The 230686-nt window shown below is 50.2% G+C and carries 201 protein-coding genes, 1 tRNA gene, 1 other RNA gene and 1 pseudogene (2 of these 204 only partly in view); 79 read left to right on the top strand and 125 right to left on the bottom strand.

Annotated elements, in window-relative coordinates; translation table 11 throughout:
• On the top strand, positions 1-915 hold the 3' portion of the coding sequence (locus ABWW03_RS08385; protein WP_353407637.1) for an acetyl-CoA C-acyltransferase. 273 nt of this gene lie to the left of the window's left edge; the window shows 915 of its 1188 coding nt (coding positions 274-1188); its start codon lies off the left edge, out of view; its stop codon occupies positions 913-915.
• Here ABWW03_RS08385 and ABWW03_RS08390 read toward each other — a convergent pair.
• A complete protein-coding gene (locus tag ABWW03_RS08390) occupies positions 898-1083 on the bottom strand; it encodes a hypothetical protein (protein ID WP_353407638.1) in 186 nt (61 codons plus the stop codon). The genes ABWW03_RS08385 and ABWW03_RS08390 overlap by 18 nt on opposite strands.
• Between ABWW03_RS08390 and ABWW03_RS08395 the strand changes: the two genes are divergently transcribed.
• Genes ABWW03_RS08395 through ABWW03_RS08405 form a run of 3 tightly spaced genes read left to right on the top strand, consistent with a single transcriptional unit; the run spans position 1082 to position 4224 of the window.
• Positions 1082-1852 (top strand): SDR family NAD(P)-dependent oxidoreductase, encoded by a 771-nt coding sequence (locus ABWW03_RS08395; protein ID WP_353407639.1) that lies wholly within the window; start codon positions 1082-1084, stop codon positions 1850-1852. The two genes, ABWW03_RS08390 and ABWW03_RS08395, sit on opposite strands and share 2 nt — an antisense overlap.
• Before the next feature lie 50 nt (positions 1853-1902).
• Complete coding sequence (locus ABWW03_RS08400; RefSeq protein ID WP_353407641.1) at positions 1903-3795, top strand: acyl-CoA synthetase; 1893 nt, start codon at positions 1903-1905, stop codon at positions 3793-3795.
• Between the two features lie 15 nt (positions 3796-3810).
• A complete protein-coding gene (locus tag ABWW03_RS08405) occupies positions 3811-4224 on the top strand; it encodes an ACT domain-containing protein (protein WP_353407643.1) in 414 nt (137 codons plus the stop codon).
• A 15-nt stretch (positions 4225-4239) separates the two neighbouring features.
• Here ABWW03_RS08405 and ABWW03_RS08410 read toward each other — a convergent pair whose 3' ends face one another.
• On the bottom strand, positions 4240-4743 hold the full coding sequence (locus ABWW03_RS08410) for an MOSC domain-containing protein (protein WP_353407644.1): 504 nt from the start codon (positions 4741-4743) through the stop codon (positions 4240-4242).
• A 1-nt stretch (position 4744) separates the two neighbouring features.
• A complete protein-coding gene (locus tag ABWW03_RS08415; protein WP_353407645.1) occupies positions 4745-5296 on the bottom strand; it encodes a hypothetical protein in 552 nt (183 codons plus the stop codon).
• 133 nt (positions 5297-5429) lie between these two features.
• On the opposite strand from ABWW03_RS08415, the gene ABWW03_RS08420 reads away from it, so the two are divergent.
• Positions 5430-5975, top strand: a complete 546-nt coding sequence (locus ABWW03_RS08420; protein WP_353407646.1) for a hypothetical protein — start codon at positions 5430-5432, stop codon at positions 5973-5975.
• Positions 5976-6037: 62 nt separating this feature from the next.
• Here the strand turns inward: ABWW03_RS08420 and secF are convergent, their stop codons facing one another.
• The 8 genes from secF to ABWW03_RS08460 all read right to left on the bottom strand — a co-directional run bounded on the left by secF (position 6038) and on the right by ABWW03_RS08460 (position 14647).
• Entirely contained in the window at positions 6038-6967 is a 930-nt protein-coding gene (gene secF, locus ABWW03_RS08425) for a protein translocase subunit SecF (protein WP_353407647.1), read from the bottom strand.
• 9 nt (positions 6968-6976) lie between these two features.
• Complete coding sequence (gene secD / locus ABWW03_RS08430) at positions 6977-8851, bottom strand: protein translocase subunit SecD (RefSeq protein ID WP_353407648.1); 1875 nt, start codon at positions 8849-8851, stop codon at positions 6977-6979.
• A gap of 400 nt (positions 8852-9251) precedes the next feature.
• A complete protein-coding gene (gene tgt / locus ABWW03_RS08435; protein ID WP_435372751.1) occupies positions 9252-10367 on the bottom strand; it encodes a tRNA guanosine(34) transglycosylase Tgt in 1116 nt (371 codons plus the stop codon).
• Between the two features lie 61 nt (positions 10368-10428).
• Complete coding sequence (gene queA / locus ABWW03_RS08440) at positions 10429-11496, bottom strand: tRNA preQ1(34) S-adenosylmethionine ribosyltransferase-isomerase QueA (RefSeq protein ID WP_353407650.1); 1068 nt, start codon at positions 11494-11496, stop codon at positions 10429-10431.
• Positions 11497-11571: 75 nt separating this feature from the next.
• Positions 11572-12075, bottom strand: coding sequence for a hypothetical protein (locus ABWW03_RS08445; protein ID WP_353407651.1), 504 nt, complete (start codon positions 12073-12075; stop codon positions 11572-11574).
• A gap of 39 nt (positions 12076-12114) precedes the next feature.
• Positions 12115-12975 carry an FAD:protein FMN transferase gene (locus tag ABWW03_RS08450; protein ID WP_353407652.1) on the bottom strand — a complete coding sequence of 287 codons (861 nt, stop codon included), beginning with the start codon at positions 12973-12975 and terminating at the stop codon, positions 12115-12117.
• A 31-nt stretch (positions 12976-13006) separates the two neighbouring features.
• On the bottom strand, positions 13007-13546 hold the full coding sequence (locus ABWW03_RS08455; RefSeq protein ID WP_353407653.1) for an FMN-binding protein: 540 nt from the start codon (positions 13544-13546) through the stop codon (positions 13007-13009).
• Positions 13547-13678: 132 nt separating this feature from the next.
• Positions 13679-14647: a DUF6662 family protein gene (locus ABWW03_RS08460; protein ID WP_353407654.1), complete on the bottom strand. Its 969-nt coding sequence runs from the start codon at positions 14645-14647 to the stop codon at positions 13679-13681.
• Between the two features lie 316 nt (positions 14648-14963).
• Between ABWW03_RS08460 and ABWW03_RS08465 the strand changes: the two genes are divergently transcribed.
• On the top strand, positions 14964-17048 hold the full coding sequence (locus ABWW03_RS08465; RefSeq protein WP_353407655.1) for a TonB-dependent receptor: 2085 nt from the start codon (positions 14964-14966) through the stop codon (positions 17046-17048).
• Between the two features lie 10 nt (positions 17049-17058).
• On the opposite strand, the gene ABWW03_RS08470 is transcribed toward ABWW03_RS08465, so the two are convergent.
• Positions 17059-17586 (bottom strand): PepSY-associated TM helix domain-containing protein, encoded by a 528-nt coding sequence (locus ABWW03_RS08470; protein WP_353407656.1) that lies wholly within the window; start codon positions 17584-17586, stop codon positions 17059-17061.
• Positions 17587-17762: 176 nt separating this feature from the next.
• Between ABWW03_RS08470 and ABWW03_RS08475 the strand changes: the two genes are divergently transcribed.
• Positions 17763-17849 (top strand) — tRNA-Leu (locus ABWW03_RS08475).
• A 216-nt stretch (positions 17850-18065) separates the two neighbouring features.
• Here the strand turns inward: ABWW03_RS08475 and ABWW03_RS08480 are convergent.
• Positions 18066-19205, bottom strand: a complete 1140-nt coding sequence (locus ABWW03_RS08480; protein ID WP_353407657.1) for an acyltransferase family protein — start codon at positions 19203-19205, stop codon at positions 18066-18068.
• 198 nt (positions 19206-19403) lie between these two features.
• On the opposite strand from ABWW03_RS08480, the gene ABWW03_RS08485 reads away from it, so the two are divergent.
• The gene (locus ABWW03_RS08485; RefSeq protein WP_353407658.1) at positions 19404-19952 is read left to right on the top strand and encodes a DUF924 family protein; all 549 of its coding nucleotides are present in this window, start codon (positions 19404-19406) and stop codon (positions 19950-19952) included.
• Between the two features lie 86 nt (positions 19953-20038).
• On the opposite strand, the gene ABWW03_RS08490 is transcribed toward ABWW03_RS08485, so the two are convergent.
• The 4 genes from ABWW03_RS08490 to ccoG form a co-directional block, all read right to left on the bottom strand.
• A complete protein-coding gene (locus tag ABWW03_RS08490; protein WP_353407659.1) occupies positions 20039-20800 on the bottom strand; it encodes a MipA/OmpV family protein in 762 nt (253 codons plus the stop codon).
• Positions 20801-20898: 98 nt separating this feature from the next.
• Positions 20899-22239 carry a sensor histidine kinase gene (locus tag ABWW03_RS08495; RefSeq protein ID WP_353407660.1) on the bottom strand — a complete coding sequence of 447 codons (1341 nt, stop codon included), beginning with the start codon at positions 22237-22239 and terminating at the stop codon, positions 20899-20901.
• Complete coding sequence (locus tag ABWW03_RS08500; RefSeq protein ID WP_353407661.1) at positions 22232-22909, bottom strand: response regulator transcription factor; 678 nt, start codon at positions 22907-22909, stop codon at positions 22232-22234. The genes ABWW03_RS08495 and ABWW03_RS08500 overlap by 8 nt, the downstream gene beginning before the upstream one ends.
• Positions 22910-23190: 281 nt before the next feature.
• Positions 23191-24666, bottom strand: a complete 1476-nt coding sequence (ccoG, locus tag ABWW03_RS08505) for a cytochrome c oxidase accessory protein CcoG (RefSeq protein ID WP_353407663.1) — start codon at positions 24664-24666, stop codon at positions 23191-23193.
• Positions 24667-24790: 124 nt separating this feature from the next.
• On the opposite strand from ccoG, the gene ABWW03_RS08510 reads away from it, so the two are divergent.
• A complete protein-coding gene (locus ABWW03_RS08510; protein WP_353407664.1) occupies positions 24791-26194 on the top strand; it encodes a PLP-dependent aminotransferase family protein in 1404 nt (467 codons plus the stop codon).
• A gap of 53 nt (positions 26195-26247) precedes the next feature.
• Here ABWW03_RS08510 and ABWW03_RS08515 read toward each other — a convergent pair whose 3' ends face one another.
• Together ABWW03_RS08515 and ABWW03_RS08520 are read right to left on the bottom strand one after the other, a co-directional pair.
• Complete coding sequence (locus tag ABWW03_RS08515; RefSeq protein WP_353407665.1) at positions 26248-26556, bottom strand: UrcA family protein; 309 nt, start codon at positions 26554-26556, stop codon at positions 26248-26250.
• A 226-nt stretch (positions 26557-26782) separates the two neighbouring features.
• Positions 26783-27361, bottom strand: coding sequence for a TetR/AcrR family transcriptional regulator (locus tag ABWW03_RS08520; RefSeq protein WP_353407666.1), 579 nt, complete (start codon positions 27359-27361; stop codon positions 26783-26785).
• 231 nt (positions 27362-27592) lie between these two features.
• Between ABWW03_RS08520 and ABWW03_RS08525 the strand changes: the two genes are divergently transcribed.
• Complete coding sequence (locus tag ABWW03_RS08525) at positions 27593-28798, top strand: CaiB/BaiF CoA transferase family protein (protein ID WP_353407667.1); 1206 nt, start codon at positions 27593-27595, stop codon at positions 28796-28798.
• Between the two features lie 26 nt (positions 28799-28824).
• Positions 28825-29700: a crotonase/enoyl-CoA hydratase family protein gene (locus ABWW03_RS08530; RefSeq protein WP_353407668.1), complete on the top strand. Its 876-nt coding sequence runs from the start codon at positions 28825-28827 to the stop codon at positions 29698-29700.
• A gap of 6 nt (positions 29701-29706) precedes the next feature.
• On the opposite strand, the gene ABWW03_RS08535 is transcribed toward ABWW03_RS08530, so the two are convergent.
• From ABWW03_RS08535 to ABWW03_RS08545, 3 genes are read right to left on the bottom strand one after another with little or no spacing between them, the layout of a single operon-like run.
• Complete coding sequence (locus ABWW03_RS08535; RefSeq protein ID WP_353407669.1) at positions 29707-30114, bottom strand: GFA family protein; 408 nt, start codon at positions 30112-30114, stop codon at positions 29707-29709.
• A 47-nt stretch (positions 30115-30161) separates the two neighbouring features.
• Positions 30162-31391, bottom strand: coding sequence for a hypothetical protein (locus ABWW03_RS08540; RefSeq protein WP_353407670.1), 1230 nt, complete (start codon positions 31389-31391; stop codon positions 30162-30164).
• Positions 31388-32785, bottom strand: coding sequence for an amidohydrolase (locus tag ABWW03_RS08545; protein ID WP_353407671.1), 1398 nt, complete (start codon positions 32783-32785; stop codon positions 31388-31390). The genes ABWW03_RS08540 and ABWW03_RS08545 overlap by 4 nt, the downstream gene beginning before the upstream one ends.
• A 173-nt stretch (positions 32786-32958) precedes the next feature.
• Between ABWW03_RS08545 and ABWW03_RS08550 the strand changes: the two genes are divergently transcribed.
• Entirely contained in the window at positions 32959-34266 is a 1308-nt protein-coding gene (locus tag ABWW03_RS08550; RefSeq protein WP_353407672.1) for an APC family permease, read from the top strand.
• Positions 34267-34268: 2 nt separating this feature from the next.
• Here ABWW03_RS08550 and ABWW03_RS08555 read toward each other — a convergent pair whose 3' ends face one another.
• The 6 genes from ABWW03_RS08555 to ABWW03_RS08580 form a co-directional block, all read right to left on the bottom strand.
• Positions 34269-35594 (bottom strand): ATP-grasp domain-containing protein, encoded by a 1326-nt coding sequence (locus tag ABWW03_RS08555; RefSeq protein ID WP_353407673.1) that lies wholly within the window; start codon positions 35592-35594, stop codon positions 34269-34271.
• A gap of 219 nt (positions 35595-35813) precedes the next feature.
• Positions 35814-36371: a DUF6702 family protein gene (locus ABWW03_RS08560; protein ID WP_353407674.1), complete on the bottom strand. Its 558-nt coding sequence runs from the start codon at positions 36369-36371 to the stop codon at positions 35814-35816.
• 86 nt (positions 36372-36457) lie between these two features.
• Positions 36458-38935 carry a M1 family metallopeptidase gene (locus ABWW03_RS08565; protein ID WP_353407675.1) on the bottom strand — a complete coding sequence of 826 codons (2478 nt, stop codon included), beginning with the start codon at positions 38933-38935 and terminating at the stop codon, positions 36458-36460.
• Positions 38936-39143: 208 nt separating this feature from the next.
• A complete protein-coding gene (locus ABWW03_RS08570; protein WP_353407676.1) occupies positions 39144-42986 on the bottom strand; it encodes a response regulator in 3843 nt (1280 codons plus the stop codon).
• A gap of 41 nt (positions 42987-43027) precedes the next feature.
• The gene (locus ABWW03_RS08575; RefSeq protein WP_353407677.1) at positions 43028-44824 is read right to left on the bottom strand and encodes a putative bifunctional diguanylate cyclase/phosphodiesterase; all 1797 of its coding nucleotides are present in this window, start codon (positions 44822-44824) and stop codon (positions 43028-43030) included.
• On the bottom strand, positions 44824-47010 hold the full coding sequence (locus tag ABWW03_RS08580; RefSeq protein ID WP_353407678.1) for a two-component system response regulator: 2187 nt from the start codon (positions 47008-47010) through the stop codon (positions 44824-44826). Before ABWW03_RS08580 ends, ABWW03_RS08575 begins: the two co-directional genes overlap by 1 nt.
• Positions 47011-47346: 336 nt before the next feature.
• Here ABWW03_RS08580 and ABWW03_RS08585 point away from each other — a divergent pair, with 336 nt between their 5' ends.
• The 4 genes from ABWW03_RS08585 to ABWW03_RS08600 all read left to right on the top strand — a co-directional run bounded on the left by ABWW03_RS08585 (position 47347) and on the right by ABWW03_RS08600 (position 52136).
• Entirely contained in the window at positions 47347-48372 is a 1026-nt protein-coding gene (locus ABWW03_RS08585; RefSeq protein WP_353407679.1) for an AraC family transcriptional regulator ligand-binding domain-containing protein, read from the top strand.
• Between the two features lie 197 nt (positions 48373-48569).
• Positions 48570-49745, top strand: coding sequence for an acyl-CoA dehydrogenase family protein (locus ABWW03_RS08590; RefSeq protein ID WP_353407680.1), 1176 nt, complete (start codon positions 48570-48572; stop codon positions 49743-49745).
• Between the two features lie 21 nt (positions 49746-49766).
• Entirely contained in the window at positions 49767-50969 is a 1203-nt protein-coding gene (locus ABWW03_RS08595; RefSeq protein WP_353407682.1) for an acyl-CoA dehydrogenase family protein, read from the top strand.
• A 12-nt stretch (positions 50970-50981) separates the two neighbouring features.
• Positions 50982-52136: an acyl-CoA dehydrogenase family protein gene (locus tag ABWW03_RS08600; RefSeq protein WP_353407683.1), complete on the top strand. Its 1155-nt coding sequence runs from the start codon at positions 50982-50984 to the stop codon at positions 52134-52136.
• A gap of 48 nt (positions 52137-52184) precedes the next feature.
• On the opposite strand, the gene ABWW03_RS08605 is transcribed toward ABWW03_RS08600, so the two are convergent.
• Positions 52185-52868 (bottom strand): SDR family oxidoreductase, encoded by a 684-nt coding sequence (locus ABWW03_RS08605; RefSeq protein WP_353407684.1) that lies wholly within the window; start codon positions 52866-52868, stop codon positions 52185-52187.
• Between the two features lie 51 nt (positions 52869-52919).
• Between ABWW03_RS08605 and ABWW03_RS08610 the strand changes: the two genes are divergently transcribed.
• The gene (locus ABWW03_RS08610; RefSeq protein ID WP_353407685.1) at positions 52920-53618 is read left to right on the top strand and encodes a rhomboid family intramembrane serine protease; all 699 of its coding nucleotides are present in this window, start codon (positions 52920-52922) and stop codon (positions 53616-53618) included.
• A gap of 33 nt (positions 53619-53651) precedes the next feature.
• Here the strand turns inward: ABWW03_RS08610 and ABWW03_RS08615 are convergent, their stop codons facing one another.
• Entirely contained in the window at positions 53652-54368 is a 717-nt protein-coding gene (locus ABWW03_RS08615) for a DUF3334 family protein (protein ID WP_353407686.1), read from the bottom strand.
• A 138-nt stretch (positions 54369-54506) separates the two neighbouring features.
• Positions 54507-55388: a LysR substrate-binding domain-containing protein gene (locus ABWW03_RS08620; protein ID WP_353407687.1), complete on the bottom strand. Its 882-nt coding sequence runs from the start codon at positions 55386-55388 to the stop codon at positions 54507-54509.
• Between the two features lie 125 nt (positions 55389-55513).
• Here ABWW03_RS08620 and ABWW03_RS08625 point away from each other — a divergent pair, with 125 nt between their 5' ends.
• Positions 55514-57118 carry a 5-guanidino-2-oxopentanoate decarboxylase gene (locus tag ABWW03_RS08625; RefSeq protein WP_353407688.1) on the top strand — a complete coding sequence of 535 codons (1605 nt, stop codon included), beginning with the start codon at positions 55514-55516 and terminating at the stop codon, positions 57116-57118.
• A 33-nt stretch (positions 57119-57151) separates the two neighbouring features.
• A complete protein-coding gene (locus ABWW03_RS08630; protein WP_353407690.1) occupies positions 57152-58339 on the top strand; it encodes a pyridoxal phosphate-dependent aminotransferase in 1188 nt (395 codons plus the stop codon).
• A gap of 80 nt (positions 58340-58419) precedes the next feature.
• Here the strand turns inward: ABWW03_RS08630 and ABWW03_RS08635 are convergent, their stop codons facing one another.
• Together ABWW03_RS08635 and putA are read right to left on the bottom strand one after the other, a co-directional pair.
• Complete coding sequence (locus ABWW03_RS08635; protein WP_353407691.1) at positions 58420-59559, bottom strand: M14 family metallopeptidase; 1140 nt, start codon at positions 59557-59559, stop codon at positions 58420-58422.
• A gap of 215 nt (positions 59560-59774) precedes the next feature.
• A complete protein-coding gene (gene putA / locus ABWW03_RS08640) occupies positions 59775-63536 on the bottom strand; it encodes a bifunctional proline dehydrogenase/L-glutamate gamma-semialdehyde dehydrogenase PutA (RefSeq protein ID WP_353407692.1) in 3762 nt (1253 codons plus the stop codon).
• Positions 63537-63746: 210 nt separating this feature from the next.
• On the opposite strand from putA, the gene ABWW03_RS08645 reads away from it, so the two are divergent.
• Positions 63747-64244, top strand: coding sequence for an Lrp/AsnC ligand binding domain-containing protein (locus tag ABWW03_RS08645; RefSeq protein WP_353407693.1), 498 nt, complete (start codon positions 63747-63749; stop codon positions 64242-64244).
• A gap of 18 nt (positions 64245-64262) precedes the next feature.
• Here ABWW03_RS08645 and ABWW03_RS08650 read toward each other — a convergent pair whose 3' ends face one another.
• Complete coding sequence (locus ABWW03_RS08650) at positions 64263-65282, bottom strand: YbgA family protein (RefSeq protein ID WP_353407695.1); 1020 nt, start codon at positions 65280-65282, stop codon at positions 64263-64265.
• A 329-nt stretch (positions 65283-65611) separates the two neighbouring features.
• On the opposite strand from ABWW03_RS08650, the gene ABWW03_RS08655 reads away from it, so the two are divergent.
• The 3 genes from ABWW03_RS08655 to ABWW03_RS08665 all read left to right on the top strand — a co-directional run bounded on the left by ABWW03_RS08655 (position 65612) and on the right by ABWW03_RS08665 (position 69392).
• Positions 65612-66814 (top strand): glycine C-acetyltransferase, encoded by a 1203-nt coding sequence (locus ABWW03_RS08655; protein WP_353407696.1) that lies wholly within the window; start codon positions 65612-65614, stop codon positions 66812-66814.
• Between the two features lie 48 nt (positions 66815-66862).
• Complete coding sequence (tdh, locus tag ABWW03_RS08660) at positions 66863-67885, top strand: L-threonine 3-dehydrogenase (protein WP_353407697.1); 1023 nt, start codon at positions 66863-66865, stop codon at positions 67883-67885.
• A gap of 106 nt (positions 67886-67991) precedes the next feature.
• Complete coding sequence (locus ABWW03_RS08665; RefSeq protein WP_353407698.1) at positions 67992-69392, top strand: L-serine ammonia-lyase; 1401 nt, start codon at positions 67992-67994, stop codon at positions 69390-69392.
• 71 nt (positions 69393-69463) lie between these two features.
• On the opposite strand, the gene ABWW03_RS08670 is transcribed toward ABWW03_RS08665, so the two are convergent.
• The 13 genes and pseudogenes from ABWW03_RS08670 to ABWW03_RS19970 all read right to left on the bottom strand — a co-directional run.
• Complete coding sequence (locus ABWW03_RS08670; protein ID WP_353407699.1) at positions 69464-72442, bottom strand: fused MFS/spermidine synthase; 2979 nt, start codon at positions 72440-72442, stop codon at positions 69464-69466.
• 195 nt (positions 72443-72637) lie between these two features.
• Positions 72638-73087, bottom strand: a complete 450-nt coding sequence (locus ABWW03_RS08675; RefSeq protein WP_435372752.1) for a pilin — start codon at positions 73085-73087, stop codon at positions 72638-72640.
• A 96-nt stretch (positions 73088-73183) separates the two neighbouring features.
• Positions 73184-74257 (bottom strand): NAD(P)/FAD-dependent oxidoreductase, encoded by a 1074-nt coding sequence (locus ABWW03_RS08680; protein WP_353407702.1) that lies wholly within the window; start codon positions 74255-74257, stop codon positions 73184-73186.
• Positions 74257-74985 (bottom strand): class I SAM-dependent methyltransferase, encoded by a 729-nt coding sequence (locus ABWW03_RS08685; protein ID WP_353407704.1) that lies wholly within the window; start codon positions 74983-74985, stop codon positions 74257-74259. Before ABWW03_RS08685 ends, ABWW03_RS08680 begins: the two co-directional genes overlap by 1 nt.
• Positions 74978-75904, bottom strand: coding sequence for a hypothetical protein (locus tag ABWW03_RS08690; RefSeq protein ID WP_353407705.1), 927 nt, complete (start codon positions 75902-75904; stop codon positions 74978-74980). Before ABWW03_RS08690 ends, ABWW03_RS08685 begins: the two co-directional genes overlap by 8 nt.
• Positions 75901-77022 carry a glycosyltransferase gene (locus ABWW03_RS08695; RefSeq protein ID WP_353407706.1) on the bottom strand — a complete coding sequence of 374 codons (1122 nt, stop codon included), beginning with the start codon at positions 77020-77022 and terminating at the stop codon, positions 75901-75903. The genes ABWW03_RS08690 and ABWW03_RS08695 overlap by 4 nt, the downstream gene beginning before the upstream one ends.
• Positions 77019-77903: a GNAT family N-acetyltransferase gene (locus tag ABWW03_RS08700; protein WP_353407707.1), complete on the bottom strand. Its 885-nt coding sequence runs from the start codon at positions 77901-77903 to the stop codon at positions 77019-77021. The genes ABWW03_RS08695 and ABWW03_RS08700 overlap by 4 nt, the downstream gene beginning before the upstream one ends.
• 11 nt (positions 77904-77914) lie before the next feature.
• On the bottom strand, positions 77915-79060 hold the full coding sequence (locus ABWW03_RS08705; protein WP_353407708.1) for a DegT/DnrJ/EryC1/StrS family aminotransferase: 1146 nt from the start codon (positions 79058-79060) through the stop codon (positions 77915-77917).
• A gap of 4 nt (positions 79061-79064) precedes the next feature.
• Positions 79065-79799, bottom strand: a complete 735-nt coding sequence (locus ABWW03_RS08710; RefSeq protein ID WP_353407711.1) for a class I SAM-dependent methyltransferase — start codon at positions 79797-79799, stop codon at positions 79065-79067.
• Positions 79800-79802: 3 nt separating this feature from the next.
• Entirely contained in the window at positions 79803-80651 is an 849-nt protein-coding gene (locus tag ABWW03_RS08715) for a glycosyltransferase family 2 protein (RefSeq protein ID WP_353407712.1), read from the bottom strand.
• A 55-nt stretch (positions 80652-80706) separates the two neighbouring features.
• Entirely contained in the window at positions 80707-82599 is a 1893-nt protein-coding gene (locus ABWW03_RS08720) for a hypothetical protein (RefSeq protein WP_353407714.1), read from the bottom strand.
• Positions 82600-82696: 97 nt separating this feature from the next.
• Positions 82697-82999, bottom strand: coding sequence for a pilin (locus tag ABWW03_RS08725; RefSeq protein ID WP_435372753.1), 303 nt, complete (start codon positions 82997-82999; stop codon positions 82697-82699).
• A 35-nt stretch (positions 83000-83034) separates the two neighbouring features.
• Positions 83035-83146 (bottom strand): annotated as a pseudogene (locus ABWW03_RS19970) (pilin); the annotation flags it as partial.
• A gap of 367 nt (positions 83147-83513) precedes the next feature.
• Between ABWW03_RS19970 and pilB the strand changes: the two are divergent.
• The 5 genes from pilB to yacG are packed head-to-tail and all read left to right on the top strand — an operon-like array spanning position 83514 to position 88200.
• Complete coding sequence (gene pilB, locus ABWW03_RS08730; RefSeq protein WP_353407716.1) at positions 83514-85232, top strand: type IV-A pilus assembly ATPase PilB; 1719 nt, start codon at positions 83514-83516, stop codon at positions 85230-85232.
• A gap of 18 nt (positions 85233-85250) precedes the next feature.
• Entirely contained in the window at positions 85251-86453 is a 1203-nt protein-coding gene (locus ABWW03_RS08735; RefSeq protein WP_353407717.1) for a type II secretion system F family protein, read from the top strand.
• A gap of 9 nt (positions 86454-86462) precedes the next feature.
• Positions 86463-87323, top strand: coding sequence for a prepilin peptidase (locus tag ABWW03_RS08740; protein WP_353407718.1), 861 nt, complete (start codon positions 86463-86465; stop codon positions 87321-87323).
• A 6-nt stretch (positions 87324-87329) separates the two neighbouring features.
• On the top strand, positions 87330-87938 hold the full coding sequence (gene coaE / locus ABWW03_RS08745) for a dephospho-CoA kinase (RefSeq protein WP_353407720.1): 609 nt from the start codon (positions 87330-87332) through the stop codon (positions 87936-87938).
• A 34-nt stretch (positions 87939-87972) separates the two neighbouring features.
• On the top strand, positions 87973-88200 hold the full coding sequence (gene yacG, locus ABWW03_RS08750; protein ID WP_353407721.1) for a DNA gyrase inhibitor YacG: 228 nt from the start codon (positions 87973-87975) through the stop codon (positions 88198-88200).
• 37 nt (positions 88201-88237) lie between these two features.
• Here the strand turns inward: yacG and mutT are convergent, their stop codons facing one another.
• The 21 genes from mutT to rnpB form a co-directional block, all read right to left on the bottom strand.
• On the bottom strand, positions 88238-88642 hold the full coding sequence (gene mutT, locus ABWW03_RS08755; protein WP_353407722.1) for an 8-oxo-dGTP diphosphatase MutT: 405 nt from the start codon (positions 88640-88642) through the stop codon (positions 88238-88240).
• A 60-nt stretch (positions 88643-88702) separates the two neighbouring features.
• Complete coding sequence (gene argJ / locus ABWW03_RS08760) at positions 88703-89920, bottom strand: bifunctional glutamate N-acetyltransferase/amino-acid acetyltransferase ArgJ (RefSeq protein ID WP_353407723.1); 1218 nt, start codon at positions 89918-89920, stop codon at positions 88703-88705.
• 181 nt (positions 89921-90101) lie between these two features.
• Entirely contained in the window at positions 90102-92789 is a 2688-nt protein-coding gene (gene secA, locus ABWW03_RS08765) for a preprotein translocase subunit SecA (protein WP_353407725.1), read from the bottom strand.
• A 152-nt stretch (positions 92790-92941) separates the two neighbouring features.
• Positions 92942-93877: a M23 family metallopeptidase gene (locus tag ABWW03_RS08770; protein ID WP_353407726.1), complete on the bottom strand. Its 936-nt coding sequence runs from the start codon at positions 93875-93877 to the stop codon at positions 92942-92944.
• Positions 93878-94330: 453 nt separating this feature from the next.
• Positions 94331-95242 (bottom strand): UDP-3-O-acyl-N-acetylglucosamine deacetylase, encoded by a 912-nt coding sequence (gene lpxC / locus ABWW03_RS08775; RefSeq protein ID WP_353407727.1) that lies wholly within the window; start codon positions 95240-95242, stop codon positions 94331-94333.
• A gap of 186 nt (positions 95243-95428) precedes the next feature.
• Complete coding sequence (gene ftsZ, locus ABWW03_RS08780; protein WP_353407728.1) at positions 95429-96598, bottom strand: cell division protein FtsZ; 1170 nt, start codon at positions 96596-96598, stop codon at positions 95429-95431.
• Between the two features lie 62 nt (positions 96599-96660).
• Positions 96661-97887: a cell division protein FtsA gene (ftsA, locus tag ABWW03_RS08785; RefSeq protein WP_353407729.1), complete on the bottom strand. Its 1227-nt coding sequence runs from the start codon at positions 97885-97887 to the stop codon at positions 96661-96663.
• Between the two features lie 36 nt (positions 97888-97923).
• On the bottom strand, positions 97924-98718 hold the full coding sequence (locus tag ABWW03_RS08790) for a cell division protein FtsQ/DivIB (RefSeq protein ID WP_353407730.1): 795 nt from the start codon (positions 98716-98718) through the stop codon (positions 97924-97926).
• An 8-nt stretch (positions 98719-98726) separates the two neighbouring features.
• Positions 98727-99692, bottom strand: a complete 966-nt coding sequence (locus ABWW03_RS08795; protein ID WP_353407731.1) for a D-alanine--D-alanine ligase — start codon at positions 99690-99692, stop codon at positions 98727-98729.
• A 29-nt stretch (positions 99693-99721) separates the two neighbouring features.
• The gene (gene murC / locus ABWW03_RS08800; RefSeq protein ID WP_353407732.1) at positions 99722-101146 is read right to left on the bottom strand and encodes a UDP-N-acetylmuramate--L-alanine ligase; all 1425 of its coding nucleotides are present in this window, start codon (positions 101144-101146) and stop codon (positions 99722-99724) included.
• A complete protein-coding gene (murG, locus tag ABWW03_RS08805) occupies positions 101139-102245 on the bottom strand; it encodes an undecaprenyldiphospho-muramoylpentapeptide beta-N-acetylglucosaminyltransferase (RefSeq protein WP_353407733.1) in 1107 nt (368 codons plus the stop codon). Before murG ends, murC begins: the two co-directional genes overlap by 8 nt.
• Positions 102242-103498 (bottom strand): putative lipid II flippase FtsW, encoded by a 1257-nt coding sequence (gene ftsW / locus ABWW03_RS08810; protein ID WP_353407734.1) that lies wholly within the window; start codon positions 103496-103498, stop codon positions 102242-102244. The genes murG and ftsW overlap by 4 nt, the downstream gene beginning before the upstream one ends.
• Positions 103491-104852: a UDP-N-acetylmuramoyl-L-alanine--D-glutamate ligase gene (gene murD, locus ABWW03_RS08815; RefSeq protein ID WP_353407736.1), complete on the bottom strand. Its 1362-nt coding sequence runs from the start codon at positions 104850-104852 to the stop codon at positions 103491-103493. The genes ftsW and murD overlap by 8 nt, the downstream gene beginning before the upstream one ends.
• Positions 104853-104878: 26 nt before the next feature.
• Complete coding sequence (gene mraY / locus ABWW03_RS08820; protein WP_166845312.1) at positions 104879-105961, bottom strand: phospho-N-acetylmuramoyl-pentapeptide-transferase; 1083 nt, start codon at positions 105959-105961, stop codon at positions 104879-104881.
• A complete protein-coding gene (locus ABWW03_RS08825) occupies positions 105955-107334 on the bottom strand; it encodes a UDP-N-acetylmuramoyl-tripeptide--D-alanyl-D-alanine ligase (RefSeq protein WP_353407737.1) in 1380 nt (459 codons plus the stop codon). The genes mraY and ABWW03_RS08825 overlap by 7 nt, the downstream gene beginning before the upstream one ends.
• Complete coding sequence (locus tag ABWW03_RS08830) at positions 107334-108881, bottom strand: UDP-N-acetylmuramoyl-L-alanyl-D-glutamate--2,6-diaminopimelate ligase (RefSeq protein WP_353407739.1); 1548 nt, start codon at positions 108879-108881, stop codon at positions 107334-107336. The genes ABWW03_RS08825 and ABWW03_RS08830 overlap by 1 nt, the downstream gene beginning before the upstream one ends.
• Positions 108878-110647: a peptidoglycan D,D-transpeptidase FtsI family protein gene (locus tag ABWW03_RS08835; protein ID WP_353407740.1), complete on the bottom strand. Its 1770-nt coding sequence runs from the start codon at positions 110645-110647 to the stop codon at positions 108878-108880. The genes ABWW03_RS08830 and ABWW03_RS08835 overlap by 4 nt, the downstream gene beginning before the upstream one ends.
• A 28-nt stretch (positions 110648-110675) precedes the next feature.
• Positions 110676-110963: a cell division protein FtsL gene (gene ftsL / locus ABWW03_RS08840; protein ID WP_353407741.1), complete on the bottom strand. Its 288-nt coding sequence runs from the start codon at positions 110961-110963 to the stop codon at positions 110676-110678.
• 18 nt (positions 110964-110981) lie between these two features.
• Positions 110982-111911: a 16S rRNA (cytosine(1402)-N(4))-methyltransferase RsmH gene (rsmH, locus tag ABWW03_RS08845; RefSeq protein WP_353407743.1), complete on the bottom strand. Its 930-nt coding sequence runs from the start codon at positions 111909-111911 to the stop codon at positions 110982-110984.
• An 11-nt stretch (positions 111912-111922) separates the two neighbouring features.
• Positions 111923-112366 carry a division/cell wall cluster transcriptional repressor MraZ gene (mraZ, locus tag ABWW03_RS08850; protein WP_353407744.1) on the bottom strand — a complete coding sequence of 148 codons (444 nt, stop codon included), beginning with the start codon at positions 112364-112366 and terminating at the stop codon, positions 111923-111925.
• A 326-nt stretch (positions 112367-112692) separates the two neighbouring features.
• Positions 112693-113044, bottom strand: an RNA gene (gene rnpB / locus ABWW03_RS08855) — RNase P RNA component class A.
• A gap of 349 nt (positions 113045-113393) precedes the next feature.
• Between rnpB and ABWW03_RS08860 the strand changes: the two genes are divergently transcribed.
• Entirely contained in the window at positions 113394-115757 is a 2364-nt protein-coding gene (locus tag ABWW03_RS08860; RefSeq protein ID WP_353407745.1) for a TonB-dependent receptor, read from the top strand.
• 130 nt (positions 115758-115887) lie between these two features.
• On the opposite strand, the gene rsmI is transcribed toward ABWW03_RS08860, so the two are convergent.
• Entirely contained in the window at positions 115888-116745 is an 858-nt protein-coding gene (gene rsmI / locus ABWW03_RS08865) for a 16S rRNA (cytidine(1402)-2'-O)-methyltransferase (RefSeq protein WP_353407746.1), read from the bottom strand.
• A gap of 130 nt (positions 116746-116875) precedes the next feature.
• Between rsmI and ABWW03_RS08870 the strand changes: the two genes are divergently transcribed.
• From ABWW03_RS08870 to ABWW03_RS08895, 6 genes are all read left to right on the top strand, one after another.
• Positions 116876-118774 (top strand): penicillin-binding protein activator, encoded by a 1899-nt coding sequence (locus ABWW03_RS08870; protein WP_353407747.1) that lies wholly within the window; start codon positions 116876-116878, stop codon positions 118772-118774.
• A gap of 110 nt (positions 118775-118884) precedes the next feature.
• Entirely contained in the window at positions 118885-119256 is a 372-nt protein-coding gene (locus tag ABWW03_RS08875) for a YraN family protein (protein ID WP_353407749.1), read from the top strand.
• Positions 119257-119278: 22 nt separating this feature from the next.
• Positions 119279-119875 (top strand): SIS domain-containing protein, encoded by a 597-nt coding sequence (locus tag ABWW03_RS08880; RefSeq protein WP_353407750.1) that lies wholly within the window; start codon positions 119279-119281, stop codon positions 119873-119875.
• Positions 119876-119903: 28 nt separating this feature from the next.
• Positions 119904-120452: a BON domain-containing protein gene (locus ABWW03_RS08885; protein WP_353407751.1), complete on the top strand. Its 549-nt coding sequence runs from the start codon at positions 119904-119906 to the stop codon at positions 120450-120452.
• A 145-nt stretch (positions 120453-120597) separates the two neighbouring features.
• Positions 120598-121770, top strand: coding sequence for a PrnB family protein (locus tag ABWW03_RS08890; RefSeq protein ID WP_353407752.1), 1173 nt, complete (start codon positions 120598-120600; stop codon positions 121768-121770).
• A 2-nt stretch (positions 121771-121772) separates the two neighbouring features.
• Positions 121773-122867: an aminotransferase class V-fold PLP-dependent enzyme gene (locus tag ABWW03_RS08895; RefSeq protein WP_353407753.1), complete on the top strand. Its 1095-nt coding sequence runs from the start codon at positions 121773-121775 to the stop codon at positions 122865-122867.
• A 27-nt stretch (positions 122868-122894) separates the two neighbouring features.
• Here the strand turns inward: ABWW03_RS08895 and ABWW03_RS08900 are convergent, their stop codons facing one another.
• The 4 genes from ABWW03_RS08900 to ABWW03_RS08915 form a co-directional block, all read right to left on the bottom strand.
• On the bottom strand, positions 122895-123578 hold the full coding sequence (locus ABWW03_RS08900) for a class I SAM-dependent methyltransferase (RefSeq protein WP_353407755.1): 684 nt from the start codon (positions 123576-123578) through the stop codon (positions 122895-122897).
• A gap of 26 nt (positions 123579-123604) precedes the next feature.
• On the bottom strand, positions 123605-124705 hold the full coding sequence (locus tag ABWW03_RS08905) for an AI-2E family transporter (RefSeq protein WP_353407756.1): 1101 nt from the start codon (positions 124703-124705) through the stop codon (positions 123605-123607).
• A gap of 24 nt (positions 124706-124729) precedes the next feature.
• The gene (locus ABWW03_RS08910; protein WP_353407758.1) at positions 124730-125068 is read right to left on the bottom strand and encodes a hypothetical protein; all 339 of its coding nucleotides are present in this window, start codon (positions 125066-125068) and stop codon (positions 124730-124732) included.
• Between the two features lie 65 nt (positions 125069-125133).
• A complete protein-coding gene (locus ABWW03_RS08915; RefSeq protein ID WP_353407759.1) occupies positions 125134-125898 on the bottom strand; it encodes a TSUP family transporter in 765 nt (254 codons plus the stop codon).
• Positions 125899-126154: 256 nt separating this feature from the next.
• On the opposite strand from ABWW03_RS08915, the gene ABWW03_RS08920 reads away from it, so the two are divergent.
• Positions 126155-126970 (top strand): HDOD domain-containing protein, encoded by an 816-nt coding sequence (locus tag ABWW03_RS08920; RefSeq protein WP_353407760.1) that lies wholly within the window; start codon positions 126155-126157, stop codon positions 126968-126970.
• Between the two features lie 75 nt (positions 126971-127045).
• Here ABWW03_RS08920 and ABWW03_RS08925 read toward each other — a convergent pair whose 3' ends face one another.
• Positions 127046-128416, bottom strand: coding sequence for an FAD-binding oxidoreductase (locus ABWW03_RS08925; RefSeq protein ID WP_353407762.1), 1371 nt, complete (start codon positions 128414-128416; stop codon positions 127046-127048).
• A 53-nt stretch (positions 128417-128469) separates the two neighbouring features.
• A complete protein-coding gene (locus ABWW03_RS08930) occupies positions 128470-130017 on the bottom strand; it encodes an acetolactate synthase large subunit (RefSeq protein WP_353407763.1) in 1548 nt (515 codons plus the stop codon).
• Positions 130018-130194: 177 nt separating this feature from the next.
• On the opposite strand from ABWW03_RS08930, the gene ABWW03_RS08935 reads away from it, so the two are divergent.
• The 4 genes from ABWW03_RS08935 to ABWW03_RS08950 all read left to right on the top strand — a co-directional run bounded on the left by ABWW03_RS08935 (position 130195) and on the right by ABWW03_RS08950 (position 133208).
• On the top strand, positions 130195-130887 hold the full coding sequence (locus ABWW03_RS08935; protein WP_353407765.1) for a Crp/Fnr family transcriptional regulator: 693 nt from the start codon (positions 130195-130197) through the stop codon (positions 130885-130887).
• A gap of 115 nt (positions 130888-131002) precedes the next feature.
• Entirely contained in the window at positions 131003-131272 is a 270-nt protein-coding gene (locus ABWW03_RS08940; protein ID WP_353407766.1) for a GNAT family N-acetyltransferase, read from the top strand.
• Positions 131273-131306: 34 nt separating this feature from the next.
• Positions 131307-132518 carry an NAD(P)/FAD-dependent oxidoreductase gene (locus tag ABWW03_RS08945; RefSeq protein ID WP_353407767.1) on the top strand — a complete coding sequence of 404 codons (1212 nt, stop codon included), beginning with the start codon at positions 131307-131309 and terminating at the stop codon, positions 132516-132518.
• Positions 132519-132602: 84 nt separating this feature from the next.
• Positions 132603-133208: an NADPH-dependent FMN reductase gene (locus tag ABWW03_RS08950; protein ID WP_353407769.1), complete on the top strand. Its 606-nt coding sequence runs from the start codon at positions 132603-132605 to the stop codon at positions 133206-133208.
• A gap of 426 nt (positions 133209-133634) precedes the next feature.
• Here ABWW03_RS08950 and ABWW03_RS08955 read toward each other — a convergent pair whose 3' ends face one another.
• Positions 133635-134822 carry a sterol desaturase family protein gene (locus tag ABWW03_RS08955; protein WP_353407770.1) on the bottom strand — a complete coding sequence of 396 codons (1188 nt, stop codon included), beginning with the start codon at positions 134820-134822 and terminating at the stop codon, positions 133635-133637.
• Between the two features lie 135 nt (positions 134823-134957).
• Between ABWW03_RS08955 and ABWW03_RS08960 the strand changes: the two genes are divergently transcribed.
• On the top strand, positions 134958-135434 hold the full coding sequence (locus ABWW03_RS08960) for a peroxiredoxin (RefSeq protein WP_353407771.1): 477 nt from the start codon (positions 134958-134960) through the stop codon (positions 135432-135434).
• Between the two features lie 43 nt (positions 135435-135477).
• On the opposite strand, the gene ABWW03_RS08965 is transcribed toward ABWW03_RS08960, so the two are convergent.
• Positions 135478-137730, bottom strand: a complete 2253-nt coding sequence (locus tag ABWW03_RS08965; RefSeq protein WP_353407772.1) for a DUF1631 family protein — start codon at positions 137728-137730, stop codon at positions 135478-135480.
• Positions 137731-138024: 294 nt separating this feature from the next.
• On the opposite strand from ABWW03_RS08965, the gene ABWW03_RS08970 reads away from it, so the two are divergent.
• Both ABWW03_RS08970 and nadC read left to right on the top strand, forming a co-directional pair.
• Positions 138025-138543, top strand: a complete 519-nt coding sequence (locus ABWW03_RS08970; protein ID WP_353407773.1) for a retropepsin-like aspartic protease family protein — start codon at positions 138025-138027, stop codon at positions 138541-138543.
• A gap of 102 nt (positions 138544-138645) precedes the next feature.
• Positions 138646-139500, top strand: a complete 855-nt coding sequence (nadC, locus tag ABWW03_RS08975) for a carboxylating nicotinate-nucleotide diphosphorylase (protein ID WP_353407774.1) — start codon at positions 138646-138648, stop codon at positions 139498-139500.
• A gap of 70 nt (positions 139501-139570) precedes the next feature.
• Here the strand turns inward: nadC and ABWW03_RS08980 are convergent, their stop codons facing one another.
• Positions 139571-141163 (bottom strand): methyl-accepting chemotaxis protein, encoded by a 1593-nt coding sequence (locus tag ABWW03_RS08980; RefSeq protein ID WP_353407775.1) that lies wholly within the window; start codon positions 141161-141163, stop codon positions 139571-139573.
• 137 nt (positions 141164-141300) lie between these two features.
• On the opposite strand from ABWW03_RS08980, the gene ABWW03_RS08985 reads away from it, so the two are divergent.
• Positions 141301-142314 carry an isoaspartyl peptidase/L-asparaginase family protein gene (locus ABWW03_RS08985; protein ID WP_353407777.1) on the top strand — a complete coding sequence of 338 codons (1014 nt, stop codon included), beginning with the start codon at positions 141301-141303 and terminating at the stop codon, positions 142312-142314.
• Positions 142315-142458: 144 nt separating this feature from the next.
• On the opposite strand, the gene ABWW03_RS08990 is transcribed toward ABWW03_RS08985, so the two are convergent.
• The 3 genes from ABWW03_RS08990 to ABWW03_RS09000 are packed head-to-tail and all read right to left on the bottom strand — an operon-like array spanning position 142459 to position 145881.
• The gene (locus ABWW03_RS08990) at positions 142459-143775 is read right to left on the bottom strand and encodes a sodium ion-translocating decarboxylase subunit beta (protein WP_353407779.1); all 1317 of its coding nucleotides are present in this window, start codon (positions 143773-143775) and stop codon (positions 142459-142461) included.
• A 17-nt stretch (positions 143776-143792) separates the two neighbouring features.
• The gene (gene oadA / locus ABWW03_RS08995) at positions 143793-145580 is read right to left on the bottom strand and encodes a sodium-extruding oxaloacetate decarboxylase subunit alpha (RefSeq protein WP_353407781.1); all 1788 of its coding nucleotides are present in this window, start codon (positions 145578-145580) and stop codon (positions 143793-143795) included.
• A gap of 58 nt (positions 145581-145638) precedes the next feature.
• On the bottom strand, positions 145639-145881 hold the full coding sequence (locus ABWW03_RS09000; RefSeq protein ID WP_353407783.1) for an OadG family protein: 243 nt from the start codon (positions 145879-145881) through the stop codon (positions 145639-145641).
• A gap of 368 nt (positions 145882-146249) precedes the next feature.
• Between ABWW03_RS09000 and ABWW03_RS09005 the strand changes: the two genes are divergently transcribed.
• Positions 146250-147215, top strand: a complete 966-nt coding sequence (locus tag ABWW03_RS09005; RefSeq protein WP_353407785.1) for a tRNA dihydrouridine synthase — start codon at positions 146250-146252, stop codon at positions 147213-147215.
• The gene (locus ABWW03_RS09010; RefSeq protein ID WP_353407787.1) at positions 147212-147730 is read left to right on the top strand and encodes a TrmH family RNA methyltransferase; all 519 of its coding nucleotides are present in this window, start codon (positions 147212-147214) and stop codon (positions 147728-147730) included. Before ABWW03_RS09005 ends, ABWW03_RS09010 begins: the two co-directional genes overlap by 4 nt.
• A 43-nt stretch (positions 147731-147773) precedes the next feature.
• On the opposite strand, the gene ABWW03_RS09015 is transcribed toward ABWW03_RS09010, so the two are convergent.
• Positions 147774-148520 carry a PEP-CTERM/exosortase system-associated acyltransferase gene (locus tag ABWW03_RS09015; protein WP_353407788.1) on the bottom strand — a complete coding sequence of 249 codons (747 nt, stop codon included), beginning with the start codon at positions 148518-148520 and terminating at the stop codon, positions 147774-147776.
• A 164-nt stretch (positions 148521-148684) separates the two neighbouring features.
• Between ABWW03_RS09015 and ABWW03_RS09020 the strand changes: the two genes are divergently transcribed.
• The 8 genes from ABWW03_RS09020 (at position 148685) to moaE (ending at position 157617) form a co-directional block, all read left to right on the top strand.
• On the top strand, positions 148685-149467 hold the full coding sequence (locus ABWW03_RS09020) for a methyltransferase domain-containing protein (protein WP_353407790.1): 783 nt from the start codon (positions 148685-148687) through the stop codon (positions 149465-149467).
• 440 nt (positions 149468-149907) lie between these two features.
• The gene (locus ABWW03_RS09025) at positions 149908-152772 is read left to right on the top strand and encodes a bifunctional diguanylate cyclase/phosphodiesterase (protein WP_353407791.1); all 2865 of its coding nucleotides are present in this window, start codon (positions 149908-149910) and stop codon (positions 152770-152772) included.
• A complete protein-coding gene (locus ABWW03_RS09030; RefSeq protein ID WP_353407792.1) occupies positions 152747-153232 on the top strand; it encodes a hypothetical protein in 486 nt (161 codons plus the stop codon). The genes ABWW03_RS09025 and ABWW03_RS09030 overlap by 26 nt, the downstream gene beginning before the upstream one ends.
• Positions 153229-154431, top strand: coding sequence for a hypothetical protein (locus ABWW03_RS09035; RefSeq protein WP_353407793.1), 1203 nt, complete (start codon positions 153229-153231; stop codon positions 154429-154431). The genes ABWW03_RS09030 and ABWW03_RS09035 overlap by 4 nt, the downstream gene beginning before the upstream one ends.
• A gap of 455 nt (positions 154432-154886) precedes the next feature.
• Positions 154887-156290: an oxygen-independent coproporphyrinogen III oxidase gene (hemN, locus tag ABWW03_RS09040; RefSeq protein ID WP_353407794.1), complete on the top strand. Its 1404-nt coding sequence runs from the start codon at positions 154887-154889 to the stop codon at positions 156288-156290.
• A 108-nt stretch (positions 156291-156398) separates the two neighbouring features.
• Positions 156399-156902 carry a cyclic pyranopterin monophosphate synthase MoaC gene (gene moaC / locus ABWW03_RS09045; protein ID WP_353407795.1) on the top strand — a complete coding sequence of 168 codons (504 nt, stop codon included), beginning with the start codon at positions 156399-156401 and terminating at the stop codon, positions 156900-156902.
• On the top strand, positions 156899-157147 hold the full coding sequence (moaD, locus tag ABWW03_RS09050) for a molybdopterin converting factor subunit 1 (RefSeq protein ID WP_353407796.1): 249 nt from the start codon (positions 156899-156901) through the stop codon (positions 157145-157147). The genes moaC and moaD overlap by 4 nt, the downstream gene beginning before the upstream one ends.
• 2 nt (positions 157148-157149) lie before the next feature.
• Positions 157150-157617 (top strand): molybdopterin synthase catalytic subunit MoaE, encoded by a 468-nt coding sequence (gene moaE / locus ABWW03_RS09055; RefSeq protein WP_353407797.1) that lies wholly within the window; start codon positions 157150-157152, stop codon positions 157615-157617.
• 2 nt (positions 157618-157619) lie between these two features.
• Here moaE and ABWW03_RS09060 read toward each other — a convergent pair whose 3' ends face one another.
• Positions 157620-158198, bottom strand: a complete 579-nt coding sequence (locus tag ABWW03_RS09060) for a hemerythrin domain-containing protein (RefSeq protein ID WP_353407798.1) — start codon at positions 158196-158198, stop codon at positions 157620-157622.
• 216 nt (positions 158199-158414) lie between these two features.
• Here ABWW03_RS09060 and ABWW03_RS09065 point away from each other — a divergent pair, with 216 nt between their 5' ends.
• A complete protein-coding gene (locus tag ABWW03_RS09065) occupies positions 158415-158711 on the top strand; it encodes a hypothetical protein (RefSeq protein ID WP_353407799.1) in 297 nt (98 codons plus the stop codon).
• 39 nt (positions 158712-158750) lie between these two features.
• On the opposite strand, the gene ABWW03_RS09070 is transcribed toward ABWW03_RS09065, so the two are convergent.
• The gene (locus tag ABWW03_RS09070; RefSeq protein WP_353407800.1) at positions 158751-159599 is read right to left on the bottom strand and encodes a class I SAM-dependent methyltransferase; all 849 of its coding nucleotides are present in this window, start codon (positions 159597-159599) and stop codon (positions 158751-158753) included.
• 251 nt (positions 159600-159850) lie between these two features.
• On the opposite strand from ABWW03_RS09070, the gene ABWW03_RS09075 reads away from it, so the two are divergent.
• Positions 159851-161245, top strand: coding sequence for a substrate-binding domain-containing protein (locus tag ABWW03_RS09075; protein ID WP_353407802.1), 1395 nt, complete (start codon positions 159851-159853; stop codon positions 161243-161245).
• Between the two features lie 23 nt (positions 161246-161268).
• Here ABWW03_RS09075 and ABWW03_RS09080 read toward each other — a convergent pair whose 3' ends face one another.
• Positions 161269-162534, bottom strand: coding sequence for an HDOD domain-containing protein (locus tag ABWW03_RS09080; protein ID WP_353407803.1), 1266 nt, complete (start codon positions 162532-162534; stop codon positions 161269-161271).
• Between the two features lie 161 nt (positions 162535-162695).
• Between ABWW03_RS09080 and ABWW03_RS09085 the strand changes: the two genes are divergently transcribed.
• On the top strand, positions 162696-163145 hold the full coding sequence (locus tag ABWW03_RS09085) for a hypothetical protein (protein ID WP_353407804.1): 450 nt from the start codon (positions 162696-162698) through the stop codon (positions 163143-163145).
• Between the two features lie 5 nt (positions 163146-163150).
• Here the strand turns inward: ABWW03_RS09085 and ABWW03_RS09090 are convergent, their stop codons facing one another.
• From ABWW03_RS09090 to fabV, 10 genes are all read right to left on the bottom strand, one after another.
• Positions 163151-163426, bottom strand: coding sequence for a PilZ domain-containing protein (locus ABWW03_RS09090; RefSeq protein ID WP_166845212.1), 276 nt, complete (start codon positions 163424-163426; stop codon positions 163151-163153).
• Positions 163427-163707: 281 nt separating this feature from the next.
• Positions 163708-164031 carry a YdbL family protein gene (locus tag ABWW03_RS09095; protein WP_353407805.1) on the bottom strand — a complete coding sequence of 108 codons (324 nt, stop codon included), beginning with the start codon at positions 164029-164031 and terminating at the stop codon, positions 163708-163710.
• 10 nt (positions 164032-164041) lie between these two features.
• Positions 164042-164227, bottom strand: a complete 186-nt coding sequence (locus ABWW03_RS09100; RefSeq protein WP_166845207.1) for a YnbE family lipoprotein — start codon at positions 164225-164227, stop codon at positions 164042-164044.
• Between the two features lie 89 nt (positions 164228-164316).
• Positions 164317-166896: an intermembrane phospholipid transport protein YdbH family protein gene (locus ABWW03_RS09105; protein WP_353407806.1), complete on the bottom strand. Its 2580-nt coding sequence runs from the start codon at positions 166894-166896 to the stop codon at positions 164317-164319.
• A gap of 88 nt (positions 166897-166984) precedes the next feature.
• Positions 166985-167791, bottom strand: coding sequence for an MBL fold metallo-hydrolase (locus ABWW03_RS09110; RefSeq protein ID WP_353407807.1), 807 nt, complete (start codon positions 167789-167791; stop codon positions 166985-166987).
• Positions 167792-167804: 13 nt separating this feature from the next.
• Positions 167805-169028: an outer membrane protein assembly factor BamC gene (bamC, locus tag ABWW03_RS09115; protein WP_353407808.1), complete on the bottom strand. Its 1224-nt coding sequence runs from the start codon at positions 169026-169028 to the stop codon at positions 167805-167807.
• 120 nt (positions 169029-169148) lie between these two features.
• Positions 169149-170018 carry a 4-hydroxy-tetrahydrodipicolinate synthase gene (dapA, locus tag ABWW03_RS09120; RefSeq protein WP_353407809.1) on the bottom strand — a complete coding sequence of 290 codons (870 nt, stop codon included), beginning with the start codon at positions 170016-170018 and terminating at the stop codon, positions 169149-169151.
• A gap of 271 nt (positions 170019-170289) precedes the next feature.
• Entirely contained in the window at positions 170290-171336 is a 1047-nt protein-coding gene (locus tag ABWW03_RS09125; RefSeq protein WP_353407810.1) for an NADP(H)-dependent aldo-keto reductase, read from the bottom strand.
• Positions 171337-171416: 80 nt separating this feature from the next.
• Complete coding sequence (locus ABWW03_RS09130) at positions 171417-172301, bottom strand: MBL fold metallo-hydrolase (RefSeq protein WP_353407811.1); 885 nt, start codon at positions 172299-172301, stop codon at positions 171417-171419.
• Positions 172302-172411: 110 nt separating this feature from the next.
• Positions 172412-173599, bottom strand: a complete 1188-nt coding sequence (gene fabV, locus ABWW03_RS09135) for an enoyl-ACP reductase FabV (protein ID WP_353407812.1) — start codon at positions 173597-173599, stop codon at positions 172412-172414.
• A gap of 227 nt (positions 173600-173826) precedes the next feature.
• Here fabV and ABWW03_RS09140 point away from each other — a divergent pair, with 227 nt between their 5' ends.
• The 3 genes from ABWW03_RS09140 (at position 173827) to ABWW03_RS09150 (ending at position 176430) form a co-directional block, all read left to right on the top strand.
• Positions 173827-174399, top strand: coding sequence for a tRNA-(ms[2]io[6]A)-hydroxylase (locus tag ABWW03_RS09140; protein WP_353407813.1), 573 nt, complete (start codon positions 173827-173829; stop codon positions 174397-174399).
• Positions 174400-174414: 15 nt separating this feature from the next.
• Entirely contained in the window at positions 174415-175677 is a 1263-nt protein-coding gene (locus ABWW03_RS09145) for a hypothetical protein (protein ID WP_353407814.1), read from the top strand.
• A 132-nt stretch (positions 175678-175809) separates the two neighbouring features.
• The gene (locus tag ABWW03_RS09150; RefSeq protein ID WP_353407815.1) at positions 175810-176430 is read left to right on the top strand and encodes a class I SAM-dependent methyltransferase; all 621 of its coding nucleotides are present in this window, start codon (positions 175810-175812) and stop codon (positions 176428-176430) included.
• Between the two features lie 36 nt (positions 176431-176466).
• On the opposite strand, the gene ABWW03_RS09155 is transcribed toward ABWW03_RS09150, so the two are convergent.
• From ABWW03_RS09155 to ABWW03_RS09175, 5 genes are all read right to left on the bottom strand, one after another.
• The gene (locus ABWW03_RS09155) at positions 176467-177153 is read right to left on the bottom strand and encodes an SIMPL domain-containing protein (protein WP_353407816.1); all 687 of its coding nucleotides are present in this window, start codon (positions 177151-177153) and stop codon (positions 176467-176469) included.
• A 157-nt stretch (positions 177154-177310) separates the two neighbouring features.
• Complete coding sequence (gene aceF / locus ABWW03_RS09160; RefSeq protein ID WP_353407818.1) at positions 177311-178948, bottom strand: dihydrolipoyllysine-residue acetyltransferase; 1638 nt, start codon at positions 178946-178948, stop codon at positions 177311-177313.
• A gap of 12 nt (positions 178949-178960) precedes the next feature.
• A complete protein-coding gene (aceE, locus tag ABWW03_RS09165; protein ID WP_353407819.1) occupies positions 178961-181624 on the bottom strand; it encodes a pyruvate dehydrogenase (acetyl-transferring), homodimeric type in 2664 nt (887 codons plus the stop codon).
• 285 nt (positions 181625-181909) lie between these two features.
• Positions 181910-182998, bottom strand: a complete 1089-nt coding sequence (locus tag ABWW03_RS09170; RefSeq protein WP_353407820.1) for an AI-2E family transporter — start codon at positions 182996-182998, stop codon at positions 181910-181912.
• Positions 182999-183048: 50 nt separating this feature from the next.
• A complete protein-coding gene (locus tag ABWW03_RS09175) occupies positions 183049-183294 on the bottom strand; it encodes a sulfurtransferase TusA family protein (protein WP_353407822.1) in 246 nt (81 codons plus the stop codon).
• A 167-nt stretch (positions 183295-183461) separates the two neighbouring features.
• Between ABWW03_RS09175 and ABWW03_RS09180 the strand changes: the two genes are divergently transcribed.
• The gene (locus ABWW03_RS09180; protein WP_353407823.1) at positions 183462-184916 is read left to right on the top strand and encodes a M48 family metalloprotease; all 1455 of its coding nucleotides are present in this window, start codon (positions 183462-183464) and stop codon (positions 184914-184916) included.
• A 12-nt stretch (positions 184917-184928) separates the two neighbouring features.
• Here the strand turns inward: ABWW03_RS09180 and ABWW03_RS09185 are convergent, their stop codons facing one another.
• Both ABWW03_RS09185 and ABWW03_RS09190 read right to left on the bottom strand, forming a co-directional pair.
• On the bottom strand, positions 184929-185174 hold the full coding sequence (locus ABWW03_RS09185; protein WP_353407824.1) for a SlyX family protein: 246 nt from the start codon (positions 185172-185174) through the stop codon (positions 184929-184931).
• Positions 185175-185192: 18 nt separating this feature from the next.
• The gene (locus ABWW03_RS09190; protein WP_353407825.1) at positions 185193-186347 is read right to left on the bottom strand and encodes a serine hydrolase domain-containing protein; all 1155 of its coding nucleotides are present in this window, start codon (positions 186345-186347) and stop codon (positions 185193-185195) included.
• Positions 186348-186523: 176 nt separating this feature from the next.
• Here ABWW03_RS09190 and ABWW03_RS09195 point away from each other — a divergent pair, with 176 nt between their 5' ends.
• Positions 186524-187342, top strand: a complete 819-nt coding sequence (locus tag ABWW03_RS09195) for a UDP-2,3-diacylglucosamine diphosphatase (protein WP_353407826.1) — start codon at positions 186524-186526, stop codon at positions 187340-187342.
• A gap of 23 nt (positions 187343-187365) precedes the next feature.
• Here ABWW03_RS09195 and ABWW03_RS09200 read toward each other — a convergent pair whose 3' ends face one another.
• A complete protein-coding gene (locus ABWW03_RS09200; protein WP_353407982.1) occupies positions 187366-188205 on the bottom strand; it encodes an ion transporter in 840 nt (279 codons plus the stop codon).
• A gap of 125 nt (positions 188206-188330) precedes the next feature.
• Here ABWW03_RS09200 and ABWW03_RS09205 point away from each other — a divergent pair, with 125 nt between their 5' ends.
• Genes ABWW03_RS09205 through lnt form a run of 3 tightly spaced genes read left to right on the top strand, consistent with a single transcriptional unit; the run spans position 188331 to position 190660 of the window.
• Positions 188331-188816, top strand: coding sequence for a hypothetical protein (locus ABWW03_RS09205; RefSeq protein WP_353407827.1), 486 nt, complete (start codon positions 188331-188333; stop codon positions 188814-188816).
• Positions 188813-189136 carry a stress response translation initiation inhibitor YciH gene (gene yciH, locus ABWW03_RS09210; RefSeq protein ID WP_353407828.1) on the top strand — a complete coding sequence of 108 codons (324 nt, stop codon included), beginning with the start codon at positions 188813-188815 and terminating at the stop codon, positions 189134-189136. The genes ABWW03_RS09205 and yciH overlap by 4 nt, the downstream gene beginning before the upstream one ends.
• Positions 189137-189181: 45 nt before the next feature.
• Positions 189182-190660 (top strand): apolipoprotein N-acyltransferase, encoded by a 1479-nt coding sequence (gene lnt, locus ABWW03_RS09215; RefSeq protein WP_353407829.1) that lies wholly within the window; start codon positions 189182-189184, stop codon positions 190658-190660.
• On the opposite strand, the gene ABWW03_RS09220 is transcribed toward lnt, so the two are convergent.
• Complete coding sequence (locus ABWW03_RS09220; RefSeq protein ID WP_353407830.1) at positions 190646-191041, bottom strand: hypothetical protein; 396 nt, start codon at positions 191039-191041, stop codon at positions 190646-190648. The two genes, lnt and ABWW03_RS09220, sit on opposite strands and share 15 nt — an antisense overlap.
• 293 nt (positions 191042-191334) lie before the next feature.
• Here ABWW03_RS09220 and ABWW03_RS09225 point away from each other — a divergent pair, with 293 nt between their 5' ends.
• Complete coding sequence (locus ABWW03_RS09225) at positions 191335-192183, top strand: DUF6279 family lipoprotein (RefSeq protein WP_353407831.1); 849 nt, start codon at positions 191335-191337, stop codon at positions 192181-192183.
• Here the strand turns inward: ABWW03_RS09225 and ABWW03_RS09230 are convergent.
• The 7 genes from ABWW03_RS09230 to ABWW03_RS09260 all read right to left on the bottom strand — a co-directional run bounded on the left by ABWW03_RS09230 (position 192180) and on the right by ABWW03_RS09260 (position 200833).
• Positions 192180-192815, bottom strand: a complete 636-nt coding sequence (locus ABWW03_RS09230) for a TetR/AcrR family transcriptional regulator (RefSeq protein WP_353407832.1) — start codon at positions 192813-192815, stop codon at positions 192180-192182. The two genes, ABWW03_RS09225 and ABWW03_RS09230, sit on opposite strands and share 4 nt — an antisense overlap.
• A 23-nt stretch (positions 192816-192838) precedes the next feature.
• Entirely contained in the window at positions 192839-193432 is a 594-nt protein-coding gene (locus ABWW03_RS09235) for a 1-acyl-sn-glycerol-3-phosphate acyltransferase (RefSeq protein ID WP_353407833.1), read from the bottom strand.
• Between the two features lie 109 nt (positions 193433-193541).
• Positions 193542-195125, bottom strand: a complete 1584-nt coding sequence (locus tag ABWW03_RS09240; RefSeq protein WP_353407834.1) for a peptide chain release factor 3 — start codon at positions 195123-195125, stop codon at positions 193542-193544.
• A gap of 257 nt (positions 195126-195382) precedes the next feature.
• Positions 195383-196513: an acyl-CoA dehydrogenase family protein gene (locus ABWW03_RS09245; protein WP_353407835.1), complete on the bottom strand. Its 1131-nt coding sequence runs from the start codon at positions 196511-196513 to the stop codon at positions 195383-195385.
• Positions 196514-196523: 10 nt separating this feature from the next.
• A complete protein-coding gene (locus tag ABWW03_RS09250) occupies positions 196524-197723 on the bottom strand; it encodes an acyl-CoA dehydrogenase family protein (protein WP_353407836.1) in 1200 nt (399 codons plus the stop codon).
• Between the two features lie 71 nt (positions 197724-197794).
• Positions 197795-198952 carry an acyl-CoA dehydrogenase family protein gene (locus tag ABWW03_RS09255; RefSeq protein ID WP_353407837.1) on the bottom strand — a complete coding sequence of 386 codons (1158 nt, stop codon included), beginning with the start codon at positions 198950-198952 and terminating at the stop codon, positions 197795-197797.
• A 435-nt stretch (positions 198953-199387) separates the two neighbouring features.
• Positions 199388-200833: a flavin-containing monooxygenase gene (locus ABWW03_RS09260; protein WP_353407839.1), complete on the bottom strand. Its 1446-nt coding sequence runs from the start codon at positions 200831-200833 to the stop codon at positions 199388-199390.
• A gap of 185 nt (positions 200834-201018) precedes the next feature.
• On the opposite strand from ABWW03_RS09260, the gene ABWW03_RS09265 reads away from it, so the two are divergent.
• The 4 genes from ABWW03_RS09265 (at position 201019) to ABWW03_RS09280 (ending at position 207250) form a co-directional block, all read left to right on the top strand.
• Complete coding sequence (locus ABWW03_RS09265) at positions 201019-202125, top strand: helix-turn-helix domain-containing protein (protein ID WP_353407840.1); 1107 nt, start codon at positions 201019-201021, stop codon at positions 202123-202125.
• 164 nt (positions 202126-202289) lie between these two features.
• Positions 202290-203012, top strand: coding sequence for a TetR/AcrR family transcriptional regulator (locus ABWW03_RS09270; protein ID WP_353407842.1), 723 nt, complete (start codon positions 202290-202292; stop codon positions 203010-203012).
• A 30-nt stretch (positions 203013-203042) separates the two neighbouring features.
• Positions 203043-204155 (top strand): efflux RND transporter periplasmic adaptor subunit, encoded by a 1113-nt coding sequence (locus tag ABWW03_RS09275; RefSeq protein WP_353407843.1) that lies wholly within the window; start codon positions 203043-203045, stop codon positions 204153-204155.
• Positions 204152-207250, top strand: a complete 3099-nt coding sequence (locus tag ABWW03_RS09280; protein WP_353407844.1) for an efflux RND transporter permease subunit — start codon at positions 204152-204154, stop codon at positions 207248-207250. The genes ABWW03_RS09275 and ABWW03_RS09280 overlap by 4 nt, the downstream gene beginning before the upstream one ends.
• Before the next feature lie 125 nt (positions 207251-207375).
• On the opposite strand, the gene ABWW03_RS09285 is transcribed toward ABWW03_RS09280, so the two are convergent.
• Positions 207376-207723 carry a YbaN family protein gene (locus ABWW03_RS09285; RefSeq protein ID WP_353407845.1) on the bottom strand — a complete coding sequence of 116 codons (348 nt, stop codon included), beginning with the start codon at positions 207721-207723 and terminating at the stop codon, positions 207376-207378.
• A gap of 82 nt (positions 207724-207805) precedes the next feature.
• On the bottom strand, positions 207806-209167 hold the full coding sequence (locus tag ABWW03_RS09290) for an MATE family efflux transporter (protein ID WP_353407846.1): 1362 nt from the start codon (positions 209165-209167) through the stop codon (positions 207806-207808).
• Between the two features lie 132 nt (positions 209168-209299).
• Between ABWW03_RS09290 and ABWW03_RS09295 the strand changes: the two genes are divergently transcribed.
• Positions 209300-209932 (top strand): thiopurine S-methyltransferase, encoded by a 633-nt coding sequence (locus ABWW03_RS09295; RefSeq protein ID WP_353407847.1) that lies wholly within the window; start codon positions 209300-209302, stop codon positions 209930-209932.
• 196 nt (positions 209933-210128) lie between these two features.
• Entirely contained in the window at positions 210129-211031 is a 903-nt protein-coding gene (locus ABWW03_RS09300) for an alpha/beta hydrolase (RefSeq protein ID WP_353407849.1), read from the top strand.
• Between the two features lie 104 nt (positions 211032-211135).
• Here the strand turns inward: ABWW03_RS09300 and ABWW03_RS09305 are convergent, their stop codons facing one another.
• Positions 211136-211420, bottom strand: coding sequence for a hypothetical protein (locus tag ABWW03_RS09305; protein WP_353407850.1), 285 nt, complete (start codon positions 211418-211420; stop codon positions 211136-211138).
• Between the two features lie 288 nt (positions 211421-211708).
• Between ABWW03_RS09305 and ABWW03_RS09310 the strand changes: the two genes are divergently transcribed.
• Positions 211709-212629 carry a LysR family transcriptional regulator gene (locus ABWW03_RS09310; RefSeq protein WP_353407851.1) on the top strand — a complete coding sequence of 307 codons (921 nt, stop codon included), beginning with the start codon at positions 211709-211711 and terminating at the stop codon, positions 212627-212629.
• Between the two features lie 15 nt (positions 212630-212644).
• Here ABWW03_RS09310 and ABWW03_RS09315 read toward each other — a convergent pair whose 3' ends face one another.
• Positions 212645-213319: a pyridoxamine 5'-phosphate oxidase family protein gene (locus ABWW03_RS09315; protein ID WP_353407852.1), complete on the bottom strand. Its 675-nt coding sequence runs from the start codon at positions 213317-213319 to the stop codon at positions 212645-212647.
• A gap of 162 nt (positions 213320-213481) precedes the next feature.
• Between ABWW03_RS09315 and ABWW03_RS09320 the strand changes: the two genes are divergently transcribed.
• The 4 genes from ABWW03_RS09320 (at position 213482) to ABWW03_RS09335 (ending at position 217589) form a co-directional block, all read left to right on the top strand.
• Positions 213482-214936: a PLP-dependent aminotransferase family protein gene (locus ABWW03_RS09320; RefSeq protein ID WP_353407854.1), complete on the top strand. Its 1455-nt coding sequence runs from the start codon at positions 213482-213484 to the stop codon at positions 214934-214936.
• A gap of 245 nt (positions 214937-215181) precedes the next feature.
• Positions 215182-216507 (top strand): ATP-binding protein, encoded by a 1326-nt coding sequence (locus tag ABWW03_RS09325; RefSeq protein WP_353407856.1) that lies wholly within the window; start codon positions 215182-215184, stop codon positions 216505-216507.
• On the top strand, positions 216504-217043 hold the full coding sequence (locus tag ABWW03_RS09330; RefSeq protein WP_353407858.1) for a response regulator transcription factor: 540 nt from the start codon (positions 216504-216506) through the stop codon (positions 217041-217043). Before ABWW03_RS09325 ends, ABWW03_RS09330 begins: the two co-directional genes overlap by 4 nt.
• A gap of 123 nt (positions 217044-217166) precedes the next feature.
• Positions 217167-217589: a GFA family protein gene (locus ABWW03_RS09335; RefSeq protein WP_353407860.1), complete on the top strand. Its 423-nt coding sequence runs from the start codon at positions 217167-217169 to the stop codon at positions 217587-217589.
• 8 nt (positions 217590-217597) lie between these two features.
• Here the strand turns inward: ABWW03_RS09335 and ABWW03_RS09340 are convergent, their stop codons facing one another.
• Positions 217598-217870: a TMEM165/GDT1 family protein gene (locus ABWW03_RS09340; protein WP_353407862.1), complete on the bottom strand. Its 273-nt coding sequence runs from the start codon at positions 217868-217870 to the stop codon at positions 217598-217600.
• A 116-nt stretch (positions 217871-217986) separates the two neighbouring features.
• On the opposite strand from ABWW03_RS09340, the gene ABWW03_RS09345 reads away from it, so the two are divergent.
• Positions 217987-219264: an aminotransferase class I/II-fold pyridoxal phosphate-dependent enzyme gene (locus ABWW03_RS09345; RefSeq protein WP_353407863.1), complete on the top strand. Its 1278-nt coding sequence runs from the start codon at positions 217987-217989 to the stop codon at positions 219262-219264.
• A 159-nt stretch (positions 219265-219423) separates the two neighbouring features.
• The gene (locus ABWW03_RS09350; protein WP_353407865.1) at positions 219424-221070 is read left to right on the top strand and encodes a dipeptidyl-peptidase 3 family protein; all 1647 of its coding nucleotides are present in this window, start codon (positions 219424-219426) and stop codon (positions 221068-221070) included.
• A gap of 41 nt (positions 221071-221111) precedes the next feature.
• Here ABWW03_RS09350 and ABWW03_RS09355 read toward each other — a convergent pair whose 3' ends face one another.
• From ABWW03_RS09355 to hrpA, 9 genes are all read right to left on the bottom strand, one after another.
• Positions 221112-223253, bottom strand: coding sequence for an NADPH-dependent 2,4-dienoyl-CoA reductase (locus ABWW03_RS09355; RefSeq protein ID WP_353407866.1), 2142 nt, complete (start codon positions 223251-223253; stop codon positions 221112-221114).
• Positions 223254-223323: 70 nt separating this feature from the next.
• A complete protein-coding gene (locus ABWW03_RS09360; protein WP_353407867.1) occupies positions 223324-223941 on the bottom strand; it encodes a Crp/Fnr family transcriptional regulator in 618 nt (205 codons plus the stop codon).
• Positions 223942-224175: 234 nt separating this feature from the next.
• Positions 224176-224907 (bottom strand): MlaA family lipoprotein, encoded by a 732-nt coding sequence (locus ABWW03_RS09365; protein ID WP_353407868.1) that lies wholly within the window; start codon positions 224905-224907, stop codon positions 224176-224178.
• A 168-nt stretch (positions 224908-225075) separates the two neighbouring features.
• Positions 225076-225489: a hypothetical protein gene (locus ABWW03_RS09370; RefSeq protein WP_353407869.1), complete on the bottom strand. Its 414-nt coding sequence runs from the start codon at positions 225487-225489 to the stop codon at positions 225076-225078.
• A gap of 128 nt (positions 225490-225617) precedes the next feature.
• Positions 225618-226544 carry a porin gene (locus tag ABWW03_RS09375; protein WP_353407870.1) on the bottom strand — a complete coding sequence of 309 codons (927 nt, stop codon included), beginning with the start codon at positions 226542-226544 and terminating at the stop codon, positions 225618-225620.
• 532 nt (positions 226545-227076) lie between these two features.
• Positions 227077-227832, bottom strand: a complete 756-nt coding sequence (locus ABWW03_RS09380) for an HvfC family RiPP maturation protein (RefSeq protein WP_353407871.1) — start codon at positions 227830-227832, stop codon at positions 227077-227079.
• Positions 227825-228709, bottom strand: a complete 885-nt coding sequence (locus ABWW03_RS09385; protein WP_353407873.1) for an HvfB family MNIO-type RiPP peptide maturase — start codon at positions 228707-228709, stop codon at positions 227825-227827. Before ABWW03_RS09385 ends, ABWW03_RS09380 begins: the two co-directional genes overlap by 8 nt.
• A gap of 170 nt (positions 228710-228879) precedes the next feature.
• Positions 228880-229419: an HvfA family oxazolone/thioamide-modified RiPP metallophore gene (locus ABWW03_RS09390; protein ID WP_353407874.1), complete on the bottom strand. Its 540-nt coding sequence runs from the start codon at positions 229417-229419 to the stop codon at positions 228880-228882.
• A gap of 426 nt (positions 229420-229845) precedes the next feature.
• Positions 229846-230686: the final stretch of an ATP-dependent RNA helicase HrpA gene (gene hrpA, locus ABWW03_RS09395; protein ID WP_353407875.1), read on the bottom strand. It continues 3092 nt past the right edge of the window; 841 of the gene's 3933 nt are visible here — the last part of the coding sequence; its start codon lies off the right edge, out of view; its stop codon occupies positions 229846-229848.

Raw genomic sequence — 230686 nt, forward strand, 5'->3', positions numbered from 1 at the left:
TCTTCCGGTTTAATGGCGATCGCAACCGCCGCTAAGCAAATCATGGTAGACGGTTACAGCTGCATCGTTGCGGGTGGTCAGGACAACATTTCTGCCGTTCAAATGCCTTACCACAAGTGGGCGGCTGAAACCTTTGATGAAAACGTTATCAAGATGCAAGAACACGCGTATATGCCGATGCTGCAAACGGCCGAGTTTGTTGCGAAGAAATACGGTGTAAGCCGCGACGCCCAGGATCAGTATTCATTGGAGTCGCAGCAACGCACCGCGGCTGCTCAAGAAGCGGGCCTGTTCGATAATGAGATCGTTCCGATCACTGCAACCAAAGCCATCATGAATAAAGAAACCAAGGAAGTTTCTTACGAAGAAGTGACTCTGAGTAAAGACGAAGGCAACCGCCCTTCCACTACCTTGGAAAATCTGCAAAGCCTGAACCCTGTTATTGAAGGTGGTTGTATCACCGCCGGTAACGCCAGTCAGTTGTCTGACGGCGCTTCCGCCTGTGTGGTCATGGACGGCAAACTGGCCGAGCAGCGCAACATCGAACCTCTGGGTATCTACCGCGGTATGATGACCGTAGGCAATGAACCAGAAGAAATGGGCATTGGTCCAATCTACGCTATTCCCAAGCTGTTGAAACAACACGGCCTGACCGTAGACGATATTGACCTGTGGGAACTGAACGAAGCCTTTGCCGTTCAGTGTCTGTACTGTCGTGATCACTTGGGCATTGATCCGGCCAAATACAATGTGAATGGCGGTTCTATTTCCATCGGTCACCCTTATGGCATGACCGGTGCACGTACGACTGGCCACATCCTTCTCGAAGGTAAGCGTCGTGGTGCCAAGTGGGCGGTGGTGTCTATGTGCGTTGGCGGCGGCATGGGTGCTGCCGGTTTATTCGAGATCGTTTAAGCGTTTCACTTGGGCAGCCCCTATGGGCTGCCCCTGTTCCCCCAACCATTCTGATTGCTTTTCACGCAAGCGAACAACACCAAAACTTTTCACTCCCTCGTAACTTTTGTTAATGCCCGCCTGCGTGTGATTACCGATAATTCGATACAGTTTTCTGGAGACTACCATGAGCCTTGATCAATTTTCTCTTGCCGGGCGTACGGCCTTGATTACCGGTGCTTCCTCGGGCATTGGCCGCTGTCTGGCGACCGGGCTGGCGAAAGCCGGCGCGAACATTATCGTCGCAGCCCGCCGTGAAGAACGCTTACAGCAATTGGTAGACGACATCAGCAATGTGGGCGGCCAGGCCATAGCTGTGGCGATGGACGTAACCGATAAAGCCAGCATTGAACGCGCCTACAATTTGGGTGAAGAACGCTTTGGCACCGTTGATATTATTGTCAACAATGCCGGCGTGGCCGATGCCAAGAACTTTTTAAAAATCGAAGATGAGTCCCTGGATTTTATTATGGACACCAATTTTAAAGGTGTCTGGTATGTTGCCCAGGAAGGTGCACGACGCATGGTCGCCGCCAAGAAACCCGGCAGCATCATTAATATTGCCTCGGTCTTGGGGATCACGGCCAAATACGGGCAGAGTGCTTACTGTGCCTCCAAAGGTGCCGTGGTTCAGCTCAGTCGTTCAATGGCTCTCGATTTGATGAGCAACGATATCCGCGTTAATGCCATTGCCCCTGGCTGGTTTAAAACGGAAATCAATGCCAGTTATTTCGACAGCCCAGCCGGACAAGACTACGTCACGCGTATGCCCGCACGACGCTTGGGTAAGCTGGAAGAATTAGTCGGTCCGGTGATACTCTTGGCCAGCGATGCGGGTTCATTTATTACCGGTACCGTATTACCCGTCGATGGAGCCATCCATTGCGCAGGCATTTAAGTCTGGGAATAACGCAGTCACAATAACAATATCGGGAAGCAAACAGCACGATGACAATATCTACCCAAGAAGATCTACAAGCCCTCGAATCGGTCCCATTTGAAGAACGTATTGAGCACAGCAGTACCTATGATTTGCTGCGCGATAAAGCTACCCAATACGCGGATCGCATCGCATTGAGTTTTTTGCTGCAAGGCAGTGCCGATGAAGAGCCCATTCGTTACAGCTACAAAGATCTGTTTGGCAAGATCACTCAGACGGCCAACGCGCTCAATCAACTCGGGGTAGAATCAGACGATACCGTTTCCATGCTGCTACCAAACCTGCCACACACCCATTTCACTATCTGGGGCAGTGAAGCAGCAGGCATTTTCAACCCTATCAACCCCCTGTTGGAAGTGGAACATATCGCGGCGATTCTCAATGAAGCCAAAACCAAAGTATTGGTCACTCTGGCACCGTTCCCAGGAACGGAACTGTGGGATAAGGCGCTGGCCGTTAAAGCACAAGTTCCCAGTTTGACGCATATTCTCGCGGTGGACATGGCCCGCTTTTTGACTCCCGAACTGGCCGGCGCGATGACAGCGGAACGTCAGGATTATCTTGGGGAAGATGTTCTGGACTTCGACGACACCATTGCTCAACACAATGCTGACACACTCGACAGTGGCCGTAATATCTGCCGTAGTGACATCGCTTCATACTTTCACACAGGCGGCACAACCGGCACGCCCAAGCTGGCGCCTCACACCCACTTCAATGAGTTAACCACCGTTTGGCAAATGAGCGCCGGCCTGGACATTGGCCCGGGCGCTGTGTCTCTGACCGGACTGCCCCTGTTTCATGTTAACGCGGTGTTTGTTACCGGACTCGCGACCTGGAGTCAGGGGGCTGAAGCCGTCCTGGCCAGCCCGCAGGGATACCGTAATCCAACCGTGATAAAAGATTTCTGGCGAATTGTCGAGCGCTATAAAGTCAGCTACTTCAGCTGTGTGCCTACAATCCTCAGTGCATTGATTGACATACCGATGGACGACGCAGATGTTTCCAGTTTGGATTTCTGCCTCTGCGGTGCCGCCCCGCTTGCCACGGAACTGATTCGAAACTTTGAAAGCAAAACCGGCTTGTCGATTCTCGAAGGTTACGGTCAAACAGAGGGCACATGCGCCTCCACGGCCAACCCTCGCCATGGTGAACGCAAGGTGGGGGCCGTAGGCTTGCGCCTGCCTTATATGGAAATGCGTATCGTCGAAGTAGACGAAAACGGACACTGGCTTCGCGATTGTGAAACCAATGAATCCGGTTGTATCGCCATTAAAGGCCCTAATGTGTTTAACGGTTACAAACAAGCCGCGCAAAACGAAGGCCAATGGGTTGAAAAGGATTGGTTCAACACTGGCGATCTTGGACGCCTGGATGAACAAGGTTATCTGTGGTTAACCGGCCGAAGTAAAGACCTGATCATTCGCGGCGGCCACAATATTGACCCACAGATGATTGAAGAAGTATTTTACACACATCCCGATGTAGCTGAGGCCGTGGCAATCGGAAAACCCGATAAACGTGTCGGCGAAGTTCCCGTGGTGTATTTACAATTAAAACCGGAACAAGAGGCAGATCAAAACACGTTTCTGGATTTCGCCATGAGCAAAATTGCGGAACGTGCTGCAGTGCCTAAAGAAATCCACTTCGTGGATGAAATGCCCGTTACCGCAGTAGGCAAGATATTCAAGCCCGATCTGCGCAATGATATCGTTAAAAAAGTTGTAGACCATCATCTCGCCGAACATCTCAGTGCACTCGACGCCCGTTTTACGGTAGAAACATCCAAAAAACACGGACAGCTGGTGCGTTTTCACTGCAGCAATGTTGAAAGGCTGAGTGAACTGGTACGCGAGCACATTGGCGAATATACTTTTGCCACGACAGTCGAACAAGCCTAACAAAGGAAGACCACCATGACAGGTGAAGCCCAACTCTCAGTATTGTTGTCCAGTATGGAACCCAAGCTGCAAACGGGACGCTGGGTTTTCACCACCATTGCAACAGAAAAACTGCCATCGGTTTTAGACAAGATTCCCGCAAAAGAATTACAGTCACTCTATCAGGAAGCTGAGGGCTGTAGTTTGATTCTAAGCGAAGCACAAGCCGAATATTTAGACCTGGATGCCAGCGACGCTTTCGCGGCCATCAGCCTGAGCATCCACTCCAGCCTGGAAGCCGTTGGACTTACCGCCGCAATCAGCACCGCATTGGCCAAGGAAGGGATCAGCGCCAACGTTGTGGCCGCGTATTTTCACGACCATATCTATGTGCCTATCGATAAAGCAGAAGCTGCGATGGCCTGCTTGGCGGGTTTGGGGCAAGGCTAGCAGCATCCTCTCTTATCAGTTGGGCGCCAACACCGGCACAACTTGATCGCCGACTGCGATTTCACCGCTCTCAAGAATTTTTGCACACAGACCACCATAGCCCAGCATATTTGCTGGGCCTGAAGGCCCTAAAGGTTCGACCATTCGAGAACAAGGATGACATTGAGCAGTAGCTTCAAAAAGGGCCCCACCAATTCTAAAACGTTGATGCCGTAAGGCATTTAGGTTGATACCACTGATCAACAGGTTTCGACGAAGCAACTCCGGGGCTAACTCATCCAGCTGGCAGAGACTTTTGATACTGGCGATATGCTCTTCACTGATCAAGGTCACCTGACGCGCTGATCCCGGGGTCTTGGTGCTGCGATGGTCGCCATCCAAGCCAAGCTCAGCCAGCGCCATAACGTGATTAACGCTGATCATCGCTTCTTTTCGTGCGGGTCGCAGGCCAATCCAGCGCAGTTCCCCCGGAGAGACCGTCGATAGATAGCGGCCCAACAGACGCCCTTGAGTCTTCATCTCAGTGTTTGAATACTGGTGTTAATTGGCTGGCCGTATACACGCGGCTTTCTGGCTTGGTCCACTCGCCGTTTTTAAGATAAGAGGTCGACACCAGAATTTTTCCATCCTTTATTTCACTGGTGGATTTCACTTGAGTGATGCCGCTGGACAAACCCTCACCAGCACTTGCAACCTGCTCGATCACCGAGAATTTATTCTTACCCTCAAGCGTAATCGTTGCTTCGGTATAAAAGTCAGCCGTGGTGAAATAAAACGATTTATAACTGCTGCTCTTTTTATCCCAAAAGATAAAACTCTCGCCACCGTAATCCCCTTCGTTAACCGAATGGACAATTTTCAAAGCCTTACCATTTAGAACAACCTGCCAATCTGACACATCCAACACCGGAGGTTTGTCCTTACCCATCGTCATCGAGGCTTGCCAAGTGCCAATAAATCCGCGAAAAGGCTCGAGTTTTTCGTCTAATCCAGCTTCGGCACTGGATTGCATAACAATCCCCAGAGAACAAAGCAGCAATAGAAAAGGTTTAGTCAGCAGTCGAGTTATCATGGTGCTGTCTCCTGTAGTTATCCCGAAGGATATGTGAGGTTTCTGTAATGAGGCTTTGTCAGAGCCTGAGCTTATTGATAAGGTAGACTTTCAACAGTGCCAAGCACTCTATGAAACCACAAGGACGTAATAAGTGAAAGCGTTAGCGACTCTGTTGAGTTTGTTGTATCTACCAAGCGCCCAGGCCTTGGACCCTCTTTTGGAAGCGGCTGAAGATGATTTGATTGCCAGCACTGAATCCCTGTTTAAGACGCACAAAGGCTCCTTAATCAAGCTGAGTCATTATATGCTTGAACACGACAAGCTGGATAAGGTCTTTCTGGACCCTCAAGGAAATATCACATTTCAGTATGAATACGGTTCCGAAAAAGCAGGCACCCGACCAGAGGAAGCCCAGATTAAAAAGCTCCGTCACTGGCTGAATCAACCAGGGCTCATTGGAGTCGAAAAGCAGGATACCCAACTCAGAATTCCAATCGAAACATCCACCGTCAGTGGCAACACACTGTTTTCCAGTCTTATTTACCAAGCCAAGTCGCAAAACTTACACTGGGGTTGCCAGCTTACAAATGGTAGCAAGAACTTTCGCAGCTGCCTTCGTCATCTGGAAGGTAATTGGCACCTCTATTACAGCTGGTCTTATATTCCCAAACGTACCGTGTTAAAAGTGACAGAGTAAACGCTAAATACAAAAAAAGCCCCGAAGGGCTTTTTTTGTATGGTAATAAACCAGTGAAAGACCTAAGGCATTTCATCCAGTTCAGCACCTTCCTTTTCAACCTGCATCAGGTCTTCTTTGGATATGTTCATCAGCAGCAGTACATTCGCCGCGACATAGATAGATGAATAGGTACCGATCGCTACACCCACCAGTAAGGCGATGGAGAAACCGTGAATCAGCTCACCACCAAAGTAGAACAGAGCCAGCAATACCAACAAGGTTGTTAATGAGGTTACCAAGGTACGGCCCAAGGTTTGCGTCAGTGAGATATCGATCACCTCAACGGAATCAGCTTTGCGGATCTTGCGGAAGTTTTCGCGGATACGGTCTGACACGACGATGGTATCGTTCAGCGAGTAACCGATTACCGCCAGCACGGCGGCCAATACCGTCAGATCAAAATCAATCTTCAATACTGAGAACACACCCAAAACGATAATCACATCGTGGGCCAACGCTGCTACGGCGCCGACGGAAAATTTAAACTGGAAGCGCATCGCGACGTAGATCATGACCACCGCCAGAGCAAACAGCATACCGATGCCGCCATCATCACGCAGTTCTTCACCGACCTGCGGCCCTACGTATTCCACACGACGCAGCTCTACCTCAGAACCATCCGCGCGCAAAGTGCCAATGACCTTGTCGCCGAGTTCGGCATCGGAATCTTCCTGCATGCGAATCAACACATCCGTTTCTGCGCCGAAATGCACAACGATGGGGTCTGGAAAACCTGCGCCTTCTAACTGCTTGCGAATGGCATTCACGTCAGCGGGCTGAGTGTAGCCCACTTCAATTTGAGAACCGCCGGTAAAATCCAGGCCGAACTTCAATCCATTGGTCGCCAGGCTCGCAATCGAACCGATCAGCAATAGGACGGAAAAGATCGCTGCCAACTTGCGTTGGGACATAAAGCGAAACACTTTTAATTCTTTCTTAGCTTTACTCATGACCTGCTCCTAGATCCACAGCTTCTGGATTTTACGGCCACCAATGGCCAGGTTAACCAGGGCGCGAGTGCCCATAATGGCGGTAAACATCGACGTCAGAATACCGATGGATAAGGTCACCGCGAAACCCTGAACTGGACCGGAACCAATTGCATACAAAATCACCGCCACAATTAAGGTGGTAATGTTCGCATCCAGAATGGTGGTAAAGGCGCGATCATAGCCGGCGTTAATCGCCGTTTGCGGTGGCAAGCCGTTGGCTAATTCCTCTTTGATTCGCGAGAAGACCAATACGTTGGCATCGACCGCCATACCAACCGTCAACACAATACCAGCGATACCGGGCAAGGTCAGCGTGGCACCCAGAATCGACATGGCAGCAACTAACAGAACCAAGTTCAAAGTCAAAGCAATGTTCGCGAAAATACCGAAGGCACGGTAGTAGACCAACATAAAGATGATCACTAAGGCCAAACCGATTTGAACAGAAGTCACACCCAACTCAATATTTTCCGCACCCAACGATGGGCCAATGGTGCGTTCTTCCGCGAAGTACATAGGCGCAGCCAAAGCACCAGAACGCAACAGCAATGCGAGTTCTGATGCCTCTGCCGGACTATCCAGGCCGGTGATGCGGAACTGTACGCCCAATCCGGATTGAATGGTTGCCAGGCTGATGATTTTCTTTTCTACAAATGGAGTATGAATCGCTTTTCGTTCACCGCTCTCATCGGTTTCAAAATGCGTCTTGGTTTTATGCTCAATGAACAGAACACCCAGACGACGACCAACATTATTGCGGGTGTTACGGTGCATCTTCTGACCGCCTTTGCTGTCCAGGTTAATGTTCACCTGAGGCTGGCTGGTCTGGGTATCAAAGCTGGCTTGTGCACCCGATACATGGTCACCGGTAATAACAACTTTCTTCTCCAGGAAAGCGTTACCCCAAATTTGCTGATCGCGTTCACTGCGATAGCCGAAGGATTCCTTGGTGGCAACCGAAGCTTCCGGGCGGGCTTCCAAACGGAACTCCAGATTTGCCGTTTTACCAATAATACGTTTGGCTTCAGCTGTATCCTGTACACCCGGCAGTTCAACCACGATACGGGAACGGCCCTGGCGCTGAACGATAGGCTCAGACACACCCAGTTCGTTCACACGATTACGCAGAGTCGTTAAGTTCTGTGTAACGGCGTAGTCTTCGATTTCCTTGATGCCGGCTTCGGTCATCTGGATACGCAGCACCCAAGTGCCATCACCATCTTGATCAACAAAACGTTGCATATTCTGGAAGCTGTTGCGCACTTGAGCAGTCGCATCATTACGCGCTTCTTCAGTTCTGAAGCGCGCCACAATAATATTGTCACGGCCGAGCTTCACAGACTGATAACGAATTTTCTCTTTGCGCAACTGGCTTTTGATTTCAGCCACATTGGTTTCCATGCGCTTGGCGATGGCTTTAGGTGTATCCACTTCCAACAGGAAGTGCACACCGCCCGCCAGGTCCAGCCCCTTTTTCATGGGCTCAGCACCCCAGGCTCGTAACCACTCCGGGGTGGTCGGCGCCTGACTCAGGGCAACAACATAGTCGTAACCGAGGCTTTCTGTCAGTACCTGCTTGGCCGCCAGCTGGTCATCCGCGCTACGCAGACGAATCAGGGCATTTTTGCCATTGGCCTGCTCACCGAAATAATCAATGCCGTTTTTTTTCAGGGCTTTATTGGCCTGATTCAGCAACTGATCATTGATGTCCATTGCTGCCGATTGACCCGAGATTTGAATAGCCGGGTCGGGCGCATATAGGTTTGGGGCCGCGTAGATCAAGCCCAGGGTGGTGACCCCAAGAATTATTAGGTACTTCCAGAACGGATAGCGGTTCAACATAGTGTTTTCCGTGTACGACTGTGATGCCAATCCATTGATTGGCAAATATGGGCGAATGCCCGTTGCAAAAGGCCCGAATTATATCGCTTTGGCTTAGACCAAGCTATTGTGATTAAGGCTTGTGACAAGAAGTGGGGGCTCCCACACAAAATACAAGCGCGGTGATGCCTAAAGGGTAGAATTTAGGGTTCAGGCGGATACAAAAACAGGAAGAAACCGAGATTGCCGAGGCAGCGAGCATGGCGATGGCCCCACACCAAGAAGCCCACAGCGCCCGCAAGAATTCCAAGCCCATCATACATGTCCATATGCCGCACGCTGTGGGCAATCTCATTATCGGTGTTTCTCGGAAAAGGCCCATAACCAGAACTGGTTATATCACAATTCCTTCTAGGTTATATCAGACTAAAAGAGGTACTTCTTTACCCTGGCGCTGATAAAAATGGCTGACATACTCTTCCAGTCGCTGCTCAGCGATGGCCTCACGTAACTCAGCCATAATGCGTTGATAATGGCGGAGGTTATGAATGGTGTTCAGCTCAGCCCCCAAAATCTCACCGCATTTGTCCAAATGATGCAGGTAAGCACGGCTGAAATTCTCACAAGTGTAGCAATCACACTCGGCGTCCAAGGCACTGGTGTCATGACGATGGCGAGCATTTCGGATCTTCACTACGCCGTCGGTGGTGAATAAATGGCCATTTCGAGCATTTCGGGTCGGCATAACGCAATCGAACATATCAACACCGCGCCGCACGGCTTCAACAATGTCTTCGGGCTTCCCCACCCCCATCAGGTAACGAGGCTTATCCGCGGGCATTGTGTGAGCCAAGTGATCCAGAACGCGTACCATGTCCTCTTTTGGCTCACCAACCGACAAGCCACCAATGGCATAACCATCAAAATCGATATCTTCCAAGCCAGCAAGGGATTCCGAACGCAACCCTTCATACATCCCCCCCTGCACAATGCCGAACAATGCCGAAGGATTATCGCCATGGGCATCTTTACTGCGCTTGGCCCAACGAAGGGACAACTCCATGGAGTCACGGGCTTCCTGCTCTGTCGCTGGGTAGGGTGTGCATTCATCGAAGATCATCACAATGTCAGAACCCAGATCACGCTGCACCTGCATAGCGATTTCCGGGTTCAATTCGACTTTGGACCCATCGATCGGTGATTTGAACACCACGCCTTCTTCGGTGATCTTGCGCATATCGCCCAGGCTGAAAACCTGAAAACCACCTGAGTCCGTCAGAATCGGGCCTTGCCACTGAATGAAATCATGCAGATCACCGTGGGCTTTCACCACTTCGGTCCCAGGACGGAGCATCAAGTGAAACGTGTTCCCCAAAATGATCTGAGCACCAATCGCCTCGATATCGCGCGGCAACATGCCTTTCACGGTACCGTAGGTACCCACAGGCATAAATGCCGGGGTTTCCACCACACCTCTGGGAAACTTCAGGCGGCCACGGCGCGCTTTACCGTCGCAATTATCCAATTCAAAGCTCATCATACATTCGCGACTCACAGTGCACCTTTCCTAACTTGTTTGGTTTGATCAATCATGAAAATTATCGGCCGGGGACTTCCGCCACCGCAGCGGGGTTATGGCGGATAAACATGGCATCACCATAACTGAAGAAACGATACTGCTCTTTAACAGCCTCAGCATAGGCCGCCATTGTGTGGCCATAGCCCGCAAATGCAGAGACCAGCATCATCAACGTGGATTCGGGCAAATGGAAATTGGTCACCAAGGCATCCACGACCTTGTATTGGAAACCAGGAAAAATAAAGATATCGGTCTCACCTTGCAGCGGTTCAATCAGCTCAGTGCTGCTTGCCTGAGCCGCCGTCTCCAGACAACGAACCGAGGTCGTACCGACGGCAACCACTCGCCCACCTCGCGCTTTGGTACGCAGTACTTGCTCGCAGACATCCGAACTCACTTCCATCACTTCGCTGTGCATTTGATGTTCGTGAACATTGTCCACCTTAACCGGCTGGAATGTACCCGCGCCAACATGCAGGGTTACGAACGCCAGCTCTACCCCCTTGGCTTTCAGTGCATCCAACAAGTCATCGTCAAAATGCAAGCCCGCCGTCGGGGCCGCTACAGCACCGGCTTTTTCTTCGTCGCTATAAACGGTTTGATACCGCTCACGATCACTGTCAGCATCATCCCGGTCAATATAAGGTGGCAGCGGCATATGGCCGATGGCTTCCAACACGGGTAATACTTCCAGCTCCCCGAAATCCAGCTCAAATAATGCCCCTTGACGGCCAACCACCGTCACTTCACTGCCATCCTGCAACACAATAATGCCGCCGGCTTTAGGGCTTTTATTGGCACGGGTGTGGGCCAAGACTTGGTGCGGGGACAGAATACGCTCAATCAGGATCTCAACTTTCCCGCCGGTTGCCTTCTGGCCGAAAACGCGTGCGGGAATAACTCGAGTGTTATTAAACACCATCAGATCACCCGGATTTAGCTGCTCCAGCACATCTGGAAACTGGCGATGCTCAATGTTCCCGCTGGGACCATCCAAGCACAGCAATCGACTGCCACGGCGTTCGGCGGCCGGTTGCTTGGCAATAAGCTGTTCGGGTAAATCGTAGTAGAAATCTTGGCGACGCATGGGGTACCGCTGCAATGTCAAAAAAGCAGCGCAGATTATAACAAAAGCGCGCACTTGGCTACGAATAGCGGCCGATTAGGCCGCCTGGGCTTGCTCTTCTCGGCGGGCGGCTCGCCTGGCTTCCAGCTGAGCTTGCATCTGAGCACGCTCGCGCCGTCCGGTAATGATATGAATACTTAGAATCAGCGGAAAGCTCAAGCCCACCAGTGCGTGCGCATTGGCAAACAGTCCTCGAATTTCATCACTGGACAGGTAGTACAAAAGGTAGGCACTGATGATCTGGAACAGCAATACCGCCACCAGGGTAAGGCCAAATCCGCGCAAACGCTTGAGGCGCCAGGTTGCAGACACATGGTTCATCAACACAGCACCATAAGCCATCATCACCACAAATGCCGCCGCACCATGCACCATCAGAGCGGGAAACTGCCAAGGGTGTTTCTCCGGTCCGAATTCGCCTTCCACCGTAACAAATCGGCTCAGGATAAAGAAAGCGACTCCAGTCACCCAACTGACGGCCAACGCCGAATACATCAAGCGCCGGTACATCTGAGGAATTCTTACATCAATATAAGCCATCAACCACTACCTGTGCGCCGCAGCGCCTTTGCAAATCTGTTACAACTCGAGCAAACCATTCTGGCTGTCCAGCAAAAAGGCCCGCCCATTAAACTGGCGAACCACACTGGAATCCCCCGGGTTCAAAAACGCCAATTTCGTTAACGCGTCAGCCAACATACAGTGTTCAGCAAACACTGACACACTGTAGCCCCGCACCAGAGCTTCACCACTGCCTGGGTGAATCATGACGCTGTCTTGCTCAGAAAAATAGCAGGCACTGGTGGCCAATGCCGGTGCCAACATGGGCATGTCATAGTGCCTATTGAGTTCATCGGGGTAACGGACCCCGACACATTCTTCCTGCCAGTTGCTCAAGTACAAATCACCGCCGGCATTCACATTCACATTGATGTCGACATGCATTTTATTGGCGGCAATTCGGGCAATGGCTTGATCAACCGCATAACCCTTGGCAATACCACCTAAATCAATCAATACCGGCGCACGAAATGACAGACCTTCGTCGCTCAACGTGACATCCTGCCAATTGCCCGCCCCGGATAAAATCGCATCCCTATGAACATGGGGCAAAGAACCCTGCTGAACCAGGCGCGGTGCAACGGTAACATCGAACAAGCCATCACTGGCCGCACTCAAATTCAGAGCCAGCTCCATGACACGTCGTAAATCTTCTGAAATCGCAATCGGTTCTGCTGAGCCGGACTGAGCCCAACGATTAACATCCGACAATTCGCTGTCGGGGTTATGAAAACCCAATGTGTCGTGCACTCGAGTAATGGCCTCAAACGCATCAATACTCAAGTCCAACAATTGTTCATCATCGAGATCAGCTTCTATGGATACATCAACATACGTACCCAACAAAGGCTTACACCGATTGATTCGGTTTCTTCTCATGTTATCACTCGGCTACCACATCAGCCGTGCATTATAGGTGACGCAGAACCTGTTCCCAAGTATGACTCAGGCGGTTAATACCATCGGTAATATGGCGGCAAGAGAGAGTGGCACCTGAAATATTTTTAATTTGCTTATCCAGCTTTAGGTGCTCTTTATAATCGAGGCCATTAAATTGGGCCTTCCATTTCGGGTTCGCAACTTCGTAACCATAGGTTTCACGGTACGTCAGAATTTCAAAGCCCATCACTTTGCCTTCCGCATCGTAGGCAAAAGCCAGGTCAATGTTTTCATGTTTACCGATCACTTGATCAACAATAAACCAACCACCACTTTCGGTTTTCCACACTTGCAATTTGTCGTTGCGAACGCGGACTTTGGATGCCTTTTTAATCGCCTTAATCTGATCTTTACTCAACGTCACAGGCACTTGCTCCATGGGCTCACTGCCCCACAATAGCTTACGCGCCTGATCGATGGTCAGATAAGTTTTGGCATGGACTTGAACCGCAGGCAAATACGCACCCGCCGCCAGCAAAGACACCATTTTAGTAAATGAACGTCTATCCATATGGACCTCTTTCGAACGTTAGTTTGGCGCAGTCTTGAAAAATCCTGCGCCAAAACAGCAATGGGGTTACACAACCCCAAAAGGTAGCTCACTCGAGAGAGTGAACTCAATTAAGCAACTCAGGAAGCTCGCTTAAAATTCGTAACCGTAAATAAAGCCAATGTGCACGCGCTCGTGCTCATCCCAGTTACGGTTGTTGTTGCTGAAGGAGTGCCAGGAACCACCTCCCGCAACTTGCCATAGAGCACCTGCCGTTACCCACCAACGTTTCTGAGCATAGTGGATGGTTGGGCCCAAGTAGTTACCATTTTGGTGCTGAGTACCTACGCGGAAGTCACTGAGATCAAAACTGGAACGCTTCAATGTAGGATCAAATTCACCCTCTTCTTCCGGGTTCAGATAATCTGACTGATGACGGAATTCCAAGCCGACAAACCAATTGGGAGCCACACGGTAGGAAACACCTGCGGACACATCGATTGCGATTTCTTCTTCCAAAACGCCGGGCGATTTACGGCGTTCAAATTCAGCTTTGGTGTTCAGTGCAAACACCAAGGTGTCATCCAGGAAATCTTTCTGCAGATACGTCGTGAACGTAAACGAGTCCTGATCAATATCAGCACCATCCAGACGATACTTATCGCGACGTTCATAACCCACACCCAATGACAGGCCGAAGTCATCTTTGTATGGGCTCAAGATGTTGTATTTCAATCCGATTTCATAACCGCCGAACTGAGTGTCGTTAAAACCCGGGCCCGGATCTTCAACGCCTTCTTCGTCTTCAGTACAGGTGCCACCCTGGGTTTCAATCATGGGCCCCATGCAATCGGTTACACGATAGTCGTGATCAAAGATCATGGCTTCTACGCTGATGCTCAGCTTATCGGTGATGCCGTATTCAACTTCCGGGCGAATATCATGAAAATCATAATTGCCCGAGTTTTTACCTTTACGCCAGATATCGCTGACCTTGAATTCGTAACTGCCCTGCGGACGGGTATCAGTACCCTTGGTGTAGATCCACAGGTTTTCACCTGCCATGGCACTTGGGGCCACGATGGCAGCCGCTATGGCACCGGCCAAAATATTGGTCTTCATATATGTTCTCCAATCCTTATTTATTGAATTCTTGCGCCAGCCCTAAGCCTCTTATATGGGCCTTTTTCATTAATTTTTGTGTGGCTTTAGCATAAATCGGCGCAATATTACAGATAATGAGAATCTGTATCAATAGCATTTGCCATTAAGTTATAAATAACATGTACTTTTAGCCGCAAAGCGGTATAGTGCGCCGCAAAGCGGTTCCGAGCCGAGGCGAAATGCGCCCGGCCCTGTAGCCCAAGGCCGGTGAAAGCCATTACTATGGGGAATGAACCGGCCATCAGACCGAATCACCGAACCCTGCAAGAAAGTTATGCGCACACACCCCCTGCTGCTATCGCTCCTAAGCGCGGCAATTGCTCCCTATCCCGCCATTGCCCGAGAGGCCATCGAAGAAGTCTGGGTGACCGCGGTCCGCCAACAGGCGACTCTTGAAGACCTGCCTTATGCCAGCTACAGCGTAAACGAGGACTCACTAAAACAAGCTCGTAGCTTGCCAGAGTCTCTCGCCGGCCTGCCCGGCGTCAGTATCCAGAAAACCGCCAACGGCCACGGCTCTCCTTTTATTCGAGGCTTTACCGGCTACCGCACCCTCGCCCTCATTGACGGCGTTCGTTACAACAACTCGGTGTATCGCGATGGCCCCAGTGAATACTTTGGCTTGATTGACAGTCAGAGTTTGGCGGGCCTTGAACTCATCAATGGCCCGGCTTCGGTTCTGTACGGTAGCGATGCCATCGGCGGCACCTTAAATCTGCACAGCAAACCTCCCGAAGCCTTCGATGGCGACGGTTTCAGTCAGAGTTTTCGCCAGCAACTGCGCTGGAGCAGTGCTGAAAACAGCCTGCGCAGCCGCTCTGAAATCGAGTTGGGTGAAGGCGGGGGTTGGGGCCTACTCGCTGGTTTCAGTTATAAGGATTTTGGCAATATTGAAGCCGCTGATCTGGGTCGCCTGCCCACCAGCGGCTATCGCGAGCACAGCTACGACTTGCACTACAAAAAGCAGATCAATGAGCAATGGCAGCTTCAAGCGCTTTACCAGAATCTTCACCAAGACGATGTCTGGCGTACCCACTCAACGGTCTACGCCAAGCCCTTCGCCGGCACCCAAAGCGGCAGCGATCTGCATCGCAGCAAAGATCAACAACGTCGCCTGGCCTATATCAAACTGATTGGCGAAACCGAAAGCCACTGGCTGGAGCGCACCGAAATCACCTTGTCACAACAAGAATGGCTGGAGTTCGGACAGCGACAGAGAAGTGATGAGCAATGGATCATGGAACGCTTCGATTCACGCATGAGCGGGCTCGATATCCAACTGCACAGCCAACGAGGGAATCACACGTTCACCTACGGGTTGGATGTTTACCGAGATATTGTCGACAGCGGGCGGCAAGAATTCGACAACCAGAGCCAGCTAACTCAGGAACGTATTCAGGGACCCGTCGGTGATGACAGCCGCTTTAGCCAAGGCGGTGTATACGCTCAATGGCAGTCCCCCATCGCGGATGACTGGCAATGGCAAATGGGCAGCCGCTACACCTGGGTGCGCGCGTCCATCGGTCGCTTTGAAAACCCCGAGAGCGGTCTCGCTGCGAGCTATGCACAACAGTGGAACAATGTTTCCAGTAGCTTGAAAGTGCTGTGGCAACCCCAAGCCGCTTCCTGGCAGGGTTGGTTTGGTCTCAGCCAGGCCTTTCGCGCCCCGAATATTGCCGATCTCAGTCGCTTCGGAACCAGCCGTAGCAATGAAACCGAGGTAGCGGCCGTCAACTTAAATCCCGAACGATTTTTAACGGGCGAAGCCTCATTTCGTTGGTCAAACCTCGATGCAGATCGTGGCGCTCAGTGGCAGATCAATGCGTTCTACACTGATATCACAGACTACATCAGCAGCACACCAACCGGGCGTATCGTGAAGGGTCAAATTGAAGTGAGTAAAGCCAACAGCTCCAACGGCCATATGCACGGAATGGAGTTGAGCGGGCAATGGAGATTTAATCAGCACTGGCAACTGAGCGCCAATAGCAGCTGGGTGCACGGTGAGCAAAGCCTCCCGACAGTCAGTAGTGATCAGTATTTCAGCCGCACTATGCCATTCAGCGGATCACTTGCCCTCACCTGGAACCATCAGGGCCATACCGTTGAAGTAGCGCTACGCCACAGCCGCAAAGCCGATCACTTGAGCCCCGCCGATCGTGAAGACACACAGCGCATTCCTCCTGGAGGCACCCCAGCCTTTACCTTGCTCGACATCCGCAGTGAACACCCGCTTGGCCATCTGGGAAATTGGTATCTGGACCTCAACAACCTAACTGACGAAGCCTACCGCTGCCATGGCTCGGGGATTAATGAACCTGGGCGTGGAATCAGTTTGGGCGTGGATATTCGCTGGTAGGCCGCAAGCCCTAGCGTTGGTTGATGCGTCGCCTTTTACGAGCTCGAGCCATCAGGGTAATCACGAACAAGTACATGCCGGTTATCGACAAGGCCAGCAAAACCAGAGAGGCCGGCAAGAACAGACCAAGCTTGGCGCTATCGTGAAAAAAGCTGCCATCATGGATGGCCTCGATGACGTCTGAACGACGAAAATCCAGGTGCAGCACCTCGCCAGATTGCTGATCGAGCTGCATTTCATAACCATTGCGACTCTGAAGCTTGATCACACCCTTGCCCGGACGTACATCCAAACGCTTGATATCACTCCAGTCTTCCACCGCCAATAAAGGCTCAGCTTGGGCCCTGGCAAGCATATCCCCATAGGACAAGGTTGGCGCACCTGCCTGCCCCTTAATGGTTGGGGGCTGAATCCAATCACTCTCCTTTTTCAGCAATAACAGTACCCCGGAACCAATCATAATCAACACCGGCAAGACACACAGAATGGCTCCCCAGAAGTGAATTTTACGATTTAGGCGGTGCGACTTGGCGCTCATAGTCAGGATCTTCGTGGTATGGAACGGCTTGCCCTCTTAGAGGGCAGGCCATGTTAGCAGTTCAACAAGTGTCGGCAAGTACTTTAAAAAACCCCAATTAAAATAAACACTTGACCCCGCAAAAGTCACTGCTATAATCACGCCCTCTTTGCAGCGCACCCGCGTTCGCCCTCTGTGCCGGAGTGGTGAAATTGGTAGACACGTCGGATTCAAAATCCGATGCTAGCGATAGCGTGCCGGTTCAAGTCCGGCCTCCGGTACCATTCTATTTCCTTTGATTCTACTCTTGCCGCTTCGGCTCGATTTTGTATCGTTCAACTCAACACTTCCTATTGAAAACGCGTTGGCCTGAGTCGGTAAGAAACCGCGAGCACATCGATTCATCAGCCAGCCAGCCAGCCAGCCAGCCAGCCAGCCAGCCAGCCAGCCAGCCAGCCAGCCAGCCAAGCGTAAAACCCTATAACTGATACTGCCCAGCACTACCCCAGCCTTTTCCCATTCAATCGTTCCCCTATCCAGCTTGACCGAACCCAATGATGGTATGTCCAGAAACAAACGGCATAGGTGCCAGTACACGTAATCAAAAACTTGATTTCAGCCGCGATTGGCCAGAAGTACATCGGCAGCGCAATGACAATCAGAGGAATGGAATGAAAAATAAAAACCCAATAAGCACTGTCTGATACGTATCGCACAAACCTGTTAAAGCGATGGAAGCCGTGCGTAAACAAACCGATAAAGGCACAAATAAAACTGTATATGGAAATGGCCGTGAAAACCGACAGGGCCATATGCCAAATGAATTGGTCAGCCGCATTGGTTTTCAACGAAAAACAAGCAAAGGCAAACAATAAACACAGGACCGCCACCAACAGTGTCCACCACCGGTACTTCATTAACGGTTTCAACTGCCCCAGATTTTGATAAAGCACCCACCCCAAAACAAAACAAAGACCAAAGAAGAGAAAAACGTCCCACTGTGGAATAAAACTCAAGCTGGCCCCTATTCGCCCGGAGTCGTGCAGACTGCCTAACGCAGCCATGAGCATTACACAGGGAAAAATAACTGAGGCGGACATCAAGCTGAATCCTTGTTTCTTCACAAAGGCATTCATACGCTCAAGTACCGGTGGCTTAAAAAATAACTTGATGCAAAATAGAAACAACAGAAGGTAGTACAAAAACCAGAGGTTGTGAGTGTTGTCGAACAGGTTTCGTCCCGTCCCGTCTAATACACCCACATCGAAGCCCAGCTCACCGTCACGCATGAGGTTATAGGCCAGTATTCGCAGGGCTCCCATAATCAGTGACAGAACCGGCAAAAACAATAAAAATGGCAACAACAGTCGCTGCATTCTGTTTTGCCACATCGCGTCGAATCCACGCCTGTCTAACAACAGGGCGGTAAAAAATCCCGAGAGCGCAAAAAAGACTGGCATCCGAAAGGTGTTAATGGTGATCAGCAAGACATCCAAGCTGAAAGAACGCATAGGATCCCAATAGTAATCCCTTATATCCATCACGGTATAGAGTTGAGCGGTATGCAACACCACCCCCAAGCACATCATCAATGCTCTCAGAACATCCAATCCGTGATAACGCTCATGTTGATCGCTCATGCAGCCTCCTTAAAACGCTCATGATAGCGATCAAGATTCGTTCGACGCTTCCGAATTTTCAATATTCGTCATCACTTCACGCACAACGTTTATGCGTTTTTAAAATCAGACACCAATGTTTCTACCAATGACCGTCTATGGCACTATTCAGTGCATTGGATCAAGCAAGAAGATAACACGCTCCCGGAGGTACCCAGCATGACCAACACCTGGATTGACGACGTTCTATCCTTTTGGTTTCACGAGCTCGAGCCACGCCAATGGTTTGTTAAGGATGATGCGCTGGATCATTTGATCAGCACACGGTTTTCCGGTCTTCATGCCGAACGATCAGGGAATAACGTCAGCGAATTGATTGGCGATGCCCGCACCGCATTGGCCGCGATCATTTTATTTGATCAGTTTTCCCGAAACATGTTTCGTGGAACGGCACAAAGCTTCGCCAGCGACGGCATTGCTCTGGAAATCGCCCGGCATATCGTCGACCAGCAATGGGACGAAAGCATGAATAAGAACGAGAGGTCCTTTGTGTATCTGCCGTTTGAACACAGCGAAAACATGGCTGATCAGGATCGAGCCGTAGAATTGATGTCCGCTCTTGGAGATGAGAACCAAACATATTACGCACACGCCCATCGAGATATCATTGCCCGCTTCGGTCGATTCCCTCATCGCAATGATATTCTCGGACGGACATCGACGGCTGAAGAGTTAACGTTTTTGTCCCAACCCAATAGCGGCTTCTAGAATGAGTAGTACTGTATCTGCCAAGAAAAACACCCAGCGGCAAGTTTGGGCCCGCTGGGCAAACGGAGAACTTCCAGGAAGCCTTGTTAAAAACGATAGACGTAACCAATACCAACACTGAAGGTGTTATCCCGATCAACAATGGGGCTGTCGGTCACTTCGGTCGAAAAGGCTTCATACTCGGCATTGACTATGATGGAGTGACGCTTCATGAATGGGTATATGGCGGTCACACCAGCACTGTAATTGACGCCGGCATCAGGGCGATAGAACGCTCTATCCGGGCGTACATATTGTTGCCTCACACCATAAAAATACTGATTCACCTCTTCGCTCACCCACTGAACACCGATACCAGGCTGGACCCTGACCGGCCCTAGAGATATCGGGAAGGCATAGGCCAGCTCGGCCGTGTAGCCATCGTGAGCGCCGCTGATATCTCCCCCAACCGAGAAACTCAACTCCCCCCAATCGGCCTCATGGGAGACACCGATCTCGCCCATCACAACGCTATCAAAATCCGGCATATCTGAAAGCAGGCGACTCTTGTCTCGATCACTGTCACCAATACCCTCCAGGGACAGCGAAGACGTTAGCGACCAGGCATTATCCTCATAGAGAACGTAGCCAAGTGAGGGGCCTTGAAAATAAAAATTGCCCCAACGGGCCTGAATAAAAGGGAAAGGCTGCACTTCATCTTTCCCTCCCACGTAAAGCGACTGATCGTTTGCGACCATGATTCCCAGTGCAAACTCACGGCCCTCATCGTCATAATCATCTTCTTGAGCTGATGCTCCAAGAATGATTCCCGACAAGCAGGCTGCGGTAAGAAGCTGAAAAAACCTCATGCTGGTATTCCTCTTGGTTTAAGATAGCAAGCATCTTAAAAACCACTGGGTATCCAACAGGTGTAGCTGAACGGCTCAACATCGCCTTTACACAGGTATCAATAAGTCAGCAGGCACACGCGGCCTTTGTCAGTAATCTCACAAGCGTAATTCCAACCCATCCGTTCAGCGATTTGCTCAACAAGATCCAGGCCCAAACCAAATCCGACCTGCTCCGAGTCTGAAACTTCATATGACGATTGATTCCCAGCTTCCCAATTCAAAATTGTAAGGGAGCCTGGACTCACATTGACCTCAACACCACCTTCTTGTGTGTGCTGAAAGGCGTTGCGAATGAGATTGGAGATCAAAATCGAACAAAAAACCAAAGGGACATCAACCGGGCAGCTTGGCCCAGAAAATTCGACGGATACCGACTTCCCTTTCAATAAATAACGATTATCGTCAATCGAGTTTTGGCACAGAATTTTGATGTCGATCGTTTCCGTTGGCGGAACAATAGAATCACTGCGATTTAACCACAGCAGGGTTTCTGTCAGCAGCCGCATGTCTCGTACAGAATATTTGATCCGTTCAATAGCGGACTTTTCATCGTCCGACAAACGATCCAGGCTGGAGAACTTGTCCAGCAATTCAAGATTGCCGCTGGCTACGGCAATTGGCGTGCGCAACTCATGGCTCGCATACTGAAGAAATCGATGTTCTTTCTCGACCGTCTCCGCAGTACGTTTAAAGGCCTCGTCCAACTTCTGGGCCACAACGTTCAATTCCTTAAATCGAAAATCGGGAGGACTTCCCTTCAAATCATCAATGGCCAGTTGATCGGCCCATTCGGCGAGAGCGTTCACGGGTTGACTGATTCTTCTGAACAGTAGCAAGGCCAGCATAGAGAAAAGAAAGATAACGAAGATGGCAATATAAAATGCCACATGCTGAACCGCGTCCCGATCTTTGTCTTCGGACTCGGATAACTGAAGCCCTGACACCAAGTAGAGCCACTGCCCTTCTGGCCGACGATAGATGTACAGAAAAACAATCTGGCAACCCTGGCCTTCACACAGATCCTTAAAGCTATCAATCGGGGTGATCTCATCATCGTCATAATCAATATCAACAAAGAAATCAAAATACTCATGTTCATAGCTTTCAGGCTCGAACATGTCTTTTACCGGTTCAGGAATGTCTTCGATGGCCGTGTAGATACGAAAAAAATCGTCCTCAGGAAGTGGGGTCTTCTCGTCCATCTCGTACTTCGACAAATAAGTGGTGATAATCCGCTCAGATTCTGCCTCCATTTTCAACAGCACACCGAGATTGAGAAAAACGGCTGAAATAACAGCAAACATCAACGCGAATATTGTCCCTGTGCCCACAATCCACCACAGCAACAACCCCTTTAAACTGCGGTTGGGCAGCGTAGAAAAACCTTTGTTAAACATCAAGCTCACGCATTACAAAACCGTGATTGGGGACGGTATGAATCAAAGGCTTATCAAAAGGCTTATCAATTTGCTGGCGAAGTCGGTACATGTGCACCTTTAACAAATCCGTATCAGGCACCTCATCTTGCCAAATCGCCCATTCCAGAGCCTTTCGTTTTACTATGTCCGGACAGCTGCGCATCAGTTCCACGAGTATGGTCCACCCTGTAGGCGTCACATCAATGAGTTGACCGGCTCGACGCACCGACTTACTTTGCAGATCCACTTCGAGATCCGCGAGAAACAGACGCTTTGCCTGAGCACTTCGTCTATGAGAAAGGGATTTTATGCGAGCGGCCAGTTCCTCCATTTCGAAGGGTTTCACCAGGTAATCGTCAGTACCCACCTCAAAGCCACTCAGCTTATCGGCTAGCGTGTCTCTTGCGGTTAGCATGAGAACCGGTGTATCGATACCTTTGTTGCGCAAGGCTTCACACACTTCAAAACCATTGAGCTTGGGGAGATTAATATCCAAAAGAATCGTTTGATAGTGATTGTTCAAGGCCAAATTCAAACCGGCTTCACCGTTTGGCGCAAAATCACAATCAATGTCTTCCAGCTTTAGATAAGTCGATATCGTAGTCGCTAAATTGATATTGTCTTCCACCAGTAAGGTTTGAATGGTCATTGCTGACTCCTGATTGTTGATTTTTCGAGTATGCGGCTGTCAGATCGTCACCCCATGAACTATTGGAACAGTCGTTCAACTGGGCTTTTTGATCTCAAAAAGCTCGATTGATTCCCAACAAGGTCGCTGATCAGAAAAATACGTGCGCCCCTGAAGAGTCACTGTCATACCTCAGTTTTCTGGGATAAAAGACGTAATCTAATAGGGTCAAGTTGGCAGCCAAGCTTCAGGCAGTATCCCTGAAGCTTGGTAACTGAGAGGTGTACCTAGAAAGGCAGGAATTAGGGTGTGGTGATTTCTGGGCTGGGTTTAGGGGCAATAAAGGCGACGGTCTGCAACACCCTGGCTTGCTCATCGTCGCTATGAACCGCAGAGATAGCCAATTGGTAGTTGCTTTTTTCCAGGCCCTCAGCCGCAATGCTGATCCGCAGCGGCACCGTAAAGACCTCACCAGCTTCCAGATAATGGCTACGGCGCCCCGTCAATTGAAAGGGCTCAGTGGAATCCAGACCCAAGCTAACCTCCATGGGCTCATTGGACATATTGTTGAGCTTCACAGTGTAAACATTTTCAATGTACCCATTTCGCTCACGGTACAAGTGCACACCCCGATCACGAATGACATCAATAGACAGGGCCTCGCGTCCACCCAGATTGCTGCCAAACAGTGTCGCCATCAGTATCAGGCACACGCTGTAGCCCAACATTCTGGGTTGCCTGATACGCTGCCAAAAGCCGCCCAATGCCTTGGCCGAGGCAAATCGAATAAGCCCTTTCGGGTAACCCATGCGTTCCATAACATTGTCACAGGCATCAATACACAAACCACAGTTGATACACTCGGCCTGCCAGCCATGTCGAATATCAATGTCGGCCGGGCAGACCTGTACACACCAATCGCAATCAATACAGGCTCCCAAGCCTTCCTGCTTGTAGTCGCTGCGCAGCTTGCGCGGGCCTCGTGGCTCACCGCGCTGTTCGTCGTAGGCAACGAGTAAGGTGCTTTGATCGTACATGACAGATTGAAAGCGAGAATACGGGCACATATGCTTGCAAACCTGCTCACGCATATACGACGCATTCAGGTACGTGAGCACAATAAACAGCAGCATCCACAACGTGCTTTCCACCGATATGCTCATGGAAGCAATGTCGCCTAACAACGGCAACATGCCGTAGAAGTAGGCAATAAAGGTAATACCCGTCGCCGCAGCTATAGCTCCCCAAAGAAGATGCTTGGTCACCTTAATTTTCAATTTACTAAGGGACCAAGGCGCCGCGTCCAGGCGAATTCGACGATTGCGATCCCCCTCCACTGCATTTTCAACCCACATGAACATGGTAGTCCAAATGGTTTGTGGACACGCAAAGCCACACCAGACCCGCCCCGCCCATACCGTGACCGCAAATAGAGCGAACGCCGCAATAATGAGCAGACTGGCCAGCAATATGCCATCCTGGGGCCAGAATACCCACCAGAAGATGTGGAATTTCTGCTCGTCCAGATCAAAAAATACGGCTTGTCGCCCATCAATTTGAAGCCAGGGGAACAGAAAAAACGCCAATAACAGCGGTGCTGAAATATAACGACGCAAACGCTGAAAGCGACCTTGAGTCTTACGCACATACACTCGATGCCCTTCATAGAGCTCCTTGTACTGCGGCTCAATAGCCGGCGGAGACACATCAATAGACGTCAGCGGGATTTTTTCTGGGGTATCAGTGGTGGTTGCAGGCATCAGGGCAATCTCGGTCATATTATAGGGAAGCAGTCTAGGGCGAAGCCCCCTATAGGTACAGATGCACAAAAATGTTTATAATCAGGTACAGAAATTTAAATAGTGCATCTGTACCGACCATTTTTTGGGAATCTGTACCGCCATGAGCAACTACCTGTATCACCAGCTCGAACAACGCCTGCGCCGGCAGATCGAATCTGGCCAACTGGCGCCCGGCGTTAAATTGCCCTCGATTCGCCAACTCGCCAGTGATGAGCAACTCTCAAAAGCCACCGTACTGAGCGCCTATGAAAGGCTGGAAGCCGATGGACTGATTCAGGCCCGCACCCGTTCTGGCTTTTATGTGTGTATTCCCAAGCAAGAGCTCAGCAGCCCCCCAATCAGCTCGCCACGCGTTATCGCGGAATCCTTGGATCAAGGTCAGATCCTGGTGGACATCATGCAACGCGGCGCCGCTTTCGATTTGTTTCCCGGTCACGACAGTGAACCCAGCAACCGCAAGCTTCAGCGCTGTCTCGGCCGAGCCCAACGCCAACAAAGCAGCGCCCAATATCTCTATTACGATGAGCCTTTGGGTATGCTGTCCCTGCGCAAACAAATCAAACAGCTCATGGCGCATGGCGGGGCCAAAGTCCATGAAGATGATATTGTGGTGTCCCATGGCTGCCAGCATGCCCTGCTGCTGGCCCTGTTGGCCTGCACACAACCTGGCGACGTGGTCGCCATTGAGTCCCCTGGGTTTTATGGCAGTTTGCAACTGATTGAAGCGCTGGGCTTAAAAGCTTTGGAATTACCCTGCTCAGCCGATGACGGACTCAGCCTCGACGCCCTGCGACTGGCCACACAACACTGGGATATTTCGGCTTTGATATGCTCGCCGTGTTTTGCCACTCCAACCGGTGCCAGCATGACCGAAGAAAACAAGAAGGGGTTATTGAACATTGCACGCGAATACAACTTCGCGCTCATTGAAGATGATATCTACGGAGAGTTGTATTTTGGACAGCAGCGACCTCGAAGTCTGTACTCATACGATCAGGACGGCATCGTAATTCAATGCTCTTCTTTTTCGAAAAATCTGTCTCGGGATTTACGCTTGGGCTGGATAGCCCCCGGCCGATTCCATCGTGAAGTACTTAAAGCCAAACTGGCCACAAGTTTGGCGGTTCCTCAGTTGAGCCAACAGGGTTTAAGTTTTTATATTGCCGAAGGAGGCTTTGAAAAACACCTGAGAAGAAAACGCGCGCAATACAAAGAACGCTATCAGGAAATGCGTCATTTGATACAACAGCACCTACCTGAGGAAACACGCTGCAGCCAGCCTCAAGGGGGGCTTGCCGCTTGGTTAGAGCTGCCGTCATCGATCGACACATTGGAATTGTATAAAAAAGCAATCGACCGAGGCATCATTTTGACACCGGGCCGGCTATTTACTGCACAGGAAAATTATCGTCAGTTTTTACGGATGAGCTTTGCCCACCCCTGGACAAACAACCGCATCAACGCGTTCAAAACCATTGCTGAGATGATTGCGACTCAACAATAAAAGATCGCCGGAGCATAACTCGTATGCTCCAGCTCACCGACAACACCATGGCATTAGCGTGTCGCCAGCTTCACTTTCTTCATCGCTGCATCAACTGCGTCTTTTGAACAACGCTTGCTTTGCGCAATGCGACTGACAGATCGACTGCTCATCGATTCACTCACTTCACAGACTTTATCTGCCGCAGTGCGCAAACGATGCTGCAGTGCTTTCTGATCTTCCATCTTATGCAGATTGAGATCAGAGTAGCTGACGATCTTTTCACTGACGGACTTGCCAACAATCGCTTGTGCACTGCTTGCGATGAACAATGCCATGACAGTGGCGCTTACGAGGGTGATTTTTTTGCTATTGCTATTCATGCTGATTTCCTTTTTAGGTTTGCTATGGACTGCTATATTGTTTTTGTGTCATAACCTTAGACGGAATATATTGGAAAAAGGATAGGGCAAACGTTCAACAGAGCACTTACAGCGATAAAAGGATTTAACTCACAGGAGCATCAATACAGCGCAAACTTACTTAAGTTGCTGTTCCGTAAAAAGAAAACGGAAAATTGGAAAGAAAAATAAAGGCAAAGGGAAAATGTTAACTCTTCAACAACTGATCCAGCGTCAGTAATAACTGCTCAGCAAAATCTTCATTGAGCGGCGCATGATGACTCATCATGCGATACCAAATAACACCAAAGAGAATATCCAGTAGAAATTCTATACGCTCAGGATGTAAAGCCTGAGCTTGAGGATGCCGCTCTAAAATGCTTAGCAACAACTCGCGGCGCGGTTGCGCGTATCTCCGCCAGACTTCCTGTGCAAAAATCTCATCCGCCTGTGCCTCTGCCATCATGGCGGTAAACAGTTGCCCGAGCTGGTTGGCCGTCGCGAAGGTTTCTCTTAAAAAACGCGAGAGCAAGGACTGGAAATCCCCGCCACCCAGCTCGAAAGCATTGCCCTGCACAATATCCACACTGGCATCAAGCAACAGCTCACGTTTATCTTTATACCAACGATAAATCGTACTGCGGCTTACCCCAGCGGATTTAGCAACCGCATCGATCGACACTCGCTCATACCCTTCTTTCGCCGCCGCAGCGACAAAGGCGTCCAATACCGCTCGCCGTACCTCTTCACTGCGAGGTCGGCCTCGTACTGCTTTTTCTACCGGCATGTCATTACTCTTTTAAGCGTCTAATCAAAGCCTTACGCGGTTTCCCTTCGACGAAACGGACCCGGCTTTTGCAAGTGTCATTGTAACTCAAGTCTCTCGGTTATTTACAGTACAAAGTGTATCGTATATATTTTCCCTCAATGAATGGGTGTTTCAACACCACCCATGACCAGCACGCACTGTCGCACAGCGGCATGCATTCACGCAGATAACCATAATGGAAGTGCCCACATGTCTGTTCACAACGATCAGGAATACAACGAGATGGCTAACCGTGGGCCACTCAGCGGCGTCCGGATTATTGACTGCACCACGGTCATCGCTGGCCCACTCTGCACTCAGATGTTGGCCGATCAAGGGGCCGAAGTGATCAAGATCGAACCGTTGGAGGGGGATCTGGTTCGTAATCTCGGCCCGATATTGGCGCCGGGGTTGTCGGCTACCTTTTTGAGCTTGGCTCGCAATAAACAGTCTTTGGCACTGGATCTGTCCCAAACCGAATCTCAGGCATTAATTGCCCGCCTCTGCCAAGACGCCGATGTCTTCATCTGCAACAGTCGTCCGGGCGTTATGGCCAGACACAATCTGGACTACAACACCCTAAAGCAGGGCAACCCCAAACTTGTCTATGCGGCAATTACCGGATTCGGTGACAGCGGCCCGATGGCCGAGCAGCGTGCTTACGATCCAATCATTCAGGCGCTTTCGGGAATGGCTTCACTACAGAACCCAAGTCAGCTGCTGGGGCAAACCATTTGCGATAAAACGACCGGTATCACCGCTTGCCAAGCAGTCACTGCGGCTCTATTCCAAGCCGAACGCTGTGGACAGGGACAGCTTGTAGAACTGTCCATGCTGGAGGCGGCAATCGGTTTTTTGGCCTGCGATGCCTTTTGGCCCATCGCCGCCCCAGGGCGCGAACTCAACTACCCGGACTTCAAACGCGTCTATATCCCCTGGCAAACCCAGGATGGCGAGATTGTGCTGGTGATTTTGGCCGACAAGGAATTCGTCGGATTTGTTGAAGAATTTCAGGTCCAGCATTTATTGGACGACCCCCGTTTTAGCAGCATGCAAGACCGATTCGCGCACTGGGATGAATTGGTCGATACGCTGAAACCCCTGTTCTTGAGCCAAAACAGCACAGAAGTTCTAAAGCGCCTCTGGCGTGCGGATGTGCCCGCCGCCCCCATCAACACCATTACCCAGCTGCCGGATGACAAACAGATACAAGCCAGCAATATGATTGATTACGCCGAACACAGCATTGCCGGAAAATATTCTCGGGTAGCCATGGCGGCCAACTTTTCTCTGCAAACTGAAGTGCCTTATCAAGAAGCACCAAGCCTGGGCCAACACAGTCACGACATTTTAAAGGCCGCCGGCTTGAGCGAAGACGAAATACAGTCACTGATCAAAAACGGCGTCTGCCGCTGATTACTTATTAAATAGAGAGAACCCTTATGACTTCATCAACCGTTGAATACCAAGTGAAGGATCGCATCGCGACCTTGACGTTGAATCGCCCCGAGCGCTTGAACGCGATCAATGACCGCCTGCCTTCCGATCTACGCAAAGCCGTCGAAAAAGCCGAACGAGACCCCGAGGTGCATGTGATTATTTTGCAGGGCGCCGGCAAAGGCTTTTGCGGTGGTTACGATCTGGTTCAATATGCCCAGGAAGATTCCGGCGAGATTCATGGCAGCCAGGAGATGCCCTGGGATCCGACCGAAGACTACGCCATGATGTCGCGCAATACTGAAGACTTCATGTCACTCTGGCGAGCACGCAAACCCACTATCTGCAAAATTCATGGTGCTGCTGCGGCCGGTGGCAGCGATATCGCTTTGTGTTGCGATATGATTATCATGGCGGACGATGCCCGCATCGGTTACCCACCCGCGCGAGTCTGGGGCGTGCCAACCACCATGATGTGGGTCTATCGCCTGGGTGTGGAAAAAGCCAAACGCATGCTGTTCACCGGTGATTTGGTCAGCGGAAAAGAAGCGGAAGAGATGGGTTTGATTTTAAAATCCGTGCCACTGGAGCAGCTCGACGATGAAGTCATGACATTGGCCAATCGCATCAAAGGCGTACCGCGCAATCAATTAATGATGTGCAAAATGACCGTCAATCAAGCCTATGAAAGCATGGGTTTAAAGCAAACCCAAATGTTCGCCACCATCTTTGATGGCGTTGCCCGCCACTCCCCCGAAGGTCTGTGGTTCCGGGAACGGGCTCAGGAAGTCGGCTTTAAACAAGTCGTCGCAGAGCGCGATGGCGGCGGCAATATTGCCGAGGGTGTCAGCAAGCACATGCCGCTGGACGATTTTGAATAGATTCCGTTAGGTCTGTCGGGCCTTAGCCAATTGCTCCCACCAGGGAGCCATATCGTCGAGATGAATTTCCCGAGTAATCGCTGCTGTATAGGGCGTATCAAAGCAACCCAGAGCAACCGCAAGCCACTCCGACCATTCGCCTTCGGTATATCCCCAGGTTAGATTCGAACCACACTCAGAGCAGAAGCAACGCTCCACAGCCCCAGAAGAGGCAAAACGCTTTACGGCGTTTTGTCCGCGGGTGTAGCGAAATTCTTCTTGCCGCACCCGCGCATAACTGGCAAATGCAGCGCCGTGTTGTTTTTGACACATAGAACAATAGCAGTGCGATGCGGTAACCGGCTCCGCCAATAGCTCAAAGCAAACCGCCTTGCACAGACAGCTGCCTCGGTAATAAATCCGCTCACTATCCATTGCTTCACCCGGCACCCTCATAACCGTCCCAACATCGTAGACGGTGACTACAAGCTTGGCTTAGTGTACGCCGCCGCTCGATCACCTTTTTGCTGATAACGTTCTCGCAGTAGGTCCTGACGGGAGCGGGTACTGCGCTCTTCGCCATTGATCCACAAACGGACCACATGAGTGCTCAGCTCAAACGGATCACCAGACCACAACACCATATCCTTGCTGCCGGCGGCCAAATAGCCTTGGCCCAAGTCGAATGCCCTTGCCGGGGCTTGCGTGACCGCACGCACCGCAACATCGTGAGGCAGACCGTGAGCCACGGCATTACCGACATGGAAGCGTAGTTGTTGAATATTGTGAGTGTCGCGTTCCGCCAGAATCACTTCCAAACCCGCTCTGTGCAGTTTGGCCGCGGTATCCAAGCGCTGATGCAAAGAATCAAAGCCTTCCGGCAGGTTGCGCATAGGCTCAACAATTACGGCCACTTTCGCTTCTTTCAGCCGATCCGCTACATCCAATGCACCCGCCGCACCGGCAAGCACCATGGAAAAGCCGAAGTCTTTTTTCAGTTTCAACAGCTGGAGAATATCGGCCGGACGATCAGCGCGTGCAAGCAAAGGAAACTCACCAGCGAGTAAACGTTTCAACACTTTGATGTCGTCTTTTACCGGCTTGGATTTACCTTCTTTCTCCGTGGGCTTCTTGGCCTTTTCCAATTTGCTGCGCAGATCTTGAAGATCTTTCGCACGAGAGCCTTTACTCTTGCCGCCCAGAGTAAAATACAGAGCCACATCTGTTTTAAGGCGACTATCGGCATCTGAACTGAGATCGACAGTGAAAGCGCGCCCTTTGAAAGCACCTTTTGAAGATCCGGTAACGACGGCTTGACTGATGCCACCTTTGCGAGCGAAGGGAATCAAAGAAGACTGAAAGTTAAATGCCAGACTTGGGTCAAAGGAAAAGTCGGCCTTATCCTCATGAAAATCTGAAGTCTTTTTAACCGCACTGACTTCAGTCAGACCCAGTTGATTATTGACCGCAATAAACCCCGGGGTCAGCACCTTACCCTGCCCATCGATGACGCGATCAGCACTCAAGACCGTATCGGAAATTTCACTCAGTACGCCGTCCTGGATTAAAACGCTGACCGAGGTTTGGGGTTCGACACCCTCACCGTAAAACTTCACATTATTAATGGCAACACTGTCCGCCAACACTGAAACTGAGGCAAACAAAGCACCAGCGGCTGCGATCTTGCGAAGACAATTATTCACTGATTTCATTGTTGATCCCCCGCTGGCTGCCCCAATAAAAAGTCGCTCTGAGCTTGATACACAGGATCTTCCCGGTCATACACTTTGGCGCCATCAATAAAAACCTGTTCGGCCTTTGCATAAACACTGAAGGGACTTTGATTCCAAATCACGACATCAGCATTTTTACCCATCTCCAGACTGCCGGTTTTATCGGCAAGTCCCAATGAACGCGCCGCATTTAAGGTAATCCAACGAATTGCATCGGCTTCATCCAGATCGTAACCCGCTTCTTTTGCACGGAAGAGAATTTTACCGGCTTCTTGATTCAAGCGCTGAATGGTACTGGCCGAATCGGAATGCACAATCGCACAACCCAGCTTATCGCCGCTGCGGCCGGCATCGACCATAGCCACATTTTCCTGAACCATATCGAAGGCTTCCATCTTGAACCCCCACCAATCCGGCCACATCGCTGCACAGTTTTGATTCTCCGCCAACAGGTCGGCAATCTTGTAGGCTTCCACTGCATGATGAAAGGTGCCGGCGTGATAATTAAACTCTTTTGCGACATCCATCATCATCGCCATTTCTTCGGCCTTGTAGCAATGATTGTGGATAAGAATGTCACCATTCAACACGCCCATCAACGTGTCTTTTTGAAGGTCGCGTTCTGGAGCCTGTTTAACACGGCCCGCATTGTAATCGTCCCAAGCATTTTTATACTCCCAGGCACTCGCCCAGGCTGCGCGATAACCGGCCACGTTACCCATACGAGTGTAGGGACTCACGCCTTTCTTTCCGTACACTCGCTTGGGGTTTTCACCACAGGCCATTTTTAAACCGTAGGGGGCATCGGGAAATTTCATTTCCTGCATGGTTGTCGCAGGAACGTTGCGCAATGTTACACCGCGTCCACCAATCAGGTTGGCTGAACCCGGCAACAATTGCATGGTGGTAATACCACCGGCTCGGGCACGATTAAAGCCCGGATCCTGTGGCCAGAGCCCGTGCTCCGCCCATACTTCAGCTGTTACCGGCGCGGTAATCTCATTGCCGTCCTGATGGGATTCCACCGAGGGTGTCGGATACACGCCAAGGTGGGAATGCACATCGATAATACCTGGGGTCACCCATTTGCCGGTGGCATCCAATTCTTCCACATTGGCGGGCAGCACCAAACCTTTCCCCACCGCATTAACTTTCCCATCCATGATCAGCACGTCAGCTTTATCAAGGCGTTCACCATTCCCGAGCAACACAGTCGCATTGCGAATCATACGATCAGGAGATACCGCCGGCGCGTAAGTGGATGGGAAAGGGTTTTTATTAATGGCAAGCGCTTGGCTGGGCCTGTCCCCGTCACAGGCCACCAAGCCCATTATGGAGATAGCCAAACACGCATGGCGAAATGATTTATGCATGGGTAGATCCTGCGTTGATTTATTCTGCTACTTAATTTACAACGAAAAAGCGCCGGTATAACTCAGAACAATCTTTTAACTTCATCGCAGAAAACCCTCAGCCCAACGCGCAAGAAACTCCTGCAAACGCAATTCGAGCGTGTTACAGTGCCCAAAAAAGAAATAATAAAACCATGAATCAATTGTTTCGAACGCCTACCGCCACCGCAGTCATTATCGCCAATATGGTGGGCACCGGTGTCTTTACCAGCTTGGGTTTTCAGCTTCTTGAAATTCAATCACCGTTTGCCATTTTATTATTGTGGTTAATTGGCGGCGTGATCGCACTCTGTGGCGCATTATGCTACGCCGAACTGGCTGCCAGCCTGCCACGCTCGGGCGGGGAATATCATTTTATTAGTCGAATCTTCCACCCTTCTGCCGGTTTTGTTTCCGGTTGGATATCGGCAACTGTCGGCTTTGCGGCGCCCTCGGCTCTGGTGGCTCTTACCTTTGGGAATTATCTGGCAGCGATTTGGCCGACCCTGAATCCGCAAATGCTCGCATTGGCATTGCTTGCCATTATTACGGTTGTGCACAGCTTGCGACGCAGCAGCTCCAGTCGTTTTCAAACACTGTTCACCCTACTCAAAGTTGGATTGATTATCGGATTCTGTGCCAGCGCCCTATACCTGGCCCCCAGTTTGGAACACATCAGTTTTGCACCTCAAACCAATGATGTTCAATTGATGGGCACGGCCGCATTTGCAGTGTCACTCATCTATGTGAACTACGCTTACACGGGCTGGAATGCCGTCACTTACCTCAGCAGTGAAATTGAGCACCCCCAGCGCAATATCCCGTTGTCGCTGCTGTTGGGAACCGGCACGGTGGTACTGCTGTATATCTTGTTGAACAGCAGTTTCCTGCTACTTGCGCCCATGTCGGAGTTGGCGGGGAAAGTGGAGATTGGCTACATTGCAGCCAAAGCTGCCTACGGAGAGAATGGCGCCAGCATTATGGCGTTTATTCTCGCGCTTCTGCTCATTTCTACGGTAAGCGCGATGCTGCTGGCCGGACCGCGAGTGCTACAGGTTATTGGGCAAGACTACCCACTGTTCCACCGCCTTGGCAAAACCAATCCACAAGACATTCCCAGTACTGCGATTATTGTGCAGGCGGTGGTTACGGCTTTATTTATTGTCAGCGCCAGCTTTGAAAGCATTCTGATTTTTGCCGGTTTCACTCTGAGCTTGAACAGTGTGTTAACGGTGTTTGGCCTGTTAATCCTGCGTCGACGTGAACCCGAATTAGAGCGCCCGTTTCGCATGCCATGGTTTCCTCTGCCCGCCATCATTTATCTGGCCTTGATGCTCTGGAGCTTAAGCTATATAGCGTTACACAAAACCCAACAAGTCTATTTCAGCGCAATACTGATCCTGCTGGGCTTTGTGTTTTACTATGTCACCTGCCTCATCCAAAAGCGCATGACAAAATCCTGATGCTACTGAGCCAGTGCCTGGCCTGGCTCCCCATGCGGCGGCTCACCAAATGGCGCTGAGGCTCGGCGGCGATCGATACGAAAGTTCAAATGCTCTCGCAATAACATCGATTCAAAGGCGGTAAACAGACGCTGCATCTGAGGCTGCTTATAAGGAAAAATATCCACTGGATCCATGGCGTGAACGTTCATCGACGCCCCCACTTCAAAGACCAGCAAATCACCGTCCAGGGTTTCACCGCAATCAATCCCAAGATAATCAAGGCCCGACACTCGATGGATCTGCTGCAGAGCATCGTGATGCCTTTTCGCAAAATCGAGATTAAAGGCGGCCATGGTTTTGGCTTCCTCCTGACGCTTGGTTTCATCATCCAGCATACCCGCGTTCAAATAATGCACCATCCAGTGATCCGAAATGGCCATATGCGCCAAATGCGCTTCACCATCAATCAACATAATCCGGTACTTTCGAAACTGTCCATCCTCACTGCGATAATCCACAAAGCGCGCCAGATAAAATAGATCACCGGTGGTTGTTTCCAAATACTGAACCAGCGCCTCTGGATTGTTCACACACGCCAAATCATTCCCCGCATGGGAATCCAAAGGGCGAACAATCAGCGGAAACTCTGCATCACTCAGCAATTGTGGCAATTCCGATGGATGAACGCACAAATACGACAACTGATCACGACTCACGATGGCATTAATCGGTACATCCAAGCCCGGCAAACCCTGTAGGCGCTGTGAAATCTGATCACGCCCAAGGTTCATCAACGCATTGGGCAGATTGAGAATCGGGCGGGGCCAATCCCCAACCATACTCTGAATAAGCTGCAATGTGTCTCGATTCCGCTCCAGCTCACTTAAAGCCACAATAGCCACATCGTGTTCCGGTAATTGAATGGGGCGTGGCAGTTCCGGACTCACATACAGCAAATCCAACTGAAAGCCCGCACCCTCGGCCAGAAATTCCAACGGTGTATTGCTCATCAAATTTCCCGGTGCGACCAAAGCCAGCACCTTCAAAGGACTGCTGTGAACACGGGGAATCAATTGATAATGTTGCTGCTGCATCAATGCCTCAGCCTGCACGGCCATTGCCGTCGCTTCATCCCCACGCAATTGCAATAAAATCGACAGGTCCAGTAAAGCATTTGCCTCGCCCTGCTCTGCTCTCTGTAACAATTCCTGAGCCTCCAGACTCATATCTTCTCCGGCAAATACTCGGCTCATTAAATACGCCAAACCTTTCAGCGCCATAGGTTCGGCACGATCGGAGACAGGGGTTTCATTTTCCATCGCACGGGTTCGTTGGGCATTGCTCATGTGTTCAGCCTGTTTGTTTGATCATTCAAAAAGTGAGCGAAGATCTGGAGACCCTCTTAGGTCCCCTATTGAGCAAACCCTGTGCCAGGCTGAGAAAGCCTTGCAAAACAGTATCTTAGAAGTGTGGAAAAGCGATAAAAGCGACAGATGCCGCCTGCGAAGGCAAGCGGCGAACGGTAAGCGGCAAGCTCTGGCCGCTTAAATCATGATTTGAGAAGGCTACCAGTGACTCGGCAACTCAATGGATTGCCAATCGTCTCCAGCACTGAAACTCAGGCTCAGAGCCTTGCCATCACCCAAACGGGCGCCCTTGGCATTTCGGGCTTCGATATTGACAGTATTGATCTGCTTGCTCCACAAGGCTCGCAAAGCGCTTTGCTTAATCCAAAGCGCTTGAGGCAGTGGCTGGGGAATATCCGTTTCCTGGTAAACCCAGATAAACTTCCCATCCAGTTCATACCCCAAGGTCTCAAGTTCAATTGGACTCCCATCACCCACTCGCATGGCAAACTCAGCGCTCAAATAATCCGCAAAACGTTGCTGGGTGTTCTTATCACGATAAATATCCGCAGATTTGCCAAACAAATGCTTGATGGCGTGTTCAGCATCATGAAGATAAAAACGGTGAGCCACTTCCAGTTTGCCACTGCGTTGGTTAATCAGAATATTGGTGATGCCGGCCTTTTGCTGGTGCGCGAGGGCCCCCAAACTCAATACCACCAGACAGACAGCCACGATTGATTTCAGTATTTGAGTTGGATTGATTAGGCGTTTCATAAATCTTGCTCACTCTAAAAACAAACAGGCCCCTGTACAGCAAACTGAAACAGGGGCCGGAAGTTTGGCAATCAATTTATCTGAGTTTACTCAGCGTCTTTTTTCTCGCCGTCCTTCTTAGCGTCTTTCTTGTCATCGTCTGTTTTCAGTTCGGTTTTGATATCATTCATGATATCGCGATACACCTTACCGGAACGTTTCTTGGTTTTGAAGGCTTCTACGCGAGACGGGATGATACGACGCGGATAGTGGTTGTTTTCATTGTCCACATCTGCGGTTTCCCAATGTGGGTCAACCACAACACGCTCAAGCACTTTATCTTTCTCAGTCACAATCAGCTTTTTAACCGCTTTTGGCGTGCGGCGCCAAATTTCAGCAGGAATGTATTGATCTTCGACGGTGCCGTCCGTGAAGTGCAATTGCAGCAGAATGGGCATAACCAATCCACCTTTGTTAGAGAAGTCCAGAACATAATAGTTCTTATCTTCTTTAACCGCGCGCTCCAGAGCTTTTCGCTCCCAATCTTTCAAGCCATCAACAAATTTCTTGTACTTATTGCGCTCTTTATTGGTTACGGTAAAGCGATCGTTTTCGTCGTAGAAGTCGCTTACGTCGCTGTTGATATCAACCCACAGTTTGCGACCTTCCGCCTTGTTACGCTCATTGAAGAACGAGGTAGGCTTGTCCTGCTCTTCTTTACGCAAGCGAGCAAAATCAATATCTGGATCGCGGGTGTCCAGACGCAGCTTGTATACGCGATCCAGAGAAATGTCGACATGGTCAGTAGAATAGAACCAACCGCGCCAGAACCAATCCAGATCAACGCCTGAAGCCTCTTCCATGGTACGGAAGAAATCCGCGGGCGTCGGACGCTTAAACATCCAACGCTGGGAATATTCCTTAAAGGCAAAGTCGAACAGCTCACGACCCAGAATCACCTCACGCAAAATATTCAACGCAGCGGCCGGCTTGGTGTAGGCATTGGGGCCCAACTTCAATACCGAATCCGACTGAGTCATGATCGGTACCTGAGTCGAAGACTTCATATAGCTGACGATATCGCGTGGCTCAACACCCCAGGGGATATTCGGGTCCCATTCACGACCGGCAACACCGTCCAGGAAACTGTTCAAACCTTCGTCCATCCAGGTCCACTGACGCTCGTCGCTGTTCACGATCATCGGGAAATAAATATGGCCAATCTCATGGATAACCACACCAATCAAAAAGCGCTTTTCCGCTTGTGAATAGGTACGGCTGCCATCATCACGCAACTCTGTGCGCGGGCCGTTAAAGGTGATCATCGGATATTCCATACCACCTACTGGGCCATTAACCGACTGAGCAACCGGGTATGGGTAATCAAATGAGAAACGCGAGTACACATCCATTGTATGCACGACAGATTCAGTGGAATACTTCTTCCAGAGATCACCACCTTCTTTAGGGTAGAAGGACATGGCCATGACCAAAGGCTGAACCTTACCGCCTTGCTGGTAACCTTTAGCGTCCCACATAAACTTACGGGAAGATGCCCAAGCAAAGTCGCGTACATTATCGGCTTTGAACTTCCAGGTTTTGGTCTTGTTGGTGCCGGCTTTTTCGTTTTCCAACGCTTCTTCTTCAGTCACGATGAAGACAGGACGCTTGGCGGTTTCGGCAGTTTTCAGACGCTGACGCTGTGTAGCGGTCAGTACCTGACCCGGATTCTGCAAAGTACCGGTAGACGACACAATGTGGTCAGCAGGAACCGTCAGTTCAACATCGTAATCGCCAAACTCCAGGGTGAACTCACCACGGCCCAGAAATTCCTTGTTAGTCCAGGCTTCGTAATCGGTGTACGCCACCATGCGAGGGAACCATTGCGCCAACAGGAAGATGTCATTGCCACCTTCGCGGGCATCATCCGGGAAATGCTCATAACCAGAACGCGCCCAAACGGCATTCTCTTCAACGATATTGAACGCAAAACCCAAATCAAACTGGAAACTCTGCCCAGGCTTCAAGGCTTTGGGCAAATCGATGCGCATATTGGTGCCCACGATCGTGTATTTCAAATCACGGCCGGACGCTTTCAGAGAAGTGATGTCGTAGCCCAGTTCATGATCGTCCATAAACTGATGACGACGCAGCTCGGCCAAACTCAACTTGGCAGGGGCACCACTGGCGGCGGCTTTGGTTGCAGGACCACGGCGACCAATACCTGCAAACGCCGTGGTCATTTCAGCCATGGAGTCGTTTTTAAATTTGTTTTGATCCAGCTGAACCCACAAGTATTTCAGGGTGTAAGGTGAATTGTTCTTGTAGTACACCTTCTGGCTGGCTTCGATGCGACGCTTGTCTTCAAGCAGCTTGACCTTGATTTTGTAGTCGACTTCTTGCTGCCAGTACTGCTGCCCGGGCTCACCTGCAGCATTACGGTAGATATTGGGTGTGGGCAGTACTTCATCCAGCTGGCGAAACTTGTCTTCAAAGTCTCCCTTTGTCTGGGAAATTGCCGCTACCGACAACTGGCTTCCAAGACCGGCAAATAACAAACAGGAAAGCAACGTTGCTTTTTTCATAAGCGATAGGCTCGAGTTTGGGTTAATCGAATGAGCTCCGTTTCAGAACAGAGCCACAGGTGGCCAAGACCACCGAAACCGGACATTCTAGGATTAATGCTGCAGGGATGGAAGGAAATTCAACAGCTATTATCAGGCAATGAGATAAGTTGCCCTACGCTTGGGACAAGCCACATTGGTGACTATTTTTTAGCCAGACCCAAAGAGATCAACCTGTATCGGCCGAGCGTGCTTCGGGCATAAGACAACTCTGAATCAACGACAGTAAACGATCAATGTCGACAGGTTTGGAGAGGTAATCATTGGCGCCAGCCTGCAAACATTTTTCCCGATCACCTTTCATGGCATTCGCAGTGAGCGCGATGACTGGCATAGTGTCCAACCCCTCCATACGGCGAATTCGCCGAATGGCCTCGTAACCATCCATTTGGGGCATCATAATATCCATCAGGACAAGCTCAATACTCTCTTCCTCCTCAAGCAGAGCCAGCGCTTCATGACCGCCCGGAGCCAGGTGGACCAACAAGCCTTTTTTACGCAATACCTTTGCCAAGGCGAAGGTATTGCGCATATCGTCATCCACCAACAAGACTGACCGGCCCTCAAGGCGTTTCTCCACATTCAACTCTTCCCCCTCAACCGAAGCGGAACCCATCTCGACAACACTCGCTGCACCTTCAAACCGCTGGTGCTCCTGTTTGATTTCATTGCTGCGGCAAACCAGGCTTGCAAAGGTCTGCACCTCATCCAGTAAACGTTGGGCCGAATCATCCGACTTGATAACGATTTGCTGGGTGAACCTTCCCAACTTATCCTGCTCATCGATAGTAAGATCCTGAGCCGTGTAAACGATGACCGGAGGTAGTTTGGGGGTATCATCACGCTCAAGCAGCATCAGCAAATCAAAGCCATTGGTGTCTGGCAGTCCTAAATCCAAAATCAGGCCATCGAATTGCTCACTCTCCAGTAATTCCACAGCGGCTTGGCCGGATGGCGCCTGAGTAAGACAGACTCCCTCCATTTTTAACAATCGCGTTAACGCCAGAAACGTCGCGTGATCATCTTCCACTACCAGCATCGACACGGTATTGCGCTCCGGGTTGACCAGCCTCTCAATCACATTTTTGATGCCGCCAGGAGAAGAAGGCTTCAGAGATTTACCCACGGCCCCCATAATCTGCATATCCGACAAGCCATCCAGGGCCGTAAAGATATGCACCGGTAAATCCTGAGTCGCCGCATTGGACTTCAACGCCGCAAGCACATCGCAACCATCCAGCCCTGGCAACATATAATCCAGAATGACTCCTTGAACCGGAAACGCTTCGGCCAATTGAATGCCGGTTTCCCCATCGTCCGCAATAATGGCCTGACAGTGCTGCTGATGACAGGCGTTGAGTAAGACCTTGGAAAAGGTATTGTCGTCTTCCACAATCAAAAGCAATGGCTTGGATGAATCAAGAACCTGGCGATCGTCTTTGCACTCGTCATAATGTGGGTCAATCGGAGGGGCTAAGGCAACCTGCTCACGGGTCAAAGCAGTGGGCCTGCTTTCCACCGGCGATACCCCCTCGCCAACCGGAATGTCCAAGCGGAAACAACTGCCTTTGTTAAGCTCGCTGTCGACGGAAATGTCGCCCCCCAACACCTCAGCCAACTTACGCGCGATAGACAAACCCAAACCCGTGCCACCATAGACCCGACTGATTGAGCCATCGACCTGTTGGAAAGCCTGGAAAATGTTGTGCAACTTGTCATCGGGAATGCCGATACCCGTATCACTCACCGAAAAGTTTATTCGAGCTTGGCCGCAGGCATCCGAAGACAAGTGTAAGCGCAATGTCACCGAACCTTGATCAGTAAACTTAATGGCGTTACCGATCAAATTAATCAAAATCTGATTCAACTTGGCGCCATCGCTATGAATATGCGATGGGACATCATCATCCCGAGAAATGCCGAACTCATAACCTTTTTCTCGAGCCATATGCTGGAAGCGGCTCTGGACTGAAAACAGCAAATCATCAATGCGGATGGTTTCCAGGTTCAGTTGCATTTTGCCAGACTCAACTTTTGAAATATCCAATATATCGTTGATCAAGCCCAACAAATGCTTGCCGCTTTCGTGGATAACCGTTGCGGATTCAACGTCATCCTCGTTCAGGTTACCCTCTTCGTTATCCATCAGCGAACGCGCCAATATCAACAAACTGTTCAGAGGAGTTCGCAGCTCGTGGGACATATTTGCCAGAAACTCTGATTTATACCGGCTGGCGGCTTCAAGCTCTCGTGCCTGACGTTCGGTTTCTTCCTTGGCAAAACGCAGCGCTTCCTGCTGTCGCCGCAACTCCGCGGTCTGTGCCTGACTCTGTTCTAACATTGTTTGAACTTGCAATCGTTGCTCAGCCGCAATCAATGCCAGACAAATACTTTCAGAGGAGTAATCCACCAGTTCCAGAGCACGGGCGTGGGCCTGGCCTAACCACGCCAGTTCAATTAATCCAATCAATTGGCCGTGATACAAAAGTGGAATAATCACCAAGGCGTTGGCGACACTTTCCTGCGTGCCGGAACGAACAACCATTTCAATATGTTCGTCTCCGACAGCGTTAACTGTGATGGCCTTACGGTCTTCCAGTGCCTGGCCAACCAAACCATGTTGCGCGGACAACCTGGTCTTCAACTCGGGCGCATCGCCCATTCCATAATGTCCGAGCAACTCTATATCGTTTCCAACATAGTAATAAATTGCCCCTGCCTGAGCATTCAACTGTTCCGCCAGCACACGAACCACGTTTTTTGACAGCAGCTGTTTGGACTGATCGGCTCCTAAAACTTCCGACAGTTTGGTCATGCTGTCTTTGTACCAAAGGTCAGCCTCCACAGAACTGATGGTTTCCCGCAAATGAGATACCATAATATTCAACGCTTTGCCCAGCTGAGTAAGCTCATGCCAGCGAGAATTGGGCACCTTGTGTTGCAAGTCGCCACGAGTAATTTGTTGCGCCGCTTTGGCCATTCTATTGATTGGCTGAATTATGCTTCTGGACAGGGCAAAGCCGGCCATACCCACAAAAGCAATAGCCACCGCTAACAACAACAGAATGTCGCGGCGATGGGAGTGCAGTTGACTGAAGGCCTCTTCCTCATCAATTTTCACGACCATGCCAATGCCTGCCGATTCTATCGGGTGCCACGCTGCCAGCACCCGTGACTGGCGGTAATCAAAAGAAGGCTCGACACCACTTTGTCCCGACAAGGACGCGCGCACCGGCCGAGCCCACCGGCCATTCAGATCAATACGTTTTTTAAAACTCGCCTCTTCAACATGCCGCAGAGGCGCCATCAGCAATGCCTGCCCCTGATGCAGTTTAGCGAAAACAATTTCGCCAGTTTCACCGATCCCCGTGTAATCTTGAGCGATATTCACCAGCTCTCGGTTGTCAAACTGCTTCACAATAATGGCGACTATCTCAGGGCCATCCATGATCCGTGCAGCAATATAAAATCCGAAGCTGCCCGGCTCATCAACATTCTCAACAAAAGGTGACATGACCGGATCGGTAGAACTCAAAGATCGATCAAACAGTTGCTGCAAGCCACCACCGAGATAACGCCCTTCATAAAGGCTCTGTCCAATAGCATCTCGATTCTGATCCTGATAAAGAATAACCCCGTTCAAATCAACCAGATAAAAACCGTGAAACCCATCTGCAGACTTAATCTCCCGAACAATATTACCCACGATGCGATTGTTCGCCGACAGAGGCAGATCCTGGCGGCTGGATCGTTGCGTCATTTCCCGGCGAAGATGTGAAATACTCGCCTGCAACACGCCCGATTGAGAGATCAACTTAATGCGCTGCCTTTGCTGCCGCTCATAGTCCTGCCAACGTGTCAATTTATGATCCGCAATTGCGGACAGGGAGTTACCCACCTCCTTATGAATGATCTCGGTATACACGGCATTGCTGATATAAACCAACGCCCCTAGAGGCAAGACGGCAATCAGGAACGAGGCGAGCATCAGTGTGATGTTCAATCGATTCATAATCACTCCACCATGGGAAAGAATGAAAGCTTCGAATACGCTCAGTTTTGATCAATCAGTTCAAAGGTTTCATGAGCATAGGAAGCCGTGATATACATCTTTAACTCATCACTGGTGATTGCCTGACTAAAATAAAACCCCTGGACATAGTCGCAACCGATATCCCGCAAAAACTCATACTGTTCTTTCGACTCAACGCCTGTAGCGATCACCTTCATATTAAAAATATGGGCAATGGCCATGACGGCACGAACAATTTTGTCCTGCCCCTGCTTACCCGGAAGCGCTTTAATCAGGGCTCGGTCGATCTTCAACTGAGAGGCCAGGTTGTTTTTCAAATAGTTCAATGCCGTCACATCCGCCCCGACATTATCTACCGACACACCTATGCCACAGTCTTTCAGATTTTCCAGCTGCTCTTTGACGGAATCAAAAGGGCGAGAGATGATTTTTTCTTTCACTTCGAGACCCAGAAATTCGTTCAACTCGTCAAGGGACACTGACTTCCCGATGGCGGCCAGCACGGGACTCAGAAAATCATTTACATTCCCACTGAAACCATTTTCACTGATCTGTGCTGTGGTAACGTTCACCATGACTTTGACTTTATGCTGGGTTTCCTTCCACCACTGCAAAGAGTCAGACAGAGCGTTTCCAATTACCCAATCCCCAATGCGATCAATCACACCACTGGATTCTGCAACCGGAACAAAAGTCGCCGGCTCGATCAAGCCCAACTCCGGATGCCGCCAACGCAACAACGCTTCTGCCGCGACCACGTCAAGGCTTTTTGTACAATGAATGGGTTGATAAAGCAGATACAACTCTTGGTGATCAATGGCCTGTTCAAGACAAGCCGCCATGGATTTGTATTCTTTCTCGCTCTCCGTTTGGCCTTCCACCACAAAGCGAAAGCAGTTTTTTCCCGCTTCCTTCGCGCGATACATGGCGCTGTCAGCGGCTTTAATAAGGCTGGTCGCGTCTTCGCCGTCCTCAGGGTACATGGCCACCCCCAAGCTCATGCTCAACTCTAGCTTGTGGTACAGCCACTGCATGGGCTTTGCACAAGCAGAAATAATGGACTGCAGCTTTGGAACGATGCAGTCCCGATCCTGAACATCGGTCATGAGAATAACGAATTCATCTCCCCCAAAACGGGCCACTGTGTCGGTTGGCCGCATCATATTTTTTAAACGGTGGGCAATTTCTTTTAAAACATAATCCCCGGCTTCGTGACCATAAATGTCATTGACGGGTTTAAAGCCGTCGAGGTCCAGAAACAGCACCGACAGTTTGCCACCGTAACGATCGACGCGTGACTTCCCTTGGACCAGATTATCCAGTAGCTGGCTGCGATTCGGCAGACCAGTCAACATATCGTGCTTAGCCAGATGGCGGATTTTCTGCTCCGCATCGCGACGATTTTTAACCTCTTGCTGCAAGCGCGAGTTAATTCGCCACATCTTGATAAAAACGTTGATCTTGGCGAGCAGAATCTCAGAATCAATGGGCTTGTGAATATAGTCCACACCGCCTGATTGATACCCTTTCAATTCATTCTGCTCATCGCGAGCGACAGCGGTCAGAAAGATGATCGGAATATGATGAGTGCGTTTTTCCTGCCGTAACAGGCTGGCGACCTCATAACCGTCCATCTCAGGCATTTGCACATCCAACAACACCAGGGCGATATTGGATTCGCCCAAGGCAATCTGCAAAGCTTCATTGCCACAGGACGCTTCCAGAACCTCAACATCATGTCGGTGTAACAGCTTTCGGATTGCGACGCGATTCAATTCTATATCATCGGTCAACAGAATTTTGGGAGTCTGTTCCATCAACACCTCTCCATACAATGTTCAGACAGATAGCTTTCGAATTGTTCGACAGGCATTGGTTTGCCAATGTAAAACCCTTGCATCAAGTCACAACCTGCCTGTTCAAGGAAGCGCGATTGCGCTTCGGTCTCAACACCTTCGGCAATCACCTTAAGATTCAGCCCGTGCGCCATCGCAATGATGGCGGTCACTAATGTGCTGTTTTCATTATCGTCCGGCAGACCGTTTACGAACGACTTGTCGATTTTGACGGAATCGACGGGGCACCGTTTCAGATAGCTCAACGATGAATAACCCGTTCCAAAGTCGTCAATCGACATACGAAAGCCCAGCTCATGAATGTCCTTCAACTGTTTCTCGGTGCCATCATGATCACTCAACAGCAAACGTTCCGTGATTTCCAATTCCAACTTGGCTCGAGCGTTCTTCTGACGGCCCTGATCTTCACGATGAATTCGTCTGACTTCCTCGAACAAACGCGTATCGTGAAATTGATTCACCGACACATTAATCGCAATACCGAGATCGTCACTGAATTCTTCGCGCCAGAGTCTGGATAGTTGTTCCGCTCGCCGAAGCACCCACAGGCCTATAGTGTTGATTTGGCCACTGGACTCAGCAATATCAACAAAATGCTCGGTATCCACCCAGCCCAAATCATCATCATGCCAACGCAGCAAGGCTTCCGCGGAAACGACGCGCCTGCTGCTGACATCGACTATCGGCTGAAACCACAGCTGCAACTGTTCATGCTCGATAGCCTTGTGCAGTTGTAATTCGATATGCAGGCGTTCCTGGGTACTCCGATTAATGTCTTCATCAAAAAAGTGATAGTTCCCAGGCCCCATTTCTTTAGCGCGATACATGGCTGATTCGGCATTCTGAATAGCCGCCTGGGGATCATCGTTCAGATCATCACCAAGACTGATGCCGATACACGCTGACATATGCACATCCTGGGCATTGATATTCAACGGCTCCTCGATGGCGGTGAGCAGCTTTTTCGCCATCGCAGCGGCCTCACTCGCATCACTGATACCTTGGGAAATAATCAAAAACTCATCACTACCGACACGCGCCACCGTATCCCCTGATCGCACCGTGTTTTGCAAGCGTGAACTGACCTGCACCAAAACACGATCCCCCGAGTCATGACCAAGGGTTTCGTTGATGCGCCGCAGACCATTGATGTCAATGAAAAATAATGGGCATATATGTTCATCACAACGTTCCTCGTTCTCCGCGAGGGAAAAGGCCTGACTGATCCGATCGAGGGCCAGTATGCGATTCGGAAGATCGGTGACTTCATCGAAGTTTGCTTGTTTTAACAGGCGACGTTCGTAGTCATGTCTCACTGTTGTGTCTTCTTCGATACACAGGAAATTGGTGATGTCTCCATCGGAGTCGTAAAGTGGAGACAGTGTGGTATATGACCAATAGAAGTTCCCATCTCGTTTTTGATTGTGAAGCTCACCACACCAGGATGTTCCACTCTCAATGGATTCGGCAATCGACTGCTCGACACTCTCAGGGTTGTAACCTGACTGATGGAAGCGCAAGCGTTCACCGATGACCTGGCGCATGGAATACCCGGTCATGCGGATAAAGGTAGGGTTTACAAATTCAATTCTGGCGGAGGCATCAGCAATGATCACAGATGCCGGGCTTTGCTTAACCGCTTCAGACAATTTCCGCAGGCTTTGCTCAGCCTTTGCCCGCACTCCCATTTCGACCTTCAATTGTCGGTAGTTTTCTTTCAACTGCCGATTCAGACTTTCCAGTTTTTGTTTTTGTTGGTGCAACTGGAGAAATACATTCACCTTGGAAGTGAGAATTTTTCGCTCCACTGGCTTTTCGATGTAGTCCACGGCACCCGAAACGTAGCCAAGAATTTCATACCGTTCATCTCGATAGGCCGCCGTAACAAAAATGATGGGCACGCAACGACTGCGTTCTTCGTAGCGCAGAAGCTCGGCGACCTCATAGCCATTCATATTGGGCATATTGATATCGAGGAGAATAAGCGCAACATTATCGTGCTTGAGCATCATCATCAGGGTTTCATCCCCCGAGGACGCTTCGATGATATCCGCATCAACGGTTTTCAATATCTGACGCATCGCAATACGATTCGCCAGCATATCATCCGTTACCAGAATTGCCGGACGTGGTAATGCTGCATTCACTAGACACCCTTTCCTAGTCCACTGCGCGGGAACTTTCATGATTCCTTTTTGTGCGCTAAACCAAAATTGTATTTGGTGCTTCACAGCTAACGCTGCCACAGCAATAAACGTCGACAGTTTTTTTGGCACCTTAAATTGAAGACTAGCCCAGCCATCGCTGATTGCAATTTCACCAGACGCTTAATCTGAATCAGCGTGAATGGTCGAATTTTTTAGTTGACCCGGCGGGCAATTTCCCACCAAAATGGAAGCTTTCAACGGGATAACATTCGCTCGGCTGTTCCTGAACGATGATCAACAATCTCCCCGTGACCCCTGAACTCATACGACAGTTACATGACAAGCATCGACCCCAGTTGGACCGTCTCCAGTCGCCAGGCATTGCTGTTTATGCAGCTGGCTGATAGTTTGGGAGTGCCTCGCGAGACTCTGATCGCCGATTGCGATCTGGATCCTATGTGGCTCGAAAACCCCGACATTCGAATCCCGGTCGCGGCTATTTATAAACTCGCCCGTCGTCTGGCCGAGCTGAGCAACAATGAAGACATTGGCCTGTTGGTAGGGCGTGTAAGTTATTTGAACCTCGTTTCCCTGATACTGTATCTGCCGCGAATCTGCGACAACCTGCGGCAGTGGCTAAACATGATGCCCAGTGTCATGGAAATGCAAGGTGATATCGGCGAGTCCATTGTGATTCGCGAAGGGGAAAGTATTCGAACTCAGTGGAACCCCTTATTAAATAATGAAGAGAGCGGGCGTTATTTTGCCGACATGATTCTGAGCTCATCCGTTTGCCTCTTGCAATCCGTTTGTATTCACCCGGTGACTATCGAAAAGGCTTATTTTTCTTACCCCGAACCCCAGAATATTGAGTTGCACCGCACTTTATTTGGCGAGAATCTATTCTTTGAACAGGCCTTCAGTGGCCTCTACTTCAATATCGAAGCGCTGGACTACCCTCTGGTGAAGCCACTGGATTCTGCAGCCCTCAATTTGCACGACAACATCTTGGCTTCAGTGGACAAAGACAGTGGTGATGGATTCCTGCGGCAAATGCGCCGCTCGATTGTTAAGGCCTTGCCCAGCGGCGCAATGAGCATTGACAGCGTTGCCGATGAACTCAGCATTTCACGCCGCACCCTGCAGCGTCGGCTCGCGGAGCGCAATACACACTTCCTTAATGAGGTGCAGGATCTGCGGTCTGCTATCGCAACACGTTTGCTGAAGGACCAGCAAATGGGGATCACCGAGATTGCCTTTCTGCTGGGCTATGCTGATTCCTCCTCGTTCTCTACGGCTTTTAAGAGCTGGCACGGCTGCTCTCCGAAGGATTACGCGCAACAGCTTGAGGAATCCGTCTAGCGGGTAACACACCTTCCAGTCAGCCCTAATGATCAACCTCATCTGCCCCACCCTCTGGATTGGCACCTATGCCAAATTGTGTGGCACCAATTCCAATGCAAGTCCCCAGCCCGACCTCTAAGATTCAAAGTCACTATGCCTGAAACGGGCCCGATTGCCCGATCGGGACACGACTTAGACCACCAACGGAGAAGACCATGTCTTTAGACTTCGACAGCGCCCGCCTGCACAACCCTTATATGACCGAAGACCATGAAGCCTGGCGCAGTCAGTTGCGTAAATTTCTGGATACCGAAGTTGCGCCCTATTTCGACGACTGGGACGAAGCTGGCAAGATTCCCGATGAAATGTGGAAGAAAGCGGCCGATGTAGGCCTGCTGCAACTGGGCTACCCGGAAGAATACGGCGGTATCAGCGAAGGTATTGATCTTTACCATGGTCAGATCGTCAATGAGGAATTAGGCCGCATTGGCTCTGCCGGCGGCATCGCCAGCACCCTACTGGTTCATGGTATTGGCCTGCCGCCCGTAGTGAATTTCTCTCAGGAGCACATTAAGCAGGACGTAGTACCCAAGGTTCTCAGCGGCGAGAAGCGCATTTCTCTCGGTATCACCGAACCCGGTGGCGGCTCAGATGTGGCTAACATCAAAACGACGGCTCGTCGTGAGGGTGATTACTACATTGTGAACGGCAGTAAGACCTTTATTTCAGGCGGCATGGGTGCCGATTGGATCAGCACCGCGGTACGCACCGGCGACGAAGGTGCCCTCGGGGTTTCAATGTTATTGATTCCAACCCACCTTGACGGCGTTAGCCGCACCCCCCTCGACCGCAAACAGGGTTGGTGGTGCTCCGATACCGCGACGATTTACTACGACAACGTTAAAGTGCCCGTTGATCACCTGATTGGCGAAGAAGGCCACGGATTCCTGGTCATCATGAATAACTTTAACAGCGAACGCATGGCGATGATCGTCAATATGGAAGCCTGCGCCCGATGCTGTCTGGATGAGGCCGTAAGCTGGGCCAAAGACCGTATGACCTTTGGCAAACCCTTGTCTAAGCATCAGGTCATTCGTCACAAAATCTCTGAGATGAAACAACGCATTAACGCGACCCAAACCTATATTCAGTATGTGACGCGGGAACTGTCGGAAGGTCGCGGCGATTTCGGCGATATTGCGCTCCTGAAAGTTCAGGCCAGTGAAACTATGGAATTCTGCGCCAGAGAAGCCAGCCAGATTTTAGGCGGCGCATCTTATCTACGTGGCTGTAAAACAGAACGTATTTATCGTGAAGTTCGGGTCAACGCCATAGGCGGTGGCTCAGAAGAAATCATGCGCGATCTCGCCTCCCGTCAATATCAACTGTAAGCGGCTCAATAGGAGAACACTATGCAAACCGATGCAAACACCCTGGCGGCCTTTCGTGCCGAAGTCTCCCAGTGGCTAACAGACAACATTCCCGCTGACCCAGGTTTTTTGCTCCCACAATCCTTTATGGAAGTTGGAAGTGAAGAACAATTGGAATTCCTGATTGCCTGGCAGAAAAAAGTATATGAAGCCGGTTACCTCGGTATGGCCTGGCCCGAAGCGTATGGCGGCGGAGGGAAACCACAGGTGTACCAGGACATCGTCGATGAAGAATTGATGAACCATAAAGCGCCGATCATTTTTAATGTGATCGGCCTCGGCTGGGCCGGCCCTTTGATTTTGGACGTGGGCACCGAAGAAGAAAAGCAGAAATACATCAAAGGCATTTTGACCGCCGACGACATTTGGTGTCAGGGCTTTTCCGAACCGGATCACGGTTCAGATCTTGGTAATGCCCAAACTCGTGCGGTGCGCGATGGCGACGACTACATTATTAATGGCAGCAAGATCTGGACAACGTTTGGCAACTACGCCAAATATATGATCCTCCTGGCGCGCACAAACCCGGACGCGCCGAGCAAATACGCTGGCCTGTCCTTTTTCCTCTCCCCCATGCACGCCGACGGCATCAGCACCAGCCCCATTCAGAAAATCACCGGTGAATATGGATTCTGCCAAACCTTCTTCGACGATGCGCGCATTCCAGCATCCTGCTTAATGGGCGAAGAAAACCAGGGTTGGAAAGTGGCAATGCGCACACTGGAATATGAGCGCAGCGTACATGGTGGCCAAGCCAGTACCTACAAGTTCTTACCGATTGCCATGGCCGATTTACTGAACACCTGCCGCACCATCGAACGAGACGGCCAAGCCCTGCTGGAAGACCCGGTCGTGCAAGATCAATTAGTGCAATTTTTGATTGAGGAAAAATCTCTGGCACTGATGAAAGTTCGTGGCGATATACCCCAACTGTGTACGGATTATCCTTTCTCGCTCGCCTTGAGCGGAAAGCTGGTGGCCACAGAGCTGTTCCGCCGTGCTCGACAATACGCCATCAGCCTGCAAGGCGGCAAAGGCGGTTTATACGTTGGCGACCAACAGGCGATTGAAGGCGGCGTATGGCAACGTGGTTATTTTAATAATTTTTCCGCCACTATTGGTGGTGGAACCAGCCAGGTACAAGCCAACATTATCGCCGAACACGCACTAGGCCTGCCCAAATAAAAGGAGCGTAAGATGACGTTTATTAATATCGAAGCCAATACTGACATGCGCTTCAGCGAAGACCAGCAGATGATTCAGGAAGCCGCACGGGGATTCTGCCAAGACAAATCGGATATCGAAACCGTTCGAAAATTGCTGCCCAGCGAAGCCGGATTTCAAGCCAACGTCTGGCAGGAAATGGTTGATCTGGGTTGGTTGGGCATATGCATTGAAGAGAATTATGGAGGCTCCGAACTGGGCCTGGACTGCCTGGTTCCCATTGCCGAAAGCATGGGGCGTCAGTTATTAGCGACGCCCTTTTTCTGCAGCACCCTAGCGGCGCAACTTATTCAACGTGCCGGCAATGAGTCACAGAAGGCCCGGTACTTACCCAGGATTGCCAATGGCACCGTAGCAACACTCGCCCTGTTGGACAACGAAGACTGGGGAGCAACCAGCAGTCAGTGCACATTGAACACCGAGCTTCCGAACAGCGACCTTCAAATTGATGGTCGCAAACAGTTGGTTGAAGCAGGCGCGCAAGCGGATATTTTTATTGTTCTTTGTCAGCAAGGTGAACAACAGCGTCTCGCCATCGTGGAACGCGAGCAGCTTGATGATGCCGCTATTCAGGCGCACACATTGATCGATGAAACCAAACGCGCGGCCGCCATTGAGTTCAACCATGTGCGCATTCGAGAAGACCAATTATTGGATGCTTCGGCAAGTGACGCACTGAATGATGTCAAACTGCTCGGCGCTCTGCTCACTGCCGCTGAATCTGTAGGTGCCACAGCGTCTTGTCTGAATTTAACCGTGGAATATCTCAATACCCGCAAACAATTCGGCAAACTGATTGGTTCATATCAATCTCTTAAACATCCGGCAGTCGACATTTTAAATATGATGGAAGGTGCTCGCTCCCAGGTGTATCACGCCGCGACCTTATTGGCCGACAACCTGGGGAAACTCACACGAGACGCTGAAATTGCGTGTCGCATGTCCAAAGTCACAGCGAATGATGCCCTGCTGTTTGCAGGCGATCGAGCCGTGCAATTTCACGGCGGCATGGGTTTTACGTATGAATGCGATGCTCAACTGTATATTCGCCGTGCTCAGTGGGGCCAACAACAATTCGGTGACTCGGCCCACCATCGCAAACGATTGGCCCCGCTCCTCTTAGCATAAAGAACCAAGCCGCCCAACGAAAAGGGCCAGTGTTAACTGGCCCTTTTACTAACTGTTCGTCGCCCAACCACCCGCGAAAGGCACCGCCTGCCCAACAATGTGTGTGTTTTGTTCCGACGCCAGAAAAGCCATAAGATTTGCCGTTTCCTGAGCCTCGGCACAACGCCTGGTTGCAAGCTGCTTCAACTCCTCCTGAAACCTTGGATTCTCACGTTTTTCCTTTGGGTAGTAATCTTCATTTTCAACATAGTTTTGCGCAATCGCATTAAACTGCACCCCCGCTCTTGCCAGTTCACTCCCTGCCGAACGAACAAACGCGTTCTGGGCACCACGTACGGCCGAATAGGCACTGGCCCCATAAATCGCCCGCAGAGGGGCGGCACTGGTAATCGCCACGATCTTACCGCGCCCCTTTTCTTTCATCGGGCCTGCGAATGCCCGAACCACTCTCATGAAGGGATGCAAAATCTCATCGCACAATCCAAACCATTCCTCATCGGCAATATTTTCCACTTTATTCGGGCGCGGGTTCGCCCCGAAGTTGGCAATTAAAATATCGGTATCCCCTGCTGTCGCGAGTAAGGCTTCGATTGCTTCCTGGCTGTTCAAAGCCTCCGACCAAGCCAGCACATCGGCACCTTCAGAGCGAAAATGCTTGACGGCAATCGGCCCCATATAACGTTCGCAATCTGTCACAACGACACGCTTGTTACTGAATTCGTTCTGTTTCATTATGATCTTGTCTTGTTGAACTTGTTAGTCGGCGCCCATATATAGGAATGTATGGAACAATTTAAGAGAAGCCAGACCATGACGGCGGACATCAACCGTCGCTCAGCCAGCCTGCCGCGAGCGCTGTTGTTCAGCGTTCTGTTTTGCGCGGCTCTTCTCGCCGGCTTTGGAATCTGCCAGTTGTTGGATATTAGCATGCCGAGGCTGGGCATATACCCCAGGAATACTGACAGTTTATTGGGCATTATTCTGGTGCCCTTGTTGCACGGTTCCTGGTCCCATGTAATCAATAATGTGTCAGCCTTGCTGTTGTTGATGGCAGGCCTGTATCTGGGTTATCCGCGCAGTCGTTGGTATGCCCTAGCGGTTATCTGGATCGGATCAGGAATACTGACCTGGATATTTGCCCGCGACAGCTATCATTTCGGCGCAAGCGGGCTCAGCCACGGACTGTTTTTCTATCTGCTGCTGATCGGGCTGCTTAGACGTGACAAACGGTCGACAGCCCTACTGATGATCGCCTTCTTTCTGTATGGCGGCATGTTAATGAGCATCTTTCCAGGCGAACCCGGCATTTCTTACGAGCTGCATTTGTTTGGTGCATTCATGGGAGTGTTGATGGCCGTCCTCATGCGCCATCGCGACCCACTGCCTGAACGCAAACGCTATTCCTGGGAAGAAGAGGATGAGAGTGATCTCGATGAAGATCCCTATTGGCTCACCGATCAGGGCGATAAAAAAGACCCTTAAAAGAGCCGTGCCAGCGTCGCGAACCGCAACGCATTAGAGGCCCAGTTCGCTGAGTAAGGCATCGCTGTCATTGGCATTAGCCGCACTGATCGCAGGCACTTCCGCCTGCTCCACCTGGCTCTGGTGGCCAGCAATAACCGCATCTGGGTCGTGGGCATCACGGGCAGTGTAATCGGCTGTCGCCACAAACTCCGTGTCATCCATGGAATATTCCAGATAAAAGGTATTGTTGTTATTGGTGTAAAAGGCCACACGTTTGGTAATGGGGGTCTGCAAGCCCGCGTCGATAGAGATAGTCAACTGACGCCCCGACGTCAGCACCTTCGGCTGGCTTTGATCCACACAACTTTGCAGGCGCATATTGACCTTATTGATAAAGTCGCCCACGATTTGATTCATCAATTCACCAACAATGTCGGATACCTCATCCGAGGTGTACTGCACTGCCAGGCTGGATTCATCCATACCCATGCTGAGCATATAATCCTGATAAATTTCCATTGCCGCATCAGCGCTGAAATTCAACACTACCAGGCCCGTAAAACCACCCTCAAATACCACAAAGCCGGAGATGTCCGGTTTCAGACTGGTATTTTGAATGGATTGAATCATCTGGGCATGACGAACGGGTTTATGGCAGGCCGTCGAAAGCACACTGGATACAGAGCCGCATAACTCCAACAAGATGTCTTCCGGGCCAACGACTACTGTGGCCATTTCCGGGTTACTGGCTTCTGTCATACTGCTCATACACGTTCCTTTGGGTGCTATCGGCTCTTATCGAATACTCTCTAACCTCGTTCTATCGGCTGCCAGAGCAAAGAGTTGACCCTGTATTGGATTAATTTTTCTCCTAAGCATAGTCGGCAAGCTTGGTTTTGCCAGCGCTTACAAACCCAGCAGCCATTGTTTTACAGCATTTACCGCTAGATCCTCGCCGAAACGTTTAGGACGAACCACGAAATAACGCTCCTCACAGGGAAGGGATTCCTCGCAAGCAAGCACCAACTTACCTTCCTGGATTTCTGCGGCTACAAAATAATCCGGCAGAATCGCCAAACCCAGCCCTTGGGCCGCGACCTGCTCAATCAAACTAAAACTCTGCAAACGCGAACCGGGCAAGGCATCAATCTCATGCTCAGCCAATCCGGCCTCTTTCAGCCAAGCGCCACTGGAAGAAGGCCTTGAAGTATGGTGCAACAGCGGGAAACGCAGAGCATCGCGGGGCTGTTTGATCTGCCCAAATTGCTGCAACAAAGACGGTGCGCACACTGCCACCAAGGTATCAGCCATCAAAAAATCCGCGTCCAGGTCCGGCCAATCCCCCAACCCATAGAGAATGGCAATATCGTAGCTGTCGGGTTCGTGATAAAGCGTCTCCATATCGGTCAACAGTTCAATGTCTAACTCTGGATGCCGTTGCTTGAAAGCTGTCAGGCGGGGCACCAGCCAGCGGCTGGCGATCGCCGGTTCAACACCCAAGCGCACCCGCCCCGAGACCTTACCTTGCAGTTTCTGGGAAGCATTATGCAATCGGCGCAACAATTCACGAACTTCCTCCCAATAGGCTCGGCCACGCTCGGTGAGAAACAAACGTTGTTTTTCCCGGCGAAACAATTGCACCTCCAGGCCCGCCTCAAGACTAGATATCTGGCGGCTTACGGCGCTTTGAGTCATATTCAAACGCTGGCTGGCGGCGGTGACACTCAGCAATTCTGCAACCGCGTCAAAACATTGTAATGCCTGTGTGCTGGGTAGGTACTTAGCCATAGACTTCATGAGTTTTTGGAATGAACTGTGAAGAATAAATCGTTATCCAAAGCCTGCCAAGGCTTCTATGCTTAGATTCTGCTCAGGTGTATACCCCACCTGGAACATAGTATTGGAGAAATCTCATGAATACAGCGGCTCAGACCGGCGGTGTACTGCTGGCCAGATTGATGGAAGCCTACGGCATAGACACTGCCTTTGGCATTCCAGGTACTCACACCATCGAGTTGTATCGAGGCCTGCCACAAACCAATATTCGCCACGTCACTCCTCGTCACGAGCAAGGTGCCGGCTTTATGGCCGATGGCTACGCTCGGGTCAGCGGACGCCCAGCCGCCTGCGTGACAGTGTCCGGACCGGGCGCGTTGAACATCGCAACCGCGATGGGCCAGGCTTTACAGGATTCCGTCCCCATGTTGGTTATTTCAGCAGACAACAATCGCCATGAAAAAGGGCTTGGTGAAGGCCGCCTTCACGAAACCGCTGATTTACAGCGCGCTATGGAACAGAGCAGCGTCTGGGCCCACACGGTGTCCCGTGTTGATGAATTGCCGATGATTCTCGCTCGCGCCTTTGCCATTTTTCACAGCCAACGACCTGGCCCAGTTCATCTCTCCATGCCACTGGATGTGATTACCGCCGACGCCAGTCACGTCGCGGTTGAAACCTGGCCATTGCCGAGCCGTCCCGGTGCCGATAACAACGCCATTCAAGCCGCTGCTGATCTGTTATCCCAAGCCAAGAATCCCGTACTGGCACTAGGCGGTGGTGCAGCGGATGCGGGAGCGCTGGCCGTGGCGCTGGCCGAAAAACTCGATGCCCCCACGACTGTGACGCACAACGCCAAAGGCATCTTACCTCCCGAGCATCCCTTGTTGATTAACAGCAGTCCAAGCTATCAGGCCGTACGCGATCTGTATCTGAACGCCGATGTCATTCTGGGCATCGGTACTGAATTCGGCGAAACTGATTACGACTTTTTCTTTGATGGCGGCTTTAAGCTCGGCGGCAAACTCATTCGCATTGATATCGACAGCACTCAACTGTGCCGCAATGCCCGCCCCGATATCGCCATTCAATCCGACAGTGCTGCGGCCATCACGGCTCTATTGCCCAAACTGGAGTTTACTGCTCGCTCCGGCGCCCAGCGCAGTCTGGCAATTCGTGAAAAACTCGCGCCAAGCGTCGACGCCGACTACCAACGGTTTTTAGACGCTTTGCTGGAAGCGCTACCAGAAGCGGCCATCCTCGGCGATTCCACGCAACCTACTTATTTTGCCGCAGCACAATTGCAAACGCGTAAAACTCGTCGTTTTGCTTCCGCCGCGACAGGTTATGGCACATTGGGCTATGCCCTGCCTGCCGCGTTCGGCGCCAAACTGGCAAAGCCTGAGTTGCCAATCATCAGTTTGATCGGCGATGGCGGTTTGCAATTCACCATCAACGAATTGTCCACAGCGGTCGAAGCACAACTGCCCGTCGCCATTGTGGTATGGAACAACCAACGTTATGAAATGATTGCCCAGAATTTTAACACTGCTGGCATGGAGCCCATTGCTTGCGACATCCACACCCCAGACTTTCTCGGTATTGCCAAAGCTTATGGTTGTCGCGCAGTCCGAGCTGAAAATATACAACAGCTTATCCAACAACTGCGTGAACATACCGAACACGCTTTGCCAACGGTAATTGAAGTTCGCGAAGCAGATTTTTTAACCCCGGTTTCCTAAACTGAATACACAAGAGATTAAGAGCGCATCGTCATGACATTCAATGCCCCTATCAGCCAACTGTCCCAGCGTCTAATCGAAGAATCTTCCGGCGTATGGGCTGTACACGATCAAGCCTGTGAACAGTTTGCAAATGGTGAAGACGTTTACTTGCTATCGGTTGGTGACCCTGACCTCGCCACCTTACCATCCACTATCCGCGCCACGATCGACAGCCTTGAAAAAGGTCGGACACATTACGCGCCAGGGATGGGAGAGAAAAACTTACGCCAGATCATTTCTGATATCGAAATTAAATCATCGGGCAAGCACTGCGACCCGAGCAATGTGGTTATCTTCCCTGGCGCCACCAATGCAATCTATACGGTTATGGCCTGCCTCCTGAATGCCGGCGAAGACGTGATTGTCGCGGAACCTATGTACGTTGGCTACGAAGGTATTTTCAAAGCCCTGAACGTCAATGTTGTTCCTGTCGAACTGGATGTCGAAAATCACTTCGAACTGGATGTCGAGCGCGTTAAAGCAGCCGTCACTGAAAAGACCCGAGTGGTATTTATTAATACTCCGGGTAATCCTGCGGGCAACATGATCAGCGAATTTCAGTTAAGAGAGCTGGCCGAATTCTGCCTGGAAAACAATCTCTGGCTGGTTTGTGACGAAGTCTATTCCATGATTACTTTCGACGAACCCCACACTTCCTTACGAAAGGCCGCCGCCAATCTGGACAATGTGGTGATCATTGATGGTTTATCTAAATCCCACGCCATGACCGGATGGCGCCTTGGCTGGACCGTGGCCAGCACAGCGTTTTCCCAGCGCCTGCTGGATTTCACATCTTCAACTATTTTTGGCTGCTGCCAGTTCGTTCAAGACGCCGCCGCCTTTGCCTTGACCAACGACGAAGAGTACATCCAGGGCGTTCGTGAGGAATACCGCCAACGCCGAAACTATGTTTGCGAACGTGTCGAGCGCATTCCTGGCATATCCTGTCAGGTCCCCAAAGCAGGCATGTTCGTTATGATTAAAGTTGATGAGCTGGCCGAAAATGGATTGCGTTTTGCAGAAGATCTTTTAAAGAAAGAAAAAGTCTCCGTACTTCCAGGGGTCGGCTTTGGCCAGAGCACCACCCACTATGTGCGCGTTTCACTCGCCCAACCAATCAATGTTCTGAAACCGGCTTTCGATCGTATCGAACGCTATGCCAAAGCTTTGCTTGGATAATCAACAGGCACCATTCAGTCCCCCCAATACAAAAGGTGATTGCCGACCGGCAATCACCTTTTTTCAAACAACACCCAATATCAGCGTAAATCAGGTAACAACTCAGCCATCAATTCCAAAGTCGACACACCCAGATTTCTGGAACGCTCAGGCGACCACCCCTCTTTAGCATCAGGAATATTGGCATTGTCTTTAAAGGGCATTTCGATGGTGAAAGACAAACAGTCAAAACGCTGCCCCACTTGATTACACGCAATTCGCAAATCAGCCTTACCCGGTTCATCTTTATCGTACCCGTATACCGATTGGAAATCGGGATTGATTTCCTGATAACGGCGACGGAAGCGCTCTTCAAGTTCCTGCAAACGCAGTGAATAACCCGGATTGCCCTCACAACCTGCCGTGAAAACATATGGCAGCTCTTCATCACCATGGATATCGAGAAACATATCAACGCCAATCTTGTCCATGGCATTGCGAACCATCAACACTTCAGGACTGCTTTCTTCACTCGGGTCCTGCCAAGCGCGGTTCAAATCGGTGCCCGCACCGTTGGTACGCAAGTTACCCGCCCAAGAACCATCCGGGTTCATATTGACCACAAAATAAATGTCAGCACCCGCCAATAAGGCCTCATCATTCCCGAAGGTAAATAATGTTTCGAGCAGGCCTTCCATAAACCACTCAGCCATGGTTTCACCAGGATGCTGACGGGCAATCAGCCACAGTTTACGCTTGTGAGTTGACGGTTCACCTGCAGAAAATTTGAATAATTCAACACTATGGCCATCGACCGTCGTACAGGAATCAATTTGCTCACAACGATGATGCTCGGCAATGGAAGCCAGCAATGCTTGATGACGGGCTTGATCATAGGGCGCAAAATAAGAATAAAAGACTTGCTCTTGCTCCGGACGGTGCTGCCACACCAATTGGCCTTCTTGATATTCTGCCGGAATCCGGAACCAGGACTCGCGATCATAGGACGCGACGACATGATACCCTTCCCAAGCATCGCTGTAGGACGCCTTTTCTGCATTCTCCAAACTGAAACCCAGCTGTTGGCCCACCTGAGCGGTTACCGAAAAGTAGAACCACTGAAAGTAATCGGCGGCAATATCACGGCGAATTTCCAGGCGAATGCACTCGGCTTGACTCGCGTCTTTAACAACAATATTGCCACCATCAAAATCACTGGCAATGGAAACGGCTGTACTCATAGTATTCTCACTTAGTTTAGAACGGCGCTAAGGTTTTATTCTGGCACTTATTATTGCGCCATTCTCATCTTCGGCTTATTTGCCTGTAAGAGCCGCACAGTTAAACAAATTCTGCCCCTAAAAAAAAGCCCGGCTAATTCTTAACCGGGCGGAAGGTGCTTCGGCTATGCAGCCGTTGCGGGAGATAGAAAAACGTTTACCGAGAACGACAGACTCTAATCCTCTGAAATCGACATCAGAGAGGCATTACCACCCGCCGCAGTTGTATCGGTAGTAATGGTTTTCTCAACCAACAAACGTTGCTCGAAAAAAGGATCGCAGGCTTGAATTTGAGGCAAAATCGCCCCGTCACGCGCCGCCAATCTACGTTGCAGGCCGGTGTTGAATGCCGGCACAATCACGCCCGCTAACGTCGAGCTGGATAAAACAGAAGGCACTTCTTCGTCATTTACAGCACAGATCAACCCTGCCGGAATCTCAGCCTGTTGCGCGAATGCCCGCAAATGTCCGAACAATTCTAGATCCGCTTCCTGCAAATGCACCAACAATCCGTTTCCGGCCAGCAGAGACGACATCAACGGCGCAAAAAACTGGCAGTAACTTTGCCCTTCTGCTTTCATTGCTAACAACACACCGCGAGCATCGTGCCCCAAAAGATTGCTCTCACCGGTAGGCCCCGGCAGGCATTTTATTCTGGAGAATTTTTCATCCATGCTCTGCAGACTGTCCTGACTGCTTTCCAACATAGATTCAAGATCAGGTAGGGACTCCAGATTGGCCATATTCGCCAACAGACGACGCAGCTGATTTAAACGTGCATCGAAACCAATAGCATTCCATTGGGCTTGAGCCTCAGCAACTACCGTCATAACACGTTCTGCACCGGCTTCCGACTGAGCCTCTGGAATACGCAGCTCAATGGGTGTGGAGATTTCCTTGGCGGTTACCAGAGCTTGCAGATAAGCCGGGCCGCCCGCCTTGGGTCCGGTACCGGACAAACCACGACCACCAAACGGTTGCACACCAACAACCGCACCAATAATGTTGCGATTGATATACACATTGCCAACTTTGGCCTGCATAGCCACTTTGTCACACACCGCTTCAATCCGGCTGTGGACACCTAAGGTCAAACCGAAGCCCGCTCGGTTAATTTGTGCGATCACGTCGTCTAACTCATTCGATTTGAAACGAATAACATGCACAACCGGGCCAAACACTTCCTCATGCAATACATCGAGGCTGCTGAGCTCATACAGGTGAGGCGCAAAGTAATTACCGTCAGGCAAATCGGAAGACAAGGGACAAGCAAAGTGCAAACGTGCTTGAGTATCCGGCATGTCGGCCAAACGGGCCTGATGCGCTTGCAGGCGAGACAATGCCGCATGATCAATCACAGGGCCAACATCGGTGCTGAGCCATTGAGGGTCACCAATGTGCAGTTCTGCCATGGCACCTTTGATCATCGTCATGACTTTATCAGCGATATCCTCCTGCAGATACAACACACGTAATGCCGAGCAACGCTGACCCGCAGACTGAAAACCGGAAGACATTACGTCGTCCACCACCTGTTCAGGCAACGCCGTCGAGTCAACGATAATGGCATTCTGCCCGCCGGTCTCGGCCACCAAAGGAATCGCGTTATCTTCGCGAGCAGCAAGGGTTTGATTAATCCACTGACCGGTTGCCGTCGAGCCTGTGAACATAACGGCACGGATACGCGCATCAGGCACCAGCTGCTCACCGACGGGCTTACCAGGGCCAATAATCAACTGCAATGCGTCAGCAGGCAGTCCTTTTTCTCGCCACAACTCGATACAACGCAGGGCAACCAAACTGGTTTGTTCTGCTGGTTTCGCCAGAACAGTGTTACCGGTTACCAAAGCGGCGGCGACTTGGCCAAGGAAAATCGCCAAAGGGAAATTCCAAGGACTGATGCACAACACAACGCCACGAGACTGAACCTTGTAATCCGCAAATAACTGCTCGGCCTGCCGAGCATAATAACGGCAAAAATCCACAGCCTCTCGAATTTCGGCCACGGCATCAGGGATCGATTTGCCCGCTTCTTTCACGCACAAAGCCAGAAACTCATCACGGTGTTGCTCCAGGGCATCGGCCATAGCGTTCAGCAATACCGCACGCTCGGTGACTGGACGCGCTTCCCATGCCGATTGGGCCGATTGCACCTGTTGCAGCTTGGCTTCCACGCTGTCTGCATCATCAAAACTCAAATGTGCAATGGTCTCTGAATGATTCGCAGGATTGACAACCGAGTGATCACCTGACTGGGCATTGGCTGATGCTAACCATTTAGACACCAGCGCTTCGAGAGCAGCCTTCGCCGGTTCAGTGTGGTTGCAGTCCGTCAAATCAAAGCCTACAGAATTTTTACGCGGCTCGATAAACTCCGCTGCAAAAATATCTTCAGGCAACGGAATAACAGAATTGCTTTTTACCTTCCAGGACTCCACAGTCGCAAACGGGTCCTCCAACAAGGACTCAACTGGAATGGACTCATCAACAATATTATTCACAAAGGAGCTGTTGGCGCCATTCTCCAAAAGACGGCGCACAAGATAGGCCAGCAAATCTGCGTGTTCACCTACCGGTGCATAAATACGACAGCTGATGCCTTCGTCCGCAACCATATTTTCATACAATGCCTCGCCCATACCGTGCAAACGTTGAAACTCAAAGCCTTTGCGCTCGCTGTCCATCTCCAGAATGCTGGCGACACTGTAGGCATTGTGAGTAGCAAATTGGGGATAGATACAATCTCTGGCGGCCAATAATTTTTGCGCACACACCTGATAACTCACATCAGTAGATGCCTTGCGTGTGAAAACCGGGTAACCGTCAAGCCCTTCTTCCTGGCTCCATTTAATTTCAGAATCCCAATACGCTCCCTTCACTAAGCGCACCATGATTCGGCGGCCACCTTTGCGGGCCAAGCCAATAATCCAGTCAATCACCAAATGTGCGCGTTTTTGATACGCCTGAATCGCTAAGCCAAAACCCTCCCAGCCAGCCAGATCCTCATCCAGGTAAACCGCTTCGATAATATCGAAGGAAAGATCCAGACGGTCCGCTTCTTCAGCGTCCACGGTAAAGCCAATATCGTAACGCTTAGCCGCCAGGGCTAACTTCTTCAGACGCGGTACCAATTCCGCCATCACTCGTTGGCGGTGAGAAAATTCATAGCGCGGGTGAATTGCCGAGAGTTTTACTGAGATACCTGGGCTTTCTTCCGGCCCGGCATTGGCTGCGGCCTTACCGATGGATTCAATCGCATCCATATAGCTCTGAAAATAACGTTGGGCGTCTGCATCGGTTCGCGCGCCTTCACCCAACATATCATAGGAATAACGATAGCCTTTGGCCTCTTCCTCTGCGGCACGCTTAAGCGCCTGTACAATGGTCGTCCCCAAAACAAATTGAGTTCCCATAATTTGCATTGCATAACGCACTGCTCGACGAATCACAGGCTCACCAACACGGCCCATGGTTTGTTTTAGGATTCCGAAATTACGGCGCTTGCTGTCATCACTGTAACTCACCATTTTACCGGTCAGCAACAAGCCCCAAGCGGAGGCATTCACAAACAATGAGTCTGAATTCCCCAGGTGAGAATCCCAATCCCCCGCGGATAACTTATCGCGAATCAATCGATCCATAGTGTCTTTATCCGGCACACGCAGTAGCGCTTCCGCAAGACACATCAGGACAATGCCCTCATCCGTTGACAGAGAAAACTCCTGCAATAGGGCATCAACGCCGCCTTTGCCTTCCTGTTCTTTACGGATGTGCAGAATAAGATCGCGAGCTTTTTGCCAGATCTTTGCCCGAGAGATGGCATCCACCTTGTCTTGAGCCAACAGGCTCTCAACCACTTGATTCTCGTCCAGGCGATAAGCATCGCGTATTTGTTGGCGCAAACTGCTCTGGGCGCTGTGATTCTCTGGATATAGCATGGAGACTCCAAATACCAAAATTCGAATGTTCGGCATTATAGAGATTCCACCTCAGAATTAGATTGCAAAAAAGGCAATTAAATAGCACAATATTTTGAACTGCATAAAGTATGCGGAATTATAGTCTTTATTAGAATTCGAGATTAACGCCTGAAACCACGATAATCCTTTAGGATTTATGTACTTAGCCCTATTGCCGAGCCTTGATCTATGAGCCGTAAATTAAAGAGCGACAAACCATTTAAGCCCGATCGTACTGACCTGGTTATTTTGAATACCCTTCAAAAAGAAGGCCGCATTTCCAATGTTGAGCTGGCCAATCGGGTACACCTAAGCCCCAGCCCATGCTTGGAGCGAGTAAGACGCCTGGAGGCCGAAGGCTATATTCGCAGCTACGGCGCCAAACTGGATGCCACCATGTTGGATCTGGCTATGGTGGCCTATGTTCAGGTCACCCTGGACCGCACCACGGGCGATGTCTTTGATAACTTTAAACAAGCCGTCGTCACTCTTCCTCAAGTGGCCGAATGCGATATGGTGGCCGGTGGCTTCGACTATTTAGTGAAGCTGCGCATGAAAGATATGGAATCGTATCGAGATGTTCTGGGCAAGTTAGTTGATTTGCCAGGCGTTGCGCAAACACACACTTATATTGTCATCGAAAGTGTGAAGGAAGATATCGGCTTGCCGATTGGCGGTAAAAGCTAAGCGCCCTTCCCCTTTATATTAGGATAGTTGTGCCCGTAAAGACTGACTGAGCGGGTGCGGCTGCCAATAATACTGCCGCCGAATATAATCACTCCCCCAACATTCAGTATAATTTTGCAGTTCGCACACAATGGTCTGCAAAGGCAATATGCCATGACGGTAATCCTCCATACGCTGCAGTAGGTGCCGTCGCTGCTCAGCGCTAAGCTGAGTCTTGATATACCCCATCATGTGCATTAAAGCATTTATTTCTCCCCCCTTGCTTGGCGACGCATTCAGCGCTTTCATAAACACTTGGTAATACGTTGCCTGTTGGGAAGAGAAATCATCCTTATTATATGTCGCCAGCAAACGCCCCAAATAATTATAGGCAGGCACACTGTGTGCCATTAACTGGTATTTGTAACGCCCATGAAAATCCAACAACGCTGAGAAAGACTTCGTCTCAAAAGCCTCGCGCAAACGACAATGGGCAAACACAGCCCCCAGAAATTGATCCAAAATCCGCGGCCGTTGTAAATCGATCTCCTGTGCTACGGGTAAAAGCGCCCGCCTTCTAATGAGTTCCTCTGCAAACACACCGTTAAGGGCATCTTGCTCCGTCGCAGAACTTAAGCCTTGCGCAGGTGCCGACCCAAGCGCGCAACTGGGTGAGCGCTGCATAAACACGTAACCGTCCAGAGACACCGCTTCAGAAAGAAATGGCTCGCTAGCCTGAATGAGTTTGGGTCGCAGGTCTGCAGAAGCATCCTGTTCATCGGATTGGCCTGGATTTATTTGCAAGCGAGTCACCGCCCCATCAGGATACAAACCGATGGTCGGGCGTGGTACACCGAAACCAGCGGCCACTTCGGGACAAAAACTCCGCCAACATATGCATGTGGCAAGCTGTTCAGTCAGTAAAACTGAACGCTTATGCCCACCGTCGTAGCGAACCGGATCGCCCAACAAACAAGCGCTAACCCCCACTTTTGGCACGGACGTCAATGCTTGCCCAGTTCCCCTGACTTTCACTGTAAGACGGGAAGATTTTTCCAAATCACATCCCCCTATTCCTAACTTGCAAGTGAGGCTTTGCAAACCGAGTATTGCGCGGGTCGTATATTGGCAAGAAAACGCCATTTAGGTACAAAATCCCGTGGCGCCTGGAAGGCAAATGCACAGCACAAATCTCTAAAATAACGCCATTATCCGACATTTCTACCAAATTCATTCAACTAACTAGAGTTTGATTGCTCAGCATAAAGCGGCCTTATAACATGGCATTTTTACAGGCTCCGCTATGTACGCGTACTCTATTTTATGCCTGTTCTCATTGAGTGCCACCGAATAGGCGCGAACGAATTAATACGCCAGGATAAGTAACTATGTCGAGCTCCAGCAAAAACGAATTTTATCATAGCCTGCAATCTCAAATTGAGCAGATTAAAGCAGACGGCTTGTACAAACAGGAACGTTTTATCAGCTCCCAGCAAAGTACCTCTATCGAAGTTGCCGGCCAACAGGTCATCAATCTATGCGCGAATAACTATCTTGGTTTAGCGAATCACCCGGCACTGATAAAAGCTGCCCAACAAGCCGCCGACGATTATGGTTTCGGTGTAGCTTCGGTCCGTTTTATCTGCGGTACCCAGACCATTCACAAACAGCTGGAAAACGAACTCAGTGAATTCCTGAAAATGGAAGACACCATTCTCTACCCTTCATGCTTTGATGCAAATGGAGGCTTGTTTGAATCGATATTGAGCCCGGAAGACGCGATCATCAGTGATGCCTTGAATCACGCCAGTATTATTGACGGTGTTCGCCTGTGTAAGGCCAAGCGTTACCGCTACGCCAACAATAATATGGCCGAGCTGGAAGCGCAGCTGCAAAAAGCCGATGCCGACGGTGCTCGTTTTAAATTGATTGCCACCGATGGCGTATTTTCTATGGATGGGATTATCGCGGATTTGGAATCCATCTGCGATCTGGCCGACAAATACAATGCTTTGGTAATGGTAGATGATTCCCATGCGGTAGGTTTTGTCGGCGATAACGGACGCGGCAGTCATGAATACTGCAACGTAATGGATCGCGTAGACATTATTACCGGCACGCTGGGTAAAGCGCTGGGTGGTGCATCCGGCGGTTTTACCGCTGCGAAAAAAGAAGTGGTGGAAATCCTTCGCCAGCGTTCGCGCCCCTATCTGTTTTCCAATTCCGTTGCACCGGGTGTTGTGGCGACATCACTCAAAGTTCTCGAACTGCTGCGTGAAGAACCTCAGTTACGCGAGCAACTCTGGAAGAATGCCGACTATTTCCGCGAGAAGATGAGTGCAGCGGGTTTCTCACTGGCCGGAGCCGACCACGCAATTATTCCTGTGATGATTGGCGATGCTCGAATGGCGAGCGACATGGCAGACCGGTTATTGGAAAAAGGGGTTTATGTCATCGGCTTCTCGTTTCCGGTAGTGCCTCGCGGCGAAGCACGTATTCGTACCCAGATGTCGGCTCTGCACAGCCAGGAGCAATTGGATCACGCGATCAATGCCTTTATTGAAGTCGGCAAGGAACTCAACATTATTTAATTCGCCTGCTCATCAGCACGGCCATACGGTTTACGAGACATTAAGACGATGAAAGCACTATCTAAACTACGCCCGGAACCCGGAATTTGGTTGACCGACGTGGATGCCCCCAAACCCGGCGTTAACGACTTATTGATCAAAACCCGCCTGACGGCAATCTGCGGTACCGATATCCATATTTACAACTGGGACAGCTGGTCGCAACAAACCATCCCTACTCCCATGGTTGTCGGGCACGAATTTGTCGGTGAAGTGGTCGCTGTAGGCGAAGGCGTAAAATCTTTCCAGGTAGGTGACCGAGTGTCCGGCGAAGGCCATATCACCTGCGGTCATTGCCGCAACTGCCGAGCCGGCCGACGCCACTATTGTGCAAACACTCAAGGTATAGGTGTAAATATTCCTGGCGCATTCGGCGAATATCTGACCCTACCGGAAGAAAATGCGTTCAAGATTCCGGAAGACATCAGCGATGAAATGGCATCAATTTTTGATCCCTTTGGTAATGCCGTTCACACAACATTGAGTTTCGACCTCACTGGAGAAGACGTATTAATTACCGGGGCCGGCCCGATCGGCATTATGGCCGCCGGGATTGCTCGCCACGTCGGTGCACGTCACGTCGTTGTGACCGATATTAACGATCATCGTCTTGCCATGGCAAAAACCATGGGCGCGAGCCGAGTTGTTAATGTCGCCAAAGACTCTCTGGAAGATACCATGGTCGACTTGGGAATGACTGAAGGCTTTGACGTCGGCTTGGAAATGTCTGGCGTACCTAGCGCCTTCCAGAGCATGCTCAAAAACATGATTCACGGTGGCAAGATCGCCATGCTCGGCATTCCACCCGATGATATGGCCATCGACTGGAATCAGGTCATTTTTAAAAGCCTGACCATCAAAGGAATTTACGGCCGTGAAATGTTTGATACCTGGCATAAAATGGCCTGTTTGCTGCAATCCGGCCTGGATTTAAGCCCTGTAATCACGCATCAATTTGATGTGGATGATTTCCAACAAGGCTTTGATACTATGCTGTCAGGCCAGAGCGGAAAAGTCATTTTGAAGTGGTAAGTGCCGCTTCAAACACTACAGGATAAACACACGCTGCTGGAAACCAAAATAAAAAACAAACCCAAACAAAAGCAGCCTTATCGATTTAGCCGAGGATTAGTGCCATATGGCCATCAGTGTTTTTGATTTGTTTAAGGTGGGCATAGGCCCTTCCAGCTCCCATACTGTGGGTCCAATGCGTGCGGCCAAACAGTTTTGCCTGGCTTTAAAGAAGGCCAATGCTTTCCAAAAAACCACTCGTGTACATTCCGATATGTACGGTTCTCTCGGCGCGACGGGAGTGGGTCACGGAACCGCAAAGGCGGTGATTCTTGGCCTCATGGGCGAAACTCCAGAAGACGTTGACGTAGATAACATCGCACGCATGGTCACCGAAGCACGGGATGAAAAGCGGCTGAATTTACTCGGTGAACGTATCATCGACTTTAATGAAAGCGAAGATTTAATTCTCCACAGACGGAAAACCCTGCCTTACCATCCTAACGGCATGGGCTTCCAAGCCTATGACCAATCCGGCGAGCTGTTGCTGGAAAAAACCTATTACTCCGTAGGTGGAGGCTTTATTGTCGGCGAGCAAACCGCACAAGTTGACGCCGTCACTGACGACCCGCGCCCGAAAGATTATAAATTTGATTCTGCTGCACAGTTACTGGCGATCTGTAAGGCACATCAGATCAGCATTTCCGATGTCATGTGGCGTAACGAAGCCACCTGGCGCCCCAAAACTGAAACCGCCAAAGGCCTAATGGACATCTGGGCTGTCATGCAGGAATGCGTCAACAACGGTTTGCGCCACGAAGGTTTATTGCCCGGAGGCCTGAAGGTAAAGCGACGAGCCCGAGAAATGCAACAACAGCTCCTAAGCCGACCGGAAGCTTCACTGGCCGACCCGCTCACCACACTGGATTGGGTAACACTGTACGCACTGGCCGTGAATGAAGAAAACGCCGCAGGTGGCCGCATGGTTACCGCCCCAACCAACGGAGCTGCGGGTATTATTCCCGCAGTCTTGCATTACTACATTCGCTTTGTTCCGGGAGCCAATGACGAAGGAGTACAGAATTTTCTACTGACCTCCGCCGCCATCGGCACTCTGTATAAGCGCAACGCCTCCATCTCTGGTGCCGACGTAGGCTGCCAAGGCGAAGTGGGTTCCGCTTGCTCCATGGCTGCCGGAGGCCTCGCGGAAGTTCTGGGTGGCAGTCCTGCGCAAGTCGAAAACGCCGCCGAAATCGCCATGGAACATAACCTCGGCCTGACCTGTGACCCTATCGGCGGCCTGGTACAAGTTCCTTGCATCGAACGCAATGCCATGGCCGCCATCAAAGCCATTCACGCCGCCCGCATGGCTCTTCGAGGCGACGGCTCTCATTTTGTCTCTCTCGACAAAGTAATCAAAACCATGCGTGATACAGGCCGCGATATGCAAGAGAAATACAAAGAAACATCCCGCGGTGGACTCGCGGTGAATGTATTGGAAGTGCCGGTGAATATTATTGAGTGTTAACGCAGTTTCAGGAAAGCAAAGAAGAGAATAAAAAACCGGCGCCAGATGACGCCGGTTTTTATTGTAATACGCTAAAAGCGACTGTACTCGCGATCTTTTGACTGATACATCTGAATAAGCCCACGCAGTTCGACATCCGCTCTCATCAAATCCAGAGTCTCAGCTGTCAACTCTCGCACAAATGGCTTCCTTTCCCCGAGCATCATTTGAGCTGCAAGATTAAACGCCAAGTTTTTTCGGGATAGCTTTGTGTCGAATTCTGTATTCGACATAATTCTGTTTGAGGTCATATACACAGCCTCGTAATCAGACGCCAACCATTGACGGTGAATATCCAGCCAATCTCTCGCCAGTGGGCGTAACCTATCAACATTACAGGCCGCTATACGCTCCAACAAAGGCTCCAACTTCTCTTTTGAAGAATATCTGAACAACCAAGATACAACATCAATCAGCTTATCAGTACTTTGATCCTGATAAGGCTCAATATCCTCACCACAAGATTGTAAAAATGCGGACAACCAGCTTGAGTAGCTATCAACCCCTGTCGACAGAAATCTGGCTCGTCCTTCAGAACTGAGCTTATATTCCAATTGTCCATAAAAAGCCTGAACACGATTAAACTCATCGGTATCAGAATCGTAGATTGACGGAGTGACCGTTTCAAATTGATAAGGCGCCTCAGCCAATACCTCACGAATTAATCGAGACTCTCTTAGCTTGATCAGGCTGACCGCACGCTCTCTCTTAAACCGTGCTTTACTGGCACCATAATCAAGCACTGGAAAGAAGTCTGAATTCGCAGGCACGGGATAGGAATCAAAGACCGCCTCAAGTGTTTTTCGACCGGAAATTTTACGAAACTGCAGATCGTTTTCTGTCACAACACCGATATTTTCCAGCTGCTTTTTAAAGTCTCCAAATTTAAACAGTCTAGAATAATCTGGCGAAAGTGATTCGGTGGATGCAACGAAAGCGAAATCTCCGGCTGACACTCGGTAGATATGAACATCCTGAAAGTTCTCGGAAAGGGCCTTATATACCGTTGCTAACAGTTCATCATTGAGTTCATACACATGCATCCATTGAACCAATACACCATCCTTAGCAAGATATTGCTTCATATCCCGGTAAAATTCTGTCGTAAATAATCCAGCAACACCACTCACCCAAGGATTGGGCGGCTCAGACACAATAACATCGTAGGTAGCTTGGGATGCAGCAAAAAAGGTCTTAGCGTCCTCAAAAATAACCTTGCTCCGAGGATCAGAAAAAACCAATTCCACCTTATCAGCAAACAATTTGGCGCCATGGTACACCTGCTCTTCGATTTCGACGGTATCCACACGCTGTACTTCCGGGTGTAGCAAAATGGTATGTGCAGTCAATCCGGACCCCATGCCGATATTGGCAATGGATTTGGCATCTGGCTTATAGATGTAAGGCAATGCCCCCAAGAGGACCATGGTAGGCTCATCTCCGGACACCTCATCCTTCCCCCCTCCTTCATCAGACATATAAATGCCCGCATCGGGTTTGCCATTATTAATCAATGCATAAACACTATTGACGCGTCTCACCGCTACCGTAGACGTTTTACCGTCCTCGTGAAACAAAATCTCAGAATCACTATGAACCGCATTCAAGCCATACCTGAACACACCAGAAGACATTTTTTGAGTGTCGAATGATTGGACTGATGCCACGAGTAACAAGGCAATGGAAGCGAACATAAGCCCATGATGGAGTTTGCGATTCAGAATGCTCTCACGCGCTACCCAAAACAGGTATCCTCCCAACGCAAGATCGACAGCAGCCCCCATCAACAAAACCGACTTCAAACCTAAAACCGGCATGATCACCTGCGAAGCCAGAAGGACACCGAAAATAGCCCCAACGGTATTCCATGCATACACTTTACCGATCGCCGAATCACCAACCTTTTTATCCAAAAGGATGTAGCTGATGATTGGCAGAGTCATACCTGCGCATATGGTCGCAGGTAACATGACAACCAAACACAATATCAGGCTCAACGACAGATACAGGGTATGCCCCTGGTCAGAGCTGTTAAGAGCCTTAACGCCGAAGCTCATCAGCTCAAAAATATTGTCATACAAAGGGATAGTCAAAGCAGCAAATATCCCCATCAGCACCTGAATAATGGCCAACGTGTGTACTGGTCGCTGCATTTTATCTATACGCTTGCGAATCCAAAAACCGCCAATTGCCAAGCCCAATATAAAAGCCGCCAACATGATTTCGAAGGAATGTGTTGAGCCACCAAGCACCATAGTCAACATACGAATCCAGGCTATCTCATAGAGAAACGATGCCAAACCCGTTAATGCTGCGACAAACAGCAAATATTTTTCAATGGGAACGTTTGTTTCCCTCGACTCTGGCGCAGGCGGAAAGTGGTCATACCTCACCATACGATAAACAATGATCGCCAGAATGATATTGATAATTCCCGCCGTTAAAATGGACCCAGGAAGGCCAACGGCAGGCAGAATGATAAAAGAGTTACACAGGATACCAATTGCAGCACCAAAGCTATTGGCAAAATACAGGCCCGCCAGTGTATTCCCCGGACTCTCGGGGAATTTTCGAATAATGCCCGCAGCAAGAAATGGGAATGTTGCCCCCAATAGAATGGATTGAGGCAAAATGAGCAACGAGCCTACAGTCCATTTACTGGTATGAATCAGGAACTCCGATCCCAGCGAGGGAATTACTGACTCGAATGCCCATTGTTGAACAACAACAAAAATAGAGTGAAAGGCAATTCCCGAGATCCCGACGAGCAGTTCGATAATGCCATAACACAGAATCAAATTACCGAGATGCTTACTCCATCTCGATGCAGCAAATGAACCAATTGCCATCCCCCCCATAAAGATGGCCAACACCAATACTTGGGCATAAGACGCATGACCCAGTAATAATTTCAAGTAATGGGACCAAATTGACTCATAAATAAGCCCGGAAAACCCGGACAACATGAAAATCGCAATGAAAATGGCCAATTGAGGGCTGCGAACACTCATAATTCTCAACTTATTTCTAATTGGGGAGATTGTGAAAATGTAATCGGCGCATATTAGGAGAAGTGAGCCATCGTTAAATAGACCCTACGCTCCTTCCCGGTGACCAACATACATAAAAGACGAATACCATAACATCGCCAGCAACATTCTCAATATTGCCACTGACAAAATTTGTCAAATTATCTCTATTTACAGTTACAAGCGACATTCCCAAGGCAAAAATTCATTGGGCACGGGGTTTGAAGCACCTGGTCTGCAGCTATGCTCCACCAGGCCGCCAGTTGTTGTCGTAAAATGCAACGCCACAGTAGAATTGTTGATACGCCCGCCAACGGCATTCTTCATTGTAGCCACATAAATACCTGAGCCACCGTCAGTAATACTGGCCGTAAACTCTCCACTCGTCACTTGCGGCCCAGCGTAGACGTTCAGCTCCGAAACGGTCGGAAAACTCCCATTATCAGCGAAATAGTTCTGAATTTCGGCCTTCATCGCGCGCAATAAGGTGACCGGCTCAGCGACCCGAGTTCTCGATGTATAATCTTGATAAGCAGGTAAAGCCAATGCCGCCAATATTCCAATAATGGCAATCACAATCATCAGCTCAACCAGTGTAAAACCTTTTTCTTTATAATTTGAAGTCATTTGAAAGCTACACCCATGGTTCTTGTGTAAGCCTTCAAAGCAAGTTTCATTCCAATTAACGACACATCCTGAACAACCCATGAACAGACCAAATACTTAGCCAGGCTTTAAATGAGCCTCTATCTGTTTGGCGATCCTCTTACTATCGCGCCTTATCCCTCTTAAGTATCTGCTAGTAAAATTGAACAGATTATCAAACCCAACAAGGTGCACTCCTGGATACGCGTCATGAAGTTGCTGAACGATGACTGGCATGGAACTATCCTCGAAGCTTAAGTTAAAGCTCTTCAAATAGCCCAAATTTGGCTTATAGCCTGTCGCCAGCCAAATCTGGTCGACAGCAAGAGGGGCATCCCTGCCCTCCAAATACACCATGCCTGCTTCAATTTTTTGAGGCTTGCCCAAAACTGGGATACTCCCCGAATGAATATATTCTCGTATTTTCCCCCCATCCATAATTGCATAGGAATTAGCCTTCACTTCAGGTTGAAAATACAGTTTTAAGCTCTCCCAGAAAAAGTACACCTGTTCTCGTAAACCACCCATAAATGAGTCATTTCTCTTTACCTCAACCTGCCCCCGAGCTGACAACGTAACAGAGATTCCGGCAGAGTACAGTTCTTCGGCCAGTTGGCCCGCCGTGACCCGTCTCCCTACAACCAAAACCTTGGCAACCCCTCGAGCAAGTAACTGTTTAACATTTTTGTATGAGCTTGCATGCACAATTTCGACAGAATCATCACTTTCAATTTCTGGGAAATAAGGATTACCAAAATATCCACTTGCGCAAACCACAGACTTAGCCTGTATCAACCCGCCCTCTGCTGTTTCAATAGAATAACCATCAGAACACGAGTGCACCTCACAAACCCTCTCCTGCAAGACGGGCCCTAAATCATTCTTCTTGTAGTAGGATTGCAAGTACCTTACGAAAGAGAGCCTAGAGTGTTTTTCAAAGGCATGTAGAGGATTTGGTATTGTACCAGGCAGTACATTAGTCCACCATGGACTAACAAGCCTAAGCGTATCGTTCATATTTTCCCACGAAGCCCCTATACCATGCTCATCTATGAGAACAAAATTCACGCCCATTCTCTTAAGGTAATACGCCACACTTAAGCCTGCAGGGCCAGCCCCAACAACAACACAATCAAAATATCTTTTACTCATTACACTTTACGGAATTCAAAAACCGTTTCTCTATAATCCCAGATAGGGCTTGGAATGACGTTATTTTGGAAAACTTCCCACTTGTGCAACCCATCGTATGGCAGCGAGACACCTAAACTTAATAAATATAAAGGAAGAAACCTGCCACTTCGCATATCTCGACATTCATCGCACTCAAAACCAGACTCTGAAAACAGCTCGAGGTAAAAATCCTTCGTTCTGATTACTTTATGTTCGTCCACTTCCTTTTGAATTCTCCGAGTTTGCTCAATCAGCAAGAAGCTCCCCCCCTCCTCCAAGCAGGCATATAACTGAGAGAGAACAGTTCTTAAATCTTGATCATTTTTTATATAGCTGAATACTACATAAACAACAATATCGCTAAAGATCTCTTCAGCCAAAGGAAGATTCAAACCATCAAATTGACAAAAATTAGCCGCCTCATGTGAAGACTGAGCCTTGGCTACTTTCAAGAGCCCCGAAGAAATGTCGATTCCCAAGGTGTTAATACCCTGCGAATTGAGCGTTGCAGAAATATTTCCAGAACCACAACCAAAATCCAGAACATATCTATCTCTAGAGTTTTTTCCAAAGAAACGTTCCAACTCTTTATCTCGGAGATATTTAATATAAGCGTTCTTTTTGCCAAATCGATCCTTTGGATCAAAAACGGATTGGCTTCCCCCCAATTCAGAAAGCAGATCCCAGTATTCACGTTGCCTACTCATACCCTAACCTCTTCAGCATATAAGAAATACAAGTCCGACTAACAAAATACAATAAATCACAAAGCGTAAAAAAAACTCGGGTAACCACCCCCAAAGAAAGTAATTCTGCGGCTTCAAGCCCCGCTAAAGTTCCCAACCAAAGAAATAATGCCTCCCTAGCAAAAAGCCCACTAGGTGCAATAATAACTAACGCTGCCAATATCGACGCAGACGAATACAAAGCTGACAAGGCAATTGCTTTCTGCCATGAATCAAATCCCAACAAAAAAATAAAAACCGAAAAATAAAGCAGCCATTCTATATTTAGGTATAACCATATTTTCTTTGCGCTCACACCCTTAAGGCTCACTATCTCTGCGGCCTTTATCGACCACTTTTTAAACACCGGACTATTTTCTAAAAATGAAGCCAACAAATTACATTGAACAAGGTAAAAAAAGGCAATAGAAATAAGTACAGGAAGTACAAAATAGGAAAAATCCCCACAAAAAAAGCCGAGAAAAACCAACAGCAAGACGGGCAAGGAGTTAGCATTCGTTAGCAGAAACTGAAGTACATTAGCTCTCCAAATGGCTATCGAAGATGCTCTTCCCGTAAGAAAAAATGACTGTGTAATTATCCCTAAAACTTTTCCGGGCAGGTATCTGACAACCTGGGCCAAAGAATAAGCCAGACAAAGTTGTGCTGGATGTGTATTTTTCTCAATTGAATTTCCTAAAAGTTCTACATTCACTTCTGCCTTAACTTGGCACATCACCAACGATAAACACAAAGCAATGGCTATACTCAAAACGGATAATTCAGAGATATACAAACGAAAAGCAACCAACCCTTCATCGAAGGCCGTTGACATATACCAAACTGACAAAAGTATGAGCAGAAAAAAAGCCAACAATCTCAACCAGGGCTTCTTTTTCACTTAATGTGCTCCAGCAGCATTTGGACAGAACTTTCTACGGAAAAATCATTCGCGCATTTTAGGAAGTTCTCTTCACGCACCGAAAACCCATTCAGGGCTTTTTTGATAGCTAAAGAAAAATCTGAAGCATCAACGTTTTTACAACAAAAGCCTACACCATAGACCTCCATCAATCTAGGAACATCCCCTACGGGCATGGATACAACTGGAAGTTTGAGCTGCATGCAATCAGAAAAAATTACGGGGACGCTTTCAATACGCGATGGAAGCAAAAACCAATCAGCCCGTGACAAAAAGTCAACAGCTTCAGCCTTATCAAGATACCCCATACAAGTCACTGGCCGCCCTCTTTTGATCAAAGCCCGCACCGTGCTTCGAACCTCCTTTTCAAGAGGCCCTCCACCCGCAATTCTAATTTCAGATATTTTTGCCCAATCCCCCTCATCCAAAAATTCAAGCGCCTCTAATAATAGGTCAACCCCTTTGTTTCTATGCCAACGACCGAGAAACACAAGCTTCAACTTTCCTTCTTCGTCCCTGGGCTTTTTGTCAACACTAACACCACCAAGATTCCTCGAACTTGGAAGAAATGTACACTCCCTTCCAGATAAAGCTTTGACATCATCAGCCAACTGAAACCCGTCCGCGTAAAGCCGCCCGGCACCCATCAACACCTTCCTCAATACGGTTCTAACTATGGGAATCTTTCCCAACGACCATATGTCGCTTCCTAAAGCCCAAATGTCGAAAGTGACGCCTGTCGACCTAGCCCAGTAACCACTCGGCAATGCCCACAAGCAAAAAATATGATCAACTTTGTATTTTTCGACCAACTCCTTAGTTAAGGCCTTCCCCCCCCGTAATATTTTAATAATCTGTAACGCATCTCGAGGCTTATAGAATTTAAGAAGCGAAAGCGCCTTACTCGACGCACTAAACCCATGAACAGTGAAATTACTCTTTATTTGTCGACTGCCCGACTTTGACCCGGGATGCAGTACATGAAGATCAACATGCATTGACAATTCCAGACAGTAGTCGTAAACAAATGCGCCCGCCGCTTCTTCCCCATTAAAGGTTTCAGGAAAAGATGTTGTAATTAGTAAAAGCTTTTTCATTTCCAAATTCTTTTCTTAAACTCAAAGCATTTCATCGCCAACTGAAACACATACAGGGAAATGCGACTGTGATATACATCAACAGTATATTGAGGCCTTGACACACCGCCCCATTTTTCTTTGTATTTTATTAGGCCCACTTGAGAGCTCGGTGATGACATAAAATCAAAGCTCTTCCCCCCTATTCTTTTTGCCCAGGAAATCGCTTCAAACATAAGCAAGTCTGGCCCTCTCCATTCCGAAAAGCCTTCAGCAAACCCACCATGGAGATAGAACGCCTGACCTCCATCCAAGGCGGAAATGTTCATCGCTATACATTGCTTGTCCGCATATGCGAGCGTACAACGAAGCATTGGATTCCTTCGAGAAAGTAAGCTTTTGAAGTAACTTTCTGAATATCTCAAAGCCCCGGAGTTTCTTTTCACTGCATTTTTGTATAAATCAAAAATTTCACCTGATTCATCCGGAGTAGCTTCTCGCACCTGGACACCTAGCCTAGCTGCTTTCTTCAAGTTTCTTTTGAGGTTCGATGGTAAAGATTCATAATTCCATGAATCAAGATCTGAAATCTTTGTCACTGTCGATTCTTGAACTCTGTAAGATATCGATCCATCTAAAAAGCTAAGAGTATTTAAATCAACTGGCGTACAAAATCGCATCACAGATGCGCCTTTTAGCACACTGAGGTGGTCTTTCAATAATACCGATATAGAATTTTTATCATATTCGTTAAGACCACTCGGAAAAACGGGAAAAAATACTGAAAAGCCTGGAATACCGAAGCGTAAAAAACCTTGTTGTTTCCGATAAAAATAACTCGCGCCCAGAGATCTAGCAATCAGCTCATACCAAGAACGATCAAAAAAATTTTTGTCACTCAAGCTTTCCACCACTAATCCAGCAGCTCCCTAAGAGACAAAACCACCCTCATTCGTTCACTCTCACTTAAAGATGCGGAAAAAGGTAAACTAATTGTTCTCTCGCCAAAATCATCCGCAATCGGGGTGTTATAAATACCTCTAAAACGAGATCGGTAATAAGGTTGCGACATTATGCTTTGATAGTGAACACCCGTTCCAATCCCACGCTCATGTAGTTGAAGCATAAGTTGATCACGCCCTATTCGCGCCCCATCCTCAATTAACACGGGAAACAGGTGGTAACTTATTCTACTGTCGTGCTCATGATGTCGAGGCAACTCGATAGGCAAATCAGTAAGTTCAGATTGATAGAACTCATAGCACTCTTTCCGTTTCTTCCAGGCATGTTCTATGCGGGCAAGCTGGTGAATACCTACTGCCGCCTGTAAGTCCATCATGTTATATTTAAAGCCGGGCTCAGCAACATAATAATGATTATACCCATCATCACTAAAACGCCCCCAAGCATCGGCGCTCATACCATGTAGAGAAAGTGTTTTTATGCGCTCAAGGGAGTCAGGGTTTCTCGAATAAATCATGCCTCCCTCCCCTGTGGTAATATTTTTAGTCGCATAGAAGCTAAAACAAGAATAATCCCCAACCAAGCCCAATGGAGTATCTTTATAATACCCCTCAATCGCGTGAGCACAGTCCTCAATCAATACTAAATCAAACTCATCGCACAAACGTTTGATCTCAGTCATTTCGCACGCAACCCCAGCGTAATGAACAACCACTATCGCCTTTGTCGAATCAGAAATTGACTCTCTAATTAGCGTGGGATCTATATTGTAATGGGGTAAGGAGACATCCACGAGTACAGGTGTAGCACCAGTGTTAACTATGCTATTCACTGTCGCGCAGAAAGTAAGGCCTGTCGTGATAACTTCATCACCAAAACCTACGCCAGCTGCCAACAAGGAAAGATGCAGAGCTGCAGTGCAGGAATTCAGAGCTGCAACACTTCCTTCCGGCATGCCTTTATACTTAGCAAAATCACTTTCAAAACGCTGGACTTTCGGCCCGGTTCCAAGCCAGCAACTCCTCAAAGAGTCAATAACCTCGGCGATCTCTGCCTCTTGAATATCAGGCTTACCAAAAACGATATAGTCACTCATGGACTCACCTTTTAATTGCCGTTATAAAAATTCCAGTAGCTCCCCTATTATCAGGAAGATCAAGAAATGAGCCCAAATAGCCGCACAGATTGGCCAGCAATATCACTGGCAATACCCATACTAGATTGAGCAATGCCAACTTATAAACTCCTGATTTTGCTAATAGCCATTCAGATATACCGACAGAGAAAAATAGCGCTCCAGATTCCACAGTATTGCCTCGAAACTTAAGCTCCTTAACCTCAAAGCCTGCAGACTGAATCAGCACTTCCAATCCGTATCTAGTCCAACGTTGAAAATCACGAGGTTCGTCATGTAGAGGGTACATAAATGGAACCCCCATTATGAGCTTCCCTCCTGACTTCAAGACTCTACGAATCGAATTCAACGCATCAGCAGGAGCATCAAGATGCTCTAATACATCTAACAGAACAACAGAATCTGCAACTTGATCTGCAAAGGGCAATGCATGTGCATCACCATATACCTGAGGCTTCGAGCCATACCAGTTAACAGCTGTTTCGTAATAGTCCAAGCTATAAAATGACTCTACGCGAGAATCGTCCAAGTCTTTGAGTAGATCAGCATTTCCAGAACCGACATCAAAAACAACGCCTTCGCAAGCACCTCTAACCAAGCTCCTCTGCTCAGCCACCTGCCGATAAACCAACCACTGCGGATGAAACGGAGTATTACGTACGATATCAGCCGCCTTCCTTAAGAACCCACCTTTGGCCATAGCTTATTTCTTATAATATAGAGTAGAAATTTGTTCAGAAATGAGACCCATCAAAAATATGACAACAGATGTCACCAATAGCAACACACCCATATTCGTAAACCGCCCTGTCGTAATGAAGGTGTATAGGTAATACGAGCCTCCTGCGAGAGAGAAAACCACGGACAGTAGGCTAAATAGTTTTAGGGGAGAATAGAGTGTCGCAATTTTAAATATAATCAGCAGAAACTTGATTCCATCTTTAAACAAATTAATGTGGCTTTTGCCTTCCCGCTTTAGCACATCAATCGATTTAAACCCAACACTATAACCAGACCTTAAAAAAGCCATGGTCGACGTCGTTGGATATGAAAACCCATTGGGTAACAGATAAAGGAATTCAAGAAATTTTTCACGATTCACGACTCTGAATCCAGACGTCAGGTCTCGAATTTTCCGTTCCGTCATCCAGCTTGCAAACTTATTGTATATGCCGTTTGCAACATGCCGGAACCAGCTCGCCTGACCAGAAGAATCGCGCGCGCCAACCACAAGATCATATCCTGATTTATACATATCCAAAAGCGAACTAATTTCACAAGGCTGATGCTGACCATCAGCATCCATAAACACAACAACCTCACAAGATGCAGCCCGAACACCCGTCTTAATGGCGGCTCCATTACCCATGCTGTAAGGGTGGCTAATACAGGTTACATTATTATCTTGACATACTTCGATCGTATCATCACTAGAACCATCATCGACAACAATGATTTCATTTACTGCATCTATCCTCTTAAGCTCAGGTAATATTCTAGACAAGCCCGCTTGTTCGTTTTTTGCCGGAATTACAACTGAAACTTTAATCATCAACTTCTCCAAGTCAGACACTGACAGGCCTGTTCAAATAACTTTCTACCTTGATTCACTTAAGCAGCTCAGACTTGAACAACTCTAAGTACTCACTTTGTGCTTCGACTTGGAGGCTATATTTAATATTGGATTTAATATCTTCCAACAAAGCAAGCGCCTCTTCATTTCTTCCCAGAGTGGCAAGCAGCTGCACTATTCTGACAGACATTTGATAATTGGGGTCGACCACGCTTTGCATATCCCTCAAAGCAGCTTCTAAATCGCCCAAATACAGCATAATCTCAGACCTGAGTGACAATATATTGCCTTTATTACTCGCATACTTTGGGTTTTCAATCAGCAAGTCCAACAATTCCACCAGCGTCAAAACTTGATAACCAGAACAACCTTCTTTGTCACTAGCTCGCTCGAATAAATCTGATATTGCGCCTATTGCTCCCATTGACACCTGTGGTTTTTTTGCGAGCAAAAACAACTCTCTGCTAAACGAATACTGAATAACATCTGGGTACAAGCAGGAGTACTCCAACTGCAACAGCTTAACTGTCAGATTGTCGGAAAAATCCTGATCAAGTCTCGACAACTCATGTTTAACGCTATTTATTTCGCCGTGGGTTTGGTAGAGATATATCATCATTTCTCGAGCACGAATGGAATCGGGACGCTCTATTGTATACAAATACGCTAATCTTATAGGCTCCCCCCACAGCCTTACAAGGTAGTTCCCTTGCGCCAATAGCAATGCGACATAGCAAAACCCCAAAACAACTACTAGCGACCTCTTTGCCTTACCAAACACCTCAAAACACAGTTTGTACAAACCAACACCAAATGCAAACCAGAGAGCAAAACTTGGTAAGTAGTTACGATGTTCAAAATACAGTTCTAGAGGAAGACTTGTCCCCTCTAAAAGATGACCACCAAAGTACCAGGCAATTACAAATACACCAATGCGGGCGCGCATTTTTATAAAGGTTGCAAATACTGCCAGAACCACCAACAAAGCTGCCACTGAAAATGCAGTGGCAGGCTCCAACAAATTCCTACTAACTGGATGATTTTCATGATACAGACCCAACTCGGAGACTCTGGGCAGCATGATTTGTCGAGCATACTCCCAAACAATCACAGCTTGGGACATAAGCCGTTCATAAACGGTAAAGTCTCTTACCGCGTAGAAGTCCTCAGGCTTAAACAACAAACTAAAGAGATAAAATAAAAACCCAAAAAATACAACAAAAAGCGGCCAGCGTACTATAAGAACAAAATTTCGATTGCAAACAGGGTTTGAGGCTTCCAACCAGTAATCTACAACCAGTAAATATACAATGAGCATGAATGCCGTCTCTTTAGAATAGAGCCCCAGCACTCCAGAGATTGGGACAAGCACACAAATCAATACTAGACCAACTGCGCTCCTCCCCCTCACTAACAAAAGCCTCCCCCAAATGAACAACAGTAGCGAAACCAGCACAAAGGTACTCGACAACAATGTCATCCGCTGGACTACATATAATACTGAAGACACCTGTATTGGGGCACCTCCCCAAAGGAGAGCAATCAGAAAAGCCAGAAAACAAGCTCGCTTGTCCTTCCATTGATAAGGGCCATGCTTCAACAACAAGAAAGATAGTGCGAATACACACAGGCAATTCAACGCATGGATAAAAATATTGGCAGCAATAAAATTTCGAGCGAGAGGCCAGCTATCCGCCTGCAGCGCAAAAGATAGCAAACTCAGAGGGCGCCCAAGTGGGCCAGCCTGCCCATTACCAATAGCATACAAAACACCATCGGATTTAACTTCTCTAAATATCGAAGGTAAATTACTAAAATCATCTAACCAGTAACCGCCGCTCAGTCCGGGCAAGTAAAAAGTAACCGATAGCACAGCAAGCAATAAAGCCAAAAACGCTTTCAGGTAAAATGTCTTAGCCGAGTTCATTAATTACCTCAGGGAAAAAGCAAGTCAAACAAAAATTTTAAGCATAAAAAAATCCGACCTAGGCCGGATTTTTATTAGAACTGCAAAGCAGTTTTGATTAGAAGTCGCGACAGTCAGCCGGCAAAAACTTATTAGGAATTGTGCCTTTACCACACTGGCTAGTCAGCAGGCCGCTAACAGTAGACCACTTCATTAATACAGTTTTACCATTGATGTTTGCGCCAATGCCAGTACGCATAGTAGCAGTCATAGTCAGCTCACCAGCACCACCACCAGAAATTGCAATTCCCTGTACATATTTACCGGAAGTTACTTTAGGACCAGCGTAATCTTCAAATGAAGCCATCGAAGTAGGCAGTAAACCAGTATCAGTAAAGAAGGCACTCATATCGATTTTCATGCCGCTCAACAGCGCCACTGGCTCAGCAGTTTTGGCGCGAGAGTTGTAATCTTGATACGCTGGCAAAGCTACAGCCGCCAAAATACCGATAATCGCAACTACAATCATCAGTTCGATCAAGGTAAAACCTTTTTGAACAGTCTTCATCATTTATTTCTCCGTAAAAAGTAGATCAGGTACCGACCATAAAGCATAGCCCGTGCCAACTTTCAAAATATAGACCACAAAGCAGGCATATCAAGGACCTCACCTTAGAACAAGCCAAAACAAAAGTGTGACACAGTTCACATGACGTGACACAAATTGTCAGGTTGTGGCAAACTGGGTACTTTATCTTTGCCTATGCAGCCTTTTTGCGTAAAGCGACGCTATACTACACCTAATTTCATTTCATAAATATGATGAAATTCTAGCTTTCACATAGGCTTATCATATAAAGTTGAATTATATTGTAAGTATTTGATCGAATATGTAATTTTCCCGATCAACCTTTAACCTATATTGGAATGGATCAATGTCGGCGGACGCCCCACAGTTAAGCGGCCTAGCCCAGCGCCTAGTTAGAGATAAACTGATTTCACTCGAAGAGGCCCAAGAAGCCGTTGCCGAAAGCAAGGTAGAGAAAGAACCTCTTGTTCAGTATTTAGTCAAACGCAACATTGTTGGGGCTTCTGCAGTGGCTTCTGCGGCAGCAGATGAGTTTGGCACCCCTCTTATTGACTTGGATGCCTTTGCCGTTGATGCGGCCCCCAAGGATGTCGTTGATAAGCAACTGATCGTGAAACACAGCGCCCTGCCGCTCTACCAACGAGGCAATCGCTTGTTTCTGGCAATGGCCGACCCTACCAACATTCGCGCCCTCGATGAAATCAAGTTCAATACCGGCATGGGCACCGAAGCCATTCTGGTTGAAGCCGACAAGCTTTATTTAGCCCTGGAGCGTTTTGTCGCCAGTGCGGAAGACAGCCTCGGTGACCTTGGGGATATGGACGATGACTTCGATGGCCTAGTCCTCGAAGAAGAAGGTGGCTCCGACCTGGATGGCTCTGATGATGAAGAGGTCGATGAGGCCCCTATCGTCCGCTTTATCAATAAGGTCCTACTGGACGCAATCAAAGGCGGAGCCTCGGATATTCATTTCGAGCCCTACGAAAAAGCGTACCGCATTCGCTTTCGCACCGATGGGGTATTGCACGAAGTCACGAAACCACCAACCGCACTTGCAACGCGCCTTGCTGCCCGTCTAAAAGTGATGTCGCAAATGGACATTTCGGAACGACGAGTTCCTCAAGATGGCCGTATTAAGATGCGGATATCCAAGACCAAGGCGATTGATTTTCGCGTGAACACACTCCCGACATTGTTTGGGGAAAAGATCGTATTACGAATTCTGGATCCGAGCAGTGCACAACTGGGTATTGACGCGCTGGGCTATGAGGACTTCCAGAAAGAGCTGTACCTCGAAGCCTTGCACCAACCCCAAGGGATGATTCTGGTAACCGGCCCAACAGGTTCAGGAAAGACGGTTTCCCTCTATACCGGTCTGAATATCCTCAACACCCCCGAACGCAATATTTCGACGGCGGAAGACCCTGTGGAAATTAACCTGGAAGGGATTAACCAGGTTCAGGTGAATAACCGAGTGGGGCTGACATTTGCGGAGGCTCTGCGCTCTTTTCTTCGTCAGGACCCCGATATTGTTATGGTGGGCGAGATTCGAGACTTGGAAACCGCAGAAATTGGCATTAAGGCGGCGCAAACCGGGCACTTGGTTTTGTCCACTCTGCACACCAATTCTGCACCCGAAACTTTGACCCGTTTGCTCAATATGGGCGTGCCGGCCTTTAACGTGGCCACCACCGTCAGCCTGATTATCGCCCAACGACTGGCCCGACGTTTATGTCCTGAGTGTAAGGAAACAACGGAAATTCCCGAGGATATCATGACCGATGAAGGCTTTGATTCCATTGGCATTCCAAAAGAAGAATTTGAACTCTATAAAGCTGTGGGCTGTTCGAAATGCTCTAACGGCTATAAAGGTCGAGTCGGTGTTTATGAAACCGTGAGAATTACCCCTAAAATCTCATCTCTTATCATGGAAGGGGGAAATTCTTTGCAAATTGCCAAGGTTGCCGCAGAAGAGGGCTTCAATAATTTGCGAATATCAGCACTAAGGAAAGTTGCCCAAGGCCTAACCAGTCTTGAAGAAGCTAACCGCGTTACCAAAGATTAAGCTTAGGAAGCATACACAATGGCGGATACCATCTTTTTATACAAAGGTACCGATAAGAAAGGCAAGGTCGTTCAAGGCGAGCTAAAAGGTGCGAGTACCGCTTTGGTAAAGGCCCAGCTTTTACGCCAGGGTGTTAAAGTTAAGACGGTTCGCAAAAAGCCCAAACCGTTATTTGGCGCCGGCCGAGCCATCAAACCCCAAGATATTGCTGTATTTACTCGTCAGATGGCCACGATGATGAAAGCGGGCGTACCTTTGGTACAGAGTTTCGAGATTGTTGCAGAAGGTGTCGACAATCCTCGCCTCGCCGATCTCATCAATGAAATTAAAGACGGCGTTGCCTCTGGTAGTGGGTTTGCCACCTCCCTTCGCCAGCACCCAAAGTATTTCGATGATTTGTTTTGCAGCCTGGTAGAGTCCGGTGAACAGTCGGGCGCCCTGGAAACCATGCTCGATCGTATCGCCACCTACAAGGAAAAAACCGAGGCCCTGAAAGCCAAAATCAAAAAGGCAATGACCTACCCCATTGCGGTTTTGATAGTCGCGTTAGTGGTGACCGGTATCCTTCTAGTTAAAGTTGTACCCCAGTTTGCTGAGACTTTCTCGAGCTTTGGTGCTGATCTCCCTGCTTTCACGCTTTTCGTTTTAGGCCTGTCAGAGAAAGTCCAAGAGATTTGGTATCTTATTCTCGCCTGCATTATCGCGGCGGTATGGTTATTTGCACAAGCCAGAAAGCGATCACAAAAGTTTTCTGACGGCGTCGACAGAGTCATACTAAAGCTCCCGATTATAGGCAACATTGTTTACAGTTCTATTATTGCGCGTTTCTCGAGAACCTTAGCAACAACGTTCTCCGCAGGTGTCCCTCTGATTGATGCACTGACATCAGTTTCAGGTGCCGCTGGCAATGCCGTTTACCGCGACTCTATCCTGAACATCCGCGACGATGTGGCAACCGGTATGACCATGAACAGCTGTTTACGCAGCGCAGGCATATACCCCTCCATGCTGATTCAGATGACCGCGATTGGTGAGGAATCCGGTTCTCTGGATGAAATGCTCGACAAGGTTGCTATCTTCTTTGAAGAAGAAGTAGACAATATGGTCGACAACCTGACCACACTGCTCGAGCCTATGATCATGGCCATTCTAGGTATCCTCGTTGGAGGCCTGATGATTGCTATGTACCTCCCCATCTTCCAACTGGGTCAAATCGTATAAGGCCAGGCCATGCTGCAAGATGTATTTACACTGTACCCCGGCTCACTCGCCGGGGTTGTTGGTATTTTGGGTCTGCTTGTTGGAAGCTTCCTGAACGTCGTCATCTACCGACTCCCCAAAATGCTCGAACGGGAATGGAAACATAGTTGTTGTGAAATTCTCGAACAGGATGCGCCTGAAGATTCTGACACCTTCAACCTCATCATACCCGCATCCACCTGCCCGAGCTGCCAGCACAAGATTCGCGCCTGGGAAAATATTCCCGTCGTTAGCTACCTCTTTCTGCGCGGACGCTGCAGTCAATGCGAAAATCCGATCTCCATTCGCTACCCCATTATTGAAGCCGTTACTGCACTGCTGTCTGCCGTGCTGGCTGTGAAATTTGGCTTTAGCTGGCAACTCGCTGCGGCCCTTCTGCTCACCTGGTCGCTGATCACGCTTACCATGATCGATATCGATACACAGCTGCTGCCAGACAATATTACTCTTCCCTTGCTTTGGCTGGGGCTTATCGTAAATAGCCAAGGGCTGTTCACTGAGTTACCCAATGCCTTATGGGGTGCAATTTTTGGCTACCTCAGCTTGTGGTCTGTCTACTGGGCCTTCAAGCTGCTCACGGGCAAAGAGGGTATGGGTTATGGCGATTTTAAATTGCTAGGCGCTCTTGGAGCCTGGATGGGCTGGCAAGCACTCCCGTTGACCATACTCCTGTCATCTGTCGTCGGGGCTGTTATTGGTATCGCTGGCATTATGATCATGGGTAGAGATAAGAACGTTCCCATGCCCTTTGGTCCCTACTTATCCATCGCCGGCTGGATTTACTTTATGTGGGGCGATAGCATTGTGGCCTCCTATCTCAGCCTGATATAAATCGCTATGCCTGAACACACCATGGTCGTCGGACTCACCGGCGGAATCGGCAGCGGAAAAACCGCTGTCTCAGATCGCTTTGCCCTCAAGGGAATTACGGTTGTCGACGCCGATATTGCTTCAAGAACCATTGTAGAGCCGAGTAAACCCGCACTTTCTGAGATTGCTGCCCATTTTGGCACAGACGTTATCCTGGGTAACGGCGAGCTGAATCGCGCCCGACTTAGAGAGATTGTTTTTGCCGACCCGAACCAACGCGAAAAATTGGAAGCCATCACCCACCCCCGCATTCGTGATGAGATTATTAGCGGTATCAAAACCGCCCAAAGTTCCTATGTCATTTTGGCTTCGCCATTATTAATGGAGACAGATCAACACCAGATGTGCGACCGAATCCTGCTGGTGGACGTCCCCGAGGATATTCAGCTCAAACGAGCCAGTGCACGCGACGGCGTCAGTATTGAGCAAATCAAAGCCATCATGGCTGCACAAACCAGTCGCGACAAGCGCCGTGAAAGCGCAGATGATATTATTGTGAACGATAAAGATTTGGACTGGCTGGATCAGGAAGTCGGGCGTCTGCACCAGACTTATCTAGCCCTGTGTCAAGCCTGAGTCTGAAACACACTTTATTCAGGAAAACGCCATCATGAGCAATGATATCAGCCTTCAATGCCCAACCTGCAAAAAAGAAGTGAAGTGGAACGATGATTTTCCGCAACGCCCATTCTGTAGCGCTCGCTGCCAACTGATCGACCTGGGCGAGTGGGCCAATGAAAGCCACAAGATTGCAGGCTCTTCAGTCTATGAGGACATGTTGAGTGGCGACCTGGAAGCCGCATCCATGATCAACCCCGGGGACAGAACCGAACACTAATCCGGCGTTGAATACGTTTCTTTCTCCTGACCAACCTCTACAACAAGGTCTCTCCCGTCTGCAAACGCTCAATAATTGCGACGTTAGCGGCGGGAAATTCGTACTGTTCGAGCTCGGATAACGGCACCCAACGAAGCTCCTGCCCCTCGACACCGCGCGCCTCACCCTCAAACTCGGTAACCTGCCATATATCCAGAAACACCTGCTTGTCGCCGTAGTCATGCTTTACCTCCATCAGAGGAGAAGCTCTTGTTACTTCGATCGCCAATTCTTCTCTCAGCTCGCGAGACAAACCCAATAAGGCCTCCTCGCCAGCTTCCAGCTTGCCCCCCGGGAATTCCCATAGGCCGCCCTGATGCAAATGCTCAGGGCGCTTGGCCAGGAGTATTTCCTGATTTTGCCCCCAGATCACACCCACCATGACGTGTATCTGTTTTTTCATTGCTGGCTTACCCACATTTTCTTTGCCCTTGCACGCTATTCTCTCATCAAGAACAAAACACTATGAGCGATAATCCGCGTTAATGGTGACATAGTCATGAGATAAGTCAGTGGTCCAAACCGTTTCAGCACAGTCTCCACGGTTCAAGTCAATGCGGATGGTGATCGACTCCTGGTCCATTACCTTCTGGCCGGCTGCCTCAGTGTAATTCTCTGCACGACCGCCGTTCTCAACAATAAGAACATCATCCAGGTGAACTGTTACTTTCTTATCGTCCAGACCATCTACGCCCGCGTAGCCAATAGCCGCCACAATGCGTCCCCAGTTGGGATCACTGGCAAACAACGCCGTTTTCACCAGCGGGGATTGTGCGACGGAATACGCCACATCCAGACATTCCTGCTGCTCGGCACCACCAAGAACTTCAATGCTGATAAATTTCGTAGCGCCTTCACCGTCAGTAACGATGGATTTCGCCAGCTCAATCAATACCTTTTCTATTACCAGGTAAAGCGCTTGTGCCTGGGCACTGCCGGCATCATCTATATGAGGCAACTCTGCGGTACCTGTCGCCATAAGCATGCAGGCATCGTTTGTAGACGTGTCTCCATCAACCGTAATTCGATTGAAAGACGCATCCGCCGCGCGCGCCACCATGTCCTGCAAGACCGTGTCACAGACATCAGCATCCGTAGCGATGTAAGCCAACATGGTTGCCATGTTCGGCTTGATCATACCCGAGCCCTTGGCTATGCCAGTCACAGTGATGGTATGACCATCAATATCTAACTGCTCGCTCACACCCTTGGGTCGCGTATCCGTTGTCATAATCGCTCGGGCAGCGGACTTCCAGCCATCCTCCTCAAGCGCATCCATTGCCGCAGGAATACCTGTCAGAAGGTGTTCCATAGGGAGCAGCTCACCAATAACGCCAGTAGAGAAAGGCAGCACTTGCTGTGTTTGAGTGCCGGATATCTCGGCCACTTTGGCGCAGCTCGCTAAAGCATCGGACAAACCTTGCTCACCAGTGCATGCGTTCGCGTTGCCGGAATTCACCAACAGATAGCGAATATTACCGGGCAAATGAGATTTACAAACGGTAACGGGTGCCGCACAGAACGCATTCTGGGTAAATACACCCGCAACGCTGGAATTAGGCCCCAATTCCATTAAAAGAAGATCATCACGATCGGTGTAGCGAATATTGGCCGATACCGAGCCCAAACGAAGGCCCTTGACCGGGTGCATTTTAGGGAAAGGAAAACTGCCCACTGCCATTGGTGAAACCTGCTGTTATCTTTTTGTTAATTGCCGCACATTGTAACTGGAAGTCGCCGGACTTGCTTCACGCATAAGTGGCAAAAGAAAGAAAAAAGGCAGCATAGATCTCCCAATGCTGCCTTTCAATCGTACAAGAACTGTGGCCAAGAACCTGTCGACCACAGTGACGCCAGGATACCTAGCTTAATTTACCGTGGCACTGCTTAAACTTCTTACCTGAGCCACACGGACAAGGATCATTGCGGCCCACTTTCGCCCCCTGGCGAACATAAGGAGTCTCGGCCTCTTCAGGATCGAATTCTGTTTCCTCTTCCAATGCGGACGCGGAAGCATGCTCCAGTTCCATCGCCTGCTGCTTCAGGGCCTCGAGTCGCTGACGCTCCATTTCAGCAACTTGTTCTTCACTCATCGGCTCAACACGGAACAAGACTCGAATCACTTCATGCTTCAAGTTATTCAGCATTGTCTCGAACATTTCGAAGGACTCACGCTTGTATTCCTGCTTTGGATTTTTCTGGGCATAGGCGCGTAAGCCAATGCCCTGACGCAGATGATCCATGTTGGCCAAATGCTCTTTCCACAAGACGTCCAGAACTTGCAGCATTACTTGGCGCTCAATATCGCGCATGGCTTCGCCCACACGCTCGCACTTTTCACCATAAACCGTCTGCAGTTCTTCTGTAATACGATCGCGAAGCTGCTCTTCATCCATATGGTTGTCTTCATCCAACCAAGCTTGCAAGGGCAGCTCAACACCAAACTCATTGTGAATATGCTGCTCCAGACCGGGCACATCCCACTGCTCTTCCACACTCATGGGCGGAATAAAATCAGCCACAACATCATGGATAACATCCGCACGAATTGCCGTAACCGTTTCAGCGATATCTTCGGTTTCAAGCAGCTCATTGCGCTGGTTGTACACCACCTGACGCTGATCATTAGCCACATCATCAAATTCCAGCAATTGCTTACGGATATCGAAGTTGCGTCCTTCTACTTTACGCTGGGCTTTTTCAATGGCATTGGTCATCATCTTGTGTTCGATGGCCTCACCTTTTTCCATATCCATGGCCTGCATAAAACCACGCAAACGATCGGAAACGAAAATGCGCATCAGATTGTCTTCCAGAGACAAGTAGAAGCGTGAGAAACCCGGATCACCCTGACGACCCGCACGACCACGAAGCTGATTGTCGATACGACGGGATTCATGACGTTCGGTACACAGAATATGCAAACCACCAGCGTCCAATACGGCTTGATGACGTCCTTCCCAATCCGTTTTCACTTTATCGATGTCGGATTCGCTCGGGTTATCCAATTGAGCCAGCTCAGCTTCCCAATTACCACCCAACACAATGTCGGTACCACGGCCGGCCATATTGGTGGCAATCGTGACATGCCCCGGGCGCCCGGCCTGAGCCACAATCTCTGCTTCCTGCTGGTGAAATTTCGCGTTAAGAACTTTGTGTTCAATACCGGATTTCTTCAGGCGCTTGGACATTTCTTCCGAGGATTCAATTGAAGCAGTACCAACCAGTACCGGTGCATTGCGCTCCTGACAATCCTTAATATCTTCCACTATCGCGTCGAACTTTTCTTCCGTGGTCATATAAACCAGGTCGTTCAAGTCCTTACGCTGAATTTCTTTGTTTGTAGGGATAACCACTACATCCAGACCATAAATCTGGCGGAATTCGAAGGCTTCAGTATCCGCAGTACCGGTCATACCGGAAAGTTTCTGGTAAATACGGAAATAGTTCTGGAATGTGGTCGATGCCAGGGTCTGGCTTTCCTGCTGGATCGTAACTCCTTCTTTGGCCTCCAAAGCCTGGTGCAAACCTTCTGAGAGACGTCGCCCGTGCATAGTACGACCGGTGTGCTCATCAATCAGGACCACTTCATTGTGCTGAACAATATAGTCAACGTCTTTCTGAAACAGCATATGGGCTTTCATTGCCGAATGCACATGATGCAATAGGGCAAGATTGTTCGCGGCGTACAGGCTTTCATCTTCGGACAGCAGACGCTCTTTAATCAATAAGTCTTCGACCAATTGATGACCCGTTTCGGTCAGCTCAACCTGGCGGGACTTTTCATCCAAGGTGTAGTGCGTCTCGGTTTCCAGCTGAGGGATCAACTGGTTCATTCGGCGATACAATTCTGAACTGTCTTCCGCGGCACCTGAAATAATCAATGGCGTACGCGCTTCATCAATCAGAATCGAATCCACCTCATCCACTACGGCAAAGTTAAGAGGACGCTGGGCCTTATCTTCTCTACGCAAGGCCATATTGTCGCGCAGGTAGTCGAAACCAAACTCATTGTTGGTGCCATAGGTAATATCAGCGCGGTACGCATCATACTTATCTTGTGGGTCTTGCTGGGAATGAATCACACCCACCGTCAAACCCAAGGCTTCATAAAGAGGGCGCATCCAATTGGCGTCGCGGCTGGCCAAGTAATCGTTCACCGTAACAATGTGCACACCCAAGCCAGACAAGGCATTCAAATAAGCAGGCAAAGTCGCTACAAGGGTTTTACCCTCACCTGTGCGCATCTCCGCAATACGGCCCTCATGGAGGGTGATCCCACCAATCATCTGTACATCGAAGTGACGCATACCCATGACACGATGGCCGGCTTCGCGTACTAGAGCAAAGGCTTCAGGCAGGATCGCATTCAAGGTTTCACCCTCGGCCACACGCTCTTTAAAGCTCGCCGTTTTCTCCTTGATCTCAGCATCGCTGAGGGCCTGCATACTTTCCTCAAACGCATTGATCTTCTTAACCAATTTGCCCATGCGCTTCAATTCGCGGCTGTTTTTGGTGCCAAATACCGCTCTAACCAGCTTGCCTATCATGTTGTTTACCAATTCCTACGGATGTCCCCTTCATATGGGGGCAAAAAGTCTCAGTTTAAAGCCGCTCAGCGCGGCAAATTCAAAAAGGTGCCAAGTAAACCGCAAGCGGCCTGCGGGCGCAAGCTCGGGTTTATCTTGTTCGAGGGAAGGTGCTATCGGTGGGTTCGGTGAATATAGGAGGCCGGATCGACCGCTCGACCGTTCTTATATACTTCGAAATGCACGTGAGGGCCAGTGGAACGACCGCTGGTACCCATGGCGGCGATGACGTGGCCTTTTTTCACCACATCGCCAACCTTAACTTTGATATCGCTGTTGTGACCATAACGGGTTGAGAAACCTTCGCCATGGTTAATTTCAACCAACTGACCGTAACCAGAACGCTCACTGGCCCAAGTGATCACACCCGCTGCCACAGAAATAACCGGAGAGCCCATCTTGCCAGCAAAGTCGACGCCATTGTGCCAAGCTACTTTGCCATTGAACGGGTCAGTACGACGACCAAAGCGCGAGGACATCCAACCTTTGGTGACCGGGCGTCCAGCCAGAAAGATGTCTTTTTCAATTTTACGTTTGGCCATCAAGGCGTCGAGAATTTCCAGCTGCTGTTCACGATCTTCAATCTGATGACTGAGCTGATCGATAGCATCAATAAACTGGGGGGGTTGATAAGCTTCGCCAATCGCCGTTGACTCAGGGCCACCCACAGCAGGAGCGCGACTGAAATCGAATTCACCCTTATCCAGCTTGGCAATGCTGGTCAGGCGCTCGCCCAATGCATCCAGGCGCAGCAAGCGGGCCTGAAGCTCTGCCATACGCAAGGTCAGTGCTGCGACTTTTTCACGCGCATCACGACCAGCTTCTTCAATATCTTGTTTCTGCTTTACGAGTTCTTTTTGCCAGGCTCGGCGGGAATCGGCACTGAGGAATTCATTTTCTGGGCTCATCTGGCTGGCTTGCCATAGCCAGTAGCCACCCACGGTAGCGGGCATGCCCAACAAACACAAAGACAATAGCGCAACACTCCACGCACCAACGGTAAAGCTGCGCGTGCTGCCATGATTCTTGCTGACCAGAATAACTTTCATACATCTAAGCCGCTACGTCAAAAACACTATCTATCATCTTGTTTTACGGCCAAAAGCCGCTTTTTATTAGTGTTCAATTTCAAGATCTGAACGTAAAACAAAGCCCTTACCCGCTCTCATTGGCAGGCAAACGACCCTGAGATAAATAAAACTGGTGAAACCACCTCGGCGTGGAAGACAATACTCCACACGCAATGGGCAAAGCCCTATTCTTCTACTTATTGCTTGCGCACTGCTTCGTTCTATCAACCTTCTCTGTCGACTCCCATTACGGAACGACCACTAGAGAAAAGGTTTGGGCCTGCCATCCATTTGCTAGGTATTACAACAAGTTTAGGCTAAGAACCCCACTAATTCCTATTTGATAATAAAGAAATAGCGATTTATGTCAAAAATGCGGGGGCATCATTGCGAATTAGACACCCTCATACTGTGATTTTCAGCACAAAACAATTAAAACGACATGACCGGCTTCATATAGGAAATCGGCGCCGTGGTTTCATCTTCAAATGTCACTACTTCCCATGCATCATCTTGCTCCATCAACTGGCGCAAGGACTTGTTATTGAGGGCATGGCCGGATTTATGGGCTTTAAACTCACCAATCAGGCTGTTGCCTAACAGGTAGAGGTCGCCAATGGCGTCTAAAACCTTATGCTTTACAAATTCGTCTTCGTAGCGCAAGCCATCTTCATTCAGGATGCGATACTCATCAACCACAATGGCGTTATCCACACTGCCACCTTTGGCAAGGCCTTTGGAGCGCAGATATTCAATTTCATGCATAAAACCGAACGTACGCGCCCGGCTGACTTCTTTCACAAAAGATGTGCTGGAGAAATCCACCGAGGCGTCGAGCGTGTGGCCTTTAAAGACCGGGTGATCGAAATCGATACTAAAGGAGACCTTAAAGCCATCAAAGGGAAGGAAACTGGCCGTTTTGTCTCCCTCAGTCACAGTCACAGGTCTTTTAATGCGGATAAACTTTTTAGCGGCATTCTGCTCGGCAACACCAGCAGACTGTAAGAGAAACACGAATGGACCGGCACTGCCGTCCATAATAGGTACCTCGGCGGCGCTCACTTCGACAATGGCATTATCAATACCAAGGCCGGCCATGGCGGAGAGCAAATGCTCTACTGTCGAGACTCTTACACTGTCTTTAACCAGTGTGGTCGATAAGGTGGTATCCCCGACATTCTCAGCTTTCGCTTCTATTTCAACGACCGGGTCCAAATCAACCCGTCGAAATACAATCCCCGTATCAATGGGTGCCGGTAACAATGTCAGGAAGATTTTCTCCCCGGTATGCAAACCAACCCCGGTGGCACGAATTGCATTTTTTAGCGTCCGCTGTTTGATCATATAGGTCTACCGTCTCACACTGGCCCTAAAAGGGGCGCATACTAACAGAAAACCATACCTGGCGCCATTCCTCACCCAAATAGAGGGCGAAACTCTGGCGCAGCTACACAATATGGCTACCAAGTTCATCACTCAAAGCAAACCTGTTTAAAATTTAAACAGGACTTTGACACACGCTCAGTTGTTTCAGTCTGCCTGACGGCGCAAGAATGCTGGAATATCCAGATATTCCATATCCTTTTCTTCCGTCAGAGGATTCGCATCAGCCGACACGGGTTGAGCAGCCGCTCGTTGCCTCATGGCGGTTGGCTTATCCAGTTCTGCGTAATTAGGCTGACCATTAGGACGACGGGTATTATCCACCACAACTTTGGTCTCTGCCGGCTTGGCTGCCTGGGCTGCCGCACCTAATCCGGTAGCCACGACTGTAACGCGCAGCTCTTCTGACATCTCAGGATCGATAACAGTTCCCACGACAACCGTTGCATCGGCAGAAGCAAACTCTTCGACGGTATCACCCACTTCGGTAAACTCACCCAAGGACAAATCCATACCGGCGGTGATATTCACCAGAATACCGCGAGCGCCCTGCAGGTTCACATCTTCCAACAACGGAGAACGAATTGCGGCTTCAGCCGCTTCACGTGCACGGTTTTCACCCGTTGCGTGGCCAGTTCCCATCATTGCCATGCCCATTTCAGACATCACGGTGCGAACATCAGCGAAGTCCACGTTGATCATACCCGGACGGATAATCAAATCAGCAATACCTTGAACCGCACCCAACAGCACATCGTTCGCTGCTTTGAACGCGTCCAGCAATGAAGTCGTGCTACCCAAAACGGCCAACAACTTTTCATTTGGAATGGTAATCAAAGAATCAACACACTCCTGCAATTCTTTAATACCCTGGTCCGCTACAGTAATGCGCTTACGCCCCTCAAACGGGAAGGGCTTGGTCACAACTGCAACCGTAAGAATACCCAGCTCGCGAGCAACTTCGGCAACAACCGGTGCAGCGCCGGTTCCCGTACCACCGCCCATACCGGCAGTAATAAAGACCATATCTGCGCCACTGATCACATCAGCGATGCGCTCACGATCTTCAACGGCGGCCTGGCGACCAACTTCTGGATTGGCACCTGCACCCAAGCCTTTGGTCAAACCATTGCCCAGTTGCAGTACCGTACCCGTTTCGACATCTTTCAAAGCTTGCGCGTCAGTATTTGCACACACAAACTCTACACCATCAACATGATTGGCGATCATGTGCTTAACGGCATTACCACCGCCACCACCGACACCAACAACTTTAATTACCGCACTCTGCGGTACACTATCGACGAGTTCAAACATGATTTTCCCCTTTGTTTTTCCTCAGTAACACTTTTAAAACATGGTCTGGCTGACATTCAGCACTAAAATAAATTTTTAAATTTTTCCCATATCGACATGGGAGCATCCTTACTACTGTAGTTCGCAGCTTTTCCCTCCTGCTGTTGATTAACCCCATAATTCAATAAGCCTACGCCTGTTGAATAAATCGGATTATTCACAATATCGCTCAGGCCGGTCACGTTCTGCGGTGCACCTAAACGCACCGGCATGTGAAAAATCTCTTCGGCCAATTCGACAACACCTTCCATCTTCGAAGTGCCGCCCGTTAATACAATGCCCGCAGCGACCAGATCTTCATAACCACTGCGACGCAGTTCAGCCTGAACCAGAGTGAATAACTCGTCGTAGCGTGGTTCAACCACTTCCGCCAGGGCTTGTCGAGATAAGTCACGAGGATCACGATCCCCAACACTTGGCACTTTAATGGTTTCATCCGCTCCAGTAAGTTTTGCCAGAGCACAGGCGTATTTGATTTTGATTTCTTCCGCATGCGGTGTCGGTGTACGCAAAGCCATTGCAATGTCGTTAGTCACTTGGTCGCCCGCAATCGGAATCACACCGGTATGACGAATCGACCCTTCGGTGAAAATTGCGATATCCGTAGTGCCGCCACCGATGTCGACCAAGCAAACACCCAGCTCTTTTTCATCCTCAGTCAATACAGAGTAGGAAGACGCCAGCTGTTCCAAAATAATATCTTCAACTTCCAGACCACAGCGGCGAATACATTTCTCAATATTTTGGGCCGCGTTCTGGGCACACGTCACCAAATGCACTTTGGCTTCCAGGCGCACACCGGACATCCCCATTGGTTCTTTCACGCCTTCTTGCTCATCAATCAGGTATTCCTGAGGCAAGATATGCAGGATTTTCTGGTCCGCCGGGATAGCCACCGCCTGCGCGGCATCGATCACGCGATCAACATCCTGACTGAACACTTCACGATCTTTGATCGCTACAATTCCATGGGAATTCATGCTGCGAATATGGCTCCCAGCGATACCTGCGTATACAGAATGAATCTGACAACCGGCCATTAACTCGGCCTCTTCAACGGCACGCTGAATCGATTGCACAGTGGACTCGATATTGACAACCACACCTTTTTTCAAACCATTCGAGCGGTGAGAGCCAATGCCAACCACTTCCAACTGGCCATCGACACCAATCTCGCCAACAATGGCGACCACTTTTGAGGTGCCAATATCCAAGCCAACAATCATTTTGTTTTCGCTTGAACCTGCCATTTATTATCCCCTGTTGGTCTACAGACCACTTTCAAATCAATGTTGTGATGGCGCTACCGCCAGTTCATTTATCGGCTCACGCCAACTCACAGAAAATCCGTTCTCATAGCGTAAATCTACGGCTTCAATCTGCGCTGCTTTTTCTTTTAGCGTCTCTGGATAAACGGCCAGCATACGCTGTACTTTTTCCACCAGCTGATCGCGCCCTAACTCCAGCAACCAACCGTTGTCCAACGTTAACTGCCAAGACATCCGATCATTTGCCGACAATTCCGTCACGACCAAATCATAGGCCGACAACAGTTGGTTAAAGCGTTTAAAGCTGCTCATCACCAACGCTGAAGATTCCTCTGGGCCATGTAACTTTGGCAACTCTTTCAGCAGCTCACGAGCATCTTCTGCACGTACTACCTCACCATTTGCACTCAGAAAACCGTAATCATCCCAACGTGCAATCGGCACTTCTTCAAACACTTTCACCGTAAGCTGGTCTGGCCAATTTCGGCTCAATACTACTCGGGCCACCCAAGGCTCTGCTTCCAACTCACTCTTAATGCTGGCCAATTGCAGCTGTAAAAAGCTGCGATCAATCAGCGGTTTTACCTTGTGGCTTAAAGCTGCTTTTTTCAGGTAGCGAAACTCACCTTCAATCGCAACCTTCGCAACCGGCCGGTCAACCATTTCCAACAACGGTTGGCGACCATAACTCACCAGCGCAGCCAACAAAGCAATCAGCAAGACGACACTGCTGTAATAAGCCCAACGAACTTCACGCTTGGGCTTTACTTCAGCCCGGGGCTTTCTCACCGCACCTCTGCGCGCCTGACTCACTACGCCACCTATTCCGAATGCGCGAGCAAGCTGCTATATAAAATTTGCGCCACCAGATGCTCGAAATCCTTGCCTGCCGCCTTGGCGGCCATCGGCACCAGACTGTGGCTGGTCATGCCGGGAACGGTATTCACTTCCAATAAATAGAAGTTTCCGTCCTCGTCAGCCATTACATCCACGCGCCCCCAATCTTTGCAATCCAAACTGTCAAAAGCTTGTTTGGCCAGCAACTTCAATTCTTCTTCTTTATCCGCTGGTAAACCACATGGGCATAAATAGCGAGTTTCCTCAGAAATATACTTTGCATCGTAATCGTAAAACTGATTGTCAGTTTCCAATTTAATCGGTGGCAAAACTTCGTCGGAAAGCACCGTAACCGTGTATTCAGCACCGCGCATCAAACGTTCAGCAATCACACAGCGATCATATTTCGAGGCATTCTCATAGGCTTCCTGAAACTCGACCGCATTGTAGGCTGGCGCCATGCCGATGCTCGAACCTTCACTCGCCGGCTTCACCATGACAGCTCCCCCAAGCTCCGTAATGATGCGCTCCCAATCGCTGTTCGCTGTCAGCACGTGAAAATCAGGTGTACTCAAGCCCATGCCACGCCATAAGTATTTGCAGCGTAATTTATCCATCGCGTGCGCCGACGCGTTGACTCCACTGCCAGTAAAAGGAATACCCAAGTACCCCAGTAGAGCTTGTATGCGCCCGTCTTCACCAGCCCCACCATGCAAGGCAATAAATGCATGGTCTGGGCGCTCAGCTTCCAGCATCTCAACGGCGTTCGCACCGATATCCATCGCAAAAGCATCTACCGACACTTTCTGTAATGCGTCGAGAATTGCCTGACCACTCTGTAAGGACACCTCACGTTCGGCGGATTCACCGCCCAGCAAAACCGCCACACGCCCCAAATTGGATAAGGCCTTTTTCAACGCTTGCTTATCATTCAGTATTTCTGTGCTCATTTTGTTCATCAATCCCAACTCAATAAGCGTTATTTGCGCCCAAAGGCGGTTGTTGCCAACGTGGTCGCCAGAGCACCGACATTGCCAGCTCCCTGGGTAATCACAATGTCGCCAGGGCGAACCAGATTCGCCAAAACTTCCGGCACCTGTTCGACCTCTGCAGCAAACACCGGGTCAACGGCCCCGCGCGTGCGAATACTGCGACACAGGCTGCGACCATCCGCTCCAGGCACCGGTGTTTCACCTGCGCTATACACTTCAAGTAATACCAGCGCGTCCACACCGGACAGCACTTCAACAAAATCTTCATACAAATCGCGAGTACGAGAATAACGGTGCGGCTGATACACCATCAGCAAACGGCGCTCGGGCCAGCCTTCGCGCACAGCCTTAATCGTTGCCGCAACCTCCGTTGGGTGATGACCGTAATCATCCACCAACATGGCACTGCCACCGCCCACTTCAATATCGCCGTAGACCTGAAAGCGACGTCCAACTCCTTCAAACTGAGCCAAGCCCGTTTGAATGGCTTTATCGTCAACCCCCTCATCGCTCGCAACCGCGATCGCCGCCGTTGCGTTCAAAACATTGTGCAAACCCGGCATGGCCACGCTGACCGCGAGATCATCTTCCACACCTGGACGACGAACTTTAAAGTGGCTCAGCATGCCTTCTTGCTTGATATCGTATGCATAAAAATCATTATGTTCCGACAAACCATAAGACAATACCGGACGCGAAATTTCAGGCAAAATTTCATTGACTACCGGGTCGTCACCACAGACCACCGCTAAACCGTAAAAGGGTAGATTGTGAAGAAACTCAATAAAGGTGTGTTTCAATTTGGAGAAGTCACCCTCATACGTCTCCATATGATCCGCATCAATATTCGTGACGATGGCCACCATCGGCTGCAAGTGCAAAAACGACGCATCACTTTCATCCGCCTCTGCCACCAGATAACGGCTGGCACCCAATTTGGCATTACTACCAGCACTATTCAGCAGCCCCCCGATCACAAACGTCGGATCTTTGTCGCCAGCGGCCAGTACCGAGGCAATCAAACTTGTGGTGGTCGTTTTACCGTGTGTACCGGCTACGGCAATGCCATGGCGGTAACGCATCAGTTCACCCAACATTTCTGCTCGACGTACAATTGGAATTCGTTGGGCCCGAGCTGCGATAATTTCCGGGTTTTGTTCATCAATCGCCGTAGAATTCACCACCACATCAACACCGGCAATATTCTCTGCTTCATGCCCAATGAAAATTTCGGCACCCATCGCTTGCAGGCGAACCGTGTTTCCGGATTCGCGGATATCCGAACCGGAAATTTCATATTTCTGGTTCAGTAATACCTCTGCGATGCCGCTCATTCCCGCACCGCCAATTCCAATAAAATGAATGCGACGAATTCGGCGCATTTCAGGAATATCGATTACATAATCAGCCATGTCCGGCCTCCACACACACATCAGCAACGCGCTCTGTTGCATTGGGACTGGCCAATGCTCGGCCCTTAGTGGCCATGTCCAACAAAGTTTCGCGATCTGATAATAATTCGTTCAACAGCTCTGCCAGCTTTTTTTCGTCAAGTTCATTTTGCTGCACAATTTTTGCGGCACCAGCCTCAAGTAACCATTGCGCGTTTTTAGTCTGATGGTCATCGATGGCGTGCGGAAACGGAATAAACAGGGCTGCAATACCTACGGCCGCAATTTCCGACACCGTCAACGCTCCCGCTCGGCAAACAATAAAATCCGCCCAAGCGTAAGCGGAGGCCATATCATCAATAAATGCATCGACTCTCGCATCAATATTGGCGCTCTGGTAGGCCTCCCGGCAAAGCGACAAGTGGCGCTCACCACACTGATGCCATACTTGTGGGCGATGCGATTCGTCCATTGTTCTCAAGGCCAGCGGCATCATTTGATTGATTGCCAACGCCCCCATGCTGCCACCCAACACCAACAGTCGTGGAGGCTCATTTTTCGCCAGGCGATCTGCGATACGAGCGTCGTCCTGCCATAGCGCACTGACCTCCGAGCGAATAGGATTGCCGGTATGCTCTGCGTCGCTCAGCGCACCAGGGAAAGCAACCAGCTTTCGTTTTGCCGCCAAGCGAGACAGCAAACGATTGGTCGTACCTGCAACCGCATTTTGTTCGTGTATAACCAAAGGGACTCCGGCCAGTCGAGCCGCAATACCACCCGGGCCCGAAGCAAACCCCCCCATACCTAAAACGGCATTGGGTTGCAGACGTCGAATCACTTTGGCTGCCTGGGCAATGGCCTTGTTAATCAGGAATGGAGCTTTCAATAAGCTCGCAAGACCTTTTCCACGCACCCCTTCCACATCCATGAAATGCAATTCAAAACCGGCAGCAGGAACCAGCTTGGCTTCGATACCTTTACGGGTACCCAGCCACTGAATATCCGCACCACGACTCTGCAGCTCCTTAGCGACAGTCAGCGCAGGAATCACATGGCCACCGGTACCACCAGCCATAATCAAATAACAATGCCCAGCTAAGCTGGCAGTTTGTTCGCTCATGCGGCCAACTCCTCGCTTGCATTGTTCTTTTTACGCGGCATACGTTTGACCTTCGGCTTTACCAAGGCATCGCGACGCAATTCCCAGTCCAAACGCAAAATAAAACCAATCAGGGCAAAGTTCGCGATCAAACTGCTGCCGCCCCAACTTACAAAAGGCAGCGTCAGCCCTTTGGTAGGCAGAAAACCGGAGGCCACACCGACATTAATTAACACCTGGGTGGAAAACATGGCAGCAACACCAAAACAGGCCAAAGCAGCAAACTTGTCATCGGCGGCCATCGCTCGACGGGAGATTCGTAAAATTCTCGCAATGAAAGCGACAAACAAGCCCAGTATGAACAGCACACCGAATAAACCGAATTCTTCTGCCATAATGGCAAAGATAAAATCCGTATGGGCTTCCGGAAGATAAAACAGTTTTTGAATACTGTTGCCCAAACCCATGCCAAACCATTCGCCTCGGCCAAAAGCAATCAGTGACTGGGTTAACTGATAACCACCGCCGTATTGGTCGGCCCAAGGGTCCAGATAACTCACTAACCGTTGCAGACGGTACGGGCTCGCCATCGCCAAAGCCGCCAAAGAACCTGCCCCCAATACCACCAACAGCAGGAACTGATGCAAGCGGACGCCCGCCAAAAACAACATCGACATCGCCGTCACTGTAATGACCACCGTGCTGCCAAAATCCGGCTCAAGAATGAGCAAGACAGCAATTAACACAATGCTGGCAATGGAAATGGCGAAACCACGCCAGCCATTTAACAAATCGATCTGACGGCGACTCAGATAGCTGGCAAAGAAAACGATCACACAGAACTTCACGATCTCAGATGCCTGAACTGTGATAAAACCTAAATTGAACCAGCGCTGAGAACCATTCACTCGCTTACCCAGGCCCGGCACCAAAACCAAGGTTAATAACACCAAGGCCAATAATAAAAACAATGGACCATAACGGCGCCATAATTGGCTGGGCAACGCAGCAACAAAGCAAGCACCAATCATACCCAACACGATGTAAATGCTGTGGCGTTTGGCAAAATGCAGGCTGTCAGAAAACTGGCTGTCAGCAATACTGACAGAAGATGAAGCAACCAAAATAATTCCGCAGGAAACAATCGCCCACAATATGGTAAGTAATGGCCAATCAATAATGCTCAGGTTTGGACTCGCATAGGCACTGTTTGCCTTTTGCGCTTTTTTCGGGCGGCGTTTTTCAGGCAGTTTGACCGCAGCTAATTCAGCCATGGCTCACCTCCTTCACCGCGTTCTTAAAGGCATCACCGCGCGCTTCGAAATTTGCAAACATATCAAAGCTGGCACACGCTGGAGACAACAAAACCGCATCGCCAACTTGTGCCAAGTTAAAGGCCTGCTGAACCGCCTGCGACATGCTTTCGGCTTGCTCGATCTTGATATTCAGACCACTCATGGCCGCAGCAATGCGCTCGCCATCTTCACCGATACATACCAACGCTCGACAATGCTTATTGATGGCGGGGCGCAGTTCTTTAAATTCTGCTCCTTTACCTACGCCGCCTGCGATCAACACCAGCTTTTGCTGTTGCCCCAAGCCATCCAAAGCAGCCACGCTGGCACCCGTATTGGTGCCTTTGGAATCATTAATAAAATCGACGCCCGCCACGGAAGCGACAAATTCACAGCGATGAGCCAAGCCAGGAAAATCCTGCAAAGCCTCCAACATTGCCCGTTGTTCCAAACCTGCGGATTCACCTAATGCCAAAGCCGCCAATGCATTCTGCACATTGTGCTGCCCTGCCAGAGACAAACTCGCAACGGGCAACAATAGATCCAGTCCTTTCGCGAGGTATTCCACACCGTCACGCTGGCGAACGCCGTATTGCCCGAGGTCGGGCTCATTCAATCCGAAGCTCACCTGCTGAACACCTTCAGCCAACAGAGGCTGGGTCAGCGGATCATGGCGATTAAACACGACATGCTTCGCCCCACGATATACCTTTTGTTTAGTCTGGTGATAGGCCGCCATTCCCTCATAGCGGTCTTGATGATCAGCACTGATATTTAGAATACTGGCCACCTTGGCGCCCAACTGGGGCGTCGCTTCCAACTGAAAGCTCGACAGTTCAAGGATGTACAAAGACTTTTTAGGCTCATTGAGCAGAGACAGTACCGGCGTACCGATATTGCCGCCCACACCAAATTCAATGCCAGCCTTCTGGGCCATATGCCCCAACCAAGCCGTTACCGTGCTTTTTGCATTCGAACCGGTGATGGCCACAATGTCGCCTTCACACTGTTCAGCAAACACTGACATATCACCATGCACTTTTATTCCAGCAGCGATGGCATCCTGCAAAGCAGGGTCAGCCATCGGAAAGCCCGGACTCAGCAAAATCTCACTGGCGGCCATCAAACTGTCCTGATGCAAACCATCAAGATGCAAAGCGCGCAGGTATTGGCTTTGTGCAAATTCTTCTTCAAAGCGATTGAGCATTGGTGGCTGTTTGCGCGTATCCATCACCACAAAGGCGATGCCTTGCGACTCCAGGTAGCGGGCATAGGACAGCCCGGTGAGCCCAAGGCCCACAACCGCTATCATTTTATCGCTACCAATTAACATACGATTCTCTATACCCTGTTCGATACTTAACGGAGTTTCAATGTGGCTAAACCAAACATCACCAGCATCACCGTGATGATCCAAAAACGCACAATCACACGAGGCTCAGGCCAACCTTTCAATTCAAAGTGGTGATGCAGAGGCGCCATGCGAAAAATTCTACGGCCCGTAAGCTTGTACGAGCCCACTTGCAAAATGACCGATACCGTTTCCATCACGAAAACGCCGCCCATAATAAAAAACACAATTTCGTGACGAACAATCACGGCAATAATGCCCAGTGCGGCTCCCAGAGCCAGAGCACCAACATCTCCCATAAAGACTTGAGCTGGGTAAGTGTTGAACCACAGAAATCCCAAACCTGCCCCCCCTAATGCGGCACAGAAGATCACCAGCTCACCTGCACCTTCAATGTAAGGGATATGCAAATACTCAGCGAAGTTGGCGTTACCCGCCAGATAGGCAATCACACCCAGCGCGCCGCCCACCATTACCGTTGGCATGATAGCCAGGCCATCAAGACCATCGGTGAGATTTACTGCATTACTCGAACCCACCACAACGAAATAGCTCAACACAATGTAAAAAATACCCAGATCCAACACGGCATTTTTAAAGAAAGGGAAGATCAATTGAGTCTCAACCGGACTCACTGCGGTGCTATACAAGAAGTAGGCAGCGCCCAGGCCACCCACGGATTGCCAAAAATACTTCCAACGAGCAGGCAAACCACGAGAATTGTTTTCCACAACCTTGCGATAATCATCGACCCAGCCCACGGCTCCAAAGATGGCCGTTACCGCGAGAACAACCCACACATAGCGATTACTTAAGTCCGACCACAGCAGCGCTGAAATAAAAATGCTTGCCAGGATGAGTGTGCCCCCCATAGTTGGGGTGCCCGATTTACTCAAGTGAGATTCAGGGCCGTCATCGCGCACTGCCTGCCCAATCTGCAAACTGTTAAGGCGGCGAATCATCCAAGGGCCCAACCACAAAGACAATCCCAGAGCCGTCATCACTCCAAGAATCGCGCGCATTGTCAGGTATTGAACAACCGCAAAGCCGCTCACATATTGCTGTAAGTACTCGGCTAACCAAACTAACATGATGCCCCCGTCGATTGTTCGTTCGCAGAATCAGACAACAAGGCCTGAACCACGGTTTCCATAGCGGCACTGCGAGACCCTTTCACCAGTACCGTGCAGTGCTCAGCCAATTCTTTTTCTAATTTTTCCAGCAAGGCGGTCTTATCGGCAAAATGCTCACCCACTTTGCAGTGTTTGGCCGCTTGTTTTGACAAATCACCCACGCAATACAACGCCGAAATATTTTTATCTTCCGCATAACGACCTATTTGTTTATGCAGTTTTTTTTCTTCGGTACCCAATTCACCCATATCGCCCAACACCAAAATGGTTTTTCCTTTTTGGTCGGACAACATATCAATTGCCGCCTGAACTGAGCCTGGATTCGCGTTGTAACTGTCATCAATAATGACAGCTCCACTGGCGTGTTTATGGCGCTGCATTCGGCCACCGGCATTCTTTGCCGATGCCAAACCTTCCGTAATGATCTCTAAAGGAACCGAGCACGCATAAGCGCAACTGGCGGCGGCGAGAGCATTGGCCACATTGTGGCGACCGGGCATAGCCAAACGTACTTGAGCACTCGCTATCGGTGTACGCAATTCAAAGGCATAACAAGCATCGTCTTGCAGTTCAATGTCACAGGCAAAAATATCCGCTTGTGGTGATCCACAGCTGTAACGCACGATTTGCGATTCAGCCAAACCGCTGGCCCAGCGATCGGCGTATTCACAATCTTCATTGATCACAGCCTTCGCCGTTGCGGCCAAACCTTGATAGATTTCACCTTTAGCCATGGCCACACCCTCGAGGCTGCCAAAGCCTTCAAGGTGAGCGGCCATCACATTGTTCACCATCACCACGTCCGGCTTGGCAATGGAGCTTAAGTAAGCAATTTCTCCAGGACCACTCGCACCCATTTCAATCACCGCGTATTGGGTATCAACGTGCAGATTCATCAGGGTGAGAGGCACACCAATGTGGTTATTCAAATTACCTTTAGTGGCCAAAGTCGGCCCGAGCAAAGAAAAAATACTCGCCAGCATCTGCTTCACCGTGGTTTTCCCGCTGCTGCCGGTAATACCAACCAATGGTCCTTTAAAAGACTGTCGAAACATCTGGGCAATCGATGCCAGTGCCGCATAACAATCGGGTACTTGTAATTGGGGCAGGTCGATACCGTCTTGCAACTCTTCAACCACTGCTGCGACAGCGCCGCTGTCCTTGGCTTTTGCCAGGAATCTATGGCCATCGAAATTCTCTCCACGCAAGGCGACAAAAATGTCACCCTCCGAAATGGCTCGGCTATCAGTACTTAATCCAGATACGGTAATATTGGACGACACCTGCAATGCCAGGGCTGACGCCAGTTGCTGCAGACTCAGAGGAAACATCAGCTCATGCCCTCCTGCTGCGCACCGCCTTGCGAAAGCAATTTTTCCTGCAAGCACTTCTCGGCGATAACACGATCATCAAACCAAAGTTTTTGCCCTTTGATGATCTGATAGTCTTCGTGGCCTTTGCCGGCAATTAAAATACAATCACCCACTGCCGCCTCATTGATAGCTCGTTCGATTGCCTCCCGACGATCAACTTCCACCAACAACTCACAGTGGGCGGCATCAATGCCGACCAGAATATCGTCAATAATTTGCTTGGGGTTTTCATTGCGAGGGTTGTCGCTACTCACCAAGAGCTTATCTGAAAGTTTCGCAGCTATGGCGCCCATCTGGGGACGCTTGCCACGGTCACGATCACCGCCACAACCGAAGACACACACCAGTTTTCCATTGCAATGCTGGCGCACGCCTTGCAGCGCTTTTTCCAAGGCATCCGGAGTGTGGGCATAGTCCACGATCACCGTCAGGCCAGCCCCTTCAAATGTTTCCAAGCGGCCTTTCACGGTTTGCAGTTTCTCTATGGCTGCTGAAAGCTCTGTCCAGCTCACACCATCAGCAATCGCTGCTCCCATGACAGCCAATAGATTACTGACATTAAAACTTCCAAGCAGACCGGTAGTCAGCTGCACGGTACCCCACTGACTTTTAATGGTGAGCACCATTCCCCGAGCCTGGTAATCAACCTTCGCACAATAAAGATCGGCCAAAGAGTTTTTGCAGCTGTAGCTAATGACTTTTGCGCCCGAGGCTTTCAGCACATGCGCAAACAATTCGCCATACTCGTCATCAAGATTGAGTACCGCGGCGGTCAAGCCTTTGAAAGCGAACAGCTTGGCCTTGGCCTTGGCATACGCCGCCATATTGCCGTGATAATCCAAATGATCGCGACTGATATTAGTAAAAACGGCCACGTCGAAGTCGACTGCCGCGACTCGTCCTTGCACCAGACTATGGGAAGACACTTCCATGGCAACAGACTGCACACCGGTTTCGCGCAATTCAGCGAGAATGGCTTGAGCTCGCAGAGCATCCGGCGTAGTCATACCGGTATCTTGCAATGTGACATCGGCGCTGCGAGAGACTTCACCATACCCCATGGTACCCAGCATCGCTGCACGCTTACCCAGTAGAGCCTGCAACTGAGCATAAAGCTGGCTGCAACTTGTTTTCCCATTGGTACCTGTGAAGGCGACCAGAGAAAGCGCGGTGCTAGGCTCTGAATAAAAGTTTGCCGCGATACGACTCATCTTTTGCAGCAGATTGCTGATCGAGATTACCGGCCTTGAAGACTCAAAAGAAATATCACCATGCTGCTCATGACCGGCTTCCTGCAAAACTACGGAAGCACCATTTTCCAAAGCACTGCTAATGTAGCGACGACCATCAGTCTCCAGACCGGTCACAGCAATAAAGCAATCGCCTTGCCTCACTCGCCTGCTGTCTTGCTGCAGTCCAGCTACGTGCATACCGGCCAGCTCACCCAGCTCGACATTAAGGCCGGACAACAAATGCTGAAGGCTGCTGTAATTGGATGTGCTCATTGGGCACCTCCAATGGCAACAACTTGCTGATCGCTCGATACTTTCGGCGGCACACGCAAAAGACGCAACGCCGATTCCGCAACTTGAGAAAAAACCGGAGCTGCCACCTTACCGCCAGAATAAGCTTGGGTACCCGGCTCATTAATCATCACCACCGCGACAATTTTTGGATCATCCGCCGGTGCCATGCCTGCGAACAGGGACATATAACGATTTTCGGCGTAACCCGCTTTACCCAGCTTATGCACTGTGCCAGTTTTTCCAGCCACGGGATAATCCGCAATTTGCGCGAGAGTTCCAGTGCCACCCTTTTCAGGCACAGTCTTTAGCATTTTGCGTACTTTTCGAACCAGCTCTTTCGCAGCAACCTGCTTGCTTTCAACACCTTCTTGCTGATGCAGAATTGACAAAGGACGAAACAAGCCATCGCTGGCGATGACATTATACGCCTGAGCCAACTGCGCTGCCGTTAAGCTCATTCCATAACCAAAAGAAAAATTAGCATGCTCTGTGGCATGCCATTTACGACGATTCGGCAAGGAGCCTGTTCGCTCTCCTGGAAAGCCCGTACCCGTAACGGCCCCCAACCCAAAACGCTGATACATATCACGAATGGTTTCAGGCTCCATTTCCATGGCAACTTTTACAATGCCAACCTGGCTGGATTTGGTAACAATTTTCCCGAGATCAATTTCACCGTAATTCACCGGATCAACAAATGTTTTACCCGGAACACGCACGTAGCCCGGATTGGTATCAATGATCGTATCGCTTGAAAATTTGCCGGTTTCCAATGCAGCCAAAATTGTCAGCGGCTTCATAGTCGAACCCGGCTCGTATTGATCGGTCAACGCACGGTTACGCAATTGAGAGGCTTTCATTTTGCTGCGATTGTTAGGGTTGTAGGATGGCTGATTCACCATCGCCAACACTTCCGCAGAATCCACATCCAAAATAACCACCGAACCTGACTTCGCTTTATAGGCTTTCAAGGCGGTCTTCAGTTCGCGATGTGCCATATACTGCAAACGCAGATCAATACTTAAACGAATGTCTTTCCCTGACTGTGCCGCTCGAATCAAGCCTGCATCTTTAATCACTCGACCTTTCAGATCCTTAATGACACGTTTCTCGCCAGCCTCACCACGCAACCAGTGGTCATAGGCAAGCTCAAGCCCTTCCTGTCCTTTGCCGTCAATATCGATAAAACCGATCAAGTGCGAAGCGACTTCAGCCGCCGGATAAAAGCGTTGGTATTCAGTGGTCGAGTAAACACCTTCTACGCCCAAAGCAAGCGCAGCCTGCGCTTTATGAGGCGGCAAATGCCTCTTCAGGTACATAAACTCTTTGTTTTTAAAGCGCTCGATTTTTGCCGCCAACTCGGATTGTTTCAAACCGAGAGATTTCGCCAGAGCGCGCAATTGAGTTTTGTCGCTTTTTAGCAACTTAGGATTAGCCCAAATAGAACGGACCGGCGAACTCACCGCCAAGGGCTCACCGTGACGATCGGTGATCAAGCCACGATAGGCATTGATGGTTTCGTGGCGAATCGTTCGAGCATTTCCCTGCCCTTGCAAAAACTCATAGCCCCGCTCATTGCCGGGCACAACTTGTAAGAAAGCGAGATGCCAGAGCAAGGCCGCCAACAGCAAAGCGATCACCAAAACTGTGAAGTAAAAGCGCCAACGTTCCAACAAAGCATTCGCCAGGCCCTTACCTGCTTTAGGTGCCTGCGCGCGCGTTTTTGCTGTCGCCTTTTTGCTCACCACTGTCTTCCGCTTTGCCATTATTCGATTATTTAAGAATGACCAATTCATTTGCTGCAGGCGTTTTCATGCCCAACTGCTTTTTAGCGACCGATTCAACACGGCCATAACTCGCCAGAGTGCTCTGCTCCAGCAAGTACTGTCCCCAAGCAACCTGATAACCATTAGTCATACGCTTGGCGAGTTCCAATTGATTTAATTTGATGCGACTTTGGTGAGTGCTATTAACGACTGCAATAGCCGACAGCATGACCAACAACCACAACACCGTCATGATCAATAGCCAACGCCACTGAAACTCCCCCAATTTTGCCACCTCTAAACACCTTTGCTTTTAAAGCTTTTGTGCCACACGCATGACCGCACTGCGTGAACGAACATTTTCTGCCAGCTCATCCGCATCGGCCTTAACTGCTTTGCCAATGCTTCGCATGGTTTTATCTAATTGATCTTCAGTCACCGGCAAACCCGGTGGTAATTCCTGACCTTTTTCCTGGCGGCGAATAAAACGCTTCACCAGACGATCTTCTAAAGAGTGAAAGCTGATCACAACCAGCCGCCCACCGGGCTTCAGGATGCGGAGACTTTGTTCGAGCACAGACTCCAGATCACCCAACTCATTATTAATGTGAATGCGTATTCCCTGAAAAGCTCGGGTTGCCGGGTTCTTACCCTTTTCCCAAGCGGGATTCGCCTCAGCAACAATCCGCGCCAATTGCAGAGTCCTTGTAATGGTCTTGGCTTGTCGGGACTCTACAATGGCGCGCGCAATTCGCTTGGCGAACCGCTCCTCTCCGTACTCTTTGAGTACGCGGGCAATTTCTGTCTCCTCAGCAGAATTTACCCATTCAGCCGCTGTCATACCCGCATCACTGTTCATGCGCATATCCAACGGACCATCCTGCATGAAGCTAAACCCCCGTTCCGCTTCATCCAGTTGTGGCGACGACACCCCCAGATCTAACAATATGCCGTCAACCAAACCTGCCATGCCGCGCTCAGCGACAAATTCTTCCATCTGTGCAAACGAACCGTGCGCGATATCAAATCGCGATTCCCCGGCAAAACGCTCTCCGGCTACGGCAATCGCATCGGGATCTTTATCAATCGCCAGCAACTGCCCTTGATCGCCCAGCGCATCCAAAATACGCGCACTGTGGCCACCTCGACCAAAAGTGCCGTCTATATAAAAACCCTGCTCGTCACCCAGCAAACTGGTGACCGCCTCATCCAGCAAAACACTGTAGTGCGGTGAATTACTCATACCCAAACCACCTACAATGACAGGGACTGCATTTCAGGCGGCACATCATCGTCAACCGCCTCATCCAATAGAGCTGTCCAGCTCTCTTCACTCCAGAGCTCAAACTTTTTTCCCTGCCCCACCAGCATCAGTTCTTTTTCCAGGCTGGCGTATTTGCGCAGCGGCCCGGGAATCGAGATGCGGCCATTCGCCGGATCCATTTCCACCGAAGAGGCATAACCGATCAACAGGCGCTTGGCTCTGGCTGCTACTTTGTTGAAGCTGGGAAGATTTTCGATTTGCGGAAGAATTTGCTGCCATTGGGGCTCTGGATAAACCAATAAACAACGCTCTTCAGTGTTGGCGGTGATGACCAAGCGCCCTGCACAGGCCTCCAGCAACGCGTCACGAAGACTCGTTGGGATGGCCAGACGCCCTTTCGCGTCCATATTAATGGCATGACTACCTTGATACACCGATATCCACCGATTGCTTTTTTAGGACATTTGCTCCACCAAACTCCACCTGGAATCTGGAATACACACAAATCTCCACTTTTTTCCACATAGCTACACTATAAATCTGAACTAGGCAAAGTCAAGGCAAAAAGCGTTTAAAATCAGGGATATTGCTGCGATCTTCGAGAAACTTGTTAAGAAAAGACCATTCCAGCAGAGAAAAGGCAAGCAAAAATAAAGAAAAAACAGGCACATAAAAGCCAAACTTAAAGTAACACTTTAAGTTCTGTATTGAACTAACATGAAACAATTAGAGAGCCGAAAAAATATCAGCCAAAAGAATGAGCCAAAGGCGGCCTGTAAGCCGGGTTCTGTCTTGAACAGTCATTCATCTGGGATGCTCGTCACCGAACACCTCGAGCGACCTACCCGAATCCAGCGCGGGCCACGCCTATAGGATTCCTATTTGGTCTTGCTCCGAGTGGGGTTTACCATCGCCGCAGACTGTTGCCAGCTGCGCGGTGCGCTCTTACCGCACCTTTTCAACCTTACCGGCCGCAAAGCGGCTTAGGCGGTTTCCTTTCTGCTGCACTTTCCGTAGGCTCACGCCCCCCAGGTGTTACCTGGCACTCAGCCCTTTGGAGCCCGGACTTTCCTCCCTCCTTATAAAAGAAGAGCGACTGTCCAGCCACCTTTGACAGGGTGAACAATAGCGACTCAAACCCTCACTTGCAAGCCCCGGATCACTTAACACTTCCTAACTATTTTTCGCCCAATTAACCACATAACTTTACAGTCTTATATTGCAATTGACAGAAACGTTCGAAATCACTGTCATTCATAGACAAATTGGCCAGCTTGGTTGGCTATTCAGCCTAAATAGTATATGGTTCGCGGTGCCTTTAGCGTCGGAAATTACTGACATACAACAACAAAAACAAAAGCTTAGGCACAACACTGTAAAAACTACTATAAATAGTAGCTGTAACAGGCAGCTCATATAAGCCTGAACAGCAAATACCCGCTCATCACAGGAGATCGACTGATGAAATCTATTAGACAGCGCACACTTAGTGTTGCCATCGGCACCATAGCAGCCGCTGCAGCCATGCCCTCTCTCGCACAGCTCGCCCTTGAAGAAGTCGTTGTAACCGCTCAAAAGCGTGAGCAAAGCTTGATGGATGTACCCATTTCCGTAAACGCGGTAGCGGGTGAAAAAATGAACGAGGCTGGTATTAACAACCTTGAAGACATGACCGCCTACGTTCCCAACCTGACATTCAACCAAACGGGTATCGGTACTATTATCGGTATTCGCGGTATCAGCTCTGGTATTAACCAGGGTTTCGAGCAGTCTGTAGGCCAGTATGTAGATGGTATCTACTACGGCCGTGCACAGCTGACTCGTGCACCTATGTTTGACATGGAGCGCGTAGAAATTCTGCGTGGCCCACAAAGTATTTTGTTCGGTAAGAACTCCATTGCCGGTGCGGTCTCCATGACCACCGCCAAACCGACCGATGATTTCGAAGGGTCTGTTACCGCATTGTATGAGCCTGATCACGGTGAGCGTGACATTAAACTGGTGCTGTCTGGCCCATTAACCGATACCTTGAGCGGTCGCCTGGCCATTCTTGATCGTCAGATTGATGGTTACTACAACAACACCACATTGAACCGCGATGAGTCCGATGAAGATGTTGGCGTTGTGCGCGGCTCTTTGCGTTGGGACGCTTCCGACGATACCACCGTCAACCTGAAACTTGAGAAAAGCAAGTTCGACACAAAAGGTCGCTTCCTGGAACTGGTTAATGAAGTTGGCGCGGTACCTTATTCGGCTGCCGTTGCCCAAGTAAACGCCGCAGTGGGTAACGGTGCTTACGTTCTCGATGCCACTCAAGATTTTAATCGTCAGTCCAATGGTGATAACAGCGATAACGAAGCTGAAAACCTGACGCTAAACATTGAGCATCAGTTGGGTGACATCACCCTGACCTCAATCACCGGTTACAACGCTTACGAGTATAAAGAAAACTGTGACTGTGACTTTATCGGTGCCAGTATCTTTACGGCTCAATCCGGCGAAGACTTCGATCAGGTAAGCCAGGAAATTCGCTTCACCTCACCGGGCGGCGAAACCGTTGACTGGATTGCCGGCGGCTTCTGGCAATCAACCGATCTGAAATTCAATGACTCCATTACGGTTCCTGGTGACAGCTTGCTGCGCGCTTTGAACCCAGGCTTTGCCAACATCGCTACCCAACGTACGTTCACCCAAGAGTCTGATCTGTGGTCTGTATTCGCTCAGGCAACGTGGAACATCAACGAAGAATTCCGCCTGAATCTGGGTGCTCGTTACACCTCGGAAGATAAAGAAGCATCTCGTCGTCAATACCACGTAGATCCAACCGGTGCTGACGTAGGTTCCAGCAATGTCTTGCTAAACACCCTATTCTCTGCATTTGCCATCGAGCCTTACGACACCATCAGCGCAGATCGCGATGAAGGCGCATTCACACCACTGATCACCGCTCAGTGGGATATCAGCCCGGATGCCATGTTATATGCCACTTACACCACTGGCTTTAAAGGTGGCGGTTTTGACGTCCGCTCGAACGCGCATCCTGATCCAGCATACGGCGTAACCGTTGTTACAGCGGCTGGCCCAGTTCTGAACCCAGGCCGTACTGGTGTATTTGAATACGAAGAAGAGAAAGCCACCAGTTTCGAACTCGGTGGTAAGTTTACTCTGGCCGATGGCGCCGCTGAGTTGAACGTTGCTCTATTCCGCACTGAGTACGAAGACCTGCAAACTTCGCAGTTCGACGGTACTCTTGGCTTTAATGTTACCAACGCCGGTGAAGCTACCAGCCAAGGTTTGGAAATGGATGGCCGCTGGTTATTGGCTGAAGGCCTGACGTTGACAGGTTCTGCCGCCTACTTGGACTTCGAGTACGATAAATTCCCGAACGGTCAATGTGCTTTTGGCGTCACTCCAAACAGTGCCAGCAACCCAGGTTTGTGTGACTTCGCTGGCCAGCGTCGTGAGTTTACACCAGAGCTGCAAGGCACGCTGAGCGTAGATCACATTATGCCTGTGGGTCAGGATTTCGAACTGCACACCACTCTGGACTTGATCTACAGTGATGATTACTTTGCTTCACCAACTCTGGATCAGAACCTGATTCAAGAGGCCTACACCAAAGTTAATATGCGTGTAGCCTTCGGTGCGGCTGATGGTCAATGGGAAGTGGCTCTGATCGGCAAAAACCTGACGGACGAAGAAGTGGTGACCTTCGGTAACGTAGCACCACTGTCCACTACCTTGACTCAAGGTAATGGTGCCGCTTACTACGCCTTCTTCGATCGTCCTCGTTCTGTTGCAATTCAAGGCACACTGCGTTTCTAAGAATAGATTTCCAAGAACGTCAGTAACTGTTTTATACAGAACAAAAAGCCAGGGCCCTTTCGGGTCCTGGCTTTTTTTTGGGACGTTATTTTTTGCGCGACACGAACACGATGGGCTCGCCCTGCTATCTCTAACCTGGCTTGTTGTCCAAAGCCCATTGATACAAGGCTTTCTTACGCAAACCACTTATCTCCGCACCGATTTGAGCAGCCTGTTTCACAGGTAGCTGTGCCAGTAAACAGCGCATCATATGCTCAACCTTCGCATCAATTTGCTTTTCGCTTGCTTCAAACCCTTTGATCAAAACCACCATTTCACCTTTGCGCTGATTGGGGTCTGCCTCTACCCGCTGAAGCACCTCATGAGCGGTGCCCGCCAAAACTGTCTCAAAAGTTTTGGTAATTTCGCGTGCTAACACCAGTTCACGTTCAGCGCCAAACACGTCGACAATCGCTGTCAAACTGTCGACAATTCGGTGAGGGGCCTCGTAAAAAATCATCGTGCGTTCTTCTTCCATCAAATCCTGCAGATAATTCAATCGCTGTCCGGCTTTAGCGGGCAAAAAACCTTCAAAACAAAAACGATCAGAAGGCAGGCCAGCGACACTCAAAGCCGCTGCCATAGCACATGCACCGGGAATCGGTACAACGTCAATGTCTGCGTCACGGGCCAATTTGACCACGCGATAACCCGGATCGGAGATCAATGGTGTGCCGGCATCACTGATCAAAGCAATATCCTTACCCATCTTCAGCTGGGCAATCATTGCCTCGCTATGAGCTTGATCACTGTAGTCGTGGTAAGCCTTTAACGGCGTATTGATCGAAAAGTGCTGGCACAGACGAGCGCTGTGCCGAGTATCTTCCGCTGCGATCAGGTCAACCGTGTTCAGCACGTCAATCGCACGCTGACTCATATCACCTAAATTACCAATTGGAGTAGCCACCACGTAAAGGGCGCCAGCCCCCCCCGTTGTAGAATTTTTCATCGCCGGCACGGAACATTCACCTCTCATTCATGGCCAAAGAGCAGTATATTACTCCCTTCACCGGCAACTGGCATGCATCGGCTGAAGATAACTTGTTATGATTAGCCCCAGACCTGAATTAGAGAGCACAATGAGTACTTTTTTGAAAAACTCACCCCGCCAATATCCCCGCCTGGGCCGCTGTCGTATCGCCACAGTGCTTATCACTAGCGCCCTACTCAGCGCTTGTGGATCAAACCCCAGTCGGGATCAAAGCAGCTACCAGCAAGCCGCCGCACATATCGAACAGCCACAGCAAAGTGTGGCCGAACTGCTGAAACTCGCTCGCACCAGCCAAGCCCGCGACGCCAGCCAATACCTGCTGCATGCCGCCCAACAACTCAGCCAACAGGAAGAGCTCAGCTGGGCGCAGAATCTGCTAAAAAATGTCGACCCGATGCTGCTGAACAATGAAGACTTTATTGAGTACAGTCTGCTGCTCGGGAAACTGTCAATGGAAGACGGCTCCTACTTTCTAGCCAAAGACACCTTTGCCAGTCCGCGACTGGCCACACTCAAACCTCAGATGCAGGCAGAGCAGCAGCGCCGCCTGGGTGAACTGAAGGCCACTCTGTTTACGCTGTTGGGTGACACCCAAGCCGGAGTGGAAGAACGCCTTCAACTCGAGCAATGGCTTGAGGGCGACCAGTTGGTCGGTAACGAACGTGCCCTATGGCAAACTCTGATGATGGAAAGTCCGGATAAGTTGCAAACTCTGGCTAACCATCCCCAGCCGTTGTTACAACAAGGCTGGTATGAGCTGGCCGCCATCGCAAAAAACCAAAGCGACAGTATTGAACAACAGCAGGCTAAAGTGCAGCAGTGGCAAATGGCTAACCCAGGACATCCTGCCGCAGCCAATCTCCCCGAAGACCTTCGCCTACTGGGCCGACTGATTGCGGACCAACCCAGAAAACTCAGCCTGATGCTGCCCAGCCGTGGAAAATTCGCCCGTGCAGGTAAAGCGATACGCGACGGTTTTATGGCAGCCTACTACCAGGCCGCAGAGAACGGCCAACAGGCGCCTCAACTCGAACTTATCGACAGCAGCCAGGGTGATATCGTTCAGCTCTACCAGCAAGCGGTTCAGGGCGGCAGCGACCTGGTTATTGGCCCACTTGATAAGCGCCAAGTCAAACGCTTAAACGACATCAGTGACTTAAACGTTCCTGTTTTGGCCATGAACTATATCCAGGCTCCTTCCAGCGAACAGCAAGAAGAATATCACCAGCAGCTCTTTCAGTTCGGTTTAGCCGTGGAAGACGAGGCACGTCAGTGTGCACAGCGAGCCTACCTCGAAGGCCATCGCCGAGCTCTGGTACTGGCCCCACAAAGCTCTTGGGGGAACCGGGGCACCAAAGCCTTCGTTGAGGAGTGGCAACGTTTGGGGGGTGAAATTGTTGGCGAACAACGCTTTACCGGTAAAGGCGATTACTCCCGCGTCATCAAAAACAGCTTGCAGCTGGATCTGAGTGAAAACCGCTACCGCAACCTGCAAAGAATTCTGGGCACGAATTTAGAGTTCGAACCACGCCGCCGCCAAGATGTAGACATGATCTTTATGCTGGCCAATAACAACCAGGCTAGACAGGTTAAACCCACCCTGGCCTTCCACTATGCCAGCAAGATTCCCGTCTACGCCACCAGCCACATCTATGGAGGTAGCACAGCCTCGAAGGCCAATCGCGATTTGAACGGCATCCGCTTCACTGCTTTGCCTTGGTTGATGCAGGAAGACGAGGGCTTACGGCAGGCTGTCGACAAGGCTGCCAAACCCAGTCCAGCTTATCAACAGCTGTACGCACTGGGCGCCGACAGTTTCGCGCTGTATCCACGCTTAAGTCAGCTGGCCCAGGTCCAGCAATTGCAACTGCAGGGCCGCACTGGACGATTGCAGATGCTCCACAACGGTCAACTGGCCAGACAACAGGACTGGGCGATTATGCGCAATGGTAAAGCCCAACCTTTGGAAAACATCAGCCAGCGTTGAATTGAATTTAAAATTCAACCCTTTGTATCTCTCACCTCGAGGCCTGCGACCGCTATAGTGGTCGCTCAATTCACGGGCTTCATTTGGCTCCCAAACATAGGACCCCCAAGGTGAGACGAACTCAAAACACACTGGAACAAGGTGCCGAGCAGGAACAAAAAGCGGCGGATCATTTGTGTGCACACGGCCTGCAATTGCAAGAACGTAACTATCTCTGTGCCCACGGTGAAATTGACTTGATCATGCACAGCGATGAGGAATGGGTGTTTGTCGAGGTTCGCAGTCGTCGGCCATCACAATTCAGCTCAGCGCTTGAGAGCATTGGCCCACAAAAACAGCAACGCCTGTTGCGCAGCGCTGAACATTTTCTGGCCAGCCGGGGCATTGCCGATGCACCCTGTCGTTTTGATGTCGTCGCCATTGCCCTTCTACCCGATGGCCGCTCTGATATAGAATGGCTGCCAAATGCCTTTGGGGCGTAAGCCCGTTTGATAAGAGCCGAGCATGGATCAACACGTAATCAATCTGTTTCACCGTAGCATTGAAGCCAAAATGCAAGTGGGTGAACAACTGGCCCCATTAATCGCCGAAGCCAGCGAAATGATGGTGCACGCCCTCGTTAACGACAATAAAATTTTACTCTGCGGCAATGGCAGCAGCTGCGCCATTACTCAGATATTTTCAGCCAGTCTGATCAATCGATTCGAGAATGAGCGCCCCAGTTTGCCTGCTATCGCTCTGGGAACGGACGCCACATCGCTATCGGCTATTGCAGACGTCGCCAGTTACAACGATGTCTACGCCAAACAGGTGCGTGCCCTGGGCCAACCCGGCGATATTCTGGTATTAATTTCCAGCAGCGGGAAACCTGGCAACCTGATCCAAGCGGTACAGGCCGCCCACGATCGGGATATGTCTGTTATTGCCCTTACCGGGCACGATGGCGGGGATATTTCTGCGCTTCTTGATGTCAACGATATTGAATTGCAGGCCCAACTGCATTCCAGGCCGAGAATTCACGAGGTCCACCTGCTTACGGTGTTTTGCCTCTGTGATTTAATTGACCAACAACTATTTGGAGTTTACAGCCCAGATGAATAAAGCATCCGGACTTTTAAAGGCAGCCCTCATGGCCGGCTGCGTATTAAGCATGAGCGCTTGTACCTCAATTATCAGCGCCACGACCGACAAACCTATTCAACCCGATCCCAGCAAGCGGACGTTCGGTACCTATATCGATGACGAACAGCTGGAAACCATTGCGGAAGTCAACCTCAATAAAGCCAGCCCCTTGCTGGACGCCTCGCATATCAACGTGAACGCTTTTAATGGTGTCGTACTGGTCACCGGTGAAGTTCCCAATCAGGACGCTCGCGAATTAGCGACATCGACGTTGCGCAAACTCCATAAAGTACGTCAGGTTTTCAACGAACTGAAAATTCAAGGTAACAGTTCGATACCGGCACGCACCAACGATGTCTGGATCAGTTCAAAGGTAAAAACCCAGCTACTGGCCCACAAAGATATCGACAGTGGCCGCGTTAAGGTCGTGACTGAAAACGGTGTTGTCTATCTCATGGGGACCGTTTCACGTACCCAGGCCAATAAAATCGCCAACGTGGTCAGCCGTATCGGCGGTGTTGAAAAAGTCGTTCGCACCTTCGAATATATCGACTGAGGCTAACCTAACCCACTCACAATACCCTTCCGGCTAGCAGATTCTGCTAGCCAACCCCGCCCTCAAGCCTTATTTTTGCCCGAATTTGCTCCGTATTGATTGTTAGAATGGCTATACTTTACGAATAAACTATAAGGAGCAAGCCGTGACGGCCAATGTTGAAAACTTCGACCGCTGGATTCGCAGCAGCTTTATCGATATCAATACCGAGCTGGAAAAGCTGTACCAACAGCAGGAAGACAAAGCGAATGTTGTCGGCCTTGGTGATGCCCTAAAGCAGCAATTGGAAAATGAAGGCCGAGCACTGATTGCTGAATTGCTCGCCGAAGGCAATACCGACGAAGGCTTCGATGCCGGTTTCGACTTATTAGGTAATGTGGGCTTCTACATGGCCGCCTGTCGACGCCATGAAATCACCGAACCCTCCCGCGAAGAGAGCTCCCCATTGAAGGAAGCCTCCGCTCTGGCCTTGCAACTGGGCGCCTCTCTCGGTGTTACACCACGTTTTGCTACGGCCCATCTCACCACTCATAACCGAGCCATCAATGGTGTGGCCAAAAGCTTTACATCCCTGGAAGACGAATTCATTTTTAACGAATACAACACTCGCGCCGTATTGGCTTATAAACGTGCGGCTGATGCCCTGTTCCGTACCGTTCCACTGGGGATGTCGAATGTTTCTGTGCCTGATTTACTGGACGCCGCCTACGACGCTCTGGAAGATGTCATTCGGCTCAACGATATACTGTTCGAAAAACTGGACGTTAACGCGTTTTTCTATCTGGTTCGCCCCTATTACAAGCCCTATCGCGTGGGTCGTGAAATATACCGCGGTGCCAATGCAGGCGATTTCGCCGGAATCAATATTATCGACTTAATGCTGGGACTGTGCCGAGCAGACGATTCCTATTACTCGCAATTGCTCGTCGATAAAATGCTTTATATGATGCCCGAAGACCAGCGTTGTTTGATGGACTGTATGCGTCGCCCCAGCCTGATGGACCAACTGTTGCAATGCCCTGAACGTGAGCAAGGCAGCGAATGGTTCCAAATGGTAGCCAAAAAGTTCTTGAAAGTATGCGATGCCCACGGGCGAACCGCTGCTCAGCACCACAACAACCTGGTTGAAAAATTCATTACCAAACCGTCACAGGGAATGGATGAGGTCTATGCGAATAAACTCACCGCCAGTGGACCACCACTACCCGTGTTGTTGCGCTCACTGGCAAAGTTGAGAGACTTGCGTCTGGCGGCGGAGCGTGATGATATTCCGAGTCGCTACCGCGATGTCGAGACCATTAGAAACAGCTTGAGGTAACTATGGGTCGAGAAGACTTTCTACTGCCCACACAACGTTATTTGCTGAGCCACTCGGTAGGCTTGGCATTGCGCAGCAGCCAACAACACTGGCAAGAAGCATTCTTTCAACATTGGCAGGAAAATCCTGAGCAGGCCTGGCCAAATTGGCTGGAGTCCATTGATGGATTCCGCACGGCCCTGGGTCAATTGCTCAACGGCGATGCCGAAGATTTTTGCCCCCAGAGTAATTTATCCAGCGGTTTTAGCAAAATTCTTCAAGCGGTTCCTCCACCGCCGACCCGCAATATCATTTTACTGAGCGAAGAAGATTTTCCCAGCATGAGTTTTGTGGCCCAGCAAGCCACGGCGTTTGGTTGGCAGCTGCGTTTTCTGCCGGACACCATGGACTTGCAGGATCTGGAGCAGTGGAAAAAACAACTGAGCGACGATGTTGGGCTGGTACTGCTCACTCACGTCTATTCAAATTCCAGCTTGCGCCTTCCAATAACCGAGTTACTGGCATGCTGTCGTCAAAACGATATTTTGTCCGTGGTCGATATTGCCCAATCCATCGGGGTAGTGCCTATCGACTTGCAAGACTGGCAGGCAGACTTTGTTTTAGGCTCCTGTGTAAAGTGGCTGTGTGGAGGCCCCGGCGCAGGCTTTATGTGGGTCAAACCTGAAAAGCTCAGCCTCTGCCAACCCAAAGACGTCGGCTGGTTTTCACATCAGAACCCTTTTGAGTTTGACGTGCATAACTTCCGCTATCATGACAGCGCTCTGCGCTTTTGGGGTGGAACGCCATCGGTGCAGCCCTATGCATTAGCAAAACACAGTGTGGAATACTTCCAACGCTTCGGGGTGGAAAATTGTTGGAAGCACAATCAAATGCTGACCGAACAATTGCGCAATGCCGCCGGAAACGCGTGCATCACACCACGGCAGCGCGGTGGAACGGTTGTATTAAAATTCCAAGAACAGGAACAATTCGTGAAGGCATTGAGCGAGGCGGGCATTCAATTTGATCAACGCCCGAGTGGCGTTCGGGTATCACCTCACATCTACAATGAGCAGAGTGATGTCGACGCACTGATCGCCTGCTATCCCGATCACTAGTCGACAGATAGCAACTTCTATCAAAACCTATAGGCTTTGATAGAAGTTAACGGTTTTAAATTCTTCGAACTCACCTAGATCAGGAAAAGTGACTGAACGCCTGACAGCAATCGCTTCATAACCCGGCTCATTGAAATTCCTCACCCTCGAATCAGCAATCAGGGTTTTCTTGAAGCATTGACGAAACTTTTCCAGCAAGGGTTTGTTTTCCCAATCGTAGAGCACATCGGCTGCCATCACCATGTCCACCGACTCAGAATTGGCCAGACTGAAGCAATCACGACAAATCACCAGACGATCATCGTCGGCAAAACCATTGAGGGCCGCATTGGCCTGCACGGACAATAAGGCACCTTCATCCAGATCACTGGCATATACGGTTTTAGCGCCTGCCATAAGCGCAGCGATTGCAACGATACCTGAGCCCGTTCCAAAATCGACAATCACTTTATCGCGCACCAGATCGGTCTGCTCCAGAATCATAGCGGCCATAGCCTGGCCACTGGCCCAGCAAAAGGACCAATAGGCAGGTTCTTCAAAAACGGCCGCAATGGTCTCTTCACTTAAGCGTGCATCCATAATGGCCGGATTTACCAGCCACAATGAGACAGTCGGAACATCAGGCAGTTGCGTTGCCAACAACTCAGCGTGAGGCAAGGTTTGCCGAAAATGTTGCAACAAATCTTTCGGCGCACTTATCGCACTGTGCATAACGTTTTCTCGCGAGCTTGTGTGTTTCAGGACTGGTTTTCCTCGTCGCTTTCCAGCGGTTCGAGCAAATCAATGCTGTCCGGTGCATCAACGGCTTCACCCGAACCCAACAGCACACCGATCCAATGCGTATCTTCATTGCTTTCCAATGCGATCTTGACCGTCATTGTTAAAGGAACGGAGAGCAACATACCCACAGGGCCCAACACCCACCCCCAAAATACCAAGGATAAAAACACAACCAGAGCAGAAAGGTTCAAACCTTTCCCCATCACTCTCGGCTCAATCCCATTCCCAACAACCGTATTGACCGCCAGGTAACCGGCTCCGGTCAACAATGCGCTCATTGGGCCAAGCTGAACCAGCGCCAGCAAAACCGCAGGAATTGCCGCCAAAATTGACCCCAGGCTGGGTACGAAATTCAAGAGAAAAGCCAACAGCGACCACATTACTGGATAGTCGACACCCAAAATCAGCAACCAGACAAACACCAGCACTGCAGTCAGCAAGCTGATCCACATTTTGATCGCCATATAGTGATTCACCGATTCGGTAAAACGAGCAATAGCACCAACGCCGAAATTTTTCTTGGCAGCTTTCAGCTTGTCAGAAAACCCAACTTCTTCTGCCATGATAAAAATAACGGTCAACAGAATTAAAAACGCTTCCGTCATCATGCTGCCAAAGGAAGCCAGTGTATTGCCGGCAATTCTCAGCGCCGCCCCCGGATCAATATTATCGGTCAGGATTGTCGTCTCAAGATCAATCCCATAGCCTTTCATACGAGCAACCAAGCCTTGGAACATGCTCGTAAGACGCTCTTGATACACCGGGATGTCCTGGCGAAACTCTGCCACCGAGCTGCCTACCACCGCACTGATCGCACCACCAATGGCAATGATCAGAATAATAATGGAAAGAATCGCCAAGCCGTTTGGTAGGCCACGCTTTTTCAGCCATAACAGCAGTGGCGAACAAACCACCGCAATAAAAAGGGACAGTAAAAACGGCACCAGTATCGATTCAGCCGCGCGCATACCCGCAACAACAACGACAAAAGCCGCTGCTACGAGAATAAAACGCGAAACACCGGAAAATTCACCCGGAGCTGGGTTTTGTATGTGCATTAATGGTTTTCCTTGTAAGGAGGATTACGCCTTATTTTCGCGCAGTTCCTGTAACATGTCTTCAATCATCTGAATGCCCGCCTCTGACAATAAATGTCCACTGCGGGTTTGCCCCAGATAAAACGATTCTTCCAGCTCAACACAGCGCAATCGAATTGCTTCCAGTTCCGGGTTGTGTCGTATCGGCACCGAAGTGAATACCGACCAATCATTCTCCGTCGCCTGGCCGGTTGCTACCAGCGTCAGGAAACGTTCAACCGACACGGCATCAAGTCGATAGTGAGGAGTTTTAACCAAACTCAACACCACAATAACCACCGCTAGGACAACACTGGTCAGAAGCACTAAGAGCAAAAATTCCACATTTCCCCCGCGTACTGGTATGGCCTCTATTAGACGCTTATACACCGAGCCATGGCCAACAATCGCTAGTTACTTAAGATCATTCTGAAAGCCAGCAACACCGTAATAGCAATCATGACGGGTTTAATCAACGCAGCTCCTTTGCTTATGACCAGATTTGATCCCAGACGAGCACCTATAAATTGAGCCACCGCCATGACAATCGCCAGCCCCCAGAGCATCTGGCCCGCAAAAATAAATACTATCATAGAGGTCATATTGACAGTGAGCACCAAGGGTTTGGTGTGCGCCGTTGCTTTGCGCAGGTTATAGCCTCTTAAACTGGCAAAGGCCACCGCAAAGAAGGATCCGATGCCCGGCCCAAACACCCCACCGTAAAAACTGATGCCATTAATGAAGAAGCCGTTAAACAGCGGTTTGTTCACTTTGGCCGGCCGGTCCTCATCACTGAGCGAAGGTGACAACAGCATATACGCTGCCAATAGCAGCAAGAGATAAGGGATCACGTTTGACAGCCGTTGGCTGGGAATGAGCTGTACCAAAACCGAGCCCAATATGGCGGCCACAAACGCACAGAGAAGGCCGCTGAGCAGCCCCTCCCGTTCAATTTGCCCTTTTCGAAAAAAGTTGATGGTGGAGGATAACGTTCCAAAAACGCTTTGAAATTTATTGGTCGCCAGGGCATTCAGTGGCGGCACTCCCAGCGACAACAACACAGGCAATACAATCATGCCACCACCACCGGCGATGGCGCTCAAAAAACCCGCAACAAAAGCGACCACAGCTAAACACAGGCTCACCCACAACGGAAAATCCAGCCCCCAATCCACATTAACCTCATTCTCAAACAGGTCCAGAAAAGCCGCCTTGCGTCTTAAATGCGGCGCTTATTTCATCTTTCGTTGCCTAATCATTTGCCAGGCTCTGCCGATAATAGAGACATCGCCTTCTAATTTCAGCCCCCCCAAAAGGATAGAGGGCTAGCTCTACCCCCAATTGGAAAAAAGGAAATAAGAACGCTCCAGGCACCGATACCTACGCCAAAAGGCCAATCGGCGCTTATCCACCGTGTTAAGAGGTTTTACTATGGAACTAAGTCAACTGATTAATAATGCAACCGACCTCCCTAAAATTCCGGAAGTCGTACAAAAATTGTTGGATAGCTTCAACAGCTCTGAGTCCGATGCGGACTCCATCGCTGAGCAATTAAGCCAGGATCAATCGCTCACTGCGAAAGTCTTGCGCATGGCAAACTCATCCCATTTTGGCGGCGCCCGCAAGATTGGCAGCGTAAACGATGCGGTGGTTTTTCTGGGTTTGAACAGCCTGCGAACCCTGGTTCTCGCCTCAGGCATCGCCTCATCATTTAAAGCACCCGAACACATCGACATCAAACAGTTCTGGCGTGACAGTTTCGCTATGGCGGGCGCCTGTCGCTGGGCGTGCCAATTCAGCCAACGCGAATTAGACAGAGAGCTGGCGTTTACCTGCGGCATGATGCACAACGTGGGCACGATTCTGATCAGTATTCTATGTCCCGATGAGGCCCTCGAAATTCATCAACTGGTGAATCAGGGCGCGAATCGTGAAGATCTGGAGCACAGTCGCCTGGGCTTCACCAGCGTCGAGGCCGGCGCCGAACTAGCCGAACGCTGGCGCTTTCCACCCGTCATGGGTGAGGCTCTGCGCCATCAGTACAAACCGGAGTCGGGCGACTCTGAATACGCCGCCATACTTCATATTGCCCATTACGTAGTCGCCATCCATGCCGCAGAAGACAAAGAAAGCATGATGGCGAACTTCCCGAGTTCCATTGCAGAAAGCATCGATATTGATTTGGTGGCTATGCTTGGTGATGTCGACAATGCCTGCGGTGAAGGTTTCGATGATTTGTTCGCATAAGTGATCGTCAGTCTTGCCCCCGTAAGGGGGCTTCTTTTTCAGCGAAACCGCGCCAGATAACTTACAAGTCGAACATTATGCCTCGAAAATTTTACCCGGGTTTAAAATTCCCTTCGGATCAAAACTTCGTTTAATCAGTTTCATCAACTCAATTTCGTCCTGACTGCGGCTGATATTCAAATACGGTCGTTTCTCCAAACCGATACCATGTTCAGCGGAAATCACCCCCTTACGTGAACGCAAGGGCTCATACACAATCTCATTGACCTGTTCACGTACCTGCTCAAACTCGCCCGCCGCACGGATAACAAAATGCAGATTCCCGTCCCCTAAATGCCCAAAAACAATGCAACACTGATCCTCCGGCCAAGCGGCTTTCACCCCGGCTTCCACTTCCGCCACGTAGGATTCCATTTCGGCTAAGGGCACACTGACATCAAACACAAAATAGGGGAACAGGCTCATTAGCGCTTCGACATCGTCGCGTATTGCCCACAGAGCCTCAGCCTCACGGCGTGATTTCGTCAGCACAGCATCTTCTATCAAACCCTGTTCAAACAAGGCTTCAAGAGCCGCCGCAAAACGCTGATTATCCGCCTCTTGATTGGCTCCAAGGGACTCGATCAGCACGTAGAAAGGATAGGAATCGCGAATCGGATAACGATGGCGCTTGCCTCCCTGACAAATCGCTTCGTAATAGCTTTGCCACATCACCTCAAAGGCACTCATCGCACCACCGAGATGTTGATCCGCCTGCCCCAGCAGTCGGACAAGACGATCAAAGCTACTGACGGCAACCAAGGCGGTATTCTCACTTAATGGCGCTGGCTGCAGGCGCATAACCGCTCGGGTGATAATTCCCAGAGTGCCTTCGGAACCCACAAATAAATGTTTGAGATCGTAACCGCTGTTGTTTTTGATCACCGAATTCATCGCACTGATAATACGGCCATCCGACAGCACAACTTCCAAGCCAAGTACCATATCGCGAGTCATGCCATAACGGATTACCCGATTGCCACCGGCGTTGGTGGCCAGATTTCCTCCGAGTGTTGCACTGCCTCGAGCGCCCAGATCGAGAGGAAAAAACAAAGCCTTCGCAGCAGCGGCGTCTTGCAGAGCTTGCAAAGGAACCCCCGCTTGAACCGTAGCGGTCCGGCCAAGCACATCAATACTTTCGATGCGGTTCATGCGCTCAAGCGACAGGAGTATATCCTCTCCCTCGCACACGGTTCCGCCGACCAAACCGCTGCCACCACCGCGTGTCACCACGGTCTGCCCTAACTCGTGACAAACCGTCATCGCCGCGGCGAGTTCCTCGGTGCTGCCGGGCCTGATAATGGCCTTGGGAATGAGATAGATGCAGGCAGGGTGGGCCCTGAGCGCCTCACCGACGATCAGGGACTGAGAATCCAGACATTGCTGTAGACGTTCAATAATGCCCATCAACGCGCTCCCGCTGCTGTATCAGAACGCCAAGCTTAACCCACTCATGGATTTTACAATATGACTTCGATTAAACGCGGCCCTTTGCTGGCAACAGCGGCTTTGAACTGTGCTTCAAACTCTTCTACGTTTGTGGCACGTGAAGCGGTGACACCCTGCCCTTCGGCAATTTTCACCCAGTCGAGGTTAGGGTTGGACAAATCGAGCATCGACTTGGCTCGTTCACCCGGATTCTCAACCCCCACACGCATCAGCTCCAAATTCAAAATGGCGTAGCTGGAGTTATTGAAGATTACTGTCACCACATCCAGCTGTTCGCGGGCCATGGTCCATAAGGATTGATTGGTATACATTGCCGCGCCATCGGCCTGGAGATTGATCACCTTGCGATCCGGGCAAGCTACAGCCGCACCGACTGCGACGGGCAATCCCTGTCCAATAGCACCTCCCGTCAACGTCAACCAATCATGGGGCGCTGCACCTTCATACATGGCGTAGGAAAAAATACCTGAGGTATTGGCCTCGTCTGACACAATGGCATTTTCAGGTAAATAATTGGCCACGACAGCGCCCACCGCCTCGGCGGTGAACACGTCCTCTTTACCCGGTATTGCAGGCAGCACAGGATCTTCAGGAAGCACCAGCTCAGGAGCATCCAAAAGATTGGCCAGTCGCTGCAAAGCATCCAACTGATCATCCTCGGCGCTTGCCAAACTCTGGATATTACACTCCGCAGGGGTCAGTACGCTGGGCTTGCCCGGATAAGCAAAGAACGACACCGGCGCCTTGGTACCCAGGACGACCATGTGTTTAAAGTCTTTAAGAACATCAGCTGCGAATTCGCCCAAATAGGGCAGGCGTTCGACCGTCATTCGCCCCCGGCCTCGTTGAATGCGTGCGGGAAAGACTTCACAAATGACTTTCGCACCACAGGCCTGCTCAATACGACGAGCAAGCACTAAACCCTCTTCGCGTAGCGCACGCCCTCCAAGGAACAAACAACAGTCCTGGCCATTTCTCAGGGCTTCGGCAGCAGACGCAAGGTCATCATCACTGACCTTGGGGCGACTGGCCGGTGCAAGAGGCGCAACGGCCCCTTGGGATTCAGTCCAGGCGTAGTTAGCAGGCACAATCAGGTTGGTGATACGTCCGGCGCGGGCTGCGGCGACCGCTTCTGCGCCATCCTTGGGCATCTCATCGGCACTCTGGCAAGTGCGTAGCCAATCGGTATGCAAACTGGCATGACCTTCGATATCTGAGGTCAAGGGCGCATCAAGTGGAATGTGATCCACAGCGTGCTCACCAATGATATTCACAATGGGCGAAAACGCACGCTTGGCATTGTGCAAATTAGCCATACCATTGGAGTACCCTGATCCCAGATGCAACAAGGTCGCCGCTGGCTTATCCGCCATACGACCGTAGCCATCAGCAGCGCCCGTCACGACACCTTCATACAAACCAAGAATGGGCCGCATACCCGGGATCTTGTCAATGGCCGCTACCAATTGCATCTCGGAGGTTCCCGGGTTGGCAAAACAGACCTCAACCCCGGCATCAATCATGGTTTTCAATAAAGCTTCGGCACCGTTCATCGACATGGTTGTCTCCTGATTATTATTACGTCATTGTTGAGAACTGTTTGTCTCAGGCCGTGAAATTTGAACGACCCACCTCACCTCTGAGTAGACAGTGGAGCATTCTAGTTTAGAATAAGCTGCCGTGTGACACTGTCAGTTAGGCGACAAGCCCTAAATCCCATAGCCCAGAGCGACCCAATGATCGATAGCCCGCCAAACGGAGAAAATCGCGACAGCACCCTGAACTGGATTGCCCAGTTGCCCGCCGCCGTTGAAGCTGAGGTCAGAGCCGCATTGAAGCCCAGACCGATTCAGGCCGGTGAAACCATCTACCGCTTCGGTGAAGAAGCCGACGCCATTTATCAAGTGACGTCCGGCAGCGTGCAAACCAGTAATGTCACGGCTGAAGGCAAAGAAATCCTGCTGCATATCATGCAACCCGGCGAGTGTTTTGGGGAAATCGGCATTATCGAGGGCTCTCTGCGGGCACAAAATGCCGAGGCTCGTGAAGACGGTGAACTGGCGGCCATGAATAAAAAAGAGTTCAACGAGCTCAGAAAACGCCACCCCGAAATCAATGAAGCCATCTTACAGATGCAGTGCACTCGCCTGCGAATGGTGTTCATGTTTATTGAAGACAGCGCCTTGCGACCTTTGCGCCAGCGCCTTGCCCGCCGCCTGGTTCTGATGGCGACGATGATGGGCGCACAAAAAGGTGAGCAGATTTTCATCAAGCTGACGCTCTCTCAGGAAGAGTTAGGCAAAATGCTTGGGGCCTCCCGCCAGTCCATCAATAAAGAACTCAGCTACTTGGAAAAAGAAGGCATTGTGGACAAAAGCCGCGATGGCATCTGCATTCTCGATCCAGCGGCATTGAACGCCATTACCTGATATGCTTGCGCCGCTGACCGGCACTTTACCTAAAAAATACCGATCAAAAAGCCGACAGCAACAGAGACTCAACGACTATACCCATTCGCAAAATAGCCATTAGCAAAGCCATCTTATGACCAGTAATGAATCCTTTATTGTCGATCATCAGAGCGACAGCTGCCGTTTTACCATTCCCAACACTCAAGCGGTACTCGAATACCAACTCGACTCCAAACAGGGCCGAGTCGATTTCAGCCGGACATTTGTCCCCCAGGACATGCGCGGCAGCGGTGCGGCCCAAGCACTTGTCAGCGCCGGCCTGCGCTGGGCTCGAGAAGAAGCCCTCACTATTGAAGCCAGCTGTTGGTATGTCGACAAATTCCTGAGGCGTAAACGTTCGTGATTCCTTCGCACAACCGCAAGGCTCCTAATATCCCATGGTAAACCGCGACCTGATTGTTATAGGTGCAGGCGCTGCCGGTCTTATGTGTGCCTGGCAAGCCGCCGCTCGGGGCCTTAAGGTGGCCCTTCTGGAGCGTGCCAAACGCCCAGGGCGAAAAATCCTGATGTCCGGAGGCGGGCGCTGTAACTTTACGAATCTCGAGGTCGAGGCCCGTCACTTTCTTTGCGAAAACCCTCACTACGTCAAGTCGGCACTGAAGCAATACAGCAATTGGGATTTTATTGGCAAAGTGATCGAACACGGTATTGCCTATCACGAACGTGATTTAGGCAAATTGTTTTGTGACGACAGTGCCAAAGACATTCTTGATATGTTACTGCGCGAATGCGAAGCCAGCGGCGTCGAACTGATTGGACAGTGTCAGGTACAAACCGTTGACAAAAACGGTCGAGACTTCCTACTGCACAGCAATAAAGGCGTATACCGTGCACCTCAGCTGGTGGTCGCCACCGGCGGCTTATCCATTCCGAGTATGGGCGGCGGAGAATTTGGTTATCAGATCGCCGAACAATTTGGTCTCCAGATCCTGCCTACCCGCGCTGGCCTGGTGCCTTTCACCTTCAGTGACGCGGCCGGCAAAATTTTTGAATCGCTGGCGGGTATTGCTATTGATGTTACCCTTTCGAATGACCGCGCCAGTTTCAGCGAGGCGGTATTATTTACCCACCGTGGGCTCAGCGGCCCGGCCAGTCTGCAACTCTCGAACTACTGGTACAGCGGTGAATCTATCTGTATGGATATACTCCCCAACCTCGACGCCAAAGCCTTTCTGCTGGAACAAAAACAACAGCACGCCAAAACCAAGCTTCGCAGTGTCCTCAGGGACCTCTTACCCAAAGCGCTCATCAAACATCTCGAATCACTGTGGTGGGAAAAGGAAGCGGAACTGGCCCTGGCAGAATTCAGCAATCAACGCCTTGAGGACATTGCGGCTCACCTCAACAACTGGGTCTTAAAACCGTCCGGCACGGAAGGATACCGTACCGCTGAAGTGACCCTTGGCGGAGTTGACTGTCGCCAACTGTCCTCAAAGACCATGGAAGCCGAAACCCAGAAGGGTCTGTTTTTCATTGGGGAAGTGGTAGATGTAACCGGGCATTTGGGCGGCTTTAACTTCCAGTGGGCCTGGAGCTCTGCCTACGCTTGCGCCCAAGCATTGATGCCCGCATCCGAATTCAAATCATAGACCGTCATCGTAATTGCGGACATGTTTTCGTGGCGATACTGGTCTATGCTGCCGTTCAAGTGAAGACAACTGTGAGCTATTGATATGAACTTAGTCATTATTTGCGGAAGCCAGCAAGCGGATTCCCAAAGCCTGAAAGTCGCCAATTTCCTGATGCAACGCCTGGAAGCACAGCAACTGTCTGCCCAATGTTCCATACTCGATCTGGGCGAGCACCCCCTGGCATTGTGGGACCCGAGCATTTGGCAAGGCAACCCTGAATGGAAAGCGACACTCTCACCGATCGCTGAACGCCTGAAAAATGCGGATGCCTTTGTGGTGATTTCTCCGGAATACCACGGCATGGTGCCCGCCGCGTTGAAAAACTTCTTCCTGATGTGGGGCAATGGAGAGCTGGCTCATAAACCTGCTTTGCTGGTTGGGGTATCGGCGTCTGCCGGTGGTGCGTACCCCATCGCTGAACTGCGCATGAGCAGTTATAAGAACAATCGAATCAGCTATATGCCCGAACACCTGATTGTCCGCAATGTGGCCAAAGTGCTGAACGACGAACCGAGCGGTGAGGACGATGAAAAACTGCGCAAGCGCATCGATTACAGCCTGACGTTACTTTCGGAATACAGTAAAGCGTATGGCGCCATTCGACAAAGCGGTGTTATCGATTTGAAGACGTGGCGCAACGGAATGTAATCTCCCGTCCACGACAAGCTCAGTCTTGCTGAGCTTGCCTTTTCTATACCCAATACCTATTAACTTATTCCAAGACAGCGCAAACGCCCCGCACTTAACTCAGGCCCAACCAAGCAATACGTTTCTTTACCCAGCTTGAACCTACTTAAGCTCGACATCCTTATACTAGAAACCGTTGTCGAATGGCTCACAACAGAGCCCAAACCAAATTTTTTGAGGACAGTCAGATGCTTGTTGCTTCTATTGTGTTTCCAGTAGTCTTTACCCTACTGGGTCTGATTGCGAAGGACGATTTAAGTAACTCCTTCAGCAATTAAGTTTCATACCCCCTGCACCTAGGTGCATTTACTCTGCGACGCTTAAGCCCCATTACTCCCGGGGCTTTTTTTATGCCTATTGAAAACACTTAACACTAAAACGACGCCTTCACTCAGCGTCGGACACTCTTAACGCATTAGTTTGCGGCCAGGTTTTCCAAAGTATTATTGTGGAGAACAGGCTTTGAGTCAGCAGAGCCACCCACCATAAAACACCGTTGAAATACTCGGCCAACCAAATCAAACACAACCAGCTGAACAGCAAGCGTAACAACTCCCAGCGTAAATCCTGCTTATCCAGCATGAGTCCAACCGTTACCAGGGGCAAACTCATTAACGCCCACAAAACATAGAGTTGTGTTTTTTCCAAATGCACGGCCTCCATCGCCAGATAAAGAGACGCTATCGCCGCCAAGCTGATGTGTAAAGCCGCATACAGTTTGATCCAAACAGGGGACGCAGGATTGTATTTTTCAAAGGTTTCCAGTGGGTACTTTTTAATGGGGCGAGACGCACTGACATCCTCAGGTCGCCATCCGGTTGGCATAAACCAGACACGCAATTTATCTTTCCAACTCGCCGTGTAAAACGCATCCTCCGCCATCTGCCACCACAATTGAAGGTTCGCTCGCCAGGGGTTGAAACTTAACAATGGCCGACGCACGCCGTAAATCGGTGGGGTGCTGTCTTTCTCAGCCTGAAAGGTGCCAAACCATTTATCCCAAACAATCAATACACCACCATGGTTCTTATCGATATATTCGGGGTTCTGGGCGTGATGAACCCGATGATGAGAAGGGGTCACCATCACGGCTTCAAACCATGAAGGTAAACGGTGTATATGACGTGTATGCACCCAGAACTGATAAATCAAATTCCAAGCTGCGCACACCACAATCATTTGCCAGGGAATGCCCAACAACAGCATCGGAATTGAAAACACCCACGTTAGGATATGGGTGCTGGGTTGGCGCAAAGCGGTACTCAGATTGTACTCCTCGCTCTGATGATGGACCGAGTGCCCCGCCCATAAAAAATTGATTTCGTGACTGAAGCGATGTTTCCAGTAGTAGAAAAAATCATTGAGCACGAATGCAACACACCAGGCCAGAACGGATTCCATAGACCAAAGTGGAAGCAAGAAACCATTCAGTCCCGACATCGCCCAAAGGCCCAGAGAAAAAATCACCAGACGAGTCGACTGACTCAGAACCCCAGTCGCCAAACTGCCGATTGTATCGTTCAGTCTGTAATAACCGGCCCCGGTACGTCGGTCATACCAAATTTCAAATAGCATTAGCAACACAAATGCAGGCGTTGCATAATTCAGGATGCCCACAGGCCTCAACTCCCAAAGTGGTTTATCATTATTTTTGACACACTATACTATGATTGGCCTGCGAAATAACCATCATGACCTAAGGAGCCAACGATGATTCAAGCACAAGAAACGATACCCGCAGTCGAGCTGCAGATAATGGGTGAAAGCGGCCCTGAGACCGTAAACACAGCCGAACTGTGCAAAGATAAAAAAGTGGTGCTGTTTGCCGTCCCTGGCGCCTTCACCCCCACTTGCAGCTCGGCACATTTGCCCGGCTTTGCGGCCTCGGCTGATGCACTGAAAGCCAAAGGGGTGGACGCAATTATTTGCACCTCTGTGAACGATGTATTTGTGATGCATGCCTGGGGATTGGCCAACGGCAGTGAAGACGTTGTCATGCTGGCGGATGGTAACGGTGAGTTTGCCGAAGCGCTCGGCCTGACGATGGATGCCAGTGGTTTTAAAATGGGCAGTTTGCGCTCAAAGCGCTACGCTATGATTATCGACAACGGTGTTGTGCAGCATCTCGCCATCGACGCGAAAGGCCTAGACGTGAGCAGTGCCGAAGCGGTATTGGCAGAACTGTAACGCTCGAGCCGAACTTACGCGTCGGATGACAACCATGCGCCGTTTACTGTTTACGGCGGCGCATATCTCCAATCACGGTTTGCAAGGCGCGATCAAATAACTGACCATCATTCAGAACGGACAGGCGGCCATCTTTGATCGCCCAAGCCAAATCATCCAAGCCCAGCTCCAGTACTTTTTTACCTTGACGGCTGACGAAAACATATCGTCCCACTGAAGGCAAAATCGCCGCCAGACGACAACGTTGACTGTTCCCGTCCTCAACCCATTGCAACCAGGCTCCCTGACTGAGTCGTCTCGCTTGGCGCATGGAAGGATCAGAAGGCGATAAGTTTTCTCGTGCAGGAAGTGCTTCTTCAAGCGCGGGTACTGACTCTTGCGAAGCATTGCTGTCAGCTGTCTCCGCCAGTTCTTCATCCGCCACCAGAATTTCGCTTTCCGCATTATCTGCACAGGCAAAATCCAGATCAGCACTGACATCCCTTCTGGGGCGCTGCTCACGAACATACACTTCAATGGCTTCAAACCAGGCGCGGCTTTGGAAGCTGTCCATACCGACATCGGCCAAATCGGATTCCATTTTCTGAACCAACAGCGCGAGCTCAGCCTCGCTGTTACTTTCAGTACAATTGCGCAGCAAGCTTGCCAATTGATCCGCCAAATCGAGCTTTTCACTCCAGGCGATACTGTCAGCGCCCTGCTTCAAATACACCATTTGAAGTACTCTTGCCCAAGCGTCCTTCAGCAAGGTCCGCCCAACCACGGGCAAACCTTCACACACGTTCTTCAGAACGTCATCAACGGCTGTTTTTGCTTGAGTAGCCAGCGCTTCTCCGCGGACCTGATCAACTGTTCTTTGGGCAACCAATTCCGCTCGGCGTTGTTCCCGATCCAAAAATTTGCGCAACTGCTGATGCAATTCTGTAAAGATTGAGACATCGTCAACAAACTCATCCTGCACGCGTTGCACAATCATTTCGAGCTGCTGTAACAGCGCGTCTTGCTTACGTCGCTCTGCATCTTCAGGCTCTTCCCAGCCCAGGGCGCATCGAGCCATCTCGTTCAGGAGTTGCCGGGCCGGGTGGCTGCCCGCCTGTAAAAATGCCGCATCGGCCAGGGCGACTTTCAGCAGAGGAATTTGCATGCGCGACAAGACTGCGCGCATCGCAGATGCCAGGTTCGGATCTTCCCATATGTATTCAAACAACATATGAACAAGGTTAATGATATTTCGATCCAACTGGGAAACATGTCCCTGACTCATCAACAACTGAGACAGCTTTTCACTGAGTGCTCTGGAATCCTCTTGGGTTTGCAATGCCATATTGGCCTGCTGCCCTTGAAAGCCCGCCAGAATCTGTCCCAGTTGCTGAGTGCTCAGACTGCTTTCTTCGATTTTGCTGTTAAGCGTGGGAATCAAAGCAGTATCGTCATCCATCAACTGATGCAATTCGCCGAGCGCCTGCCCTTGTACTTGCGTATCGTGGCGAACACGCGTGCGCCGGGTATTTAATTTGGCGCGACGCTCCCGGCTAATCTGACGTTGTAAATCCGGTAACACTCCCTGCTCAGCCATTCGCTGGTTTAATAACGCATAGGCGTTACCAAGCTGCTGCAAAACACTCCGCTCGAATATTTTCAACAGAAGTAATTTGATTTTAATGGTAATGGACAATGCATCGAGCTGATCGGCAAAACACTGGGTCAGTTTCTCAACATCGCAGGGCAAGCGACTCGCATTGTCTTCGCCTTTTTTGCCCAACAAATGAAAACAACGGCGCCATAGGTGATCCAGGTTCTGTTGGTGCTGCTGGCGATGGGCAGTGACCATAGACTTGATCGCCACTTCTTCTTCAAAGGCTTCTTCCGAAACCAATTGCACATCATCAGCACATAAATCTTCATTGTCGTATACGCTCAAGCGACCAGCTTGAGCCACCGAACTGCGCTGCAATTCAACAAAGGAATTACGGAGAGTTTCAAACAAGGATTGCGCCAGACTGGTCTTGGCCATACGCAAGGTGCGCATGGCTTCGAAGTAGCCATTCTGCTCCAGATTACTGCTGGCGATTTCCGCTCGCTCAAACAAGGCGTCATCGGATTGATTGAAGAACTGGCTCGCGCCCTGCTGAAGCACTTTTGACAACAGCAGATGAACGGCCTGAATTCCTCTCGGCAACTGACTTACCGGTTTATGAACCGGATCTTCAAGCGCCTGCTTATTACGCAGCTTCGGCGGAGCCGTGCTGGGTTTAGCCGCCTTGAGAGGAATGACATTGTCTTTGCTGTTAACCATAAATCACAGAACCTGGTAGGCAGTCCATGAGTGAATACAACTTCGCCCAGTCAATGCGACAGACGAATCAGCAGAAGCTTCCTGTGCCCCACCAACTAAGATAATAGTCTTAATTTATTCCCAATTGGGCATAAAAACGACGTACTGTTAGAATGAATGATAATAATTTGATGTAAAGCACGCTTTCGGCGCTATAAGATCACACTTTGCTGGCAGCTGCTTTACTGCTGGCAGCTCAATCAACAATATACCCTTTTGCTTTTGGGAAGCCTTTTACCCTCGGAGGACATCAGAATGGACGATAGCGCGAAAATGGGACGTGGCATGATGTACCTGGCCTGGTTGACCGTCCTGGCGCTGCTCAGCTTCGGCTTTAACCACTGGCTCGATAAACGGGATGAAGAACGCTACCAACCGTTCAGTGAAAGAGAAGGCGAAGTCGTTCGCGTGGATATTCAGGGGAACCGACAGGGCCATTATCTGAGTCAGGGCCGGGTCAACGGTCAGGAAGTCCGCTTTCTGCTGGATACCGGGGCCACACTGGTGGCCGTCCCCGAAGCTCTGGCTCGTAAATTAGGCATGAAAAAAGGACAAGCCGGATACGCTGAAACCGCCAACGGCCGCTCTCGCGTTTACATGAGTCGAATCGAGCGCTTGGAACTGGGCGAAATACGCCTGAGCAATGTGGCCGCCAGCATTTCGACCGGAATGGAAGGGAATGAAATTCTATTGGGAATGAGCGCCCTCGGGCAGCTGGAATTCAGTCAGCAAGGCCGAACCCTGAGTCTACGACAACATCGCGCCACTCCATAGACTCACCACGCGTATTCCAAGATACCTGCCTCTACCACAGCGCATTTTGGCGGCTTAGCTATGGTACAATCGCGGCCTTTGGACTGTTAAAGAGAAGCCTCCATGGAGCTATCCGCGCTCACCGACGAAATTCGCCGCAATGTCGCTGCGGCCCTGAAAGAAGACATCGGCGATGGTGATGTCACCGCCGCTCTGATCCCCGCGTCACAAAACGCCAATGCCCGAGTCATCACTCGCGAGGACTGCGTGGTCTGCGGTACCGCCTGGGTGAATGAAGTCTTCCGTCAACTTGACCCCGACGTTCAGATTGAATGGCATGTAAAAGATGGAGACCAAGTCAAGGCGGACAACCTTCTCTACACACTGAGCGGCTCCGCACGCAGTCTACTGACCGGAGAGCGAGCGGCTTTGAATTTTCTGCAGCTGCTCTCTGGCACGGCCACGGCTTGTCAGAGCTATGCTCGATTGGTCTCACACACCCCTGTTCAAATTCTGGATACCCGTAAAACCATCCCGGGTTTACGCCTGGCCCAAAAATACGCGGTCAGCCAGGGCGGCTGTCACAATCACCGAATCGGTTTATACGACGCCTACTTGATCAAGGAAAACCACATCGCTGCTTGTGGCGGAATTGCCCAGGCGATTCAACAGGCCCAAACCAATCAACCCGGGAAAGCGGTGGAAGTAGAAGTCGAGTCCATGGATGAATTTCAGCAGGCCCTTGATGCCGGAGCGGACATCGTCATGCTCGATAACTTTGACAATGACATGTTGCGTAAGGCAGTGGCGTTGAACCAACAGCATCATCACCCGGCAAAACTGGAAGCCTCGGGAAACGTGAATCAAACCACGCTCGTGCCCATTGCCGAGACCGGTGTCGATTATATTTCCATTGGTGCACTGACTAAGGACTGCAAAGCCGTTGATTTGTCCATGCGCCTGACCATGGCGAGCTGAGTTTCTCACCAATAAAAAACGGGCTGCAGATTGCAGCCCGTCGACATTTCATGCAAGACATCCCCAAGCACTACAGCGTAAAGCGACCCACCAATTCGTTCAGGCGGGAAACCGAACAGCTCAAGTCAGCTGCGGTTTGTTTGGTTTCGGTAGAGCCCTGTTGAACAGCCGAGCCCAAAATAGAAAACTCCTCAACCTGCCCCTGAATACGGCTGGCGTTTTGGCTGGCTCCGGTATTCAGTTCCGCAACCACACGGCTTGACTCGCTTAAATCCAGAATGGTTTCCTGAATCTGATTTAGCGTTGAAACCGTTTGTTGCGCCATGTGCGCAGATTGCTCGGCCTGTTTGGAATTATTCTCCATGGAATGAACGACACCACTAATGGCATTCACCAAGGCCGTGAGCATGCTATTAATTTCTTCTGTCGACTGTTGTGTGCGATTGGCGAGAGTTCGAACCTCGTCGGCAACCACCGCAAAGCCACGCCCGGATTCCCCTGCTCGCGCCGCTTCAATCGCCGCATTCAAAGCCAGTAGATTGGTTTGCTCGGCAATTTCTGCAATCGTGCCAACCACACTGGACACCTGATCCCCAGTGCTGCGCAACTCAGAGAGCTGCTGGGAAGATACTTCAATATCCTGTGCCAAACGCACGACACTGCCCGCGGTTTCGCGAACTTGCTCCGCGCCATTTTCAACCGCCTTTGAGCCATTTTGCGCGGCTTTATAACTTTCTTCCGAGCGATGAAGCCCCTCCTCTACAGAACCATGCAAATCTCTCATCCGATCATTGAGCTGCTCAATTTCCGTATTCAATTGAACAACCTGCTGATCGGTATTTCCCGAATGACTTTGCATGTCTTCAGATGCTGAGGCGACGCCTCGACTGACATTCTGCACATCGGCCAGAGCCGACTTCACACTGCTGAGTAAATTGTTAACGCTGGACGATGCGGTGCTGATCTCGTCGGAACCGGATATAGGCAACTGTGTCCGCAAATCCAATTCTTCCGCCACAAGCGTTAGCTTATTGGCAAGATCAGAGATTGGTTTTGAGATGGTCCTGCGGCTGAACCAGAATGCACCAATGGCGACACCGGTAATCGCCAGTAACATCAACAAGACCAAGTTAGTAATGGCGCTGATGTCATCTCGAATCATGCCCGCGCTGTCATTGGCCTCGCGTTCCAACGTGGTTTTAATGGTTCGCAAATCGGCATGAGTAGCGTCCCTTTCCGACTGCAGCTCAGCAAGTGTGTCACGGGCACCATCCCAATCAACACTCTCCGCAGACATGGTGTCCAACAGCTGCTGGGAAATATTGTCGAGCATCGCCACATGTTGAAGCATCGCTTTGCTGTCTTGACGCAATGCCGGTACTGTCAGTGCTTTTTCAATCGCGCGCGAGCTGTCATCCAACTGAGATTGAAATTGAGCGCTGTCGATACTGGTGCTGTAAAAGGCGTAAGCCGCGATCAGCAGTTTATCCACTTGCTGACCCAACTGCTCAATCGCTGACACAGCAGGCAAAGTATCATCCACAAAACGCTCGGTCCGCATACCAACACTGTTGGTATTCGAAAATAGAAAAATAGCAGCAACTGCACTCACCAACAGAACCGCCAGATAACCCAGCAAGGCTTTCATACTGATCGAATTCACAATAGACTCCTAATATAACGACAGCCTTCCTTTTGGCTACGGGTGTTTTACTCATTGCCCCAAACATCCCTCGCAGGCAGTATCGGCCCAACGGGGATTTTCTATAGTTACTTTACGATTTAAGGGTTAAATTCAATATGCCTAATACGATGCGTCATGCTCTGCTTTCCCTCGTTTGTATACTTGGTTTCACAGCGAATTCGACTGCGGCCGAATCAACCGTTGCCATCGTGATTCACGGCGGCGCCGGCAATATCAAAGCGGCCAATCTCAGCCCCGAACAAGAATCGAAATATCAGGCGAAATTGCAAGAAGCCCGAGACCGCGCCTACGAACTTCTGGCCAATGGAGGCAAAAGCATCGACGCCGTTGTTCTGGCCATCACCATCTTGGAAGACTCTCCTCTGTTTAATGCTGGCAAGGGAGCAGTTTACAACTTTGAAGGCGAGCACGACCTCGATGCGTCTATTATGGAAGGCAAACAACAGCAGGCGGGCGCCATTGCGGGCGTACAGACCATTAAGAACCCCATCAAACTGGCACGCGCGGTGATGGAAAAATCCGAACACGTTTTTCTATCTGGCCGAGGTGCCGAAGCATTCGCTCAACAGGAAAATCTGGAACAGGTCGACAATAGCTATTTCAATACCCAGCGCCGCTTTCAGTCTCTGCAAAAAGCCAAGCAGGCTCTGCTGAAAACCAGCTGGAATGACATGGATCGAAATACCGACATCGATTACAAGATGGGCACAGTGGGCGCGGTTGCACTTGACCAGCATGGCGATATCGTTGCCGGTACCTCCACGGGAGGGCGCACCGCTAAGCGCTTTGGTCGCATTGGCGACTCTCCCGTCATCGGTGCAGGCACTTGGGCCGATAACCAGAGCTGCGGTGTCTCGGCCACCGGTCACGGAGAGTTCTTCATTCGCTTCAATGTCGCCGCCGATATTTGCGCTCGCGTAAAATACCAAGGACTGTCGATCCAGGAAGCCGCAGACAAAGTGATCAAAGAAGAACTGGCTGGCATCAAAGGCAGTGGCGGCGTGATTGTTATGGATCGCCAGGGCAACGTTGCTTACTCTTACAACAGCAAAGGCATGTATCGCGCCTACAAGCGCAACGACAAAGATCAGCACGTAGGCATTTATTAGGCGTTTTGAGACAGATCATCAGCCAGAGAATCGATATTAAAGCCGAGTGGCATCCGTGACCTTTTATTCGGCGGTCTGGCAATAGACAAAAAAATAGCCCAGGCATTACGCACTGGGCTATGTTGTCAGGGTATTTGGCGAAACTTAGCCAGCCATACCCTGCACGATTGAGATCATCACACCCGCTGCCACAGCAGAACCGATAACACCGGCAACGTTCGGGCCCATCGCATGCATCAACAGGAAGTTCTGAGAGTTATATTCCAGCCCCACCTTGTTGGATACGCGTGCCGCCATTGGCACAGCAGATACACCGGCGGAGCCAATCAGAGGGTTGATCTTATTGGTGCTGAATTTGTTCATCAATTTCGCCATCAACACGCCCATGGCCGTACCGATGCCGAAGGCCACAACACCCAGCGCCATAATGCCGAGGGTCTTGGCGTCCAGGAAAACATCCGCCGCCAACTTGGAACCCACAGAGAGACCCAGGAAGATGGTGGTAATATTGATCAGAGCATTCTGAGCGGTGTCCGACAAGCGATCCACAACACCACACTCTTTCATCAAGTTACCGAAGCAGAACATGCCCAACAGCGGCGCCGCCGACGGCAGGAACAGTGCAACCGCAATCAATACAATGATTGGGAAGACGATTTTTTCGCGCTTGGATACATAACGCAATTGAGTCATCTTGATCTTGCGCTCTTCCTCGGTGGTCAAGGCCTTCATAATTGGCGGCTGAATCATCGGCACCAGAGCCATATAGGAATAAGCCGCTACCGCGATGGCTCCCAATAATTCTGGAGACAAAAGGGACGCAACGTAAATTGCGGTCGGGCCATCCGCGCCACCAATGATGCCAATGGCCGCAGCGTCAGCGATGGAGAAATCCATCCAACCCATAGCGCTCATGCCCACAGCACCCATCACCGTCGCAAAGATACCAAACTGAGCTGCTGCCCCCAGGAAGATGGTACGAGGGTTAGCCAGCAATGGACCAAAGTCCGTCATGGCGCCCACACCCATAAAGATCAACAGTGGCGCGATCGTAGAGCCGATAGCCACCGAGTAGAACTTATACAGCATGCCACTTTCGTAACCCGCATTCGCTGCGATTTGCTGCGCCGCGAGAACTTGCTGAGCCGAAGCGTCTGACATGGCGGCTTTCACATCCGCGTAGCTTTCATAACTGGCGACCTGGAGTACGTCAGCAATAGCGGCCACCATTTCAGGGCCACCTGAAATCAAGGCGTTTTGAACCGCTGAATACGCCAGACCGGCGCCGGGAATGTTTGCCAGAATGCCGCCAAAACCGATTGGGACCAGCAACAAAGGTTCGAAGTTTTTGCTAATGGCCAACCACAGCAACAGCAAGCCAATAGCGATCATGACGATCTGACCGGGGCCTTGAAATTGGGCCAGGCCAGAATCGTTCCAAAGTCCGATTAAGCTTTCCATTTAGAATACCTCCGGACTTAAGCGATGGTCAGCAGGCTATCGCCAACGGCAACAGAGTCGCCCTCTTTGATATTGATGCTGCCGATGGTGCCGGATTTGGGCGCACTCACTTCGGTTTCCATTTTCATGGCTTCCAAAATAATGATGGTGTCACCTTCGTTAACCTGCTGACCTGGGCTGACCAATACCTTAAAGATATTACCAGCCAAAGGGGCTGGCACAGGGTCACCGCCAGCGGGAACCGCACCACCTGCTGCGGGCGCGGCGACTGCCGCACCACCCACAGGTGCAATGCCGGTCAAGTCGCCACCGTTTGCAACGGTGACGGTGTAAGAAGCACCTTCTACGGTTACCGTGTACACCTCTTCACCAGCGTCATTGGTGACCAGCGCCCCCTCTTTACCCGTTGGCACAGGCTCAAAGGCGGAGGCATCACCGCGATTTTCCAGGAATTTCAGACCAATCTGCGGGAACAAAGCGTAGGTCAGAACATCGTCGATCTCACGATCTCCGCCTTCCAACTGGATGCCCTTCTCTTGAGAGAGTTCACGCAATTCAGTTGTCAGCTTGTCCAGCTCAGGTGCAAGCAAGTCCGCAGGGCGACAAGTAATCGCCTCCGCGCCATCCAGCACGCGTGCCTGCAATTCTTTGTTGTACTCAGCCGGTGCCGCGCCATATTCACCTTTCAGAACCCCCTGGGTTTCCTTCGAGATGGATTTGTAACGCTCACCCGTCAACACGTTAAGAACCGCCTGGGTTCCCACAATCTGAGACGTAGGGGTCACCAATGGGATAAAACCAAGGTCTTCGCGTACGCGTGGGATTTCATCCAACACATCGGCGAACTTATCTTCGGCACCCTGATCACGCAGCTGGTTTTCCATATTAGTCAGCATGCCGCCTGGGACCTGTGCCGTCAGGATACGACCATCGATGCCGCGCAGAGAACCTTCAAACTTGGCGTATTTCTTACGCACTTCGCGGAAGTAGTTGGCAATTTCTTCCAGCAGGGCCAAATCCAGACCTGTATCACGCTCTTGGCCTTTCAAGATCGCCACCACAGATTCTGTTGGGCTGTGGCCATAGGTCATGGACATGGAAGAAATCGCAGTGTCGATATTGTCGATGCCTGCTTCCACACATTTCAGTGCCGTTGCAGTCGAAAGGCCAGTTGTGGCATGACACTGCATATGAATCGGTATATCGCAGGCGGCTTTCAGTTTGCTGACCAACTCGTAACCCGCGTAAGGGGTTAACAGGCCTGCCATGTCTTTAATCGCGATGGAGTCAGCGCCCATGTCTTCGATCAACTTGCCTTGCTCTACCCACATATCAATAGTGTGAACCGGGCTCAAGGTATAGGCGATGGTGCCCTGGGCATGCTTGCCCTGTTTTTTAACCGCTTTCAATGCAGTCTCGATATTGCGCATATCGTTCATCGCATCGAACACCCGGAAAACGTCTACGCCATTAACGGCACAGCGCTCAACAAACTTGTCCACGACATCGTCCGCATAGTGACGATAACCAAGAATATTCTGGCCACGGAACAGCATCTGCATTGGGGTATTGGGCATCGCTTTTTTCAGTTCGCGAATACGCTCCCATGGGTCTTCACCCAAATAACGAATACAGGCGTCAAACGTGGCTCCACCCCAGGTTTCCAAAGACCAGAAGCCAACTTGGTCGAGCTTCTCAGCAATGGGCAGCATATCGTCGATACGCATACGGGTGGCAAATAGGGACTGGTGGGCATCACGCAAAACTACGTCGGTAATGCCAAGTGGTTTTTTGTTTTCGCTCATAATGGTGCCTTTAACTGGTGCTTAGTGCGGGCTAAGCGTCCTAATATCAAATGGGCTTTTATTTATTTCGATGCTGCTCGATAGCGGCCTGGATGATAGCGATCAGTTTCGGATCGTTCACCTGGGCAGGAGCCGGAGACGCCGGGGTAGGCGTGGCTTCGGGTTCAGCTTCGGGGAAGTATTTCTGAATCACCGTAGACATAATATTGACGGCAATAACGAGCAGGGTCAGGAACACAAAGACGGTCCCCATCCCGAAAAGCATCAGGTCAATACCCTGTTGCACTAGGCTTGCTGACATGGTGGTCTCCTCGAAATCATACAGTTATTTGTATGTTTCTCGTTTATACACTCGATCGGATCTCCAGGGGAAATATTGATCGAGTCATTCTTGTTAATAGCCCCTATCAAGACTCACTCCCGGGCTAAATGAGTAAGCTTGGAGAATGTATCTTGATCGGTCAAGGTAAGCAAATTTTCCCTCTTACTACAAAACTACAAACAGACTACAAAATACAAAACTGTTTTAAATCAAAAGGTTAAAAAACCCCACACGGCATGCAGACCCTAAAAAAGCGGCAAAAACTACAAGAATCACGAACCCGTGAAAGCGGGGATTTAGGGTTTCCCTTCGCTTTGCAGTAGAATGCCCGCTTTTTAGCGGAATATATGCGAATTTTCCTGGCCCCAATGGAGGGCGTCGTCGACTTTCAGATGCGCCAGTTGCTGACCAGCATTGGCGGACTCGACGGCTGTGTCACCGAATTTCTCCGCATAGGCGAGCAACGCCTGCCTCGGCGGGTATTCACCAAGCTCTGCCCCGAACTCCTGCAACAGAGTCGCACCCCGTCCGGCACGCCAGTGGCCTTTCAACTGCTGGGTGGCAACGCCGAAGCCATGGCCTTCAATGCCGCCAAGGCCGCAGGGCTCGGTGCTGACAGCATTGACTTGAATTTTGGCTGCCCGGCCAAAACCGTCAATCGCAACGATGGCGGCGCCAAGCTGCTGCAAGAGCCAAAGCGTATTCACAGGATTGTCAAAGCGGTTCGTGACGCAGTTCCGAGCGGGATCGATGTCACCGCAAAAATTCGCTTGGGTTTTCAAGATCGCAGCATGGGACTGGAAAACGCCCACGCCATTGCAGATGCAGGCGCCCAACAGCTGGTCGTCCACGCGCGCAGTAAAAACGATGCTTACCGCCCCCCCGCTTACTGGGACGAGCTTCGCCCCATTCGGGATCAGCTCAATATCCCCGTTATCGCCAATGGTGAAATATGGAGTCCAGACGATCTTCAGCGTTGTGCCGACCATAGTGGCTGTGAAGATTTCATGATCGGTCGGGGCCTCCTGGCCAGACCTGATCTCGCATTGGCCATCAGAAACCCGGACGCACACCAAGCCTGGTGCTGGGAAGACATCTTGCCGCTGCTGTTGGATTTTTTCCGCAAAGGCATCGAACAATACCCAGAAAAATATTGCGGAAATAGACTCAAGCAATGGTTCATGTACCTACAACGAAACTATCCCGAAGCCGAGTTATTTTTTAACCAGTTAAAGCGCTTGCGCAAACGCGATGAGATTGAAATGCTGTTTGCCCACCACGCCAAAGAACAGAAGATAGAGTTGGCCTCATGAGTTCGCTCGATCGACAACTGCAACACAGCGACCACAACGCGGCACCTTCAAGCGGCACGCGCCTGAGTCTATTGCTGCACGATATTGAATCGCCCAGTAACGTCGGAGCCTTGTTTCGATGCGCTGACGCCCTGGGCTGCGAACATATCTACCTGAGCGGCTCGACGCCCGCACCACCGAATCGAAAACTGCGCAAAGCCTCTCGATCGGCAGAGCGCTATGTTGGATATAGCGTACACAGGCATTTCGAAGATCTACTGGACAGCTTCCACGAAAACAAGGTGCTGGCATTGGCGCTTGAACTCAGCGAGAACAGCATTCCGCTGGAGGACTTTGTGTTGGAGCGGCGCTTTGAATCGATTTGTTTGATTCCTGGCTCTGAAAATCACGGGCTGAGCGAAGAGTTGTTAAACGCCTGCGAGCAGGCTGTGTACATCCCTATGCAAGGCAATAACTCATCCATGAACATTGCTACCGCCTGCGCAATCGCGGCTTATCGATTGCAACAGGCGTAACGTAACTCCTTTGAGAACGGCTCACACTCGGTCGATATTTCCATTAGGCATAGCAGCGCACGGTTTCATCGCCAGCCAGGAAGTTGGCCTTGTCTTCGCACAAACGAGCGTTAATCTCGCGAAATAAATCAGAAACCTGGGTATTGATACCGCGCATGAATACTTCGCGCTCAAACAGGAAAGGCGAGCGCCAACCACAATGTTTCACCGGATCACCAATCTCTTCAAAACGGAAACCGGACTGTTTGATCAACTGAGCGAGTCTGGGCTCCATCATTGCCGCGCCATATTCCGCTTCTGAATTGACGAACAAAGATACGCAGATGGAAAACAAGCCCAACAGAACGACGGGGGCCTTACAACTTTCAAGCAAGTCGGCGTTTTCCGGCAAGGCCGCGTCCCGCTTGACCTGCCCACGAAATTCCGGCAATACCGCCAACCGGGAGAACTCAATGATTTTACCGGGTAAAAACACATCGGGATCAAACATTTCCCGGTTGAGACTGTCTTTGAAGACCTCTTCGTAAGGCAAAGGTTTTTCAGGATTTTTTAAGTCGCCTCCAATAATTCGAGCACAGGCAACGGCCTGACCACTGGGTTTGTGTAACAACAGAGCATGTTCAGAATGAGGATCGTATTCGTCAACTTCCCTCTCGTAGTCGTCGGCGTCAAAATAATTAAGCTCACGACAGAACACGCGATGACGAATTCGGTAACAGCGCTCAAGATCAAAATCTCCATAAGCGCGTTTTACATCATAAAATTTTTCAAAATGGTCTAGTAAAGTCATACCACTCCCTCCCACCGGACTGTGAAAATAAACACCATTTACATCCCTAAGGCGACTTTATTATAAAGACTCAGTTAACAGCATTTCTGTGAACTCACATCAAAGTAATATTATTTTTTTTGTTTATGGTTTATCTTTTTTTCACCATTCACCAAGCAGAATTCATGATGAACAAAAACAAAGGTTATGTAAACCAAGACTATTTGAGCCAAGCCGCGCAAATGTTCGCCCCCATAAAGAAGGGAAGTTATGAAAAGTTACAGGCACAAACGGCACAATCATTGATTGACATCGGCTGCGGGCCAGGAATAGACACCACCAGCATTGCACAGCTCTACCCCGAACTAAACGAAATTATCGGAGTCGATTTCGATAAAGAAATGATCCAACAAGCCGATAACTTAGCTAAGCAAAAGGAATGCAGCGACAGGATTAGACACCAACACGCCAGCGCTTACGAGTTACCTTTTCCCGACAAACGCTTTGATGCCGTTCGAGCCGAACGACTCTTTATGCATTTGGAAAACCCCGAGCTTGCCTTACAGGAATTGATTCGGATCTCCAAACCTGGAGCCAAATTAGTCATTGTTGAAACGGATTGGGCAAGCATGTCCGTTAACAATGGTATGGACGAACTGGAACGCCGCCTCAGTCACTACTTTGCAAGCGAGTTCTTACACAATGGCTATTCAGCCAGACGCCTGCCCGGCCAACTCGCCGAACTGGGTGTAAAGGAAGTGAACATTGAAATTAACAGTTTACAGTCCAAAGACCATCGATTGTGGCAACTTTTATCTCAACATGCCGCGATGATGGATAAAGCTTTGGAGAATAGTTTTATTAACCCACAGGAATATCAGGACTGGAATCAACAACTGGACGAAAGCAATGCAAGCGACTCATTCTTTAGCACCATAAACATCATGACATTTTGTTGCACGATTTAATTATTCAGAACCAGGATGTCACCAAATACCTTGTTTGTTTGGTGACGAAAAAAAACGGCGCCACTTTTTTGTCGTTAAAGCCTACTGCCACGGGCTTAAAGCAGTGTTCTCAGATATAATTTACAAAGCAACAAAGTCTTAGTGAATCAAGCAGAGGTACGGCTTGGGCGTCAAAAAAATGGCGTGAGTTTAGGGACAAACAAAAAGGATGCAATGTAGGCCAATACCCACAATCGGAAAGTAAGTCTTTCCACGCTTTGCAGTTTGCTTCAAAGATTAACGGACGAACCTAAAAGACCTTAGGCGCCATTCGTTGAACTGATTTACATCGACAGCAATACACAGGCAGAAGCGGAAAGGGCTAAATGCGCTCGGGTTTTTTAAGTCTTAAATGGCAAGTAGCGATCAGCGTAAGCTTGATTCTTTTTTTAGGAATCGGCTTGATTACCATTTTTGGCCAAAGCAATCTTGAACAAACCTTTATTCAAGAGCGTGATCGTATTTTGAAGGATCGCCAGCGCTCAATTAATACCGCTCTGTTTTCTATTCAAAAGCAACTTCTGCACATTGCTGGCCACCTTCAAGGTCAGGCTGCACAACTTGATCCCGATTTAACCTTAAGAAAACGTCTGAGCGAAACGGTTCACTCAAACTGGGACCAATTGAATTTCGAATGGGAAGTTGACGCTGTATTACTGTACGGCAGTGACCAGGAAGCCTGGCTGCAGCTGGGTTTGCCCAGCATGCAATCTTTATTACCCAAGGAGTGGCTAAATGCCGTTTACCGCTCTGAGTCCCCACTGGATAAAATTCTTTGTCGGCATTCATGCTGGCAGGTTGTCGCCGTACCGGTGTTAATCGACACCAATCAAAACGGTGTCATGATCCTGGTAAAATCCTTAGTTGATGCGGTTATCGAATTTCAACAATCTACTGCAGCAGACGTGGGCATCCTGATACCTCCTGGTAATTCTGGCAATGCCTTGCAAAATCCACTTCGCCGCATTCCCAATTGGCAACGTGACATCGTTGCATTAACCGGCGGAGCTACGGCCCAGGAAGCCCTGCAAACCCTCAGCGAGGACGTTGCTCTGGAAAAACTGGTGAACCAACGAAAGGTTCTCCCCTTCAAACAACAGAATCTTGAATTGGCTATTGTCAGCCTGAGCGCGCAAAGCCCGGCCGAACAGGCTTCGGTTTTAATCATTGAAGATGTGAGTGGGCAGCTCAATGAGCTGAACTCAACCATCAAAACCTTGCTACTGTCTGCTCTGGTGATTTTAATCAGTGCAGAAATTGCTTTGTTGGGCATGCTCTGGAGTCCGATGAGCCAGCTTCGAAAAGTTGCCACCGTGCTTCCTGAACTGGCGAGAAACGACCGCAATCGACTCGATCTATTGCCACAATTGCCCAAGAAGTCGGGATTGTTGCGCAATGAAATCCACAATCTGCAAGACTCGAGTGTCGATCTGGCTGAAAAACTGGCTGAGATGGACGAGCAAATCAAGCTTCGTACCCGGGGCTTAAAAATTCGAAGCCGAGAGCTTCTGGCGGAAAAAAACTTCGCTACGACTCTGATTAACAATGTCCAGGCCATTATCCTCACCCAGGATAAAGATGGGAATATCCACCTGATTAACAACGAAGGTTGCATGTTACTCGGCACCCCCATGACCGCGGACAATCAGACCAAAGAGCAAATGAATTTCCTCTCCAGCTTTGGTTTCATTGAAGACGACATGGTCACTCAGGGGATTGCGAGCCTTCACCAGAATCATGGCAACAGCTTCCAGCACGAAGGCGAACTGGAGCTGCGTGGCCAAAATTATTACATGCAGTGGAAACACAGCCTGTTACCTGGCAAAGACGAAATGGTCTTGACGGTTGGTATTGATCTTAGCGGTCGAAAAGCCGCCGAAGACAACCTCGCTTGGCTGGCCGATCACGACCATCTGACCAAGCTCTTCAATCGCCGTCACTTCCAGCGCGAGTTTGAGCAGATATTAAAACGCAGTCACCGTAATAAGCGCTCTGGCGCCTTGTTCTTTTTTGATATTGATCAGTTCAAGGTTATTAATGACACCTCCGGCCACCCGGCGGGTGATCGATTGCTGTGCGAGGTCGCCAATCATCTGTCACTGGGCATTCGAAATATCGACGTCTTTGCCCGATTGGGCGGCGACGAGTTTGGTCTGCTGGTGGAAGAAATCAATGATGAAGGCATCATTATTCTCGCCCAAAAGCTCTGCGACATTGTCGGTAATATCGAGGTGAATCTGGAAGGCCTGAAACACAAGATTTCCATCAGCATCGGCATTGTGAGATTTCCAGCCCATGGCAAGGAAGTCGATGAGTTGATGGCCAATGTCGATTTGGCCATGTACAAAGCGAAGGCCAACAACAATGGCCGCAGTAACTGGCAAATGTATTCGGCCTCCAGCAGTAAGAAAGGCGAATTGGTTAAAACGGTGGATTGGCAAGCAAGAATCCGTACGGCACTCGATTTGCAACGTTTGACGCTGTACTACCAGCCAATCTACGACATCAAAAACAAAACCATTTCCCATTATGAAGCCCTGCTTCGTATGCTGGATGAACAAGGCAATATCATTCCACCGGGACAGTTCATCCCCATCGCCGAACAAACTGGCTTGATCATGGAGCTGGATCAATATGTGGTTCAACAGGCCATCCGTGATCTGTTGCGTTTCCAAAGCCAGGGGCAGGATATTCACATTGCCATTAACATTTCTGCCAATGCCCTGGCCAGTGGAGAGTTTATCCAGAGCCTGACTCAAATCACCTTAAATCGTCAGACCCTCCACGGAAAAATTATTTTTGAACTGACAGAGACAGCTGCCGTTGAAGATGTTCGAGCAACGGCCGATATCATCAACAGTTGTAAGCGGATGGGATATCACTTCTCTATTGATGACTTCGGTAAAGGTTACGCATCCTGGTTTTATTTACGGGAATTGCCTGTGGACTACGTGAAAATTGATGGCTCTTTTGTTCAGAACCTGTCTTCCAGCAAAGAGGATTACTTGTTTGTTCAAGCCATCAATAATGTTGCACAAGGGCTTGGCAAGAAAACCGTTGCTGAATTCGTCGAAGATGCAGAATCCCTGGCCCTGATTGAAGAACTGGGTATCGATTACGCCCAGGGCTACTATATCGGCAAACCGGCAGAGCAACTTCTTAAGGACGGTGACATCAGCCATCTTGATGGCAACGCTGACACCACAAGCAATGTTACGGCAATTCAAAAAAATAAGGATTATGCAAAAAATATTAACAAGGGTTAATCCTGATTATCCGGGCAGGTTTCAGCGACGACTCAGACTCGGCGCTATTCATCTGTTTCTGGCATTACTGTGCATAGTAAGCACAGCCGCCTACAGTGACCATGGTATCGCCGTAATCGCCAACCAACAGGTCGATGCAGCGAGCTTGTCTCCGACGCGGCTGAAATCCATTTTCGGTATGCGCACAACCACCTGGAAAAACGGACAGCCCATTCGTGTATTTGTGCTTAAAGATAATGACCCCTTGCATGTACGTTTTACCAAAGACGTCCTGCAAACTTACCCATACAACCTGCGCCGGATTTGGGAAAGACGAGTCTATTCAGGAACAGGCCTCGCACCCACCGTCGTGAACACAGAGGGAGAGATGCTCAAACTTATCGCCGAAACGGAAAATGCCATCGGCTACATTCAGCATCACAACATTGACCAAAACGTTAAGGTATTAGAAATTCGATGAAAGGATTGCAAACTGCAGCCATTGCGGCCATATCAGTACTGGCACAGATCGCAACTGCTCCAGCGAGGGCGGTGAATTTCGATACTGGGTTAGGAAAAATTCAAGTTCACGGTTTTGCCACACAAACCGTGCTCTACAGTGATGAAAATAATTTCTTCGGAGATTCCCAGGACGTCAGCTTTGATTTTCGTGAATTGGGCCTCAACGGCCTGTGGCAGATCAATCCCAAGCTGAAGTTTGCGGCCCAGATTCTGGCTCGCGATGCCGGAGCCACCGATGATGGCGACCTGCGAGTGGACTACGCCTTTCTGGATTACAACTTCTGGCAAGGCGACTCCAACAGCGCTGGTGTCCGCTTGGGTCGATTGATTAACCCCTACGGCATGTACAATGACACCCGCGATGTGGTTCACACCCGCCCGAGTATCCTGTTACCACAATCGATCTACTTCGATGTTAACCGGAACCTGGCTCTGAGCTCCGATGGCGCCAGCCTGTACTTCCAACAGGACCTTGGCAACAACGGTTTCAATTTTGAACTCCTGTCGGTCAAACCCCGTACGCGTGATCCCGATCTCGAACCGGCGATTTTCTTCCGTGACAACCCAGGGCAACTGGAAGGCGAAAAAAGCACTTGGTTCGCGCGAGCGATATACAGCTACGACCTCGATCGAGTACGTGCTGGCCTGGCTGCCGGTTCCATTGATGTGGAATACGAGCCTGGCATCAACGACCCTATCCAATCAGCCGGTTTTAACTTCAAACCTCTGCTGGTATTTGCTCAGTACAATTCTGAGAAGTGGAGCATCACTGGCGAATATGCCAATCGACGGCTGCAGGTACACGCTTCGGTTTTGCCCGCCGACATCAAAACCGTGGGACACAGTTACTTCCTGCAATACGACTATCGACTGGCGCCGGGCTGGGAAGCCTTCATTCGCTACGACGATCTGATTTGGAATAAGGATGATAAGGACGGCAAGCTGTTCTCGGCGATAACAGGCCTGCCTGCTCACTCACGCTATGCCAAAGATTGGGCTCTGGGCCTGCGCTGGGATGTGACGGATACGTTCATGCTCCGTGCAGAAGTCCATGACGTCAAGGGAACCGGTTGGCTGTCCAGCCTGGAGAATGCCAACCCACTGGCAACCAAGGAAAACTGGAAACTGTTTGCGCTGTCGGCATCCTATCGCTTCTAAGCCAACAGCCACATCAATTCAGAGTGAAACCGCTGAGGGGCAAGAAACGCTGGTGGGTTCGATCAAAACCAGCGCCCTTGGCAGTTCAGACCTTCCCGGTCCAATTTACCCCCCAGACGCCCCTGGGTGATCACACGGTGGTGGGTAATTAACAGCTTAAGCTTGCGTCCCATACGCTTCATCGACTAGAACCTCAAAAATCAACGGCCGAATATTGCTCAGCCGAATTAAAAGCCCGCGCATTATAATGTTTGGTGACTAAAAAACCAGCGCCAATTTGACATCTCATTCCTTTTATCGGCCAATAAGCCAACAAATTTAAGGGCTCTCCAGGGCATCACCCCAACAAGTGTTGATATACATCAGCACACACTGTTCTCGCGCTATCTACAATGAGCAACTCAATAGACCAGCTCAAGCTGGCATTACTTTGATCTCTGAGCAAGTGAATAACCATGACCGATATTAGCTGGGATGAGTCGCTGATTAAGCGCCATGATTTGGCAGGACCGCGCTACACCTCTTATCCAACCGCCCCTCAATTCAGCAATGACTTTGGCCCCGAAGCGTTGCAGGCAGCCATCGAGCGCAGCAATCAGGCCGCCCGCCCCTTGTCGCTGTATATGCACATCCCCTTCTGCGACACCATCTGCTACTACTGTGGCTGCAACAAAATCGTGACGGCCAACAAAAAGCGGGCACAACCTTACCTGGACAAGTTGCACCTGGAAATGAGCCGTATCGCTCAATGGGTGGAGGCAGGCCGCAAGGTCAAACAGTTGCACTGGGGTGGCGGTACACCCACCTATATAAGCCATGATCAGATGCGGGCCCTGATGTCACACAGTCAGTCCCTGTTTGAATTCAGTGAGGATGGTGAATATTCCATCGAACTTCACCCGGGAACGACCAATCAGGAGACCATCAGCCTGTTGAAGGACATCGGCTTTAATCGACTGAGTATGGGCGTGCAGGATTTCGATCCACAGGTGCAAACTGCGGTCAACCGCTTCAACAGCGTCGAAGAAGTCCAGGCCCTGGTCGATCAAGCCCGCCAGGATGACTTTGATTCCATCAGTATGGATTTGATCTACGGCCTGCCGTTTCAAAGCTGCCACACGCTGAAGGAAACCCTGGACAAAGTCATTCAGCTCAGTCCGGACCGCTTGTCTCTGTTTAACTACGCCCATTTGCCGCATCTGTTTAAAAGCCAACGACAAATGGATGCCAGCGCACTGCCTCCAGCGGAAGAGAAGCTCGCTATGCTGCATTTGGCGATCGATACCCTCACGCGTAGTGGCTACCAGTACATTGGCATGGATCATTTTGCCAAACCGGATGATGAACTGTGCAAAGCTCAGTTCAATGGCAGTCTGCAACGCAATTTCCAGGGTTATGCCACCTATGGAGGCTGCGACATGTTTGCCTTCGGAGTGTCGTCCATCAGCGCCATCGACAATATCTTTGTGCAGAACCACAAGGATATTCCAAACTACAACAAAGCCCTTGAACAAGGTCAGCTGCCCATCAGCAAAGGCTTGCAATTGAGTCAGGATGACTTACTTCGCCAACACGTCATCAATCGTCTGATTTGTCAGTTTGAGTTGGATTTCCATTCGATCGGCCGGGAATTCAACATCGACTTTTCACACTATTTCCAGAAGGAACTGGCAGCTCTAGAAGCACTCCTCAATGATGGCCTGCTGAGCCGATTGGACCACCATGGCTTGCAAGTCAGTCCTGCCGGCCGCCTCATCATTCGACGGGTTTGCATGGTATTTGACGCTTATTTGCCGACGACACAGGAACCGACTCTAATCGCCAGCAGCACCCAGCCCCGCTACTCGAAAATCATCTAACGTCGATTGCGTACTCGTAAACTCACGCCTGCTTAGGCGCTTTTGAACATAGACTCACCGGGCGGACTATTGAATAATGTCCGCCCGAACGTCTGCACGAGAATACGAATGACTACCTTCAGCCACCTGAATGATCAGGGCGAAGCCCATATGGTGGATGTTGGCAATAAAGCCGACAGCCAACGCGAAGCCCGTGCCTATGCCAGAGTCCGTTGTACACCGGCGATTCTACAGGCCCTGCAAGAACAAGCGGTTGCCAAAGGCGATGTCCTGGCCACCATGCGAATTGCGGGCATTCAAGCAGCTAAAAAATGCTCAGATATCATTCCACTCTGCCATCCCTTGATGCTAAGCAAAGTCGGTATTGATATTGAACTCGACGATCAGAACAACAGCGTCCACATCTACAGCCTCTGTAAGGTCGGAGGAAAAACCGGCGTTGAAATGGAAGCCCTGAGCGCCGCCTCCGTTGCCGCCCTGACGCTCTACGATATGTGCAAAGCGCTGGATAAAGGCATGGTCATTGAAGAAGTTAAACTGTTGGAAAAAGTCGGCGGAAAATCAGGACATTGGAAAAGCGATGACTCGGCTGCCAGCGAGGAACAATCATGATTACTCTATTGTATTTTGCTCGCTATCGAGAAGCTCTCGGCCAAGAAAAAGAACAACTGGAGCTCGACTCTCCGTGCAGTTTACAAGAATTACTGGACCGCTTGCGCGAGCGAGGAGAGCCCTGGGCAAGCACCTTAAATGACAACAAATTGCTGATGGCCATCAATCAAACCATTGCGCCTGCGGAGCAGCTTATTAATGACGGTGATGAAGTCGCGTTCTTTCCTCCAGTGACCGGAGGCTAGTCATGGACAAATTGCAGCTCAGCATTCAAACCGACGACTTCAACATTGAAGATGAATATCAATACCTCAGACAAGGCAACAGTGACAGTGGCGCCGTGGTGACGTTTCTCGGGCAGGTAAGAGACTTCAATCAAGGCGAAGCGGTTAGCCAGCTCGAACTCGAGCACTATCCTGGCATGACTGAATCGGTGTTAAAAAAGCTACTCGAAGAGGCTGACAAACGCTGGGCAATCGATCGGGCAAAAATCATTCACCGTGTCGGCCCACTCAATGCCAGCGATAAAATTGTTTGGGTTGCCGTGGCCTCTGCCCATCGAGGTGACGCTTTCCACGCCTGCGAATTTCTGATCGACGCACTAAAAACCCAAGCCCCGTTTTGGAAGAAAGAACGCAGCGCAACTGGTGAACGCTGGCTGGACGCGCGCGACAGCGATCAAGACAAGGCGCAACAGTGGATGAAAAACGACTAGCCTCAACGATTCCGAACCCGGAGAAGGTCCTCTTCACCCGCAACAATGTTGCCATATAAGTTTTCATAATCTTCCCGTCGCTGCTGACCAAATAAAGGGTCATCAATGGCGGGCAGCTTTTCAGCAATCCAATCCCAATCACCGTTATCCAAATGTTGTTCCATCAAGGGATATACCCACTTGTTTTCCTTTTCAATATGATCGGCCTGATTGTGAATATACAACTCTGCCTGGGTGCGCAGATTCTTAATAGGAACAACACAACCCTGGGCAATACTGCGTAAAATTTGCTCCAGCGCCAACGTTTGCTTTTCCATGCGCCCGTGGTCGCAGATAATTTCTCGCAACAGCTCGCTTTCCGGAACTCTTTTCAACAGCAGCAGGGAGAACACCTGATCTTCGATTGGATGGTGCCAGTATTCCGGATAGGTTTTGATGTACTCGACAATATCGAGCAACAGATCGAGACGCTCAGGACTGATGCCTTCGACGCCGAGAGGATTCACAATGGTGCGCATACAATGCAACAGCCGTTGAATATGACGATGATCCGAGCACAATTGCCGATAGACGGGATGCATGGCTGTTCCTCCAAGCTATTCAAGTTTTTTCATCAGTTACCGATGCTATATACAATACGCTCTACTTATCGTCAGAAGCACTCGGGACCGAGGTGACAAGGCAATGTCTTGATTGCCACCTCAGAGCAACGTTATGACTGCCAGACTATTACTAAACGTGCCGACCGGCGTTGATGTGTATCAATGCTACGCCAGCCGAAGATCAAGGTTGCGTCAATGAATAAGAACACTGTGGATTCGCTCAAAGTCTATTGGTTTGCGCTCAAAGCCGCGCTGTATCAGCACTACACCGCTTCACAGCGTGAAGTCTTCAAGCAATTCCGCCTGGGCAGTGGTTTGTTTTTTGTGGGGATGGTGGCGATTTACGGCTGCTATCAGCTGCTGGATGCCTCATTATCTCGGGAAATCGGGATATTAATCAGCCTGGTGATTGTCCTGGGCGGCTTTGTGGTTGCCATGCTGGCTCAAATTCGTCTGCTGATCGGCCGGATTCTGCATTTTATCTATCACTGAACATTACCGATCTTTGGGTATTCTGCCGCCTACCCTCACTTAACATTTGTCCAAGGCGCGATTGATATACAGATCATAGCGACTGCTTTTACCCACGATTTGATGGTCGGGCTCACAATCCGCCAAAAATGGCGCAATCTTAGGGCGTTTAACCACAACCCTCGCCAGCGCCAATTCACGGGCCGGACCCAATAAGGCATCGGCATCCATATCACTGCCCACAATCTGATGGAAACTTTGCATTTCCTTCTTAACCTGGGCCGACTTTTTTCGCTCAGGAAACATGGGGTCTAAATACACCACATGAGGGCGGAACTCTTCACTGGCCACAGCGGCATCTGCATCGACGGCCTTAAGCAAATACTCTGTGGCATCACCACACCGTAAACGCATGCGGCTCACTACGTCGGCAAGCTCGTGATTCGATACCGCTTCTTGCTCAGCACGATGCAAACCGTCGCGCAACAAAGCTTGCACAATCTCCGAACGTTCAAGCATTGTGACATCACAACCCAAACTGGCCAGCACAAAGCTGTCCTGCCCCAGGCCTGCAGTCGCATCCAGCACGCGAGGGCGCAACGCCCCTTTAAGCCCCACTGCTTTTGCAATCATCTGGCCGGTACCACCACCATATATGCGACGATGGTTCGCTTTGCCGTGACAAAAATCCACCATCACACTGACGCCATTGCTCAAATCCAAAAGTTGCAAGCCCTCACTTTCCAACAACAAGGCAAAACGACGATCGCTATCTTCCTGAAAGCGTTGTTTATAAAACTGCATGCGAACTTTATTTTTTTCACCATAAAGCTCGCAATGCTGCAACAAAGGCACAGCAAATTCCTGCGAAATTTGTGTTGCTTTTTCTACGAGACTTGAATCAAACACCACCACTCCCTGAAGGTTTTTTGTTGCAGAGGGGCAGGGCTTATGCAAATTTTCCTGTGGCATAGTTCGTAATTTGTCCAATCGTCCAAAGCACAGCAATGGATTAAGCGATATTCATAAAACTGTCATTTTTGATGCTTAAGTTAGCGCATGTCATAAAAAGTAATGAGTCGAGAGGGATAAAAAATCGCTCTTTGAAGCGAATGCCTTCACTCATAGTCGCCATACACGTCCAGAAATAGATGACCACTATGAATTGTTTACGCTCACTGTTTTTCAGCTTTTGCTTTATTGTTTCGTGCAGTTTCAGCCCGAACCTACTGGCGAACGAAAATTGGAGTGCTACGGACAGTGGGCAACCCCTGTTCTCCATGAAAGGTTCGAATACCATCGGCGCTAGCCTGGGGCCAAATCTGGCAAAGCTCTACCTGGAGCACAATGGTGTAGAAAACGTGCGTATTCTACCGAGTCGCGTAGAAAATGAATATAAAATTAGTGGCGACCTCAATGGCCGTGAAGTCTTCATCGATATCGCCGCTCATGGTTCCAGCACAGGCTTTCGAGCCCTGCACAGCAGTAGCGCAGATATCGCCATGTCTTCTCGCCCGATTAAGGGCAAAGAGGTCAAAAAGCTTCTCGAACTGGGTGATATGCTCGACCTGAAAGCCGAGCATGTTATCGCCATCGATGGCATTGCAGTGGTGGTGAACCCAGATAACCCCATCAAAAAGCTGAGCGTACAACAAATCGCCAAGGTGTTTTCGGGTCAAATCAATGACTGGAGCCAACTCAGTGAGCAGTACAATGGCCCCATCAACATCTACGCACGTGATAACAACTCGGGCACTTGGGATACCTTTAAAAACCTCGTCTTGGGTAAAAAGCTTCCTTTGGCCGAATCCGCCAAACGATTTGAGTCGAACGATCTGTTATCCGATACAGTGACCAATGACCCGAAAGGCATCGGTTTTGTGGGCTTGGCCTCGGTTCGACAAGCCAAGCCTTTATCAGTGTCCGACGATAACACTACGGCTCTACAACCCCTGCATATGACGGTTGCGACAGAAGACTACCCTCTGGCTCGCCGCCTCCATCTGTATACTGCACCTTCCGGTAACCCGGATGCTGTCAGTGACTTTCTGACGTTTGTGCACGGACGTTCCGGTCAGGAAGTGGTCGAACAGGTGGGATTTATCTCTCAGAACCCGGTTGCCGTGAAAAGTCAGGAGCAACGTCAAGGACCATCCAAGTACCTGGAAATGACTCGTCAAGGCAAACGCCTGAGTCTGAATTTCCGCTTCAAACCCAGCAGTGCCTCACTGGACAATAAAGCGCGACAGGACATCGTACGCCTGAGTCAGTTTTTGCAACGTAAAGAGAACCGCAATATGCGTTTGCTATTGATTGGCTTTGGGGATGAAAAACAGAGCCAGAGTCGCTCTCATATTCTGTCCAAGCTACGCGCATCAGCAGTCAAATCAGCACTGCGTCGCGAAGGCATCAGCACCCTGCCCGTTGCAGGTTTTGGTGCCTACAAACCCGTCGCGACCAACAGCGGTTCGAAACGCGTCAAGAATCGTCGTGTCGAGGTGTGGTTAATTCCCGAGACCGATGACAACATTGAATTGAGCCTGGCCCAACGCTAACCGCACTGGGCCCAATCAAAAAACTAGTCAAACAACCCTTTAACTTCGAGAATTTTCTGCTTGGCCTGCTGCAAAATATCCAAGGAAGTTTCGGGTGAATAACTTTCCTTCAGCGGTAAATGTTTTACGGCCGGCACATCGGTCAAACGCGCCATCGGCAGAGGGATTCGATTGTTCAGGTAGCGGTGCAGCTTAGCCACCTGGATCAGGTCACACAAATCCGCGGCATCGTTCTGATCCCGTTGCCAGTTCTCCGCGTCCCGGGCGACATCAATATATTGATCAGCGATTTGCCACTTACGTAAAATTTCCGCACCAACATCGGCTTTAAATCGGCTCAATACACGATTGATGTCATCACCTTCTTTCAACAAATCACCCTGAGTCAGGAACAAGCCCAGCAGGCCCACAACACCAATATCGTGTAACAAACCTGCCAACAAGGCCTCTTCCGAAGAATAAGACGGCGCGACCAGCATATCGCGAATCACGATGGCGAGCGCGGCCACTTCCAGACTTTCTATCCAGCTCTCCCGAAGTTTGGCGCGCAGCAGCTTACTTTCGCTATTGAACAGATCCCGTAACGCAAAACCCATCACCAGCTGTCGTGTCGCAGCGAGACCAAGGCGGACAATCGCATCGCGAATGGTTTCACATCGACCTAACGAACCGTACAAGGAGCTGTTGGCAATACGCAGCAACTTGGCAGCAATGGCAGGATCAGTGTTCACCAAATCCGCGACTGAATCCGCACTGGCCAGGTCCGACTCCACCAACTCCCCGATGCGAATGGCGACCTGGGGAAGACTGGGCAATTTAAGCTCATCACTGTCGAGCGCCTGTTGAACACTTTCCAGCAGATCATGCTCATCGGCATCACTTTCGTCGAGTTCATCAACACCGTAATCCAGTACGCTGGCACCAAGATAATCGGGTTTGTCAGCACGCGCACGTGGGCTTTCGTAATCGAAGGATTTCACAATCAACACCTCGGCCAGCTCCATGGCCGATACCGTGTATTGTCGGGGTCTCAACTTGGACACCTGGCGATAGGCCATCGGGTCGTCTTTATCGAAAACTCGGGTCTTTTGATCGGCTGACACCAGACGCAGGCTGCCACTTAATAAAAAGTAATCCAGCTCATCTCGGTCTCCCACATGAAACAGGATTTCCCCCGAGCGAAGAATACGGCGCTGGCTGTGGTTACTCACAATCGCCAGCTGATCTTGGCTCATGGTGTTAAATGGCTCGAACAGCTGCAGCTCAGATATTTCAATTTCGTTGGACATATAACCGTTTATCAGATTCTAACTTCTCACTTACATAGCGGCCCCAAAAGCGATAGCTTAAGCCCGAAATGTGGCCTGCATTTAATATAGACCAGCAATTGATGGTATTCCCGAATTAGAGCCCCTATGATGGGGCTTGATTGATTAGACTGGAGTTTTCAATGGCACTTAAAGCAACATTTTTGCGCACCTCTTTTATTCTGGGCCTGTGCGCCGGATTGGCGGCTTGCGATGGCTATCGCTTGAGCATCAATGAACAAGCCATTGGACCGCAACCCGACATCTTTAAAGCCTACGATATTCCTGATAAGAACCTGCGCCAATGCGTGAGTAGAAAGCTTCAGGACGAAAGCGTTCAACACGCCGGCCAACTGGATTATCTCAATTGCAGCCATGAAAAAATCAGCGACCTAACGGGATTGGCCGTTTTTGTCAGCCTGGCTCAAATTGATCTGTCAGCAAACAGCATTAAGGATCCAAGCGAACTGGGGCAAATCAGCCAACTGAAGCTTGTCAAACTGAGTGACAATCCCGGTCTGGATTGTTCTCGAGTCAACGCCTTACGATTGCAAAAAGGAATGAAGATAGAAGCGAAGCAGTGCCCTGAGTAGGCAGCTTATTGAGGAGCAAACATGAGCCCGACAACATTGCGATGATGATGCATGACTCGCATATCGGTGGGCTCACTGTTAATACTACCCACCAGCTTTTTAAAACGCACCTGCACCACGGTACCCACCGGCGGTAGCGGTTGATTTTCAATTAATACAGAAGCCCCGCCATCGGAAATATCTCTTGCGAAGCCGATAATTGTACCGAAAGCTGGATGTGTAATTTCGACGCGAATGGAAGTCGGTTTTCGCTCAAAACGACGGCGATCATCCCCGGTCATAGCATCCCCTGATTTAACACCTTATTCTGTATTAGTCACTGCGCGCGCCAAGGCCGAACTGCTGCTGAAGCGCGTCCCTTGCCAGCATGTTCCTGAAGTATAAGATTTTCTGTCCAGTGAAACCAGATAAAAGACCGGTTTCACTCACTTGGCTCGCCCTTCAGTTATGCACAGTTTCTGTGGATAAACCTGTTCACTACTTTGGCGTGTTTGTCAGCCCCCTTTAAATATAGGGGGCGTAGGGAATCTGCGCAAACATTGAACAGACAAATGGAAAGGGCTTATTTTTTTATCCACTGGCCATTGGCCGCCTGGATATAGTTGCCTTTTGAGGTTTTTTCATAGGCTCGTTGTGCAAAACGTTTGGCGACCTGATCCAGGGTGGCGCCCGTTTTGCCGACCGTTTGGCGAAACTTGTCACGGCGTTTGTTGTTCACGCTTTTCACCAGAGCTTTCACTTCGGCCGAGGCTGGTTTTACCACATAACCCAGATAACCATCGTTGCGCTCACCGATGAGTCCTTTGGTTTTTGCGCTGGCCAGATCGATAGCGAAGGCCTGGGCAGTAAACGCGGTTATCAATAAAGCCGTCAGTAATCTTTTCATGGAATCCCCCTTAGAACAGTCCACTATCTTCTTCAAACATGCCATCAAGCTCTTTATCGACCTTGACTTTGATTTCGTGCTCAATCTTCACATTGAGATTAATTTCAATTGGCTTATCGGGAACCGCTACCTGTACTGTCGGTGTACATGCAGACAATCCCAATGCGACAACGAAAACAAACAGGATATTTTTCATTCATTGACCCCATAGAGATGGTGATAATTTCCTTGTAAATAATACATCACCCTCAGGTGACGCCTTTTATACACCGTTGTGTAGCTACCTTACTGATCAAGTTTCTCGCTGATCACGTCCGTAATAATACGACCCGCCTGCAAACTCTTCATCAGGTTTGGAACATTGTCACTGATGTTCAAATTCAAGTTTACCTGACGACCATTTTGGAAGTCCGGATTATGTCCCTTCAGCGCAACGGCCATTTGCAGATAACCGCTGTCATCATACTCTACATCCGCGGTGAGATGCTCGTATTGGTAATTACTTAAAGCTTCAGACACCATTTCCATCAAAGGGTTTCCACTGTCGGATAAACCCTCATAGCGTATATAGCCTGGCTCGGTTGCCGCCAATTTGCCTTGCTCAATATGAAGCTTATTGGCACGTATCGCCACGGGCAGTTCGCCGCTCAGATTAGCCGTCGCATCCAGCCCCGCATAATCCGCAGCGCGCAACAGACTTTCCAATCGAATGGCCTTGATGTTAAGCAACGAGACCTCGCTTTCCCACAACCCCTCTCGCTGGTTTAATTCCAACCTTGGCGATTCCACTCGCCCATCAAGTAAGTCCGCCTTAAAACCTTCAATCACGACACCTGAGTCGCTGTTCAATGTGAAGTTCATGGCAACATCTTCGACCGCTAAACCAATATCAAGACTGCCAAGGTCCATTTGGCCTTTGACCTGCAATCCCGCGGTGGAAGCAATCGACCAGTCATGACTGATGGATAATTCCACAAACCCAATGTCGTCATAGACCCCGCCAATATGAGTCAGCGCCTGCTTGCCCCTGGCCTCCCAGCTCAGCGCATCGCCCAACTGCCAGGACAACTCACCACCGCCCGTTAATTCTCCCGACAAGGCGTTAACCTCCAGTGGCCAGCGACCAAATCGTTTCTCCAGACTACTCACCGGGCTGAACGGGGCGAATTGCCATTGCCACAGCAAATCACCACCCGGCTTTACTGCGCCGCCATCGTGCCGCCCTGTAAACGTCAACAGTGGTTCAGCCAAATCCGTCAACACATCCCCAGAGAACGCCACGCGTCCTGCTTTTAATGCAACTTTGCCCTGCCCAAGAATACCCGCCAGCTGAAAACCCGATGCCTGGATCATGTGCGCATTGAGTCGCCACTCCAGATCTGCAGTCATCCGTTCGGATTTTTCCACGAGAATACGTTCAAGGTTAACCGTCAAGGTTTTGATGTCGGCATTTTCATCGGCGGCGACTTGATCGACCACAATATCCAGTGTCGGTACATTCAACTGAATGCGGGGTGAACTGTCAGAGAGAACGAGGCTGGCGGTCATCTCATCAATCGACAAGCCAAGTGCACTCAGCCGATTGTTGCCAAAACGAATAGCCTCCACATGTGCGTTTGATTGTCCGACCAAGGAGGCCGTTTTTTCAGACACATCCAGATTCAACTCACCGCGCCATTGCCAACTTCGTAACACCGCTTCCAGCTCGGGCAAGGTGATTATTTTTTCCAGGGCTCGTACATTCAGTGCTTGGGAATCAATCGAGAATTCAAACGCACAAGGGCCAGAATGACAGGCCGTTTTCCCTTCGAGCTGAACATGATGCTGCCCCCAATCTGGGGCATCCAAATCGAGGGTCAACGTGCCCATTTCAATCTGTGCCTGTTGATCACGCCATTCGAGTCGGGTGCGCTCGGGCATATTTAGGATCAATGGAAAGCGCAGACCGTCATAATTGATATCAACCCCTTGGTCCGCAAATGCATTCAGATTGGCCGTCGCCGAAATAAGATTCATGTTGGAGCCGATACTGAGCTGCCCTTCAGCATGGAGGTTGTCGCCGTCCAGTTTGATATCCAAAGGCATTGCCTGAATTTCCTGCACAATGGCCAGCAGCGCTTTATTTGACCATTCTGCTTGCCATTGGACATCCCAGGCCTGATTTGCCCCGGTACTGCTCCCGTTCAAGCGCATGGTGAGTGCCTCTCGCAATTGGGACTCAAGTTCAAAAGAAAGGCGGTCGTTCTGCGAGGCAACATTCAACTCAGTGGAAAATGCAATCGCGGTGTCGGAAAACTCGGGCAAGTCGGCGCGGCCTGACAGGCGGATACGATCACGCTCCTGATGTTGCCACTGTGCTCGTCCCTGAAAATGATTCTGCCCTTGCTGAAGCTTGAGGTGTTCGATGGTCAGCTCGAAGGCTTGAATCTCCCCCAATTTTTGCAATTCCTGATAGGGGTTGAATGGAGCAGTTGCTTCGCCTTGTGTTTCAGCCTCTCCAGATGCGGCCAAAGGAGCTTCATTCACTATGGATAAGTGCCCAATGTTTATGGTTTCCGGCCAAAGTGCCCAAGCTGGCAGCCGTATGGTCAGCTGCTCACTGCGAACCTGCTGGCTCTGCCAATCCATGGAAAACTGGGCGCTGGAAAACACCCAGCTTGTGTTCTCTCGGGAAAATGAAAAAGGGGCGTAACGCAATTTCGTGATATCGGTTTGCCAGTGTTGCAATACCGATGCAGTCCAATCACTGCGCTGGGTCACAGCATAGAGCGCGAAGAGCACTATGAGAACGATCACAAAACACAATAGACCGACGGTCTTTAACAGTTTTCTCAAGAGGCTGGATGGGCGTACAACTGAGCTCATTCGCATTCCTCCTCTAATCCCTGTTATCGAAAGGCTCGGGCCGAGTTGTACCTCATGCCGAGCTGCCCATCAAGCGTATCGAACCACGCTATTTGGATTGGGCTACCGCCGCGGCAGGTTCGGCCGGTGTTGCACGTTTAGTCATTGTTACCCAATCAAAGCCGGCATCTTGGGTAGCGTATTGAATGTCTTCCAATTGCTCACTGATGCTCTGAAACACGTCCTGCACTTTACTTACCGCATTGTTTTTTTCGCTGATGTGAGCGATGACCAACTGCTTCAATCGATCTAAATCCAATGATTGTACAAAACGCAACGCCTGCTGATTATTCAGATGTCCCCAGGGACCACCTACACGATCTTTCAGAGACATGGGATAAGGGCCCATCGCCAGCATCATGGAATCATGGTTCGCTTCCAGCAGTAAGGCGTCACAATGTTGATAGCACTTTTCGACATGCGCACTGACATTACCCAAATCGGTCAATACTCCCAAGCGCATGTCTTCAAAAGTAAAAATAAACTGCGCGGGCTCACGGGCATCATGAGGGACAGCAACCGGCTCGATATCTATATCGCCTACGCTAAAGGACTGATAGTTTTCAATCAAATGAAGCTTGGGGAGTTTGCCGAGATCTCTTGCCCGAAAAGTGCCCGGTGTCATATAGGTAGGCAAATCGTAGCGTCGCGCGAAGGCCGGAACCCCCTTCAAGTGATCACTGTGCTCGTGGGTCACAACAATCGCATCGAGGTCTTTGGGCATCAGCCCAAGCAAATCGAGGCGTCGTTCGGTTTCTTTGATGGTGAAACCGCAATCCATCAAAACACAGCTGTTGCCGGCTTGGATCACCGTGGCATTGCCACGGCTTCCACTGCCGAGAGATGCAAACCTCACATCAGCTCCAGCATTAAATCAGATTACGACGAATGTGTTTCAGGAGATCTCTAGCTTCATTGCGCGGCAGGCGGTGACCATACGCATCGCGAATATGCACCTGCAAATCGTTATCCTGACCCGCGATAATGAGCAGATAACCCGGCACGTCTTCCAGCTTGCGAGCTTCGTCGGAGAGTTCCAATTTCGGGAACAACGCGGCAACATCCGCCTCTTGCAATGGCAGATTGCTCAGAATTTCGTTCAGGGTGTAAGGCGATTTAGCGGCAATCTCTTCCGTCACCGGAATTTCCGTTTCGTCGTCATCGCTGCCAAAACTGAACAAGCGAGAGAAGAACCCTTCATCTTCGGCATCAGCCTTGGTTTGACCAAAGTTGATGTAGTACACACCAGTATTGGCGTTCTCGTCGTAACGCACCATTCCCTGTTGAGTCACCGCATGTCCTAGCGTCGCCCAGGCACGAGTCAAGCCCAATGCCATGCTCAACACAGGCTCGCGATCGATATCAACAATGGCGATTTTGGCGCCCCCACCGATGGTCTGTGCCAGCAGCGATGTCGCCCCCCCAGAATCCCCTTGAGCAGCGAGGTTGGCAGCCAGTTCATCAACCAGCCAGGCTTCACGCTCGGCATTGATAGAACGTTTGGGCCAATTCACTTGTCCATCGCCCTTCACTTCAGAAGGAACGCTCAAGTGCAGAATATGAATTTCAGTGCTGTCAGGTTGAACACCCTGCTCCATCTGAATTCGGTAACGGTCTTTCGTATCAGTCGATTCTTTAAACTGCAACCAACCTGTTTCGATCACCCCGTTAATGGCATCGGTGTACACCACGCGCAGGCCGTTGCTGCCCAGGAAGTGGCGTACCTTGGGCCAGATTTCACTTGGAGGTAAACCGGCCAGAATCCAGCGACGATCCGCCAGTTTCTGAATTTTGACATGCTCACCGAATGCACTGGCACCCAGAGGTAATGGGCGGGGCACGGCAAAATCAAGAGCCGTGATTTCTTCATCCTCTTCGGCGTTCACTTTCGCCACAGGCGGAATCACATACAGTTCCTGAGTCGACGCTTGATCCACCTGCTCAGGCATTTTCATGGCCGGGATTTCTACCGCTTCCTGATAGTCCTTCGCGCGATCACGAAACATTCCCTCATCCCCGGTGATGTAACTACAGCCATTGATAGCTACGATAGCCGCCGCCATTAACAGGGGCTTAAAGGGTCTTGTATACATGATTACCTGCTTATCTTTCATTAGGGGCCTATAACAAGGCGCTTATTGTTCTATTCGCTGTACTGTGTGAGCTGAAACGTTCAGCCAAGTGGCTCCATCATTCAAAGCCACCTTAAAAACCTACTTTAATGCGCTGAGCGCTTCACGCACCTGGGCATGATATTGTTCTGCCAAATGCGTCATGGGCAAACGCAAGCCATGTTGCATCAAGCCCATTTCGGCGACCGCCCACTTTACGGGTATCGGGTTGGACTCAACGAACATAGCCTGATGCAGAGGCATCAGTTCATTCTGTAACTGGCGAGCTTCCTCAACCTGGCCATTGATGGCCAATTGGCAAAGTTTGGACAGCAGATTCGGAGCAACGTTCGCTGTTACACTGATATCGCCATGACCACCCAAGAGCATCAATTCTACTGCGGTTTCGTCGTCACCAGAGTACACCGCAAAACCTTCAGGCTTTCCATCGATAATGGCTTTGGCGCGGGCCATATCACCCGTCGCTTCCTTAATGCCGACGATATTATCCACTTCAGCCAGACGCAACGCAGTATCGGCCAGCATGTCCACACCTGTGCGACCGGGCACATTGTACAGGATCTGGTCAATCTCTACGGCTTCGGCAATGTGACGATGATGCTGATACAAGCCTTCCTGGGTGGGTTTATTGTAATAAGGGGTTACAGACAAACAGGCATCCGCACCCAACTCTTTCGCCTGACTGGTCAACTCCACCGCTTCTGAGGTGCTGTTGGCGCCCGTGCCGGCAATCACTGGAATACGGCCCGCCACTTGGTCAATCACAGCTTTTACTACCGCCATATGTTCACTGACGGCCAACGTCGCTGATTCACCTGTTGTCCCCATCGCCACGATCGCGTTGGTACCCTGCTCAACATGCCATTCCACCAGTTTGGCGAGGCTGTCCCAATCCAAGTTGCCAGCGGCATCCATTGGGGTGACGAGGGCAACCAAACTACCTTGAATCATTCTTTACTCCGGCTACGAAATGGCAAAGCGGTAATGGTACTGGTGCCCCAGCCTTGGCACAAGACTTGCGACGCGTTGCGGGGGAATTTGTAAGTGTAATTTGTGCACAATGTGAGAGCCAGGAAGACAATCCTCGATGATCCCGGCGAGAAACGGCCTAACCGTCTGCGCGTTCAAGCAAAAAGACCAGCCAAATACCCCGAAACAAAAAAAGGAGCCCAAGGCTCCTCCCACAAATAGGCGGCCATATAGACCGCTCTATATTCGAGGCTTAGGGTGCCGGAATAGGGTACTCCCCATGGATTTTATCCAGCGCCTTCAAACTCTCCTTGTCCAACTCGACGTCCACACTCGCGATATTACTGCGCAGCTGTTCCATGGTGGTGGCACCGATGATATTGCTGTGCACAAAAGGTTGCTGATTGACGAAGGCCAATGCCATCTGAGCCGGGTCCAGGCCCAGCTCCTGCGCCAGAGCCACGTACGCTTCCGTAGCTTCAGTCGCGCGAGGGTTGGTGTAACGCGAGAAGCGCTCGTACAAAGTCAGGCGTGCACCATCCGGGCGCTTGCCCCCCAGATACTTGCCACTCAATACACCGAACGCCAGTGGTGAGTAGGCCAGTAAACCCACGTTTTCACGGATCGACATTTCCGCCAGCCCCACCTCAAAGCTGCGATTCAACAAATTATACGGGTTCTGAATGCTGACCACGCTGGGCAATTTGTATTCTCTTGCCAAACGCAAGTATTCCATCATTCCCCAAGGAGTCTCGTTGGACAGCCCGATATAACGCACCTTGCCCTGCTCAACCAATTTTGCGAGCGCTTCCAGAGTTTCATGGATCGCAATGTCATCATTACTTTCCCGATGGCGATAGCAAAGCTGCCCAAAAAAATTGGCAGGACGCTCAGGCCAATGCACCTGATACAGGTCGATCATTTCGGTTTGCAAGCGCTCAAGAGAACCCTCACAAGCCTGTTGAACATGCGCCGCACTTAGGCGCGGGCCACCACGAACATGCTCCATTCCAGGATTGTTGTCGCCGCGCCCCGTTACCTTGCTCGCGAGAACAATCTGGTCTCTCAGTCCCCGTTCCTTAATCCAGTTGCCCACCATGACCTCGGTGCTGCCCTGGGTGTCGGGTTTTGGTGGGACCGGATACATTTCAGCTGCGTCAAAAAAATTCACCCCCTGCTCAAAGGCGTAGTCCATTTGCTCAAACGCTTCATCCTGAGTGTTCTGTTCACCATAAGTCATGGTTCCGAGACAGATTAAGCTGACATTGATGTCGGTGTTTCCCAACTGACGATACTTCATTGATGTGTTCTCCGTAGCAGCTCTGTGCTGAATGTATTCACCGCGCCGTGAGCGGTTTCGCCTCGCCGATTAATCACCTATTAGGCGCCGACCAGCGACCAAATTTCCTGTTCAATTGAATCGCCCACCTGCTTGGTCGCACGACCATCGGTTTCCAATTTTAGAAGATGCGACCACAGCGCAATTTTGGCAACAGGCAGGACCTTCGGGTCGACGTCGTCGTAAACCAGCGGCAACAGTTGATCCAAATTACCTGAGCCGTGCTGTTCAAACGCGGCAAGCACTTTTGCTTCCCGAGCCAAGCGATGATCAATCAAACCTTGAATTACAGAATTAGGTTCCAGCATCACATGACCATGGGCCGGTGCGAGTTTCTCTGCGTGCAGGACTTTGAGCTTTTCCAAAGAATGCAGGTACTCAGCCATATCACCACTCGGAGGAATCACAACCACCGTTGTGCCCTGCATGATGTGATCCCCCGTAAACAGGGTTTTTTCTTCTTCGAGAAAAAAACAGTAATGATTGCCGACATGGCCCGGCGTATGAACCGCGCGCAAACGAAATTCATCGTTGGCAAACACATCACCATCGTTCAGTTCCTTGTCTGCTTTAAAACTGGTGTCTTGATGGCCATCATTTTCAATCGTGGCTCCCACCAGTTCCGCGCCGGTCGCTTCGGCCAGCAACATGGCAGCCGGAGAATGATCGGGGTGGGTATGGGTAACAATAATCCAACGCAGTTGAGCGCCTTCACAGGCTTCGAGCATGGCCGACACATGACTGCTGATGCTTGGCCCAGGGTCGATAACGGCAAGCTCCTGTCGACCAACGATGTAGGCGTTGGTACCAGGCCCGGTCATCACGCTCGGATTGGGTGCCGTTACACGGCGCAATAATGGGCTGATTTCGCTGACAGCGCCGGGCTCGATGTCGATCTCAAGCAGTTTTGATTCCAGTTGGGCCATTTTAATCACTCAGACTTATCTATTTGTCACCAAGCATAAAATATCCTGGCACACAGCAAAACGGCCGGGATGGCCGGCCGTTAAGTGGTTTATGTCATTCTCAGATGGGCTTATTTAAGCTCGACATCCACAATCGTATCGACATCCTCATCATAATCCACACCTTCCAAGCCAAACCCGAAGAGACGCAGGAAGTTTTCGTTGTAGCCTTTAAAGTCCGTCAGCTCGAACAAATTCTCTTCGGTAACCTGTGGCCACAGTGCTTCAATTTTCGCCTGGGTCTCGGGACGCAGCTCCTTGTCGTCAACACGGAAACGATTGCCGTCGTCTAAACGCGGAGACTCATTGTACAAACACTCAGTGAACAAACGATGCGCCTGCTCGATACAATCTTCATGGCTGCCCTCTTCTTTCATAACCTTCGCCATCAAGGAAATGTACAGAGGCATAATAGGAATCGCCGAGCTCGCCTGGGTAACAACCGCTTTCAACACCGCGACATTTGCCTGAACGGACAAACCATTGTGCTGATCAATAATCGCCTTGGCGGCGCGATCCAGATCTTCTTTCGCCTTACCGATAGTCGCATGGCCATAAATTGGCCAGGTCAACTTTTCGCCCAAGTAGGTGTAAGCAACGGTTTTTGCACCATCAGCCAACACATCCGCATCGGCCAGGGCTTGCATCCACATTTCCCAATCTTCACCGCCCATCACCTTCACCGTATTCGCGATTTCTTCTTCGTTCGCAGGTTCCAGGGTGATGTCGGAAATTTTCAAAGTATCAGTATTCAGATTCTTTGCCGTATAGCTCTGACCTACTGGCTTCAAGGTAGAGTTGTGGGTCACGCCAGTGGTGGGATCTGTACGTCGTGGCGACGCCAAGCTGTAGACCACCAAGTCAACTTTTCCAAGATCCGCCTTGATCATATCGATGGTTTGAGCCTTGCACTCATTGGAGAACGCATCACCATTAATGGTTTCACAATAAGCGCCGGCACTCTTGGCCGCTTGATGGAAAGCTGCTGTATTGTAATAACCTGCGGACGCCGTTTTGCGCTCAGTAGGAGGCTTCTCGAAGCACACCCCCAAGGTATCCGCACCCGACCCAAAGGTCGCGGCAATACGTGAGGCCAGACCATAGCCTGTCGAACAACCAATCACGAGAACCTTTTTCGCCGCACCATCAATAGGCCCTTGAGCCTTCATGTATTCGATTTGCTGATTCACATGGGCTGCACAGCCTTTCGGATGAGCATTGGTGCAAATAAAGCCGCGAACTTTTGGTTTGATAATCATTATTTCACCTTTACAGTACAGATTATGCACAATTGGATACATCTCGGGCCGTCAGGTGGATACATAAGAACCTGACACCATCTAAGCGTCCACTGAATTGCCGCCCATTATAGAGCCAGAGGGTGGATAAAGCAGCCATTTCGATAAATCGGTCATTCACGCCAGCGCAAATTTACCCGGCAACTGGCTATAATGCCCCTTTTGAGTCCCAAGGATATTCACCCGCCATGAGCAAATTACGCTTTGCGACCTCCAGCGACTGGACCGATGCCGTCATGCAGGACCTGGACAGTTTTTTGATTGACCATGCTGCAGCCGAGAAAAAGGCAGCCGGTATGGCCAACTCGATGCTAAGCCATTACCCCGATCGCGTTGAACTGGTTAATGCCATGATTGATTTAAGCATTGAGGAAATGGTGCATTTCAAACAGGTCGTGAAAATCATGCATGAGCGTGGTCTGACTTTGCAGGCTGACAGCAAAGACGCCTATGTTAACGAGTTTCGAAAATCCATTCGCAAGGGCAGCGATGCCTATTTCTTGGATCGACTGTTATTAGGCAGCGTAATTGAAGCTCGCGGCTGCGAACGATTTTCCATGGTCGCGGAAGCCTTACCCGAGGGGAGCCTCAAGAAGTTCTACCACAACATCGCGGCCAGCGAAGCCAAGCATGACAGTTTGTTTGAAGATTTGGCTTGTTTGTATTTCCCCCAGAACATCGTTGCCGACCGGCTGAGCGAACTACTGGACATCGAAGCCGACATCGTTGCTCGCTTACCCATCCGATCAGCCCTGCACTAAGCGCCATCAAACACGATGAAAAAAAGTGTGCGGCAATACCTTGAGCGATACGCCGAAACAGAAAGTAAATTGCTGGCGCTGTGGCCAACTGTTTTCCAACAGGCCATGCTAATTCCCGCCAAGGATGAAGCTCCAGAATTAATCAAACATTGTAAAAATTTCTGTGAACAACACACTGGCACTCTGCTACTGCTGATTATCAATCAGGCCGAAAGCTCTGAAGGCAGCCCCGCCAACCAAACCTTGTGGCAGCAAGGACTGAACAGCGGCTCGCTGGTTTGGGAACATGATCATCTGAAATTGATTCAATGGCGCAACAACAGCGCCTTATTATTGATTGATCGCTTCAGCCCGGGGCGGCAAATCCCTGAACATCAGGGCGTTGGCTTAGCCAGAAAGATCGCAGCGGATATTGCCGCTAAGCTGATGATCGATGGTTTTATCCGACGTCGTTGGATTTACAGCAGCGATGCCGATTGCCGATGGCCGACAAACTATTTCATCACACCCACGGCGCCCAACGACAAGCAGCTTTCCGGTCTAAAACCTGCACATGGAAAACGCATTGTCGCGGCTCATTTTTCGTTTCAACACAGCCCCTGCAATAACAACACACTGACTGAACAGACAAAGCACGACGTTCACGCGGCCACACGGCTCTACGAGCAAAGCCTGCACTATTACCGAGACGGGCTGAACTGGGCTGGCTCACCTTATGACTTCTACACTATCGGTTCCTGCCTGGCATTTGATGTGGAAGCCTACTGCGAGGTGCGAGGTTTTCCTTGCCGAGCCGCCGGAGAAGATTTTTACCTGCTGAACAAACTCGCCAAGCTTGGGTATATTTGTCAACTTGACTCTCAAGTCATCAGTATCGAATCTCGCCTGTCTCAGCGAGCACCATTTGGTACCGGCCCCGCCGTCAGCGGCATTTTGGCGCAGCAGGTCAGCCATGACGATTTTCCATCCTATCACCCCCAGTGTTTTGCCCACTTGAAAACTCTGCTGGATAGTGCTTTTGAAATCATCATCGAAGAACAAGGCGAGGCAATCATCCTGTCAGCGCTGAAAACCCTGGGAGCGAAAAAATTTAGGCGACACCTGGAACAACAACACGTCAAGACAGAGCAATTCGAGAGAGAATTTCACACTTGGTTTGATGGTTTCCGAACCTTGAAGTTTATTCACTATCTACGCGACGAATGCTTCCCTCTCATACCGATGTCAGAAGGCATTCAGCAACTGGACCTGTGGAAAGGATCGGTCATAGAAAGATAAACGTCATGTCACTGTCGTCTTGGCCAGCTATGCTATATTTACCACAAGCCACTGTACTCACAACACGGCAGACGGATGGCAAAACCGAAGATTTGAAAGCCCATTACCCTAAACAATAATAAAGGCGGTAGCATGAGCGTTTACGACAGATATCTCCTCCCGCACCTGCTGGATTTGGCCTGCAATACGAAACCCGTTCGTTATCAACGTCGAAAAATCGTCCCTAAGGCCCATGGCCGCGTACTGGAAATAGGTATGGGCTCAGGCTTGAACCTTCCTTACTACGACACCGACAATATTGAAATGGTATGGGGACTCGAGCCTTCGGAAGGCATGCGTGAGAAGGCGCAAAAGAATCTCGCGAAATCCCCGATCAATGTCGAATGGCTGGACCTTCCTGGCGAAGAAATCCCATTGGACGATAATAGTGCAGACTCGATCGTACTGACTTTTACACTGTGTACCATTCCGGGTTGGCAGCAGGCATTGGAACAAATGCGGCGCGTGTTAAAACCGGGGGGTGATCTACTGTTTGCCGAACATGGCCGCGCACCTGACCACAACATTCGAGCCCGGCAAGATCGTTATAACCCAACGTGGAAAAAGTTTGCAGGCGGCTGCAATATGAACCGCCCTATCGTCGAGATGATCAGTGACAGTGGCTTTCAAATTAAGCAATTAGACAGTGCTTACTTGCCGTCCACTCCCAAGGTTCTGGGCTTTAATTATTGGGGCCGCGCGGTCATTCGCTAGCGCACCGCCCCCGCTTCCCTGAAAAATGACGTACGATCAGTAAACCAGTTGAATCGAACCTCGGACCTGGGTGCTAATTGTTGATTCACCGGCTTCCATTGCAACCGGCGCCACGTCCGACATGGACATCGATTTCATTTCAGCACGCGCATAGGACACAGGAGGGTTGTAGTGTCCTTGCTGATCAACGGACATATTCACAATGCGATAACTCTTGGCTTCCATCGCTTTCTGAATCAATTTTGCTTTGTGCTTAAAGGCACTCAAAGCTTTTACTGTCAAGTCATCTTGCACACTGTCGCGGGTGTCATCTTTGGTCGTAAAGCGCATGGACTCCATCTTCAAACGCTCTTGTAACTTAGTCAGCACATCACCCAGGGCATCAAAATCTGCACTCTCAATAACAACACGCTGGCTCGATGTCCAGGAAGTGATGCGATTGTTTCGACTGTAATTCGGATAGGTATTGTAGCCCGTAGTTTTATATTTTACGGCCGAACTACGTTTCAATAAATCGATCGCCCAGGACATATCACGATTAACCTGGCCAGCCGCTCGTTCAGATTTATCGTCTTGATGAAAGCTGCTCAAGGTCACTTCCATCAGATCATTTGCCAACTCTGTTTTTGCACTGGCACTGATGTTGACCACATTGTAATTGAGTTCTTCGGCCGAAACCGCTGACACCAAACAAACACATAACAAGCTCAATAGAATTCTCATCGAACACTCCTTCCCAAAATGAATAAACGCCATAATCCTGTCAGACCACTTAATAGCGGCTGAATTCCCCAAACTCTTCAGAATCGTAAATCTGGACCCATAAAAAAACCAGGCCCAGGCCTGGTTTCAAAGTGCAAAAGAGAATTTGCCAAAATTGCTACAGTAACAAGCGTCGAATATCGCTCAGCGTAGCCACTAGATGAGTAAAGAAGCGACCGCAATCTGCACCATTGATAGCTCGATGATCATAACTCAGGGACAATGGCAGCATTTGTCTTGGTTGAAACTCTTTGCCATCCCACACTGGTTGAATCGACGCTTTGGACACTCCCATGATCGCGACTTGCGGGGCATTAACGATTGGCGTAAAACCTTTCCCACCCATGGCCCCCAAACTGGAAATAGTGAAGCACGCTCCCTGCATATCTCTCGGCATCAATTTGCCATCTCGCGCTTTGCCAATCAACTCATTCACTTCATCAGCAATTTGCCATAAACCTTTTTTGTCAGCATCCCGCAATACAGGAACCAGCAAGCCTCGAGGCGTATCGGCGGCGATACCAATATGCACATAGTCCTTGCGCACAAGGTTTTCGCCATCGCTATGCAGGGACACATTAAAGCTTGGCTCAGCACGCAGAGTGGCGGCAACCGCTTTAATCAAAAACGGCAACGGCGTCAGCTTGCTCCCGCGTTTTTCGGCTTCAGCCTTCATGCTCTTGCGGAAGACTTCCAACTCGGTGATATCCGCATCATCAAACTGTGTCACATGAGGAACATTCAACCAGTTGCGGCTCATGTTCTCAGCGGTGATCTTGGCAATCTTGCTGAGTGGCTCAATCGTGATCGGACCAAACTGGCTGTGATCCACATCTGGAATGGCTGGGATACCCGCACCGGAAGACAACTTACCGGATGTCACATCCTCAATGATTGTCTTGGCGTGGTTGCGCACGTCTTCCTTGCTTAAACGCCCACGAGGACCACTGGCTTTCACGTCCGTCAATTCTACGCCCAGCTGGCGTGCCAACTGGCGTACCGCAGGGCCGGCATAAAACGCTGTCTCCGGGCCATCTTCAATGGCCGCTATTTTTGCGGGCGGCGGAGCGAGTTTGGTTTCACTCGGCTCACTCGGTGCTGATGAAGTACTCGTCGCGGTATCTGCTGCCGGTTCAGGGCTGGCCGTGCTTGGTGCCGCTTCAGTTGCCAAGGTGGTCATACGGCCAATGCTTTGGCCTTTGTTCACCTTGCCGCCTTCGCTTACTGAAATCGAAACGATGGTACCAGCATGCTCAGCGGGCACTTCCATGGAAGCCTTGTCGGTTTCCAGGACAATTAACGAATCACCCTCGGCAACCTCGTCACCTGCCGCAACGCACACTTCAATAACGTCAACATCTTCAGCGCCACCAAGGTCGGGCACAATAATGTCAACTTCACTTTCCACGGCGGCTTCGGCGACGGGCGCAGGAGCCGGTTCCGCAGCGACGGCTTCCTCAACAACCGCCTCAGGTTCAGCCACACGTTCTTCCGCCGCACTCTGTGCAGCATCACCGGCGGCCACTTCAATATCCACCAGGGCATCGCCTTCATTGAGTTTGGCACCCTCGGCAATGTGAACAGCGGTAACCTTGCCGGCTTTGGTGCAAGGAACTTCCATCGTGGCTTTATCCGTTTCCAGAACCACAATGGATTGTTCCAGCTCCAGTTCATCACCAACCGCTACGCTGACTTCAATAACTTCAACGTCGCTGGCGCCACCCAGGTCAGGTACAGATAATGTTTCAATGCTCATATCCACACCTCCTTAAACCAAACACGGGTCGACTTTGTTCGGGTCGATACCATATTTCTTGATGGCTTTAGTGACCACAGCGACATCCACATCGCCGCGATCGGCTAAGGATTTCAGCGCTGCAACCGTGACAAAGTAGCGATCAACCTCAAAGAAGTGACGCAATTTCGCGCGCGTATCACTGCGACCGAAACCTTCGGTACCGAGCACCTTGTAATCACCTGGAATATAAGCACGTAACTGCTCGGCATAGGTCTTCAAATAATCTGTAGCGACGACCACAGGCCCCTGACGATCGGTCAGCTGCTGAGTGATGTAAGGCTGTTTGGCCTCTTCTTCTGGATGCAACATATTCCAACGCTCGGCCGCTTGGCCATCGCGCGTTAATTCATTGATGCTGGTCAAACTCCAGATGTCCGCCTCAACACCAAAATCGTCTTTCAACAATACGGCCGCTTCTCGCACTTCACCCAAAATGGAACCAGCGCCCATCAGTTGCACGCGAGGCTTCTGTTTTTTGCCTTTTGGCAACTTGCCTTCACTCAGCAGATACGCACCTTTGATAATGCCTTCTTCGGCACCCGCTGGCATATCGGGATGAGCGTAGTTTTCATTCATGGTGGTGATGTAATAGAAACAATTTTCCTTATCACCAAACATGCGCTTCAAACCGTCTTGAATGATCACTGCCAGTTCGTAAGAAAAGGCGGGGTCATAACTTTTACAGTTTGGAATGGTGTTCGCCAGCACATGGGAATGGCCATCCTGATGCTGCAAACCTTCACCATTCAATGTCGTGCGGCCCGCGGTGGCGCCAATCAAAAATCCTCGCGCCTGGGAATCACCCGCAGCCCAGGCCAGGTCACCAATACGTTGGAAACCAAACATGGAATAGAAAATATAAAACGGCACCATTGGGCAGTTGCTGTTGCTGTAGGCCGTTGCCGCTGCAATCCAGGCCGACATCGCGCCTGCTTCGTTGATGCCCTCTTCCAGAATCTGGCCTTTTTTGTCTTCCTTGTAGTACATGATCTGATCGTGATCATGAGGCGTGTATTTCTGGCCCGCAGAAGAATAAATACCCAACTGGCGGAACATGCCTTCCATACCAAAGGTGCGCGCCTCATCGGGAACGATAGGAACAACACGCTGGCCCATATTTTTGTCTTTCACCAATGAAGACAGAATTCGAACAAACGCCATGGTCGTTGAAATCTGGCGCTCGCCAGTGCCTTTCAACTGAGCCTTGAACGCGTCGAGGCTCGGCACATTCAGCTCTTCAAACGTCGGTCGACGGCGTGGCAATTGACCACCTAGCTCCTCGCGACGTTTACGCATGTACACCATTTCTGGAGAATCCGGCGCGGGACGGTAATAAGGAACGTGTTTCAATTCTTCATCGGAAATTGGAATACCAAAGCGATCGCGGAAACGCTTCAAACTGTCGATATCCAGCTTTTTAACCGAGTGCGTCTCGTTTGCCGCCTCACCGGAAGCACCCATACCGTAACCTTTTACGGTTTGGGCCAGAATCACCGTAGGTTGGCCTTTGTGCTCAACCGCTTGTTTATACGCCGCGTAGACCTTGAATGGATCATGACCCCCGCGGTTCAAATTCATAATGTCGTCGTCGGACAGGTCTTTAACCAACTCCAGCAACTCGGGATACTTGCCGAAGAAGTGTTCACGGGTATAAGCGCCACCGTTGGCCTTATAGTTTTGCAATTCACCGTCACAGACTTCATCCATACGCTTTTGCAACAAGCCATTGGTATCTTTTTCCAACAGCTGATCCCACAATCGGCCCCAAACCACTTTAATCACGTTCCAGCCGGCGCCGCGGAACACACCTTCGAGTTCCTGAATGATCTTGCCATTACCACGTACCGGGCCATCCAGACGCTGGAGGTTACAGTTGATCACAAAAATGAGGTTTTCCAGTTTCTCGCGACCGGCGAGGGAGATTGCACCCAGAGATTCCGGCTCATCGGTTTCACCGTCACCCAGGAACGCCCAAACCTTACGATTGCCACGCTTGGCCAAGTCACGCGCCGACAGATAACGCATGATGTGTGCCTGGTAAATCGCCTGAATCGGACCCAGGCCCATGGATACGGTCGGGAACTGCCAGTAGTCCGGCATCAACCAAGGGTGAGGATAGGAAGACAAACCCGCACCATCGACTTCGCGACGGAAGTTGTCCAGCTGATCTTCGTTAAAGCGACCTTCCAGATAAGAGCGGGCGTACATGCCCGGCGCAGAGTGACCCTGAAAATAAATCAAATCACCTTCTTCCTCACCGTCACCGCCGTGGAAAAAGTAATTAAAACCGACGTCGTATAGTGTTGCTGCAGATGCAAAAGAAGAGATGTGCCCACCCAGACCTTCGTCATTGTCGTTTGCACGCATCACCATCGCCATGGCGTTCCAGCGAATCAAAGAACGAATACGACGCTCCATGAACAAATCGCCAGGCATGCGCTTTTCTTTGGCAGGTGAGATGGTGTTGCGATAAGGGGTAACAATTGCGTGAGGCAATTTTACGTCGTGCTCACTGGCACGCTCGGCGAGCTGTCGTAACAGGAAAGCGGCGCGCTCTTTCCCGCCATGACGAATTACTGAGTGCAAAGCATCCAGCCACTCTTTGGTTTCGAGGGCATCGATATCTTCTTGCATCTATGTCTCCCTTGGCCTTTTGGGCAAATATATGTCGAGGTGAACAGAGTATAGGCAAAAAATCATTCGCTGCTTGACGAAATGTGCAGCGAATAGCCTAAAAAATGGCGCACAAAGCTGGTATTCTGTGCGCAACGTTAATTTAATGTAGCAATACTACAAAAATAAGGCGGAAATTTAAAGATTGGTCGCTGTTTTGGCCAAGAAAAAGCCGAAAAGCCCCAGGTTATGGCCAAGACGGCCAAGCCCCCCGTGTAAATAAACTACAAATCGGCAACACAGTCACTACAAGACTTCTGACGCCTCTTCCTGCTCTCGTAATTCTTCATTCGCCACTGGCCAGGCGTTCAAAACGGCCTTGATCAAGGTCGCCAGCGGGATCGCAAAAAACACCCCCCAGAACCCCCAAATGCCACCGAACACCAGCACGGCAAGAATAATGGCCACCGGGTGTAGATTAACCGCTTCGGAAAATAGCAGAGGCACCAACACATTGCCATCGAGCGCCTGAATAATGCCATAGGCAATCATCAGGTAGTAAAACTCACTGCTCCAGCCCCACTGAAGGAAACCAATCATGGCCACCGGCAGTGTGATAACAGCTGCGCCAATATATGGCACCAGCACAGAAAGCCCAACACCCAACGCAAGTAGCAGCGCGTAGTTCAGGCCTAAAAACTGGAAGCAGACAAAGCTCACGCCGCCCACGATCAGAATCTCAATCACCTTGCCCCGCACATAATTCGCCACTTGAATATTCATCTCATGCCAGATTCGGCTCATGACCGGGCGCTTACGCGGCAAGAACGACGACATCCAAGAACGGATTTCGCCAGCATCCTTCAAGAAGAAAAACACCAGAATAGGCACCAGAATCAAGTACACCAGCACCGCAATCAGCACGGGCGCCTTAGCCAGAGAGAACGACAGCACGCTCTGCCCGAAGCCTCCGAGCTTACTGCCCAGCGCCGCCACGATCTGCGCAACCTGCTCCTCACTGATGAACTGAGGGTATTTCTCCGGCAGCGCTAACATGATCTTCTGCCAATCCGCGAGCATGCCGGGCACTTCAGAAAACAGGGTCGCAGTCTGATGCCAGATTAACGGGAACAGGATAAAGATACCGGCCAACAGCAGGCCGACCAGCAACAAAAAGGCAATATTGACCGCGACAATATGGGGTAATCCCCAATTACACAGGCGCTGCACCACACCTTGCAACAAGAACGCAATGATCAAGCTGGCAATCATAGGGGCCAGAATCCCCCCCATGGTCACAACAACCAGCAAACCCAGGCCGAGAATAATCAGCAGCAACACTGCCTCTTCACTGGCAAGGTATCGTGCCATCCAGTTTTGAAAAATTCGAATCATAGCTTTCTCTAACAATCACTCAGTCTGTGCAGACTCAGGCGCCCTGAGTTTCAGGACTTTTGAATGACATAACAATAGTCACTGCCGTCCTTCTCGGCCAGCAATAATGTATGGCCCGCGATATCGGTAAAGGCTTTGATATCACGCATGGATCCGGGATCTGTCGCCAACAGTCCCAGCGACTCGCCACTGCCCAGGCCATTCAAGGCCAACTTCATTTTAAGCAATGGCAATGGACAATCCAGCCCCCTGGCATCGACCTCGGTGGCCAGTTGCGTAAATTGAGAATACGCCATTGAGAAACGCTCCAGGACAAACGGTACGCTGTTATATCAAGCATTGCCTTGAAGTGACACTCTTTTTTCATTGATTAGGAAACGCGAACTTTTCTTAGCACTGCCACTCTAGGATATTTGGTATAGTCAAAAACCAACGCACAAGCCGATAGTGATTAGAGAGAATTATGGGGATTTCGAGCAAGCCCATCGCCTGCCTGGCATTGAGTATTAGCCTGGCACTGGCCGCCAACCCGATCAGCGCACAGAAAAAGGAAATTCAATTGCCCAGCCTGGGTGACGCCACCTCTGGCATTGTATCCCCCCAACAGGAATATAAGCTTGGTCAGGCCTGGGCTCGCTCCTTTCGCGCCCAGGTGCCAACCTCCGTCGATGCCCAACTTGCCGACTACACCGAAAAACTGATGGCCAGGCTGGCAGAGCACAGCGAACTGCACAGCAAGCAATTGGACATCATCATGGTAGAAAACCCGACACTTAACGCGTTTGCGGTGCCCGGTGGGGTCGTCGGAGTGCACATCGGATTATTTAATTACGCCCAAAGCGAAGGCCAGATATCCGCCGTACTCGCCCACGAATTGGCGCACTTAAGTCAACGACATTTCGCCAGGGGCGTCGAGCAACAACAGCGCAACACTCTGCCCATGCTGGCCGCACTGATGACCAGTTTGGTTATTGCTGCCACCACCAGCGGTGATGCCGGCCTCGCCGCGCTATCGGCCACCCAGGCCGCAGCCATTGATGCCAAACTCCGCTTCAGCCGGCAAAACGAACAGGAAGCCGATCGAATCGGGATTCAGACCATGGCCGCCGCAGGACTGGATCCCTACCAGGCACCCGAAATGTTTGAGCAGATGCTCAAGGCAACACAATTCAGCCGACGTCCACCCGAATTTTTGCTGACCCACCCGGTCACTGAAAAACGCATTGCCGACACCCGTAACCGGGCACGCCGCTACGTGGAAAGGCCACTCCCCCCTTCGCTCGATTTTCACCTGATGCGCTCTCGGGTTCGTCTCGCTCTTTCAGAGACACCCAGCCAGGCCGCCAAAGCGTTTGCCAGCGAACTGGAAGGTCACAGCCTGCTTCCAGAAGCCAGCCGTTACGGTTTACTGCTGTCCTACATCGAGATGAAAGACATCAAAAAAGCGGGAGAACAGCTGGATATTTTGCTGGAAGGTAATCCGAATCATGTCAGCTATATCATTGCCAAAGCCGATTTGGCGGCCGCCGCAGGTAATTATGATGGCGCGTTAATGGATCTTCGATTGGCCCTGAAAAAGAACCCGCACAATCACCCGATCAGCGTGCGCCTGGCAGAATTGTATATGGAGTCCGGGCAGTATCATCGCGGCGAGCAATTGCTGGTGAAACATTCCCGCCAGCGGCCACACGATACCTATGTCTGGTACCTGCTCGCAGAGATTCACGGTTTGACGGGCGATATTTTGAATTTGCATCAAGCACGTGCGGAGTACTTTATTTTAAACGGCATTTACGACAAAGCACTGCATCATTTAAAACTGGCGCAAAAAATGGCGCGCGGCAATTATCGCCTGAGCACCATTTTAGAAGAGAAAACGCGGCAGGTTTACAATATGATCGAAGATCAAAAAGGCTAAGCTGGCGCAAACTTAATAATGCGGCGGCCGCTCCTGGGAATGTCCAGTGGGGCTACCCTGCTCGACAGCGTATTGCATGTCGTCCACTTTCTTGGCTAAGTGTGTGAGCTGGATTTGCAGCGCGCTGATTTCTTTGTCCTGCTGGGCAATCACATCATTGAGCTGGTTGATGGTATCTTCGGCGTACGCCTGGCGACTTTCCAACTCGGCCAAGCGCTCCGCCTGTGCTTCCAAAATAAACTTATCTTCTGCTGTCATGGTATTCACTCAGTGCTGTTATAGACAGGCGTAAGCCGCATCAATTAATCGAATGGCTCTCGGATCAAGCAACAAGCTCTGCCCCATATCTCGCGTCGTGTAAGCAAAAGCAATATCGCGATTTGGGTCCGCAAATCCCACACAACCTCCCGCTCCGGGATGACCAAAACTGTTGTCAGGGGAGCCAAACCGCAGCTCATCACGCGCATCGGTCAACATAAATCCCAAACCAAAACCCAACGGGGTTTTCAGAACATTGTCGCACTCGCTGTAACTTTGCTGCGCTCGCAGCTGCAGGCAGAGATCTGCGCCCAACAGCTTATCCGGCTCTAGCAGAGCCTGATAAAACGTCGCCAGACTTCGGGCATTGGTACAAGCATTCCCTCCCGGAATCTGTGCCTGGCGCCAGGCCTGAGAATTACTGCCCACCATAATCGACATGGGATTGGTAAACGCTTTCTGTGTCACGCCACCGGGTTCGTCCTTGAAGATGGTCATGAGCTTGGCCGCATCTTTAGGTACATAACGGCTCTCCAGTGCACGTACATCAGCAAGGTTTTTTTGCTCTTCCTCACTCAAGCCGAAACCTGCGCTGATCCCAAGCGGTTGCACGATGGTTTCTTGCACCACATCATTAAATCGCTCAGCACCCGCCAAGCGTCGACACAACTCGCCACCCAACCAACCAAACAACATCGGAGAATACCCCTGCGCCTGACCCGGCGCCCACCAGGGGGATTCCTTCGCGATCTGCGCAGTGGCTTGCCCCCAATCGTATATCGCCTCATCGGACATGGTCGCCTGAAAGGCACTGTAACCCGACCGATGACACAGCACTTGACGCACGGTTACTTCAGGGTTTTGAAACTCCGGCCAAATGTCCCTCAAGGGCGTATCCACATTCAGACCGGTACGCTCCAACTGTTGCAATAAACTGACCGCAACCAATGCCTTACCAGCCGAGAAAACATTGACACGGGTATCGGCCTGCCAATCATGGAGATCTTTTTTATCACGCTTGCCCGCCCAAATATCGGCCTGCAATTCTCCACGGTAATACAAGGCCAAGGCCGCACCAGTATCCCCATGCGCCCGAAAACTTTCGGTAAAGGCTGTTACCAATGGGGCAAAACGGTGGCTGTATTCACCTGAAACCTGAACTTCTTTTGACACGGGAATCTCCGTTATTGAGCGGACTACTGAAATAAGCGAATTATTTCACAGCCACCGACAAGATGAAATTGCCAAGCCGGTCATCAACTGTTCATATTTCCATCACAGTGCAGTCATATTCAAACCGCATGCTGCCGCCTAATAAATAGCGATTCACATCACGCAAGGTGATCAGCATGCCCGTGAGCAATCACAGCCCCAGTATGAGCCCGGTCCAATGGCGCACACTTTGGATATCGGATGTCCACCTCGGAACCAAAGACTGCAAAGCCGAATTGTTAAACAATTTTCTAAAACATCACCAAGCTGAAGAGTTATATCTGGTCGGCGATATCCTCGATGGCTGGCGCATGCAAAACGGTGTCTACTGGCAACGCTCATTCACACGCTTGATTCGACGCATTTTAAAACTCTCCAAACAAGGCGTACCCATTCATTACATCACTGGCAATCACGATGAGTTTCTTCGCAAATACGCCAATAACGCCCTGGATAACATTCGCCTGATCAATCGCTGTGTGCATACCACCAAAGACGGTCGCCGACTGCTGGTGATCCACGGTGATCAGTTCGATGGCGTCGCACGTGCACAGCGCTGGTTAAAATACCTGGGCGATAAAGGCTATGACCTTTTGATGTTTCTCAACCGCAGCTATAACCGCTGGCGAGCCAAATACGGATTGGGCTACTGGTCTTTGGCCAGTTTTATCAAGTCGCGCATCAAGCGTGCAAAAACCTACATTGAAGAATACGAAAACGGAGTGGCCTACGCGGCGGCCAAGCAAGGATTTGATGGCGTTATCTGTGGCCACATTCACCATGCAGCCATCAAGCAAATCAACGGAATTGAATATTTCAATACTGGCGACTGGGTTGAGTCCTGTACCGCATTGGCTGAAGACCATCAGGGCCAGATACACTTACTGCACTGGCCCGAATTAAAAAGTTTGAACCATGACGAAGTGGAGCCGCTGGACCAAGCGAGCGCAGCTTGAGCCGGGTCTCGCTCACTCCAAACCTAGCTGGGAGGCAGCAGTTCATGGCCGCAGGCCTTGCAGTGCTTGGCATCCTGTTCGTGGCCAGATTTCCCGCAGGACTCACAAAAACGATGGTCGCGATGGGTTTGAATCTCACGCGACAACTCCGCCGTTAAAATGCCCGTTGGCACCGCAATGATCGAATAACCCGTCAACATCACAAAACCCGCAACCATCTGCCCGGCGGTTGTCTGGGGCGTGATGTCTCCATAACCCACCGTCGTAATGGTCACGATGCACCAATAAATGCTCTTGGGGATCGAGGTAAACCCATGGGCAGGACCTTCCACCACGTACATCAACGAACCAAAAATCATGGCCAACACCAGCACCGTGGCAAAAAACACAAAAATTTTCTGACGCGATGCCAACAGCGCTCGAATCAGAACATTGGCTTCAGACAGGTAGTTCGCCAACTTCAGCACTCGGAAAATTCGCAATACCCGCAGAATTCGAATCATTAATAGATAAGTTGCATCACCACTGACCAAAGACAGATACATCGGCAAGATCGACAACAAATCCACAATACCGTAGAAGCTGCGAGCATAGGCCCAACGACTGTTCGCGCAGTACATACGCGCCGCATATTCAAGAGTAAAGATGATGGTGAAGACCCACTCCAGCCACCAGAAAACACCCTTATAGGCTTCGCCAATCCAGCTCACCGAATCCAGCATGACCACCAACACACTCAGCAGAATGATATAGATCAGAACAATATCGAAGGTTTTCCCTGCAGGGCTGGCGGTTCCAAAGATAATACGGCGCAGCTTGAGCTTCAGGCTTTCCGGCTCTGGGCTTTGTGCGGGCTCTTGAATTGGCACAATAGGATTTCCTAAACTGACAAATCAGCACAGTGTACCCAATGCGCCGCCGGCTTTCACGGGGCAGGCCGGGACAAATTTGTCCTCAATACCAAGCCCCTAAAGCTAGGAATTGAACAGTGGAATTCATACAATACGCTTTTCACAGCAAGGACTACCCCGTGCCTCTTCACCTGCAACCCCTGCGTTGCCCACACTGCCACTATCCACCCAGCAAAGCCGAACAGGCCGCGGAACAATGGCGCAAACCCTTGCTTGCTCGAGAAAGTGTGCGCTGTCCCCGCTGCCACCAACTCAGCCGGCTGCCTGAGCAGGCCGAAAAACTGATTTCCATCGGCTTGCTGGCCAGCCTGATTGTGGCACCGTTACTGGTGTACTGGGACATCGAGAAGTGGGTGGCCGTGTTGGTATTCGCACTTGGCGCACTCGCCATTATGGGTGGCGCCGCCAAACAGCAATTGCAGGCGGTGACGGATATTAACGTCGCCGAACCGACCATGGGCGAGCCTACCGCGAGGGAGCCTCAAGCAGCGGATGGTGAAAAAGACATCCACACAACAGAAACCTCTGACAAACAACATTCCACACAAGAGCGAGAACCATGAGTAAACATTCACGCCTCGTCTACTCGACCGACCAAGGTCGCATCAACCCCGAAGAAGCATCGGCAAGCGCACCGGAAGGCGATGGTATTGTACGCATAATGCGTGAAACCAAAGGTCGAAAAGGCAAAGGCGTTACCCTTGTTAAAGGCTTGCAACTGGAGCCAGCCGAACTCAAAAAACTCGCCAAGAAACTGAAACAACTCTGCGGGACTGGTGGCAGCGTAAAAGACTTTGTGATTGAAATCCAAGGTGATCAGCGTGACCTCATTAAAGCTGAGCTTGAAAAACAGGGCCATACTGTAAAACTGGCTGGCGGATAACCCACTATGCCCTCCGTCTCAGCAATCAAACCAAAGCGGCCTTACATGCTGTCGCTCTTATTGGGTGCCAGTGTGCCCTTGTCTATGGCACCCTTTGACATATGGCCTATAGCACTGGTTGCCATGGCCTTGTGGTTTCGGCTTTTACTGACTGACGATCGTTCGCTGAGCAAACACAGCTTCGCGTTTGGAACCGGACTGTTTGCAGTGGGTGCGTCCTGGGTTTATACCAGCATTCACGATTTCGGCTTATCCTCAGCGCCGCTTGCGGGCGCACTCACCGGCCTTTTTGTGCTCGGGCTCGCGGCTCTGTTTTGCGTCCCCTTTACGATATTCAATTACCTGATCCCCAAGCAACGTATTCGCAGCACCGCGTTTGTATGCGGCCTTGCGGCCACTTATGTATTGGGCGAGTGGACCCGCAGCTGGCTGCTGACCGGGTTCCCCTGGCTATATTTAGGCTACAGCCAAATCAACACTCCGATGGCGGGTTGGGCACCCATCGGAGGGGTTCTGTTGCTCGACATGGCGTTGACCCTATCGGCTGCTGCCATTGCCTTGGCCTTGGTCCACATTAACACCAGACGCACAGCCATCTGCTTGGCCATCGCCAGCCTCCCCTGGATTGCAGGCTCAGGATTAAAGACCATTCAATGGGCTGAAAGCAAAGGTGACCCCATCCGTGTTGCCATGGTTCAAGCCAACATTCCCCAGGAACTCAAATGGGAGCGTCACTTTTTACAAACCACTATCGATCGCTATTTATCCCTGAGCGAAGAGCTTTGGGATAACAACGACTGGGTCATCTGGCCCGAAGCCGCCATTCCCCTGCCCTTCCATCGCGCTCAAACCGTTTACGATTTTGTCGACCAGCGCGCCAAGGACAGCGACACTTTTTTCATCAGCGGCAGCCTGGTGCGTGAAAACGGACGCTATCACAACTCCGCCATTGCACTCGGCCAGGGTGAAGGGGTTTATCACAAGCGCAAGTTGGTTCCCTTCGGTGAATATGTCCCACTGGAAGAATGGCTGCGTGGCACCATCAGTTTTTTCAATCTACCGACCTCCATTATCAAACCTGGCCCAGAAAATTACCGTCGTCTGACCAATAAGCGACAGCAGTCCATGCAACTCACTCCGCTGATCTGTTATGAAATTGTGTATCCGCAGCTGGCACGAGCCAAGGAAGACGAGCACCCGGTGCTGATCACACTGAGTAATGATGCCTGGTTTGGACGCTCTATCGGCCCACTGCAGCACATGCAAATTGCACAAATGAGAGCATTGGAAAATCAGCGGTATTTACTGCGCGCCACCAACACAGGCGTGACCGCCATCGTAGGACCAGATGGGAAAATGATTAAACAGGCCAAGCAGTTTACCGAAACCAGCCTGCAAGGCGAAATTTATAAAATGACAGGCAGCACACCATTTGCCCGGCTGGGCAATCTATGGGCTCTGCTGTGTTGCGCGATTGCGTTAGCCCCCTTGCTGCTAACGCGTTTTCGATCAAACCGCTTGTAGCATCTCACTACTGGGCAGCGCTTCCAATAGCGTTGCCATATGTTCGATTTCAAGCTGGCTGAGCATTTTCATTGAATAGCTCACCGGCTTCTCTCCAGACAGCTTTAAAGCGAAACGCCCCAAAATAGGGCCACTTGTTGGAGAAAAAACATAACGGAAAAAATCGCAATCCCCGGCTTCTAACTCAAACTTATCCAGCAATTGCTGAATGTACGTCAGGCTGTTTGCGGCAATTGCCTGCTGACCTTGTCGGTTGTGCTCGGCCATAAATACCATTTGACGGCCGTTATTATCGTACAGGCCCACCTGAATAGTCGCGGCCTGTTCCATTCGATCTAAGAGCTCAACATTCCCCAAGTTCGGAAGAATATCTGCTTTCACCTATTGTCCCCCTAGACAAATAAAGCGTTGTCACTCCACCCTCCATCGTGCTTCTCTATACACTGCTTGGGCACGATTTTGTTTAGCACGAACGACGATGTGAATGACTGGCCCGTTTTTAGAGTATTTGCCATGTCGTCCCCAGCGCCAAACCCACCGAATCGAATTAATTATTAAGTAGTTATGTTTAATAATTTGCACTTATTTAACAAACTATCGTCTAAACGAATGGCGGATATAACCGCATGTTACTGACTAACGCCAAACTTAACAAGAGCTGAACGGAACAAACTATGACCATCAGTCGACGCCTTATTCTGCTGAGCACGCTCCTCCTGCTCAGTGCGTGCAGCAGCCAATATGCCTACCGTTTAGCCGATTGGTGGCTGGAGAATCAAATCGAGGAATATCTGGACCTGAATCGAGAACAGCAGCAACAGCTCAGCGAGGCTATAGACAATTGGCATCTCTGGCATCAGCAAGAGGAATTACCCCAATATCGCAGCCTTCTCGACAGCCTTCAAGAGGCCCTGAACCAAGATAGCATCACCCCAACACAGATTGGCCATTTCGAAAACGATGCCCAAGCCGCCTGGAAACGGCTGTTGCACAAAGCCGGCCCGTTGCTGGCCGAGCTCACTTTAGCCCAAGATCAAGAGCAGCGGCAGTATCTATACAAGCAGATCGAATCGAACAATGATGAACTTCGGGAAAAGTTCAGCGACCGAAGCGAACAGGAACGCCGTGAACGCGGACGCAAAGGCATGGAAAAACAAGCCCGCGAGATGCTGGGAAAACTCAACGATGCCCAGAAACAGAAGATCCAACAATGGTCCGAAACCTTTGTGCTGGGTGCCGAGATTGAATTGACAGAACGCCTGCGCTGGCAAGAACGGTTTCGAGATATTCTCGAGGGAGAAAGAAGCGAGGACAGTCAGCAGCAATTAATGGCGCTGTTCGAAAATCCGCGCGACGAATGGACGGAAGAAAAGCAGCAACTCGAAGCGCAAAATCGTGTCCTAAGCCGCCAGCTACTCAGCGATCTTTTTCAATTGAGTGATGACAAACAAAAAAAGCGTTTGCGTAAAGAAGTCGCCAAATACCAAGACTTGCTGGAAAAAATGGCCAAGCAGAAGCTTTAGGCATTTTCTCGACTCAAAGCCGCCCAGATAAACTCAAAACACCCATCGGCATACTCCAACATACGATCAGCCTTGTCTTCATACAGGCAGGCGCTGATCACACGATTGATACCACCCGCCGTCATTTCCGACACCACTTCTTCCTGCAGCCCAGGTTTAATTATGTTCTGCTCGACGGCCAATTGATACACTTCCCGCCCGATTTGACGGTGCTTATAATGCGCCGGAGACGCACTCTGCAACCAGTACACAATAGGGATGTTTAAAAACACCATTCTAGCCACCGCGGGTCGCTGTTGGTAAAAGCCGAGAATAACATCAACCTGCGCGCGAATTTTGTCCTTCACACTCGATGCCTCAGCCACCTTTTTCGCGGTTAACTCAGCCAAAGCACGCAAATCCTGCTCAACACAGGCGGCCAACAACTGCTCTTTGTTACCAAAATATTTGTAAACGGTTTTGGGGCTCACTTTTGCCTGGGTGCAAATATCCCGAATACCGACTTCGTGGAACATGCCTTCGGAAAACAGATGAATCAACACATTGCGCAGTTTTTCCAAAGCCTCTGCGGAAATCAGACGCTTGTCAGCATTGTCATCTGCCGAAGTTGAAAATTCCCTTTGATCAACCATACCCTATCCTTCTCAGCTCCCCACTATTGGTGCTTGGGAGAAATACCGATGAACTTTTCGTTCACATACTCACGCAACTCATCAGCCTCGGCTTCAAAATCACCTTTACTGTAAAACTTTTTATCGATTACGATACGCTTCCCCGGCCCATCAAAACCAATGACCACCACAGGCACATTACTGCGATGGGCAATTCTCAAAAATCCAGTTTTCCATTTCGCGACTTTGGAACGGGTGCCTTCCGGTGTAATCGCCACCCAACACTTATCATGCTCGGCATAATAGCTAGCGACTTGCTCCACAATGCCACCCGCCGCTGAACGATCCGTAGGTATGCCCCCCAACCACTTCCAGGTGCTCGACATCGGCCAGAAAAAGGCTTCCTTTTTCATCAAATACGAAATCTTCACTCCGAGCCCCATGATCGCAGGCATCGCCACTATAAAATCCCAATTTGAGGTATGAGGCGCCAGAGCAACCATGATTTTTTTGTCGTTCGGCAACTCACCCTCCAGGGTCCAACCCAGCAACCGCAGCAAGCTGCGCCCCAACCAGCGGCTGAATCGATTTCCTAAACGCGGCATATTGTCAGGAACGTTAGTGCGAATTGGCCCCATGATGTCACCTACCTACTTTTTCTTACTCATCTACGTATACGTACAAATCTACTGACCCTGACTCATCACACGCTGCCAATAGGACACCACTCTACATTGACGCGCTCTATCAATGTTCTCGTGTCGCACGGAAAGCCACCTCAGGGTAACGCTCTTCACTCAAAGACAAGTTCACTCGGGTCGGGGCCAGATACGTTAGATGGCCACCACCATCCAAAGCCAGATTGTCCGAGCACTTGCGTTTGAATTCTTCGAACTTTTTGCTGTCTTCCGACTCGACCCAGCGAGCCGTATTCACATTGACCGATTCATAAATCGCATCCACTTTGTATTCATCTTTCAAACGATAAGCCACTACTTCAAACTGCAGAACCCCAACAGCACCCACGATAATATCGTTAGAATTCAGCGGAAAGAAAACCTGAGTGGAACCCTCTTCGGAAAGCTGCTGCAAGCCCTTTTGTAACTGCTTGGTTTTCAACGGATCTTTCAGACGAATGCGACGGAACATTTCCGGAGCAAAGTGCGGGATGCCAGTAAACTTAAGAACCTCACCTTCAGTAAAAGTATCACCAATCTGTATCGTACCGTGATTGTGTAAACCAATAATATCACCGGACATGGCTTCCTCAAGCAACTCACGCTCGCCGGCCTTGAAACTCACCGCATCGGCAATTTTGACATCTTTGCCCAAGCGCACATGGCGCATTTTCATACCCTTGCTGTAACGACCTGAGCAGATGCGCATAAAGGCGATACGGTCGCGGTGTTTGGGGTCCATATTGGCCTGAATTTTAAATACAAAACCGCTGAATTTTTCTTCGACAGGGTCTACTTCGCGAGTTTCGGTATTACGAGCCAGAGGCGCCGGAGCCCACTCAACAAAATCGTCCAACATCTCGCGCACACCAAAGTTGCCCAGCGCGGTCCCAAAAAATATTGGCGTGAGCTTACCGGCCAGGAATGCTTCCTGATCCCATTCGTGGCTGGCACCACGGACCAATTCGATTTCGTCAACATAGTCATCGTAATAGACGCCGAGTAACTCACGGGCCTCATCGGAATCCAGGCCCTCAATACGAATATCGTCGGTCAGAACGTAGTTTTTACCCTGCTCGAAAACATGAATGGTATCGGTGTAGAGATTGTAAACACCTTTGAATTCTTTCCCCATGCCAATCGGCCAATTGATAGGCGCCGCTTCAATTTTTAAAACGTCTTCAATTTCATCCAGCAGATCAATGGGATCACGAATATCGCGGTCCATTTTGTTCACGAAGCCCACGATAGGCGTATCGCGAAGGCGGCAAACATTCATCAGTTTGATGGTGCGATCTTCCACACCTTTTGCGCCATCGATAACCATCAGTGCAGAATCCACGGCCGTCAACGTTCGATAGGTATCTTCCGAGAAATCTTCGTGCCCCGGGGTATCCAGCAGGTTCACCATGCGGCCGCGATAAGGGAACTGCATCACTGAAGAGGTGACCGAGATTCCACGCTCCTGCTCCATGCCCATCCAATCGGATGTGGCGTGTCGGTCGGCTTTCTTACCTTTCACAGAACCCGCCACCTGGATCAGCTGACCCAGCAGCAAAAGCTTCTCCGTAATGGTGGTTTTACCCGCATCCGGGTGAGAAATGATGGCAAAGCTACGACGCTTTTGGATAGCATCGGTGATTTCGGTAGTCATTAAGTCGGCTCTCAGCTACTGTCGCTCGCACGTTGGCGTAAAAAACCGAGCATTATAACGGCTTGAGGCCAAAACCCCAGCCATTTGCTGCGATTTAGCAGGGATTGCGCCGTGCGGAGGCTCACTCGACGCTTTTCGCCAATATTCAGGGGAATTCAGGTCCGCTCAGCACTCGAAAAAAGCTGTCATTTCTCCCTTAAACCGGTGCTTGCCTGGATTCATCCAGGCAAGCACCGCCACAGCCAAACCGGCTGATCCTAATTCAGGCCCTGATAACGCTGAGCATGATAATCACTGTTCCCGAACAGCATCTCCAACATAGTCAGCCGCTTGAAGTAGTGCCCAACATCCAGCTCATCGGTCACGGCAATACCACCGTGAATCTGTACCGATTCCTGACCAACACGGCGCGACGCCCGACCAATGCGATACTTCGCCGCCGAGATGGCTTTGGCGGCCTCAGACGGATTCTGCTCACTCACTAAAACCGCTCGCAGCAGCATCGATTTGGCCTGCTGATGCTCGATAAACATATCAGCCATGCGGTGCTGCAACGCCTGAAATTTTGAAATGGGCACACCAAACTGCACTCGGGTTTTGGTGTATTCGACGGTTTTTTCCAAACTGACACCCATAGCACCTACAGCTTCGGCGCAAGCGGCAAGGCAAGCATTGTCCACCACAGCTTCAACAGCGGCTAGGGCCTGACCTTCTTCGCCCAAGAGGGTCGCAGCATCCAGCTCGACATTTTCGAATACCAGCTCTGCCGCGTTACTGCCATCTTGAAGCTTGTAAGTCTGGCGTGTCACACCTGCAGCCTTGGCATCCACCATAAACAGACTCAAGCCATCACGATCAGAGGACTCGCCTGAGGTTCTTGCCAACACCAACAACTTCTCGGCCGCAGCGCCGTTCATTACCACGGCCTTTTGCCCATTGAGCTGGTACGTTGTCGCGTTTTTTTCCGCGCGGGTGCTCACCTGATGCAAACAATATCGGCTGTTCGCTTCGGTAAATGCAAAGGCCCACTGACACTGTCCAGCCATTAACTCTCCGAGCAATTCCGTTTTTTGTTCACCCGCACCCAGGCGTGCAATCAACCCGCCCGCCAAAATCACATTCGCCACATAAGGCTCCATCAATAAACCTTTGCCAAACTCCTCCATCAGCACCATCACATCCGCAGCACCGCCGCCCATGCCGCCATCTTCTTCAGAAAAAGGCACCATCAACCAGCCCAGCTCTGCAAACAAATTCCAGAAGTCCTGATTAAAATTCGCCTCGCTGTTCACGGTGGTCATTCGGGTATCAAAGTCGTAATCGTTCTGCACGAATTTAGCGACACTGTCTTGCAGCATTTGCTGCTCTTGAGATAAAGAAAAATCCATGTCGCGCTCCTTATAAACCTAAAACCGCTTTGCAGATAATGTTTTTTTGAATTTCGTTACTGCCGCCATAGATCGAGGCTTTACGATTATTAAAATACTTGGGGGCTGAGTTTGCGGCCGTATCCGGGCCAATGTGATCACCTTCAAACTCCGGCAGAAATTGCTCTTTCACAAAGGGCAAACTGTAATAACCGGCCACATCCATATACAGTTCATCAATCGCCTGAGCCACTTCTGTGCCTTTGATCTTCAAAATAGACGATTCCGGACCAGGAGCCTTGCCCGTACTTACGGCCGCCAACGTTCGTAACTCGGTGAATTCCAGCGCCTGCAGTTCGATTTCCGCATCCAACAACTTAGCTTGAAAACGGGGATCTTCCGCAAGACAGCCCAAACCTGTTGATGCTTCCGAGGCTAACTTTTTCAGTTTTTCCAGACGCACTTTGGAGTGCGCGACACGAGCAATCCCGGTACGCTCATGGGTCAGCAACACTTTGGCATAGGTCCAACCCTTACCTTCTTCACCAATGCGGTTTTCAATCGGCACCCGTACATTGTCAAAGTGAATTTCATTCACTTCACGGTGGCCATCCAAGGTGATAATCGGAGAAACGGTAATGCCTGGATCATCCATATCGACCAGAACAAAGCTAATGGCTTCCTGGTTTTTGGTATTGGCGTCACCGGTACGGACCAGGCAGAAAATCCAATCGGCGTAATGCCCTAAAGTTGTCCAGGTTTTGGTGCCATTGATGACATAGTGATCACCATCGCGAACAGCGCTGGTTTTCAAAGAGGCCAAATCAGACCCGGCATTGGGCTCAGAGTACCCCTGACACCACCACACATTACTGTTCAAAATATCTGGCAGGAAGCGTTGCTTTTGCTCCTCATTCCCATAGGTGTAGATAACCGGCGCCACCATTTTCATGCCGAAAGGCACCACATCAGGCGCACCGGCTTTCGCGCATTCATTGGCCCAAATGTATTTTTGAGTCGGCGTCCAACCGGTACCGCCATATTCAACCGGCCAATTCACCGCAGCCCAACCTTGCTCGGCTAGAATTTTTTGCCAACGCACATGATCGTCTTTGCTGGTAGGTGTCCCGGCCAAGACCTTGCAACTGATTTCCTGAGGCAATTTCTCTTCCAGAAACTGACGCACTTCAGCTTCAAAGGCCTTTTCCTCAACGGAAAAATCGATATTCATTATTATTCCTCTTGCTGTGCACGGCGATATGACTTGCCGAATTATGATGATGTAATGTTTTCGATTAATGCTTAAAACGACTGAAAATCTTTGACCAAATTTTTAGCAATAACCATTTGCTGGATTTGGCTGGTGCCTTCATACAAACGAAACAAGCGCACATCGCGATAAAAGCGCTCGACCCCATAGTCAGCAATGTAACCACTGCCACCGAGAATCTGAACTGCGCGGTCCGCCACTCGCCCCACCATTTCCGTACAAAATAATTTACAACACGACGCTTCTGTTCCGTGTGGGCGCTCATCATCTCGTTTACGTGCGCAATCCATCACCATGGACTCACCTGCGTAGATTTCCATCTTACTGTCGGCCAGCATGGCTTGGATCAGCTGGTGCTCGGCAATCGCCTTGCCAAACTGCTTACGTTCAGTGGCATAACGAAGGGCATCATCCAGCAGGCGTTGAGCAATGCCTACACTCAGAGCCGCAATATGCAAACGTCCTCGATTAACCACCTTCATGGCGGTGTAAAAGCCTTTGCCCTCCTCGCCACCGATCAGATTGGCTTTCGGAACGGCCACTCCATCAAAGTTTACATCGCAAGTGAAGGAACCGGCGTGTCCCATTTTTTTGTCTTTTGTACCCAAACTGATGCCATCCGAGGTCGCTTCAACCACAAACGCAGAAATCCCGCGCGCACCCGGCTGCTCTGGGTCCGTGCGCGCCAAGACCGTAAACAAATCCGCTCGGGGTGCATTGGTGATAAAACGCTTGGTTCCATTGAGGATATAATGGTCGCCTTCGAGGCGAGCGCGAGTTTTCAGAGACGCCGAGTCAGACCCAGCATCAGGCTCGGTCAGACAGAAAGAAGCAATACACTCACCACTGGCGAGCTTGGGCAAAAAACGCTCGCGCTGCTCCTCAGTGCCATCAAACACCAGAGCCGCCGAGCCAATCCCATTATTGGTTCCGATCAGAGAACGAAAAGCTGGGGACGTGCCCCCGAGAGTCATGGCCGCCTGCACCTCTTCTTCCATCGTCATGCCCAAGCCCCCATAGGCTTCGGGGATAGTCAGGCCAAACAACCCCATCTCACGCATCTCCTGCACCACATCTTCAGGGATATCGTCCTCTTCGGCGACCCGATTCTCCAAAGGCCGTAGCCGCTCATTCACATAGCGCTGCAGCACGTCCAGCAGGGCCTGATGACTCTCGATATCTCTTATCACGGGGCATTCCTATTCACAGAGTGTTCCGCAATAGTAGCAGTATATTCCGCAGTGCGGAACACCCTACACTCAGGAGCATGATGCTAGATTGGCCTGAGTGCTAGAGGGTATACCCAGGGCTATGCCATGAGAATGGATGGTAAGTGAAGCGCCCATCCGAACGCGTGCAGGAAGCACATTGACCGCCCCTACTCGTAAACTGAATAGCAAAATCATATAAGGAAACGAAAGCCAACCACGTAAATAAGCGTAGGGAGAACATTTACGTCGATAGATGCAACGCAGAAATCACCCGTCAATTCAAACAAAAAGATTAGGGCAATAACTTAGGAAAAGCTGAGAAGTGACGAAAATAATTGACAGAAAACGGTGTAAATAAAAGAGCCGCTGAGCTTTATTCAGCGGCTTATGATCAAACAAGGCTATACACAGTAGCTAAGCAAACTCCAGCACGCCATCTTCCAACTTACCATGACGAATAGCAAAGTAGTCTCGGTAATAGTTATCCTGATTACGCCAGGGGTAAGCTTCACCTTGCTTGGGCATAATGCTTTCAGCGCGGGCAATGTAGCCGGACTTCAAGGAATCGATCATCGGACTTTGTTCGAAGCCATTTACATCCAGTTTTGGCATCACCCGCTGGCGGCCGGTTGTTTTCATGTGCTTCAACAAACGACACACGTAATCAGAGGTCAGGTCGGCTTTCAATGTCCAGGAGGCATTGGTGTAACCAAATATCGCGACCATATTTGGCAGGTTACCAAACATCATGCCTTTATAATTCACCAACTCGCCAGGCTGCAATTGTTGATCATCTTTATACAGCTCGATACCTCCGAGGAACTGCAGATCCAGACCAGTAGCTGGTACAACGATATCCGCTTCAATAGTGTCGCCGGATTTTAAGGTCACCCCAGTTTCCGTAAAGCTTTCAATATGATCGGTAACAATTGATGCGTCGCCTTCCTTCAGGCACTTAAATAAATCACTGTCAGGAACGAGGCACATCCTCTGATCCCAGGGCTTGTAGCTGGGATTAAAATGCACATCCACATCAACGGAATCACCCACCTCGTCTTTCACCATGTCACGCAGAAACTCACGTACTTTGTGCGGACTGCGCTTTGATTTTGTAAATATATACCAGCTCAGAAAAATATTTTTGGCACGCGCCAAATAATGTGCCCAACTGTCGGGCATATATTTGTGTAGCCATTTGGCAATCGGGTCGCGTGCAGGACGGGTAAATACATAAGTCGGTGAACGCTGCAACATTGTTACATGCGCCGCCTCATCCGCCATGGATGGCACCAGAGTAACGGCCGTCGCCCCACTACCAATAATCAGCACGCGTTTATCTTTATAATCGAGATCTTCGGGCCACTGCTGCGGGTGAATTTTCTGGCCAGAAAACGTTTCATACCCCGGAAATTCAGGTAGATAACCCTGTTCATAATTGTAGTAACCGGTGCACGTTACCAGGAAGCGAGCTTTGATAATCTGCTCATCCCCACCCTTGTGACGATAATGAACAAACCAGCACGCCGCTTTCGAATTCCACTGCAGTTTTTCTACACGATGTTCGTAGCGAATATGCTCATGAACACCGTACTCGGTGGCCGTTTCATCCAAGTACTCTCGAATGGATTCAGCCGACGCAATATCGGCGCCATTAGTCCAGGGCCGAAAGCTGTAACCGAAGGTGTACATATCAGAATCCGAACGAATACCCGGGTAACGGAACAGATCCCAAGTGCCACCAAAGTTCTCGCGCCCTTCCAGAATGGCATAGCGTTGATCCGGGCATTTCTGTTTTAGATGACAAGCCATGCCGATACCGGAAATACCAGCGCCAATAATTAGCACATCGAGTTCTTCCACAATCGCCTCTCAATTATTGTTATCAGGTTTATTTACGACCGTCCATATTGGCTGTCGCACAAATGACGACTTAACTGTGCCATAGGCCCTGAGCCTTAGCGATGATCCACGCTGCCAGGCTTTTGATAATTCCGGCCAAAGTGGTACGATTTGCCAAACTTTACAGTCAATGTGGATTAAGCAATATGCCTTCCCGCTTCTCCAAGACCAACGCAATAGCCGCGGAGAAACATCAGGTATTGGCCCGAGGCGATCTGTTCGCCAGTCACAGAAATGCCTTTGGTGTGCATCTGGAAAGACAACAGCTGGACGAGCTTGGGCTGGACGGAACCGCTGAGATACTGGCCTGCGGCATCCCTCCCATTGCACTGGAAGATCCCGACTACCCCATAGAACAGGAACAAGAGCAGGCCGTTCTACTCCGCCTCATCGAGGCTAACCACCCTAAAAGTCATTTGTCCCTGGCGCTGGAAACCGGCGCCAACGCGTCCATAACCCTGTTCGGCCTACTGGGGTTAACCGCTATGCATGCCGACAGCATTCTCCATGCCGTACAGACTATTTTGAGCTTTCCTGAATTGACTTGGGGACAAAGCCAGATTGAGCTGGGACGAAGCAAACATCATGACTATTGCTATTTTGATCTGTCACTTGAACCCCGCCTTGGCCAGAGGGGGCGGCAATTACAAGAGTTTTGCCTGCTACGCGATCTCGTCTCTTCCTCGACGTTGATTCAGGATATCGCTGGCCCAGACTGTGCACCAGTCGCGGTACACCTACCGTTTCCAGAGGGCGACGAAGCCCGGGACTTACAGCAACACTTTCAGGGAACCGTGCATTTTGGGCAGGCGCGCGCGAGCCTGCAGCTCCCGCTCGGTTATTTTGATCGACTGCCTCTACGACAAAACCAAGCCATTTACCGAGCCTATCTCAAGCTGGTTCAACGGGTCTCTGCTGATCTACGCCGGCAGAGCCGCTATGGCGAACTGGTTAAGCGCCAATTGCAACTCCAGGCGGTTATTCCTGATCGCGATACCCTCGCACATGCACTCAATGTCAGCCCCAGAACTCTGGCAAGAAAACTCGAGGCTGAAGGTATAAGCTTCAAACAGCTGCGCAGGGAAGTACAACAAAGTCGAGCTGAGCAAGCCCTTAGCAAAGAGGCCCTGTCGATGGGCGAACTCGCCGAGCAACTTGGCTTTACCGATTCAGCCGCTTTCAGTCGAGCATTCAAAGGCTGGACCGGTGTTGCACCTACCGAGTGGAAGAAGCAAGCACTCACAAACAACTAGCTGTCCAGATCTTGCCCGAAGTAACAACAGACACACGATTAACAAATCTTATTGCCCTTATAGCCGCGATGTAATTGACAGCAGCGAGGGTCACAGTAGAATCTGCACACCCATTCGAATGACATTCGAATAAGATGACTCCCAGAAAACACGAGACTTTTGTTATGCCACCGGCTCCGAAACACAGCCCGCAGGAACAAGAGGACATGATCCTCTGCGCCGCCGCCAGCTGCATCTCACAAACTTCATTGCTGGATTTCACCATGTCGGCCATTGCCAAAGAGGCTGGTGTGTCTATAGGCACCCTATATAAGCATGTGCAAAGTAAGGAGGATGTGTTGGTAGCACTGGCCGTGCGCATGTTTCATCGCCTTCATGAGACCTTCGCCAAAGCACTGGAATTACCACTGACGACGCCAGAAAAAATCATCGCGGTGTCTCTGATCAATCCGAACAAGACCCAATGCTATATCTTCGACAGCCATCTCGATGCACTGGTGAACTGTGAAGCCATTTTACGTCGGGCCTCACCGCGATGGCTGGAAAACATGTCCCAAAGCGTTGACGCCATCAGCCAGCTGTTTGCTGGTCACTGGCAACGGGCAATGGACAATGGCGAACTCGACCTGAACGCGAGTGACGCTACGTTGGACGAAATCAACACAGCCTGCTGGTCATTGCACGTTGGCTACACCCAGGTAGTGTTACGCCATCACAGTCGCACCGCAAAGGAAATGACCGAGCCCTTGCCCTACCCCTTGCCGGCCGATGATTTACTGGTTCGCAATTTTAAGCGCTTGCTCAATAGCTTTCACTGGAGACAACCCCTCGACCAGCCCGGCATTGAACGCGCACTCGCCGCCGTTATAGCGGCCGATTTACGTTGATTTATTTTTACTTTGAACTGGATTAATACCATGACCTTACGCCGTTGGATAATTACCGTTTTTATGTGCCTACTGGTGCTCGTTGGCCTCGGCAGCATAAAGTTTTTTCAAATCAAGGAAGCCATTGCCATGGGCGAATCCTTTCCAGAGCCCTCTGCAACGGTTCAGGCTGTGCGCGCAGTTGCCGCTGAATTTCGTCAGCAATTGCACGTCAGTGGAGAACTGACCGCACCACAACAACTGGAGCTTCGCACTGAACTGGGTGGAAAGATTCAGACGCTAAACCTGCCCTCCGGAGGAAACGTTTCACAAGGCCAGGTATTACTGCAATTGGATGTCAGCGAAGAGCAAGCCCGTCTGCGTGCCGCCAAAGCCAGTGCGCGCTTAGCCAAACTCACGTTGGACCGCAATAAAAAGCTGCGCAAGCAAAATCGCGTCAGTGCAGAAGCGCTTGACCAGGCTGAAGCCGACTACCAAACTCGACTCGCTGAAATCGCGGCGCAAGAAGCCGTAATCAATAAGAAAACCCTTCGCGCGCCCTTCAGTGGCCGAGTGGGTCTGCATACCCTGGAAGAGGGACAGTACTTAAACCCGAACACGCTCATCACCCAATTGATTGGCCAGAACGACTATATCTGGGTCGATTTTTCAGTGCCTCAGGATTTTCCAAACCTTGATGCCAGCAGTGACATATCGGTAAAACTTGCGAACAAGGAAAGCATTCCTGCAACTTTGATTGCCAGCGATGCGGAAGTGGACAGCCGCTCACGCCAACTGCGTTATCGTGCGCGCATCGACATTCCTGAAGGCAACACTTTGAACAGCAATAGCATTGTGGAAGTTCATCTCAACGCCGGGCAAGCGAAGGCCGCTGTCTGGGTGCCCGATGTCAGCATCAGCCGCGACCAGTTTGCAAACTACGTGTACATTTTGCAGCCCGAACAGGGCTCCGACAATTATCGTGCCGAGCGCGTTCGCGTCAAACTTGGCCCTCGTCAGAACGACGGATTTATGTTGAGTGAAGGTTTGGAAGAAGGCGCACTTATCGCCAGCATTGGCACCTTTAAATTACGCCAGGGCCTGAAAGTGTATGTACAGGCAGCATCGGCTCAAAGCGCCAGCGTGCAAGGAGGCGCCCAATGAGTCAAACACATGAGCGCGCCAACTTTATGGACATCTTCGTAAAGAAGCCCGTCCTTGCGGTTGTCGTTTCATTAATTTTGTTGCTGGCTGGAATACGAGCCGCACAAGAAATATCGGTTCTTCAGTATCCCAAAATTGAAAGCGCATCACTGGTCGTCAGCACCATTTACACGGGCGCCGATGCCGAGACTGTTCAGGGTTTCATTACTGATCCCGTTGAACGCGCTGTCGCGACGGTACCAGGTATTGATTATGTGGATTCCAATACCGTTGCTGGTTCCAGTACCGTAACCGGTTGGCTGAAACTCAATGAAAATAGCACCGATGCACTGGCGGAGCTCAATGCCCGCTTAAGTCAAATTCGCTTTGAGCTCCCCGCTGGAGCAGAAGACCCGGCAGTTTCGGTTAGCCGAGCAGATCGAACATCGGCAGTGTTTTATTTACCTGTTTATGCCGAAGATTACTCCCGTGCGGAACTCAACGATTACTTGGTGCGCCGGGTAAACCCCATTTTGTCCTCCATTGACGGTGTTCAACGTATTGGATTGGAAGGCGGCCGCAACCCTGCCATGCGAGTTTGGCTGGACCCAAACCGTTTGGCCGCCTATGACATTGGCGCCAATGAGGTCCTCAACGCACTGCGCGACAACAACATCATTGCTACCATTGGGCAGAGTGAAAATGCTCGCCATCGTATCAATTTGCTCGCCGATACCACACTGAAAAACGTCACCGATTTTGAACAATTGGTGGTGCGCGACACGGGCGATGGATTGATTTACCTACAAGACGTCGCGGATGTTGAACTGGGTGAAGTTGAAGGTGAAGTAAACGGCCGCTTTACTCAGCGTTCCACAATCTTTATTTCAATCTGGCCGCTGCCTGGCGCGAATGAGATCGAAATCGGTGATGAAGTGTATCGCCAACTCGACAACATTCGCCCCACGCTACCCGATGGGGTAAGCATCGACATGGGTTACGACGGCACCCTGTATATGCGCGCGGCCCTGAAAGAAATTTTCACGACCTTACTGGAAACCGTTTTTCTGGTGGGCATTGTGGTTATTGCCTTGATGGGCTCTTTTCGCACGGCCCTGGTGCCACTGATTACCATCCCGATTTCCATTTTGGGGGCAGTTGCCGCCATGGCCATCATGGGGTTCACCTTGAACCTGTTGACGGTTCTTGCAGTGGTGCTTTCTGTTGGTTTGGTGGTTGACGATGCCATTGTGGTGGTCGAAAACGTGGCCCGCCATATGCGCAATGGCATGAGCCGAACGCAAGCTGCCCTGACCAGTTCACGGCAATTGCTGGCTCCGGTTACCGCAATGACCATCACTCTGGCGGCGGTTTATGCACCCATTGGTTTTCTATCGGGCCTGACCGGTGTGCTGTTTAAAGAATTCGCTTTCACATTGGCGATTGCGGTACTGATTTCAGGCTTGGTGGCGGTCACGCTCTCTCCCATTATGAGTGCCCGAGTGTGCCCAGAGGGCGGTAAAGAAAGTCCGTTAACGGTTTGGGTAAACCGTCAATTTGAAAAGGCTCAGCAATGGTATCGTAGCTTTTTGGATAAGGTGTTCAATTGGCGCGGTCAAATCGTATTTGCGGCAATCTTTATTGCGCTGTTGACGATTCCTTTTTACCTCTTCTCTCAAAAAGAGTTGGCTCCGGTAGAGGACGACAGCAGCATCACTATGATTGTCACCTCACCACCTGAATCCTCACTGGAATACACCACTGAAAATATGCATCAGGTGGTGGACACACTCCTGACGACTGAAACCGCCCATGGCATGTGGCAAGTACTGCGCGCCAGCGGTGGTGTTGGTGGTATTTTACTAGGCGAGGTGGACGCAAGAGAAAAAAGTACGCAGGAATTATTGCCAGAAGTGTTTGCCAAACTGGGTGGCATTTCGGAACTGAAAATTCTCCCGGTTCTGTCGGCCTCACTACCTACCGCCGGAAACTTCGATGTGGAGTTGGTCATACAAGGCCCGGCCAGTTACGAAACCATGCGTGGTTATGCCGAGCAGATGATGGGCAAGGCATACCAGAGTGGAAAGTTTATGTTTGTCGACACCGACCTGCATATCGATTTGCCCCAGGTACGCTTTAAACTGCATCGTGATCGCATTGCCGATTTGGGTATGAGCCTCGCTTCGGTGAGTGAACAACTGAGTGTTTTACTCTCATCCAACTACAGCAACCGCTTTGATGGCAATGGTAAAGCCTTCCGAGTGATTCCCATGCTGAAAGATTCCGATCGCGGTAACCCCGAGGCGTTCCTGAATCTGCAGTTGCGCACTCCCGCAGGCGACATGATTCCAGTTTCCAGCATTGCCAGCCTGGAAAAAACCACCGGCCCGCGTCTGCTCGGAAAATTCGATCAGCAGAAATCTTTCCGTATTTTTGGTGGTGTTTTACCTGGCACCACTCGCGAACAAGGCTTAAGTGCATTGGAAGGCATTGCACAGGAAGTACTGCCTGAGAACTTTAACTTGGACTACGCGGGTGAATCCCGCCAGTTGCGCAATGAAGGCAACACCTTAATGGGCGTACTGATCGTCGCTTTAATCGTGGTCTATCTAGTACTGACTATCCAATTCAATAACTTCCGCGATCCACTGGTGATTCTTTTGGGGTCGGTTCCCTTAGCGCTGGCTGGAGCCATGATGTTCCCATTCCTCGGCTTAACGACGGTCAACATTTATTCCCAGATTGGCCTGGTCACCCTCATTGGCCTCATCGCCAAGAACGGCATTCTTATTGTGGAGTTTGCGAAACAATTGCAAGAAGACGGCTGGACCAAGATTGAGGCTATCAAGGAAGCCGCAACCACTCGCCTGCGCCCGGTGTTAATGACGACGGCCGCAACCGTGTTGGGTCACTTCCCTCTGGTTCTGGTAACCGGTGCCGGCGCCGAAGCTCGTAACAGCATCGGTATCATTCTGGTGGCGGGCATGTTGATTGGTACCGTGTTCACACTGGTGGTGTTGCCGGTCATTTATCATTACCTCGGTAAAGACCTTAGCCAGGAAGTCGCAGCAGAAAAAGCCCAGGTCGACACTCAACCGGTAGCGGCGTCGAGCTGATCTGCAATCCATCAAACTAGTAATCTTATTGCGCTTCAGTATAGAAGCGCTGAAAAAGGCTCTCGAATGTATCGAGGGCCTTTTTTATTGACCGCAGATTCGGCACTTCGGATAGACGTTCGATCCTATGACACTTTAGAGGTAGGTCGAGTCAGAATAAAGCTTGCTGACCCCAAAAGAATCAGCGACAGCACAATGAGTAGCGTCGTACTGGTATCCCGCAAATAAATCATCACCCAACTGGCCGTGATAAACACGACAGCCAGGCATTTGCCTCCCAGAGGAATGGAACCTTCTCGATACCACAACCGTAAGCCCGGCCCCAAGCGAGGGTGGCGCAGCAGCCACCACTTAAAACGCCGAGACCCTTTACTGCCCGCCCAAAGCGCGAGCAACAGAAACGGTGTTGTTGGCAAAACCGGCAGAAAAATACCCAGCACACCCAAACCTACGCAACAATAGGCCAGGGCCATATACAGTAGCCGCATCCAGCAACCCAAGAAAAGACGACAAAATCCTATGCTAGGGCAATTTCATCGCAGAGAAAAGAGGGCCTTAGCCCGGGCATTGAGATTCTGCAATCTCGTCAACGTGACGGCGCAGCCAAAAATACCCGAGAAGCCCCACCACGATATTGGTCGCGGCCGTGGCCACAAACAAACCGGTCAAGCCCCAGAACTCCATTGCTACCCAAGCGAGGGGCAAATACAAACCCAAAACTCGCAAGCTGGAAATGACCAGACCAGGCATAGGCTTACCTATGCCGTTAAAAGCGGCGTTAATGTACATCACCATGCCATAGCAGCCATAGCTGATTGGCACGAGTAGCAAATAGTCCTTGGCGACAGCAATCACCTCTGGGGAATCACTGAACAGGCCGGCCAACCACTCACCACCAACGGCCAGTAAGACGGCAACGGCCAAGCCCATTCCGAGGCAAAAACGCATGGCAACACGCTGGGCTTCGCGAACGCGATCTATTGCCGAAGCTGACAGATTTTGCCCAAAGAAAGGCCCCATCACTGCGGATAAAGCATAAAAGCAAATCAACACAATAGGCTCGACACGAAGTGCCACCCCCAGCCCCGCAACCGCGGCCTCACCGTAACTGGCCACCATGGCCACCACGATGGCACTGGCCAGAGGGATAATCACATTGGTTCCCATAGCCGGGAGCGCCACATGGAATACCTCTCGCCAGGAAGCCACCAGCTTCTGCATGGCGACGAAGGGACTCGCCAAAACCTGCAAACGAACAATCAGAATGTGTGCAACCGCCAGCAATACTCCAACGCGGACAATAAAGCTGGCCCAAGCGGCACCCGCGAGTTCCAGGCGGGGAAAACCCCAAAGACCGAAAATCAACAAGGGATCCAGCAGACCATTGGCCAGGGCCGACACCCCCATCAACACACCTTGCAACTTACTCAACCCCATTGCCCGCAATCCCGCCATGGCGGCCATGGGCATAATGACCATCGGCACACCCAGGAACCAGATGTCCATATATTCGCGAATCAACGGAATCAGTTTCTCAGAGGCACCCAGGGCGTAAAAGATCGGCTCCATAAACCACCACCCCAGGAAGCCGAAGATGACAGACAACAGGAATGCAATTGTCAGCACGTCGGTCAATAATCGCTTTGCCGTTTCCTGGTCACCCGAGCCAATCGCCCTCGCGACACAGGAAGAAGTACCCGCCCCCAGGCCAATCGCCAGGCTCGTGTACACCATCACCACAGGAAAGGTAAAACTCATTGCGGCCAGGGCGTCTTCCCCCAACTGGCCTACAAAGAAGGTATCAACCGCATTAAAGGACATCATTGCCAGCAAACCAATCACCATAGGTGCGGCCATTTCCCGCAGTGTTTTCCCTACGGAGCCTTGGGTTAAGGTGGCTTGCATTGCTGAAGACATGGAGATACCTATTTAAATTCAAGCCGCGCATTATAGCACTGCAAGCCGGTCTGAATCCCTTCGCTTTGCAATTCCATACCTGATTTCTAACGGTTCATCTGATACATTGCCGATTCACACAGGGGGATGGGAATGGAAAAAGAGTTTTGGCTGCAACGCTGGCAGGAACAGCAAATCGGCTTTCACGAAGGGCGCTTCAATAGCAGCCTACTGAACCACTGGCCCCATCTTCAAGCTCCGCATTCGGGCAGTGTGTTTGTTCCTTTGTGCGGTAAAAGTCAGGATCTGGTTTTCTTTGCTGAGAATGGCATGACCGTTGTAGGTATCGAACTGAGCCACATCGCGGTCGACGCTTTTTTTCATGAGCAAGGGCTCACGCCTCAACGATCTCAATACGGTGAACTGCAATGCTACCGAGCAGGGCCATACACCTTGTTTTGTGGTGATCTCTTCGCGCTCGACACGGAACCGCTTAAAGACTGCCATTGGGTTTATGACCGTGCCGCCTTGATCGCCCTGCCTGAAACCATGCGCCGGGACTATTGTCAGCATCTCGCCAGAATCCTGCCTCGCCCCTGCCGGAACCTGACCATCACCCTGGAATACGATCAGAGTTTAAAAGCCGGCCCTCCTTTCAGTATTGACCCGAGCATGCTGGCCGAGTTGTGCAATGATCTTGCCGACCTCGTCCTCCTGGGTGAGCGCCCTGAAGAAGTCAAAGGCATCACGGCGGTCGAGTACAGCATGGTCCTGAATTATCGCTAACGGCTTCTGTCGTGTTTGTTTTACCCCTTACCAGCGGTCGATTACAATAAAATGAACATCATCGTGATCAACATCTCTACCCATTGGGAATCAGAGTTGCGGGTAAAATAGTGCTTTTCGGCGAAGCAGAGACCTGAATGAAACAGGCAGAATAAGTCGTTCGATGACTTCAATGAATACAGGGCGAGGGTACCTAATGGCTTTTCTAACTCGGGCAAGAGCGCTGAGCTATCTTGCCAGTCTTACGCTGTTGTTGCTCACGCAAGGCAGTTGGGCCGATCAGCATAACGCCGGATTTACGATTCCCGACTCGAAGGTTTTACGTCTGGAATCCAAACAGCTCAACCGTTCTTACGATATCTATATCAAACTCCCCCCCAGCTATTTCGATGAAGGCAATCAGCGTCGTAAGTATCCCGTTGTTTATTTGAACGACGGACTCTATGCCTTTCAATTGGCCGCAGGCGTCACCCACTCAGCCATGATCAACAACGCCATGGAACACCATATTCTGGTGGGCATTTCTTACTCCCCTATCGACCGACCATTTGACAGTCGTCGCCGTGATTACACACCCAAGACCGCAGTAAACGACAAAGGTGAAGCGGCGTCATACCTAAATTTCTTACGACGGGAATTGTTTCCGTTGGTCGAGGAGCGTTATCGCATCAACAGTTTGCGCCGGGCCTACGCCGGGTATTCCCTCGGCGGGCTGTTTGGTCTGTATACAATGCTGGAGCACAGTGACAGCTTCCGCTACTACCTGATATCGAGCCCATCCCTATGGTTTGACAATCGTTGGATACTGGAAACCGAAAAACAACTGGCAAAAGAAACCAAAGACATCAATGCTGAATTGTTTCTGGGAATCGGCGCCTTTGAACGGCCCGCTCGCGCAAACGAGAATTACCGCAAACCCACCCCCATCAATATGGTGAACGACTTTAATCAGCTCTATCGCCAACTGGAACAAAGAAATTACCCGTCGCTTCGTTTAACAAAACTCGAAGTCTCCGGGGCACACCACGAACTGGTTTTCCCCACCGTACTCACTCAGGGTTTATATTGGCTGTTTCCTGGCGAAAAGTATCAAAAATAATTCAAACGAAAGAAAAGAACGTTCAGGGGATAAAAACAAGCAGAAGGAAGGAAAAGAAAAATGGGGCGACACTACGAAGCCCCGAGTCAAAGGAAATAGAAAAATTACTTCTCTTTGCAGAATTCTACGTTCTTGTTCTTTTTACGAATTTTGCAGAAAACGGTTGTTTTATCAGTGTCTGAAGTGTGAACCTTCAGATAAACGCGCGCAAAACCACCTGTGGTACTAATCTGTTTAAAACGAACTTTGTCTGCGCCAACATTGAATTGGCTGGCAGCCGTTTCTTCGGCCAATTGAATGTACTCTTGTTTTTTACCAGCGCTGGCAACAGGAACAAGAGCCAACTGTGCTGCGGCAATAAACGCAGCGGCTTTCACTAAACGATTCATGATAATCTCCTCCAAAAATAAGCAAGGTCATGCTAATGCTTGAGGAGAAAAGCAACAATGACAGAAACAGCAAATATGGTTTGCATATTTGCACAGTTAATAATGGATAAGCTGCGTAAAGATACGATAAGTAGCCCCAAAATCACTAAACCGAAAAGGCCAGCGAGGCTAAACTGGGCGCAACACCAAAATAAGAAACCGGGCAATAAAAACTCACAATGCGCACTTTTTCTACAAGCTCAAACGTAAAAATACCAATAAAAAACGCTCGCTGCCCAGGAAACCAGCATGAAAAATATTGACTGGAATGATCTTAATTATTTTTTAACCACAGTGCAAAACGGCTCCATGGCTGCTGCAGCTAAGCAATTAAAAGTCAATCACACAACCGTATCCCGTCGAATCTCTGCGTTGGAACAACAGTTAGGTTCACCACTTTTTGAGCGCACGGCAACAGGGCTCAGCATTACGCCACTTGGGGAAAGCATGATTCCCTATGCGGAAAATATGCGCGACTCGGTAAACGCCATGGATCGTCTTGTCACTGCAGACAAACAAGAACTGGCGGGCACCATTAAAGTTACTGCAATCGATATGTTTGGCCGACGAGTTCTGGCCCCAGTGCTCAAGGAATTTCTGGATCTTTATCCGAATATTGATCTCGAATTGATCTTGCAAGATGAAAACGTTGATCTTTCCGCTCGTGAAGCGGACCTCGCCTTTCGTGCAACCGACAACCCCGCTCCCGACTTGGTTGGCAAACGCCTAGGACGTTTTGCCATGACCGTCTATTGCACACAGGAACTGTGGGAACAGTATCAGCAAGATCCAAGTTCAGTATACGCAATCGACTGGACCGAGAATGGTCCAAGCACACCTGACTGGATAGAAGACTACATGCCAAAACTTCGGGTACGGCACTACTGCTCAACGTTCAACGGCGTTTATGAACTTGCTCGTGCCGGTTGCGGTGTTGCGAGATTACCCTGTGGCCTGGGAGATTCCACCCCCGAATTGATGCGCGTGCCCGGTATTCCCCTGTATCAAGGTATGGGCTTGTGGGTACTGAGCCATATTGATTTGCGCAATACCGCACGAATCAAAGTGCTGAGGGATTTTGTCGTTGAACGTTTGGAAAAAGAACTGCCCTTGATGGAAGGGCAGTGTGAAAATTACTGGCAAAGCCAGGATTACCATCGCCAGCTCTGAGTACCATGTGGAGCCCTACAGGCTCCATCGCTCGCCCCAAGCGGCGCTGTAATCCTGCATTTCACCCACACTGTGGGCATCAGTTACGGCAGCCGTCAGCGACTGGCGCAGCTGCAACTCACCGGTCCAAACCGGCCAGTCAAGATCACCATCGTCTTCTACGGGGCCACCGCTGCGAATTTTTACCGACGCTTCTTCGATATCCATCGCAAGAATCGTCGTCGCCGCCAACTCATTCTCATTGGGTGGGCGAAGATGCGGCCAACGTCCGGGCGCAATCAACTCCATAAACACTTCCAGGCTCTGTTCAATGTCCTGCTCGTCGTCCAGAACATAACACGAGCCCATCACCATCGCACTGCGGTAATTGCTGCTGTGGTGAAATGCCGATTTTGCCAGCACCATTCCATCCAATAAGGTGGCAGTGATGCAAATTGACTGCTCCCCACAGAGCGCCTTGATCATGCGACTGCCATTACTGCCATGAATCAATAAGCGATTGCCCCATCGCCAAACCAGCATTGGAATGACATAGCTCTGGCCGTCCTGAACAAAGCCCACATGGGCCACCATCGCTTCATCGAAAATCTGATACAGCGCTTCACGATCAAATACCGCTCGCTTTGGCGAACGACGCAGACGGGTTTTCTCGCTTTGCTGGAGAGGGCTCAATTGCTCACTATTGCTCATAGGTACTCCTTTGTTCTGGTACAGCTTACGAATGCTCGGCCACAGGGATCGTCCTGTCGCCCCAACGAATCAACGGGGTGCAGCTTATCGAAACATTGGCCCCTTGCTTAGATCCAATTTTAATTATTAAATGGAACCAATTAACCCTAAAGAGCCCTAACTATGGCTATCGCGACAAGCTTGCAGGAAATACGGCAACTCACGCTGGATCGTCACCACACTCAGAATCTTAGCCAACAACTCTATATGGGCTTACGGAATATGATGTTAGGCGGGCAGTTGCCATCCGGTAGCCAATTACCTTCCAGTCGTAACCTTGCAGAACAGCTGAACCTCGGACGCAATACCGTCATCGCAGCGTATGAACAGTTGCAAGCCGAGGGGTATATCATCAGCAAACGGGGCTCGGGAAGCTTTGTGGCCAGCCCTCTTCCCGACCAACTGCACAGCCCCTTGGTAGACGCCAAACCCGAAATCGGCGTGCCCAAATCAGGCGCCACACCTAAAATTCATAAAAACATCAATGACAGTTTTTGTGTTGGCGTGCCAGACCTCGCAGCATTTCCCCATAAAACTTGGCAGCGAATACAACAGCAGCTGCAAAAACACAGTGCTGATTTTATGGCCTATGGTGACGAAGCCGGTTTTTGGCCTTTGCGCCGCGCCATTGCACAGTACCTACAGCAATCACGAGCCGTGAAATGCCATGGCGGACAGGTGTTGATTACCTCCGGCGCACAACAGGCCCTGGATCTGTGTATCCGTCTGTTGTTGGGACCAGATGACGTGATCGCCATGGAAAGCCCGGGTTACCGGGGGGTCATGCGGGCTCTTCAGCACAGTGGTAAAAAGCACCTGCCCTGCCGGGTGGATCAGGATGGCCTGGATCTGCAAACCCTGATCGACGCCGAGACCACCCCCAACTTGGTTTACACCACACCCGCCAATCAATACCCCATGGGCGTCGTGCTGTCCCTCGAGCGGAAAATGGCCCTGTTACATTGGGCACAAACCCACCAAAGCTGGATCATTGAAGACGATTACGACAGCGAATACCACTACCAGTACCGACCTCTCGCCAGCATGCAGGGCCTCGACCCGCATCAACGGGTTATCTATCTCGGGTCATTCAGCAAAACCCTGTATCCCGGACTGCGTTTGGGTTACCTGGTTTTGCCGGACTCACTGATCGAACGCTTTACCGCCGCTCGGATCGCCTGCTATGGGCAGCCGCCACTGATGACACAAGCTCAGGTCGCCAGCTTTATAGAAGAAGGCCACTTCTACCGACACTTACGCCGTATGCGCATTGCCTACAAAGACAAACTCACGGCACTGCAACAGGCGATGACGATGCTAGAGCCTTGGGGCAAAACACTGCAGAGAAACGCTGGTATGCACATTGTGTTTGTTTGCTATCAGAACATTGATGACCATCAGCTGGTCCAGCATCTGGAAGCGCAAGGCATTTTTTCCAGCCCCTTAAGCGAATACTGTCATGGTAACGAGTCCCTTAAAGGCTTGGTGTTAGGTTTTGCCAACACCGCTGCGGAAAAGATGCTCCGTAAAATCAGTGTGATTCGCACGGTCTTGGAAACACTCTATCCCACCGACTGACACGCCCAGAGCCTTAAACACCTGAAGCTGCGACATCATGCCACATTGCCCTGTCGGTTTGATCCGGATTAAATTCTATTCTGTAAGCAGTAGGCAAATGAGCTGCTCTGCCTTACTCTATCGACTCATAGCTTATAAGGTGGTTCCTGATATTACGTACAACACATGCCCCCAACAGCGTTGCACTCACCATCAGGAACCGCCCACTTTTGCTGCAGAGTGTTTAGCCCAAGTATGCCCCCATCATGACTCAAGACCGCTCATTTAGTTTAGCCGCCCCCACCAACAATCTACGTCGCCTCATGGTGATTCGCGGCTTGTTAATATGCGCACTTTGCATCGCCTTGATCAGCAGCTATTTCGCTCTGCACCTGGTTCTGCCCTACACCGTCTTAGGCTTGATTCTCACCGGCATCACTGCCATCAATTTGATGACCTGGTTGCGTTTGCAAAAGCCTTGGCCTGTGACCGAGCTGGAGTTTTTTTCACAGCTGTTGCTGGACGCGCTTTGTATTAGTCTCATGTTGTATTTTTCCGGCGGCGCTAATAATCCTTTTGTGTCATATTATCTTGTTCCCCTGTGCATCGCCGCCGCTACCCTGAGCTGGAATTACGCGGCACTGCTCACAGCAATCAGTGTGGCAGCCTATACGGTGCTGTTGGTTTACCATATTCCCATTGAAGAACTGTCTCCCATGAGCCACCACCATCAACTAACCATGGTACAAGATGGCACCCACACGGGGATGAACCATGGCGGTTCGCAATGGAACATGCACACGCTGGGCATGTGGATTAATTTTATGGCCAGCGCTTTACTGATCAGTTACTTTGTCGTCCAGATGGCACGAAACATTCGCGGCCAAGATCAAGCCCTCACCCGATTGCGTGAAGAAGAAATGCTCAATCAGCAATTGATGGCCGTTGCCACTCTCGCTGCGGGCACAGCGCATGAGCTGGGCACGCCATTGTCCACGATAAAAACATTGCTGAGTGAAATGCAGGATGACTACCCCGACAAGCCCGAACTGCAAGCGGATCTGGCACTGCTGCAATCGCAGCTGGTGCAGTGTGACCACACCTTAAAAAACCTGATCAATCGAGCCGAACAAAGCCAGGCGGCGAGCCAGGGAAAACAGGATTTGCATCGATACTGCGAAGACATTATTGAACAGTGGCTCATTATGCGTCCCGAAGTCGAAGCCACAATTCAACTGGCCGAAAACTGCCAGGAACGCCAGGTCAGTTTCGACGCCACCATTGGCCAATCCATGTTAAATCTGTTGAATAATGCCGCCGACGCCAACCCGCGCAATATCGACGTTAACATTCATTGGAATGAATCGGAGTTTATTCTCACCATTGACGATAATGGCCCGGGCATTCCATTGGACATTGCCGAACAACTTGGCAAACCGTTTGTCAGCACTAAAGGCAAAGGATTTGGCCTTGGGCTGTTTCTGAGTCATGCCAGCATCAGTCGACATGGTGGAGAAATCAAACTGTATAATCGCGACAACAAGGGCACCCACACTGAGCTTCGCCTACCCTTGCCCAAGGAGCATGCATGACAGAAGACGCCGAGAAATTACTCCTTGTCGATGACGATGAAATTTTTTTGCATGTTTTGCAAAGAGCATTCAAGAAAAGAGGCTTCGACGTTCACACGGCCAACACCATCACTGAGGCACTGGCCCTGTGCGAACACTGTATGTTTTCCCGCGCAGTCGTAGATTTAAAACTGGCTGAAGAATCCGGTCTGCATTTGATTGATAAACTAAAGCAGAAGCAAGCTGATTTGGCCATCGTAATGTTGACCGGCTACTCCAGCATCAGCACTGCGGTGGAGGCCATCAAACTGGGTGCACTTAACTACCTGTGCAAACCCGCTGACGCCGACGACATATTGCACGCTTTTGAACAAGCCCAGGGAAATGCCAATGTGGAAATCAGCAATCAACCGCCTTCGGTAAACCGACTTGAATGGGAGCACATTCAACGGGTTCTCAACGAGCACGATGGTAACATTTCCGCCACCGCCAGAGCGCTCGGCATGCACCGCAGAACGTTACAAAGAAAATTGCAAAAACGCCCAGTTAAACAGTAAATCCAAAACAGCTTGTTCAGGCGACGATGACAATCTGGGCACTGGAATTGTTCAGAGTGGTCCTATACATTCTCTAATGCAAGTTTATAATTATTCTTCACTTCAAAAAAGACGAATAAGATTATGCATGGAGCCTGCCGCTGCGGCCAAATCAGCTACCAAGTCAGAAACAAACCCTTGTATTCAGGCTACTGCCACTGTCATGCTTGCCAGAAAAGAAACAGCGCCCCCTGTGTCAGCGTGTTTTTAATTCAGAAAAAAGACATCGACTTTCACGGCAAAACCGACAGCTTCCGCAGCCTGGGTGGTTCAGGCAAAGAGATGACTGAGCACCGCTGCCATGACTGTGGAGATGCCATCTACTCAGACTTAAGTGTGTTGGACAACGTGATTGTTTGCTTGGCTGCGACCCTAAACAACCCGAACGATTTCGAGCCCGAAGGTCATCTATGGGTCAGTAGCCGCGACCCAAGGTTTGAAATCAAAGACAACCTGGAACAACAAGCCGGGCCTCCCAAGCAAATGATGCCCTATTTGGCAAAGTAATCCTGAGTTCAGGCTCGCCAGAGGGTCCACGCCCCCACCAGGATAAATCCACCTCCGGCAATCAGGTTCAACCATTTTTCATTGAGATACTGGGATGCATACTGTCCCAGTAAAACACCGATTCCCGCGCAAGCCACCAGCGCCAGAGAAGCGCCAACAAACACAGTCCATTTATTCACTTCTTTGTCGGCGGCAAAGAGCAATGTCGCCAATTGAGTTTTATCACCCAACTCGGCCAGAAATATTGTAATAAATACGGTGGCGAAAACTTTCACATCCACTATCGTCTTCCTTCCTGATGATTATCAAGGCGCTGTCCCAGCCATTGAGCTATAATGCGGCCGCCTTGACAGGCATAGCACCCAGCATAGCAACGCAATTAACAAAGGAGCCTTCCGTGGATCTCAATCAAGCCAGCCAAGAACAACTGCAACAGTGGCAAACGCAACTGCAGCAGGAATTTGAAAACTTTAAGACCCAAGGTTTGCAGCTGGACATTACCCGCGGCAAGCCTTCCAGTGAGCAATTGGATCTGTCCAATCAACTGGATGGCATTCTGGCTGGCCATTATAACAGCAGCAATGGCACCGATGTGCGCAACTATGGTGGCCTTGACGGTCTACCCGAAATGAAACAGCTGGGCGCCGATATCCTGTCAGTACCCCAGGAAAGGATTCTGGTCGGCGGCAACTCCAGCCTCACCCTGATGTTCCAGGCCATGATGCAAGCCTACTTTTTTGGTTATGCTGGCCCTGAAAGCGCCTGGCAACAACAAGACAACGTGAAGTTTCTGTGTCCAGTGCCGGGATACGATCGTCACTTCGCAATTTGCGAGCACTTCGGTATCGAAATGTTGACCGTATCCATGAACGAAGACGGACCGGATATGGATCAAGTGGAAACCCTGATTAAAGCCGATCCGAGCATTAAAGGCATGTGGTGCGTCCCCAAATACTCCAACCCAACCGGTACGGTGTACAGCGCGGCCACCATCGAACGCATTGCCAAGCTTGGCCAGATTGCCGGTGAAGGCTTTCGAGTGTTTTGGGACAATGCCTATGTTTTACACGATTTAAACGCGAACGCACCGGCTTTGGCCTCGATTGCCGACTACTGCCAGCAACACGGAACCGAGGATTCGGTTCTGCAGTTCGCCTCGACCTCCAAGGTAAGCTTCGCCGGTGCTGGCGTCGCGTTTATGGCCGCAAGCCCCAACAACCTGGCAGCCTTTAAACAAACCCTGTCCATTGCCAGCATTGGTCCGGACAAGGTCAACCAACTGCGTCACGCCAAACTCTTCCCCGACTTGGCCAGCCTCAAAGCTCACATGATGAAACACGCTGATCTGTTGCGCCCACGTTTTGAGGTGGTTCTGAACCGTCTTGAAGAGGCCTTTGGAGACAACGACCTCGGCCAGTGGCAATCGGCTGCCGGGGGCTACTTTGTTTCCTTTGATACTCGCCCAGGCCTGGCCAAACGAGTGGTCGATCTGGCTGCTGAAGCGGGAGTCAAACTCACCCCGGCCGGCGCCACCTACCCCTATGGTAGCGATCCGCAAAACAGCAATATTCGTATTGCGCCAAGCGTACCGACGGTAGACGACGTCGATCTGGCCATGCAGGTGTTCGTCTGCGCAGTAAAATTGGCCTCGGTTGAGCAGGCACTGGCCGCGTAAACAAAGCTCTTTACCTCACTCTTGGGCAAGCGCGATCAGTTGCTTGCCCCTCTCTTGCCGAAAGCCTCTGTCAACAGCCCCACAAGCCTCAAGCGTTTCAGGGAATGTCGTCACCAAGCGTCTTAACTAAGAACACAAAAGACACGACAGGAGTGGATGATGAAACAACTTGCCAAACTGGGCCGAAAAATAACCGGCGCCGCACTGCTAAGCCTGACAGTCAGTCAAATGAGTCTCGCCGCCGAACCCCAGTTGCTACCCGAATTCAAAGACCGTCTGGATATCTACCAAGAGGTTACCCTTAACAGCGATCTCAGCCATCTGAGCGAGAATCAAAAGAAAATGTTGGCTGTGCTGATCGACGCCTCAAAAATTATGGACGATCTCTTTTGGCAACAGGCGTTTTATCAGGATAAGGCGAGCTTTTTAGCCAGCATCAAAGACCCTAAAGCGCGCAATTTTGCCGATATTAACTACGGCCCATGGGATCGCCTGAAGGCCGATCAAGCATTTCTGAGCGGCTACAAAGCCAAAGCCCTGGGTGCTGAGTTTTATCCGCACAACATGAGCAAAGAAGCCTTTGAAAAAGCGCAATTCGCCGACAAGGATGGGCTCTATTCTTTGGTCAAAGAGGTCAATGGAAAACTACGCTCGGTGCCATACAGTGAAGCCTACGCCAAACCACTTGCTGAAGCGGCTAAATTGTTGAACCGTGCGGCGGAATTGGCCGAAGACAAGGATTTTGCCAACTACCTTCGCCTGCGTGCTAAAGCCATCACCAGCGACGATTATCAGCCTTCGGACATCGCCTGGATGGATATGAAAAATAACCCCATCGATGTGGTTATCGGCGCAATCGAAACCTATGAAGATCAGCTTTATGGTTATCGTGCGGCCTATGAAGCCTATGTATTGGTAAAAGATATGGGCTGGAGTAAACGCCTGGAGAAATTTGCCAGCACCTTACCCGCTCTGCAAAAAGGCTTGCCCGTTGCCGATAAATACAAGCAAGAGATCCCCGGCAGCAATGCTGACCTGAACGCCTACGATGTCATTTACTACGCCGGCCATTCGAATGCGGGTGGTAAAACCATCGCGATTAACCTGCCCAATGATGAAGAAGTTCAACTGTCTAAAGGCACCCGTCGCCTGCAATTAAAAAACGCCATGCGGGCCAAGTTCGATTACACCCTGAAGCCAATTGCCGAAGTATTGATTGTTCCCGAGCAACGCAAACACATCACCTTTAATGCGTTCTTCAGCAACACCATGTTTCATGAAGTTGCTCACGGCTTGGGGATTAAAAACACCATCAATGGTAAAGGCACTGTTCGCCAGGCCTTGAAGGAACACGCCTCCGCTTTGGAAGAAGGCAAGGCCGACATTCTCGGCCTGTACATGGTCAGCCAACTGCTCAAGGACGGCACCATTACGGAAGGCCAGCTGGAAGACTACTACACCACCTTCCTCGCGGGCATCTTCCGTTCGGTTCGCTTCGGAGCCAGTTCTGCACACGGAAAAGCCAACATGATTCGCTTCAATTATTTTGAAGAAAAAGGGGCGTTCTTCCGCAACGACAAAGGCCAGTACGGTGTGAACATGGACAATATGAGCAAGGCCATGGCGTCTTTGTCTGAACTCATTTTGCGATTACAAGGTGAAGGCGACTATCAAGGTGTTGGTAAACTGTTCGAAGAAAAAGGCAATATTGGAGACGGTCTAGCAGCTGATTTGGCTCGTTTACAACAGGCCAACATTCCGGTGGATATCACCTTTAAGCAAGGCAAGCAGGTCCTCGGACTGTAACGTCAAAAAGGTCAGGGAGGTTTCTCTCCCTGACCAAGTTTTTAAATCACCGCGGCTAACTCACAGCCCTGTTTTATCGCCCGCTTAGCATCGATTTCCTGGGCTAACTCCGCACCTCCAATCAGATGTAGATTCTTAACATTCGCCTTAAGCTCTCCATACAGGCGATTGTCGGACTCCTGCCCCGCGCAGATAATAATGGTATCCACGGCTAAAGATTGAAGATCGCCGTTGCACAAAATATGCAAACCGTCTTCATCGGCACGAAGGTATTCAACCCCTGCCAACATTTTGATGCCTCGTCGCTTTAGACTCAGGCGATGACTCCAACCAGTGGTGGGGGCCAGACTTTTTCCAAACCCCGTCGACTTCCTCTGCAACAAAAAGATCTCTCGACCGGAGGTTTCGATGGTGGGAATGATCCCAGCGACCCCACCGCGAGGATGGTTGTCAAAATCGATTCCCCATTCTTTGGCGAAAACCTTGATGTCCAGCGCCGCCGATGTTCCAGCATGGCTCACGAGTTCAGCCACATCAAAACCGATACCACCCGCACCGATGATTGCGACTTTCTCGCCGATGGCTTTTTTTCCTAAAATAGCATCATGATAGCTAAGAATTTTATCGCTCAGGACTGGATTGTCTATGCCCTCTATTTCCGGAACTCGGGCTTTAATTCCAGTTGCAACGACAATCTCATCCCAGTGGCCTTGATTGAGTAGCTCTATATCCACCTGGCAATTGAGTCGTAGCTCAACCTTGTGCACAGTCAGCATGGTTTGGTAATAGCGAATGGTTTCAGCGAATTCCTCTTTACCTGGAATACGTCTTGCGAGCTGGAAGTGCCCCCCTATTTCCGAACCGGCTTCAAACAGAGTGACGTTATGCCCACGCATGGCTGCCGTGGTGGCAAACGCTAACCCCGCAGGACCGGCACCAACCACCGCAATACGCTTCGCTACGCTCACGGGCGTATAGTTCAGCAAGGTTTCATGGCAAGCTCTTGGGTTCACCAGGCAGCTGACCGTTTTCCCTTGAAAGACATGATCCAGACACGCTTGATTGCAGGCGATGCAGGTATTAATTTCGTCTTCCCGTTGCTCATAAGCCTTCACAACAAATTCAGGATCAGCCAACATGGGGCGCCCCATGGAAACGATATCGGCGTGTTCATCCAACAAAACCTGTTCAGCAACATCGGGCATATTGATGCGATTGCTGGTGATGAGTGGCACCGATACTTCTTTTCGCAATTTGCCGGTAACTTGGGCAAAGGCAGCTCTGGGCACTCGCGTTGATATCGTCGGCACTTGGGCTTCGTGCCAGGTAAAGTGGGTACTTAAAATATTCACACCGGCAACTTCCAAAGCCCGGCCCAGTTCCACCACTTCGTTCCAACTTAAACCGTCTTCGATCATTTCCATCGCAGGGATTCGAAAAATAACAATAAACTCAGGACCCACCGCTGCTCGAATTTGGCGAATGATTTCCAGCGAAAACCTCATTCGATTCTCGAAACTGCCTCCCCACTGATCCTCTCGATGATTGGTTCGCTCCGACAAAAAGGTGTTTAACAGATAACCCGCCGAACCAATCACCTCAACACCGTCATAGCCCGCCTGTTTTGCCAGTTCGGTGGTATTCACGAAATCGCCGATCGTACGGTGAATATCCTCTTCGTCCATTTCTCGTGGTGTATAAGGGTTGATATACGACTTAACCGGAGACGGAGCCACTTGTTTTTCCGTCATGGCATAACGACCCGCATGGAGAATTTGCAAACAGATCTTACAATCCGCAGCTGCCGCCTTTACCGCATCAGTCACTTTTTTGTGCCCTGCGACCTGCTCGGGCAAACAAAAGGCTTCACCGGGATCGTTACTGACCGTGGATTCCGTGTTCGGAGGGGTACCGCCGGTGATGATCATCCCCACCCCTGCCCGTGCACGTTCGGCAAAATACACCGCCTGGCGTTCCATAAAGTCGTTCTTGGGCGCTTCTTCAGATAACAAACCGTGTTTTCGACCGTATCCAGTACTGCCAGCATGTTCCAAACCCGTGTGCATGGACCCCATTAATACGCGGTTCTTAATTTGAGTGAAGCCCAGATCCAGAGCTTGAAACAAACGGGGGTACTTGGGATGAGCGGACTTGGGATGAGGGTACTTGGGGGAAACAGACATACCGGCCTCTTGAAGATAATTATTTTGAGGCATATTAGGGCAGGCACTGAGGCACTGTCGTTAAACTAGTTTAATCTCCTTCGGCTAACCACTGACGCTTGTACTTCGACAGAGCCACTGCTGAAATGCCGAGGTAAGAAGCGATGTGATACTGGGGTATGCGTTCAAGATAATCTGGGAAATTCCTGACAAATTGCAAGAAACGCTGCTTAGCCGTCATGGTCAACAATTCGGCCTCCCGACGCTCGTTTCGAATCAGCATCATCTTAAAGCTGTAATTCATCAGGCGATCCCAGCCATTGCCCGCTTGAATAATGGAGTCCAATGCCTTCAATGGTAAGCGCACCACAACACAGGGTTCGATGGTCTCGATGGAAAAGCGACAGGGTTCGTCCAAAATCAAAGCACTTAAACTGCCCACAATATAACCGTCGCCATAAAACCCTTTGTTAAGCTCTTTCCCCTCGGGAGTGGTGTAAAACAGACGCACCAGCCCCCGGCAAATATAGTGATGTTCGTGGGCAATATCACCGGCTTGGAGCAGACGTGTTTTGGGCTCTACGGTGGCCAGCTGCAAACTTGGCAACAACCCCTGCCACTCCTCCTCGGTAAGATCGCCCTGGGGCTGCAATACCGAAAACATGCTCTGCAAATAATGTTGTTGGTTTTGTTTATCTAGCGCTTTCATCGAGGCCTTAGCTGCTATCACACTTTTCGCCCATTATAGTCCAGTCGAGCTAGAACGCCGTAATACGCTCGCTTGAAGCGGGAGAAATCTCGGTATATAGCTAAACAACAGGAGGGGGGAGCTCAAACGAAATAAGTGCTGTACGAGGGGGGGATAGCGGCTTGAGAGAGAACCCGAAGGACTCTGCCGTGTTTGGCCCGAGTCCTATCGGTGGGAGACGAGAGTCCGGAAGACTTAAAAGTCTTCCTCTTCATCCAGGTCGGCACCAAAGTCATCTTCAACTTTGCCGTCATTGATCAGGTATTCGCGGCGCTGCAGATAGGCATCACGAATAAAGCTGTACTTGTCACCGGAAATCGCACCTTCAGCGCCAAGCAGCGACGCGCGAGTGTCGATCAGGTCAGCGCCGTAAGCAGAGTTACGAGTAGGCACATGATCAACATGGGAAATAGGGTTTAAATAGCTGTCTGCAGGCAAGCCAACACCATCACGCACGGTGGTTGGTCCAAGCAAAGGCAGAACCACATAAGGGCCGGACTCAACACCCCAGGCTGCCAGGGTTTGACCGAAATCTTCACCGGTCCCTTTTTCCAGTCCCATGTGCTTGGCGACATCAAAGATACCCGCCAAACCAAAGGTGGAATTGATCAACAGGCGGCCGGTATCATTACTGGCCTGACCCAGTTTGAACTGCAGCAAGCCATTGACGATATTGCCAACTTCGCCGAGATTGCTGAATACATTGCTTACACCGGTTTCTACAACATCTGGAGTCACCGCCTTGTAGCCTTTAGCAATTGGCTTAAGCACCGCGCCATCCACAGCATCGTTGAAGGCAAATACGCCTCGGTTAAAACCTTCCCATGGATCTGCGGGGTTTTTCTTTTCCTGGGCCTCTTCAGCCACTGCACCGGCAGCCAGACCCATGCTGAGCACGGCTGCAACGGCTAGTTTGCGAATTGTCACGTCATTTCCCCTGATTTTTACCATTAAACTATTGTAGGTTGCTTAACGGCTTTGGACAATTGCAATGGCCAAGGATTCAGCTATAGCTCTAATAAGAATTGTTAATCATTAGGCAGGCCAGGCTGATCAACAAACGACCAACCTGGAAATATCGAATGGTCTTTAGAATCAGTTACAACGGTAGTCGAACTGCAGATCCAGGGCATTGTTAGGGCCCACGGCGTATTTTTCGCCTTTCACTTCGAAACCCTTCGGGCATTCCAATGCAATCAACTGGAGCAATTCAAAGCGGCGCTGAGACAGAGCATCAGGGCTCTTCAACCAATTCACCTTAACAGGGGCAACCTTCTCGACCTTTTCCTTAAACTCTTTCGAGGCAGTAGAACCTTTCTCACCACCATCAATAAGGTCATTCAACACCTTGTTGATGCCGCTGTTTTTGCCGCAAATATTGTAATCAGACATATCTTCATCATCGATATCAACGGCGTATACGCAATCTTCATCGTCCTGTTGAGCATAGGCCCAAGTCGGAAAGGCCAAAGTAAGGGCAAGTAGACTGCTGATCAAAAGAGACTTCATGTTGATACTCCAAGTGAAGAAAATGGAAAGGTAGGCATTGTAGCCCAGATACTAAAATGCCACTTGTTTCCAAGTGGCATTTTAAATGAAGTGCCCGATATCAAATACCGGGTTGATCGCAAGCGATCTTAGAACTTCATTTCGATGCCGACACCAGCATAATCGTTATCTTCAGCCAGATTGTCAGCTTCTTCATGAGTGTAGAAACCGTACAGTTTGGTTTTCTTGGACAGTTTGTAGTCCATGCCCAAGCTCCAAGTCTTACCGTCTTCTTTAACGATGTCGGACTGACCGTATTGAGCTTTCAGTGCAACCGTTTTAGACGCTTTCAGCTTGGCAGACACAACCCAGCCGTCGCCGTCACGCAGAGAAGACGTACCCGCGTCCTGATCTTCCCACAACAAACCCAACTGCAAAGAGCTAAGCTTGAACTGACCTACAGCACGAACAACGTCAGCGCCTTCTTTCTCAACGTCCTGATCGTAAGCTACGGCCAGGTAAACGCCAGCGTCTTTGTCGTTATAAGCGACAGAAGAAGAAACACCGTTGTCTACGTTGTCGTCTTCAGAAGCAACGTACGCAACTTTAGCCTGGACAGGGCCCCAAGACTTTGGCGTGGTGTACTGAACGGTGTTGCTGGTGCGGTTGTCACTCTTGGTGATGATGGATTTGATATCACCTTCCAGATCGTTGAACAGGTCAACTTTCTTCTGAGCTTTTTTCAGAGGAGTGTCGAACTTACCCGCGATAACCTGACCGAAGCCACCTTCCAAACCAACGTAGATATTACGCTGAGTGAAGGTCTGACCGCTCTTGTCGCCGTCATCGATTTGCGTTTCGTATTCAAACTTGTAGATAGCTTTCAGACCATTACCCAGGTCTTCTTTGCCTTTGAAGCCGATGCGAGAGGCATTGCTTACTAATTCAGTGATGCGATCGCCACCTTCGTCGGTGGACTGCAGAGAAACGTTGGCTTTACCGTAAACAGTTACATCAGCCAGGGCTGACATTGGCAGTGCAGCAGCAATAGCCAGAGGCAAAAGTGCTTTTTTCATGGAGTAGTCCCCTATATCGATTATTTCAGCTATCTGTTCAAACGCTAGTTAACGCGCTTTTAATATTGTTAAGCGCCATCTCAGTAATGGCACCCGGTACTTCAAAAACCACGTCCAGAGCCCACTTACTATCACTTAAGCCCGCTATCGGCGTTTATGACAGAAACATTACAGTTTTTTTAAAGCCAGGCTCTGGCTCAAAAAACGAATGCAGCTAATCTACCGGCGAAATATTTCAGTTATATGACCATGCAGGGGATTTACGGTAGGATTTCAAAGAAATTAAATCGTGAGGAAAATCAGACGCTTATAAAATACGATTGCTGTTTAGGCCAGGGCTTGTCTTAAAATAGAATTCGAGAGTTGGCGCGCATTTCGTTTTGAAGAAATAAAAGACACGCCACTCGGTTATCAAGCCGCAAGAATCGCCACTGGTCGGAGACAATAAAAAGGAGGAGCTTTCGCTTCGGCAAACCGGGTTGTTCAAGAATCAATCAAAGCCAATGTCCAGCCCGCCGCGAAAGTTTTCGATTTAATAAAGAATCAATTTTGACAACATATCCCGCACCAGACTCAAACCAAAATTGATAATCTGCTCAGGTTCGGGGTGCTGCATTTCCTCAGCCAATTGGGCCAGGACATCGTGAAGGGAACGCTGATCCTGCTCGGCAAGAAGTAACAACAATCTGACGGTCACAGCGTTCGACTGGATAAATTTAACCTCTTCATCCTGTCGATAAACCACCAGAAACGTATTTTGTTCCGGGACGTCCTGGGGCTGAAAATCAGGGCCAATCTGATGCACTGGATATTGATAGGATAATGGCCAGGCCAGCGGTGAAAGACGCAGGCTCTGTTCCAATAGGTGATTGTCGTCTAAAGCCTGCAATGCCGTGGTATCAGGTTCCTGCCCTTCGGAAACATCCAGCGCCAGCTCAGTCCATTCGTAATGCGCCAGCTCCAACATAAAGGCGGGATCATTCGGTCCCATCTCATAATCGTTTTGCAGGAACTGAAGGAATTCTTGACTGATGTGCAGAAAATAAGGTGAGTGGCTTTCATGCTGAATGACAAACGTACGCACCAGCGCCAACCATTGTTCATCACTGTACAGGTCACGTAAAACCGGGAACGCTCCGGAAATAAAGCCTTCGATGTTGTTGAAAATTAAATCCTGATAGATCTTCAGGCGACGCTGTTCAACATCAGCTGGACCAGCAATATTGGCAGGGTCTCGCAAATGAGACGCCATGGTATTCTGCAGCTGCTGAAAATTCGGTTTAGACATGTTGCGAACTTCCTGGCTGATCTTGCACAACCGCAGCAATGGGCTGTCGTTGAGCGTCATTTTGAATCGCTTTGATTTTATCCACTTCCAGCATCAATTCATTAACCGGGGGAATATTAAAATCACGCTCCAGAAGCGTCGGCAAAACACCAAAGTTGCGGTAGGCCCTCGCCAATAAAGTCCACACGGGGTCGATCACATCGGCACCATGAGTATCCACTTTGAGGTCATCTGCCTCGTCATAATGACCAGCAATATGAATGTACTTGGCGCGTTCTCCCGGAAGCTGATCCAAAAATACGCCGGGGTCATAGCCATGATTAATGCTGTTGACATAAATGTTATTCACATCGAGCAGAAGATCGCAATCCGCTTCGTCCAGCACCGCCCGAATAAATTCAATCTCACTCATCTCCTGGCCTGGTGCGCAGTAGTAAGAAGCATTTTCCATAGCGATGCGCTCACCCAGAATATCTTGCACCTGGCGAATACGTTCTGCGGTGTAGCGCACCGCCTCCTCCGTAAATGGAATGGGGAGCAAATCGTACAAATGCCCTTGTTCGCTGCAATAGGTCAAATGCTCAGAATAATAGGGCACATTATGTTCGTTCATAAATTGGCGAATGGATTTCACCAAATCAACGTCCACAGGATCCGGTGAACCGATAGACAAGGACAGGCCATGGCAAACGATTGGGAAACGTTCACTGTATTCTTTAAATTGTCGACCGTAACGGCCACCAACGCCGATCCAGTTTTCTGGCGCGACCTCCATAAACTGCACATCGTCTAAGCTGAGTGAACGAGCATCATCTAGCATACTGCGGCGCAGACCAACGCCAACACCTTGCACAGGAAACGTATCATTTACTGGCATTGTTTTTTCTCCTGGATTTCCGATTCGAAACTTCGCGTTTAATACGCATTCGTTTATCGCGGGCTAGATGAGTTAATAATTTTTTTGTCGTTTTTAGATACAAAAAACGCCGCGATTGCGGCGCTTTCTGTGCATTAAACACTCACAAACATTTGAGTGCTTACACTTGCTTAGGCAGCACCACCGCACTTGCCTTCGCCACACTTACCTTCTTTCGCAGCTTTTTTGTCGCCGCCGCACTTGCCTTCGCCGCACTTACCTTCTTTAGAAGCTTTTTTGTCGCCGCCGCATTTGCCTTCGCCGCACTTACCTTCTTTAGAAGCTTTCTTGTCGCCGCCGCATTTGCCTTCGCCGCACTTACCTTCACCGGCTTTCTTACCGCCACACTTGCCTTCGCCACACTTGCCTTCTTTAGAAGCTTTTTTGTCGCCGCCGCATTTGCCTTCGCCACATTTACCTTCTTTAGAAGCTTTCTTGTCGCCGCCGCACTTGCCTTCGCCGCACTTGCCTTCTTTCTCACCCTTCTTCTCGCCACACTTGCCTTCACCGCACTTGCCTTCCTGGTCAGCCGCAGCCAACTGGTAGCCACTGCTCAGTTCAGTTGCGGCAAATGGGTTCTCGCTTGCTGCCATAGTGGTCATGGAGGCAGATGCCAACATTGCCGCACCAACAGCCGCTGCGATAGGAGTCATTGTAGTTTTTTTAGACATATTTCATTTCCTCTGATTAAGCGTAGTACTTACTGTCTAGTACTGTTATGCGACAAGCCGCATGTGATTGAAATTACACACCATTACTGGATAAAACAGCTCTGAAAGAGTAGAACAAATCCAGCCTAAGTAAAAGCTTTTACAATGCCATTTGACTGTATAACGACTTGGCCTGCTTGGCGATTGCAAAAACTCGCGATGTGAGAATTATGACTCAGTAGACAGCGGGAAGTTGTCACAGTTCTATAACGTTGCCCTAACGAATAGGGGAAAAGCCCCTCACGAAGGCAGTTCATTAAAGAAAGCTATCATGATTCGGCTGTTTCAGGGGCCACCGGCGGGAAATGTCAGCGTGCTGACACTCAAAGCATTAGACACAAAAGGCGACAAACTAACGATTCGCACGCCTTGCTGAATCACGACACTCTACTGAATAATGTCAGCCCAGAGCTTATTCAGGCGCTTAGACGAAACGGGCATGCGAGTTTTCAAACTCTGGGCAAACAAAGAAATACGCAACTCTTCAAGTAACCAGCGATATTCCTGCCATTGTGAGTCTTGCTCATAGACGGCATGCCCAACTTTCTGCAATCGGTCCTGGTGCTGCTGCCACAATGGCTGTAACTCGGCAATTTGGACACGGTCACGTTGCACGTTCAAAGGGGCTTTCTCCAACCGCAAGCTCATGGCTTTTAAATAACGCAGATAATCCCCCATACGCTCTGCACCGTGAAGATACAGGCATCCCGGATAAAACAAACTGCCCAGCTGCTCGTTGATATCCGCCGTGACATAGGCCATCGCCAGTTGGGACTTATGTTGCTTCAAGGTCTTTTTGACAGCGACCAAAGACTTCAAAACCCCTTCCAGCACACCGGCCAAGTCGTTGGTTTTGTCTGTCAGCTTGGCTTCCGCCTCCTGTAACCAGAGGTTGAACGCCTCTTCTTGCCTGGGCAGTTCAGCGGGCAGGAGTTGCGCCAATGCGCAGAGCAACAAGTCATCAATAACGGCATCACGGGCCCCCATATTGGCGACACTCAGACCAATATCCTTGCCCTGCTTCAAGGTATTTTTGTGCAGGTATTTCACGGTGCTGGGCATATTCAGCAGGGCCAGACGCAGAATCCCCCGACGGCTCAGAACCTCGGCTTCGACAGGGTTGTCCTGCAATCGCAAGGCTGTTTCTTTGCCTTCATCCACCAACGCAGGATACGCCCGGATACTCACCCCAGCGCGTTTTAAATCACAGCTTTTGGCCAGTTCACCA

It is taken from the genome of Pseudoteredinibacter isoporae (assembly GCF_040372805.1).
GTDB lineage: Bacteria > Pseudomonadota > Gammaproteobacteria > Pseudomonadales > Cellvibrionaceae > Pseudoteredinibacter > Pseudoteredinibacter isoporae_A.

Excerpts from the sequence above, each read along its gene's own strand:
- ABWW03_RS08540 (WP_353407670.1), bottom strand. The coding sequence starts at position 31,391 with ATGAAATCAGTGAATAATTGTCTTCGCAAGATCGCAGCCGCTGGTGCT.
- ABWW03_RS08545 (WP_353407671.1), bottom strand. The coding sequence starts at position 32,785 with ATGCATAAATCATTTCGCCATGCGTGTTTGGCTATCTCCATAATGGGC.
- ABWW03_RS09065 (WP_353407799.1), top strand. The coding sequence starts at position 158,415 with ATGAATAAGAACACTGTGGATTCGCTCAAAGTCTATTGGTTTGCGCTC.
- moaE (WP_353407797.1), top strand. The coding sequence starts at position 157,150 with ATGGACAAATTGCAGCTCAGCATTCAAACCGACGACTTCAACATTGAA.
- ABWW03_RS08510 (WP_353407664.1), top strand. The coding sequence starts at position 24,791 with ATGAGCAACTACCTGTATCACCAGCTCGAACAACGCCTGCGCCGGCAG.
- ABWW03_RS09280 (WP_353407844.1), top strand. The coding sequence starts at position 204,152 with ATGAGTCAAACACATGAGCGCGCCAACTTTATGGACATCTTCGTAAAG.
- ABWW03_RS09185 (WP_353407824.1), bottom strand. The coding sequence starts at position 185,174 with ATGACAGCAGAAGATAAGTTTATTTTGGAAGCACAGGCGGAGCGCTTG.
- moaD (WP_353407796.1), top strand. The coding sequence starts at position 156,899 with ATGATTACTCTATTGTATTTTGCTCGCTATCGAGAAGCTCTCGGCCAA.
- ABWW03_RS09275 (WP_353407843.1), top strand. The coding sequence starts at position 203,043 with ATGACCTTACGCCGTTGGATAATTACCGTTTTTATGTGCCTACTGGTG.
- ABWW03_RS08895 (WP_353407753.1), top strand. The coding sequence starts at position 121,773 with ATGGGTCGAGAAGACTTTCTACTGCCCACACAACGTTATTTGCTGAGC.
- murC (WP_353407732.1), bottom strand. The coding sequence starts at position 101,146 with ATGGCTGATTATGTAATCGATATTCCTGAAATGCGCCGAATTCGTCGC.
- lpxC (WP_353407727.1), bottom strand. The coding sequence starts at position 95,242 with ATGATCAAACAGCGGACGCTAAAAAATGCAATTCGTGCCACCGGGGTT.
- ABWW03_RS08885 (WP_353407751.1), top strand. The coding sequence starts at position 119,904 with ATGGCCGGCTGCGTATTAAGCATGAGCGCTTGTACCTCAATTATCAGC.
- ABWW03_RS09010 (WP_353407787.1), top strand. The coding sequence starts at position 147,212 with ATGAGTTCGCTCGATCGACAACTGCAACACAGCGACCACAACGCGGCA.
- ABWW03_RS08795 (WP_353407731.1), bottom strand. The coding sequence starts at position 99,692 with ATGAGCACAGAAATACTGAATGATAAGCAAGCGTTGAAAAAGGCCTTA.
- ABWW03_RS08570 (WP_353407676.1), bottom strand. The coding sequence starts at position 42,986 with ATGAATCGATTGAACATCACACTGATGCTCGCCTCGTTCCTGATTGCC.
- ABWW03_RS09180 (WP_353407823.1), top strand. The coding sequence starts at position 183,462 with ATGGGGATTTCGAGCAAGCCCATCGCCTGCCTGGCATTGAGTATTAGC.
- queA (WP_353407650.1), bottom strand. The coding sequence starts at position 11,496 with ATGCGTCGCCAAGATTTCTACTACGATTTACCCGAACAGCTTATTGCC.
- ABWW03_RS08825 (WP_353407737.1), bottom strand. The coding sequence starts at position 107,334 with ATGTTTCCTCTGAGTCTGCAGCAACTGGCGTCAGCCCTGGCATTGCAG.
- ABWW03_RS08925 (WP_353407762.1), bottom strand. The coding sequence starts at position 128,416 with ATGGGCATTATTGAACGTCTACAGCAATGTCTGGATTCTCAGTCCCTG.
- ABWW03_RS08935 (WP_353407765.1), top strand. The coding sequence starts at position 130,195 with ATGATCGATAGCCCGCCAAACGGAGAAAATCGCGACAGCACCCTGAAC.
- ABWW03_RS09020 (WP_353407790.1), top strand. The coding sequence starts at position 148,685 with ATGATGAACAAAAACAAAGGTTATGTAAACCAAGACTATTTGAGCCAA.
- ABWW03_RS08770 (WP_353407726.1), bottom strand. The coding sequence starts at position 93,877 with ATGAAAGTTATTCTGGTCAGCAAGAATCATGGCAGCACGCGCAGCTTT.
- ABWW03_RS09350 (WP_353407865.1), top strand. The coding sequence starts at position 219,424 with ATGAAACAACTTGCCAAACTGGGCCGAAAAATAACCGGCGCCGCACTG.
- ABWW03_RS08565 (WP_353407675.1), bottom strand. The coding sequence starts at position 38,935 with ATGAAAAAAGCAACGTTGCTTTCCTGTTTGTTATTTGCCGGTCTTGGA.
- ABWW03_RS09000 (WP_353407783.1), bottom strand. The coding sequence starts at position 145,881 with ATGTCAGCAAGCCTAGTGCAACAGGGTATTGACCTGATGCTTTTCGGG.
- ABWW03_RS08515 (WP_353407665.1), bottom strand. The coding sequence starts at position 26,556 with ATGAATAGCAATAGCAAAAAAATCACCCTCGTAAGCGCCACTGTCATG.
- ABWW03_RS09235 (WP_353407833.1), bottom strand. The coding sequence starts at position 193,432 with ATGGGGCCAATTCGCACTAACGTTCCTGACAATATGCCGCGTTTAGGA.
- ABWW03_RS09075 (WP_353407802.1), top strand. The coding sequence starts at position 159,851 with ATGAATTGTTTACGCTCACTGTTTTTCAGCTTTTGCTTTATTGTTTCG.
- fabV (WP_353407812.1), bottom strand. The coding sequence starts at position 173,599 with ATGATTATCAAACCAAAAGTTCGCGGCTTTATTTGCACCAATGCTCAT.
- ABWW03_RS08550 (WP_353407672.1), top strand. The coding sequence starts at position 32,959 with ATGAATCAATTGTTTCGAACGCCTACCGCCACCGCAGTCATTATCGCC.
- ABWW03_RS08500 (WP_353407661.1), bottom strand. The coding sequence starts at position 22,909 with ATGACCATTCAAACCTTACTGGTGGAAGACAATATCAATTTAGCGACT.
- ABWW03_RS09015 (WP_353407788.1), bottom strand. The coding sequence starts at position 148,520 with ATGACTTTACTAGACCATTTTGAAAAATTTTATGATGTAAAACGCGCT.
- ABWW03_RS08710 (WP_353407711.1), bottom strand. The coding sequence starts at position 79,799 with ATGGCCAAAGGTGGGTTCTTAAGGAAGGCGGCTGATATCGTACGTAAT.
- ABWW03_RS08920 (WP_353407760.1), top strand. The coding sequence starts at position 126,155 with ATGGAACTAAGTCAACTGATTAATAATGCAACCGACCTCCCTAAAATT.
- ABWW03_RS08450 (WP_353407652.1), bottom strand. The coding sequence starts at position 12,975 with ATGAGAAGAAACCGAATCAATCGGTGTAAGCCTTTGTTGGGTACGTAT.
- ABWW03_RS09385 (WP_353407873.1), bottom strand. The coding sequence starts at position 228,709 with ATGCCAGTAAATGATACGTTTCCTGTGCAAGGTGTTGGCGTTGGTCTG.
- ABWW03_RS08905 (WP_353407756.1), bottom strand. The coding sequence starts at position 124,705 with ATGCACATACAAAACCCAGCTCCGGGTGAATTTTCCGGTGTTTCGCGT.
- oadA (WP_353407781.1), bottom strand. The coding sequence starts at position 145,580 with ATGAGCGAAAACAAAAAACCACTTGGCATTACCGACGTAGTTTTGCGT.
- ABWW03_RS08600 (WP_353407683.1), top strand. The coding sequence starts at position 50,982 with ATGACGTTTATTAATATCGAAGCCAATACTGACATGCGCTTCAGCGAA.
- secD (WP_353407648.1), bottom strand. The coding sequence starts at position 8,851 with ATGTTGAACCGCTATCCGTTCTGGAAGTACCTAATAATTCTTGGGGTC.
- ABWW03_RS09265 (WP_353407840.1), top strand. The coding sequence starts at position 201,019 with ATGCCTTCCCGCTTCTCCAAGACCAACGCAATAGCCGCGGAGAAACAT.
- ABWW03_RS08830 (WP_353407739.1), bottom strand. The coding sequence starts at position 108,881 with ATGAGCACATCCAATTACAGCAGCCTTCAGCATTTGTTGTCCGGCCTT.
- ABWW03_RS08620 (WP_353407687.1), bottom strand. The coding sequence starts at position 55,388 with ATGGCTAAGTACCTACCCAGCACACAGGCATTACAATGTTTTGACGCG.
- ABWW03_RS09355 (WP_353407866.1), bottom strand. The coding sequence starts at position 223,253 with ATGTCTGTTTCCCCCAAGTACCCTCATCCCAAGTCCGCTCATCCCAAG.
- ABWW03_RS08575 (WP_353407677.1), bottom strand. The coding sequence starts at position 44,824 with ATGGAACAGACTCCCAAAATTCTGTTGACCGATGATATAGAATTGAAT.
- ABWW03_RS09300 (WP_353407849.1), top strand. The coding sequence starts at position 210,129 with ATGGCTTTTCTAACTCGGGCAAGAGCGCTGAGCTATCTTGCCAGTCTT.
- ABWW03_RS08525 (WP_353407667.1), top strand. The coding sequence starts at position 27,593 with ATGTCTGTTCACAACGATCAGGAATACAACGAGATGGCTAACCGTGGG.
- ABWW03_RS08485 (WP_353407658.1), top strand. The coding sequence starts at position 19,404 with ATGACCAACACCTGGATTGACGACGTTCTATCCTTTTGGTTTCACGAG.
- ABWW03_RS08860 (WP_353407745.1), top strand. The coding sequence starts at position 113,394 with ATGAAATCTATTAGACAGCGCACACTTAGTGTTGCCATCGGCACCATA.
- ABWW03_RS08930 (WP_353407763.1), bottom strand. The coding sequence starts at position 130,017 with ATGTCGATGAACGGTGCCGAAGCTTTATTGAAAACCATGATTGATGCC.
- ABWW03_RS09090 (WP_166845212.1), bottom strand. The coding sequence starts at position 163,426 with ATGACCGGGGATGATCGCCGTCGTTTTGAGCGAAAACCGACTTCCATT.
- ABWW03_RS08585 (WP_353407679.1), top strand. The coding sequence starts at position 47,347 with ATGACAAGCATCGACCCCAGTTGGACCGTCTCCAGTCGCCAGGCATTG.
- ABWW03_RS08735 (WP_353407717.1), top strand. The coding sequence starts at position 85,251 with ATGGCGGATACCATCTTTTTATACAAAGGTACCGATAAGAAAGGCAAG.
- ABWW03_RS08630 (WP_353407690.1), top strand. The coding sequence starts at position 57,152 with ATGACATTCAATGCCCCTATCAGCCAACTGTCCCAGCGTCTAATCGAA.
- ABWW03_RS08655 (WP_353407696.1), top strand. The coding sequence starts at position 65,612 with ATGTCGAGCTCCAGCAAAAACGAATTTTATCATAGCCTGCAATCTCAA.
- ABWW03_RS08455 (WP_353407653.1), bottom strand. The coding sequence starts at position 13,546 with ATGGATAGACGTTCATTTACTAAAATGGTGTCTTTGCTGGCGGCGGGT.
- ABWW03_RS09150 (WP_353407815.1), top strand. The coding sequence starts at position 175,810 with ATGAGCGTTTACGACAGATATCTCCTCCCGCACCTGCTGGATTTGGCC.
- ABWW03_RS09095 (WP_353407805.1), bottom strand. The coding sequence starts at position 164,031 with ATGAAAAGATTACTGACGGCTTTATTGATAACCGCGTTTACTGCCCAG.
- ABWW03_RS09270 (WP_353407842.1), top strand. The coding sequence starts at position 202,290 with ATGCCACCGGCTCCGAAACACAGCCCGCAGGAACAAGAGGACATGATC.
- mutT (WP_353407722.1), bottom strand. The coding sequence starts at position 88,642 with ATGAAAAAACAGATACACGTCATGGTGGGTGTGATCTGGGGGCAAAAT.
- ABWW03_RS08480 (WP_353407657.1), bottom strand. The coding sequence starts at position 19,205 with ATGAGCGATCAACATGAGCGTTATCACGGATTGGATGTTCTGAGAGCA.
- ABWW03_RS09320 (WP_353407854.1), top strand. The coding sequence starts at position 213,482 with ATGGCTATCGCGACAAGCTTGCAGGAAATACGGCAACTCACGCTGGAT.
- ABWW03_RS08595 (WP_353407682.1), top strand. The coding sequence starts at position 49,767 with ATGCAAACCGATGCAAACACCCTGGCGGCCTTTCGTGCCGAAGTCTCC.
- ABWW03_RS08490 (WP_353407659.1), bottom strand. The coding sequence starts at position 20,800 with ATGAGGTTTTTTCAGCTTCTTACCGCAGCCTGCTTGTCGGGAATCATT.
- ABWW03_RS08405 (WP_353407643.1), top strand. The coding sequence starts at position 3,811 with ATGACAGGTGAAGCCCAACTCTCAGTATTGTTGTCCAGTATGGAACCC.
- ABWW03_RS08695 (WP_353407706.1), bottom strand. The coding sequence starts at position 77,022 with ATGAAAAAGCTTTTACTAATTACAACATCTTTTCCTGAAACCTTTAAT.
- ABWW03_RS09390 (WP_353407874.1), bottom strand. The coding sequence starts at position 229,419 with ATGTCTAAAAAAACTACAATGACTCCTATCGCAGCGGCTGTTGGTGCG.
- murG (WP_353407733.1), bottom strand. The coding sequence starts at position 102,245 with ATGAGCGAACAAACTGCCAGCTTAGCTGGGCATTGTTATTTGATTATG.
- ABWW03_RS08410 (WP_353407644.1), bottom strand. The coding sequence starts at position 4,743 with ATGAAGACTCAAGGGCGTCTGTTGGGCCGCTATCTATCGACGGTCTCT.
- ABWW03_RS09170 (WP_353407820.1), bottom strand. The coding sequence starts at position 182,998 with ATGATTCGAATTTTTCAAAACTGGATGGCACGATACCTTGCCAGTGAA.
- ABWW03_RS09245 (WP_353407835.1), bottom strand. The coding sequence starts at position 196,513 with ATGGATTTTTCTTTATCTCAAGAGCAGCAAATGCTGCAAGACAGTGTC.
- ABWW03_RS08470 (WP_353407656.1), bottom strand. The coding sequence starts at position 17,586 with ATGAGCGCCAAGTCGCACCGCCTAAATCGTAAAATTCACTTCTGGGGA.
- ABWW03_RS08970 (WP_353407773.1), top strand. The coding sequence starts at position 138,025 with ATGGACGATAGCGCGAAAATGGGACGTGGCATGATGTACCTGGCCTGG.
- secF (WP_353407647.1), bottom strand. The coding sequence starts at position 6,967 with ATGAGTAAAGCTAAGAAAGAATTAAAAGTGTTTCGCTTTATGTCCCAA.
- mraY (WP_166845312.1), bottom strand. The coding sequence starts at position 105,961 with ATGTTAGTTTGGTTAGCCGAGTACTTACAGCAATATGTGAGCGGCTTT.
- ABWW03_RS08635 (WP_353407691.1), bottom strand. The coding sequence starts at position 59,559 with ATGAGTACAGCCGTTTCCATTGCCAGTGATTTTGATGGTGGCAATATT.
- ABWW03_RS08990 (WP_353407779.1), bottom strand. The coding sequence starts at position 143,775 with ATGGAAAGCTTAATCGGACTTTGGAACGATTCTGGCCTGGCCCAATTT.
- ftsW (WP_353407734.1), bottom strand. The coding sequence starts at position 103,498 with ATGGCTGAATTAGCTGCGGTCAAACTGCCTGAAAAACGCCGCCCGAAA.
- ABWW03_RS08610 (WP_353407685.1), top strand. The coding sequence starts at position 52,920 with ATGGAACAATTTAAGAGAAGCCAGACCATGACGGCGGACATCAACCGT.
- ABWW03_RS08390 (WP_353407638.1), bottom strand. The coding sequence starts at position 1,083 with ATGGTAGTCTCCAGAAAACTGTATCGAATTATCGGTAATCACACGCAG.
- ABWW03_RS09330 (WP_353407858.1), top strand. The coding sequence starts at position 216,504 with ATGACAGAAGACGCCGAGAAATTACTCCTTGTCGATGACGATGAAATT.
- lnt (WP_353407829.1), top strand. The coding sequence starts at position 189,182 with ATGCTGTCGCTCTTATTGGGTGCCAGTGTGCCCTTGTCTATGGCACCC.
- ABWW03_RS08530 (WP_353407668.1), top strand. The coding sequence starts at position 28,825 with ATGACTTCATCAACCGTTGAATACCAAGTGAAGGATCGCATCGCGACC.
- ABWW03_RS08465 (WP_353407655.1), top strand. The coding sequence starts at position 14,964 with ATGCGCACACACCCCCTGCTGCTATCGCTCCTAAGCGCGGCAATTGCT.
- nadC (WP_353407774.1), top strand. The coding sequence starts at position 138,646 with ATGGAGCTATCCGCGCTCACCGACGAAATTCGCCGCAATGTCGCTGCG.
- murD (WP_353407736.1), bottom strand. The coding sequence starts at position 104,852 with ATGTTAATTGGTAGCGATAAAATGATAGCGGTTGTGGGCCTTGGGCTC.
- hemN (WP_353407794.1), top strand. The coding sequence starts at position 154,887 with ATGACCGATATTAGCTGGGATGAGTCGCTGATTAAGCGCCATGATTTG.
- ABWW03_RS08880 (WP_353407750.1), top strand. The coding sequence starts at position 119,279 with ATGGATCAACACGTAATCAATCTGTTTCACCGTAGCATTGAAGCCAAA.
- ABWW03_RS09195 (WP_353407826.1), top strand. The coding sequence starts at position 186,524 with ATGCCCGTGAGCAATCACAGCCCCAGTATGAGCCCGGTCCAATGGCGC.
- ABWW03_RS08665 (WP_353407698.1), top strand. The coding sequence starts at position 67,992 with ATGGCCATCAGTGTTTTTGATTTGTTTAAGGTGGGCATAGGCCCTTCC.
- ABWW03_RS08535 (WP_353407669.1), bottom strand. The coding sequence starts at position 30,114 with ATGGATAGTGAGCGGATTTATTACCGAGGCAGCTGTCTGTGCAAGGCG.
- pilB (WP_353407716.1), top strand. The coding sequence starts at position 83,514 with ATGTCGGCGGACGCCCCACAGTTAAGCGGCCTAGCCCAGCGCCTAGTT.
- ABWW03_RS09315 (WP_353407852.1), bottom strand. The coding sequence starts at position 213,319 with ATGAGCAATAGTGAGCAATTGAGCCCTCTCCAGCAAAGCGAGAAAACC.
- ABWW03_RS09290 (WP_353407846.1), bottom strand. The coding sequence starts at position 209,167 with ATGTCTTCAGCAATGCAAGCCACCTTAACCCAAGGCTCCGTAGGGAAA.
- ABWW03_RS09240 (WP_353407834.1), bottom strand. The coding sequence starts at position 195,125 with ATGACTACCGAAATCACCGATGCTATCCAAAAGCGTCGTAGCTTTGCC.
- ABWW03_RS09360 (WP_353407867.1), bottom strand. The coding sequence starts at position 223,941 with ATGAAAGCGCTAGATAAACAAAACCAACAACATTATTTGCAGAGCATG.
- aceF (WP_353407818.1), bottom strand. The coding sequence starts at position 178,948 with ATGAGCATTGAAACATTATCTGTACCTGACCTGGGTGGCGCCAGCGAC.
- ABWW03_RS08590 (WP_353407680.1), top strand. The coding sequence starts at position 48,570 with ATGTCTTTAGACTTCGACAGCGCCCGCCTGCACAACCCTTATATGACC.
- ABWW03_RS08900 (WP_353407755.1), bottom strand. The coding sequence starts at position 123,578 with ATGCACAGTGCGATAAGTGCGCCGAAAGATTTGTTGCAACATTTTCGG.
- ABWW03_RS09380 (WP_353407871.1), bottom strand. The coding sequence starts at position 227,832 with ATGTCTAAACCGAATTTTCAGCAGCTGCAGAATACCATGGCGTCTCAT.
- aceE (WP_353407819.1), bottom strand. The coding sequence starts at position 181,624 with ATGCAAGAAGATATCGATGCCCTCGAAACCAAAGAGTGGCTGGATGCT.
- putA (WP_353407692.1), bottom strand. The coding sequence starts at position 63,536 with ATGCTATATCCAGAGAATCACAGCGCCCAGAGCAGTTTGCGCCAACAA.
- ABWW03_RS09335 (WP_353407860.1), top strand. The coding sequence starts at position 217,167 with ATGCATGGAGCCTGCCGCTGCGGCCAAATCAGCTACCAAGTCAGAAAC.
- ABWW03_RS09030 (WP_353407792.1), top strand. The coding sequence starts at position 152,747 with ATGCAAAAAATATTAACAAGGGTTAATCCTGATTATCCGGGCAGGTTT.
- ABWW03_RS08705 (WP_353407708.1), bottom strand. The coding sequence starts at position 79,060 with ATGAGTGACTATATCGTTTTTGGTAAGCCTGATATTCAAGAGGCAGAG.
- ABWW03_RS08645 (WP_353407693.1), top strand. The coding sequence starts at position 63,747 with ATGAGCCGTAAATTAAAGAGCGACAAACCATTTAAGCCCGATCGTACT.
- secA (WP_353407725.1), bottom strand. The coding sequence starts at position 92,789 with ATGATAGGCAAGCTGGTTAGAGCGGTATTTGGCACCAAAAACAGCCGC.
- ABWW03_RS09130 (WP_353407811.1), bottom strand. The coding sequence starts at position 172,301 with ATGGCCCAACTGGAATCAAAACTGCTTGAGATCGACATCGAGCCCGGC.
- ABWW03_RS08685 (WP_353407704.1), bottom strand. The coding sequence starts at position 74,985 with ATGAGTAGGCAACGTGAATACTGGGATCTGCTTTCTGAATTGGGGGGA.
- ftsZ (WP_353407728.1), bottom strand. The coding sequence starts at position 96,598 with ATGTTTGAACTCGTCGATAGTGTACCGCAGAGTGCGGTAATTAAAGTT.
- ABWW03_RS09080 (WP_353407803.1), bottom strand. The coding sequence starts at position 162,534 with ATGTCCAACGAAATTGAAATATCTGAGCTGCAGCTGTTCGAGCCATTT.
- ABWW03_RS09145 (WP_353407814.1), top strand. The coding sequence starts at position 174,415 with ATGAAAAAAAGTGTGCGGCAATACCTTGAGCGATACGCCGAAACAGAA.
- ABWW03_RS09370 (WP_353407869.1), bottom strand. The coding sequence starts at position 225,489 with ATGAAGTCTCTTTTGATCAGCAGTCTACTTGCCCTTACTTTGGCCTTT.
- ABWW03_RS08615 (WP_353407686.1), bottom strand. The coding sequence starts at position 54,368 with ATGAGCAGTATGACAGAAGCCAGTAACCCGGAAATGGCCACAGTAGTC.
- ABWW03_RS08460 (WP_353407654.1), bottom strand. The coding sequence starts at position 14,647 with ATGAAGACCAATATTTTGGCCGGTGCCATAGCGGCTGCCATCGTGGCC.
- yciH (WP_353407828.1), top strand. The coding sequence starts at position 188,813 with ATGAGTAAACATTCACGCCTCGTCTACTCGACCGACCAAGGTCGCATC.
- dapA (WP_353407809.1), bottom strand. The coding sequence starts at position 170,018 with ATGATTCAAGGTAGTTTGGTTGCCCTCGTCACCCCAATGGATGCCGCT.
- ABWW03_RS08725 (WP_435372753.1), bottom strand. The coding sequence starts at position 82,999 with ATGAAAATCGATATGAGTGCCTTCTTTACTGATACTGGTTTACTGCCT.
- rsmI (WP_353407746.1), bottom strand. The coding sequence starts at position 116,745 with ATGAAAAATTCTACAACGGGGGGGGCTGGCGCCCTTTACGTGGTGGCT.
- ABWW03_RS08670 (WP_353407699.1), bottom strand. The coding sequence starts at position 72,442 with ATGAGTGTTCGCAGCCCTCAATTGGCCATTTTCATTGCGATTTTCATG.
- ABWW03_RS08940 (WP_353407766.1), top strand. The coding sequence starts at position 131,003 with ATGACCAGTAATGAATCCTTTATTGTCGATCATCAGAGCGACAGCTGC.
- ABWW03_RS08625 (WP_353407688.1), top strand. The coding sequence starts at position 55,514 with ATGAATACAGCGGCTCAGACCGGCGGTGTACTGCTGGCCAGATTGATG.
- ABWW03_RS08715 (WP_353407712.1), bottom strand. The coding sequence starts at position 80,651 with ATGATTAAAGTTTCAGTTGTAATTCCGGCAAAAAACGAACAAGCGGGC.
- ccoG (WP_353407663.1), bottom strand. The coding sequence starts at position 24,666 with ATGACCGAGATTGCCCTGATGCCTGCAACCACCACTGATACCCCAGAA.
- ABWW03_RS08950 (WP_353407769.1), top strand. The coding sequence starts at position 132,603 with ATGAACTTAGTCATTATTTGCGGAAGCCAGCAAGCGGATTCCCAAAGC.
- ABWW03_RS08720 (WP_353407714.1), bottom strand. The coding sequence starts at position 82,599 with ATGAACTCGGCTAAGACATTTTACCTGAAAGCGTTTTTGGCTTTATTG.
- bamC (WP_353407808.1), bottom strand. The coding sequence starts at position 169,028 with ATGTATACAAGACCCTTTAAGCCCCTGTTAATGGCGGCGGCTATCGTA.
- ABWW03_RS09310 (WP_353407851.1), top strand. The coding sequence starts at position 211,709 with ATGAAAAATATTGACTGGAATGATCTTAATTATTTTTTAACCACAGTG.
- ABWW03_RS09285 (WP_353407845.1), bottom strand. The coding sequence starts at position 207,723 with ATGGCCCTGGCCTATTGTTGCGTAGGTTTGGGTGTGCTGGGTATTTTT.
- ABWW03_RS08965 (WP_353407772.1), bottom strand. The coding sequence starts at position 137,730 with ATGGTTAACAGCAAAGACAATGTCATTCCTCTCAAGGCGGCTAAACCC.
- ABWW03_RS08680 (WP_353407702.1), bottom strand. The coding sequence starts at position 74,257 with ATGAGTAAAAGATATTTTGATTGTGTTGTTGTTGGGGCTGGCCCTGCA.
- ABWW03_RS08955 (WP_353407770.1), bottom strand. The coding sequence starts at position 134,822 with ATGCTATTTGAAATTTGGTATGACCGACGTACCGGGGCCGGTTATTAC.
- ABWW03_RS09100 (WP_166845207.1), bottom strand. The coding sequence starts at position 164,227 with ATGAAAAATATCCTGTTTGTTTTCGTTGTCGCATTGGGATTGTCTGCA.
- ABWW03_RS09035 (WP_353407793.1), top strand. The coding sequence starts at position 153,229 with ATGAAAGGATTGCAAACTGCAGCCATTGCGGCCATATCAGTACTGGCA.
- ABWW03_RS08740 (WP_353407718.1), top strand. The coding sequence starts at position 86,463 with ATGCTGCAAGATGTATTTACACTGTACCCCGGCTCACTCGCCGGGGTT.
- ABWW03_RS09005 (WP_353407785.1), top strand. The coding sequence starts at position 146,250 with ATGCGAATTTTCCTGGCCCCAATGGAGGGCGTCGTCGACTTTCAGATG.
- ABWW03_RS09060 (WP_353407798.1), bottom strand. The coding sequence starts at position 158,198 with ATGCATCCCGTCTATCGGCAATTGTGCTCGGATCATCGTCATATTCAA.
- ABWW03_RS08415 (WP_353407645.1), bottom strand. The coding sequence starts at position 5,296 with ATGATAACTCGACTGCTGACTAAACCTTTTCTATTGCTGCTTTGTTCT.
- ABWW03_RS09175 (WP_353407822.1), bottom strand. The coding sequence starts at position 183,294 with ATGGCGTATTCTCAATTTACGCAACTGGCCACCGAGGTCGATGCCAGG.
- ABWW03_RS09295 (WP_353407847.1), top strand. The coding sequence starts at position 209,300 with ATGGAAAAAGAGTTTTGGCTGCAACGCTGGCAGGAACAGCAAATCGGC.
- ABWW03_RS08555 (WP_353407673.1), bottom strand. The coding sequence starts at position 35,594 with ATGAGCAATGCCCAACGAACCCGTGCGATGGAAAATGAAACCCCTGTC.
- ABWW03_RS09250 (WP_353407836.1), bottom strand. The coding sequence starts at position 197,723 with ATGAATATCGATTTTTCCGTTGAGGAAAAGGCCTTTGAAGCTGAAGTG.
- ABWW03_RS09155 (WP_353407816.1), bottom strand. The coding sequence starts at position 177,153 with ATGAGAATTCTATTGAGCTTGTTATGTGTTTGTTTGGTGTCAGCGGTT.
- ABWW03_RS09375 (WP_353407870.1), bottom strand. The coding sequence starts at position 226,544 with ATGAAAAAAGCACTTTTGCCTCTGGCTATTGCTGCTGCACTGCCAATG.
- ABWW03_RS08605 (WP_353407684.1), bottom strand. The coding sequence starts at position 52,868 with ATGAAACAGAACGAATTCAGTAACAAGCGTGTCGTTGTGACAGATTGC.
- ABWW03_RS08985 (WP_353407777.1), top strand. The coding sequence starts at position 141,301 with ATGCCTAATACGATGCGTCATGCTCTGCTTTCCCTCGTTTGTATACTT.
- rsmH (WP_353407743.1), bottom strand. The coding sequence starts at position 111,911 with ATGAGTAATTCACCGCACTACAGTGTTTTGCTGGATGAGGCGGTCACC.
- coaE (WP_353407720.1), top strand. The coding sequence starts at position 87,330 with ATGCCTGAACACACCATGGTCGTCGGACTCACCGGCGGAATCGGCAGC.
- ABWW03_RS08400 (WP_353407641.1), top strand. The coding sequence starts at position 1,903 with ATGACAATATCTACCCAAGAAGATCTACAAGCCCTCGAATCGGTCCCA.
- yacG (WP_353407721.1), top strand. The coding sequence starts at position 87,973 with ATGAGCAATGATATCAGCCTTCAATGCCCAACCTGCAAAAAAGAAGTG.
- tgt (WP_435372751.1), bottom strand. The coding sequence starts at position 10,367 with ATGAGCTTTGAATTGGATAATTGCGACGGTAAAGCGCGCCGTGGCCGC.
- argJ (WP_353407723.1), bottom strand. The coding sequence starts at position 89,920 with ATGGCAGTGGGCAGTTTTCCTTTCCCTAAAATGCACCCGGTCAAGGGC.
- ABWW03_RS09225 (WP_353407831.1), top strand. The coding sequence starts at position 191,335 with ATGACCATCAGTCGACGCCTTATTCTGCTGAGCACGCTCCTCCTGCTC.
- ABWW03_RS08520 (WP_353407666.1), bottom strand. The coding sequence starts at position 27,361 with ATGCCGGTAGAAAAAGCAGTACGAGGCCGACCTCGCAGTGAAGAGGTA.
- ABWW03_RS08445 (WP_353407651.1), bottom strand. The coding sequence starts at position 12,075 with ATGGCTTATATTGATGTAAGAATTCCTCAGATGTACCGGCGCTTGATG.
- ABWW03_RS09325 (WP_353407856.1), top strand. The coding sequence starts at position 215,182 with ATGACTCAAGACCGCTCATTTAGTTTAGCCGCCCCCACCAACAATCTA.
- ABWW03_RS08675 (WP_435372752.1), bottom strand. The coding sequence starts at position 73,087 with ATGACTTCAAATTATAAAGAAAAAGGTTTTACACTGGTTGAGCTGATG.
- ABWW03_RS08395 (WP_353407639.1), top strand. The coding sequence starts at position 1,082 with ATGAGCCTTGATCAATTTTCTCTTGCCGGGCGTACGGCCTTGATTACC.
- ftsA (WP_353407729.1), bottom strand. The coding sequence starts at position 97,887 with ATGGCAGGTTCAAGCGAAAACAAAATGATTGTTGGCTTGGATATTGGC.
- moaC (WP_353407795.1), top strand. The coding sequence starts at position 156,399 with ATGACTACCTTCAGCCACCTGAATGATCAGGGCGAAGCCCATATGGTG.
- ABWW03_RS08870 (WP_353407747.1), top strand. The coding sequence starts at position 116,876 with ATGAGTACTTTTTTGAAAAACTCACCCCGCCAATATCCCCGCCTGGGC.
- ABWW03_RS09085 (WP_353407804.1), top strand. The coding sequence starts at position 162,696 with ATGGCACTTAAAGCAACATTTTTGCGCACCTCTTTTATTCTGGGCCTG.
- ABWW03_RS09230 (WP_353407832.1), bottom strand. The coding sequence starts at position 192,815 with ATGGTTGATCAAAGGGAATTTTCAACTTCGGCAGATGACAATGCTGAC.
- tdh (WP_353407697.1), top strand. The coding sequence starts at position 66,863 with ATGAAAGCACTATCTAAACTACGCCCGGAACCCGGAATTTGGTTGACC.
- ABWW03_RS09140 (WP_353407813.1), top strand. The coding sequence starts at position 173,827 with ATGAGCAAATTACGCTTTGCGACCTCCAGCGACTGGACCGATGCCGTC.
- ABWW03_RS08495 (WP_353407660.1), bottom strand. The coding sequence starts at position 22,239 with ATGTTTAACAAAGGTTTTTCTACGCTGCCCAACCGCAGTTTAAAGGGG.
- ABWW03_RS09305 (WP_353407850.1), bottom strand. The coding sequence starts at position 211,420 with ATGAATCGTTTAGTGAAAGCCGCTGCGTTTATTGCCGCAGCACAGTTG.
- ABWW03_RS08560 (WP_353407674.1), bottom strand. The coding sequence starts at position 36,371 with ATGAAACGCCTAATCAATCCAACTCAAATACTGAAATCAATCGTGGCT.
- ABWW03_RS09105 (WP_353407806.1), bottom strand. The coding sequence starts at position 166,896 with ATGAGCTCAGTTGTACGCCCATCCAGCCTCTTGAGAAAACTGTTAAAG.
- ABWW03_RS08960 (WP_353407771.1), top strand. The coding sequence starts at position 134,958 with ATGATTCAAGCACAAGAAACGATACCCGCAGTCGAGCTGCAGATAATG.
- ABWW03_RS08945 (WP_353407767.1), top strand. The coding sequence starts at position 131,307 with ATGGTAAACCGCGACCTGATTGTTATAGGTGCAGGCGCTGCCGGTCTT.
- ABWW03_RS09125 (WP_353407810.1), bottom strand. The coding sequence starts at position 171,336 with ATGAAGTATCGTCAGTTGGGAAACACCGACATCAATGTCAGCTTAATC.